This window comes from Streptomyces sp. TG1A-60 (assembly GCF_037201975.1).
In the GTDB taxonomy this organism is placed as follows: Bacteria; Actinomycetota; Actinomycetes; order Streptomycetales; family Streptomycetaceae; genus Streptomyces.
Window position 1 is genome coordinate 4,997,858 of sequence record NZ_CP147520.1, and the last position, 230,686, is coordinate 5,228,543.

Consider the following 230,686-nt stretch of genomic DNA (forward strand, 5'->3'; position numbering starts at 1 on the left):
GGGCCCGCTCGCCAAGGGCGACGCGATGTTCTCGTACTGCCTCTCCGAGCCGGACGCCGGCTCCGACGCGGCCGGCATGAAGACCCGCGCGGTCCGCGACGGCGACCACTACATCCTCAACGGCGTGAAGCGCTGGATCACCAACGCGGGCGTCTCCGACTACTACACGGTCATGGCGGTCACCGACCCGGAGAAGCGCTCGAAGGGCATCTCCGCCTTCGTCGTCGAGAAGACCGACGAGGGCGTCTCCTTCGGCGCCCCGGAGAAGAAGCTCGGCATCAAGGGCTCCCCGACCCGCGAGGTCTACCTCGACAACGTCCGCATCCCCGCCGACCGCATGATCGGCGAGGAGGGCACCGGCTTCGCCACGGCGATGAAGACCCTGGACCACACCCGCATCACCATCGCCGCCCAGGCCCTCGGCGTCGCCCAGGGCGCCCTCGACTACGCCAAGGGCTATGTCCAGGAGCGCAAGCAGTTCGGCAAGCCGATCGCCGACTTCCAGGGCGTCCAGTTCATGCTCGCCGACATGGCCATGAAGATCGAGGCCGCCCGCGCCCTGACCTACCAGGCCGCCGCCAAGTCCGAGCGCGGCGACAAGGACCTCACCTTCCAGGGCGCCGCCGCCAAGTGCTTCGCCTCCGACGTGGCCATGGAGGTCACCACGGACGCCGTCCAGCTGCTGGGAGGCTACGGCTACACGCGGGACTACCCGGTGGAGCGCATGATGCGCGACGCGAAGATCACACAAATATACGAAGGCACCAACCAGGTTCAGCGCATCGTCATGGCCCGCAACCTGCCGTGACCCCTTCGGCGCGACCCGTACACGGCCTCCGGCGCTCCGCCGGAGGCCGTCGTCATGCGGGGCGGTGGGGCGGACCGTCCGCGTCCGTCCGATGGCGGGCGGGGGCGGGGAGGCGTAGGACGGAAGTGAGCGGGGCCCGCCCCGGACCCCGCTCCCACCACCCCCAGGAGGAGTCATGCAGCAGCAGACCGGAGCCATGAACGCGATGAGCAAGGAGATGCAGGACTGCGTCGACGCGTGCATGACGTGCCACAGCGTGTGCGAGGAGACCATGAGCTCCTGCATGCAGGCCGGCGGCCAGGCCCAGATGCAGATCATGCGCGCGCTGATGGACTGCGCCGAGCTGACCCGCATGTGCGCGGACATGATGATGCGCCGCTCGCCGCTGTCCGCCGAGATGTGCGCGATGTGCGCCCGCGCCTGTGACATGTGCGCCGAGGCGTGTATGTCCATGCCGGACGATCAGCAGATGATGCGCTGTGCCGAGGCGTGTCGCCGCTGCTCCGAGACGTGCCGGACGATGGCGGGCGCGACCGCCTGACCGTCCCGGCGGCCGAGGGGCACCCCGTCACGGGGCGCCCCTCGGTCACCCGGCCCGGGTCAGTTGCCCGACACCGTCACCGTCTCGTCGTTCTTCAGCTGCTCCACCAGCTGCTTCACCTTGGCGGTGTCCCACTGGAGGTTGCCGTTGTCCGAGTCGCCGGAGATCGGCATGTTCATCGACTTGCCGTCGCCGCCCGTCACACCCTTCATCGCCCAGAACATGTCGGCCAGGTCGAACAGGCCCATGTCCTTGTCGACGATCAGGGTGTCCAGGCCCGCGCTCATCGTCGGGTACAGCTTGAACGGGTTGAGCACCGTGCTCGGCGTCGCCGTCTGGCTTGCCAGGGCAGCGAGGAACTTCTGCTGGTTCTTCGTACGGTCCAGGTCGCTGCCCTCGAGGGCGTAGCGGGTGCGGACGAAGGCGAGGGACTGCTCACCGTTCAGTGTCTGCTTGCCCGCCTCGAAGTCGGCACCGGACTTGGTGTCCTTCATGCCGCCCTTGGGGATATCGATCTCAACGCCGCCGACCGCGTCGACGATGTTCGCGAAGCCCGCGAAGCCGATCTCCACGTAGTGGTCGATGTGCAGTCCCGTGTTGGCCTCGACGGTGCGGACCAGCAGTTCCGGGCCGTCCTCCGCGTACGCCGCGTTCAGCTTCACCTGGCGGCCGGTGCCCGGGAAGGTCTTGCCGGACTCGGAGCCGCGGAACGTCGGTATCTCGACGTTCGAGTCGCGGGGGAGCGAGATCAGCGTCGGCCCGTTCGAACCGGTGTGCAGGATCATCATCGAGTCCGTGCGCTTGCCCTCGGCGGACCCGGTGTGGAGTTCCTTCTTCTGCTCGTCGGTCAGGCCCGCACGGCTGTCGGAGCCGACGATCAGGTAGTTGGTGCCCTCGCCCGCCTCCGGCCGTTCGATGACCTTCGACAGGTCGACCTCGCGGTTCAGCTTGGAATCGGCCCAGAAGTACGTGCCGATCGTCGTCGCGAGCAGCACCACGGTGGTGGTGATCGCGGTCACCTTGATACGGCGGCGCCAGTCCGGCGCGGGCCGCTCGCCCCGGCCGCCGCCCCGGCCGCCGGGCCCGCCCGGACCGCCGGCGCCGTACACCTGGCCGGTGTTGTAGTCGTTGCGCCGGCCGTCGGCGTACGGGTCGGGGCCGTTGCCGTAGCCGTCACCGTACGGCTCGCCGTACGTGGGCTGCTGGGGCACACCGCCCTGAGGGGGTGCCGACGGGCCGCGACGGACCTGGCGCATCACACGCGCCCCGTCGGGCTGTGCGCTCGCGCTTCCGTGTCCGTACCCGCCGCCGCGGTTGTCGCCGGACCATCCCTCGGGCCAATCGTTCATGCGCCCAAGTGTGCAGTGTCAGGCTGTGCCCTTTACAAGAGTCCGAGGAAAACGGAGGCAGGGCTGTTGCGAAGCTGACACAAATCGCACGTGTGTAAGAAGGATCGGGGAGCTTCTACGGGGCGCACGCCACCTGGTCGCCCGTCACCACGCCGGACTCGCCCTGCTGGGGGTCCTCGGCGCGTACCTTGCGGACCTTCCCGAAGTCCGTGCCGGCGATGACCCTCAGGGTGGGGCCCTGGGCGCGTACCGGGCGTAGTTCGGAGCCGGGGAGGGCGGCGGCGAGGGACTCGGCGGAGCGGTCCCAGCGGGGGTCGTGGACGACGAGGGTCCGCTGGACGTTTCGCTGCGGGGAGTTGACCGGGGTCTTCGTGGTGCGGAACCCGGTGGCGGCCAGCTGGCGGTCGATCTTCCTGCCGAGGCCGGGGACGGTCGTGCCGTTCTCGACCTGGACGCGGATCTGCTGGGGGGCGACGTCGACGCGGGCGTACGCACCGCGGGGCTTGTAGGGAGCGAGGGGGCGGTCGTCGCGGAGTGCCTTGAAGAGGCGGGCGGACTTGGTCTCGTCCCACTTGAGGGTCGACCCGACGCCCTCCACGGCGTACTCCATGTGTCCGATGGGGACGGTGGTGAACTCGGAGGAGGCGGGGGCGAGGTTCCGCATCGCCCGGCCCAGGTCGATCAGCTCGCCGGTGCCGAACTCCTTGTCGGCGCGGACGGAGCCGAGGACGGCCTGGGTGATGTCGCGGAACTTCATCGGGTTGAGCAGGACGCCGGAGGAGGTGGCCTGGGACATCAGGGACGCCATGAAGCGCTGCTGGCGCTTCATGCGGCCGAGGTCGGAGGAGCCGTCGGTGTGCCGGGAGCGGACGTACTGGAGGGCCCGGCCGCCGTCCAGCTCATGGGTGCCGGAGGCGAGGTCGAGTCCGGTGTAGGCGTCCTTGAGGGGGCGGGCTGTGCAGATTCTGACGCCGCCGAGGACGTCGACGGTGCGCATGAAGCTGGTGAAGTCGACCTCGACGTAGTGGTCGATCTTCACCTTGGTCATGTGCTCGACCGTGCGCACGGTGAGCTGTGGGCCGCCCTCCGCGTAGGCCGCGTTCAGCTTGATCGGGTGGGCCCGGTGGGTCTTCCCGGTGGTGTGGTCGGTGTGCTCGGGCGTCTCGGCGTAGGAGTCGCGCGGCAGGCTCACGATGCTCGCGCGCTCCCGGTCCTCCGAGATGTGCACGATCATCATGGTGTCCGTGCAGTGGCAGGGGGCGCCGCCCAGGCGGTAGCGCTGCCGCTCCTCCTCGGTGATCCGGTCGCGGCCGTCGGTGCCGACCAGCAGGACGTTCATGCCGTGGCCCGCCTCGGGACGGTTCTTCATGTCCTTGAAGGCGTCGACGCGGGCGATCTCGTCGTCCAGACGCGTCACCACCGCGTGCCCGATGCCGCCGGCGGCCAGCACCACCACCGACAACGTGGTCACCGCCCGCGTGGCCCAGCTCAGCCGCCGGGGGCGTACGGGCGGCCGGGGCTGCTGCGGCAGGGCGGGGCGACGGGGCGGTGTGGACACGGGGGACACCTCCGCGAGACCGGTCAGGGGGAGTCAGGGATCCGTGAGCACCGTAGGCCCATACGATCTGCGGCCCGTCCCGGCGACCGGGCGGCGCGCGTCGGTGTCCCCCGTTCGCGGTAACGTGAGCCCCCTATGAACGCCAAGCCCGACGTGCAGCTCCCCGCCGTGTCTGTGATCATGCCCGTCCTCAACGAGGAGCGACATCTGCGCGGAGCCGTCCAAGCGATCCTCGCGCAGGAGTACGGCGGCGAGATGGAGGTCGTGATCGCCCTCGGTCCGTCCACGGACCGCACGGACGAGATCGCCGCCGAGCTCGTACGCGAAGACCCGCGCGTCCATACGGTCCCGAACCCGACCGGGCGTACGCCCGCCGCGCTCAACGCCGCGATCAAGGCCTCCCGCCATCCGATCGTGGTCCGCGTCGACGGCCACGGCATCCTCTCGCCGAACTACATCGCCACCGCCGTACGGCTGCTGGAGGAGACCGGCGCGCAGAACGTCGGCGGCATCATGCACGCCGAGGGCGAGAACGACTGGGAGCGCGCGGTCGCCGCCGCCATGACCTCGAAGATCGGCGTCGGCAACGCCGCCTTCCACACGGGCGGGCAGGCCGGTCCGGCCGAGACGGTGTACCTGGGCGTCTTCCGCCGCGAGGCGCTGGAGCGGCAGGACGGCTACAACGTGGAGTTCGTCCGCGCCCAGGACTGGGAGCTGAACTTCCGCATACGGGAGGCGGGCGGCCTCATCTGGTTCTCGCCCGAGCTGAAGGTGTCGTACCGGCCGCGCCCCAGCGTGAAGGCGCTGGCCAGGCAGTACAAGGACTACGGGCGCTGGCGGCATGTCGTCGCCCGCTACCACGAGGGCTCCATCAACCTGCGCTACCTCGCCCCGCCGACCGCCGTGTGCGCGATCGTGGCCGGTGTCCTGGTGGGCGGCCTGCTGACCCCGCTGGGGTACATCATCCCCGGCGGTTACCTCGCGGCGATCGTCGCGGGCTCGGTTCCGGCGGGCAGGGGGCTGCCGCTCAGGGCCCGCCTGCAGATCCCTCTCGCCCTCGCCACGATGCACATGTCCTGGGGCTTCGGCTTCCTGACCAGTCCCAGGTCCCTGGCGAAGAGGGTCATCGCGTCCCGCCGCCCGGCGGTGCTGACCGAGAGCTGAGCATCCGGATGCGCATGCGGGCCCCTCTCACGATCGAGAGGGGCCCGACTCACGTACCGTCGACCCCTTCGGCGGTCACCAGGTGAATGCCGGGTTGACCTTCATACAGGCCTCCTCGTTCGCCCCGTTCAGGGCGTCCGCCGACTCCGGAGTCGTGTCGTCGCCCTTCTCTGCGTCCGCGGCCTCGTACGTCCCGCCCTCCCGCCAGTCGGCGCCGACGACGAGGGTGACGCCGCTGACGTTCGTGGACCTCTCCACCTGGCCGAGCGGGATGCCGAGGGCCTTGGCGAGTTCCTGGGCGTCGCCCTCCAGTTCGGCGCTCGGGAAGCGCACGACCGTCCTGTCCTCGGTCAACGTGCTGGTCGTGTCGGCCGAGGCCTTGGCGAAGCCCTCCTCGACCAGCAGCCCGGACACCGTGCTCGCCCGGCCGGCGACCGGGCCGAGCGTGGAGGTCCGGGTGCCGTTCTGCACCAGCACACCGATCTCGTCCTTCTCGGCCGCCGGATCGTCGGAGGTCTCCTCCTCGGTGGTGGCCTTCTTCGCGTCCTTGCCGTCCAGCGCGATGTCCTCGCGCACCAGTCGGAACAGCTTCTCCGCGTCGCCCTCCTTGGGCACCACGCGCGAGCCGACGTACGTGTACGGCATCGTCGTCATCGTGATCCGGGCCGGCTCGACCTTGCGCAGTTCCTTGCTGAGGTCGTAGAGCTTCGCGACCCTGCCGAGGCCCTCGTCGACGGTGAGCGCGTCCGTGGCCTCCTCGGCGAGCCTGCGCAGCTTGATCGGGTTGGTGATCGTGGCGTTCTCGCGCAGCTCACGGACCATCGCGTTCATGTACATGTGCTGCGCCTTGGCGCGCGCGATGTCGCTGCCGTCCTCGAAGCCGTACCGGGTGCGCAGCCACTGCAGGGCCTGCCTGCCCTTGATGTACGTGGTGCCCTTCTCCAGCTTCAGCCCGGAGCCGTGGCCCTGGCTGTCCCTCGACTCGATGTTGTCGGTCACGCACACCGGGACACCGCCGATCGCGTCGGCCATGGACACGACCCCCGCGAAGTCGACCATCATGAAGTGGTCGATGTGGATACCGGTCAGCTCCTGCCAGGTGGCGACCGTGCAGCCGGGGCCGCCGCGGCCCAGCGACTGGTTGGTCATCCTCGGCAGGGTGGTCGCCTCGTACACCTTGCCGTCGTCGGGGTCGGTGCACTTGGGGAGGGTGAGCAGGGTGTCGCGGGGCATGCTGATCACCGACATGTTGGTGCGGTCGGCGGACAGGTGCAGGAGCATCTGGACGTCGGCGAGCGGGGTGGAGCCGAAGGTCTCCCTGGCGCCGCCGAGTTTCTGGTTCTCCTCGGTGTCCCGTGCGTCGGAGCCGATGAGCAGGATGTTCAGCGGGGTCTGGCCGGCCGCGTTCGGGGTCGGCTCGGCGATCTTCGTCTCGCCGAGGTTGAGCTTCTCTTTCCTGATGTTGTCGTCGAGGTGCTGGTAGTAGAGACAGCCGGCACCCGCGGTGCCGAGTATCACGACCGCCAGGACCGACGCCGACCAGCGCAGCGCCCGTCTGCGCCGGGGCCGTTCGGGCGCGCTCACCCGTTCGCTCCCGCCGGCGCCGCCGCCGTGCCGGCGACCGCCCCGCCCGCGCTGCTCGGGGACTCTCGCGTCCTTGTCCCCGTCCTCGCCGGACGCGCACTCCCTCCGGTCCGGGCCCCCGTCCCGCTCGCCGGGCTTGTCCACACGCGGTCGCCCCCCGTCCCCGCGCACGTCGCTCCGTACCATCTCCCTGCCCCTCCCCACCCTGCCGTGCCGACGGGGCCGTCCCCGCCTTCTGTTGGACCTTCGAGACCCCGACCGGGATGTACTCATGCTCTGTTGAACGCGTCATACGTTCCGCCGGGTGACATCGGCGCGCCCCCGGGCCGGGGCCGCGCGCGTACGGCCGGTCGGACGCGGTACGCGGTCGCGGACGCAGGCCGCCGCGGCGGCACCGCCCGCCCGGTTCTTCGGATCCGGCCGACGGGGCATGTCCTCGCGCCCCGCCCGGCCCGCACCCGCACTCACGTCAGGTCACACGCGCCACGACCCCGTCAGGTCGTCAACTGGCGCACTTCTCCTTGTCCGCGGTGTTCTTCTCGACGTCCAGATCCGCCGCGGACGGCGCGCTCAGCGACACCCCGGCGCCCTGGAAGTCCTTGCCCAGGGTCAGCACCATCGCGGGCAGCCCCTGGGCGTTGGTCTCGCTGCCGCCCTCGCCGGGCTTCAGTGCCGACGCGGACAGGCCCATCAGGTCGGCCAGCTTGCGGGCCTGGTCGGCCTGGTCGGGGTCGTACGCGAGGGTGGTCTTCGACAGCGTCTTGTCGGCGTTGCCGAGCTGGCTCGACCTGGTCACGCCCACATCGTTCTGCAGCCAGTTGAGCGTGGCCTGTGCGCTGCCGGCCTTGGCACCGCCGTTGTAGACGTTGACCCGGACCTCGGAGGCCTCGGCGCGCGTACCCTTGAGCTTCGCGGCCTCCTTCTGCTTGGCCTGCTTCTTCACCTCGCTGAGCGAGACGTCCTCCCTGATCGTCGCGAACAGCTCCTCGGCCTTCTGCGGTGTGGGCAGCACGGTCGCGCCGTCGGTGTTGTCGACGACCGGCACGGTGGTGAAGGTGATGTTCTTCGTCTTGACCTTGCCGACCTCCTGGCCGAGCGAGGCCAGCTTCTTGATGTCGGTGATCTGGGAGTCGACGGACAGGGCGTCGGTGGCTGCCTCCGCCAGCGACAGCACCTTCGTCGGGTCGGTGAGCGTGTCCTCGGACTTCATCTGGCGGATCATCGAGCTGAGGAACTGCTGCTGCAGCGCGATCCGGCTCAGGTCGCTGCCGAGGCCCACGCTGTAGCGGGTGCGCAGGAACGCCAGCGCCTGCTCGCCCGCGATGACGTGCTTGCCCGCGGTGAGGTCCAGCTTGGACTTCGTGTCCCTGATGTCCTTCTCCAGGCACACCTCGACACCGCCGATGGCCGTGGAGAGCGTCTTCACCGCGTTGAAGTCGGCCACCATGAAGTGGTCGGGCTTGATCCCGGTCAGCTCCTCCACGGTCCGCATCGTGCAGCTCGGGGTGCGGCCGTCCTGGCCGAGGCTCGTGTTGAACCGGACGCCGGGCGTTCCCGGGATGGTCTTCTGGGAGCCGTCCTCCTGCGTGGTCGGGCAGTCCGGGACGTCCACGATCATGTCGCGGGGGATGCTCATCGCGGTCGCGTTCGTACGGTCCTTGGAGACGTGCAGCAGGATCGTGGTGTCCGCGTGGCCGACGCTGCCCGGGTCGCCGTACTTCTCGTTGCCCTCGCCGGTCCGCTTGTCCGTGCCGATCACCACCAGGTTGATCGCCCGGTCCTTGCTGAAGCCGCCGGTGCCCGCCCCGTCGTCCGCGATCTTGTCGATGTTGTTGTTGAGGTGCTGGAGGTAGAGGTAGCCCGCGGCGCTCACCCCGACCAGCAGGAAGGCCAGCGAGCCGCCCGTCCACACCAGGATCCGCTTGCCCGTGGACTTCTTGGGCCTCGTTCTGCCCCGGCTGCCGCGCCGGCCCGGCAGCGGGTCCTCCTCGGGCGTGCCCCGCCGACGGCGCGGGCCCGGCACGGTGTCCGGGATCTCCCGGGTCTTCGGAGCCGCCGTCGCGGACCGCGCGGGCGTGGCGGCCGACCTGGTCCCCGCCGTGGCGGGGGCGGCCCGGCGCGGACGCGGCACCGCCGACTGCGGTGCGGAAGGGGTCAGTCGCAGTTCGTATTCACCGGTGCTCGGGTTGAGTACCCACTGGTCTGCGGGGTCGATGTCATCCGCCCGCCCACGGCCTTGCGCGTCCACGGTTGCCTGATTCCTCCGTCGGGGCCACGCGGCGTCTTCCCCCCTCAAAAGACGCTCGGGTCTCGCTGCAAGTGGTGCGTGACCGGGAAGGCCTGACACACCGGATCGCTCACACTAGCCGCACGATCAGGCGTCAAGCGACGGCGGTGACAAATTGCACGTCCCTACACCTGGGCAATCTGCCCATTTCCCGGAGCATTTGTTCCTTATGTTGACGTGCGCTTTACCCGCGAAGCCCCGCCGAGATCATTCACAGGCCTCGTCGGCGGCCGTACTGCCGCGGAAAGTGGGCGTTGGGCCAGGGGTCCGGGAGGCTCCCGAAAGCCCTTCCGCATGCCCTTCCCTCGCGCCCTCCGGCAGTTCCCGCGCGACCGCCACAGGCGCGTCGGAACGCAGCCGCGCGAAAAGCCTTCGCGCAGCCGGCTCGATGAGTTCGTCACGATTGGCGTCGTACGCATACGACTTCCGGGGAACGGTGAGGAACTGCACCTTTTCCATGGGGATCGTGCGCAGACCGCGCACCAGGTCGTAGAGCCCGCGCAGACTCGCCAGCCCGGGATCCGTGGTGAGCGACGATGTCGCCGCGTCCAGTACGGGATAAAGCTTCACGGGATTCAGCAGGACGCCATTGCCGCGCACCTTCGCGGCCAGCGCCGCCAGGAACCGCTGCTGCCGGTCCATCCGCTCGGTGTCACTGCCGTCCCCCAGCGATTTACGGGCCCGCACATAGCCCAGCGCCTGCTCGCCGTTGAGCTCCACCTTCCCGGCGGGCAGCCGAAGCCTGGCCTGTTTGTCGCGAATGGGTGCGGCGAGACACACCTCGACCCCGTCGACGGCGTCGACCATCTCCTTGAAGCCGCGGAAGTCCACGACGACGTGGTGGTCGATTCGAATATCCGTCATCCGCTCGACCGTCCGAATGGTGCAGGCCGAACCCCCGTTCTGGAACGCGTAGTTGAACATCGCGAACACCGGTTCGGTGCGACTGCCGTCCGCTCGCCGGCAACTCGGCACATTCACCATCAGGTCCCGAGGCAGTGACACCGCGGTCGCACTCCGCCGGTTCGCCGCGAGATGCAACAGGATCGTCGTGTCCGACCGCTCGGTGCCCGTGTTCCGCCCGTACTGGCCGTTCTGGTGCCCCGACCGTGAGTCCGACCCGATGACGAGAATGTTCTGCGCGCCCCGCACCAGGGCCGTGGGCCGTTCCTCGTCGAACCGGGCCAACTCGTCCGCCGCCGTCGTGTCCGACGTGATGTTCCCGTTCAGCTTCCGGTACGCCGCCCACCCCACCGCCACGGCCCCGACGACCGCCAGCACCGCCCCGCCGGCCACCCACCGCACCCAGCGCCGACGCCGGCGTATGAGCCCGAGCCCGGTGGGCGAACCGCCCGCACCCGGCCCCAGACCACGCGCCCTGCCTCCGGCGTCGTCCACTTCCGGCCCCCCTCACGGCGTACGAGCGAGTCGTTGCTCTTACGACGATGGCCCGAGAGGGGGGCGGGGGCGGCCGGGGCTGGGCCGAACGGGGGGCAGGAGACACAGGGGACGGGGAGAGGGGGTGCTGTCCGGACGGGGTGCTGTCTCACGCGGCCGAGGAGGCGGGGAATGGCGCGGGCAGCACGACGAGCAGGCAGTCGCCCTGCGACCCCGCCGTCACGGCGCTATCGCGCGACAGCCGAGACCCGCTCGGCCTCGATCCGCTTCGCCAGCGCGTCCTCACCCAACCGCTCCAGGTGCCGGCACAGCACCACGGACCCCCCGGTGGCGAGCGGCCCGTACAACCCGGCGGCCAGCCCCTGCCAGGTGTCGTACCCCAGCCCCGACAGCAACCGTGACCCCGGCCCGGTCAGCCCGAGGTCGCCCGCCTCCGCCCCCGCCCGCTCGACGACCTCCGCCCCGCTGAACTCCCGCCCGGCCACGATCAGCGCGGGCTCCTCCGGATCCACCGGCGCGTACGCCGCGAACCGGTCCCCCTGCGACGGCACCTCGACGGCGTAGTCGGCGAAGCCCGCCGGCGGCTGCGGGAACCGCCCCCCGAGTGGCCGCAACGCGAGAGCGATCCGCTCCCCGGAGCACGCGCGGGCCGCGTCCAGCGTGTCCGGCCCGCTCACCACGATGTCGGCCGCGCCCGGGTCTCCGGCGACATCGGCGAGGGCCCCCACCGAGGAACACGCCAGCAGCCACACCGCCGTCTGCCAGTGCGCCGGCAGCAGCAGCGCGACCCGGTCGCCCGGCTCCGCGGACAGCTCGCCCTGGAGGAGGTTGGAGGTCTTGGCCACCCAATTGGCGAAGGTGGCCACGGACAATTCGACCCGCTCACCCGTGGCGTCGTCGTAGAAGGTCACCAGGGGGCGCGCGGGATCCGCGGCGAGCGCGGATCGCAGCAGGTCGGCAGGGGTGCGGTCGGTGGCGTTCACCCGCGTAAGCGTACGCGGGGACAAGCCCGGTGCGGGCCCCGGACGGACCGGAAGGGCCACCGGTTCGGCGGAGCGCAGCCGACGGTCCGTCAATTCCGCGATGGACAGATATGTATGACTATGTCCAAGATCATGCGTATGCGTAGCTTTCGATTCCTCGCGTCTTCGATCGGCGTCACCTGCGCGACGGCCCTGGCCGTTCCGGCGGCACTGCCGACGGCGGCCTCCGCGGCGACGCCGGTGGCCTCGACCTCCACGGCAGCCACGGCGCCCGCGCGGACCCGGGCCCACGTGAACCCGGTCGCACCCGCGCCCGGCAGCACCCAGTCGCTTCCTCTCGCCCTCCGTGGAACGGACCGAGGCATCGGTCCGTCCACCGTCGAGCAAGGCCTCGGAAAGCGGGACGTACGGTCGTTCTCGCTGGTCGGCGTCGTCTGGGACGACCCGGACGCCGAACTTCGGGGCAGCGTCCAGGTCCGCACGCGGGCGAAGGGCGCCGCCGGCTGGTCCGGCTGGCAGGACGTGGAGACGCACAACCACGCGCACGCGGCCGACCCGGACACCGCCGAGCGCGCCATGGGCCGGGTCCGCGGTTCCACGGCCCCGCTGTGGGTCGGCGAGTCGGACGGCGTCGAGGTGCGCGTACGCGCCGAGACCCGGGGCCGTACGGCCGCCCCGGGCGTCCAGACGCTCCCGGACGGCCTGCGCCTGGAACTGGTCGACCCCGGCTCCGGCGTCCCGGAGGGTGCGGCGCGTCCGGGAGCCGTGAGAGGAGTGCGGGCAGCGGCCGAACCCCCGCCCGTCGGCACCCCGGTGGACGCCCCCGGGCTGGGCGCGCTGACCGTGGAGTCGGCCGCCGCCTCCGCCGTCAACGCCGATCTCGCGCCGCTCGGCGCCACCACGATCCCGGCGCTGTCGCGAAAGGAGACGGAGGAGCGGCTGGCCAACCTGGAGCCGGGGGTGAAGCCGTACATCGGCCCGCGTCCGCGTATCGTCACGCGGCGCGGCTGGGGCGCCGACGAGAAGCTGCGCGAGCGCGACTTCCTCTACACCAAGCGGGTCGGGGTGGCCTTCGTGCACCACACGGCGTCGGGCAACAACTACAGCTGCGCGCAGGCGCCTTCCGTCATCCGCGGTATCTACCGCTACCACGTGGTGAGCAGCGGCTGGCGTGACATCGGCTACAACTTCCTCGTCGACAAGTGCGGAAACCTCTACGAGGGCCGCGCGGGTGGCGTCGCGAAGCCCGTCATGGGCGCCCACACCCTCGGTTTCAACACCAACAGCATGGGCATCGCGGTCCTCGGCAGCTTCACCGCCGCCAAGCCGGCCGGGGTGGCGGTCAAGGCGATCGCGCAACTCACCGCCTGGAAACTCGGTCTTTACGGAGCGAACCCGAAGGGCAAGACATATCTCACCTCGGGTGGTGGCAATCTCTACCAAAAAGGCAAGAAGGTACGACTGAACGTGATCTCCGGCCACCGGGACGGGTTCGCGACCGAGTGCCCGGGGGGCGCCTTTACGGAAAGCTCGGCGCGGCACGATCGGAGGCCGCCCGCTATCAAGGCCGATAGCGCGGCGACAGGGTGAGGGGGAGCCGGGGTCCGAGCACCCCGGCCAGAGACCAGTGACCGGCCGGAGGCCACCGCCAAACCCGCGGCACGGGCCGAGGGCACGCCCGCCGTGCCCTCGCCGTGCCCTCGCCGGGCCGCACGCCGACGTGTCTGTTCGCGCGTCGGCGGAGAACCGCACGGCCACGAAGGCGCCATGGAACGGTCTGCATACACTGGCCGGTCGAATGACAGTTCGGCCGGTCCCGGCAGGAAGCAGAGACGACAGGTGACAGAAGCGATCCTCCTGGTCGGCGGCAGAGGCACCCGGCTGCGCCCGCTCACGGTGCACACTCCCAAGCCCATGGTCCCGGCGGCCGGAGTCCCCTTCCTCACACACCAGCTGGCGAGAGCCAAGGCGGCCGGAGTGGACCACATAGTCCTCGCCACCTCCTATCTCGCGGAGGTCTTCGAACCCCACTTCGGCGACGGCTCGGCCCTCGGCCTCCACCTGGAGTACGTGACGGAGGAGGAGCCCCTCGGCACGGGCGGCGCGATCCGTAACGCCGCCTCACATCTCCACTCCGGCCCCGAGGAGCCGGTCCTCGTCTTCAACGGCGACATCCTCACGGGCCTCGACATCCGCCGCCTGGTCGCCACGCACGGGACAACGGGCGCGGACATCTCACTGCACCTGACCCAGGTGACCGACCCACGCGCCTACGGCCTCGTCCCCACCGACGGGACGGGCCGCGTCCTGGCCTTCCTGGAGAAGCCCCAGACCCCCGAGGAGATCGTCACCGACCAGATCAACGCCGGCGCCTACGTCTTCCGCCGCTCGGTCATCGACACGATCCCCGCCGGCCGCCCGGTCTCGGTGGAACGCGAGACGTTCCCGGACCTGCTGGCAGCGGGCGCGCACCTCCAGGGCATGGTCGACTCGACCTACTGGCTGGACCTCGGCACCCCGGCCGCCTTCGTCCGTGGCTCCGCGGACCTGGTCCTGGGCCGCGCCCCGTCCCCCGCCGTCCCCGGCCGCTGCGGCGACCGCCTCGTCCTTCCCACCGCCCGGGTCGCGGGCGACGCCAAGCTGACCGGCGGCACGGTGGTGGGGGAGGGCGCGTTCGTGGGTGAGGGCGCGCGGGTCTCCGGCAGCACGGTCCTGGCCGGCGCGGTCGTCGAACCCGGCGCCGTCATCACCGACTCCCTCATCGGCGCCCGTGCCCGCATCGGCCGGCGCTGCATCCTCACCGGCACCGTCGTCGGCGACGGCGCCGTCGTCGGCGCCGACAACGAACTCCGCACCGGCGTCCGCGTCTGGTGCGACGCCCGGATCCCCACGGGGGCGCTCCGCTTCTCGTCGGACCAGTAGCGAAGGCCGCGCCCCCGTCCCGCCTTCGAGCTCGGATGGGTGGGGCCGTCCGGAGGGTGCGGGCGGGTTGTGGTCGCTCGCGCAGCTCCCCGCACCCCTTTCAGGGGGCAGCCCCTGCTCGTAGGGCTTGCAGAGAATTGACTTACTGGTCCTGAACTTGACTTCGCAGGCCAGTGCGCTACTCGCCCGCATGTTGTTCCTCTGCAGGCCCTTGAGGGGACGCCGTTGGCGGGGGTGGCGGGGGCGACCTACAGCTTCCCGATGTCCCCACGCGTCATCCGGGGCGCCCGCCGGGCCGGCACCCGCCCCGACAACAGAATCAACCGAGCCGCCCGATGCCGCTGCCCCTCATACGGCTCCAGCAACGACAACATCGCCGCGTCGTCCGCGTCCCGGTTCCTCGCCAACGCGAACCCCACGATCCCCGGCAGATGCAGATCCCCCACGGTCACCGCATCCGCCGCCCCATGACTCCGCTGCACGGTCTCCGCCGACGTCCACGGCCCGATCCCCGACACCAACTCCAACCGAGCCCGCGCATCGGCCGGCGACATCGCCACGGCCTCCTCCAGCCGCCCGGTCACCCGCACCGCCCGCAGAATCGTCGACGCCCGCTTGTCGTCGACCCCGGCCCGATGCCACTCCCAGGACGGAATCAGCGCCCACTCCCGCGCCGTCGGCATCACACACATCCGCCCCGGAGCGGGCCCCGGCGCCGACTCCCCGAACTTCCGTACGAGCAACCGCCACGCCCGGTACGCCTCGTCCGTCGTGACCTTCTGCTCCAGCACTGACGGGATCAACGACTCCAGTACCAGCCCGGTCCGTGTCAGCCGCAGCCCCGGCCGCCGCCGCCAGGCCATCGCCACGACGCGATGCCGGGGTACGAACAGTCCAGGCTGGTCCAGGGCCCCGAGCATCGAGGGCAACCGATCGAGCAGCCACTCACCCCCAGGCCCCCACGACTGAGCCTCGACGACCCCATCGCGCATCGCGACCCGAAGAGTCCCGGCACCCGCCGGCGTACGACTGGCCCGCCACACGGACCCGTCCGGCATGGCCCGGAACGTCGGATCCCCGGGCCCCCGCCGAAGCGGCCCCAGCACGAGCCCCAGATCGAGCGGCCCCTCCGGCGTCCAGGCCCGCCGGCCGGCCGCACCCACCTGCCGAGGCACCCCACCGGGCACGACGACCTGCCCACCTCGCACAGTCGTACGAGTGGGCCGCTGAACAAATCGTCCGGCCACGATGAGGTCCTGGGGATCGATACGGTGCCCGTGAGAGCGGCGCTTGTGTGAGGGGTGCCCTGGTGAGGACGGTGCCTCATGAGCCTAGTGCCGCGGCGGGTGACGTCTGCCCGTGAAGGAGCGGCGTCCGGTGCGTGTTCTCGGTGGGCCGGCCGGAAGGCGTCATCCGCCCGAAGGGCCTGGGCGTACTCGGGCTTTCGGCCGGTGCGGCGAGCGGGCGTGCCGGGCGTCGCGTCGGGGCGAACGTCGCCTGTCGCGGCACCAGGTGCCCCGGCAGGAGGCGTACGAGCCCCACATCACGTCACCGGACCTCGATGAACGCCCCGGCCTCTCGCGCCGCCCTGTCCGGAGGCGCCACCGCCGCGTGCCCCACCGCCACCGCCCCCATCGGATCCCACTCCTCCGGCAGCCCCAGCACCCCTCGTACGACATCCCGGCAGAACATCGTCGACGACACCCACGCCGATCCCAGCCGCTCCCCGGCCAGTGCGACGAGGAAGTTCTGCACCCCGGCCCCGGCGGCGACGACGAACATCTCCCGCTCGGCGGCATCCCGCCGAGCGTCCCCGTAGAAGTGCGCCCCGTCCATCACCAGACACGGCACGACCAGATACGGCGCGTTGCGCAACACGTCGCCGCGTCGCACTCGCTTCGCGACGGACTCCTCGCTCTTGCCGTCCCGCCGCAGGTCCGCGATCCACGCGTCCCGCATGGCGTCGAGCAGCCGTACCCGCGACTCCTCCGACTCCAGCAGCACGAACCGCCACGGCGTCGTGTGATGCGGCGCCGGCGCGGTCACGGCGGCGGCCACGGCCCGCCGTACCGCCCCGGGGTCGACCGGCTCGTCCGTGAACGCCCGTACGGTACGCCGCTGGGTCACCGCCAGCCGGACGGCCTCGGAGGTGCCGAGCCGGAACATGTCGTCCCGCGCGCCCCGGACCAGGGCCCGCGTCCCCTCGCCGTCGTCCTCGGCCACGACATGCCCGAGCCCGCGTACGACGGCGACGGGCAGCCCGGCGGCCTTGCCCTTCACCAGGTCACCGGCGGCGGCCAACTCGTCGGCGGTGGCGACGACGGTCGCGCTGAGCGGGTTGCCGTGCGCGTCGGTGCCGCCCCGCAGGTCGTCGAGGACCCGCACCCCGGCCGCCCCGACGGCGACGTCCGTCAGCCCGCTGCGCCAGGGCCGCCCGAACGTGTCGGTGACGACGACCCCGACCTCGACCCCGAGCGCGTCCCTGATGCCGTCCCGGATCGCGCGCGCGGAGGCGTCGGGGTCCTCGGGCAGCAACAGCACGGTTCCGGAGGGGGTGTTGGAGGCGTCGACGCCGGCGGCGGCCATCACGAGCCCCTGCCGGTTCTCGACGATCCGCAGCGCTCCGCGCCGGGCCACGACCCGCACGGTCTCGGCGTCGATCGCGGCCTCCCGGTCGACGGCCTCGACGGCCCGCCCCTCCGCCTTGGACACGATCTTGGAGGTGACGAGCAACACGTCCCCGTCGATCAGCCCCGGCTCGGCCGCGGCGACGAGCTTCGCGAGGTCGTCACCCTCCCGCACCTCGGGAATGCCGGCCGGCGCCCAGACCCGATAGCCGGGGCCGGGCTCGCCACCCGGCCCCGACCCGGCGGCAGCCGACGCGCCCTCGCGGGCGTCCCGTGTGCCGGCGAGGCCGTCGACCGTGCTCCCCCGCTCCTCGGCAGCCCCGCCCGCCGCACCCCCCGTACCGACGGCCCCGGCCGCTCCGGAGAACTCCCCGCTCAAGCTCCCCGCACCTCCTCCGCCAGCGCCAGCGCCTCGTGGGCCATCGCGGTCGTCGCGTCCAGGCCGGTCATCATCAGCGGCACGGCCCGGCACCGGATGCCCGCGGTCTCGACGCGCTCGACGGTGCCCGCGTCGACGGTGTCGACGAGCCAGCCGTCGAGGAGCCCGGAACCGTAGTGCTCGGCGACGGCCGCCGCCGTGGACTCGACGCCGACGGCGGCGAGGACCTTGTCGGCCATACCGCGCACGGGCGCGTCGCCGACGATGGGGGAGAGGCCGACGACCGGCACCCCGGCCTCGGCGATGGCCTCCCGGATGCCGGGCACGGCGAGGATGGTGCCGACGGAGACGACGGGGTTGGACGGCGGGAAGAGGATCACATCCGCCTCGGCGATGGCCTCCAGGACCCCGGGCGCCGGCTTCGCCTGCTCGGCGCCGACCGGCACGATCGCCTCGGCCGGTACGGAAGCCCGCAGCCGCACCCAGTACTCCTGGAAGTGGATCGCCCTGCGCTGACCGTCCTGCTCCACGGCGACATGCGTCTCGACGCGGTCGTCGGTCATGGGAATCAGGCGTACCCCCGGCTTCCACCGGTCGCACAGCGCCTCGGTGACCGCGCTCAGCGGATACCCGGCGCCGGTCATCTGGGTCCGCACGATGTGCGTGGCGAAGTCCCGGTCGCCGAGCCCGAACCACTCGGGCCCGACGCCGTACGCCGCGAGCTCCTCCTTGAGATGGAAGGTCTCGTCGGCCCGGCCCCAGCCCTGCTCCTCGTCGATGCCGCCGCCGAGCGTGTACATCACCGTGTCGAGGTCCGGGCAGACCTTCAGCCCGAAGAGGTGGATGTCGTCCCCGGTGTTGCCGATGACCGTGATGTCCGCGTCCGGCACGGCCCGCTTCAGACCGCGCAGGAACCGGGCACCACCGATGCCGCCTGCCAGAACCACAATGCGCATGGAAACAGTGTGTCAGCCGTCAGGCTGACTCGTTGAGGGGTGGTGGTCGGGTGACGGGTGGGACAGTCCCGCAGGCGGGTACGACAACGGGTCGTCAGGCCGTGACGGCCGCCGCCCCCGTGGCGCAGGCCTTCGTGTGCATCGGCATGTCCGTCAGACCGGGGTAGTAGACGTGCAGGCTGACGGCCGGCTCCAGGGTGTCGTTGACGACCTCGTGCGCGTAGCCCGGCGCGAACACCCGCTGAGCGCCGGCGCCGAGGACCCGCGTGCCCCGGTCGGTGCGCTCGGTCAGCGTGCCGTCCAGCACGGTGAGCACGCCGGAGGAGCCCCCGTGGTCGTGCGGCCCGGTGCCCTGGCCCGGCACCCAGGACAACAGCCACACCTCGTAGCCGGGGCCGGTCCGCAGCCGGTGGTACCAGCGGGTCGTCGCGTCGTACTCGACGAGGTGCTCCCACTGGGAGCGGTCCTCGGCGACGGCACGGGCCAGCCCGGCGAACTCGGCCACGGTGAGCGGGTGTTGGCGCGGCGCCTGGAGGAGGTGGGGTACTTCGAGAAGGTCGCCGGCGATCTGGAGGTCGCTGTCGCTGTTCATGAAGGGGGTGGTCCTCGACGGAGAGTGCGTGCGGGATGGCCGGATGTCGCGAGCCGGCCGCCCGGATCAACGGACGGAACGGGTGCCCGGTTGCGGGCGGAAGGGGAACGGCAGCCGAGCCGGGACGGGCTCAGTGGCAGCCGGAGCGCGCGTGGCTCAACAGCTGGAACAGCAACAGCGACAGCTACAGCGAGCAGCACCGAGGGACCCGGCGGAGCGGGCCGAGGCGAGTGCCAAGTTCGCGAGCATGCCCACAAGGACACCGGCTCACACCTCCGCTGTCAACTTCACGTCCGGTATGTGGATGCCGTTTCACCTCTTCCGGTGCATCCGCGTGATGAAAGGTTTGTGCCGGGGGTGTCCGGGAGACATGGCGCACAACCGGGCACACCACCGGCTCGCGTCGATGGAGGGCCGTCGGCTCCCCGGAGCGAGTCGGCTCGAACGAGCCGGAACGAGATCGAACTCCTGGGCGTCCTTTGTCGTAGGGAAGGGAGCACCCACCCGGAACCCCCGTCGGCCGCCGGGCCGCTGTCAGGTTTATGCCGATTTGAACACTTTCCGCATAGCCTTGGTTCCGCAGAGTGAATAAGGGGCTCAATAGCAGATCTCGGCTTGACTCGCCCGTAGCAGCACACTTGTAATTTCACTCGTGTCGTTCAGCCGAAATCGGTAACGGCCGCACGACGGGGACGCGAAAGACGGACGAGGGGCGCAGATGACCGAGCTCGTGCAGCAACTGCTGGTCGACGACGCGGACGAGGAACTCGGCTGGCAGGAGCGCGCACTGTGCGCCCAGACCGATCCCGAGTCCTTCTTCCCCGAGAAGGGCGGCTCGACCCGCGAGGCCAAGAAGGTCTGCCTCGCCTGCGAGGTCCGCTCCGAATGCCTTGAGTACGCCCTCGCCAACGACGAGCGGTTCGGTATCTGGGGCGGTCTGTCGGAGCGCGAGCGCCGCCGCCTCAAGAAGGCGGCGGTCTGACCCCCCGTCGCGGAACAGTCGAACTGGGCAACCGGACGCGTACGGCCCGTCGCAACCGGGTTATCCACAGGCGGCGGGCTGTGATCTTGTCCAGCCGTTAGTGTGGGGCTCCGTCCGAGACGTCCCGATGCCCTCAGCGGGCGCGGACGTCCACCGCAGTCCATCGAACCGGGGCCCGTACCTCGATGTCCGTGCACAGCCACACCGCAGCCCACCACGACGCTGCCACGCCTGAGTTCCCACGCCATGTGGTGACCGCGGTCCTCGTCGCCCACGACGGTGCCCGCTGGCTGCCCGACGCGCTCGCCGGGCTGCTCGGCCAGGAGCGCCCCGCCCAGAGCGCCATGGCGGCCGACACCGGCAGCGCGGACGACTCCGCCCGGCTCCTCTCCGACGCCCTCGGCGCGGACCGCGTCCTGCACCTCGCCCGACGGACCGGTTTCGGCCAGGCCGTCGAGGAGGCCAACCGCACCGCGGGCGTCCTCACCCAGGACGACCTCTCCTACCTCCGGCGCCCCAGCGGCTGGGACCCCGTCACCCGCACCTGGCGCGACGACGCCTACGACATGCCGGAGCTCCCCCACGGGGAGCCGGTCCAGTGGCTGTGGCTACTGCACGACGACTGCGCCCCCGAACCCGACGCCCTCGCGCAACTGCTGCGGGTCGTGGAGAACGAACGCGAGCTGGGCCGTGACGACGTGGCCGTCGTCGGCCCCAAACTGCGCGGCTGGTACGACCGCCGTCAGCTCCTCGAGGTCGGCGTCACCATCGCCGACTCCGGCCGCCGCTGGACCGGCCTGGACCGCCGTGAGCAGGACCAGGGCCAGCACGACCACGTCAAGCCCAGCCTCGCGGTGTCCACCGCCGGCATGCTGATCCGCCGAGACGTCTTCGAGGAACTGGGCGGCTTCGACCGGCGCCTGCCCCTGATGCGCGACGACGTCGACCTGTGCTGGCGCGCCACGGCCGCCGGGCACCGCGTCCTCGTCGCCCCCGAGGCCGTCGTACGGCACGCCGAGGCCTCCTCGCGCGAGCGCCGCACCGTCGACTGCGTGGGCCGCAGCGCCGCCTCCCCGCACATGGTCGACAAGGCGGGCGCGATCTACACCCTCCTCGTCAACACCGGCACGGCACAGCTGCCCTGGGTGCTGCTGCGGATCGTCCTCGGTACCCTCCTCAGGACCGTCGCCTATCTCGTCGGCAAGGTCCCCGGACAGGCCGTCGACGAGATCCGCGGTCTGCTGAGCGTGCTGCTGCGGCCCGAGCGGATCATCGCCGGGCGGCGCAGGAGAGGCAGCCCGCAGCTGGACAGGGGCGAACTGCGCCCGCTGTTCCCGCCACCCGGCGCCACCGTCCGAGCCACCGTCGAACAGGTCGCGGGCGATCTGTTCGGCCGCTCCGACACCGACGCCTCCCCGGCCGGACGCCACGGCGGCGCGGTCGAGTCGGGACCCGGCGACGACGACGCCGACTTCCTGCAGGTCGAGCAGTTCGCCCGGCTCAAGCGCATCGCGCGCAGGCCCGGCCCCGTGCTCTTCGCGCTCCTGCTGCTCGCCTCGCTCGCCGCCTGCCGCGCCCTGCTCGCCGACGGCGCCCTCGCCGGCGGCGCCCTGCTGCCCGCACCCGCCGACTCCGCCGAACTGTGGGCGCGTTACCTGGATGCCTGGCACCCGGTCGGCGCGGGCGGCACCGAGGCCGCGCCCCCGTATCTGGCGCTCGTGGCCATGCTCGCCTCCCTGCTGTTCGGCTCCACCGGACTCGCGGTCACCGTGCTCCTCGTGGCCTCCGTGCCCCTGGCCGGCTTCACCGCGTACTTCGCCTCCCGGCCGCTGGTCGAGTCCCGGCTGCTGCGCGCCTGGGCGGCCGTCGTGTACGCCTTCCTGCCCGCCGTCACCGGCGCACTCGCGGGCGGCCGCATCGGCACCGCCGTCCTCGCGATCCTGCTGCCCCTCATCGCCCGCGCGGGCGCCGCGGCCGCCGGGCTCACGAGCAGCACGGGGGCGCGCGGCAGTTGGCGCGCCACCTGGGCGTACGCGCTACTGCTGACGATCACCACCGCGTTCACGCCGATCGTGTGGCCGATCGCGCTGCTCCTCGGCCTCGGGCTCCTGGTCGTCCGCCGCCGGGAGATCACCGCCTACGGTCTGCGTTTCCTCGCCCAGTCGGGCACCCCGCTGCTGATCCTCGCCCCCTGGTCGCTGACGCTGCTGCCGTCCGGCTTCTTCCAGGAGGCCGGTCTGCGGTACGGCGCGAGCGCGGCCTCCGCGACGGACCTGCTCGGCATCAGCCCCGGTGGGCCCGGCACGGTCGGCGGGCTGACCCTCATCGGCGTCGTCCTGGCCGCGCTGGCCGCCCTGCTGCGCTCGGAACGGCAGTTGGGAATCCGGACCGCCTGGACGGCCGCCCTGGTGGCCCTCGTCTTCGCGGTCCTGTCCAACGGCTCCGCCTGGGCCGGCCCCGCGACCCTCGTCTACGGCCTCGCCCTCCTCGCCGCCGCCACGCTGGGCGCCGACGGGGCACGCGCGCGCGTGGCCGAACAGAGCTTCGGCTGGCGCCAGCCGGTGGCCGTGCTCATCGCGCTCGCCGCCGCCGTCGGCCCGCTGCTGGCCGCCGCGGGATGGGTGATCGGCGGCGCCGACGGCCCCCTGGAGCGCCGCGACCCCGTCCAGGTGCCCGCGTTCGTCGCCGAGGAGAGCGGCACCCGCGACCAGGCCCGCACCCTGGTCCTCGACAGCGAATCCACCTCCAGGGTCGGCTACATCCTGGTCCGCGGCTCCGGCGTCCGCCTCGGCGACGCCGAACTCACCGCCGCAGGCGAGAACGAGCAGCTCGACAAGGTCGTCGCCAACCTGGTCGCGGGCTCCGGCGCCGACCAGACCGACGAACTCGGCGGCTTCGCCGTGCGGTACGTCCTCGTCCGCCCGGGCGCGCCCCGCGAGGTCGGCCGCGTCCTGGACGCCACGCCCGGCCTGAGCCGGCTCAGCCAGCAGGACGGCAGCGCCCTGTGGCGGGTGAACCGGCAGGTCGCCCGCGTCACCATCGAGGTCTCCTCCGGCGACCCGAAGGCCGTCGCCGCCGGCCCCGTCGACGTGCACACCACCATCCCGGCCGGCGGCTCGGGCCGCGTCCTGCGCCTCGCCGACACCGCCGACGAGTCCTGGACCGCCACCCTCGACGGCAAGCCGCTCACCCCGACCACGGTCGACGGCTGGGCCCAGGGCTTCCAACTGCCCACCGGCGGCGGCGAGCTGGACGTCACCTTCGACGCCCCGGTGAGCCACACCGGCTGGCTGTGGGCCCAGGGCGCGCTCGCCGTCGTCCTCGTCGTCCTCGCCCTGCCGGGCCGCCGCCGGGACGTCGACGACGATCTCCCGGACGAGCCCGTCGCCGTGCCCGCACAGGACATCACCGGCGACGGCCGCCGCGCCCGCCGCCTGCGCGCCCAGGCGGAGGCCGAGGCCGAACAGTCCGCCGCCGGGGACCCGCCCGCTCCCACGGAGGAGGCCCCGGTCGCCGCCCCCGTCCCGCAGCAGCCCGCGTACGGCGCGTGGGAGACCCCGCACTCCGTGGGCGCGGGCGCCGAGTACGGCCAGTACGAACAGGCCTACCAGGGCGGTCAGCAGTACCCGGCGGGCACGTACGACCAGCAGCACTACCAGGCGGACCCTTACCAGGACGGCCAGTACGACCCGTACGCCTACGGCGGCGGCACGGCGCCCTACGGCCAGACGTACACCCAGGGCTACGACGCGACGTACGACCCGTCGCACGGCACCGGCGCCGACAGTGAGCGCCCCGACGGGAGCCAGCAGTGAACCGCACGACCCTGTCCCTGATCGCCGGCACGACCGCCCTCGCCGCCGTCACCGGCTTCGCCGCGCTGAGCGCGCCCGACGCCTCCGGCGGCGACACCACCGCGCGGGTGGCCGCCCAACTGCCCGTGCAGCGCACGAGTCTGCTCTGCCCCCAGCCGAGCACCTCGGACCTCGCGGAGACCGCGTACACGTCCTTCACCCCCGTCACCGAGGGCACGGGGAGCGACGGAAGCGCCGAACTCATGGTGGCGGGCAAGGAGTCGACGGGCAAGACCGGCAAGAACAAGTCCGGCAAGCCCGTTGTCGCGCCCAAGAAGCCCGGCAAGCCCGTCACCGGCAGCACCGACGGCGGTGACGCACCCGCGCTGATCGGCACCGCCGAGGGCAGGTTCGCGCCCGGCTGGACCGTCCAGGAGACCACCGAGGTCGCCGCCGGCACAGGCCGAGGACTGCTGGGTGTCAACTGCACCGCCCCGGACACGCAGTTCTGGTTCCCGGGCGCCAGCACGGCCACGGGCCGCACCGACTACGTCCACCTCACCAACCCGGACGACTCGGCGGCCGTCGTCGACATCGAGCTCTACGGCAAGGACGGGGCCCTGAAGTCGACGGTGGGAGAGGGCATCACAGTCCAGCCGCGCTCCAGCGAACCGGTCCTGCTGTCGACGCTCGCCACGGCGAAGGAGACCGACCTCACGGTGAACGTCAGCGTCCGCAGCGGCCGGGTCGCCGCCGCGGTCCAGGCCCTCGACGACAAGCTGGGCGGGGACTGGCTCGCCGCAGCGGCCGACCCGGCCGGCAGTGTGGTCCTGCCCGGCATCCCGGAGGACGCCACCTCCGTACGCCTCGTCGTCTTCGCCCCCGGCGACACCGACGCCGACCTGAAGCTCCGCCTCGCCTCGCCCAACGGTCCGATCACTCCGGCGGGCAACGAGACGCTGCACGTCAAGGCGGGCATGACCGCCTCCGCCGACCTCGGCGACATCACCCGGGGCGAGGCCGGCTCCCTGCTCCTGACCCCGACCGGCCAGTCGACCCCCGTGGTGGCCGCCCTCCGCGTCGTCCGCGGCAAGGGTGACAACCAGGAGACGGCGTTCATCCAGGCCACCCGCCCGGTGGGTACGCGCGCGACGGTCGCCGACAACCGCGCCAAGGGCACCACCCTCGCCCTCACCGCCCCCACCCGCACGGCGAAGGTCAAGGTCACCGCCTCCGCCGGCAGCGGGTCCGGCGGGGCCACGGCCAAAACGTTCACGATCAAGGCCGGCACCACCCAGAACGTCGACATGCCCGCCCCGACCGGCCTCAAGGGCACCTACGCCCTCACCGTCGAACCGGCCGCCGGTGCCCCCGTCTACGCCTCCCGCACCCTGGAATCCAGGTTCGACACCGTCCCGGCTTTCACCATCCAGACCCTCCCGGACGACCGAGGCACGGTTGCGGTACCGGAGGCGGAACAGGATCTGTCGGTACTGCAGAAGTAGGGCCTGCCGCGTCCCTGAGAAGCGGGGCGCGGCCTCTGCTCCGGGGGCGCGGGGAACTGCGCGACAAGCCCCCGCCGACCCGCAGACAACGAACGCACCCGAGCGGGGCCGAAGAGGCGGCAGCCCCGGGCGAGGGGGCGGCCCCCGGTGACGGGACGGGACAGTCAGGGGCGAAACCCAGGCCAAGCGCACCCCGCCGGGTGTCAGTCCTCCCCGTACCGAGGGTCCACCGTCTCCGGATTCAGCCCCAGCAACTCGGCCACCTGCTCGACCACGACCTCGTGCACCAGCGCGGCCCGCTCGTCCCGCCCCTTGGTACGGATCTCCACCGGGCGCCGATACACCACGACCCGAGCAGGCCGGCCCTCCCGCGCGGCGACGGTCCCGCCCAACGGCACCGCCTCGTCGTTCCACGCCCCGTCCCCGGCCCGGTCCAGCCGCGGCACCTCAAGCACGAGGAAGTCGATGTCCGCGAGCTGCGGCCACCGCCGCTCCAGCCGCTCCACGGAGTCCTGCACGAGATCCGCGAACATCTCGGCACGACTCGCCGCGAGTGGTACCTGGGGCGGCGCGATGGGGCCGCGCATCCCCCTGCCGTGCCGATCTCGGCGGCGGGGCCCGGGTGCGGAGGCGGTGCGGGGCGGTACGAGGTTGTCCATCACCTACGAAGCGTAGTCCCCACGAGATCCACGCGCCCGGCTCCCCACTCCGGGCCCGCACCACCGGCCCGACACCGCTGACCTGGTACGTCCAACCGGCTCGCCGTACGACGGTGCACCGGAGGGCCGCACGGCCTGTCGCAGGATGACCGTTCCGGCCAAGCCCGGGCTCGATTCCGTATCTCTACGAGACCGGCGGACTCACGTCAATTGGCGTGGTTTATGACCAGAATTGATCGCTCGCAGGACCGTTCGGTATCCCGCACGAAGGGCTACCCGCAGGTCAACGCGGTGGGTCCCCAGGGGTGTGTGGGGCGGTTCACAGCACGACACGGTGGAGTGACCTGGTGGAGATCCGTCGCGGCCCGCTCAAGAGTGCGGTACCGTCCAACATCGTGAGCCCTGTACGTCGCTGTTCGCGCACCGCTTGCGGCCGTCCCGCCGTCGCGACGCTGACGTACGTCTACGCCGACTCGACCGCGGTCCTCGGCCCCCTCGCCACCTACGCCGAACCCCACTGCTACGACCTGTGCGCCGAGCACTCCGAGCGCCTCACCGCCCCGCGCGGCTGGGAGGTCGTACGACTGTTGGACAGCTCGGCTCCGGCCCGCCCCAGCGGTGACGACCTGGAAGCGCTCGCCAACGCCGTGCGCGAGGCGGCGCGCCCGCAGCAGCGCACCGCGGAGGCCGGCGGCAACACCCGCGCTGCGGACCCGATGGAGGTCGCCCGCCGCGGCCACCTCCGGGTGCTGCGCTCCCCCGACAACTGACGCGCCGGGCGCGGTCGTCGCCGTACGCCCTCGGGAATCCCTCCGCAACGCGTTGTTCTGCGCCCGCCAGGTGAGCGCGGCCCACCAGCCGGGCCCGTCGCCCGAACTGCTCGCCACAACCGGACCATCGCCTGCGAGGCGTGGAGCCTGGGCTGTTGCCGGTGATGTGCCTGATCGTGCTGGGACAGAGCACACCCGTATGGGAGTGGATGCCTCCCCGAGGGCTTTCCGCCGTGCTGGGAGCGTCCTCAGAGGCCACACAGCCGACCGTCGGCTCGGACCGGTAGTTTGGGGTGACCGGTGAGGACTTCAGAAGGGTTTGGCCGTGGCTGCTGATCTGTCGACGATCGTGAAGGCGTACGACGTACGCGGGGTGGTCCCGGACGAGTGGGACGAGACCCTGGCCGAGCTCTTCGGAGCGGCCTTCGCGCAGGTGACCGGCGCGGAAGCCGTCGTGATCGGCCACGACATGCGGCCCTCCTCGCCCGGCCTGTCGCGTGCCTTCGCGCGCGGGGCGGCGGCGCTCGGGGTGAACGTGACCGAGATCGGCCTCTGTTCGACGGACCAGCTGTACTACGCGTCGGGTGCGCTGAACCTGCCCGGCGCGATGTTCACGGCCTCCCACAACCCCGCTCAGTACAACGGCATCAAGATGTGCCGCGCGGGCGCCGCCCCCGTCGGCCAGGACACCGGGCTCGCCGAGATCCGCCAACTGGTCGAGGAGTGGAGCGAGTCGGGTGCGCCCGAGCCGGCCGTAACGCCGGGAACGATCACCCGGCGGGACACGTTGGAGGATTACGCGGCACACCTCCGAGGCCTCGTCGACCTGACCTCCGTCCGCCCCCTGAATGTGGTCGTCGACGCGGGCAACGGCATGGGCGGCCACACCGTCCCGACGGTCTTCGCCGGCCTGCCGCTGGACCTGGTCCCCATGTACTTCGAGCTGGACGGCACCTTCCCGAACCACGAGGCCAACCCCCTCGACCCGGCGAACATCGTCGACCTCCAGAAGCGGGTCCGCGAGGAGGGTGCCGACCTGGGCATCGCCTTCGACGGCGACGCCGACCGCTGCTTCGTCGTCGACGAGCAGGGCAACCCGGTCTCGCCCTCCGCGATCACCGCCCTGGTCGCCTCCCGTGAACTCGCCAGGCACGGCGGCAAGGGCACGGTCATCCACAACCTGATCACCTCCTGGTCCGTCCCCGAGGTGGTGAAGGAGAACGGCGGCACGCCGGTGCGCACCCGCGTCGGCCACTCCTTCATCAAGGCCGAGATGGCCAGGACGGGTGCGATCTTCGGCGGCGAGCACTCCGCCCACTACTACTTCGCCGACTTCTGGAACGCCGACACGGGCATGCTGGCCGCCCTCCACGTCCTCGCCGCCCTCGGCGGCCAGGACGGCCCCCTCTCCGGCCTCGTCGCCCAGTACGACCGCTACGCCGGCTCCGGCGAGATCAACTCCACGGTCGCCGACCAGACGGGCCGCCTGGCCGCCGTCAAGACGGCGTACGAGAGCCGGGCCGGCATCACCCTCGACGAACTCGACGGCCTGACCGTCTCCTCGGCGGACTGGTGGTTCAACGTCCGACCGTCCAACACCGAACCCCTGCTGAGGCTGAACGCGGAGGCGAGGGACGAGACGACGATGGCGAAGGTACGGGACGAGGTACTGAACATCATCAGGGCCTGAGCGCCCACGCCGGAGTGCCGCTCCGCCCGCCCGTGGCCGTACCCCGCCTGCGGGCAGCCGCTGCCGCGCGGCTGCCCGCCTGCCGACCCAGCATCGGCTGCCGCTCGCGGCCTAGCTCCGGGCAGCCGCGCGGTGAGGCGGCTGTCTGTGTTCGTGGCTGCGGGCAGGCGCGCCGCTGGGGGCGGCACGGGTGGGCGCAGGCGGCACCCGGCGCACGCCGGTGAGCGAAACCCGCCGCAGACAGAGCCGTCGGGGCACTTGGTGACGCCGAGCCCCGCCCCGACCGGCTCACCCACCAAGGCCCAACCCCGGCGCCCACCCCCGCACGGCGGTACCCTGACCAGGCCGCACCGCACCGAACCCGCCCCCGAAGGGACCCGACATGCCGCTCGAAGCCGGCCTCCTGGAGATCCTCGCCTGCCCGGCCTGCCACGCCCCCCTCACGGAGGAGGACACCGAGCTCGCCTGCACGAGCCAGGACTGCGGCCTCGCCTACCCGATCCGGGACGGCATCCCCGTACTCCTCGTCGACGAGGCCCGCCGCCCCGCGTGACCGCGATCAGGCGCTCGCGCAAGGCGTAACCACGCACAGGCCGGGAAACCCGGTCCCAAGGCGAGAAGGCGTAAAAGGGCACCCGGCGATCGGAGGCTGCCGCCCATGCTGGACGAATCGCTGCTAGACACCCCCGACGCCCTGTCGGAGGCGGACCGTCGCGGCCTGCTCCGCGGCGCTGCCGAGGCAGGCGCCCGGGTCCGTACGGCCCTCCGCCTCGGCACCGAGGCCGGCATCCCGGACCTGAAACCGGACGGCCGCCCGCGCGCCCTCCTGATCGCGGGCCCCGGCATGGCCTCCGCGGGCGTCGCCGACCTGCTCGGCGCCCTCGCGGGCGCAGCCTGCCCCCTCACCCGTATCCACCCCACCGGCGTGGCCCCCGCCGCGGGTGCCCTCCGCTGGGAACTCCCCGGCTGGGCGGGCTCGGTCGACCTCCTCCTGATCGCCACCGCCGACGGCGGCGAACCCGGCCTGTCGATCCTCGTCGACCAGGCCTATCGCCGCGGCTGCACGGTCGCCGCCGTCGCCCCGTCCGACACCCCGGTCGCCGAGGCCGTGGAAGGCGCCCACGGCCTCTTCGTACCGATGGCGACCGGCCCGTACGAGGAAGAGGTGCCCCTCGGCGCCGCGGCCCCCGGTGTGCTGTGGGCGTTGCTCACCCCGATGCTCGCGCTCCTGGACCGCACCGGCGTGGTCGCCGCTCCGCCGGACGCCCTGCAGAAGGTCGCCGACCGCCTCGACCAGGTCGCCGAGCGCTGCGGCCCGGCCATCGCCACGTACAGCAACCCCGCCAAGACACTCGCCGCCGAACTGGCCGACGCGCTGCCGGTGATCTGGACCGAAGGCCAGGCCGCCGGCCCGGTGGGCCGCCGTTTCGTCTCCGCGCTCGCCGACCTGGCGGGCCGCCCCGCCCTCGCCGCCCAACTGCCCGAGGCTCTCGCCTCGCACACCGTGCTGCTGTCCGGCCCACTGGCCGCGGGCGGGCCGGACGACTTCTTCCGCGACCGCGTCGAGGACCCGCCCGCCTTCCGTGTGCGCGTGGTCCTCCTCCGCGACCGCCCGACCGGCGGCCTGAGCGCCGTACCGACCGCCCGCGAACTGGCCCTCGGCCATGACACCGCGATCAGCGAGCTGGAACCCGAGGAAGGCAGCGACCTGGAAACCCTCGCGGAAATGATCGCCATCACGGATTTCGCCGCCGTTTACCTGTCGCTCGCTTCGGGAGCCTGACCTTCACCCGGAACCCTCCCCACCGGACCCGGCTCCCCGCACCCAGACCCACCACTGGCTCCCGGTCGGACGGCCCACGACCCACGGCCCCGAACGGCGTACGGAGAAGACACACCATGGACCGCCTCGACAACACCGTCCGCCCCTACGCCTGGGGCTCGACCACCGCCATCCCGCAGCTCCTCGGCGTGACACCCACCGGCGAGCCGCAGGCGGAGATGTGGATGGGCGCCCACCCCGGCGCCCCCTCACGCACCGGACGCGGCCCCCTCACCGAGGTGATCGACGAGGCCCCGGAACGTGAGTTGGGATCTCGAACCGTCGCAAGGTTCGGCGCCCGCCTCCCGTTCCTCCTGAAACTCCTCGCCGCCGGCGCCCCCCTCTCCCTCCAGGTCCACCCCGACCTCGAACAGGCCAGGGAGGGTTACGAGGACGAGGAACGCCGGGGCGTCCCGGTCGACGCGGGCCACCGCAACTACAAGGACGCCAACCACAAGCCCGAACTGATCTGCGCTCTCACGGAGTTCGACGGTCTCTGCGGCTTCCGCCAACCCCTCCAGGCCGCCGACCTGCTCGCCGCCCTCGACGTCGACTCCCTCAAGCCGTACGTCGACCTCCTGCACGCCCACCCCGAAGAGGCCGCGCTGCGCGAGGTGCTGGCCGCCGTGCTGGGCGCCGAACCCGAGGCGATGGCCCAGACCGTCACCGAGGCCGCGGTCGCCTGCGCCCGCCTCGGCGGCACCTACACCCCGTACGCCGACATCGCCCACCACTACCCGGGCGACCCCGGCGTCATCGCCGCGATGCTGCTCAACCACGTCCGACTGCAGCCCGGCGAGGCCCTGTTCCTCGGCGCCGGCATCCCGCACGCGTACCTGAACGGACTCGGCGTGGAGATCATGGCCAACTCGGACAACGTCCTGCGCTGCGGGCTGACGCCCAAGCACGTCGACGTCCCCGAACTCCTGCGCATCGTCCGCTTCGAGGCGACCGACCCCGGCGTCCTGCGCCCCGAGGCGTCCCCCGACGGCGAGGAGGTCTACGAGACCCCCATCGACGAGTTCCGCCTCTCCCGCCACGTCCTGCCCGAGGCCACCGCCCCGCACGACCTCACCCGCCCCACCCCGCAGATCCTCCTCTGCACGGCCGGGTCGGTCCGCGCGGGCGAACACACGCTCGCCCCCGGCGAGTCCGTCTTCGTACCGGCGGACGAGAAGGCCGAGGTGTCCGGACCGGGCACGCTGTTCCGGGCGACCGTGGTCGCGTGAGTGGCGTGAACCCCGCCTGATCCACAGCGTGGCGCACCGATGCCGGACCGGGCTGCAACAATGCCCCCTGCAAAAGGCGGGCGGAGCCCGGCCGGTGACGGACGGACGCGTGGGTGCACAGGCCCACGCACAGACATATGCGTAGGCGAAGGGACACCCCGGACACATGAGCGCGTCAGGCGGCACCAAGGCGATCGTGGCGGCGCTTGTCGCCAACCTCGCGATCGCGGTAGCGAAGTTCGTGGCGTTCCTCTTCAGTAACTCGTCGTCGATGCTCGCCGAGTCCGTGCACTCGCTCGCCGACTCGGGCAATCAGGCCCTGCTGCTCCTCGGAGGTAAGAAGGCCAAGCGCGAGGCGACCCCGCAACACCCCTTCGGCTACGGCCGCGAGCGCTACATCTACGCCTTCCTCGTCTCCATCGTCCTCTTCTCCGTCGGCGGCATGTTCGCCCTCTACGAGGGCTACGAGAAGATCAAGCACCCGCACGAGATCGACCACTGGTACTGGCCGGTCGGCGTCCTCGTCTTCGCGATCATCGCCGAGACCTTCTCCTTCCGCACGGCCATCAAGGAGTCCAACGTCCTGCGGGGCGACAAGTCCTGGACCGAGTTCGTCCGCCACGCCAAGGCCCCCGAACTGCCGGTCGTGCTCCTGGAGGACCTCGGCGCCCTCGTCGGCCTGTTCCTCGCGCTCGGCGGCGTCGGCCTCGCCCTGCTCACCGGCGACGGCGTCTGGGACGGCATCGGCACCCTCTGCATCGGCGTCCTGCTCATCCTGATCGCGATCGTCCTCGCCGTCGAGACCAAGTCCCTGCTCCTCGGCGAGTCCGCCGGTGCCGAGGACGTGGAGAGGATCGCGAAGGCCGTCGTCGACGGCGACACCGTCACCAGCGTCATCCACATGCGCACCCTCCACCTCGGCCCCGAGGAACTCCTCGTCGCGGCCAAGATCGCCGTCCAGCACGACGACACGGCCTCCGAGATCGCCTCCGCCATCAACGCCGCCGAGTCCCGCATCCGCGAGGCGGTCCCGATCGCCCGCGTCATCTACCTCGAACCGGACATCTACAGCGAGACGGAGGCCGCCAAGGGCGCCGACCCCGAGGCCACCCCCGGCGGCGAGACCCCCGCCGCCGAGCACTGACCCACCGGCCACCCCGCGTGGCACCGGGGCCCGTCGCACACCGACGCGACGGGCCCTTTCCCGTCCCCGGCCCCACGGGCTCTCACTCTGCCCGTCCCTTCCGGCCCAGCCGCTCCGGCTTGATCGGCTTGATCTGTACGCAGGCGGACTGGGGCCGGCCGGGCCGACCGGTGTAGCTTGGGACGGAGCCAGACGTCGCTGCTGATGGCGGTCGGGCGGTCCCACCGAGGACCGACCGAGGGAGAGAGGGCCTCCGACGGACTGTGCTGCGCACACGCGGGCATGCCTGTGTCCTCTTCGGGGCACCCCTGTACCGCCGCCGCGCAGACCGGCCCTACCCACCCTCGACCCGACACCCGAGGAGCAGCTCGCAATGACGACTGTCGACACCCGACAGGACTTCAAGGTCGCCGACATCTCCCTGGCCGAGTTCGGCCGCAAGGAGATCACCCTCGCCGAGCACGAGATGCCCGGCCTGATGGCGATCCGCAAGGAGTACGCCGAGGCGCAGCCCCTCGCCGGCGCCCGCGTCACCGGCTCCCTGCACATGACCGTGCAGACTGCCGTCCTCATCGAGACCCTGGTCGCCCTCGGCGCCCAGGTCCGCTGGGCCTCCTGCAACATCTTCTCCACCCAGGACCACGCCGCCGCCGCCATCGCGGTCGGCCCCAACGGCACGGTGGACAACCCGCGGGGCGTCCCGGTCTTCGCCTGGAAGGGGGAGACCCTTCAGGAGTACTGGTGGTGCACCGAGCAGGCCCTGACCTGGCCGGACAGCCCCACCGGCGGCCCCAACATGATCCTCGACGACGGCGGTGACGCCACCCTCCTCGTCCACAAGGGCGTCGAGTACGAGAAGGCCGGCAAGGTCCCTGCCGTCGACACCGCCGAGAACGACGAGCACCGCGTCATCCTCGAACTCCTCAACCGCACCATCACCGACGGCTCCCAGAAGTGGACCCAGCTCGCCTCGGAGATCCGCGGCGTCACCGAGGAGACCACGACCGGCGTCCACCGCCTGTACGAGATGCAGCGCGACGGCGTCCTGCTCTTCCCGGCGATCAACGTGAACGACGCCGTCACCAAGTCGAAGTTCGACAACAAGTACGGCTGCCGTCACTCCCTGATCGACGGCATCAACCGCGCCACCGATGTCCTCATCGGCGGCAAGACCGCCGTCGTCTGCGGCTACGGCGACGTGGGCAAGGGCTGCGCGGAGTCCCTGCGCGGACAGGGCGCCCGCGTCATCGTCACCGAGATCGACCCGATCTGCGCGCTCCAGGCCGCGATGGACGGCTACCAGGTCACGACCCTCGACGAGGTCGTCGACAAGGCCGACATCTTCATCACCACGACCGGCAACAAGGACATCATCATGGCCTCGGACATGGCCAAGATGAAGCACCAGGCCATCGTCGGCAACATCGGCCACTTCGACAACGAGATCGACATGACCGGCCTCGCCAAGATCCCCGGCATCGTCAAGGACGAGGTCAAGCCGCAGGTCCACACCTGGACCTTCCCCGACGGCAAGGTCCTCATCGTCCTGTCCGAGGGCCGCCTGCTGAACCTGGGCAACGCCACCGGCCACCCGTCGTTCGTGATGTCCAACTCCTTCGCGGACCAGACCCTGGCCCAGATCGAGCTGTTCACCAAGCAGTCCGAGTACCCGATCGGCGTCTACACGCTGCCCAAGCACCTCGACGAGAAGGTCGCCCGCCTCCACCTCGACGCCCTCGGCGTGAAGCTCACCACGCTCCGCCCCGAGCAGGCCTCGTACATCGGCGTAGAGGTCGAGGGCCCGTACAAGTCCGACCACTACCGCTACTGATCCGCCCGGCCGTGGGTGCGTCCGTGCGCTGACGCACCCACCTCGGCAGCAGCTCCCAGGCAGGCCCCCGCACCCCCGTGCCGGGGGTCTGCCCGTTCCGCTCCTGACCCGCCCGTCGGCCGGACCAGCCCGTCAAGATCCAGGATCTCCATGCCCCGCGGCCGGTATTCGCTTCACGACCCGCACGACCACACCCCCCTCGCCGAAGAGCACTTCCACTGCGCGCCCGGGCCGTCCGGCTGGCGCTATGTCTCCCAACTGACCACCCCGTCCGGTGATCACACCGGCTCCGTCGACCTCGCCCTCGACGGAATCGGCCGCCCCATCCGCCTCGAACTCCACGCCGCGAGCTGGCAGGTCCGCGGCGCCGCCCTCGGCGGCGTCACCTGGGTGCGCACCGATCCCACCGGCACGGAGGCCACCGAAGGCAATGTCCGCGCCCACGCCTTCACCGGCACATCCCCGGCATTCCTCATCGCCACCGTCCGTCTCCTGCGCCTCACCCCCTCCACGCCCGCCACTCGCGTACGTCTGGTCGCCTTCACCGACCCGGTCCTCGCCCCGCGCACCGTGGACCAGTCCTGGGCCTTGATCGCAAGAGAAGCACACGCCACTGACAACGGCCCCCTGACCGTGGACGAATACCAGGTCACGGCCCTGGACACGGGCGAGCAGCACACCGTTCACATCGCCGGCGACGTCGTCCTCGCGGCATCCGGCATCGAACTGGAGCACCTGGAATCACCGCCGTCGACGTTCGACTGACGCGGGTGCTCGGTTCGCTGGAGCCAGTGCTCTGCTGACGGAGCTGATCAGCCGGCGCAGCCGTTCGGCTGACAGCGCCCGGGGTGAACGGTCGACGCCGTGGCTCACGCGGGCGGCGCGAACCCGGTGCCAGGCCGCTCGGCAGACGGTTCCCGCGGTTCCCGCGGCGGCTCGGAGGCCACCGGGCCCCCAGGAGCGGCCGAGCCGGGACCACCAGCACCGGACGCGGCCCCCGCCCCTGCGGCAGGCGGCACAAACCCCGGGGCACCCGCAGGCGGTGCCTGACTCACGAACTCCTTGGGCGGCCCGTACACCGGGGTGACCGGAGGCTGAGCCGTCGGGGACTGAGCCATCTGCCGGCCCCACTCGGCCCCACCGACCGGCACACCCGGCACGCCGACCTCGCCCGTCGGGGCTCCCTCAAACGCACGTCGTGCCTCGCGCGCCTGCCGTTCGTGCACCACAGCCGCCAGATATGCGCCCGCCGGCACCCCGTACGGTGCCGGAGTGCCCGTACGCGCCGCGAGGTCCGAGGCGAGACGTTCCGCCATCGCCGCGCCGACGTGCGGATCCAGCTGCCGCATCCGTGTCAGGTACTGGCGGATGGCAAGCCACAGCCCGTCCGGCACGGCGGACAGGTCGAGCCCGGAGAACTGCCCCACGAGCCAGGGCGGCGGCGGAGGTACGAACGACGTCCGCCCGGCCGGCACCCGCTCCCTTACGACCAGCGTTCCCGCGAACACATCACCCAGCCGCCGGCCCCGCGCCGACACGAGTGAGGCGATGCAGGCGACGACCCCGAACGTCATCAGGATCTCCACCACCCCGACCGCACCGCGCACCAGCGCGTGCCGGAACCGGATCGGCCCACCGTCGTCCCGCACCACCCGCAGCCCGCACGCCAGCTTCCCCAGCGAACGACCATGGCTGAGCGTCTCCACCGCGATCGGCCCGCCCACCAGCACGAGCAGGAAGCTCGCGATGGATATCGCCATCTGCGCGGCCTCGTCGAGGCCGGCCGTCGCCAGCACCAGGATCAGGACCACCGCGAGGTAGACGACCATGGCCACGATCAGGTCGAGCAGCACGGCCAGCGCCCGGCTCGGCAGCTTCGCGGGACGCAGCTCCAGCGCCACCGCCTCACCCGTCACTAGCTCATTCACACCCGTAGTCCTTCCGGTTTCATCCCCTGGCCTGCCCCGAGAGTGGCCAGTCTGCCAAGCTGAGGCCACATCGCGCCGCAGTAGGACCAGTACGACAAGCCGACACGCAGTACGAGAGGGACGAGGAGCAGCACACCCGATGGACCTCGATGTCTTCGTGTCCGCCCATCGCGCCGAGTGGGACCGCCTGGACGCCCTGCTCCGCCGTCAGCGCCGTCTCACGGGCGCAGAGGTCGACGAACTCGTCGCTCTCTACCAGCGCACGGCCACTCACCTCTCGCTGATCCAGTCCAGTGCCCCGGACCCCCAGCTCACCGGCCGCCTCAGCCAACTGGTGGCACGCGCGCGCAGTGCCGTGACGGGAATCCGCCGCTCCTCCTGGCGCGATGTCGTCCGCTTCCTGACCCACGGTTTCCCCGCGGCGGTCTACCGCTCCCGCCACTGGTGGGTCCCCACCGCGCTTCTCTCCACCCTCGTCGCCGTCCTCCTGGGGTGGTGGATCGGCACCCACCCGGAGGTCCAGGCCACTATCGCGGCGCCCGACGAACTCCGCGAGATGACCCGGCCCGGCGGCCAGTACGAGACGTACTACTCCAGCCATCCCGCCGCTTCATTCGCCGCCCAGGTATGGACGAACAACGCTCAGGCCGCCGCGATGTGCCTGGTCCTGGGCATCTTTCTGGGCCTGCCGGTCCTCTGGATCCTGCTCCTGAACATGCTCAACCTGGGCGTGGGCATCGGTCTCATGTCCTCGGCCGGCCGACTCGACGTCTTCCTCGGCCTGATCCTCCCGCACGGCCTCCTGGAGCTGACCGCCGTCTTCGTGGCGGCCGGCACGGGACTACGCCTGGGGTGGACCGTGATCGACCCAGGCCCCCGAAGCCGCCGGTCTGCGCTGGCCGAGGAGGGGCGAGCGGCCCTGGGCATGGCGCTGGGCCTGGCACTGGTCCTCTTCGTCTCGGGCGCCATCGAAGGCTTCGTCACCCCGTCCGGCCTGCCCACCTGGGCCCGCATCAGCATCGGCGTCCTCGCCGAGCTCGCCTTCCTCGCATACGTCTATGTCCTGGGCGGACGCGCCGCGCGAGCCGGTGACACGGGCGACGTCGAGGAGCACGAACGCAGTGCGGCGGTGCCTACGGCCGCCTGATGTGCGGACACCTCCGTCGGGCTGTTAGTCTCCTCTTCGTTCCCGCAAGAGCCGTTGACACGGAGCCTGTGGGGAGGTAGGTTAGAACAGTTGCCTAGAGGTGGACATGCCCCACGGTGACAGTGAAAACCTATCGGCTCCTCGTGAATGCGATTTCCTGAGTGAGCCCTACCCGATGATTCAGGAACAAGTGGCCGGTCAGTTCGGCCAAAGACTTCTGATAAAGTCGGACTCGCCGAAAGAAAGCCGCAAGGCAATCAGATAGGCAAAGGCCTTCCAGCGGCCATCGGAAATGAGTTCCGACCGGAAACGGAACGGAAAACGGATCTGGTAAGGTTGGAAACGTAAGACCGAAGGGAAGTGCCCGGAGGAAAGCCTGAGCCGGTTGGTTTGGGTGAGTACAAAGGAAGCGTCCGTTCCTTGAGAACTCAACAGTGTGCCAAAAATCAACGCCAGATATGTTGATACCCCGTTCCTGGCCGGTTTCGGTCGGGGCGAGGTTCCTTTGAAACAAACACAGCGAGGACGCTGTGAACGGTCGGGCTTATTCCGCCTGACTGTTCCGCTCTCGTGGTGTTGCACCCGATTACGGGTACACATTCACGGAGAGTTTGATCCTGGCTCAGGACGAACGCTGGCGGCGTGCTTAACACATGCAAGTCGAACGATGAACCACTTCGGTGGGGATTAGTGGCGAACGGGTGAGTAACACGTGGGCAATCTGCCCTTCACTCTGGGACAAGCCCTGGAAACGGGGTCTAATACCGGATACGACATCGGGAGGCATCTCCTCGGTGTGGAAAGCTCCGGCGGTGAAGGATGAGCCCGCGGCCTATCAGCTTGTTGGTGAGGTAATGGCTCACCAAGGCGACGACGGGTAGCCGGCCTGAGAGGGCGACCGGCCACACTGGGACTGAGACACGGCCCAGACTCCTACGGGAGGCAGCAGTGGGGAATATTGCACAATGGGCGAAAGCCTGATGCAGCGACGCCGCGTGAGGGATGACGGCCTTCGGGTTGTAAACCTCTTTCAGCAGGGAAGAAGCGCAAGTGACGGTACCTGCAGAAGAAGCGCCGGCTAACTACGTGCCAGCAGCCGCGGTAATACGTAGGGCGCGAGCGTTGTCCGGAATTATTGGGCGTAAAGAGCTCGTAGGCGGTCTGTCGCGTCGGATGTGAAAGCCCGGGGCTTAACCCCGGGTCTGCATTCGATACGGGCAGACTAGAGTGTGGTAGGGGAGATCGGAATTCCTGGTGTAGCGGTGAAATGCGCAGATATCAGGAGGAACACCGGTGGCGAAGGCGGATCTCTGGGCCATTACTGACGCTGAGGAGCGAAAGCGTGGGGAGCGAACAGGATTAGATACCCTGGTAGTCCACGCCGTAAACGGTGGGAACTAGGTGTTGGCGACATTCCACGTCGTCGGTGCCGCAGCTAACGCATTAAGTTCCCCGCCTGGGGAGTACGGCCGCAAGGCTAAAACTCAAAGGAATTGACGGGGGCCCGCACAAGCAGCGGAGCATGTGGCTTAATTCGACGCAACGCGAAGAACCTTACCAAGGCTTGACATACACCGGAAACGGCCAGAGATGGTCGCCCCCTTGTGGTCGGTGTACAGGTGGTGCATGGCTGTCGTCAGCTCGTGTCGTGAGATGTTGGGTTAAGTCCCGCAACGAGCGCAACCCTTGTTCTGTGTTGCCAGCATGCCTTTCGGGGTGATGGGGACTCACAGGAGACTGCCGGGGTCAACTCGGAGGAAGGTGGGGACGACGTCAAGTCATCATGCCCCTTATGTCTTGGGCTGCACACGTGCTACAATGGCAGGTACAATGAGCTGCGAGGCCGTAAGGCGGAGCGAATCTCAAAAAGCCTGTCTCAGTTCGGATTGGGGTCTGCAACTCGACCCCATGAAGTCGGAGTTGCTAGTAATCGCAGATCAGCAGTGCTGCGGTGAATACGTTCCCGGGCCTTGTACACACCGCCCGTCACGTCACGAAAGTCGGTAACACCCGAAGCCGGTGGCCCAACCCCCTTGTGGGGAGGGAGCTGTCGAAGGTGGGACTGGCGATTGGGACGAAGTCGTAACAAGGTAGCCGTACCGGAAGGTGCGGCTGGATCACCTCCTTTCTAAGGAGCACTTCTTACCGGCTTCGGCTGGTCAGAGGCCAGGACATCAGCGAACGTCTGATGCTGGTTGCTCATGGGTGGAACGTTGATTATTCGGCACGGTTCAGTATGGGTGAGAGCGTTAGTACTGCTTCGGCGTGGAACGCGAAGCTCATCGACTGATCGTGTCGGGCACGCTGTTGGGTGTCTGAGGGTATGGCCGTATGGCTGCCTTCAGTGCCGGCCCCAGTGCACTCGGACCGCTCTGGTTCGGGGTGATGGGTGGTTGGTCGTTGTTTGAGAACTGCACAGTGGACGCGAGCATCTGTGGCCAAGTTTTTAAGGGCGCACGGTGGATGCCTTGGCACCAGGAACCGATGAAGGACGTGGGAGGCCACGATAGGCCCCGGGGAGTCGTCAACCAGGCTTTGATCCGGGGGTGTCCGAATGGGGAAACCCGGCAGTCGTCATGGGCTGTCACCCTTGCCTGAACACATAGGGCAAGTGGAGGGAACGCGGGGAAGTGAAACATCTCAGTACCCGCAGGAAGAGAAAACAACCGTGATTCCGGGAGTAGTGGCGAGCGAAACTGGATGAGGCCAAACCGTATGCGTGTGAGACCCGGCAGGGGTTGCGTATACGGGGTTGTGGGATCTCTCTTTCACAGTCTGCCGGCTGTGAGACGAGTGAGAAACCGTTGATGTAGGCGAAGGACATGCGAAAGGTCCGGCGTAGAGGGTAAGACCCCCGTAGCTGAAACATGAACGGCTCGTTTGAGAGACACCCAAGTAGCACGGGGCCCGAGAAATCCCGTGTGAATCTGGCGGGACCACCCGTTAAGCCTAAATATTCCCTGGTGACCGATAGCGGATAGTACCGTGAGGGAATGGTGAAAAGTACCGCGGGAGCGGAGTGAAATAGTACCTGAAACCGTGTGCCTACAAGCCGTGGGAGCGTCGGACAAGCACGTGTGCTTGTCTCGTGACTGCGTGCCTTTTGAAGAATGAGCCTGCGAGTTTGCGGTGTGTTGCGAGGTTAACCCGAGTGGGGTAGCCGTAGCGAAAGCGAGTCCGAACAGGGCGTTTCAGTAGCACGCTCAAGACCCGAAGCGGAGTGATCTAGCCATGGGCAGGTTGAAGCGGCTGTAAGAGGTCGTGGAGGACCGAACCCACCAGGGTTGAAAACCTGGGGGATGACCTGTGGTTAGGGGTGAAAGGCCAATCAAACTCCGTGATAGCTGGTTCTCCCCGAAATGCATTTAGGTGCAGCGTCGTGTGTTTCTTGCCGGAGGTAGAGCACTGGATAGGCGATGGGCCCTACCGGGTTACTGACCTTAGCCAAACTCCGAATGCCGGTAAGTGAGAGCGCGGCAGTGAGACTGTGGGGGATAAGCTCCATGGTCGAGAGGGAAACAGCCCAGAGCATCGACTAAGGCCCCTAAGCGTACGCTAAGTGGGAAAGGATGTGGAGTCGCAGAGACAACCAGGAGGTTGGCTTAGAAGCAGCCACCCTTGAAAGAGTGCGTAATAGCTCACTGGTCTAGTGATTCCGCGCCGACAATGTAGCGGGGCTCAAGCGTACCGCCGAAGTCGTGTCATTCATACAACAGGGCCAACGCCTGTATGGATGGGTAGGGGAGCGTCGTGTGCCGGGTGAAGCAGCCGCGGAAGCGAGTTGTGGACGGTTCACGAGTGAGAATGCAGGCATGAGTAGCGATACAAACGTGAGAAACGTTTGCGCCGATTGACTAAGGGTTCCTGGGTCAAGCTGATCTGCCCAGGGTAAGTCGGGACCTAAGGCGAGGCCGACAGGCGTAGTCGATGGATAACCGGTTGATATTCCGGTACCCGCTGTGAAGCGTCAAACATTGAACCAGGCGATGCTAAGTCCGTGAAGCCGTCCCGGAGCCTTCGGGCAAAGGGGAGTGGTGGAGCCGACGGACCAGACCTGCAGTAGGTGAGTGATGGGGTGACGCAGGAAGGTAGTCCATCCCGGGCGGTGGTTGTCCCGGGGTAAGGGTGTAGGCCGTGCGACAGGTAAATCCGTCGTACATGTGGCTGAGACCTGATGCCGAGCCGATTGTGGTGAAGTGGATGATCCTATGCTGTCGAGAAAAGCCTCTAGCGAGTTTCATGGCGGCCCGTACCCTAAACCGACTCAGGTGGTCAGGTAGAGAATACCGAGGCGTTCGGGTGAACTATGGTTAAGGAACTCGGCAAAATGCCCCCGTAACTTCGGGAGAAGGGGGGCCATCACTGGTGAGAGGACTTGCTCCTCGAGCTGGGGGTGGCCGCAGAGACCAGCGAGAAGCGACTGTTTACTAAAAACACAGGTCCGTGCGAAGCCGTAAGGCGATGTATACGGACTGACGCCTGCCCGGTGCTGGAACGTTAAGGGGACCGGTTAGCTCACTTTCGGGTGGGCGAAGCTGAGAACTTAAGCGCCAGTAAACGGCGGTGGTAACTATAACCATCCTAAGGTAGCGAAATTCCTTGTCGGGTAAGTTCCGACCTGCACGAATGGCGTAACGACTTCTCGACTGTCTCAACCATAGGCCCGGTGAAATTGCACTACGAGTAAAGATGCTCGTTTCGCGCAGCAGGACGGAAAGACCCCGGGACCTTTACTACAGTTTGATATTGGTGTTCGGTTCGGCTTGTGTAGGATAGCTGGGAGACTTTGAAGCAGCCACGCCAGTGGTTGTGGAGTCGTCGTTGAAATACCAGTCTGGTCGTGCTGGATGTCTAACCCGGGTCCGTGATCCGGATCGGGGACAGTGTCTGATGGGTAGTTTAACTGGGGCGGTTGCCTCCCAAAGAGTAACGGAGGCGCCCAAAGGTTCCCTCAGCCTGGTTGGTAATCAGGTGGTGAGTGTAAGTGCACAAGGGAGCTTGACTGTGAGACCGACGGGTCGAGCAGGGACGAAAGTCGGGACTAGTGATCCGGCGGTGGCTTGTGGAAGCGCCGTCGCTCAACGGATAAAAGGTACCCCGGGGATAACAGGCTGATCTTCCCCAAGAGTCCATATCGACGGGATGGTTTGGCACCTCGATGTCGGCTCGTCGCATCCTGGGGCTGGAGTCGGTCCCAAGGGTTGGGCTGTTCGCCCATTAAAGCGGTACGCGAGCTGGGTTTAGAACGTCGTGAGACAGTTCGGTCCCTATCCGCTGTGCGCGTAGGAGTCTTGAGAAGGGCTGTCCCTAGTACGAGAGGACCGGGACGGACGAACCTCTGGTGTGCCAGTTGTCCTGCCAAGGGCATGGCTGGTTGGCTACGTTCGGGAGGGATAACCGCTGAAAGCATCTAAGCGGGAAGCCTGCTTCGAGATGAGGACTCCCACCCCCTCTGAGGGGTTAAGGCTCCCAGTAGACGACTGGGTTGATAGGCCGGATGTGGAAGCCCAGTAATGGGTGAAGCTGACCGGTACTAATAGGCCGAGGGCTTGTCCTCAGTTGCTCGCGTCCACTGTGTTGGTTCTGAAACCACGAACAACCCCGCCATGGTCACGGCGGTGCGGTTGACTGTTTCATAGTGTTTCGGTGGTCATAGCGTGAGGGAAACGCCCGGTTACATTCCGAACCCGGAAGCTAAGCCTTACAGCGCCGATGGTACTGCAGGGGGGACCCTGTGGGAGAGTAGGACGCCGCCGAACAAACAGTGAGAAAACCCCCGCCGGGTGACCGGCGGGGGTTTTCTGTTTTCCGGGTATATCCCCGGGTGTATCTCCCCTCCCTTTCGGGAGGGTTTCTCGGAGTGGTTAGAGGCGTCCAGCGGCCTTCAGCGCCAGATAGGCGTCAGCCAAGGCCGGTGCCAAGTTGTCCGGGGTCGCGTCCACGACTGTGACGCCGTGGCGGCGGAGTTGTTCGGCGGTGCGGTGGCGGTCTGACTGGCCCTGGGCTGCTGCCGCGGCCTCGTAGACCGCGTCCACGGTGCCTCGGGAGTCGGCCATGCGGGCGATGTGGGGGTCTGCGACCGAGGCCACCAGGACCGTATGGCGTTGGGTGAGGCCGGACAGGACGGGAAGGAGCCCCTGTTCGACCGGTGCCGCGTCGAGGGTGGTGAGGAGGACGATCAGAGCGCGGCGCGGGGCCGTACGGAGTGCCGTGGCGCTGAGGCCGCGGGCATCCGTTTCGACCAGCTCGGGTTCTAGGGTGGCCATCGCGTTGACCAGGGACGGGAGGACATCGCCGGCTGTGCGGCCCTGGACGAGGGCTCGGACGCGGCGGTCGTAGGCCAGGAGGTCCACGCGGTCGCCGGCGCGGGAGGCGAGGGCCGCCAGGAGCAGGGCCGCGTCCATGGAGGAGTCCAGGCGGGGGGCGTCGCCCACGCGGCCCGCCGAGGTTCGGCCGGTGTCCAGGACGAGGAGGATGTGGCGGTCGCGTTCGGGGCGCCAGGTGCGTACCGCGACCGAGGACTGGCGGGCCGTTGCGCGCCAGTCGATGGAGCGTGTGTCGTCGCCCGGGATGTATTCGCGGAGGCTGTCGAACTCCGTGCCCTCACCCCGGGTCAGGACGCTGGTGCGTCCGTCGAGCTCGCGCAGGCGGGCCAGTTTGGCGGGCAGGTGCTTGCGACTGGTGAACGGAGGGAGGACACGTACGGTCCAGGGGAGCTTGTGGCTGCCTTGGCGGGTGAAGAGACCGAGAGGGCCGTACGAGCGGACCGTGACCTTGTCCGCCTGACGGTCGCCCCTGCGGGTGGGGCGCAGGCGGGTGGTGACGCGACGGCGTTCTCCCGGGGGGACCGTGACGCGGTGGCGGGAGGCGGTCACCTCGGTGCCGGGCAGCCAACTGCTGGGGGGCCAGGCGTCGCGGAGGTGGGCGCGCAGGGGGCGCTTGGAGGGGTTGGTGACCGTGAGGGTGACGTCCGCGGCTTCACCGAGGCGTGCGGAGGTGTCGCCGGAGCGGGTGAGGCCCAGGCGGCGCACGGGGGCGGCGAGGGCGTAGTCGCAGGCGCACGCGAGTGCCAGGGGGGCGTTCACGGCGAGGATGCCCGTCCAGCTTGGTTCCCAGATGCCCACGGGGAGGGAGCCGAGGGCCGCGAGGAGTGCGGCGCGTCCGGTGGGGGCCATCAGCGTGGGACGGGGACGTGGGCGAGGATCGCGTTGATGACCGAGTCGGCCGTCACGCCTTCCATCTCGGCCTCCGGGCGGAGTTGGACGCGGTGGCGGAGGGTCGGGAGCGCGAGTGCCTTGACGTCGTCGGGGATGACGTAGTCGCGGCCCGTCAGCCAGGCCCAGGCGCGCGAGGCCGCGAGGAGGGCTGTGGCGCCTCGGGGGGAGGCGCCGAGGGTGAGCGACGGGGACTCGCGGGTGGCGCGGCAGATGTCCACCACGTAGGCGGTGATCTCGGGGGAGACCGTCGTCTTGGCCACGTCGGCGCGTGCCGCTTCGAGGTCGGCCGCGTTCGCGACGGGGCGTACGCCGGCGGCGCGCAGGTCGCGCGGGTTGAAGCCCTCGGCGTGGCGGGTGAGGACGTCGATCTCGTCCTGCCGGGACGGGAGCGGGACCGTCAGTTTGAGGAGGAAGCGGTCCAGTTGGGCCTCGGGGAGCGGGTATGTGCCCTCGTACTCGACCGGGTTCTGGGTCGCGGCGACCAGGAACGGGTCCGGGAGCGGGCGTGGGGTGCCGTCCACCGTGACCTGGCGCTCCTCCATGGCCTCCAGCAGGGAGGACTGGGTCTTCGGCGGGGTGCGGTTGATCTCGTCGGCGAGGAGCAGGTTGGTGAAGACCGGGCCGGGTTGGAAGGAGAACTCGGCGGTGCGGGTGTCGTAGACGAGGGAGCCGGTCACGTCGCTCGGCATGAGGTCCGGAGTGAACTGGACGCGCTTTGTGTCGAGTTCGAGCGCGGATGCCAGGGCGCGGACGAGCAATGTCTTGGCGACGCCGGGGACCCCCTCCAGAAGGACGTGTCCGCGGCAGAGAAGCGCGACGACGAGGCCGGTCACGGCGGGGTCCTGGCCGACCACGGCTTTGGCGATCTCGGCGCGCAGGGCCTCCAGGGAGGCTCGGGCGGCGCCCGGGCCCCCGGTGGTCCCGGCGTTGTCAGTGGTCGGGTCCATCATGAACGGCGTACCTCTCTTTCGAGGGCGTCGAGTTGGTCGGTGAGGGCGATGAGGGCCGTGTCGTCGCTGGGCGGCGGGCCGAAGAGGAGGGCGTGCGACTGTCCGTCGCCGTGGAGGTGGGCGGACAGGGCGGGGAGCAGGGCCTCGGGCGTGTGCGCCCGGGAGACGGGGACACCTACGAGGGGGGCGAGGCGCGTGCGGGTGGTGGAGCGAAGAGCGGCTGCCGCGCGGTCGCGGGCGTCCGCCTTGCGGTAGAGACGCGCGCGGCCTTCGACGGTTTCGGAGGCGCGGATCGCGACGGGGAGTCTCTCCGGCACCAGGGGCCCGAGTCGGCGTGCCCGCCAGACAGCGGCCAGGCCTCCGGCGACGAAGAGCTGCAGGGTGCCCCAGAGCCAGCCCGAGGGAAGCAGGTCCAGGAAGCTGCGGCTGCCGGTGTCGGTGGCCGCGTCGTCGGAGAGCGAGGGGAGGTACCAGACCACATGGGAGCGCGAGCCGAGGAGTTGGAGGGCGAGGGAGGCGTTGCCCTGCTCGTCGAGGCTGTTGTTGTAGAGGATGTCGGGGGCGCCGAGCACGACGGTGTCACCACGCCCTTCGGCCGCCGGGACGCGCACCAGGGTGGGCAGGCCGTCGTCGGGATAGCAGGTGTCGGCCGCGCGGGCGGTGACCTGGTAGCGGACTCCGCCGGTGTCGGCGCTGCCCGCGCGGCGGGCGGCGGGCATTTCGCAGCGGGGGGCGAGCGTGGAGTCGAAGCTGAGGGCGGAGTCGGCGGTGACGCCGTCGGCGAGCGTGCTCACCGACGGGGAGCCGGGGGCGACGAGGACCGTGCGACCGCCGGAGTCCTCGGTCGCCGTGCGCAGGCGGCTCTGCTGGGAGTCGGTCAGCAGGTCCGGGACGGCGACCAGGAGGGTGGTGTCGGGGCCGGCCGCGGCGTTCGCCTCGTCGAGGGTGGTCACCACCCGGGTGGACACGCCCCGGTCGGCGAGGAGTTCGGCGACGGCGCGGCTGCCGTTGGTGTCGGCGGAGCGTGGGTCGAGGCGGCCGTGTTCGGTGCCGGAGCGGATCACGGCGATCACGACGCCCGCCGCCAGGAGGATCACCGCCGCGAGCACCACACCGCGCGCGCGGGTCCACACCTGACGGGCGGTGGGTGAGGCCGAGGTGGACGGGAGCGTGGCCTCGGTGGTCATTCGGCGGCTCCCTGGCCTGTGCTGTGGGCCGTACTCGCGGTGCTGGAGGTGCTGCTCACCAGTGCGGGTTTGGCGCGCTCCAGGTCGTCGTCGAGGGCGGCGAGCCGGCGGTACGTTGCTTCGGCCGCTGTTCGGCCGCCGTATGTGACGTCGTCGAAGTCCCGGGCGGCGGTGCGCAGTCGGTCCGCGTGGGCGGGAAGTACCTGGCCCGCTTCGGACGCCGCCTCGTCGGCGGTGCGGCCCGGGCGTACGTCGAGCAGGGCGCGTTCCTCGAGGGAGCGGACGACGGCGCGCATGTGTTCCTGCACGGCCTGGTTCCAGTGGCCCTGGGCGGCTTGTGCCTCGGCGGCGGCGCGGTGTTCTGCGGCGCTGCGGGGACGGTCGTCGAAGAGCACGGCGGACGAGGCGGGGGCTCGGCGCGGGGTCCCCAGGCGCCGCCACAGCGCTCCGAGGAGGGCCAGGACGGCCAGGACGATGACGACCAGGCCGAGCGTGCCGCCCGGGGTGGCGTCCGAGGCGGCGCCGAACAGTTTGCCGAGCCATTCCCAGAAGGCGTCCATGGCGCGCTCGTACCAACTGGGGTCGTTCTCGTGGTACATGCCCTTGGACAGCTCGCGACGGGCCGCCTCCCGCGCGGGGTCGCGCGGGAGGGTGATGGGTGGCTCGTCCGCCGAACGCCACGCCATCGGTACGGCCGTCGGCGGTCCCCCCGTCAGTCTCACCCCATCAGCTCCCCAAGGTGGCGCCGGGGGTGTTGCCGTAGCCCTGGACGCCGGCGGCGCGGCCCAGTTCGAGGTCGAGGGCCTCGCGGCGGATGCGCTGGTCGATGTAGAGGAGCACGGTGACGCCGGCGCTGATGGGGAACGTGAGCGTGGACCCGATCACCGCGCCGACGCCGCTGATCACGAGGTACGTCCAGCCGACTTCGGCGCCGCCGGTGGCGAGGAAGCCGGAGAGGCCGTCCCCGTCCAGGGCCGCTGCCACGACGGAGAAGGGGATCACGACGATGGACGCGACGACATAGGCGATGATCGTGGCGAGCAGCTGGATGCCGAGGACGCGCCACCAGGAGCCGCGTACCAGCTTGACGGAGCGGTTCAGCGACTTGCTGACGCCCTGCTTCTCCAGCATCAGCGCGGGGGAGGCGAGTGAGAAGCGGATCATCAGCCACACGGTGAGGACGAACGCGCCGAGTCCGCCGACGAGGGCGAGGGCGAGGCCCGCACCGCCCGAGCCGCCGGCGGCGACAAGGACGCCGGGCAGGATGCCCGCGGTCATGATCAGGCCGGCGATCAGCAGCAGCAGGAGGGTCAGGCCGCCCAGCCTGAGGAGTTGCGGGCGGGCGTCCCGCCAGGCTTCGGCAATGGTCACCGACGTGCCGAGAACGGCGCGGCTGGTCACGGTCGTGAGCAGGGCCGTCGCGATGATGGTGCCCAGCAGGGAGATCACCAGGACGACGGAGGCGCTCAGCAGGGTCCCGCCCAGGGCGCGGCCCAGCTCGCCGGGTGTGGCGGTCGGGTCGTTCAGGACGTCGGAACTCGCTGTGTCGTTGAGGACGAGGCCCTGGAGCAAAATCACCGCGATCTGCGTGACGACCGCGACGGTCAGGGAGATGCCGAGGACGGCGCGCCAGTACGTGCGCATGGTGGAGACAGCGCCGTCGAGGATCTCGCCGATGCCGAGCGGGCGCAGCGGGATCACGCCGGGCTTGGCCGCGGGCGGGGGGCCTCCCCAGCCGGGAGTGCCGGGGCCGTGGCCGGGGGCGCCGTAGCCAGGGTGCCCGCCGGGGGCTCCGGGCTGGCCGTAGCCGCCGGGGCCGGGGTGCTGCGGGGCTTCGGGAGGGGCGCCCCAGCCCGGGACGGGAGGCGGCGGTGGCGCGGCCTGGCCGGGCTCCTGAGGGCTCGGAGCGGACCACTGTGCGGGCGGCGGCTGCTCCTTGGACCACTGGGACGGCGGCTGCGTCTGATCCGCGCCGCTCTGGTCCGCCGACTGCGCGGAGTCCTGCTGGTCCGGTTCCTGGCCGCCCGAGGGGGCGGATCCGGGCGAGGCCCAGCCCGGAGTGTCCTTCATCGTCGCTCCTTCATGGTGCTCGTCCGCGGGGCGCGGCCGGCAGGTTGGCGCCCATCGTGCCACGCGGTGTCCGAGAAGGGACCGGGGGCCGTATGGGCTGCGCACCTTCAATTGTCCGACGGATAGGGGGCACACTGGCCGCATGGCTGATCAGTACGCGCAATCCGGCGACGACACCCGGCCGACCGAGATACCCGTGATCCGTTGGGACGAGCCCCCCGAAGGCCCCGTCCTGATCCTGTTGGACCAGACGAGACTGCCGGCAGAGGAGGTCGAGCGGGTGTGCACGGACGCGCCCGCGCTGGTGGAGGCGATCCGTTCACTCGCCGTGCGCGGGGCACCGCTGCTGGGGATCGCCGGGGCGTACGGCGTCGCGCTCGCCGCCGCGCGCGGCTTCGACGTGGAGGAGGCCGCCGAGGCGCTGGCGAGTGCCCGGCCCACCGCGGTGAACCTCGCTGTCGGTGTGGGCCGGGCACGGGCCGCGCACCGGGCCGAGCTCGGCCGGACGGGCAACCGGAAGCAGGCCGCCGAGGCGGCGCTCGCCGCGGCGCGGGCGGTGCACCGGGAGGACGCCGAGGCGAGCTCCCGCATGGCCGCGCACGGGCTGGCGCTGCTCGACGAGTTGCTGCCCGCCGGCGGGCACCGGGTGCTCACGCACTGCAACACAGGCTCGCTGGTGTCGGGCGGTGAGGGCACGGCGTTCGCGGTGGCCCTCGCGGCGCACCGGGCGGGGCGGCTGCGCCGGCTGTGGGTGGACGAGACGCGGCCGTTGCTGCAGGGTGCCCGGCTGACCGCTTATGAGGCGGCGCGCACCGGAATGGCGTACACCTTGCTCACGGACAATGCCGCGGGTTCGCTGTTCGCGGCCGGTGAGGTGGACGCGGTGCTGGTGGGGGCCGACCGGATCGCCGCCGACGGGTCGGTGGCGAACAAGGTCGGGACCTATCCGCTCGCGGTGCTGGCCAGGTATCACCATGTGCCGTTCATCGTGGTGGCGCCGGTGACGACGGTGGATCCGGACACCCCCGACGGGGCGTCCATCGAGGTGGAGCAGCGCGCGGGGCATGAGGTGACCGAGATCACGGCACCTCAGGTGCCGGTGGCGGGAGCAGAGGCGGGAGGTGGGATCTTGGTGGCACCCCTGGGGACCCAGGCGTACAACCCGGCGTTCGATGTGACGCCGCCGGAGTTGGTGACGGCGATCGTCACCGAGGAGGGGGCCGTGTCGCCCGTGACCGCTGACGCGCTTGCCGAGCTGTGTGACAGGTCACGCCAGGTAACGATTTAGTTAATGGGATGATGGCATTCATGAAGGGACGAGTCCTTGTCGTCGACGACGACACCGCACTGGCCGAGATGCTCGGCATCGTGTTGCGTGGTGAAGGTTTTGAGCCGTCTTTCGTAGCCGACGGCGACAAGGCGCTGGCCGCCTTCCGTGAGGCCAAACCGGATCTGGTGCTGCTGGATCTGATGCTGCCGGGCCGGGACGGGATCGAGGTGTGCCGCCTGATCAGGGCGGAGTCCGGGGTGCCCATCGTGATGCTCACGGCCAAGAGCGACACGGTGGATGTGGTGGTCGGCCTGGAGTCGGGCGCGGACGACTACATCGTGAAGCCGTTCAAGCCGAAGGAGCTGGTGGCGCGGATCCGGGCCCGGCTCCGGAGGTCCGAGGAGCCGGCGCCCGAGCAGCTCGCCATAGGTGACCTGGTCATCGATGTGGCCGGGCACTCCGTGAAGCGGGACGGGCAGTCGATCGCGCTGACGCCGCTGGAGTTCGATCTGCTGGTCGCGCTGGCGAGGAAGCCGTGGCAGGTGTTCACCCGTGAGGTCCTGCTGGAGCAGGTCTGGGGGTACCGCCACGCGGCGGACACCCGTCTGGTGAACGTTCATGTGCAGCGGCTGCGTTCCAAGGTCGAGAAGGACCCGGAGCGGCCGGAGATCGTGGTGACCGTCCGTGGTGTCGGATACAAGGCAGGACCCAGCTGACATGCCCGGTGACAGTGCCGCTTCGGCGCCCGGCCAGCCGGGGACCCGCGCGGAGCGGTCTGTCGGCCGGAAGTCGTCAGGTTCCCGCCGGGGGCGCTTCCTCAAGGGCGGGCTGCTGCAGGGCGGAGTCCAGGGCAGTCCGGTCCTGAGGCTGTTCATGCGCTGGGTACGGCGTCCGCTGCTGCCCGTGATGCGGCTGTGGCGGCGCAACATCCAGCTCAGGATCGTCGTGACGACCCTGCTGATGTCGCTCAGCGTTGTGCTGCTGCTGGGCTTCGTCGTCATCGGTCAGGTGCGCAACGGGCTGCTGGACGCCAAGGTCAAGGCCTCGCAGAGCCAGGCCACCGGCGGCTTCACGGTCGCCGCGCAGAAGGCCGACGCCGAGGTGGGCGCGGCCAGGACCGACACCGCGAAACCGGACGGCGACCGGGTGCAGAACGTCGTCGAGTGGATGACCAACCTCGTGAGTTCGCTCTCCAGCGGCGGACAGGGCGCGTTCGATGTCGTGACGCTCAGCCCGGCCTTTGCCGACGGCGACACCGGCGGCCTCGGACCGCGTGCCTCCGGGGGCGTGCAATGGGACCTCAGCGTGCCGGAGGAACTGCGCGAGCGGGTCGACAACGACACCAGCGCCGTCCAGAGCTACACGCGGATCTACTACGACAACGGCCAGGAGTCCCAGCCGGGTTTGATCATCGGTAAGCAGGTCAGCGACCCCAACCGCGACCCGTACCAGCTGTACTACCTGTTCCCGCTCACCCAGGAGGAGAAGTCCCTCAGCCTGGTCAAGGGGACGCTGGCGACGGCCGGGCTGTTCGTCGTCGTGCTGCTCGGTGCCATCGCCTGGCTCGTGGTGCGCCAGGTGGTCACGCCGGTGCGGATGGCGGCGGGCGTCGCCGAGCGGCTGTCCGCCGGGCGCCTGCAGGAACGTATGAAGGTCAGCGGCGAGGACGACATCGCGCGCCTCGGCGAGGCCTTCAACAAGATGGCGCAGAACCTGCAGCTGAAGATCCAGCAGCTGGAGGACCTGTCGCGGATGCAGCGGCGGTTCGTGTCCGACGTGTCGCACGAGCTGCGTACGCCGCTGACGACCGTGCGGATGGCGGCGGACGTCATCCATGACGCGCGCGTGGACTTCGACCCGGTGACCGCGCGGTCGGCCGAGCTGCTCGCCGACCAGCTGGACCGGTTCGAGTCCCTGCTCGCGGACCTGCTGGAGATCAGCCGGTTCGACGCGGGCGCGGCGGCCCTGGAGGCCGAGCCGATAGATCTGCGTGAGGTGGTACGGAAGGTCGCCAGCGGGGCCGAGCCGCTCGCCGAGCGCAAGGGGACGCGGATACGGGTTCTGGGAGACCAGCAGCCCGTCGTCGCCGAGGCCGACGCCCGGCGGGTGGAGCGGGTGCTGCGCAACCTCGTGGTCAACGCGGTGGAGCATGGTGAGGGCAGGGATGTCGTGGTCAGGCTGGCGGCGGCTGGCGGCGCGGTCGCGGTCGCGGTGCGTGACTACGGCGTCGGGCTCAAGCCGGGCGAGGCGACCCGGGTGTTCAGCCGTTTCTGGCGGGCCGACCCGGCACGCGCGCGTACCACCGGCGGTACGGGGCTGGGGCTGTCCATCGCCTTGGAGGACGCCCGGCTGCACGGCGGCTGGCTGCAGGCGTGGGGCGAGCCGGGCGGCGGTTCGCAGTTCCGGCTCACCCTGCCGCGCACGGCGGACGAGCCGCTGCGGGGGTCGCCGATCCCCCTGGAACCGAAGGACTCCCGGCGAAACCGTGGCCAAAATGACGCTGGTCTGCCGCTCGGCGGCAGCGGCAAGCTCGCCACGGTGCCGGTCCAGGCCGGCGAGCATGGTGCCGCGAGGAAGACCATAGGGCCACGGCCCGGCGGGGGGCAGGTCCCCACGGCCGACCCGACGGCGTTGCCCGGCAGCGGCGCGCGCGTGGTGCCCCGGCCCGGCACGTCGCCCACGACACCGCCCCCGACGCCGCCCGCGTGGCGGTCCGGCGAGGACGCGGGGCGGACCGGGGAGGGAACGTCGCAGAGCGGCGTGGAGCCGCAGCACGAGCGGGGGGAGGCATTCCGTGGGCGCTGACCGCGGGAAAAGTGGGCGTGGGGGTCCGGTGCGGGCGACGGCGTACGTGGGCATCGGTGCCGTACTGCTGGCGGGGTGCGCCTCGATGCCGGACAGCGGCGACATGCGGAACGTCGAGTCCACCCCGAGGCAGGACTCGCAGGTGCGGGTCTTCGCGCTGCCGCCCGCCGACGACGCCGAGCCGAGGGAGATCGTGCAGGGCTTCCTGGAGGCCCTGACCAGCGATGATCTGAAGTATGAGACAGCGCGCAAATACCTGACCGGTGACGCGCTGAAGCTGTGGGACCCCGACGAGTCCACCACGGTCCTCGCCGAGGCCCCCACCCCCTACGCCCAGATCACGGGGGAGCGGCCCGAAACCGACGAGTACCAGTACAAGCTGTTTGGCAAGAAGGTCGCCCGCGTGGACGAGCAGCACGCGTACACGCCCACCAGCGGCGAGTACCGGCGAACCGTGCACCTCACGCGCGTGAAGGAGACCCGGCAGTGGCGCATCGACGAGCTGCCGCCGGGTGTGGTGCTCGGCAGGTCGGACTTCGAGCGCAACTACAAGTCCATCAACAAGTACTACTTCACCTCCGCCGCGCAGTCCGGCGAACCGGGGACGGTCGCCGACCCGGTCTATGTGCGCAGCCAGGTCAACCCGGTGACCCAGGTGGTCCGGAACCTGCTGAGAGGCCCCACCCGCTGGCTCAACCCGGTCGCGAGGACGAGCTTCCCCTCCGGTACGGCCCTGAGGAAGGGCACCGACCCGCTGGCGCCGGACGACCAGAGCAGGCTGGTCGTGCCGCTGAACGAGAAGGCCGACCGTGTGTCGGACAGCAGGTGCGAGGAGATGGCCGCCCAGCTCCTCTTCACGGTCCAGGACTACATGCCCACGGGCGTGAGCGAGGTGGAGCTCCAGGGGTCGACCGGCGCGCGGCTGTGTGTGCTCGGTGAAGACCGGGCCGGCATCATCGCCTCGCACGGCTTCGGAAAGAGCGCGGAGTACCAGTACTTCATCGACGGCGACGACAAGCTCGTACGGTTGTCCGAGCGGGACCCGGTGACCACGCCGACGCCCGTTCCCGGCGCGCTCGGTGAGGGCGAGAAGCCGCTGAGAGCCGCCGCCGTGTCGCGCGGTGAGGACCGGGCCGCCGGGGTGTCGGCCGACGGGAGCGAGCTGTACGTGTCGCCGCTGACTGCGGGCGGTGCGCTCGGCGAGCCGGTGCTGCGCAGTGCGGGCGCCACGGCGAAGGACCGGCTGACGACGCCGAGCTGGGACGGGCGGGGCGACCTGTGGGTGGCCGACCGGGACCCCGACCATCCCAGGCTGCTGGTGCTGGCGGACGGCATGGGCGAGCCGCTGGAGGTCAGGACGCCCGGACTCGGCGGGCGCATCGAGGCGGTGCGGGTGGCCGCCGACGGAGTACGGGTCGCGCTGATCCTGGAGGACGAGGGCAAGCGGGCGCTGTACGTCGGCCGCATCGAGCGCGAAGACGACGCGGAGGGCACCACCGGCTCCGTCGTCGAACTGCGGCCCGTGACGCCGGACCTGGAGGACGTCACCGCCATGTCCTGGGCCGGCGACAGCCAACTCGTGGTGGTGGGGCGCGAGCCCGGTGGCGTGCAGCAGATGCGGTACGTCCGGGTCGACGGCTCCCCGACGCCGGGATCCGGGCCTGCCTCGCTCACCGGCGTGGAGGAGATCGCCGCGTCCGAGGACGAGAGCCAGCCGCTGGTGGCGCACTCGGCCGACGGGGTCGTCCGGCTGTCCCCTGAGGCGCGGTGGCAGACGGTGGTCAAGGAGGGGTCGGCGCCGGTCTACCCGGGGTGAGGGCCGGGGCGGTCGGCGTCACCGCTGTGGTCGCTGTGACCGGTGTGTTGTGGTGTGGGGCAGGGTGAGGGCTCTCTGGGCTGTCCATCGGCGTGCTCGTGACGGGGACTGTGGTCCGGCGACGGACCGGTCGGGGCCCGCCAGGTCGTCCGCTGCCGTCGCCGTCGTGTCGTGGGGATGTGCGCCGTGGGCCCTTTCTGACGGCCCGGTCTTTTTGTGACGGCATCCGGTCTTCTTCAGGCGCCCGTCGTTCGTGTGGGTGACAGCCCCTCTGCGGTTTCGCCGAGTTGTCCACAGGCGGTTGTCCACAGGGGTGGCAGGGCTGCGCCTGCGTTGGCACAGTGGTGGGCATGCGGGGGTGGTGGCGGGACCTCACGGACCTGGTGCTGCCGGCCGAGTGCGGAGGCTGCGGGAGGCCTCGCGCGGTGCTCTGCCCGGAGTGCCGCGCGGCTCTGACCGGGGCCGCGCCGTGCCGGGTGCGGCCGGTGCCGGAGCCGCCGGGGCTGCCCGCGGTGCATGCGGCGGCTCCGTACGAGGACGCGGTACGCGCGGTGCTGCTCGCGCACAAGGAACGGGGTGCGCTGGCGCTCGTTGGACCGCTCGGCACGGCCTTGGCAGGGGCCGTACGGGCGGGCGGTGGCGACGGGCCCGTGCTGCTCGTCCCGGTGCCGTCCGCGCGGCGGGCGGTCCGGTCCCGGGGGCACGACCCGGCGCGGCGGATCGCGCTCACGGCGGCCGGGGAACTGCGGCGTACCGGGACGCCGGCCCGGGTACTCGGGGTGCTGCGACAGCGGCGTGCCGTGGCCGATCAGTCGGGGCTGGACTCCCGGCAGCGGCTGGACAACCTCGCGGGTGCCCTGGAGGTGGCCGCCGGGGGTACCCGGCTGCTGGGTGGAGGGCAGGTCGTGCTCGTGGACGACCTGATGACCACCGGCGCCTCGCTGACGGAGGCGGCACGGGCGGTGCGGACGGCCCGGGCCGGGTGGGCGACGGCAGCGGGAGAGCCTGACGTGGGGCGAACGACGAAGAAGGCGGTGCGGACACAGGCGGTGACAAGAATGGCGGGTGCGGACGGCGCCGAAGACGTGATCCGCGCGGCGGTGGTCGCCGCGCCCCCCGACTCTTTCCAAATAAACCGGAACTGACACAGAACTTGCGTCGTTGCAGGTAATGAAAGGGCCAATTCACCTGAACGGAGGTACCTCCGAGTAGAGGGTGACGACATCCGTCCGGGCGAGATATGTTCGGTTGTGAGGGAATGACCCCGGCCGTTCACCACATATCCAGATGCCGTGCTGCGGGTTTTCCGAAATCACCCCGAGCCGGTGGGGTGGAGATCTTGTCCACGGGGGAGGAGGAGGTGGAAGTCACCGAGTCCGCGGTTCCGGGAGCCACCGGAACCTGGTGCACAAGGGAGATGCTCCGCCAGTGGAGCGGAGTGATCCGGGAACGGAGTTCTGCGTGGACATCGTCGTCAAGGGCCGCAAGACCGAGGTGCCCGAGCGGTTCCGCAAGCACGTGGCCGAGAAGCTGAAGCTGGAGAAGATCCAGAAGCTCGACGGCAAGGTGATCAGCCTCGACGTCGAGGTGTCCAAGGAGCCCAACCCCCGACAGGCCGACCGTAGTGACCGGGTGGAGATCACGCTCCACTCCCGTGGGCCGGTGATCCGGGCGGAGGCCGCGGCCAGCGATCCGTATGCGGCGCTCGACCTGGCGGCGGACAAGCTCGAGGCCCGGCTGCGTAAGCAGCACGACAAGCGTTACACGCGCCGAGGCGCGCGCAGGCTCACGGCCGCGGAGGTCGCCGACCACGTCCCGGGTGTGGCGACCCTGAACGGCAACGGATATGTCGCCGACGAGGAGAAGTCGGACGGCGTGCCCACCAAGCGGATCGGCTCGCTGGAAGTGAAGGGTGAAGGCCCCCTCATCGTCCGAGAGAAGACCCACGTCGCGTCCCCGATGACCCTCGACCAGGCTCTCTACGAGATGGAGCTGGTCGGGCACGACTTCTACCTGTTCGTCGACTCCGAGACCAAAGAACCGAGTGTCGTCTACCGGCGGCACGCCTACGACTACGGCGTCATTCACCTGAGCACTGACCCGATGGTGGCCCAGGCGCCTGCGGACGCCGCAGGCGGCACGCTCGGTGGCTGACAGCGCCGGGTGACAGCTGAGCCGGTGCCCCTGGAGCGCTCGTGCGCCTCCAGGGGCACCGGTGTGCGACTCCTCGTTGCCCGCACTGTCACCGCGGTGTCGGCCAGGCATGAAATCATGGCCGGACCGGCCCCAACCGGCGGGCCGTTGCCTTGGTTTGGCGATGGCACAGAGAGACAGGCCACGGCCTTCAGGGGGAGGAACGATGGCGGACAGCAGTTTCGGACCGATGCGTGACGAGGATGCCGACGACGGCTGCGTCGGCATGGGCTCCGCCGCGGGCTCCCCGCGCAAGGAGCCGATCCGCGTGCTCGTCGTGGACGACCACGCGCTCTTCCGCCGCGGCCTGGAGATCGTGCTCGCCGCCGAGGAGGACATCCAGGTCGTCGGCGAGGCCGGTGACGGGGCGGAGGCGGTCGACAAGGCCGCTGATCTGCTGCCCGACATCGTGTTGATGGACGTACGGATGCCCAAGCGCGGCGGCATCGAGGCGTGCACCTCCATCAAGGAGGTGGCCCCCAGCGCGAAGATCATCATGCTGACGATCAGCGACGAGGAGGCCGACCTCTACGACGCGATCAAGGCGGGCGCGACCGGTTATCTCCTCAAGGAGATCTCCACGGACGAGGTCGCCACGGCCATTCGCGCGGTCGCCGACGGGCAGTCGCAGATCAGCCCCTCGATGGCGTCGAAGCTGCTCACCGAGTTCAAGTCAATGATCCAGCGGACCGACGAGCGGCGCCTCGTGCCGGCGCCGCGGCTGACGGACCGGGAGCTGGAAGTACTCAAGCTCGTGGCGACCGGGATGAACAACCGGGACATCGCCAAGGAGTTGTTCATCTCCGAGAACACCGTGAAGAACCACGTGCGCAACATCCTGGAGAAGCTGCAACTGCACTCCAGGATGGAGGCCGTGGTGTACGCGATGCGGGAGAAGATCCTCGAAATCCGCTAGGCCCGGTACGCCCCATGACCGCATGGGTCACGTCAGGGCGCGGATCAGGGGCTCGCGCAGTTCCGGGGCGTCCACGCGTTCCACGCGTATGTCGGTGCAGTCCACCCAGGTCGCCGCCTCCCGTAGGGCCTGGGCCACCGCCGGGACCGCCTTGGGGCCGTTGAGGGTGACCTGCTTGGCGACCAGGGTGCGGCCGTCGCGGGCGGGGTCGACGCGGCCGACGAGGTGGCCGCCGGCCAGGACCGGCATCGCGAAGTAACCGTGGACGCGCTTCGGTTTGGGGACGTAGGCCTCCAGGCGATGGGTGAAGCCGAAGATGCGTTCCGTGCGGGCCCGTTCCCAGACCAGGGAGTCGAAGGGGGACAGGAGCGTGGTGCGGTGGCGGCCACGCGGGGGTGTGGCCAGGGCCGCCGGGTCGGCCCAGGCCGGCTTGGACCAGCCCTCCACCGTCACCGGGACCAGGCCGGAGTCGGCGACCACCGCGTCGAACTGCTCGCCCTTCAGGCGGTGGTAGTCGGCGATGTCCGCGCGCGTGCCGACACCCAGGGCCTCGCCGGCCAGGCGGACCAGGCGGCGCAGGCACTCCGAGTCGTCCAGCTCGTCGTGGAGCAGGGTGTCCGGGACGGCGCGCTCGGCGAGGTCGTAGATCCGCTTCCAGCCGCGGCGCTGCACGCAGACCACCTCGCCGTACATCAGGGCGCGTTCCACGGCGACCTTCTCGCCGGACCAGTCCCACCATTCGCTGGTGCGCTTCGCGCCGCCCAACTCCGTGGCCGTGAGGGGGCCCTCGGCACGGAGCTGTTTGATGACCCGTTCGTAGGCACCGTCCGGGAGCTGGTGGTTCCAGTGCGGGCGGGATCGGTAGGCGCGGCGGCGGAAGGCGAAGTGGGGCCACTCCTCGATGGGGAGGATGCAGGCGGCGTGGGACCAGTACTCGAAGGCGTGGGGCCGTGGCGAAGGCGCGCCGGTGGGTGTGCTCGCCCAGTAGGAGCCGTCGACCGTCGTGCGGCCGACGGCTCCGAGGCGGGCGTACGGGATCAGTTCGTGGGAGCGGGCGAGGACCGAGATGGTGTCGAGTTGGACCGCGCCCAGGTGTCGCAGGACGCCGCGGACGCCGGACCTGCGGTCCGGGGCGCCGAGGAAGCCCTGCGCCCGGAGGGCGATACGGCGGGCCTCGTCTGCGGTGAGTTCTGTGGTGGGGCGCGGAAGGGAGGTCATGCTCCGCAGGGTAGGGGAGGGCACTGACAGTGGGGATGAGCTGCGGGGGCGGGCGAGGGCGGTCGGGATCGGTGCGGAGCCGTTCCGGGGGCTGTGCCCCGGAGTCGCTGTCGGTTTTCGGCCTTGTCCCCGGACGCCGGACGCCGGACGCCGGCGGGCTGGATCATCCGGCCCCCGGACGCGAGCGCCGGACGGGCTGGGTGTCTCGGGAGGGGCTGGAGTCTCCCGGTGCCGGCAGATAAGGCGCCGCCGACGGAAGGCCCAGATCCGAGGGGAGCAGGGAGGCTACCCAGCAGTCGCGGCGGACGCCGTTGTTGTTCAGGGCGGCTCGGAGGGTGCCTTCGAGGATGAAGCCGGTGTGCTCGGCCACGGCTCGGGAGGCGGTGTTGCCCACCTCGGCGCGCCATTCGAGGCGGTCGAGGGCGAGGGTGGTGAAGGACCAGTGGGCGGCGGCGCGGGTGGCCTCGGTGATGTAGCCGTTGCGGCGGTGCTCCTTGGTGGCCCAGAAGCCGATCTCGCCGGTGCCGAGGGACCGCATGGTGATGCCGAGCATGCCCGCCAACTCCCCGGAGGGGAGGAAGAGACCGAAGGTGAACATGGAGGCGTTGGCCCAGCCTTCGGGAACGGCGTGCTCGACGAAACCCTCCGCGTGCTCACGCAGGTACGGAGAGGGGACCGTGGTCCAGCGCTGGATGTCCGGGTCCTGCGCAGCCGCGTACACCGTGTCGGTGTCGTGCCGGTCCACGGTGCGCAGCAGCAGGCGCTCGGTGGTCAGGGTGACGGGTTCCATCGGGCGATTCTGCTCGGCGGAACGGAATGACGCCATCTCATTTGATGCTGTTCTGTGGACGGCTCGGGGGCGCGAGACGCGAGGAGGCGGTCACAATTCGCCCATTTCGTGGACGGAACGTGGCACCATCCGCGACGCCCGCCCGTTGTCCTGGTGGCTGTCACCGCCAGGCCTCCCGGCACAGCGGGGTCCTCGCTTACGATGGCCGTTGCTCAAGCTGTGATGTGAAACTGCCATGTGAAACCGACCGTCCCAGGCCCGACCGGCAAGGAGACAAAACCCCGTGTCCGTCCTCTCGAAGATCATGCGTGCAGGCGAAGGCAAAATCCTGCGCAAGCTGCACCGCATCGCGGACCAGGTCAACTCCATCGAAGAGGACTTCGTCGACCTCTCCGACGCCGCGCTGCGGGCCCTCACCGAGGAGTACAAGCAGCGGTACGCCGACGGTGAGACCCTCGACGACCTGCTCCCCGAGGCGTTCGCCACCGTGCGCGAGGGCGCCAAGCGCGCGCTCGGCCAGCGTCACTACGACGTGCAGATCATGGGCGGCGCCGCCCTCCACCTCGGCTATGTCGCCGAGATGAAGACCGGTGAGGGCAAGACCCTCGTCGGCACGCTGCCCGCGTATCTGAACGCGCTGTCCGGCGAAGGCGTCCACCTGATCACGGTCAACGACTACCTGGCCGAGCGCGACTCCGAGATGATGGGCCGCGTCCACAAGTTCCTGGGTCTGTCCGTCGGCTGCATCCTCGCCAACATGACCCCGGCCCAGCGCCGCGAGCAGTACAGCTGCGACATCACCTACGGTACGAACAACGAGTTCGGCTTCGACTACCTCCGCGACAACATGGCGTGGTCCAAGGACGAGCTCGTCCAGCGCGGCCACAACTTCGCGATCGTCGACGAGGTCGACTCCATCCTCGTCGACGAGGCCCGTACGCCGCTGATCATCTCCGGCCCGGCCGACCAGGCCACCAAGTGGTACGGCGACTTCGCCAAGCTGGTCACGCGCCTGAAGAAGGGCGAGCCCGGCGTCCCCCTCAAGGGCATCGAGGAGACCGGCGACTACGAGGTCGACGAGAAGAAGCGCACGGTCGCCATCCACGAGTCCGGCGTCTCCAAGGTCGAGGACTGGCTGGGCATCGACAACCTCTACGAGTCGGTGAACACCCCTCTGGTGGGCTACCTGAACAACGCCATCAAGGCCAAGGAGCTCTTCAAGAAGGACAAGGACTACGTCGTCATGGACGGCGAAGTCATGATCGTCGACGAGCACACCGGCCGTATCCTCGCCGGCCGCCGCTACAACGAGGGCATGCACCAGGCGATCGAGGCGAAGGAAGGGGTGGACATCAAGGACGAGAACCAGACGCTCGCCACGATCACCCTGCAGAACTTCTTCCGCCTCTACAAGCGCCACGACCACAACGGCAAGGAACGGCCCGGCCTCTGCGGCATGACCGGTACGGCGATGACCGAGGCCGCCGAGTTCCACCAGATCTACAAGCTCGGCGTCGTCCCGATCCCGACCAACCGGCCGATGGTCCGCAAGGACCAGTCCGACTTGATCTACCGCACCGAGGTCGCGAAGTTCGAGGCGGTCGTCGACGACATCGTCGAGAAGCACGAGAAGGGCCAGCCGATCCTCGTCGGTACGACGTCGGTCGAGAAGTCCGAGTACCTGTCCCAGCAGCTGAGCAAGCGCGGCGTCCAGCACGAGGTGCTCAACGCCAAGCAGCACGACCGGGAGGCGACGATCGTCGCCCAGGCCGGCCGCAAGGGAGCCGTGACCGTCGCCACGAACATGGCCGGCCGTGGTACGGACATCAAGCTCGGCGGCAACCCCGACGACCTCGCCGAGGCCGAGCTGCGCCAGCGCGGCCTCGACCCCGAGGAGCACATCGAGGAGTGGGCCCACGCCCTGCCCGAGGCCCTCGCGAAGGCCGAGGAGGCGGTCAAGGCGGAGTTCGAGGAGGTCAAGGACCTCGGCGGGCTCTACGTCCTGGGCACCGAGCGGCACGAGTCCCGCCGTATCGACAACCAGCTGCGCGGTCGTTCCGGCCGTCAGGGCGACCCCGGCGAGTCCCGCTTCTACCTCTCCCTCGGCGACGACCTGATGCGGCTCTTCAAGGCCCAGATGGTCGAGCGCGTGATGTCCATGGCGAACGTGCCGGACGACGTCCCGATCGAGAACAAGATGGTCACCCGCGCGATCGCCTCCGCCCAGTCGCAGGTCGAGCAGCAGAACTTCGAGACCCGGAAGAACGTCCTCAAGTACGACGAGGTCCTCAACCGGCAGCGCGAGGTCATCTACGGCGAGCGGCGCCGCGTCCTGGAGGGCGAGGACCTGCAGGAGCAGATCCAGCACTTCATGGACGACACCATCGACGCGTACATCACCGCCGAGAGCGCCGAGGGCTTCGCCGAGGAGTGGGACCTCGACCGGCTGTGGGGTGCCTTCAAGCAGCTCTACCCGGTGAAGGTCACCGTCGAGGAGCTGGAGGAGGCGGCCGGTGACCGGGCCGGGCTGACCGCCGAGTTCATCGCCGAGTCCATCAAGGACGACATCACCGAGCAGTACGAGGCGCGTGAGGCGCAGCTCGGCTCCGAGATCATGCGTGAGCTGGAGCGCCGGGTCGTCCTGTCGGTCCTCGACCGCAAGTGGCGTGAGCACCTCTACGAGATGGACTACCTGCAGGAGGGCATCGGCCTGCGCGCGATGGCCCAGAAGGACCCGCTGGTCGAGTACCAGCGCGAGGGCTTCGACATGTTCCAGGCCATGATGGAGGGCATCAAGGAGGAGTCCGTCGGCTATCTGTTCAACCTGGAGGTCCAGGTCGAGCAGCAGGTCGAGGAGGTCCCGGTCGAGGACTCCAAGCCGTCCCTGGACAAGGGTGACGCGGTGCCGGCCCAGGCGGGTGCCTCCCGGCCGGAGATCCGGGCGAAGGGCCTGGAGGCTCCGCAGCGCCGCGACCGACTCCACTTCTCCGCGCCGACCGTGGACGGCGATGGCGGCATCGTCGAGGGCGACCTCCCCGAGGACGAGCCCGTCCGCTCCGAGGCCGACGGCCTCACCCGCGCGGAGCGCCGCAAGCAGCAGGGCAAGGCCGGCCGCCGCCGCAAGAAGTGACGCTCGCTCAGCGAGGAGCGAGCGGCTCCGCCGCGCGGTGAGGCCGTGAAGGGCCGGGCACCAAGGGTGCCCGGCCCTTCGTGCGTCGTGGGGTACGGGCGCGTGTGGGCGGCGCGAGTGTGCGGTGGCTCAGTCGTCGTCCGGGTGGGGGAGCCTCGGGCCGCCGAGTTCCACGGCTGTGCAGCGCCAGCGGTGGTCGGGGCCGTGTTCCAGGCGGAAGGCCATGGCGCGGAGCCGGTCGCCCGCGCCGATGCGGGCGAAGACCTCCAGCGCGCCCGGGCCGGCGACGTAGTAGCCGATGTCCCGGACGACGGGGTGGGCGCCGTGGGTGGCACGCAGGGGGCCCTGTTCGGCGAGCCAGGCCAGTTCGTCGTAGGCCCGGCCCGCGGTGTGGCGCAGCATGCTGTGGACCGGGCGGCGGCCGGTCAGCACGGCGAGGAGGAGGTCGGCGAAACGGTCGGTCGGGCGGGGCTGGGGGACCGGCCTGGCGAGGGGCGGGGTGGGGGTGTGGCCGGGTGTCGGGTGGCCCGGGGCGGTGCTGTCAGGGGCCGTACGGGCGGGGGTGGCGCTGTCGGGCGTCGTGCGAGGTGGGGTGGCGCTGTTGGGGCAGGGGCCGCCTCCGGGGGCGGTGCGGGCGGGGGTGCGGCCGGGGCGGCGGGTGTCGTGGCGGACGGGTGGGCGGGTGCCGGGCCTGTGCTTGGTCCTGGTCATGACCTTGTTCATCGGAAATCCCCGTTCGTCGGCGATCGCGCTGGTACCAGTCGGTAACTTGGCGTTGGGGACCTTGTACGAGGCCGGAGGGGGTCGCCGCAAGGACGGGCGGTGTCTGTCGGGGGCCGCGAGATGTTCACCTATCAGGGTGACGGGCAGGGGGGCCGGGGCCGGTGGGGCGGGGGCGGACCGGGTGAGGTGGCGGGCCCGAGGTGGACGCGTCCGCAGGGCTGGGTAGGGGCTCGAAAGGGGACGCCCGCACGTATCCTGAAGGCCTCCGGGTGCTTCGCGAGAACCCCCGAACCTTGGACCGCCAGGGGCCCCTGGACCGGGGCCGGTCCCGGGGCCGGGGCCCCTGGACCCCTCGGGGTTTTCCGGGGACGTTTCGTGAGTCTCCGAGGTCTCTGCCGGGTACGCCTTGTCGGTGTCCCGACGGAGCCCTTGGAGTCCTTCCGCGGAGCCCTTGACAGCGAACACGACTACGAAAGCGGCCTGCCATGCGCGTCTACGTCCCCCTGACCCTTCCCGGGCTCGCCGAGGCGTACAAGACGGGTGAGTTGGGGGAGGGGGCCTTCGTCGCGTACGCCGTCACGCCGGCGCTGCGGGAGTGGTATCTGTCCGACGACATCGAGGAGCTGGAGTACGCCGCGTTGAGCCGGGCGGCGCTCGCGTCCTTGCGGTTGGTGGCAGGGGAACCGGCGGCTGCTCGGCGGCGGGTCGTCGTAGCCGTGGATGTGGCTGACCGGGAGGCGGTCGCCGATCCCCACCGGGGGATCGATCCGGTGGCGCTCGGGGAGGTGCGGGTGGCTGGGCCGGTGTCTTTGGCCAAGGCTGCGGCTGTGCATGTCGACTCGGTGGAGGCCGAGGGGGAGGTGGGGGAGGCCGCGGACGCGTTGGGAGCGGCGGATCAGGGGGATGACGACGCCCAGTTCATCGTGGACGGGGCGGACGACCACGAGCTGCTGTGGTACGCGACGCAGGAGATCCCGAACCTGGTGGGGTTGGAGGGCTGAGCCTCCCCGTCGGCTGGTCTGCGGCTTCCTCCGCTGCGGCTGCGGCTGCGGCTGCGGCTGCGAGTGGGTCTCGTGCGGTTCGGTAGTACGGCACCCGGCGGCTCCGGTCGGGCGGGGCTCGGAGGCGCTCACCGGCGTTCGCCGGGTGCCGCCGCGCCCACCCGTGCCGCCCCAGCGGCACGACTGCCCGCGGCTGTGGCGATGGCGGTCGTTGGGCCACCTGCCATGGCGGTCGTGCGTGGTCGGTTGGCTGGTGGGGCGGGTGGCTGTCGGGGGTGGGGGGTAGGTTTCGGGCATGGGGAAGCACGGCGCCGGGGCGCATATTGTCTGGGACTGGAATGGGACGTTGTTCCATGACAACGAGGCGATCATCGGGGCGACGAACGCGGCGTTCGCGGAGCTGGGGATCGAGCCGATCACGTTGGAGCGGTACAGGCAGCTGTACTGCGTGCCGGTGCCGAAGTTCTATGAGCGGTTGATCGGGCGGCTGCCCACGGACGAGGAGTGGGAGGCCATGGATGTGGTCTTCCACCGGTACTACGCGGAGCACCGCGTCGCGTGCGGGCTGACCGAAGGCGTGCCGTCGCTGCTCACCGACTGGGGCGTGGCCGGGCGCAGTCAGTCGGTCCTCAGCATGTATGTGCATGAGGAACTGGTTCCGCTGGTGCGTGGGTTCGAGATCGAGCCGCACTTCACACGGGTCGACGGGCGGGTCGGGCCGTCCGGGGGCAGCAAGGCCGAGCACATGGTGCGGCATCTGCGCCGGCTCGTGGGTGTGGAGCCGGCGCGTACGGTCGTGATCGGGGACGCGGCCGATGACGCCGTCGCCGCCCTGCATGTGGGGGCGCGGGCCGTGCTCTACACCGGCGGGTCCCACGGCCGGGCCAGTCTGGAGGGGATGGGCGTGCCCGTCGTGGACACCCTGGAGGAGGCCGTCGCCGAGGCCGAGCGGCTGGCCGCGTAGCGGGCGGGGCACCTTCGCCTTCCCGCCCGCCCCGCCCTCCGCCCCTCGCGCCACCGGTGCCTTCGCCGGCCGGGTACGTGGTGACGCGGCCGTGGAGGGTGGCCACGCCGGCGATGAGCAGCGCGCCGTGGCACACGCGCCCACTGCCCTGCCTCGAAGGCGTGGGCCCCGTCGCGTCGACGCCCTCCTCCGCCGAGCAGGCGCATGCGCCAAGCCCCGCTCACCGGCAGTCATCACGCGGAGGCGTGGGCACGGGGCGCGGGACCTCCGGGGATTCCGCCGCGGCGCCGGTCGCCAGCAGGATTTCCGGGGTGCGGCCTGGCCGAGGGGGGCGGGTCCGGGTCTCGCGGATGCACGTATAAGCTCGGTTGCGCGGAGGTAAGCTCAAAAGTGCGCGAGGGGCACTGTGCAGAACGTCAAAATTCACCCCTCGCTTTTGTACACATACGGCTCATGACGGGGCCCCTGTCCGAAGAGATAGCCTTGTGGCGTGATCAGCGCGATAGCTCGCGGGGACGTCGTCGTCTCTGCCCTGCGCCCGGTGAGCACGGACGACATCCGTGTCCGGGCGGCGGTCGCTGGTCCTCGCGGGCGGGAGGGAGCCGCCACGGCTCCCGGGACGCCGGGTACACCCACTGGTCGGGCGCCGTCGAGAGCGGCGTCACACTCCTGGCGGGTACCGAGAATGGCTGATTGCCCCCCGCTCCTCTCACCTCGCGACATAGCGTCGAAGCAGACCGGACACTCCGTGTCGTGGCGGCGCGTCGGAGGGGACGAGACCGTATTTCCTTCTACGTCACGCAACGGCGCGCGACAGGAGCCAGAGGACAATGCAGACCAAGCTGGACGAAGCCAAGGCCGAGCTGCTCGAACGGGCCGCCCGGGTAGCTGAGAACAGCCCGGTCGGGGGGTACCTACCGACTGGGACGACGAGCGAGAGTACGTCCGGCGCCCCGGACCACGACACGGTGCTCGCGTTCCTCCAGCGCTACTACCTGCACACCGCCCCGGAGGACCTCGGCGGCCGTGACCCGGTCGACGTCTTCGGAGCCGCCTTCTCCCACTACCGGCTGGCCGAGAACCGCCCGCAGGGAACGGCCAACGTGCGGGTCCACACCCCGACCGTCGAGGAGAACGGCTGGACGTGCAGCCACTCCGTCGTCGAGGTCGTCACCGACGACATGCCCTTCCTCGTCGACTCCGTGACCAATGAGCTGTCACGGCAGGGGCGCGGCATCCATGTCGTCATCCACCCACAGGTCGTCGTGCGACGCGACGTCACCGGCAAGCTGGTCGAGCTGGTCACGGAACCGGTCGCCGTCGCCGCGGCGTCCGCCGCCGTGGCCGCCGGTGAGACGCTGCCGCACGACGCGCACATCGAGTCCTGGATCCACGTCGAGATCGACCGCGAGACCGACCGGGCGGACCTGAAGCAGATCAACAACGATCTGCTGCGCGTCCTGTCCGACGTCCGCGAGGCCGTCGAGGACTGGGAGAAGATGCGGGACGCGGCGATCCGTATCGCCGACCGGCTGCCCGGCGAGCACACCGCCGACGATCTGCGCGACCAGGAGGTGGAGGAGGCCCGCGAGCTGCTGCGCTGGCTCGCCGACGACCACTTCACCTTCCTCGGATACCGCGAGTACGAGCTGCGCGAGGACGACTCGCTAGCCGCCGTCGCCGGCACGGGACTCGGCATCCTGCGCGCCGACCCCCAGCACGGCGGGCACGACCAGCACCCCGTCAGCTCCTCCTTCGAGCGGCTGCCCGCCGACGCCCGCGCCAAGGCCCGTGAGCACAAGCTGCTCATCCTGACGAAGGCCAACAGCCGGGCCACCGTCCACCGGCCGTCCTACCTCGACTACGTGGGCGTGAAGAAGTTCGACGCCGACGGGAACGTGGTCGGTGAGCGGCGGTTCCTCGGACTGTTCTCCTCGGCCGCCTACACCGAGTCCGTGCGCCGGGTGCCCGTCGTCCGTCGCAAGGTCGACGAGGTCCTGCGGGGCGCCGGGTTCTCGCCCAACAGCCACGACGGACGTGACCTGCTCCAGATCCTGGAGACCTACCCGCGCGACGAACTGTTCCAGACGTCGGCCGACGAACTGCGCTCCATCGTCACCTCCGTGCTCTACCTGCAGGAGCGCCGGCGGCTGCGGCTCTACCTCCGCCAGGACGAGTACGGCCGCTACTACTCCGCGCTGGTGTACCTGCCGCGCGACCGCTACACCACCGGCGTACGCCTGAGGATCATCGACATCCTGAAGGAGGAACTGGGCGGCATCAGCGTCGACTTCACCGCCTGGAACACCGAGTCGATCCTCTCCCGCCTGCACTTCGTGGTCCGCCTCCAGCCGGGTACCGAACTGCCGCACCTCAGCGACGCCGACAAGGAGCGGATCGAGGCGAAGCTCGTCGAGGCCGCCCGGTCCTGGGCCGACGGGTTCGCCGAGGCGCTCAACGCCGAGGTCGGCGAGGAGCGGGCCGCCGAACTGCTGCGCCGGTACGGCAACGGCATCCCCGAGGGGTACAAGGCCGACCACAACCCCCGCTCGGCCGTCGCGGACATCGTCCGCCTCGAAGAGCTCGAACAGGACGAGGACTTCGAGCTCAGCCTGTACGAGCCGGTGGGCGCCGCACCCGACGAGCGCCGGTTCAAGATCTACCGCAAGGGCGGCTCCGTCTCGCTCTCCGCCGTGCTGCCCGTCCTCAGCCGCATCGGCGTCGAGGTCATCGACGAGCGGCCGTACGAGCTGCGCTGCTCGGACCGGACGACCGCGTGGATCTACGACTTCGGGCTGCGGATGCCGAGGCCCCGGGGCGGCAGTGTGGACCACGCCGGGGACGACGCCCGGGAGCGCGTGCAGGAGGCCTTCGCCGCCACCTGGACCGGGCAGGCCGAGAACGACGGGTTCAACGCGCTCGTGCTGAGCGCGGGGCTCACCTGGCGGCAGGCCATGGTGCTGCGGGCGTACGCCAAGTACCTGCGGCAGGCGGGGTCCACCTTCAGCCAGGACTACATGGAGGACACCCTCCGCAACAACGTGCACACCACCCGGTTGCTCGTGTCGCTGTTCGAGGCACGCATGTCGCCCGACCGGCAGCGCGCGGGCCGGGAGATCGTCGACGCGCTGCTCGAAGAGGTCGACGCCGCGCTCGACCAGGTGGCGAGCCTCGACGAGGACCGGATTCTGCGGTCCTTCCTCACCGTCATCAAGGCGACCCTGCGCACGAACTTCTTCCAGGCGGCGACCGGCGGCAAGCCGCACGACTACGTCTCCATGAAGTTCGACCCGCAGGCCATCCCCGATCTGCCGGCGCCGCGTCCGGCGTACGAGATCTGGGTGTACTCGCCGCGTGTGGAGGGCGTGCACCTGCGGTTCGGGAAGGTCGCCCGAGGCGGGCTGCGCTGGTCGGACCGGCGGGAGGACTTCCGGACCGAGATCCTGGGCCTGGTCAAGGCGCAGATGGTCAAGAACACCGTCATCGTGCCCGTCGGCGCCAAGGGCGGCTTCGTCGCCAAGCAGCTGCCGGACCCGTCCGCCGACCGTGACGCCTGGCTGGCCGAGGGCATCCGGAGCTACAAGACCTTCATCTCCGCGCTCCTCGACATCACCGACAACATGGTCGCGGGCGAGGTCGTGCCCCCCTCGGACGTCGTTCGGCACGACGAGGACGACACCTACCTCGTCGTCGCCGCCGACAAGGGCACCGCGACCTTCTCCGACATCGCCAACGAGGTCGCCGAGAGCTACGACTTCTGGCTCGGGGACGCCTTCGCCTCCGGCGGCAGCGCCGGCTACGACCACAAGGGCATGGGCATCACCGCCCGCGGCGCCTGGGAGTCGGTGAAGCGGCACTTCCGGGAGCTGGGGGTGAACACGCAGGCCGAGGACTTCACGGTCGTCGGCATCGGCGACATGTCCGGTGACGTGTTCGGCAACGGCATGCTGCTCAGCGAGCACATCCGGCTGGTCGCCGCCTTCGACCACCGGCACATCTTCATCGACCCCCACCCGGACGCGGCCACCTCGTACGCCGAGCGCCGCCGCGTCTTCGAGCTGGCCCGTTCCAGCTGGGCCGACTACGACACGCGGCTCATCTCCACCGGCGGCGGCGTCTTCCCGCGGACCGCCAAGGCGATCCCGCTCAACGGCCACATCCGGGACGCCCTCGGCATCGAGGACAAGATCTCCAAGATGACCCCGGCCGACCTGATGAAGGCGATCCTCAAGGCGCCGGTCGACCTGCTGTGGAACGGCGGCATCGGGACGTACGTCAAGGCATCCGGAGAGTCCCACGCCGATGTCGGCGACAAGGCCAACGACGCCATCCGGGTCGACGGCGGGGATCTGCGGGTCCAGGTCGTCGGCGAGGGCGGCAACCTCGGGCTGACCCAGCTCGGCCGGATCGAGTTCGCGCAGAACGGCGGACGCGTCAACACCGACGCCATCGACAACAGCGCCGGCGTGGACACCTCCGACCACGAGGTGAACATCAAGATCCTGCTCAACGCCCTGGTCACCGAGGGCGACATGACGGTCAAGCAGCGCAACAAGCTGCTCGCCGAGATGACCGAGGAGGTCGGCCACCTGGTCCTGCGCAACAACTACGCGCAGAACACCGCGATCGCCAACGCCCTCGCCCAGTCCAAGGACATGCTCCACGCCCAGCAGCGCTTCATGCGCCACCTGGTCAGGGAGGGCCACCTCAACCGGGCGCTCGAATTCCTGCCCACCGACCGGCAGATCCGCGAGCGGCTCAGCACCGGGCAGGGGCTCACCGGCCCCGAGACGGCCGTCCTCCTCGCCTACACGAAGATCACGGTCGCCGAGGAGCTGCTGCACACCTCTCTGCCGGACGACCCGTACCTGCGCAAGCTGCTGCACGCGTACTTCCCGACCGCGCTGCGCGAGCAGTTCCCGCAACACGTCGACAGCCACCCGCTGAGCCGTGAGATCGTCACGACGCTGCTGGTCAACGACACGGTCAACACGGGCGGCACGAGCTTTTTGCACCGGCTGCGGGAGGAGACCGGGGCCTCGCTGGAGGAGATCGTCCGGGCGCAGACCGCCTCCCGCGCGATCTTCGGCTCGGGTGCGGTGTGGGACGGCGTCGAGAGCCTGGACAACACGGTCGACGCGGCCGTCCAGACCCGGATCCGGCTGCACTCCCGCCGCCTCGTCGAGCGCGGGACGCGCTGGCTGCTCAACAACCGGCCGCAGCCCCTGGAACTCAGCGGAACCATCGCCTTCTTCAAGGAGGGCGTGCACCTGGTCTGGGGCGAGCTGCCCAAGCTGCTGCGCGGCGCGGACCTGGAGTGGTACCAGAAGATCTACGACGAGCTGACCGGCGCCGGGGTCTTGGAGGAGCTGGCCACGCGCGTCGCGGGCTTCTCCTCGGCCTTCCCGACGCTCGACATCGTCGCCGTCGCCGACCGGGTCGGCCGGACCCCGATGGAGGTCGCCGAGGTGTACTACGACCTCGCCGACCGGCTGCGCATCACCCAGCTCATGGACCGCATCATCGAGCTGCCGCGCGCCGACCGCTGGCAGTCCATGGCCCGCGCGGCGATCCGCGAGGACCTGTACGCGGCCCACGCCTCCCTCACCGCCGAGGTCCTGTCCGCCGGCAACGGCACCTCGACGCCCGAGCAGCGCTTCAAGGTGTGGGAGCAGAGGAACGCGGCGCTGCTGGGCCGTGCGCGCACGACCCTGGAGGAGATCCAGAGCTCCGACGCGTTCGACCTGGCCAACCTGTCGGTGGCGATGCGGACGATGCGAACGCTGCTGCGCAGCCACTCGTAGGGCGACGCGTAGCGAGCACGTCAGGGGGCGCCCCCGGGTTCATCGGAACCCGGGGGCGCCCCCTGACGTCGCGTTCGTGTCGTCAGCGCTCGATCTCGCAGCAGTCAGGGCCCGTCCGCGGCGAGCAGCGGGTTGGCCGGCTTGACGTCGCGGTGGATCACCCGGCGGTGTGCACGGTGTCCGGCGCGTACGCGGCGCAGGTCAGCCGTTGGAGGACGGTGCGGGCGGGGAGCGGGCCGCGGGTCTCCAGGGACTGGTCGAGGGGATGCCCGGCACGTGGTGGGTGGCGAGCCAGGGGCGCTTGGCCCCGGCGTCGTGGTCGACGATCGCCACCAGGTGATGGCCGGAGACGCGACGCCCGGCCGCCACCTCGCGCGCGAAGCGCTCACGGAAGGCGGGGCTGTCGGCGTACTCCGGACGGACCAGCTTCAGCGCGACCACCTGGCCGCCCCCGGCTGCGCGGGAGACGGACGGTCCCATGCCGCGCCGCCCTCCCCGATCCGGGCGTACGGCGGATACCCGGCCGTCTCCCGCGGATCCGCCACCCGCAGCGGCTCAGGTACCACCCCGCGCGTCGACCGCCCCCTCTGCTCCCGAGGGTCCCCGGAGCGTATCGCGGCACGGACCACCCGGCGGCGGATGAGGCAACCCGTACACCTCCGTTGACCTCTACCCAAGTGGCCCCCAAGCGCACCACCGTCTATAGAGGGTAGAAGAAGTAGCGAACAGGATGAACAGAGTGAACGGGAGAAATGGGTGAACGCGGACGTGGACCAGTCACCCGCCGTATCCGTCGTCGTGATCGTCTACAACGACGAGGCCAGGCTGCCCACGGCCGTGCGTTCGGTGCTGGAGCAGACGCTGCGGAGCGTCGAGGTCGTCATCGTCGACGACCACAGCACGGACGGCTCGCATGAGGTGGCCGTCCGCCTCGCCGCCGAGCACCCGGGCCGCGTACGGGCGTACCGGCTCCCCGAGAACAGCGGCGGCTGCGGCGCGCCCCGCAACCACGGCATCCGCGAGGCCCGCGGCGCGTACGTCCTCTTCCTCGACAGCGACGACGTGCTGGAGCGCAACGCCTGCCGGAACATGCTGGAGGCCGCCGAGACCACCGGCGCCGACCTCGTCTCCGGCCTCTGCGTCCGCGTCCACCTGGACACCCGGACGCGCAAGGAGGTCAAGTGGTACCCGTGGCTCTACGCCCGCACCCGCAGCCTCGACTCGATCTCCGAGCTGCCCGACCTGCTGGTCTACGACACCCTGTCGACCAACAAGTGCTACCGCCGGGACTTCCTGGTCGAGGGCGGCCTGGAGTTTCCCGTCGGCATCCACTACGAGGACCTCTTCTTCTCCGCCCAGGCGTACGCCGCCGCCCGCCGCATCACACTGATCCCCAACCGCGTCTACGACTGGAACGTGGTCGAGGGGGCCGGAGCCAGGTCGATCAGCAACCGGCGGGCCGAGATCGCCAACTTCGCGCACCGTATGGAGATCCACCGCCGGGTCGACCGGCTCCTCGCCGAGAAGGGCCTGCGGGAGCTGAAGTTCCACAAGGACGTCAAGTTCCTCAAACACGACCTGGTGCTGCATCTGCGGGACCTGCCCTTCCGGGACGCCGCCTACCGGCGGGAGTTCGCCGAGTTGGCCCGCGCCTATCTGGCGTCGATCGACCCGGCCGCGTACGGCCAGGTCGAGCCGGTCCACGCGGTCTGCGCGTATCTGCTGCGCGAGAGCGACTGGGACAACCTGCTGCCCGCCGTGGACACCCTCATCAACCGGGACAAGGTCTCCGCGCCGCTCGTCGAGCGTGACGGGCGGATCTACTGGTGCGCCGAGCATCTGGACGCCCCCGGTGAGGAGGGGGAGCTCGCGCGCCGGATCCTGGACGTCACCGAACTCGGCTACCACGTCCGCCCGGTCAGGAAGCTGTTCCTGCGCGACGAGCTGACGGAGTACCGGGAGCTGGGCGGCGGCGGGGGCGGCATCCGCCTGGCCGGACGCGTCACCAACCCCCTCGGCGTCATCCCGCCCGGCGCCCGCCTCACCGCCGAGCTGGAGTTCTACGCCCGCCGCCCCGGCGTGCGCCTGCAGACCTTCCGTGTCCCGGTGCCGACCGTGCGGCACGAGGGCCCGTACGTCACCTGGCAGGCGACGGTGGACGTCTCCAGAACCCTCCGCCCGCTCGGCATCGTGGACGCCGTCTGGGACGTACGCCTCCACCTCGGCGTCGACGGCGAGCGCACCACCAGCCGTCTCACGGCCGCCGAACCGGGCCTGGCCACCGGCGCGCTGCCGGTCCGCCCTCGCCTCACCCGGCTGGTCGCCGACCGCGTCGAGCCGCAGATCTCCGTCCGGGGCCACCTCGCCTTCCGCCTCGTCCCCGACAAGAAGGCCACCCTCCTCGTCACGCGCGGCCTCCAGGGCAGCCCCGGCCGGCTCGCCAAGGCGGGCTACCGCAAGGCGAAGGCGCTGCGCAAGAAGGCCACCTCCGGAGAGACCAAGCTCCGTCTCTATCACGAGGTGTTCCAGCGCATGCCGGTGCGGCGGCGCCTGGTGGTGTTCGAGAGTCACCTCGGCCGGCAGTACAGCGACAGTCCCCGGGCGATCTACGAGGAGATGCGCCGCCAGGGCCTCGACTTCGAGGCGGTGTGGTCGTACACGGGCCGCCCCCAGGACTTCCCCGCCGACGCGACCCTCGTGCGCCGCTGGTCCCTGCCCTATCTGCGGGCGCTGGCCCGCGCCGAGTTCTGGATCGACAACCAGAGCTATCCGCTGAAGCTGACCAAGCGCCCCGGCACGACCTACCTCCAGACCTGGCACGGCTCGGCGCTCAAGCGCATGGGCTTCGACGAACCCGGCTGGAAGCTCAAGACCCGGGCCGGGCAGGCCGAACAGCAGCGCACCCTCGACCGCTTCGACCACTTCCTGATCCGCTCCGAGCACGACGTCCGCACGCTGGCGAAAGCCTTCCGGCTGCGGGAGAAGGTGCTGCTGCGCGTGGGATACCCGCGCAACGACGCACTCGTGCGGGCCCGGGGAGCGGTCGAGCGCCCGCCACTGGCAGCGGAGTTGGGTATCCCGCCGGACAAGAAGGTGCTGCTGTACGCCCCCACGTTCCGGCAGCTGGGGCGGCGGCGCTTCACCCTCCCCTTCGACGTGGAACGCTTCGCCGAGACGTTCGGCGAGGAGTACGTCCTCCTCGTCCGCGCCCACTACCTCAATCACGTCGTCCTCCCGCCCTCGGTCCGGGGCCGGGTCGTCGACGTGTCGGCACACCACGACGTGACCCCCCTGCTCGCCCTCGCCGACGCCCTGATCACGGACTACTCGTCGGTGATGTTCGACTACGCGCTGCTGGACCGCCCCATGCTCTTCCTCACGTACGACTACGAGGAGTACGTGCACGAGGGCCGGGGCACCTATGTCGACCTCCTCGAACGGGCGCCGGGCCCGGTCGTCCGCACGGAGGACGAGCTGCACGCCGTGCTGACGGCCTCGTCGCTTCAGGAGCAGTCGGTCAAGTACGCGGCGGCGCGGGAGCGGTTCGTGGCCGACTTCGGCGAGTACGACAAGGGCACGGCCGCACGGCGCGTCGTCGACGAGTTCTTCTCCGAGTGGAGGCACGAGTGACCGGGCGGGACGTCTTCCTGGTGTCCAACAGCGTGGACGAGACGGGCGGCGTGACCAACTGGTCCCACCACCTGGCCCGCCTCCTCACCGGGCGCGGCCACCGCGTCCACGTCATCGGCGTCACCACGCCCGAGGCCCCGCACGACCTCGGCGAACTCCCTTACCCGACCACCAGGTTGTACGACGGTCAGCCGCCGGGCCCCGGCCGGGCGCGGGACGCGAGCATGCGGGACAGGGCGGCCGTGCTGACCGGCCTCTTCCGGGCCGCGCGCCCCGGCGGGGTCGTCATCGTGACCCAGGTGTGGGCGATGGAGTGGGTGAAGCTCGCCGACACCACCGGTCTGACCGTCATCGGGATGAGCCACGAGTCGTTCGAGACCTCGCGGCGCTCCTCGCGCTTCCGGCGGGTGCTCAGGCACTACCGGGATGTCGACCGCATGCTCGTTCTCACACGCGAGGACGCCGACCTGTGGATCGGCGCGGGGCTCGACAACGTCTCGTACCTGCCCAACGCCGTGCCGTGGATGCCCGGGGTTCCCTCCCCGCGCACCGGGAAGGCCGTCGTCAGCATCGGCCGGCTCAGTGACGAGAAGGGCATCGACATGCTCCTCGACACCTGGGCCGAGGTGGCCCCCCGCCATCCCGACTGGACCCTCCGCGTCTACGGCTCCGGCGAGGACGAGGAACTCCTCAGGAAGCAGTGCACGGCACTGGGCCTCGACGCCTCGGTGGCCTGGATGGGCCGTACGCACGACGTACCGGGTGCCCTGCGCGGCGGCTCGGTCTTCGTCCTGTCCTCCAGGGGCGAAGGCTTCCCCCTCGCCCTGATGGAGGCCATGGCCATGGGCGTTCCCTGCGTCGCCTTCGACTGCGCGCCGGGTGTCCACGAGATCGTGCGGGACGGCGAGGACGGCCTGCTCGTGGCTCCCGGCAACACCGGCGAACTCGCCCGCAGGCTGGACCTGCTGATGACCGACAAGAGCTTGCGGGACCGGATGGGCGACATGGCGAGGGAGAACGTCCGGCGGTACGGGACGGACGAGATCGTGGACAGGTGGGAGGCGTTGTTCGACTTCCTGGAGAGGTAGCGTCCCCCGCTGTCGGGGCTACTTCTTCCCGCCGGTGAACCTCTCGTACTCCTTCAGTACCTCGTCCGTAGGCCCGTCCAGGCGAAGCTCCCCCGCTCAAGCCACAGCACCCGGTCGCACGTGTCCCGGATCGACTTGTTGTTGTGGCTGACGAGGAACACCGTGCCGGCGTGCCCGCGCAGCTCACGGATCCGCGCCTCGGACCGCTTCTGGAAGGACCGGTCGCCGGTCGCCAGGGCCTCGTCGATCAGCAGTACGTCGTGGTCCTTGGCGGCGGCGATGGAGAACCGGAGCCGCGCCGCCATGCCGGAGGAGTACGTGCGCATCGGCAGCGTGATGAAGTCGCCCTTCTCGTTGATGCCGGAGAAGTCGACGATCTCCTGGTACCGCTCCTTGACCTGCTCCCGGGACATCCCCATGGCGAGCCCGCCGAGGTGGACGTTGCGTTCACCGGTGAGGTCGTTCATCAGGGCCGCGTTGACGCCGAGGAGCGAAGGCTGGCCGTCGGTGTAGATACGGCCGTTCTCCACGGGGAGGAGCCCGGCGACGGCCTTGAGGAGGGTCGACTTGCCGGACCCGTTGGTGCCGATGAGGCCGATCGCCTCGCCCCGGTACGCGGTGAAGGACACGTTCCGCACGGCGTGCACCTTGCGGACACCGGCCGCCTTCTCGCTCTTCTCGCGCCGGAGTACGCGGTTCAGCGCGGCCGTGGCGGAGCCGCGCCCGGCCCCCGTGCCGTTGACGCGGTAGACGATGTCGACGCCGTCGACGACGACGGTGGGGACGGGTTCGGGGGCGCTGCCCGAGGTCTCGCGCCGCTCGCCAGGGGTGATGATGGTGTCAGCCACGGCCGTAGGTCTCCTCAGCTTTCCAGAAGTAGATGAACCCGCCGACGCCCGCGAGGAGAGCCCAGCCCGCGGCTGCCGCCCACACGTGCGGCGGCAACTGGCCCCACTCGAAGCTGTCGATGAGCGCGAACCGCATGAGGTCGATGTAGAGGACGGCCGGGTTGTACTCCAGCAGCAGGTGCACCGCCCGCGGCAGGTTCCGGTCGGCGAGCATCCTGTCGATGCTGAACATCACGCCCGAGGTGTACATCCAGGTCCGCAGCACGAAGGGCATCAGCTGCGAGATGTCGGGGGTCTTGGAGCCGATCCGCGCCATGGCCATCGCGACCCCGGCGTTGAACACGAACTGCAGGGCGAGGGCCGGCACGATCAGCAGCCAGGAGAGGGCGACCGGCACCCCGAAGGCCAGCAGGATCACGACCAGCGCGGCGATGGAGAACAGCAGTTGCTGGAGCTGTTGCAGGCAGTACGACAGGGGGAGCGAGGCGCGGGGGAAGTGCAGGGCGCGGACGAGGCCGAGGCTGCCGGACATGGCCCGGGTGCCGGCCATGATCGAGCTCTGGGTGAAGGTCCACACGAACACGCCGGTCACGAGGAACGGCACGTAGTCCGGGACGCCGTGCTTCGTGCCCATCAGCACGCCGAAGATGAAGTAGTAGACCGTCGCGTTGAGCAGCGGGTTCGCGATCTGCCAGAGCTGGCCGAGTTTCGCCTGGCTGTACTGCGCGGTCAGCTTCGCCGTGGCGAAGGCGGTGATGAAGTGCCGCCGGGCCCACAACTGCCGTATGTACCCGCCGAGCGAGGGGCGGGCCCCGCTGACGCAGAGGCCGTACCGCGCGGCGAGCTGCGCCGGGGTCTCGGCCTCGGCGGGGGGCCGGGCGCCGGTCGTGGTCGGGGGCGGTGTGTCGAGAACCTGGCTCACATCCGCTGCTTTCACTGGGTGGGGGGCGTCCCGTGTACGCGGCGTCGTCTCACGCTTCTCACCCTTCTCGCGCCGCTCTTGCCTTGCGCTTAGGTCGGGACGGGACCGTATCGTCGCAACGCGAGCGTAAGCCGATCAGGCGTCGGAACGCAACCGTTCCGTCGTCACGCCCCTATGCTTGACGGCATGACGACGAACGCCGACCGCTCCGAAGCGCAGCCGCCGCCACGGCCGCGCCGCCGGGCCCCCGCCGGGGCGGCGGTGCTCCGCGAGGACGTGACGGAGGCGATCCGCGCGGCGGTCTTCGAGGAGCTGGCGGCCGTCGGCTACGCCCGGATGTCCATCGAGGGCATCGCGCGCCGCGCTGGGGTCGGCAAGACGGCGGTGTACCGGCGTTGGCGTTCCAAGCTGCATCTGGTGCTGGACCTGGTCTCGGCGGTGGCGGTCCAGGGCCTGCCGATGCCGGACACGGGCTCGCTTGAGGGGGACCTGCGGCTGCTCTACGAGGTCACGTCCCGCGCTCTGCGCCACCCGGTCGCCGGGCAGATCATCCCCGACCTCCAGGCGGAGGCCGCCCGCAATCCCGAGATCGCCGAGGCCATGCAGAAGGCGTTGCGGGAGGGGCAGCAGAGTGTGGCGACCGGCATCGTGGCGGCGGCGGTCGCGCGGGGCGAGGTGCGGGCCGGGGTGGACGAGGATCTGGCGCTGGACGTGATCTCCGGGCCGCTGTACTGGCGCTCGGTGGTCGTCCGGGCGCCGAAGCCGCCGAAGGGGTATCTGGAGAGTCTGACGCGGGCTACGGCGGGGGCGTTGCGGGCGTTGTAGCCCGGTAGGGCGTTGCGGGCGTTGGAGGTTGGTGAGTTCAGGGGCGCCCAGGACCCGGTCCCCGCATCCCGGTAGGGGTACGTGCAGGGGTTCCAGCCATCGCTCCGGGATCGCGTCGACGCCGTGGACCGCGCCAGCGAGGCCGCCGGCCACCGCCGCGACCGTGTCCGTGTCACCGCCGAGGCCGACGGCGGCGCGTACGGCGTCCCTCGTACGAGTCGGTCGTCCGCACGGCCCACACGGCGGAGCCGAGACAGGGCCAGACGGCGCCGTTGAACTCGGTGGCGTCGTTCGGGGTGCCAGTCGGGGTCGAGGACGACGGCGTACCGGGGAAGGAGTGGACTCCCGGCGGCGGATGCCGACGGCGGTGCAGACCCCTCGTGTTGTCCGGCGGGCGGATGCGTCAGGAGTCCAGGGGCGGCGGCGAGTTGCTGACCCGGAAGGGAAATGTTCGACGTGTCGGATGTTGTTCGAAAACTATTGACCTTGACTCGTGTCCCAATTCACACTCACGCAACGCGATGTCGTACGGGCGGAACGTCAGCACCTCGGGCGAGACCTCGCGCCCGCTCTTCAGGCATGTCTTCTTCAGGGGATGTGAACCCATGCACAGCGTGAGACCTCAGGGCCGTCTGAGATTCCGGCCGGGCGCTCTGGCTGCCGCGGCTGCCGCCTCGCTTCTGGTGGGCGTCGTCGGCCCGGCGGCCCCCGCCCGGGCGGCGGAGATCACCGACGGCCTGGCTCTCTGGTACAAACTCGACGCCACCTCGGGCACCGTGGCAGTGGACGCCTCGGGCAACGGCAGGGACGGCACCGTCAACGGCACCGCGGGCTGGTCGGGTGCCGGGGAAGGGCTCACGTTCAACGGGTCCAGTACCTACATCAAGGTGCCGAACAACATCATGAGCGGCATGAACTCGATCACCGTCTCGATGGACGTGCAGATCGACGCCACCCAGGCCACCCCGTACTTCATCTACGGCTTCGGCAACACCGCGGGCAACGGCACGGGCGACGGCTACCTTTTCACCACCGGCAACTCGTTCCGGACCGGCATCGCCTCCGGGGACTGGACCACCGAGCAGAACACCCGGGCCCCCTCCACGCTGCAGCGCTCGGTCTGGAAGCACGTCACCTACACCCAGACCGGCAACACGGGCGTCCTCTACCAGGACGGCGTGGAGGTGGCCCGCAACACGTCGGTCACCATCACCCCAGGTTCCATCGGGTCCGGCACCACCACGGCCAACTACGTCGGCAAGTCGGTATACACCGGTGACAAGCTCTTCAAGGGCAAGATCCGCGACTTCCGGGTCTACGACCGCGCGCTGGCGCCCGGCGAGGTCGTCGAACTCAGCGGGAACACCACGGCCATCACCGCGGCCACCCACCCCGCGCTGAAGACCGACGCCATAATCGACGACGCCGACAGCAGGATCACCCTCCCGCTGACCGAGGGCACCGACCTCACCGCGCTCGCCCCGCGGTTCACCCCCGTCAACGGCGCGGCGATCAGCCCCGCCTCCGGCACCCCGCGCGACTTCACCGAGCCCGTGACGTACGAGGTGACCGGCTCCAACGGCGAGAAGCGCACCTGGACGGTCGAGGCGCTGGTCATGAAGAGCCCGGTCCTGCCGGGACTCAACGCCGACCCGAACGTCGTCCGCTTCGGCGACACCTTCTACATCTACCCCACCACCGACGGCTTCCCGGGCTGGAGCGGCACGCAGTTCAAGGCGTACTCCTCCAAGGACCTGGTCCACTGGAAGGACCACGGCGTCATCCTCGACCTCGGACCGGACGTCTCCTGGGCCGACAGCAGGGCCTGGGCCCCGGCGATGGGCGAGAAGAACGGGAAGTACTACTTCTACTACTCCGCCGACACCAACATCGGCGTCGCGGTCTCCGACTCGCCCACCGGCCCGTTCAAGGACCCCCTGGGCAAGCCGCTGGTCGCCCGTGGCGCCTACACCGGCCAGATGATCGACCCGGCGGTCTTCACCGACGACGACGGGCAGTCGTACCTCTACTGGGGCAACGGCAGGGCGTACGTCGTCCCGCTCAACGACGACATGGTCTCCTTCGACGCGTCCAAGGTCACCGACATCACCCCCGGCGGCTACAACGAGGGCACCTTCGTCATCAAGCGCAAGGGCACCTACTACTTCATGTGGTCGGAGAACGACACCCGGGACGAGAACTACCGGGTCGCCTACGCCACCGGCTCCTCGCCCACCGGTCCCTGGACCAAGCGGGGCGTGATCCTGGAGAAGGACCTCTCGCTCGGCGTCAAGGGCCCCGGCCACCACTCCGTGGTCCACGTCCCGAACACCGACGACTGGTACATCGCCTACCACCGCTTCGCCATCCCGGGCGGTGACGGCACCCACCGCGAAACGACCGTAGACAGGCTGGAGTTCGACGCCGACGGCCTGATGAAGAAGGTCGTCCCCACCCTGGAGAGCATCGAACCGGTCACCGTCGGCGCCGCCCTGCCGACGCACACCACCCGCTCGCTCCGGTCGGTGAACTTCACCGGCCGCTACGCCGCCGTCCGCTCCGACAGCCTCGGCCACCTCGACCCGGTGACCTCCTCCAGCACCACGGCCGTCAAGCAGAGCGCCACCCTCACCGTCGTACCTGGCCTGGCCGACTCCACCTGCTACTCGTTCCGTGACTCGTCCGGCCGCTACCTGCGCCACATGGACTTCCGGGTCCGCTTCGACGCGAGCAACGGCACGGCCATCTTCGACAAGGACGCCACCTACTGCGCCCGGCCGGGTTCGGTCACCGGCTCGGTCAGCCTGGAGTCGTACAACTACCCCGGCCGCTACCTCCGCCACCGCGACTACGAGCTGCGTGTCGACCCCTACCAGGACAGCGCCACCTTCCGCGCCGACAGTTCCTTCACGGCGGTCCTCCCCTGGGCCTGACCGCGATTCCTCGCTCGCAGGGTGACCCGCACGGCTTTGCCGTGCGGGTCACCCGTCTGCGGTGCGGGGTGCCGTCGAGGACCGCCCCCGGAGAACGGCGTCGTCGAAGTTGACGCGCACGAGCGAGGCCTGGCTCAGATCGGCCCCGGAGAAGTCGGCGCCCTGAGCGTCGGAGCGGTAGAGGTCCGCCTCGACGAGCTTGGCGCCCACGAGCTTCGTGTCGGTGAACCAGCCCTCCGTGAGGTTGACGCCGGAAAGGTCGACGCCGCTCAGGTCGAGTCCGATGACATCGTGCCCGCGGATCCGTTCACCGGCCTCGGTCCACTCGAATTCCACGAGGGCGCGGTTGCCGTCCTCGCTCATGACCCGCATGGACGCGAGTGTGCCGTCGGGGTGCCGTCTCCTGGTTTCCCCGACCGTAAAACCATGCGTAACACCTCGGTCGGAGTGGGTCAGAGCAGGTCGGTCAGGTCCGGGCCCCGGCCGTCGATGACGTCGGGCGTCTTGATGCCGTGGCCCTCGGCGCGGCCGAAGTACGTCGGCTCGCCCGGCTCGGCCGCGACGCCCAGCAGGGTGTCGAGGGCCTGGAGGGCTGCCGCCAGACGAGGGGCATTGTGCTTCTCGACCTCTGGATGGGGGTAGCCGCGGAAGTCGAAGTGGCCCCAGATGTCGTGGAAGACGGCCAGCTCCGCGGAGAGGCCCAGCGCGTCGGGGGAGACGGTCAGCTCTACCAGGCGGTGCTCACGGCGCTCCTCGCCCGCCGCGTCGATCCAGGTGCCGGAGCCCGAGACGAGAATGTCGCCGACCTCCGCGCCGGGGAAGCCGACGGGGCGGGCCGCCAGGAGGCGCCCGGGCAACTCGGGGTCATCGAGAGGACCCTGGAGCGACAGTCGTGTGGTCACACCGATGCCGCCCTTGCCGTACACGAACCAGTGCCACTCGAGGCCGCCGGGGACCAACAGTCCGTGCTCGTGTAGGACGGCGGACATCCGGGCGGCCACCGACAGGGCGGATTCCAGGCCTGGGGGCGCGAATTCATCGAGCTCCCAGTCCCAGGACGCGCATTCCCTCGGGGCACGCAGCAGAGAGGACATGAGTGTTCCTTACGGGTAGACCGGGCCGTTGGCGGGGAGGGTGATGGAACCGTCCTCGAACCGCAGATCGAAGGTGGCGTTGCTCCGCCTCGCGTGTCCTTCGACGCGTCTCAGGATGTCATCCGTGACGTTGGCCTTCAGGTCATGGATGTCCAGGATCGCCACCTTCTGGCCGGCGATGGGCCCGGCAAGCTGCTTGGCGGCGATCTTCTTGGCCGCGGAGTTGATGCCCGTCACCGACTGCACGTCCTTGAGCTGGACGCCGTACTCGATCCGGTCTCCTGACTTGATGAGCACGTCGAGGTCCAGCTTGGCGTCCGGGTCCTTCAACTCCAGAGCCAGGTTCTTGTGCCCACGAGCCTGCAGTTCCGTCGCATGCTCCATGGCCATGTACACGGCAGGAGTCATGTCGCCCTGCTTGCACTGGGAGAGGAGATCGGGGTAGCCGGGCAGCTCCGCGAGGTGACCACGAGCGATGTGGTCGGCGATTCCGGAGCCGTAGTCGCTCTTGCGTAGCTGGACGAGCAGGCGCTGCTGGTCGTGCAGCTGCATCTTCGCCTTGCCGAGCTGGTCCACGACCGCCGTTTCCTGGCCCGGCTTCATGCCACCCGTGGACGGGGAGGGTGTCGAGGCCCCCTCCCTGAAGTCGGGACCGCCAGGACCGTCTCCACCGCCAGGACCGTCTCCACCGCCGGGTCCGTCACCGTGTCCACCGCCGCCCTCGCCTTCTCCGTGGCCGCCCGAGGAGGCTTCCGAGTGGCCGCCACCTGGCGTCTCGCCGTGGCCACCCGAAGGCGTCTCGGCGTGGCCACCACCGGCCGGGCCATCGCCGCCGCGAGAGGCCCCGCCGCCGGTCGGCGTCTCGTGGGTCCCGGACGGTCCCCGGCCCAGGTCATCGGCGCGGCCATCCGGCAGGTTGTCCGCACGACCACCGGGCACATGGTCGGCCCGCCCGCCCGGCGGGCCGTTGTCCCCGACCTGCCCGGTGCCGCCGAGGTCGTCACCTACGCGCGCGGTGCCGCCCGGATCGCCCCCGACCCGTCCCGCAGCCGTACCGCCGTCGCCGACCCCGGCCCCCACCAACTCCGGCTGAGGCTGGGAGACGTCCAGGCCGCGCTCCGCCGCCGTCCCCTCGTGCTTGATGCTGTCCAGGGACTCGCGCACCGTGCCGTCGGCGTTGTGGACGACCAGGGTCGTGGTGTCGAGGTAGACGACCTCGCCCTTGGGCGTCTCCATGCGGACGCTGTTCTCCGGGGTGAGCCCGGCGGGCAGGTCGTCCGTGATGGTGGGTGGGTCGGCGATCTGGTACGTGCCCTCGCCGAGCCTGATGTGGGTGCCGTCGGTGATGCCGCGCAGACCGGCCATGACGTCGCTGATCCTGACCGCCGTCGCGCCGACGCCCTTGGTGATGTACGTCATCGGGTCGACGATCCGGCCCGCCCTGCCCGCGAAGGAGATGGCCTTGGCGATGGCGCCCGCCTTGCCGGCGCCCGCCACGGCACCGCCCGCGCCGCCGGTGAAGACGGTCGTCAGGACGTTGAAGGTGACGGCCCCGGCCGCCCTCGACGGGTTCTTGCCCCACTCGTCGTACGCGATCAGCGCCTTGCCGGTCTCCACCACCGCCGTGCGGGAGTCGCGCAGCCAGGAGGGCAGTTCGTCTTCGGGGGCCAGCCAGTACGCGGTACCGAGCGGCGTTGCCGTGATCGCGATGCCCGTCAGGAGCTTGCCCAGCCCCGTCCATGCCTGGCCCGCCGCGTCCCAGCCGTTGAAGCCCACCAGGGTGCCGAGCCCCTTGACGGTGCCCCACACACCGTCGACGACGAAGCCGACAGCGAAGTCCCAGGCGTGCTCGTGGATGTAGTACCAGGGGTTGGACTCCTCGACCGGGTCGCCCCAGGGCAGACCGCCGGCGTTGTTCAGGTCCTCGCCCCGGTAGCCGTACATGTTCTCTGCGTCCGAGCCGTCGTTGACGACGAGCGGCTCGCCGCCGACCAGCGCGACGATCTTGTTGTAGCAGTCCCGCTCGGCGGCCTGGAAGGCGGCGTACGCGGCGTTGACGTCCGAGCGGCGGTTGTTGTTCTCCTCGACGAGGTCACCGTCGGCGCGCCACTCGTCGTCGTCCGCGATCTTGTTGCGGAAGGCGATGGCGTCCTGGCGGAGCTGGTCGAACTTCTGCTTGAGCGGGCCGACGGCCGCGGCGTACGTGTCCAGGGCCGAGGCCACGGTCTCCAGCTCGGTGGAGAACTCCTCGCCCTTGGCCGCCACCGGCGCGGTCGTCGCGAAGAGCGCCTCCGCCTCCGGTGCCCTGTAGTACGCGGAGAGGCCGCCGAAGCGGGTGTGGACCGCCGAGCCCGAGTCCTTCAAAGAGGTGCCGGCCGAACGTACCCCGGCGATGTGCTCGTCCAGCAGCTCCAGGTTGCCGGTGAACTCGGGGACCTCCTCCGGGATGACGGGGATGTCGTCGCTCACCGCGGCCCCTGCCCGTTGCCGTCGACACCCGGCGGCGGGGGCACCACCGTGGCCTTGAGTGCGGCCGACTGGTGCTCGGCGGCCATGTCCAGGTCGCCCGTCACATACGCGTTGGTGGCGTTGGCCGCGCCCTGCACGGAGTCGATGGTCCGCTGCGCCATGAACGCCAGCTTCTGCTGCCGCTCCTGCAGATACTGGCTCAGCGCCGCCGCCACCGGACCGACCGGCACCCGTGGCGTGCCCGCGGCCACCGGCCCGATCATGGGCCCGTCGAACTGCCCGCCGGGCACGGCCGTACCGGCCGACTCGGCCGCGCTCGCCATGTTCGTCACCAGTGAGTTGGCGGCCTTCTCCAGGTCCCCCGCCGCCTCACCCGTCGAGTTCAGCGTGGTCTGCACGTTGATCGGATCGATGTCCCAAGCCGGCATCGTCGCTACCCCCGTAACGCTCCTGTCGGATACGTCGTACGTCGTTCGCTCGTCGTTTCGCTTCCCTCCCTGCACACGCGCAACCAGCACCGATTGGTTCCCGCCGCGGAGCGGTGCGCCACGGGTGTCGCACGGGCACGTAGGTCAATCGTTGGTACCAAAGGGGCGGTCACGGGCGCAACGTCGATCCGGTCACATGCCTCAGTGGCGCAGGGTCCAGCCCGCCCACGCCGACGAGATCATCTCCTCGACGCCGTACCGCGCCTTCCAGCCCAGCTCGGCCGCGATCCGGTCCGCCGAGGCGACCACGCGCGCGGGGTCGCCCGGCCGCCGGCCGACGTCGACGGGGGGCAGGTCATGGCCGGTGAGCGCGTTGATCCGGTCGATCATCTCGCGCACCGAGACGCCGTCCCCACGCCCGATGTTGAGGGTGAGGTCCGTGCCCGGCGCCTCGCGCAGCCGCCGCGCGGTCGCCACATGGGCCTCCGCCAGGTCGACGACATGGATGTAGTCCCGGACGCACGTCCCGTCGGGGGTGGGGTAGTCGGCGCCGAAGACACGCGGCGGGGCGCCCTCGGAGAGCTTCTCGAAGACCATGGGGACGAGGTTGAAGACGCCCGTGTCCGCGAGTTCGGGGGCCGCAGCGCCGGCCACGTTGAAGTAGCGGAGCGAGGCGGTCGACAGTCCGGTCGCCCGGCCCGTGGCCCGCACCAGCCACTCGCCGGCCAGCTTGGTCTCGCCGTACGGGCTCATCGGCACGCACGGCGTCTCCTCGGTGACGAGGTCCACCTCGGGCATGCCGTACACGGCGGCCGAGGACGAGAAGACGAAGGACGGGACCCCGGCGTCCGTGACGACCGACAGCAGGGTGCGCAGGCCCTCGACGTTCTCCCGGTAGTAGTGCAGCGGCAGTTCGACCGACTCGCCGACCTGCTTCTTCGCCGCGAGGTGGACGACTCCGGTGACGCCCCGGTCCCGGATCACCCGCTCCAGCCGCGCCCCGTCGAGAGTGGAACCGATCTCCAACGGCACGCCCTCGGGCACCCGTTCGGCGATCCCCGTGGACAGGTCGTCGTAGACGACGGCCTGTTCGCCCGCGTCGAGCATCGCGCGCACCACATGCGCCCCGATGTATCCGGCGCCACCGGTGATCAGCCAGGTCATGGACGACCGTCCTCTCGTGAGTGAGCTTGTAGTGATCCCGCGGTGAATCCCGCGGTGAATCCCGCGGTGAATCCCGCGGTGAATCCCGCGGTGAATCCCGCGGTGAATCCCGCGGTGAATCCCGTAGCGATGAGGCATCGAGGTGAGGCATCGAGAAGATGCGTCGAGATGATGTGGGTGCCATCAGGTCGGTCAGGCCGTCAGGCCCGTCCTCAGTGAAGCAGGCGTTTGAGGCGACGGCGTGCTACGTCGGTCAGTCCTCGCCAACCGGGCGCGAGCCGCACCGCGAGCGCCCCCGCGTGGGTCGCGTACGGCTGCACGAGCAGCACTCCGTGGCGGGTGCTCGGCAGCGCGCTCCGCCGCAGCAGTCCGGCGCCCGCGACGGCGTGCGCGGTGGTCTCCCGGGAGGTGCCGTCCGTGAACCGCAGCCGCAGCCGGAGGTCCCAGGTGCCGCTGCCCAACCCTCCCAGGTCCAGGGGGACCTCGGCCGTCCAGCTGTCGAACTCGGGCTCGGCCACGAGGGCCGCCGCGCGGGTGAACCCCACCCGCCCGCAGTCCCGTTCGGTGAAGTCCACCTGCACGGCCTCGGGCCCCGCCTCCGCCATCCGCCCGTACAGCTCGTGCAGCCGCAGCCGGAGGACCGTCCCGCGCGCGCGTGGCCGCAGTTCGGCGTCGACGGCGGCGGGCAGGAGGTGGACGGGCCGGACGAGGAGGTGTTCCAGTTCCACCTGGGGCAGGTCGGCGGACCAGACGGGGGTGCCGTCGCCCCCGCGCGCGTAGGGCGGGTTCAGCCGGGCCGGGCGGGCCGCGATCTCCTTGAGGCGGGCCAGGTCGCGCGGCTCCTCGGCGGCGAGGATCACCCGGGCGACGACCCGGCCGGGGGCGGGCGCCGGCGTGAAGTCGCCCTCGTCGAAGGTGGCCAGGTACGCGCGCGTGACGGCCCACCACTCGTGCCGGTACTCCGCGCCGCGCAGGTCCAGCTCGCGCGCGTACATCCGCAGCGAGTGGTCGAGGAAGCGGGTCCGCGTGGCCCGCGCCAGCAGCTTCTCGCCGGCGCCCAGCAGGATGTCGTACGACAGCCGGTCGGCCTCGATCCGGGCCCGCCAGTTGGTGATGCCGGAGCGGTCGAGGGAGATGGACAGCCGGGCCGCCGACCGGCGGACGTGCCAGACGTACACCGGGGCCGGGACGAGTGCGACGCGCGGCCCGGCGGCCAGCACGCGCGCGACGAACACGAAGTCCTCGTACGGGAAGCGGCCCTCGGGGAAGCGGATGGAGCGTTCGCGCAGGAAGGCGGTGCGGTAGAGCTTGTTGACGCAGAGGGTGTCGTGCACCAGGCGCACATGCCGGGACGGATGCGCCACCAGGGTGCGCCGGGCGTACAGCTCGGGCTGCCAGGGGGTCTCGCGGTCGGACGGCAGTTCCCTGCGCACGCACAGCCCCGACGCGACCGGCGCGTCGTGCTCCAGGGCCGCGCCCAGCAGGGCGTCCACGGCGCCCGGCGGCAGTGCGTCGTCGCTGTCCAGGAACATCACGTACGGCGAGGTCGCGGCGTCGAGGCCGGCGTTGCGTGGGGTGCCGCAGCCGCCGCTGTTGGTGTGGCGCCGGATGACCTTGAGCCGTGGTTCTTCCTCGGCCAGCCGCTCCAGCAGGTCCCCGCTGCCGTCCGCCGAACCGTCGTCGACCGCGATCACCTCACGGACGGCCGGCCCCTGGGCGAGCGCCGAGCGCACGGCGTCCGCCACGTGGGCGGCGTCGTCGTACCCGATGACGACGACGGAGACCTGCGCCTGCTGAAGAGCCATGGTTGCCCCGGACCTGTGGGAGGTATGTGTGCATCTTCCCTTAAGAGGGGCTTCGCGGCCCCGTGGGGAGGATGTCACGCGGGAGGTCGGGGTTCCGTTTGGCGTCGGAGAGTCGGAGAGTCGGGGCGGTGGGCTTCGGGACGGGGGTGGCGGGCCGGCCGGTGGGGGGCAGGTGTCATCAGAAGAGTGGATCGTCAGCACGTGAAAGTCGCACAGGGGCCAATGCGCCGGAAGGGTGCACCGCTGCCGGCGCGGCAACCGACCGACGCCGATCCCAGGCGCGCACCACCGGCCGCACACCGCCGATGCGGCTCTCACTGCGTGGGGCCTTCGTCCGGGCGTCGGGCCCCTGCCGATCTGGCTAGGGCGTGGGGCTGTCGGCCGGGCGTCGTCCCGGCGTCGAGCCCGTACCGGCCGGAGACGCCCGACACCGAGCCCCGGCCGGCCTGCGGTTGCCCCGCCCCTACGGCCGGTCCGTCGGTTTCTCCAGCGCCGCCTCGTCGAGTGCGGACGTCAGGTGGTCCAGGCGGTCGCGCAGGTCGCGGATCTCGTCGATGTCGAAGGTGGTCGCGGAGACGATCCGGCGGGGCACGGCCAGTGCGCGCTCCCGCAGGGCTGTGCCCTCCTCCGTCGGCCGTACGACCACCGACCGCTCGTCGCGGGCGCTGCGCTCGCGACGAACGAGACCGGCCGCCTCCAGGCGCTTCAGCAGTGGTGAGAGCGTCCCGGAGTCGAGTCGCAGACGCTCACCCAGCTTCTTCACGGGCAGCTCGCCCTGCTCCCACAGCACCAGCATCACCAGGTACTGGGGGTAGGTGATCCCCAGCTCTTTCAGGACCACGCGGTAGACGCTGTTGAAGGCGCGCGAGGCGGCATGCAGGGAGAAGCAGATCTGCCGGTCGAGACGGAGGAACTCCTCCTCGGGGACCTGCCCGGCGACCTCCTTCGAGATCCCCTCGGGCGAGTGGGCGGCGCTCGTGGTCATGGCTCCAGGGTACCTCGGGCCCACCATTTAGTTGTGGACAATTGAATTGTGTGCTCTACTTGCTGCGTGAGCGGCGGTCGGACCCCACCGCCGGACGTGACATGACCTGTGAAAGGGATGGTTCTCCCATGGACGCGCTCTACACCGCTGTCGCCACCGCCACCCACGGCCGCGAAGGTCGCGCCGTCACCAACGACGGCAAGCTCGACCTCGACCTGGCCCTTCCGGCGGAGCTGGGCGGCAACGGCCAGGGCACGAACCCGGAGCAGTTGTTCGCCGCCGGTTACGCCGCCTGCTTCGCCAGTGCCCTCGGCCTCGTCGGCCGGGCCGCCAAGGTGGACGTCGGCGACGCCGCGGTGACCGCCGAGGTCGGCATCGGCAAGCAGGGCGAGGGCTTCGGCCTCAAGGCCACCCTCCGAGTCGAACTCCCCGACACCGTCGACGAGGCCACCGGCCGCAAGCTCGTCGACCAGGCCCACCAGGTCTGCCCCTACTCCAACGCCACCCGCAACAACATCCCGGTCGAGCTGGTCATCGAGTAGTCGAGCGGTCCGGGAGGGCTTGGTCCTCAGGGGCGCGGGCAACCGCGCGACAGGCCCCCGCCGACCGCAGGCTCGCGGATCGCTCCGCACCTCCCCCTACGGAGCGATCCGCGCCAGGACCTCCCCGGTCGCGGGACTCCAGTCCACGACCACCGCCTCCTGCGGCACCTTCCGCCACCGAGTGAGCAACAGCCACTCCACCCCGTACCGCCGCGCGACCACCGCACGCTCCGCACGCGTCGACGCCGGATCCAGATACGCCCGCACATCCTCGTACCGCCGTACCCGCTCCCTTTCGTCCAGCGCCGGATCGGGCCAGGTGGGCGCCGCCATGTTCACCCCGTACCCGGGGATGGCGCGGCCCGCGTGGTACCCGTCGGTGATCAGTACCTCCCCCGCCCGCACATGTCGCGCGGCCCACTCGTACGAAGGCCACCGCGGCGGCTGGTCGAAGCCGACGGGGTCGAGCGCGGACGGCACGACCGCCCCCGCCTGCACCGTGAGGAACCCGGCGCACGCCCCCGCGACCGCCGCCCCGCCCAGCACCCGCCGGGCCCACCCCCACGGCCGGGGCGCCGCCAGCTCCACCGCCAGGGCGAACTGCGCGGGCACGGCCGCGAGCCCCAGGACCCGGCCGTACGTGTAGTGCCCGCTGACCCAGCCGTACGCCACCACCAGGCATCCCGCCGCGAACATCAGCACCAGCGGGTCTCTCGGGCACCTGTGCCCCCGCACCCACAGCGCCGGCAGCCCGAGCGACGCCAGCCAGAGGTGGCCGGCCGCGTTCTCGTACAGGCCCCGGTGGATGGCGTCCACGCCCGTGTTCCCGGCCAGGGACAGGATGTCGTAGTACGGCCACGACACCGCGACCGCCAGTGCGACCGCTCCCGTCCACGCCCACCGGCCCAGCACCGGGCGCCGCCATCCGCGCTGGCAGGCCGCCACGATCGCCAGGGCCCCGGCCGCCGAGGCCACGGCGGTGATCGGATGCACCACCAGGATCAGCCCGTACAGCGCGCCGATCCCGGCGTACGCCCAGACGCTGCCGAGGCCGCTCGGCCCGACGTAGCGCACGCCCCGCGACCACCCGCCGCCACGCGCGCGTGCCGCCGTCCACGCCCACGCCCAGAACGTCAGTCCGGTGGCGAACGCCGACGGATAGCCGAGGTTCGTCGTCATCGACATCAGCCCGAGATAGCCGCTCCACAGGACCCGCTCGGTGCCCCACAGCAACGTCATGAACAGCAGCGCGAGGACCGGCGCCCACGGCCGGGGCGTCAACGCGCGCACGAACCGGCCGATCCCGGTGAGCAGCACCAGAAGGTTCACCGGCCCGGCGAGCTTCACCAGCGACCAGCCGCTCAGTCCGGTCAGCTGTGCGAGGACGCCCTGGGCGACGGCGTACGGGGAGTAGTACGGGCTGCCGGCGCCCGGCAGGTCGGCGGTCGGGTGGGCCGGGTTCAGCAGGTCCCAGCGGAGGCGTTCGACGACCGCCGCGTGCTGACCGGCGTCGCAGCACAGCGGCACCCGCCAGTACGCCAGCGTCATCACCAGCCAGAACAGCCCGCCCACGACGGCGTACGGAGACGGCCGCCGGGTCAGCCAGGTACGGCCGCCGCGCAGGGCGGTGGCGCCGAGGGCGCTGCGCCGGCGGCCCCGGGCGCGCGCGCCGGCACCCCGGGGGCCGGGACCGCGACCGGGATCGGAATCGTGATCGGTCTTGGCTGTCTGAGGCATTTGCCGTGTATTCCCTGTATCGACATGCAGGTCAACGGCTCAGCGCGCGGTCACCACATCGAGTGAGGTGCGGGCGGCGGTGACGCGCTCCAGCAGCAGCGGCGGCCCCGCACCGGCAGCAGCCACGCCACCACGGTCAACCGGTCGCCCCTGAGGATGATGTCAGGGTGCCCGGCCTGGTTGGGGATCCCCGTGCACGCGCCCGCGAGCACGAACCCCCGAAGACCGGCCGCAGCGCGCCCCACGCCCCCGCCGCCGGCGCGGCCGGGAACAGCGGCTGCGTCAGCTGCCGACGCCCCCACTTCGGCCAGAAGTCGGCCTCCAGACGCAGGAACTCCGGCCACGGCCGGGCCCGGTCGGGCAGCGTGAAATGCAGGGGCTGCGCCCCGCTATTCGCGACCCACGCCCACTCGCGGACGAGGAGGCGTGCGGCGGCTACGTGCGCAGGGGATCGTCCACGACCGTCCGGGCCTGGGCCGGGACGGTCGCCGGCGGTGACGACGGGCGGCCCGTGGCGGCCGAGGGAACGGGGCGCCGGTCGGCCGGCGGCACGATCCCGGGCGCGGAGGTGTCCCCCAGGACGACCCGCCGCACCACCCGCTCCGCCGCCCGCCCGTCGTCGTACGGACAGAACCGGTCGCGGAAGGCGGCCCTCAGTTGCGCGGAGCGCGACCCCCGCCAGTGCCCGGTGGCGAAGATGTCGATCAGCTCGTCCTCGCTCCGCGCAACCGCCCCCGGCGGGAAGGAGCGCAGGTCGAAGTAGGTGCCACGGGCCGCCTCGTACGCCTCCCGGTCCTCGGAGTGGATCACGATGGGCCGGTCGAGGTTGGCGTAGTCGAACATGAGGGAGGAGTAGTCGGTGACGAGCGCGTCGGAGGCGAGGCACAGGTTCTCGACGCTCGGGTGGCCCGTGACGTCCAGGAGGCGGCCGTGGGCCAGGTCCGTCAGCGGCGCGTCGTACGCGTGGTGGGCGCGGGCGAGGATCACGAAACGCGGGCCGAGCTTGCGCAGCACCCGCTCCAGGTCCAGGTGGGCGCGCTGCGAGTGGCGGTAGTCGCGGTGCGTGGGGGCGTACAGGACCGCGACCGCGCCCTCGGGGATGCCGAGGTGTTCGCGCACCCGCGCCACGTCCGTCGAATCGGCCTGCAGGAACACGTCGTTGCGCGGGGATCCGTATGCGAGGGTCGTGTACGGGGACGGGTAGACCCGCTCCCAGACGAGGGTGGAGTGCCGGTTGCCGGACAGGACGTAGTCCCACTGGTCGCTGCCGCGCAGCACGGCGGCGAAGTCCGTGCCGCGCGCGGCTGCCGGCCGGTCCTGGAGGTCGAGGCCCATGTGCTTGAGCGGGGTGCCGTGCTGGGTCTGGAGGAGGACCTGACCGGGGCGCTTGACCAGGCGGCGGTCGAAGTCCACGTTGTTCACGAGGTACTTGGAGCGGGCGAGCGCCGTCCAGTACGCCATCGAGCCGGGGAGCACGCGCCGGGTCGCCACCGGGAGGGTGTGGTGATGCTCCGGGCGCGCGATCCACGAGGTGCGCATACCGGGGACGTACGTACGGAACGCGTTCTCCAGCGCGGCCGGGCTGCACACATAGCCCCGGCCCCCGTACGCGGCGAACACCGCGCGGTCGGCGCGCAGCGGGAGGAGCCGCTGGACGCGGTAGTGGACGCGCAGCCCGGCCGTGCGCGGCAGCCGGGACAGGCCCGCCACGCGGCGTCCGGTGCCCCGGCCCAGCCGCGCCACGGCCCGCAGCGCCCGGTGGACGCGCCGGCCGCCCAGCCGCAGCAGGGCGTGCCGCAGTCGGGCACGGGCGCGGGTGGGGGCGCCGGGGGTGCGATAGCGGGCGCAGTACGTGCGGACCGTACGCAGGAACTCGGCGCGCGCCTCGCGCGGCAGCCGGTGACGCCGGGTGAACACGGACGTGAGGTGGTCGACCATGCGCCGGAACAGCACCGGACGCCACTGGGCCAGCTCCGGCCGCTCGTCGACGTACGCGAACACCCGGTCGTACTGCTCGAACACGTCGAAGTGCCCCCGTGTGGTCGCCCCGAGCAGGCTGCCGTGGCGGCGCCGGCGGTGGTGGACGCAGACCCGGTCGAGGGTGGCGACGGACTCGGCGGTCGTCAGGACCGGGTACGTCCAGGCCGTGTCCTCGTAGATGCCGGGCGGGAAGCGGAAGCCGTGGTCCTCGACGAACTCCCGCTTGTACGCCTTGTTCCACACCACCGGGCGGACGTGCAGCAGGCCCGGCCGGTCGTCGAGGCGGAACGGGGCCGGGCCCTGCTCGGTCAGCCGGAGGGCGAGCCCGTCGCGGACGGGCCCGCCCGACCAGGAGGTGCGGGCGAAGTCGTGGACGAGTACGTCCGGTTCGCCGGTCTCCTTGACGCGGTCGGCGATCGCCTGGAGCGCGCCGGGCGTGAAGGTGTCGTCGCCGTCGAGGAAGAGGAGGTAGTCGCCCCTCGCGTACTCCATCCCCTTGTTGCGGGCGGCACCCGGCCCCGCGTTCTCCCGCAGGCGCACCGGGCGCCGTACGCGCGGATCGCGGGCCGCGATCTCGTCGGCGATCGCCTCGCAGTCGTCGGGGGAGGCGTCGTCGACGACGATCAGTTCGAGGTCGGTGAAGGACTGGGACAGCACGGAATCCAGGCATTCGTGCAGGTACGCCTGAACCTTGTACGCGGGAACGATGACGCTGAACCTGGGCAAGGAGGACATCCATGGATCGGAACGGGCATACTGCCCGGAAACGGCCGATCCGGTGATGTGGTTACGCGATGCGTTCCATACGGGGGATTATCCGGGGGCTGGGGGCGCGTGGGTGCGTTTTCCGCCGCGGGTTTGCGTGTGGCGGCTCGCGCCCACGCGGCGGAGCCGCATAGTGACACTGCCCCGCGCCCCTTGAGAACCGGGGACCCCCCTGCTTTCAAGGGGCGTGGGGAACTGCGTGACCAACCGCCGCTCACCGGCGGCTACTTCACCGCGCCCGCCATCACGCCCGACACGAACTGCCGTTGGAACGCGAAGAACACGGCCAGCGGGATCACCATGGAGATGAACGCGCCGGGCGCCAGGATCTCGATGTTGCCGCCGAACTGCCGGACCTGCTGCTGCAGCGCGACCGTCAGCGGCTGCGAACCGGAGCTGGAGAAGACCAGGGCGACCAGCATGTCGTTCCACACCCACAGGAACTGGAAGATCCCGAGGGACGCGAGCGCCGGTGCGGCCAGCGGCATGACGACCGTCGCGAACAGCCGTACCTCGCCCGCGCCGTCGAGCCGCGCCGCCTCCAGCAACTCGCGCGGGATCTCCGCGAAGAAGTTCCGCAACAGGAAGATCGCGAACGGCAGTCCGAAGCCGACGTGGAACAGGACGACGCCGATGATGTCGCCGAATATCCCGAGGTGCCGGAAGAGCCCGGACAGCGGGATCAGCGCCACCTGCACCGGCACCACCAGCAGCCCCACCACGACCATGAACCACCAGTCACGGCCCTTGAAGTCCATCCAGGCGAAGGCGTATCCGGCCATCGCGCCGATCAGGACGACCAGCAGCGTCGCCGGGACCGTGATCCAGACCGTGTTGACGAGGGCGTTGGTGATGCCGTCGTTCTCCAGGAGCGACTCGTAGCTCTTGGTGGTGAGCTGGGCGGGCGCCGAGAACACCTTCCACCACCCGGAGGCGGAGATGTCGGTCGGGTCGCGGAACGACGAGACCAGCAGCCCGAAGGTCGGCACCAGCCAGAACAGCGCCACCAGGAGCAGGAACACCCGCAGCGCGCCGCCCGCCGTACGGCTCGCCAGCCGGGCGGCGACGGAGCGCCTGGCGCGTTCGGGCGCCTCCCGCACAGGGCTCTCCGGGCCCGGGGCGGGGGTTTCGAGGGCGGTCACCGCTGGCGCTCCTTCCGCAGTCGCCGGATGTTGACCCACATCACCGGCAGCACGAGCAGCAGCAGGACCACACCGATCGCGCTGCCCAGCCCGAAGTCGCCCCCACCGCCGTACGACACCAGATACAGCTGGAGGGCGAGGACGTTGGCCTCGTCCTGGGTGGGCTGCGGGGCGATGATGTAGACGAGGTCGAAGACCTTCATCACGTTGATCATCAGCGTGACGAGGACGACGACCAGGACCGGCGCGAGCAGCGGCACGGTGACCCGGCGGAACACCTGCCACTCGTTCGCCCCGTCCACCCGGGCCGCTTCGAGCAGATTGCGGTCGACACCGGCCAGCCCCGCCGCGATCAGCACCATCGCGAAGCCCGCCCACATCCAGACGTACGACCCGATCACGGCCGGGGTGACCAGGGTCGGGCCGAGCCAGTCGATGCCGTTGTAGGGCGCCGCGAAGTTCGAGCCGGGCAGCCGCAGTTGGGTCCCTTCCGCCGACGCGGGCAGACTGAAGGTGCCGTCGCCGCCGCTGGTCGTGGTGGAGACGACCCTCCCGTCCCTCACCGCCTCGACCTTGACGCCCTCCAGCGCCTTCTCACCCGGGTCGACAACGCCCTTCTCGCCGCCGCCACCGAGCCGGAAGTCCAGCCAGACGGTGCCGGTGACACCGCTGCCGGTGGCCGTCTCGGCGTCCTGCGGGTCGCCGGGCAGCCGGTCGGGCGCGATACCGACGAGGGGGAGGAGGACGGGCGTACCGGCCCGCACGGTCCCCTCCGTGGTGAACGAACCCCCGCCGGACGGCCGTAGATCACTCGCCTGGGCGTTGGGCCGGGCCTTCGGATACACGGACTCGTCGACGAACACGTCGTGCACGGACGTGACGACCGCGTTCGCGACCCCCTGGTCCGGGTCCTGTTCGTACACCAGCCGGAAGATGATGCCCGCGGCCAGCATCGAGATCGCCATCGGCATGAAGACGATCAGCTTGAACGCCGTTCCCCAGCGCACCCGTTCGGTCAGCACCGCGAAGATCAGCCCGAGCGCGGTGACGAACGCCGGGGCGACCGCGACCCAGATCGCGGTGTTCCGTACGGCGACGAGTGTGGAGTCGTCGGAGAAGATCTCCGCGTAGTTGTCGAGGCCGACGAAGCCCGAGCCGTTCGCGTCGAACAGGCTCCGCCAGACCGAGTACCCGATCGGGTAGACCACGAGCGCGCCGAGCAGCACCAGCGCGGGCAGCAGAAACAGCACCGCCACCCACAGCCGGGTACCCGTCACACTCTTGCGCGGTGCGACGGGGGGCGTCGGCAGCGCGCCGGCGCCCCCCGTCGTCTTCGCCACGGCGGACGGCATCGCGGGCCGTCAGCCGTTCCCGTAGGCCTTCGCCGCGTCGCGCTCCAGCTGCTGCTGGGCGCCGGCCACGTCGTCGGGGTCCTTGAGGAAGTCCTGCAGGTCCTTCCACTCACCGACGCCCTGGGTGCCGCCGAACGCCGCCGGGGCCTGGTCGGACATGTCGAAGCGGAAGTCGTCGCCCGCCGCGAGCAGCGCCTTGGCGATCTCCCGGGTGACGTCGTCCTTGTACGACCCCTGGTCCATCTCCTTGTTGGGGGAGAGGAAGCCGCCCTGCGCCGCCCAGATCTCCGCCGCGTCGGTCGAGGCGAGGAAGGTGAGCAGTGCCTGCGCGCCCTCGCCGTCCTTCAGCGCCACGGCCGCGTCGCCGCCGGTGACCACCGGGGATTCGTCACCGACCGCAGGGAACGGGAAGACCTTGGCGTCCGTGCCGATCTCCGCGTCCGTGTCACCGTTGATGGTGACGGCCACGAAGTCGCCCTCGAACACCATCCCCGCCGGGGTGTCCCCGCCGAACGTCTGTGTGATCGACTTCGGGTACTCGGTCTGCAGCGCGCCGGACGCCCCGCCCGCGATCAGGTCGTCCTCGCCCCACAGCTCGCCGAGCGTGGTGAGCGCTTCCTCGACGGAGGGGTCGGTCCACTTGATCTCGTGCGCGGCGAGCTGGTCGTACTTCTCCGGCCCCGCCTGCGACAGGTAGACGTTCTCGAACCAGTCGGTGAGCGTCCAGCCGTCGGCGCCGCCGATGGACACGGCGGGGGTGCCGGCGTCGGAGAGCGTCTGCGCGGTCCGCAGGAACTCGTCCCACGTCCGGGGTTCCCCGGTGATCCCCGCCGCGTCGAAGGCGGCGGTGTTGTACCAGACGAGCGACTTGTTGGCGGCCTTCGCGTACACGCCGTACTGCTCGCCCTCGTAGGCGCCGAGGTCCTTCCAGCCGTCCGAGAAGTTCTTGTCCAACTGCGCCTGGGCCTCGCTGCCGAGCGGCTTCACCCAGCCCTTCTCGGCGAACTGGTGCAACACGCCGACCTGTGGCAGGAACGCCACGTCCGGCGGCTTGCCGCCCTCGATCTTGGTACCGAGGAAGGTGGAGGTGTTGTTGCCGGTCGGCACGAAGGTCACCGAGGCGCCGGTACGTTTCTCGAACTCGTCCAGCACCTTCTGGAAGTTGTCCAGCTCCGGGCCCGTGAAGACCGCCGCGACCTCCAGCTTCTGGCCGTTCAGCTCGGGTAGTTGGACGGCGGCCTCGTTGCCGCCGTCGTTGCCGTTCCCGGTGTCGTCGCCGCCCCCCTCGTCGTCACCGCCGCACGCGGTGAGGGAGAGGGCGAGGACGCCTGCGGCGAGGGCCGCGAGGGCTTTCGAAGTGGATGGATGTGCGGACTTCTCCCAGGGGTTGGGCTTGCGTGTACGTAATATGCTGCGCATCACTGACCCCGTTCTCCGTGCGTCGTCGAAGTAGAGGCGCTGTCTCGTGCGCTCTGGTCTACGCCGCGTGCCTGGGGGCGGCAAGAGCGCCTGCGGTGTCAACTCCTCGATCGTGACCGCGTCGTGACCATGAGGAGGGGGCGGGGGCCTGATGGCCCGGGTGGAGAGCCGGGTTTGCGTTCGCCGTGCGGGTGGTGCGCCAGGGGGCATGTTCGCCGTCGGGGCGCCGGGGCGCCGGGGCGGGTTTCCGTCCGCTGTGGTTGCTCGCGTTGCCCGCGTGCGGCCTCGTCGCCCGCCTGCCCCCGCTCAGCCTCGGTGAACAGTCACAGCAGGGACGGTACGCCCGCCGCCGACACCTCCCGCGCCGCACGCTCCAACGCGCTGGCGAGCAGCGCCAGGTCCGTGGGGCCGTTCCCCAGCTCCCGTACGGGGCGCCGGGCCGGCGGGTCACCCATCCGCGCCCAGTCCAGCGGCACGACGGTCGGTCGGAGGGTCGCCGTGCGCGGGATGCGCCCGGTCACCCGCCCGGCCTGGAAGGACGTCGTGCGGCCCCGCTCACCCAGCAACTCACCCCGCCCGGGCGCGGGTTCGTCCGGCCCCGGCACCGGCGCGCTCAGCACGACGCGCCCCCCGGCCGCCCGCCCCAGCTCGCTCTCGCCCGTGCGCCCGCCCCCGCCCGTGGTGGCGACGAGATGCACACCGAGTCGCTCGCCCTCCCGGGCCACCGCCTCCAGGGCCCGGACGACGGACCCGGCGGCCGGCCGCCCCGTGGACCCCAGGGGGGGTGACAGGAGCGCGTCGAGGTCGTCGACGATGACGACGAGCCGGGCCAGTACGGAGGCGGAGCCCTTTCCGGCTGCCCCCTTCCCGTCCTGGCCGGCGGCCCTGCGCCCGCCCGCCGGCCGGAGCCGGAGCGTCGAACTGGACGACGAGTCGAGATCGGCGGCCCCGCCCGCCCCCGCCTGCGCGGCCCCGGGCACGGCGGTCCCGGACTTCGTCGGCCCGGACATCGCCGAGCGCTGTGGGACGATACGGCCCGACACCGCACGCCGGGTGTGCCACTCCACGAACCCGAGCCCGCCCAGCAACTCCGCCCGACGCTTCAGCTCGGCGCTCAGCGACTGCGCGAACTCCCGCATCCGCACGGGGTCGTTGGCCCTGAGGTGCGTCCCGACATGGGGCAGGTCGGTACAGACCCCGAGCCCCTCCCCGGCCCGCCCGCCGGCACCGCCGACGCCGTCCCGCCCGTCCACGAGGGTGATCCCCAGCCGGTCGGGCCGCTCGGCGGCGGCCAGCGCCGCGGCGACGGACCGCAGCAGCTCAGTACGGCCGCTGCCGGGCGGCCCCTCGATCAGCAGGTGGGGGCCCTCGGCGGCGAGGTCCACGGAGACCGGCCCGCGCGGCCCGGCGCCGAGCACGGCCCAGGCCCGCCCGCCGAGCGCCGTCGTGTCGTCGGCCGCGTCCGCCCACCGCGCCATCAACGACGCAGGAGTGGCCCGCGCGAGCCCCAGCTCGTCCAGCAGCCGCGCCGACTGCGGCAACGGCGCCGACACCCGCGCCTGCCGCTCCCCGGCCGACCCGTCCGTACGCAGCGGCGCCAGCGCCCGCGCGAACCGCTCCGCCCACGCCACCGACACCGCGTCCAACGTGGCCACCGTGCCGTGGTTCAGCAGCCCGGGTGCCGCGTCCGGGCCGGGCGAGGCGACACCCTGCATGCCGGGAGGCGTCCGCCCGTCGGCACCGGAGAGTGTGCCTCCCAGGAAGCCGATGTGGGCGTGGGTGCGGCCCGCCCCGGAGTCCGGGGGAGCGGCGCGACCGGAGCGGTCGGAACGGGCGCGGCTCGGCGCGACGGCGGTGTCCGTACCGCGCGTGTGCTCGGCGGAGCCGGGGCGGTCGGCCCCCGGACGGCCGGACCGCGCGGGGGCGGTCTGCCCCGGTGCGCCCGAACCGCTCGCCGCGGCGTGCCCGGAGGCCACGCGCAGCAGCCGTAGCGCCGTGGCGACGTCACCGCTGAGCAGGGCGACGGCCCCGCAGGCGCGGAACGCGGGCGACGCCTCGCAGGCCGCCGTGTAGGTCTCCGTCACCGGCGAGGCGGGCGAAGCGGCCTCCGTCTCGGCGAGGCACACGACATGGATCCCGGCGACGGGCCCGTCCTGCGCCAGCCGCATCACGGCCTCCCGCACATCCGCGCCCCCGGGGTCCCCGTCCACGATCACCACCGTGTACGGCCCCGCGAAGCCGCCGCCCGCCGGGCCGTCCTCCCGGGCCCACGACGGCCGCCGCACGACCCGCCTCCCGGAGGCGCCCTCGGCCCCGGCCTCTGCCGTACGCCCGTACGTGTGGCCCGTCGCCCCTGCCCGGTGGCTCGTCGCCGTGTCGCGCGGTTCGCGCGGTTCGTTCGGATTCTTCGGTTCGCTCGGATTGTTCGGTCCGTGGCCCGACGAGGCCGCGGGCGCGGGTGCCTCCGGCGGCCGGCCGGCCCCGGTGCCGGCCGTGCTCCCGGGCGCATGGCCCGCCGTGTCCGCCGCGTGGTCCTCCAGGCGGCGCAGCAGCTCGTCCAGACGTGCCGTCGTCTGCTCGCGGTCGTAGGCGAGGAGGAGGCGGCAGTCCTGGCCGTGGGCCGGGCGGAGGTGGGGGAGCCAGCCGAGCCAGGACCAGTCGGTGACGCGCTCCTCGGCGGAACGGGAGCGGTCCGCGCTGATCAGGACCAGCTCCAGCGTGTCGGGGGAGTGCAGCGCGGCGAGCTGGGCCACGACCGCCCGGGTCAGCCCCATCAGCCGGGGGCGCGGCCCGGCCAGCCCCAGCGCCCCGGCCTCACGCAACCCGGTGGTCACCGGCACCGCCGGCAACAGCCCCGAACCGTCCGGCGCCGCACGGTCGGCCGTACCCAGCCGCACCGTCAGCGCCTCCGGGTGCCCCGGCCCGCGCTCCCACAGCCGGGCTCCCGGCCCCAGCGCGGTGAGCAGCAGCGCGGCGGGGTCCGGCCAGGTCTCCGCCAGCCGCCGGTCACCGGTGGGGAGCACCGAGGCCGTCGTCCCGCGCTCGTCCTCGTCGTACTCGGCGCCGTACTCGTACGGGTCGTACTCGGCCCCCGCCTGTCCCCGCCCGCCCGTCAGCCGCCGCGCCCACGCCCCGAAGCCACCCCGTCTACGCACCCCACGCGGCACCTCAGTCCCCCGGAGGGGAGTGCTCTTACGCGTGCCGGTCTCGACGGGCTCGCCGACGCCAGGGTCACTCGGGTCACGAGAACCACCGGGCTCAGGGGGCCCGGGAGGCCCCCCGGAATCGCCGGGTCCACGGGAACCGCCGGGCTCACGGCGACCACCGGGTCCCCCGGATCCGCGAGGATCACCGGGCCCACCGGAGCTACTGGGCCCACCGTGACCTCCGGCACTATCGGACCCGCCGGACCCGCGGGAATCACGAGCGTCGAGGCCATGGCCGGTACCAGGAGCATCGTGGCCCTCGCGGGTACCACGGGTACCGCGGCCATCGTGGGACGTACGGCCATCGCCGAGATGACCAGGGGCTTCCGCCCCGCCCTCACCCGTCGCACCCTCGTGCCGGGCCTCCTGGCCCGCGCCGGGTCCGGCCCCGCTCCCCGCACCGGACGCAGACCCCGACCCCACCGCCGTCCGCTCGATCCCCGGCGCCCCACCCTGCCCCGGCACCAGCAGCCGCTCACCACGACCGTGCCCCGAATCCTCCGACCCTCGCCCTGCCGCACTCCCACGGGACGATCCACCGGAGCCGGAGCCGGAGCCGGAGCCGGAGCCGGAGCCGGAGCCGGAGCCGGAGCCGGAGCCGGGTTCGGCCCCCACCGTCACCCGAACGTGGCCCTCCCCGTCAGGTGTCGTCGCGACTCCCCGAGCGCCCGAGGACGAGGCCAGCCGGAGGGCGGACTCGCCGAGGCGGAGCAGGGCGCCCGGGACCAGCCGGACCGGGCGGTCGGCCACGCGGGTGCCGTCGAGGGTCGTGCCGTTGGTGGAGCCGAGGTCGACGACGGTGACGCGGCCGTCGGCGGAAAGGGTGACGGCGCAGTGGAGCCGGGAGACGTCGGGGTCGTCGAGGGGGACGTCGGCGTCGGCGGAGCGGCCGATGTGGATCTTGCCGCCGTGCAGCAGATGGACGCCGCCGGCGTCGGGGCCGGCCACGACGTGCAGCTGGGCGGCGGCCTCGTCGACCTCGGGGCCGGGCTCGGCGGGGGCGCCCAGGCAGAGCACGGCGCCGTCGATGAGGGGCGGCTCGCCGAGGGTGCAGCGCTGGGCGTCGAGGCGTTCGGCACCGGCGTACAGCACGACCTGGCCGCCGCCGACCTCCCGGCTGCGCTCAAGACGCTCGGCACCGCCCTCGCCGACGGCGGAGGCGAGACCCGAGGCCACGGCGGCGAGGGCCGTCCCGGCGGGCGCCGTGACCAGCACGTCGCAGGCCGTGGCAGGTCCTCGCGCTTCCGAGGGCGGTCCCAGGGGGTCTACGACGGTCAGCCGGATCTGCATCGCCGTCAGCGGTCCCTTCCGCGCGGGCACCCGCGACCACGAGGACGAGACTGCGCGGTCCCCACCGCAGACTTCCCCCACCGCTCACGGGCACGTCGGCCAGTACTGGAGGCATCCTCGCACCTGCCGCTGACAACACGCCCGCCGCCTACCGTCAAGTGATCTTGATTGGTCGGCTCTGCCCCCAAAAGTGCCTGACCCGCACCCGCCAATTGATCACTTGAGATCGGTCACGTCCGTATCGCGTCCGTTTTGGGGATCGGTCACGTCCGTATCCGGAAGGGTGTACGTCCGTATGCGGCAACCAACGGCCCATGAGGGAGCGTCTTTCCATCGAACGCACACGGGTACGCGTACGTACTCGCGGACACGGACACCGACAGGCGGCACACGGCGGGTCGGAGCAAGCCACAGCACAGCGACAGCGAACGGGCGGGAAGAGCCAGGAAGAGGACACCCCGGTCCCGGGGACGGCCGCATTACAGTGGGTCGGAACGTCCGCAGGACTCCAGGGCGTGACCAGGCAAGCAAGCAACAGGGAGCGCATGACGTGCGGCCGGTAGGGAGCAAGTACCTCCTTGAGGAGCCGATTGGACGCGGCGCCACAGGCACTGTCTGGCGCGCCCGCCAGCGGGAGACGGCGGGAGCCGAGGCGGCGGTACCCGGCCATCCCGGCGAGACCGTGGCGATCAAGGTTCTCAAGGAAGAGCTCGCCAACGACGCGGACATCGTGATGCGGTTCCTGCGGGAGCGGTCCGTGCTGCTGCGGCTCACCCACCCGAACGTCGTGCGGGTACGGGACCTGGTGGTCGAGGGCGATCTGCTGGCCCTGGTCATGGACCTGGTCGAAGGCCCCGACCTGCACCGGTACCTGCGCGAGAACGGCCCCTTCACGCCGGTCGCCGCGTCCCTGCTGACCGCCCAGATCGCCGACGCGCTCGCCGCCAGCCACGCCGACGGCGTCGTCCACCGCGACCTGAAGCCCGCCAACGTGCTGCTCAAGCAGGACGACGGCCGGATGCACCCGATGCTGACCGACTTCGGGATCGCCCGCCTCGCCGACTCCCCGGGTCTGACCCGGACCAGCGAGTTCGTCGGCACGCCCGCGTACGTCGCCCCCGAGTCCGCCGAGGGGCAGCCGCAGACCTCCGCGGTCGACATCTACGGCGCCGGCATCCTGATGTACGAGCTGGTCACCGGGCGCCCGCCGTTCGCCGGCCAGTCCGCGCTCGAAGTACTGCACCAGCATCTCAGCGCCGAGCCGCGCCGCCCGTCCACCGTCCCCGACCCGCTGTGGACGGTCATCGATCGCTGTCTGCGCAAGAACCCGAGCGAACGACCCAGCGCCGTCAACCTCGCGCGTGCGCTCCGGGTCGTCGCCGAGGGCGTGGGCGTGCACGCGAACTCCCTGCAGATCGCCGCCGCCGAGGGCGTGGGCCATCTCCTCGGCCCCGACCCTGCCCCCGCGCAGGTGCCGGGCGCCGCCCCGGACCCGTTCGGCTCGGCCGACCCGACGCAGGTGCTGCCGCACGGCGCCGGCTCCTACGACCCGAACGCCGCGACCAGCGTGCTCCCGCACACCTCGAGTCCGGCAGGCGCCGCCGATCCCACCTCCGTGCTCCCGCGGACGGGGGGCGCCGACCCGACCTCCGTGATGCCGCCGGTGCCGTCGCACGACCCGGGCGGCCGGCCGTCGCCCGAGGAGCCGCACCCCTGGCAGAACCAGCTCCGCGCGGCCCGCGACCGTAACGAGCAGACGCAGGTCCAGTACCTCGCCCCCGACGAGGACCCCCTGCGCCGCCGCCCCCAGCGGCAGGTCAACCGTCCCCAGCAGCCGCCGCAGCCGCCGCACCGGCAGCAGCGTCCCCCGCAGCGCCAGCCGCAGGCAGGCCCCGGCTACGGCCAACCGCAGCAGCAACAGCCGTACGCCCCCGCCCCCGCCCCCACACCCCAGCGGCGGCAGCAGCCGCAGCGGTACGCGCCCGCGCCGCAGCCCCAGCAGCCCGCGCCGCGACCGCAGCGCGAGCCCCGGCCGCCGCGTGAGCCGCGTCGGCGCAGCGCCAACCCGATGAGGATCCCGGGTCTGGGCTGTCTGAAGGGGTGCTTCTTCATGATCGTCCTGCTGTTCGTCGGCGGGTGGCTGATCTGGGAGTTCACCCCCCTCCAGGGCTGGATCGGGACCGGCAAGGGGTACTGGGAACAGCTGACGGACTGGTTCGACACGGCCACCCAGTGGATCGGGAACCTGGGCGGCGACTCCGGTTCCGGGTCCGGCGGATCGGCTTCCGGACAGTGACGGGCGATAAGTGACCGATGGCGAGTGACCCGGTGACGAGTGACCCGGTGACGAGTGAGGTGACGAGTGACCGGTGGCCGAAGGTTCGGCCCCCGGTTTTCTTGTATCGCGTCGCCGGGGTTGGGGATTTGTCGATATCCGAGGGGTGATTTCCGCCTGGGCGGTGAAGGTTGGGTCCCGGGGCGCGTAGCTTTGTCGCCAACACGCGGCCTGTAGGAGCAGTCTTGGGACGGAAGATCGGAAGCCGGTACACCGCGAACCAGATTCTGGGGCGGGGCAGCGCCGGCACGGTGTGGCTGGGTGAGGGCCCGGAGGGCCCCGTCGCCATCAAGCTGCTGCGCGAGGACCTCTCCTCCGACCAGGAACTCGTCAGCCGTTTCGTCCAGGAGCGCACGGCGCTGCTGGGCCTCGACCACCCGAACGTGGTCTCCGTACGCGACCTCGTCGTCGACGGCAACGACCTCGCCCTCGTCATGGACCTCGTCCGGGGCACCGACCTGCGCACCCGCCTCGACCGGGAGCGCAGGATGGCCCCCGAGGCGGCGGTCGCCGTCGTGGCCGACATCGCGGACGGCCTCGCGGCGGCGCATGCGGCAGGTGTCGTCCACCGGGACGTGAAGCCGGAGAACGTCCTGCTGGACATGCAGGGGCCCCTGGGCCCGGGGGGTGCGCACCCGGCCCTGCTGACGGACTTCGGCGTCGCCAAACTGATCGACTCCCCCCGCCGCACCCGCGCGACGAAGATCATCGGTACGCCGGACTATCTCGCCCCCGAGATAGTCGAGGGCCTGCCGCCCCGCGCGGCCGTGGACATCTACGCCCTCGCGACCGTGCTGTACGAGCTGCTCGCGGGCTTCACCCCGTTCGGCGGCGGCCACCCCGGCGCCGTGCTGCGCCGCCACGTCACCGAGACGGTCGTCCCCCTTCCCGGCATCCCCGAGGAGCTGTGGCAGCTCCTCGTGCAGTGCCTCGCCAAGGCGCCGGCCTCGCGGCTGCGGGCGTCGGAGCTGGCGGCGCGGTTGCGGGAGCAGCTGCCGCTGCTGGCGGGGATGCCGCCGCTTGACGTCGACGAGCCGGGGACGGAGTCGGGGGACGAGTGCGAGGAGGCGCCCGCCGAGGCGGAGGTGCCACGGGAGCGGGTGCGGCGGGGGGCGGTGCCGCTGGTGCCGGGGGCGAAGCCGGACTCCAACCGGGACACACACACGTCCATGCGCGTGCCGGGGCCGGACGAACTGGCGGGAGGGGCGCGGGGGACCGCGCGGGCACCACGGGCGGCAGGGGCGCCCCGGCCGGGGTCGGCGCGGCACCGGGGGGGTGTGGTGCGGCGGCGGCGGATCACGCTGAGCGCGGCGGCGGTGGCTCTGATCGCCGTGGTGGGGGTGGGGACGTGGGTGGCCTCCTCCGGGGGCGGTGGGGGCGAAGCCCCGTCCGACACGAAGAACTCGGCGCCGGAGAACCCCTGACCGCTTCTTCGTGTATCGCGGGCACTTTCGCGCCCCTGGAGAGCGAAAGCGAAAGCACGGGGGCGGCCCCGGCTTTCAAGGGGCGCGGGGAACCGCCTGACAAGCCCCCACCCGCCCGCAGACCAAGCACGCGCCTGAACACGACGCGGGGGGGCCGGAGGCCGCAGCCCCAGGGGCGGGGGCCCGGAGGGGGCGCACCCCGCGTGGCCCGCCCGGCGGAGCCGTTAGGCTGGGAGCGTGGCAGTCGTCGATGTATCCGAAGAGCTGAAGTCCCTCTCCTCGACCATGGAGTCGATCGAGGCCGTTTTGGACCTCGACAGGCTGAGGGCAGACATCGCCGTGCTCGAAGAGCAGGCGGCAGCGCCGTCCCTGTGGGACAACCCGGACGAGGCGCAGAAGATCACCAGCAAGCTCTCCCACCTCCAGGCCGAGGTCAGGAAGGCGGAAGCCCTGCGGGGTCGTATCGACGACCTCGGCGTCCTCTTCGAGATGGCCGAGGAGGAGGACGACCCGGACACCCGCGCCGAGGCGGAGACCGAGCTGGCCTCCGTCAGGAAGGCGCTGGACGAGATGGAGGTCCGTACTCTCCTGTCCGGCGAGTACGACGCGCGGGAGGCCCTGGTCAACATCCGCGCGGAGGCCGGCGGCGTCGACGCCGCCGACTTCGCCGAGAAGCTTCAGCGGATGTACCTGCGCTGGGCGGAGCAGAAGGGCTACAAGACCGAGGTCTACGAGACGTCGTACGCCGAAGAGGCCGGCATCAAGTCGACCACCTTCGCCGTCCAGGTCCCGTACGCGTACGGCACGCTCTCCGTCGAGCAGGGCACGCACCGGCTCGTCCGTATCTCGCCGTTCGACAACCAGGGGCGGCGCCAGACCTCCTTCGCCGGTGTCGAGGTGCTGCCCGTGGTCGAGCAGACGGACCACATCGAGATCGACGAGTCCGAACTGCGGGTGGACGTCTACCGGTCGTCCGGTCCGGGCGGCCAGGGCGTCAACACCACCGACTCCGCCGTGCGGCTCACCCACATTCCCACCGGCATCGTCGTCTCCTGCCAGAACGAGCGGTCGCAGATCCAGAACAAGGCCACCGCGATGAACGTTCTGCAGGCGAAGCTCCTTGAGCGGCGCCGGCAGGAGGAGCAGGCCAGGATGGACGCGCTCAAGGGCGACGGCGGCAACTCCTGGGGCAACCAGATGCGTTCGTACGTCCTGCACCCGTACCAGATGGTCAAGGACCTGCGCACCGAGCACGAAGTCGGTAACCCCGAGGCCGTGTTCAACGGCGAGATCGACGGCTTCCTGGAGGCCGGAATTCGCTGGCGCAAGCAGCAGGAGAAGTAACACCCGCGCCGCTTCACCATCCGGACGGTTTCAGCGCTTTGTCGACAAGGCAACTGCCCTTCACTGGAAGGCGGTTGCCTTGCCCGTGTGGGGATGTCTGGGTTTTACGTCACACTCACACGTCCTTGTCATGACTAAAAGCGGTGAACGGGACATCGCGTACGCAACGACCTTGACGTTGCTGCGAAAAGTGGGAAGGGTGGCGCGTGGCATGCGCATTACTGGGGTGCATGTGAACCGGGGGACTTCGACCCAACCGACTGCTCCCGTTGATCGCGGCCCCGGGCGCTGCTCCACTTACTGATAGCTACTGGGGGTAGCAGCCATATGACGAAGAAGACGCGGATCCGCGTGGCGCGAATAGCCGCAGGTGCCGTGATCGCCGCAGGCGCTTCGCTGACCGCCGCGGGTGCCGCTTCCGCGCTGGACCTCGGTGTCGGCATCGGCATCGGCACCGACGACGGTGTGTCCGCCGATGTCGGTGTCCAGGTCAACACCGGCAACACTACCGACGGCAACACGAACGTCGGCGCCACCACCGCCGGTGGCGCGACGTCCAACGGGACCTCTAACGGGACCGATGGTGGCGCGACGTCCAACGGGACCTCCAACGGGACCGATGGTGGCGCGACGTCCAACGGGACCTCCAACGGGACCGATGGTGGCGCGACGTCCAACGGGACCTCCAACGGGACCGATGGTGGCGCGACGTCCAACGGGACCTCCAACGGGACCGATGGTGGCGCGACGTCCAACGGGACCTCCGGCGGTTCGACCGATGGTGGTTCGACCTCCGGCGGCTCCACCGACGGTGGTTCGACCGACGGTGGCGCGACGTCCAACGGGACCTCCGGCGGTTCGACCGATGGTGGTTCGACCTCCGGCGGCTCCACCGACGGTGGTTCGACCGACGGTGGCGCGACGTCCAACGGGACCTCCGGCGGTTCGACCGACGGTGGTTCGACCTCCGGCGGCTCCACCGACGGCGGTTCGACCGACGGTGGCGCGACGTCCAACGGGACCTCCGGCGGTTCGACCGACGGTGGTTCGACCTCCGGCGGCTCCACCGACGGCGGTTCCACCTCCGGTGGTGCCGATCTCGACGGCGGTAACGACGAGGTCGTCCAGGCGGAGGGCTCCTCGGCTCTCACGGACACCGGCTCGGAGACCGAGGCCCAGGGCGCCGGCAGCGGCGAGCTGGCCGAGACGGGTGCGGCGGAGACCACGTTCCTGCTGGTCGGCGCCGCCACGATGATCGCCGGCGGTATCGGCTTCCGTCTGCTGCCGCGCCTGATGGTCGGCCGCGGCGCCGCCGCCTGATCGCACACGGTCACGCACAGCCACACATGACGACGAAGGCCCGGGGCAGCCAGCCCCGGGCCTTCGTCGTCGTACGCCTTATGCCGTCTGGTGGGCCAGCAGTGCCAGTGCCGCTATGAGGATCGCAAGGAGGGCGATCAACGTCATGGGGCTGAGGCTCGCGAAGGGGTTCTCCTGCTGGAGTCGCTCGCGGCTCGCCCGGCACACATGACAGCGGCCCTCGGCCACGGGGGACGCGCAGTTCGCGCACACCAACCGGTCGTACGTCATGCGCCTCGCCCTCCTTGCAGTGGCCTCACACACACCCCAACGTTTCGCGGAACCGGTACGTTCCTCCACTCCACTGTGCCAGGTTCCTCCGGAGGTTGCGCGGGCGCCTGCGAAAGGGGTGGGCGGGCCGCGCGCCCGCGGGTGCGTCGAGGTCGCTCGCGCGGTTCCCCGCGCCCCTCGCGGGGCGGGGGAGGGTACAGTCACCGTCATCCATTCCCGACGGCCTGTGGTGCATCCGTGATCCGATTCGACAACGTGTCCAAGGTCTACCCCAAGCAGACCCGCCCCGCACTCAGGGATGTGTCCCTGGAGGTCGAGAAGGGCGAGTTCGTGTTCCTCGTGGGATCCTCCGGCTCCGGAAAGTCCACCTTCCTGCGGCTGATCCTCCGGGAGGAGCGGTGCAGCCAGGGGCAGGTGCACGTGCTGGGCAAGGATCTCGCGCGCCTCTCCAACTGGAAGGTGCCGCAGATGCGCCGCCAGCTCGGGACGGTGTTCCAGGACTTCCGGCTGCTGCCGAACAAGACGGTCGGTGAGAACGTCGCCTTCGCGCAGGAGGTCATCGGCAAGTCGCGCGGCGAGATCCGCAAGTCCGTGCCGCAGGTGCTGGAGCTGGTCGGTCTCGGCGGCAAGGAGGAGCGGATGCCGGGCGAGCTGTCGGGTGGTGAGCAGCAGCGCGTGGCCGTCGCGCGGGCCTTCGTGAACCGGCCCAAGCTGCTGATCGCGGACGAGCCCACCGGCAACCTCGACCCGCAGACCTCCGTCGGCATCATGAAGCTGCTCGACCGCATCAACCGGACGGGCACCACCGTGGTGATGGCGACCCACGACCAGAACATCGTGGACCAGATGCGCAAGCGCGTCATCGAGCTGGAGAAGGGCCGCCTCGTCCGCGACCAGGCGCGCGGCGTCTACGGCTACCAGCACTGACCGCCCCAGTCCACGGAAAGGCTTAGCGAGACGCCATGCGCGCCCAGTTCGTCCTGTCGGAGATCGGTGTCGGTCTCCGCCGCAACCTCACGATGACCTTCGCGGTCGTCGTCTCCGTCGCTCTCTCCCTCGCTTTGTTCGGCGGTTCGCTGCTGATGAGCGACCAGGTCAACCAGATGAAGGGCTACTGGTACGACAAGGTCAACGTGTCGATCTTCCTGTGCAACAAGAGCGACGCGGAGTCCGATCCCAACTGTGCCAAGGGCGCGGTCACCACCGAGCAGAAGAACCAGATCAAGTCCGACCTGAACAAGATGTCGGTCGTGAACAACGTCGCCTACGAGTCGCAGGACCAGGCGTACAAGCACTACAAGGAGCAGTTCGGCGACTCCCCGCTGGCCAGCAGCCTCACGCCGGACCAGATGCAGGAGTCGTACCGCGTCAAGCTGAAGGACCCGGAGAAGTACCAGGTCATCGCGAGTGCCTTCAACGGCCGTGACGGGGTGCAGTCGGTGCAGGACCAGAAGGGCATCCTGGACAACCTGTTCCGGCTCCTGGGGTATCTGAACTGGGCGGCGCGCGGGGTGATGGCGGTCATGCTGGTCGTGGCGCTGCTGCTGATCGTCAACACGGTGCGTGTCTCGGCGTTCAGCCGTCGGCGTGAGACCGGGATCATGCGGCTGGTCGGCGCGTCCGGCTTCTACATCCAGGCGCCGTTCATCATGGAGGCCGCCGTCGCGGGCATCATCGGCGGCACGATCGCCTGTGCCTTCCTGATCCTCGGGCAGTACTTCGTGATCGACAACGGAGTGTCGCTGTCCCAGAACCTGCCATTGATCAATTTCGTCGGCTGGGACGCGGTCCTGACCAAGCTGCCGCTCATCCTCGCGGCGAGCTTCCTGATGCCGGCGTTGGCCGCCTTCTTCGCGTTGCGCAAGTACCTGAAGGTGTGACGCATGCCAAGGAGGGCCGTTCCGGCAAGGGCCGGTGCGGCCCTTCACGCTGTCCTAGACTCGCCGACATGTCAGGCCGTGACCTGTTCTCCCAGCCCCGCCGCATCGGCCGCGGGGCAGCCCTGACCTTGGTCTTCGCGAGCGTTCTCGCCACGGGCGCCGCGACCGGTTCCTTCGAGGAGCCGTACCGCAGGCCGGCCACCACGGACACCTCCCGCTCCGCCCCCGCAGGCCGGGAGCGGGACGTCGCCGAGGCCGCCGCCGAGGCCATGGCCGACGGCGAGTCCGCCGTGGAGGCCGCCGAGCGTGCCGTCAGCCGCAGCGGCGACCGGTGGGGCGCGGTCTACTCCGAGGACGAGTACGAGCAGTTCGAGGAGGCCCTCGACGGCGCGTACACCGGCGTCGGGCTGTGGGCCCGGCTGGAACGCGACGGCGGCATCGCGGTGACGCGGGTGCAGGACGGCTCGCCCGCGGCCCGTGCGGGGATCCGCGCGGGCGACCGGCTCGTCGGCGTCGACGGCGAGAAGGTCGCAGGACGCCCGGTCACCGAGGTCGTCTCCTTACTCCGCGGCGACGCGCTCGACGGTGACACCGGGACCACCGGGGCTCCCGAGAGCGCGGCCGCCGGTACGAAGGTGTCGCTGGAGTTGCGGCGCGGCACCAGGACCTGGCACGAGACCCTCCGCCGGGCCCGTCTCTCCACCGAGGACGTGACCCTCACCCGTACCGCCGGCGGGGTGGGCGTCATCACGGTCGACGCGTTCACCAAGGGCTCCGGTGATCTCGTACGAGCAGCCGTCGAGCAGGCCACCGAGGTCTCCGGCTTCGTCCTCGACCTGCGCGGCAACTCCGGTGGCCTGGTCGCCGAGGCCGTCACCGCCTCCTCCGCCTTCCTCGACGGCGGCCTCGTCGCCACGTACGACGTCAACGGCGAGCAGCAGGCCCTGCACGCCGAACCCGGCGGCGACACGACGAGAGCGCTGGTCGCGCTCGTCGACGGCGGCACCATGAGCGCGGCCGAACTGCTCACCGGGGCCCTGCAGGACCGCGGTCGCGCGGTGGTCGTGGGCTCCCGCACCTTCGGCAAGGGCTCGGTCCAGATGCCGAGCCGCCTGCCCGACGGCTCCGTCGCCGAACTGACCGTCGGCCACTACCGCACCCCCTCCGGCCGCGGCGTCGACGGCACCGGCATCACCCCCGACCTCGAAGCGGACGGCGACGCCCTGCGGCGGGCCGAGACGGTACTGACCGGACTCGGGCGGTGAGCCCGCCGCGTTCCCCCTGGCCGCCGCCCCGATAATCGGTTTCCCGTGGGCCCCCTCCGTAGTGCGAAAATGGGTGGCACTATGAGCAAGGGAATGTACGTACCGAAGGAATCCCAGCCCAAGCAGGGCGGGGCGGCGGCCAAGGGCAGGGAAGGCGAGAAGGGCGGCAAGCGCAAGATCGTCGCCCAGAACAAGAAGGCCCGGCACGACTACGCGATCATCGACACCTACGAGGCCGGACTCGTGCTCACCGGCACCGAGGTCAAGTCGCTGCGTGAGGGGCGGACCTCGCTGGCCGACGGCTTCGTCCAGATCGACCGGGGGGAGGCGTGGCTGCACAACGCCCACATCCCCGAGTACCACCAGGGCAGCTGGACCAACCACTCCGCGCGCCGCAAGCGCAAACTGCTGCTGCACCGCGAGGAGATCGACAAGCTGGAGTCCAAGGCGCAGGAGACGGGTCACACGATCGTGCCGCTCGCGCTGTACTTCAAGGACGGCCGGGCGAAGGCCGAGATCGCGCTCGCGCGAGGCAAGAAGGAGTACGACAAGCGGCAGACCCTGCGGGAGAAGCAGGACCGGCGGGAGTCGGACCGCGCGATCGCGGCGGCGAAGCGGAAGCAGCGCGCGTAGCCGGGGCGCGCGGGCCGCGGGGAATAGGGTGGCACGCGTTCGCGTTGGTCACGTACGATGGCACCTGCACCACACAGCGGGTGCGCACACCTCTCTCTGGAGGGGCCCTCTTCGGAGGGGGTTGAAAAAACAACATGGGGATGATCGGTTTCGACAGCGGATGTCGAAGCAGGGGAAGCGTGTCGAGGAAGCGGCCACGATCTCGTAAACCACAGGCCGAAACAAATAATCGCCAATTCCAACAGCGATTCTCCCAAGCAGCAGTTCTCTCTCGCCGCCTGATCTCAGGTAGCGACGCGACTGCTCCTTAACTAAGGGAGTGTCAGCCCGGGGGTGTTCCCGACCCGGATCCTGGCATCAGCTAGGGGACTAAACCTTGATCCCGGTCACGGGGTGAAGAGGGAAATCCAACAGTGACTGAGCCCGTCGGCGACTTGTTCGCGTGATCGCCGGGGCTGAGAAAAGCACAGCGAACTGCACACGGAGAAGCCCTGATTCCACACCGTTGGACGCGGGTTCGATTCCCGCCATCTCCACAGTTCCCATGTGGGCGAGGCCCCGCTGCGCTACGCAGCGGGGCTTTCGTCATGTGTCACCCGGTCACCCGACGGGCCGTGCTGGCCCGCACGGTCAGCCGGGGCGGCAGCAGGGTGGCCTGCGGCACGGGGACGCCGTCCAGCTGCTTCATCAGCAGGTCGACCGCCTGTTCTCCCAGCTCCGTCGTCGGGATGGCGATCGAGGTGAGGGGGACGCGGAGCCTGTCGGCGAGGTCGGCCGGGCAGAGCGCGGTGACGGACAGGTCGGCGGGGATACGTAGACCGAGGTGCTCGAAGGCGTCGACGAGGGGTTCCAGGATGGCTTCGTTGTGGATGACGACGCCGGTGAGCGCCGGTTGTTCGCGGAGAAGGCGTTCGGCGACCGTGCGGGCGGCGGCGGGGGTGGCCTCGCAGGGGTGGACCGTGGAGGACATGCCGTTACGGGTGGCGGCGGAGGTGAAGCCCTGGACGACGCGTTGGGCGAAGGCGGTCTTGCGGACGTAGACCTCGGGCGGGGAGCCGATCAGGCCCACCGCGCGGTGGCCGAGGCCGGCCAGATGCTCCACACACAGCTCGCCCGCCGTCCTGAAGTCCAGGTCGACGCAGGTCAGGCCGGAGGAATCGGCGGGGAAGCCGACCAGCACCGACGGACAGCCCAGCGTACGCAACAACGGCAACCTGGGGTCGTGGAGTTGGACGTCCATCACGATCAGCGCGTCCACCAGGGCCGTGTCGGCCACTCGCCGCAGGCTTTCCTCGCCCTCCTCCTGCGTCACCAGCAGGACGTCGTGGTCGTGCGCGCGGGCGGCCGTGACCGCAGAGACCGCGAGCCGCATGACCACGGGCACGTTGATGCCGGCCCGTAACGGCACCACCATCGCCAGCACATTCGCCTTGCTGCCGGCCAGAGCCCGCGCGCCCGCGTGCGGGCGGTAGCCCAGCTCGCGGATGGACGCCTCGACCCGCGCCCTGGTCTCCGCCGAGATCGGCCGCTTGCCGCTGAGGGCGTACGACACGGTGCTGGGGGAGACGCCCGCGTGCCGGGCCACATCGGTGATCTTCACTGTCACGCCGACCCCGTTCCTTCCAGATCCGGATCCACGACCACGTCCGGATCCCCATCGACATCCACGTCCGGATCCACGTCCGGATCCACGTCCAGGTCCATCGTCAGAAAGCCCGTGCCCGCCGGCGCCCGCACCTCACGGTCACCGACCGCCAGCCCCCAGGGCGCCCTCGGATCGCCGCACGAGGCGCGCAGTACCCGTCCCTCCCGTACGACCTTGAACGTCGCGTCGCCGACGGGCACGGTGACCTGGGCGCCGTGCGCGAGGCCGTACGCCCGCAGCGTGACGCCGTCGGCGTGGTCGTAGTCCGGGCGGTCCGTCACCGCGCCGACCGGGACGACCGCGCCCGGACGGACGAGGAGCGGCACGCTCAGAAAGCCGTGGCGCTCGCGGACCCAGCGGGGGCCGGTGACGGTGTCGCCGGCCGGAAAACGGGTCCAGGTGCCCTCGGGGACGTAGTACGTGACGTCGCCCTCGTCGGTGAAGACCGGCGCGACGAGGAGGTCCGGGCCGAGCATGTACTGGCGTTCCAGATACGCGCAGCCGGGGTCGTCGGGGAACTCCAGGACCATCGCGCGCATCATCGGCACACCCTCGGCGTGGGCGGTGCGCGCGGCCTCGTAGAGGTAAGGCATCAGGCTCAGCTTCAGGCGCGTGAACTCCCGCAGCACGTCGACCGATTCGTCGTCGAAGACCCACGGGACCCGGTACGAGGACGAGCCGTGCAGGCGGCTGTGGGAGGAGAGCAGGCCGAAGGCGATCCAGCGTTTGAACAGCGCGGGCGACGGGGTGCCCTCGAAGCCGCCGATGTCGTGGCTCCAGTAGCCGAAGCCGGAGAGGCCGAGGGAGAGGCCGCCGCGCAGGGACTCGGCCATCGACTCGTAGGTGGACTCGCAGTCGCCGCCCCAGTGGACCGGGAAGCGCTGGCTCCCGACCGTGGCCGACCGGGCGAAGACCACCGCCTCGCCCTCGCCCCGGTGTTTGCGGAGGACGTCGAAGACCGTGCGGTTGTAGAGGTACGTGTAGTAGTTGTGCATCCGCTCCGGGTCCGTGCCGTCGGACCAGGCCACGTCCACGGGCACCCGTTCGCCGAAGTCGGTCTTGAAGCAGTCGACGCCCTGCGCCAACAGGGCTTCCAGTTTCGCCGCGTACCACGCGCGGGCCGCCGGGCTGGTGAAGTCGACGAGGGCCATGCCGGGCTGCCAGAGGTCCCACTGCCAGACGCTGCCGTCCGGTCTGCGCAGGAGATGGCCGAGGGCCTTGCCCTCAGCGAAGAGCGGTGAGCGCTGGGCGATGTACGGGTTGATCCAGACACTGATCCGCACGCCGCGCCGCTTGAGGCGGGCCAGCATGCCCTCCGGGTCCGGGAACACCCGGGAGTCCCACGCGAAGTCGCACCACTGGAACTCGCGCATCCAGAAGCAGTCGAAGTGGAAGACGGAGAGCGGCAGCCGGCGCTCCCGCATGCCCTCGATGAAGGAGGTCACCGTCTCCTCGTCGTAGGAGGTCGTGAAGGACGTGGACAGCCAGAGGCCGAACGACCAGGCGGGCGGGAGGGCCGGGCGGCCGGTGAGGGCCGTGTACTTGCGGAGGATGTCCTTCGGGGCCGGGCCGTAGATGACGTAGTACGTCAACTGCTGGGTCTCCGCGCTGAACTGGACCCGCGAGACGATCTCGGAGGCCACCTCGAAGGAGACCTTGCCGGGGTGGTCGACGAAGACGCCGTAGCCGGCGTCGGTGAGGTAGAACGGCACGCTCTTGTATGCCTGCTCGGTGGCCGTGCCGCCGTCGGCGTTCCAGATGTCGACGACCTGGCCGTTCTTGACGAGCGGGCCGAAGCGTTCGCCGAGGCCGTACACCGAGGTGCCGACACCGAGGTTGAGCTGTTCGCGCAGATAGTGGGCGCCGGAGGCGTCGCGCATGATGCCCATCGACTTGGGGCCGCTGGCGGTGAGGGTGCGGCCGTGGGCGAGGAAGTCCACGCGCCAGGGGCCGGTGCGGGAGACGCGCACCGACAGCTCCCCGGCGGTGAGGGTGGCGTGCTCCTCGTCGTAGGAGGTGTGGGGGGTGAACTCCTCGCCGGTGAGCTCGAATCGGGGGCCGGGGGGTCGCGCGCCCTCGAAGTGGGTGAAGGTGACGCCGACGACGTCGGGCATGGGGGCGTGGGCGCTGATCGTCACGACCGGTCCTTTCAGCAGGTCGCCGCGGTGGCGGATGGGCTGGGTCGGCGCGTGGACCTCCAGCGCGCCGCCGTCCGTGGCGGTGACGTCGAGGACCTCGACCGGGTGGGCCGCGGTGACGCCTTCGCGGAGCAGCCAGTAGCCGTCGGTGAACTTCATGTGGGGGGTTTCTCCTTACGTCACGGCCTGCTTCACGGTTTGCCTCCTGGCCTGTTTCGTGGCTCCCAAGGCCATGCGGCGGGTGAGCGCGCGCCGGATGAGGAAGGGGACGAGACCGGGGAGCAGGGCGAGGGGCACGCCGGGGGCGGGGCGGCTGACGGGAACGCCGGTCGGTCACAGGAAGCCGGCGGCGGAGCCCCGTTCGTCGCTGTCGCCGTCACACGTCTTCGGGCCGTCGACATCCTGTGCCTCCAAGGTGGTCCGAGGGGCGTCGGTGCGTCGCGACGGCCGCTGGGTCGGTCGGGCAGAACGTCGAACGGCGTGGTCGAATCGCTTCGCCGCGTGACGTCGAAGCGCTTCGACGGGTGAAGGTATGTGCGAGGTGAGGGTGCGTCAATGGGGAGCGTGGAAATTCCGGAGCCCGCACGCGCGGCCGAACCGGGGCGAGGGGCGGTGCGCCGGACCGGCACACCGCCCCTCACCGTGCGATCACGCTCGGCCCGTCTCCTCGTCGGTCGCGAGGAACAGCACGGCGAGCATGAGCAGCGCGGTGCCGGCGAGGACGAGTGCGTTCGGCCGTTCGCCGAGGACCGTGATACCGACGACCGCCGCGGTGAGCGGTTCGACCAGGGTGACCACGGAGGCCGTCGTGGCACGTACGGCGCCGAGGCCGGCGAAGAACAGCGCGTACGCGAGCGCCGTCGGCACCGCTCCCAGGTAGACGATCAGCCCCGCCGTCCATGTCGCCGCGTGTTCCATGTCGGGCACCAGGCCTTCCAGCAGGGCCATCGGCAGCAGACACACGGTGCCCACCGCGAAACCCGTCACCGTCGCCTCGAACGCGCCACCGGTGTTCTTCCGGCCGGAGGCGCGCCCCAGCAGGGTCACCCCCGCGACCGTCGCGGCTGCCGCAGCCGCCACGCCGGATCCGAGCGTGCCCGGCCCCGGCGCCCGCTCCGCCACCCACCCGCCCAACGCCGACCCGCCCGAAACACCGCCGAGCAGACCGGTCACGGCGACGGAATTGCCGGGACCGCCACGCGGGACTGGCCGCCGCCGAATTGGCGCGGGCGGAAGTATGGCTATCACATCCGGAGGACGGGGGGATTCCGGCCAGAGATGCACCCATCATGATGACCTTCACCTGATATCACACACGTGCACATCCCGCCCACCCCTACATTCGGGCTCCGGGTGCGTGTGACGGGTGGGGCGCCCCGGATCGGGTGGGGGCCCGGTCCGGTACAGGAAAGTGCGAGAACCGGCATCGAACACGCACCCGGAACGATCCCGTGGGGGGAAGTGCGTGCACGTCGAGAACAGGCCCAAGGGCCCTCAGTCGAAGCGGTCCAATGGCGAAGGCATTGGTCAAGGCCGTGGTGGTACCAGCGCAGGAGACGAAGTGGCGTGGCCCGAGGCCGCGGCCGGAACGGGGGCCGTGTCCCCGGTGGAGCCGGAGTACGGAGCGGGGATCGCCGGGCAGTCGAGCGCTGCCGTCGGAGTCCCCAGGCAGCCGAGCGCCGCGCAGGCCTCGGAGCTTGAGACGGGAGCGTCGAGTGGTGCGGCGGTGGCCTGGGAGCAGCCCGGTCAGCCCGGTCGCAGTCATGACCCGCACGAGGTGACCGTCCAACTCGACGGTCTCGGCCGGCAGGTCGACGAGAAGTCCGGCAGGCACGCCGGAAAGGACGCGGCGGTGTCCGCGAGCGCCCAGGGGTCCGACGGGCCGGTCTTCGTCGACGAGTCGGGGCGGCGCCGGAGCCTCTACCGGCGGCTCGGTATCGCCGTCGGTACGGCCTGCGCGGCGTACGCCGTGGTCATCGTAGGCACGTTGGTGTCGGGCAACTCGGACGCGCCCTGGCTGCCCGTGCCGATGCAGAAGGACGACAAGCCGGCGGGCAAGGTGGACACACCGCCGCTGCCGGACGAGCCGGCCGGGCGGGCCGACACGGCGGACGGCGACGTACCGGGGCCGGGGCCGGGCCCCGCGTCGGCCCCGACGGGAGCGACGTCCTCGCCCGGCGGCAAGTCACCGACCGGCTCCTCGGGCCCGGCCGAGAAGCCGGCGGCGTCCACCGGAGCCAAGCCCTCGGCCGGCCCCGGCACCGGCGGCGAGCCGAAGCCGGGGCCGAGGCCGAGCACCAGCGCGCAGGCCCCGGAGCCCTCCGTCTCCGCGCCGGAACCGCGCAAGCCCGACCCCAGCCCCCCGGCCTCGCCCTCGCCGGAACCCTCGGACTCCGGTGACCCCGGGCCCGGCACCTCTCCGGGCTCCGGCTCGGACCCCGTCGCCCAGGGCCCGGCGTCCCCGGTGCCCGTCGAGCCGGAACCGTCGACCTCGGAGAGCCCGCAGAGCCCGGAAGAGCGGCAGAGCCCGCAGGAGCCGCAGAACCCGCAGAACCCGGAGAGCCCCGCCTGATGACCCGCTCCAAGCGCGGCGGCACGTCGTCACGTGCCGCCCAGCGCCGTACCCGCTCACCGCGTCCGTCCACGGGCACCACCGAGGAGGACACCGCGGGCCCCACCGCCACCAGCACGGCGAACGGCTCCGCGAAGCACTCGCAGAAGGGGGCGCGCAAGCGGGTCGGGCGGCGGGTGCCGCTGCGCCATCTGCTGCCCTGTGTGCTGCTCCTCGGGCTGATGGCCATGCTGATGCTGCGCGGTTACGTGCACAGCGAGATCCTCGCGGACCACCGGGTCCGGCCGCCCGTGTCGAACGACCGGGTGCCGAAGAAGATCCTGGAGGGCGGGCCGGTGATCGACACCCGCCCGGGACGCGGGACCAGTCTCGACATCCCCGACCACGAGCTGGTCCTGACCTTCGACGACGGGCCGGACCCCACATGGACCCCCAAGGTCCTCGACGTGCTGAAGAAGCACGAGGCCAGGGCCGTCTTCTTCATCACCGGCACGATGGCCTCGCGCTACCCGGACCTGGTCGAGCGCATGGTCGACGAGGGCCACGAGATCGGCCTGCACACCTTCAACCACCCGGACCTGACTCTCCAGTCCAAGGACCGCATCGACTGGGAGCTGTCCCAGAACCAGCTCGCCCTCGCGGGCGCGGCGGGCATCCGCACCTCGCTGTTCCGGCCGCCGTACTCGTCGTTCTCGGCGCGCATGGACAACCGGACGTGGCCGGTGACGGAGTACATCGGCAGCCGCGGCTACATCACCGTCGTCAGCGACGTCGACAGCCAGGACTGGCAGCGGCCGGGTGTCGACGAGATCATCCGCAGGTCGACGCCCGAGCGCGGCGAGGGCGCGGTCGTTCTGATGCACGACTCAGGCGGCGACCGCTCGCAGACCGTCGCCGCGCTGGACCGGTACATCAGCCGACTCGTGGTCAAGGGATACGAGTTCGAGACCCTGACCGGGGCCCTCGACGCGCCCAGCGCGCACACCCCCGTCAGGGGGCTCGGCCTGTGGAAGGGCAAGGTCTGGGTGACACTCGTGCAGACGTCGGAGAAGACGACGAGCATCCTCGTCGTCGCCCTCGCGGTCGTCGGCGTCCTCGTCCTCGCACGCTTCGGCCTGATGCTGGTGCTGTCGATCGCGCACGCCCGCCGGGTCCGGCGCCGGAACTTCCGCTGGGGACCGGACGGGCCCGTCACCGAGCCGGTGTCCGTCCTCGTGCCGGCGTACAACGAGGCCAAGTGCATCGAGCAGACCGTCCGTTCGCTGGTGGCGAGCGACCACCCCATCGAGGTGCTGGTCATCGACGACGGCTCCAGCGACGGCACGGCCCGCATCGTCGAGGAGCTGAGCCAGGACCTGCCGGGCGTCCGCGTCGTACGGCAGCTCAACGCGGGCAAGCCCGCCGCCCTCAACCGGGGCATCGCCAACGCCCGGTACGACCTGATCGTCATGATGGACGGCGACACGGTCTTCGAACCGTCCACCGTCCGTGAGCTGGTCCAGCCGTTCGCCGACCCCCGGGTGGGCGCGGTCGCGGGCAACGCCAAGGTCGGCAACCGGGACAGCCTCATCGGGGCCTGGCAGCACATCGAGTACGTGATGGGCTTCAACCTCGACCGCCGGATGTACGACATCCTGCGCTGCATGCCGACGATCCCCGGCGCGGTCGGGGCGTTCCGCCGCGAGGCGCTCGAACGTGTCGGCGGCATGAGCGAGGACACCCTCGCCGAGGACACCGACATCACCATGGCCATGCACCGCGACGGCTGGCACGTGGTGTACGCGGAGAAGGCCCGCGCCTGGACCGAAGCCCCGGAATCCGTCCAGCAGTTGTGGTCGCAGCGCTACCGCTGGTCGTACGGCACGATGCAGGCCATCTGGAAGCACCGGGGAGCGGTCTTCGACCGGGGTGCGTCGGGCCGCTTCGGGCGCGTGGGGCTACCGCTGGTCTCGCTGTTCATGGTGGTGGCGCCCCTGCTGGCCCCCCTCATCGACGTTTTCCTCCTCTACGGGCTGGTGTTCGGGCCCACGGAGAAGACGATCGGCGCGTGGCTGGGCGTCCTGGCCGTCCAGGTGGTGTGCGCGGCGTACGCGTTCCACCTCGACAAGGAGCGCATGACCCACCTGATCTCGCTGCCGCTCCAGCAACTCCTCTACCGCCAGCTCATGTACGTCGTCCTGCTGCAGTCGTGGATCACGGCGTTGATCGGCGGCCGGCTGCGGTGGCAGAAGCTGCGGCGGACGGGGGCCGTGGGGCTGCCGGGCGCCGACCCGGCCGTGCCGTCCCGGCAGGCGGGGGAGCGGAGGCCGGTCGGATGAGCACGCTCACCCAGGACTCCACGCCCCGGACCCCGCTCGCCCCTCCCGCCCGGTACCGCTACTTCGACCTCCTCCGGGCCTGACCTGGCTGCTCATCGTCGGCTGTGTCGTCGCCTTCGGCTGGGCGGAGGTTCTGGCGGCGCGGCGGAGGCCGAGGTTGTGGCCGAAGGGTGCGGATCGTGGAAGGGCTGGGGGAAGGCCCTGACGCGGGCGGTCACTTGCGTGCGTTCGGTCATGTATTGACCACGTAACCAAGCGGGATACGCACTTGCGTACGACTGAGCGGGTGGTGGATGTTGGGCTCGCTTGAGGCAGGCGTCCCTTGCCTCGCCGAAGCGACCCGAGGAGTGACACACACCGATGACTCAGCCCCCCGGCCAGCCGCCGCACGACGGTTACGGCGCCCAGCCGCCGCAGCAGCCGTACCCGGGGCCGTACGCGCCCCCGCCGGCCCCGGGCCAGGCCCCCGGCCAGCCGCCGAACCCGTACGCGACGGCTCCGCAGCAGCCGTACGGGGGTGGCGGGCAGCCGCCGTACGGGGGTGCGCCGGGCGCGCCGGGGGCGCCCAACTACGGGCCCCAGTACGGGGGTTACCCGCCGCCGCCCCCGCCCTCCGGCGGTGGCGGCGGCAAGGTCGCGCTGATCATCGTGGCCGTCGTGGCGGCGCTCGCGGTGATCGGCGGTGGTGCCTTCCTCCTCACCGCCGACGGGGACGACGAGACCGCGGCGAAGCCCGAGCAGAGCGTCTCGGCGTCGGCGAGCGAGTCCGCGAGCCCGACGGAGGAGCCCGCCGACGGGGCCACCGGGACGCCCGACGACGGCGTGGACGACGGTCCGGGCACCGTGCCCGGCAAGGGCGTCGAGGGCCAGTGGCAGGACGACGACGCCAGGACCCTGACGATCGGCGCCGAGCAGACCGCGGGAAGCACCAAGGGCCAGCACTCCCTGTCCTACATCGACATGATCGGCGGCAAGGGCATCCTGACCGGCGTCGGCGCCTACCGCGACGAGAACAACTTCCGCATGGCCCTCAGGCCCATGGCCTCCCCGGACGTCGACGACGACGACATCACCTTCGCCACGGTCCGCCGCTCCGGTGACGACGTGGTCATCACCTGGGAGGCCGGCGGCACGGACACGCTCGGCTATGTGGGCGAGGCGTCGGGCTGAACCCGCTCGCCTCCGCAGCGGCAGCCCCGAAGACCTCCGGTGCCGACGGCGTGGCCGTCCGTCCTGGCGCGCCGTCTCCGCACCACCTGGCGTGACGACACCGCCGCACATGTCGAACAGGCGCGTCTGCGCCGCTTCTCCTGGAAGGTCTGCGCGCTCCGGCCCCGGCACCACGGCTGAAACGCTCCTACGACCTCAGATCGGTACGCTGTACGCATCGTCATGTCCGGGGGCCGTCCGGCGAAGCCGGGCGGCGGCGCCTCCTTCGCAGAGGACTGGGTGCCTGTGGTCTTCGCCACACTGAGCGACGGCACCCGGTGCGTTCACCTTGGCATGCGGGCCGCGCCGAAGGCGGCGTGACCACACGCTATGACGCCCCGCTCACCGATTCCTCACCGGCCGTGCCGCCCACCCGTGAGAGCAAAGTTCCTTTCCGGTCACCGGGTGCCACAGGCAGGAAACGCACTCTCCCTACCTTCGGGACCATCACCCCTCATCACCCACCGCACCACCCGAGCCCCGGAGAACGTGGAGGCGTCATGACAGCCCCGAGTACATCCCCCGCCGCGAGCAGGGGAGGCCGCTGGATCGAGCACTGGGATCCGGAGGACGAGGCATTCTGGAACGAGACCGGTGAGAAGGTCGCCCGCCGCAACCTCCTGTTCTCGGTGCTCTCCGAGCACATCGGCTTCTCCATCTGGACCGTGTGGTCGGTGATGGTGCTGTTCATGGGCCCCGAGTACGGGCTCACGCCGGCCGACAAGTTCTTCATCGTCTCGATGGCCACGCTGGTCGGCGCGATCGTGCGCATTCCGTACACCTTCGCGGTGGCGATCTTCGGCGGCCGCAACTGGACGGTCGTCTCGGCGAGCCTGCTGCTCGTCCCGACCGTCGCGGCCTTCCTCGTGATGGAGCCGGGGACCTCGTTCAGCACGTTCCTGGTCTGCGCGATGCTCGCCGGTATCGGCGGCGGCAACTTCGCCTCCTCCATGACCAACATCAACGCCTTCTTCCCGCTGCGGAAGAAGGGCTGGGCCCTCGGCCTCAACGCGGGCGGCGGCAATGTCGGTGTCCCGGTCGTGCAGCTCATCGGTCTCGCCGTGATCGGGGCCAGCGGCGGTCCGCGCGTGCTGCTCGGGATCTACATCCCCTGCATCGTCGTCGCCGCCGTCCTCGCGGCGGTCAAGATGGACAACATCACGTCGCTGAAGAACGACACCGGCGCCGCCAAGGAGGCCGTCAAGGACGCCCACACCTGGATCATGTCCTTCCTCTACATCGGCACCTTCGGCTCCTTCATCGGCTACAGCTTCGCGTTCGGCCTCGTCCTGCAGACCCAGTTCGGCCGGACGCCGCTGCAGGCCGCGTACGTCACCTTCATCGGCCCGCTGCTCGGCTCGCTGATCCGGCCCCTGGGCGGCGCGCTCGCCGACCGCTACGGCGGCGCCAGGATCACGCTGTGGAACTTCGTCGCCATGGTCGCCGCGGCCGGCGTCATCGTGATCGCGTCGGTCCAGGAGTCGCTGCCGCTGTTCACCGTCGCCTTCATCGCCCTCTTCGTCCTCACCGGCATCGGCAACGGCTCGACGTACAAGATGATCCCCGGCATCTACCAGACCAAGGCCGTCGCCATGGGCCTCGAAGGCGAAGCGGCGGCAGCATACGGGCGCCGCCTGTCCGGTGCGGCCATGGGGATCATCGGTGCGGTGGGCGCGCTCGGCGGTCTGGGCATCAACCTGGCGCTGCGCCAGTCCTTCCTCTCCGTGGGCTCCGGCACCGGCGCCTTCCTCGCCTTCCTCGCCTTCTACGTGGTCTGCTTCGCCGTGACCTGGGCCGTATACCTTCGCCGGCCGGCTTCGAACGCCTCTACGGTGACGGCCGCGACGGAGTCGAAGCCGCAGCTCAGCTACGCCGAGGTGTGACATCGCCCATGCCGTGACACGCGTGACGTAACACCAGCGACATCCACCCGATCCGAGCCTGTCACGCACTGTTGACAGGCTCGTTCGGCGTGTAGGTGCAACGACTCGACTGCGGGACGAGAGCCATGTACGACGAACAGCAGCGACCCGAGCGACCAGATCGAGCCGAGCGACCAGATCGAGCCGATCGACCAGACAGGACGGATCGGATGGATCGGACAGTTCAACCGGAACACGGGCCGCTCGCGGGGTTCACCGTGGGAGTCACGGCCGCCCGGCGGGCCGACGAACTCGGCGCGCTCCTCCAGCGCCGGGGCGCCGCGGTCCTCCACGCGCCCGCCCTGCGTATCGTGCCGCTCTCCGACGACAGCGAACTGCTCGCCGCGACCAGGAACCTGCTCGGCCGGGCGCCCGACATCGTGGTGGCGACGACCGCCATCGGCTTCCGCGGCTGGATCGAGGCAGCGGACGGCTGGGGCCTCGGCGAGGCCCTGCTGGACTGTCTTCGGGGCGTCGAAGTCCTGGCGCGCGGGCCGAAGGTGAAGGGCGCGATCCGCGCCGCCGGTCTGACGGAGGAGTGGTCCCCCTCCTCCGAATCCATGGCGGAGGTACTGGACCGCCTGCTGGAGCAGGGTGTGGAGGGCCGCCGTGTCGCCGTCCAGCTCCACGGTGAACCGCTCCCGGGCTTCGTGGAGTCCCTGCGCGCCGGGGGGGCGGAGGTGGTGGGCGTGCCCGTCTACCGCTGGATGCCCCCCGAGGACATCACCCCCCTGGACCGCCTCCTCGACTCGACGATCGCCCGCGGCCTCGACGCCCTGACCTTCACCAGCGCCCCGGCCGCCGCGTCCCTCTTCTCCCGCGCCGAAGACCGGGGCCTGCTCCCGGAGTTGCTCAACGCCCTCAACCACGATGTGCTCCCCGCCTGCGTGGGCCCGGTGACGGCCCTTCCCCTCCAGGCCCACGGAATCGACACGATCCAGCCCGAACGCTTCCGCCTCGGCCCCCTCGTCCAGCTCCTCTGCAAGGAACTCCCCGCCCGCGCCCGCACCCTCCCCATCGCCGGCCACCGGGTGGAGGTCCGCGGCCACGCCGTGCTCGTCGACGGCGCCCTCCGCCCCGTCCCGCCGGCCGGCATGTCGCTGTTGCGCGCGCTCTGCCGCCGCCCCGGCTGGGTCGTCGCCCGCTCCGAACTGCTCCGCGCCCTTCCCGGAGCCGGCCGCGACGAACACGCCGTCGAAACGGCGATGGCCCGCCTCCGCACGGCCCTCGGCGCGCCGAAGCTGATCCAGACGGTGGTGAAACGGGGCTACCGCCTGGCCCTGGACCCGGCGGCCGACGCGAAGTACGGCGACGACTGAGAACGCCGGTTCCCGCTCAGCTGCCGGTGGGTGAGGGCTGGTCGCGCCGTTCCCCGCGCCCCTGAGGGACGGCCCTGCCTCTCCACAGGGGCCCGGGGAACCGCGCGAAACCACGTGCGATCCGCAGCCGCCCGACCGCAGTCGCCCCCCGGCTGTCACGCGCCCAAGGGGCCCCAGGTTCCGGCGCGGGGTGCGGCCCGGCACTCCAGGGGGTACAAACCCCTGAGGCACGCCTCCCCGACGCGGCGACCCATGGCGGTGACAGGCACATGGCACAAGACTCCCGCTTCGCCTGCGGGCACCTCTGCCTGGACTTCCTCGCGACGACGCACCCCGAGGAACGACTCGACTCGGCGGGCCGACTGCGGACCTGGATCACCGCCGCCGGACTGGTCCCCGAGGGCACCCCGCTCGACCACGTCGCCCCGGACTGGCTCGTCGGCTTCCGGGAACTGCGCGGTCACATCGGCCGGTTGGTCCCCGGCGATGCGGACCGCGGGCCCGGCTCCCGCCCCTTCGACATCTCCCTGGCGAGGATCAACGAACTGGCCCGCGCCGCAACCCCTGCCCCCCGGGCCGTCCGCACGGACGACGGCGTCCTCACCCGCGCCCTGGACCGCGCCCCCGACCGCGCCGCCCTGCTCGCCGTGATCGCCCGCGACACCGTGGAGCTGCTCACCGACCCGGTCGCCCGGGCGAGCCTGCGGCAGTGCGCCGGCGACAACTGCCCCGTCGTATACGTCGACACATCCCGTGGCGGGCGCCGCCGTTGGTGCTCCAGCGAGATCTGCGGCAACCGTGAACGCGTGGCCCGCCATCGCCGCCGAGCGGCCCTCGCCCGCGTGTGACCCGGCTTCCCGGCGCCCTCAACAGCGGTGCTCCGCGCCCCACTTCGCCTGCTTGGCATGGAATTGCGCATCTTCCTTGCCCCGTCCGCCAGTTGGGCAAACACCAGGCCGCCGTAAAGAAGCAGCAGTGCTGTTTTTCACACCACGAATTGGATCTCTTCACAATTCCCGCGTGTGCATGCCGTGTTTGCGACGGAAATGGGTGTGCTTGTCCCCCAGGTGCCCCACCCGACCCTCGTTGAATCGAGAAAGTCGTGGCTCAACTCTGAACACACAACTGGTTACCTACGTATCCCGATGTGAGCGACCGACTGGGGGAACCCCCGGACACCGGAGGTAGCCGTGCGCAAGGATTCCGCTGTGGCCGATGAACGCCCGCACAGGGCCCGACATCGCGCATCACAGCCCTCAGAGCCTGACGAGGAGCTGATGCGCGCGCTGTACCGCGAGCACGCTGGACCCTTGCTCGCGTACGTGCTGCGTCTGGTCGCGGGCGACCGCCAACGCGCCGAGGACGTTGTGCAGGAAACTCTCATCCGGGCCTGGAAGAACGCCGGTCAGCTCAATCGAGCGACCGGATCGGTACGCCCCTGGCTGGTGACGGTCGCACGCCGCATCGTCATCGACGGCCACCGCAGCCGGCAGGCCCGGCCGCAGGAGGTCGACCCGTCGCCGCTGGAGGTCATCCCCGCGGAGGACGAGATCGACAAGGCGTTGTGGCTGATGACACTGTCGGACGCGCTGGACGACCTGACGCCTGCTCACAGGGAGGTCCTGGTCGAGACCTATTTCAAAGGGCGTACGGTCAATGAGGCGGCCGAGACGCTTGGCATCCCCAGTGGCACCGTCCGCTCCCGGGTGTTCTACGCCCTGCGGTCGATGAAACTGGCTCTAGAGGAGCGCGGGGTGACGGCATGAGCAACATCTACGGGGGGTATGGACCGGGAATGCCCGGGTCTGTGCAAGGAGCCCAAGGTTCCGGCGACAACATCCACGAAACCGTCGGCGCGTACGCCCTCGGGATACTGGACGACGCCGAGGCCACACAGTTCGAGATGCATCTCGCGACCTGCGAGTGGTGCGGCCAGCAGCTCGACGAGCTGGCCGGCATGGAGCCGATGCTGGCCGCGCTCGCGGACCTGCCCGCTTCCCAGGGCACACCCGCGATCGGCGAGTCCCTGTCCGCGAAACCGACCACCGGACTCGCGGACCGGCTCGTCGGCGAGGTCGTCCAGCACCGCGCGAAGAAGAGCCGACGCAACTTCTTCATGCTGGCGGCCGGCGTCGCCCTGATCGTCGGCGGCCCGACGGCCGTGATGGCGACGACGGGCAGCGGGGACGACAGCCAGTCGGGCAACACGCTCTCCGCGAGCCCGGCCAAGGACGCCTTCCTCGGCATGCCCGCCAAGGACAAGGTCTCGTCCACCGACGCGTCCACCGAGGTCGCCGCCACGGTCGGCATGGAGTCCAAGGCCTGGGGCACGCACGCGGTCCTGGAGCTGAAGAACGTCACGGGCCCGGAGAAGTGCTCGCTCATCGCCGTCGGAAAGAACGGCGAGCGCGAGACGGTCACCTCCTGGTCCGTCCCGAAATGGGGTTACGGCATCGAGAACGCCAAGACGGAGCAGGCCAGGAACCCGCTCTACGTCCACGGCGGAGCCGCCTTCACCCCGGAGGAGATCGACCACTTCGAGGTCCTGACCTTCAGCGGGAAGAAGCTCGTCTCGGTCCAGACGTGACGCGCCGGGACAAGCGGTGAACGGACCCCGGTCGGGCACATAGCCTGACGGGGTCCTTTTCGCGTACGGTGGACGGCTGCCCAGCACGTCAGAAGGGGGCCCGGGTGGCCGCTCAGGTTCAGCAGGAAACGCTCGACTCCGCTCACGACTCGGTGCGTGAGAGGGAGATCGGCGTCGAACAGGAACATCTCGACCGGGTGTACCGGCGCCTTGAGGAGAAGATCCACGAGGCGGAGTTCCTGATGAACGACGCGGCCAAGCGCGGTCAGGTCGGCACCCCCGGCGCCCTCGCGGAGCGGGACGCCCAGGTCTTCCGCGCGGGCATCCATCTGAACCGCCTGAACAACGAGTTCGAGGACTTCCTCTTCGGCCGTATCGACCTGCTGCTCGGCAAGGACGGCAAGAAGGGACCCGACGGCGCGTACACCGCCGTCGAGCCGGCCGAGGGCGCCGTCCGCCCCGACAGCACCGCCGACATCGCCGAGACCCTCCACATCGGCCGCATCGGTGTCCTGGACTCCGATTACGCGCCGCTGGTCATCGACTGGCGGGCCCCGGCGGCGGCCCCCTTCTACCGCTCGACCCCGGTCGACCCCGGCCGGGTCGTCCGCCGCCGGGTCATCCGCTCCAAGGGCCGCAAGGTGCTCGGAGTCGAGGACGACCTGATGCGCCCCGAGCTGAAGGCATTCCTCGACGGCGGTGAACTGCCCGTCATCGGCGACGGTGCCCTCATGGCCGCCCTCGGCCAGGCCCGCAGCCACACCATGCGCGACATCGTCGCCTCCATCCAGGCCGAACAGGACCTGGTCATCCGCGCCCCCGCCGCCTCCGTGACGTACGTCGAGGGCGGCCCCGGCACCGGCAAGACCGCCGTCGCCCTGCACCGCGCCGCCTACCTGCTCTACCAGGACCGGCGCCGGTACGCGGGCGGCATCCTGATCGTCTCCCCGACCCCGCTGCTGGTCGCGTACACCGAGGGCGTCCTGCCGTCCCTCGGTGAGGAGGGCCAGGTCGCCATCCGCGCGATCGGCTCACTGGCCGAAGACACGGGCGGAGCCGAGGCCACGCTGTACGACCCCCCGGCCGTGGCCCGCGCCAAGGGCTCGTACCGCATGCTCAAGGTGCTGCGGAAGGCCGCCCGGGGCGCGCTGGAGTCGAGCGAGGCGCCCGCCCGCCTCCGTGTCGTCGCCTTCGGCCGCCGCCTCGAACTGGAGGCCGCCGCACTGGACCGCGTCCGCCACGACGCGCTCGGCGGCACGGCCCCCGTCAACCTGCTGCGCCCCCGCGCCCGCAAACTGCTCCTGGACGCCCTGTGGGAGCGGTCGGGGGCGGCCGGCCGCCACACCGACCCGGAGCTGGCAGCCGAGCTGCGTTCCTCCTTCGACGAGGACATCACGAGCGAGGACGCGTTCATCGCCTTCCTCGACGCCTGGTGGCCCGAGCTGACCCCGCGCGGGGTGCTCGCCGCGATGGCCGACGAGCGCCGCCTCGGTCGCTGGGCCCGGCGCGTCCTGAATCCGGGTGAGGTCCGCCGGGTGGCCCGCTCCCTCAAGCGGGACGGCCTCTCCGTCCACGACGTCGCCATGCTGGACGAACTCCAGGCGATCCTCGGCCTGCCGGCCCGCCCCCGGAAGAAGCGCGAGCTCGACCCCCTGGACCAGCTCACGGGCCTGGAGGAGCTGATGCCCGTACGTGAGGAGACCCAGCGTGAGCGGGCCGAGCGGCTGGCCCAGGAGCGGACCGAGTACGCGCACGTCATCGTCGACGAGGCGCAGGACCTCACCCCGATGCAGTGGCGCATGGTGGGCCGCCGTGGCCGCCACGCCACCTGGACGGTCGTCGGCGACCCCGCCCAGTCCTCCTGGTCCGACCCCGACGAGGCCGCCCAGGCCCGCGACGAGGCCCTCGGCACCCGCCCCCGCCGCCGCTTCACCCTCACCGTCAACTACCGCAACCCCGCCGAGATCGCGGAACTGGCGGCGAAGGTGCTGGCACTGGCGATGCCCGGTTCCGAGTCCCCGTCCGCCGTCCGCTCCACGGGCGTCGAGCCCCGCTTCGTCACCGCGGTACGGGATACCCTGGCCCGCACGGCCCGCGCGGAGGCCGCCCGCCTCCTGGACCTCGTCGACGGCACCGTCGGCGTCGTCGTCGCCATGAACCGCCGGGAGGAGGCCGCCCGCTGGCTGGCCGGCCTCGGCGACCGCGTCGTCGCCCTCGGCAGCCTGGAGGCGAAGGGCCTGGAGTACGACGCCACGGTGGTCGTCTCCCCGGCGGAGATCGCCGACGAGTCCCCGGCGGGGCTGCGCGTCCTGTACGTGGCGCTGACCCGAGCGACCCAGCAGCTGACGGTGGTGTCGGCGGACCGCGACGACCCGGACGCGAACTCGGTCCCGGACCTCCTCCGCGACTGACATCGCCCACGGCCGAGTGGGGGGTGCGGGGAACCGCGCGGGGCAACCGCACACCACCCGCCCCCGCCGCACGACCCCCGACCACCCGGGCTCCGACGCGACCCCGAGAACAACTCCCGGTACAGGAATGGCCTTACGGGATCTGTTTGTTAGCCTGGGTGTGGCACCGGCCCGATCCAAGCCCCCGGGCCCAACCTTCGTCGCTACGAGCGACCACTTGCCGCGAGGCGAGCATGGCGGGCCGGTGCCACTGCACGCCAGAAGGCACGCAGAAGAGGTCCACGTCAGCTGTGACGTGGACCTCTTCGCGTTGAGAACAAAACGTTCGCAATCCCCGGAGGCTAACGCCTACCCGGCGGTAGGTGCGACGATCGGACGGCAGTACGCGGCAAACGCAGTAGCAGCGAAAGCAGAGGAACCCGGCCATGGCAACGGCGCCCAGCGTCTCCTACTCGATGACGGTCCGGCTGGAGGTGCCCGCGAGCGGAACCGCGGTCTCCCAGCTCACCGGGGCCGTCGAGTCCCACGGAGGCTCGGTGACCGGCCTCGACGTGACCGCCTCCGGCCACGAGAAGCTCCGCATCGACGTCACCATCGCCGCGAGCTCCACCGCGCACGCCGACGAGATCGTCGAGCAACTGCGCACCATCGAGGGCGTCACGCTGGGCAAGGTCTCCGACCGTACGTTCCTGATGCACCTCGGCGGCAAGATCGAGATGCAGTCCAAGCACCCGATCCGCAACCGTGACGACCTGTCCATGATCTACACGCCGGGCGTGGCCCGCGTCTGCATGGCGATCGCCGAGAACCCCGAGGACGCCCGCCGCCTCACCATCAAGCGCAACTCCGTTGCGGTCGTGACGGACGGTTCCGCCGTGCTGGGCCTCGGCAACATCGGCCCCAAGGCCGCGCTGCCCGTCATGGAGGGCAAGGCGGCCCTCTTCAAGCGGTTCGCCGGTATCGACGCCTGGCCGCTCTGCCTGGACACTCAGGACACCGACGCGATCGTCGAGATCGTCAAGGCGATCGCCCCCGGCTTCGCCGGCATCAACCTGGAGGACATCTCCGCACCCCGCTGCTTCGAGATCGAGGCCCGGCTGCGCGAGGCCCTCGACATCCCCGTCTTCCACGACGACCAGCACGGCACCGCGATCGTCGTCCTCGCCGCCCTGACGAACGCGCTTCGTGTCGCGGGCAAGGCGATCGGGGACATCCGCGTCGTCATGTCGGGCGCGGGCGCGGCCGGCACGGCCATCCTGAAGCTGCTCATCGCCGCCGGCGTGAAGAACGCCGTCGTGGCCGACATCCACGGTGTCGTGCACTGCGACCGCACCGACCTGGTCGATGCCGCCGCCGACTCGCCGCTGCGCTGGATCGCCGACAACACCAACCCCGAGGGCCTCATGGGCACCCTCAAGGAGGCCGTGCGCCACGCCGACGTCTTCATCGGCGTCTCGGCCCCGAACGTCCTCGACGGCACCGACGTGGCCGCCATGGCCGACAACGCGATCGTGTTCGCACTCGCGAACCCCGACCCCGAGGTCGACCCCGCGGTCGCCCGCCAGACGGCGGCCGTCGTGGCCACCGGCCGCTCCGACTTCCCGAACCAGATCAACAACGTGCTGGTCTTCCCGGGTGTCTTCCGGGGTCTCCTCGACGCGCAGTCCCGGACCGTCAACACCGAGATGATGCTCGCCGCGGCGACCGCCCTCGCGGACGTCGTCACCGAGGACGAGCTGAACCCGAACTACATCATCCCGAGCGTCTTCAACGACAAGGTCGCGGGCGCGGTCGCCGGGGCGGTGCGCGAGGCCGCGAAGGCGGTGACGTCGGCCTGAACCGGGCTGTGACGGTCGCCACGGCCCCGTGTCCCCGGCGCGTCGCGGGGCCGGAGGGCTTGTGCCGCCCTTTAGTGTGGCGGCCAAGCTCAGGCCTGCCGGGCCCTGCGGTCCGTTCCACGAGCGGTCGACGCGCCACCGTGGCGATGGTGGCGCATTCCGTGTGACTCCCAAGGGTGTTCGTGTGGCTCCCAGGGGTGCCGGATTGGCTTTCCCGCCGCAGGTGAGTGCAGGATGCGTCCCTGGGCGCGAGGGTCTGACGACGGACCCGGGTCCGCCTCAACGGCAAGAAGAACACGGGAGTAACAACATGAACCGCAGTGAGCTGGTGGCCGCGCTGGCCGACCGTGCCGAGGTGACCCGCAAGGACGCCGACGCCGTGCTGGCCGCGTTCGCCGACGTCGTCGGTGACATCGTCTCCAAGGGCGACGAGAAGGTCACCATCCCCGGCTTCCTGACCTTCGAGCGCACCCACCGTGCCGCTCGTACCGCGCGCAACCCGCAGACCGGTGACCCGATCCAGATCCCGGCCGGCTACAGCGTGAAGGTCTCCGCGGGCAGCAAGCTCAAGGAAGCGGCCAAGGGCAAGTGACCTTGCCGTCTGTCCCTCACGGGATGGTGCAGGGCGCGTAGAACGCCTGACGGGGGCGGCACCTGGAAAACCAGGTGCCGCCCCCGTCGTCGTTCGGGAGGCGCGTCGTGACGCGTCCGCGGGGGTGTCGTGGCTGGTCCCTCCCCGCGGCGGAGCCGCGGATGCCGCGGCCCTCGCGCCCCTTACGGGGCACGGCTCAGCCGAGCGCCTTGCCGGGCGGCTCCACCTTCGCGCCCGGCTCCGTCAGCTTCTCCGTGCCGTGTCTGTCCGGGGGATGACCCCCGGGCCCCCGGCCGGGAGCGGCGTGGGCCGTGTGCCTGCTCTCAGCCTCAGCCGAGCGCCTTGCCGGGCAGCTCCACCTTCGCCCCCAGCTCCATCAGCTTCTCCATGAAGTTCTCGTAGCCGCGGTTGATGAGTTCGATGCCGTGGACGCGGGAGGTGCCCTGGGCGGCGAGCGCGGCGATGAGGTAGGAGAAGCCGCCGCGGAGGTCGGGGATGACCAGGTCGGCGCCCTGGAGACGGGTGGGGCCGGAGACGACGGCGGAGTGCAGGAAGTTGCGCTGGCCGAAGCGGCAGTTCGAGCCGCCGAGGCACTCGCGGTAGAGCTGGATGTGCGCGCCCATCTGGTTCAGCGCGGAGGTGAAGCCCAGCCGGGACTCGTAGACCGTCTCGTGGATGATCGAGAGGCCCGTGGCCTGTGTCAGGGCCACCACCAGAGGCTGCTGCCAGTCGGTCTGGAAGCCCGGGTGGACGTCCGTCTCCAGGGCGATCGACTTCAGCTGGCCGCCCGGGTGCCAGAAGCGGATGCCCTCGTCGTCGATCTCGAAGGCACCCCCCACCCTCCGGAAGGTGTTCAGGAACGTCATCATCGAGCGCTGCTGGGCACCCCGGACGTATATGTCGCCTTCGGTCGCCAGCGCGGCGGACGCCCAGGAGGCGGCCTCCAGGCGGTCCGGCAGCGCCTTGTGGTTGTAGCCGCCGAGCGAGTCCACACCGGTGATGCGGATCGTGCGGTCGGTGTCCATCCCGATGATGGCGCCCATCTTCTGCAGGACGCAGATGAGGTCCTCGATCTCCGGCTCGATCGCCGCGTTCGCGAGCTCCGTCACGCCCTCCGCGAGGACCGCGGTCAGCAGCACCTGCTCCGTCGCGCCAACGGACGGGTACGGCAGCTGGATCTTCGTACCGCGCAGCCGGCGCGGCGCCTCCAGGTACTGTCCGTCGTCCCGTTTCTCGATCTTCGCGCCGAACTGCCGCAGCACCTCGAAGTGGAAGTCGATCGGCCGGCCGCCGATGTCGCAGCCGCCGAGACCGGGGATGAAGGCGTGGCCGAGGCGGTGCAGCAGCGGACCGCAGAACAGGATCGGAATGCGCGACGAACCCGCGTGGGCGTCGATGTCGGCGACGTTCGCGCTCTCCACGTTCGTCGGGTCCATCACCAGCTCCCCCGGCTCGTCGCCCGGGCGGACTGTTACGCCATGCAGCTGCAGCAGTCCGCGCACGACCCGGACATCGCGGATGTCGGGGACGTTGCGCAACCGGCTCGGACCGCTGCCGAGCAGCGCGGCGACCATGGCCTTGGGTACGAGGTTCTTCGCACCGCGGACACGGATCTCGCCACTGAGCGGGGTGCCGCCGTGTACAAGCAGTACGTCGTCAGAGCCGTTGACGGTCATGGATCTCGCGTTCCGTGGAGTTGGGCAGAGGGCTTTTCGGCGTGGGCGGACGGTCGGCGGACCCGTTGTGCGGGAGCCGGCGCGGCGTGAGCCGGAGAGCTAGCGTAATCGCCGCCCACCCCCCTTCCGTAAGCCCGAGGGCTTCCCAGCCACGTCATGGATTCGCCACAACACGAACCGTTCACCACCCGCCACACGGGGTCACCGTCGCGCGTGTGCGCGAGGTACGCACCGGTGTGCCCTGAGCTGCGTGCACACCGCTAGGGGGATTGGCTCCCCGCGCGCGGGCCGGATGCGGGATCATGTCTCGCATGACCGAGGTGTCCTCGCTCACAGGGCGGCTGCTCGTGGCCACGCCCGCCCTGGCGGATCCGAACTTCGACCGTGCGGTGGTGCTGCTCCTCGACCACGACGAGGAGGGCTCTCTCGGGGTGGTCCTCAACCGTCCGACCCCGGTGGACGTTGGCGACATCCTGGCGGGCTGGGCGGAACTCGCCGGCGAACCCGGGGTCGTCTTCCAGGGCGGCCCGGTGTCGCTGGACTCCGCGCTCGGAGTCGCGGTGATACCCGGCGGCGGCTCCGTGGACCGGTCCCCACTCGGCTGGCGGCGCGTCCACGGCGCGATCGGCCTGGTCGATCTGGAGGCCCCGCCGGAACTGCTGGCCTCCGCGCTCGGCTCGCTGCGCATCTTCGCCGGGTACGCCGGCTGGGGCCCCGGCCAACTGGAGGACGAACTGGCGGAGGGCGCCTGGTACGTCGTCGAGTCCGAACCCGGCGATGTCTCCTCGCCGTCCCCGGAGCGACTCTGGCGCGAGGTCCTGCGCCGTCAGCGCAGCGAACTCGCGATGGTGGCCACGTACCCGGACGACCCTTCGCTCAACTGATGCGTGTGAGCTTCAGTACCCTTGCAGTCATGAGCACTCTTGAACCCGAGCGCGGTACTGGTACGGGGACCCTCGTCGAACCGACGCCGCAGACGTCGCACGGCGATGGTGACCACGAGCGCTTCGCCCACTACGTCCAGAAGGACAAGATCATGGCGAGCGCCCTCGACGGCACGCCCGTCGTGGCGTTGTGCGGCAAGGTGTGGGTCCCGGGCCGTGACCCGAAGAAGTACCCCGTGTGCCCCATGTGCAAGGAGATCTTCGAGTCCCTCGGCGCGGGTGGGGGAGACGACGACAAGAAGTAGCCCGGCTGGTGCGACCGCGGTGCCTTGAGCGGGTACCGCGGTCTTGTTGCGCCCCGGGGCTTGCTGTTCGCCGGGGCCGCGCCGACAGGATTTCGGCCTTACTTCGTCAACGGCTGTGTCCTGGCCCGCACAGGGTGTCCGCCTCCCCTTGGTCACCGCGGGCACGTCCGGGCAGTCGTGGTTCGTCCGGCACTTCGACAACTGGCCGACCGTGCGCGGGCGTCGCCTGATCGGATGGGACGAGATCCTTCAGGGCGGCCTCGCGCCGCGTGCGGCCGTGTCCTCCTGGCGGGGCCGTGCGGGCGGCATCACGGCGGCACGCCCGGGACACGACGTGGTCATGTGCCCCGAGCGGCGGGTGTATCTGGACCACCGCCAGGCGGCGGCCCCGACGAGCCGGTGCCCATCGGCCGCGTACGCACCCCGGAGGACGTCTTCCGGTTCGAGCCCGTTCCCCCGGAGTCGACGCCCGACGAGGCGCGGCATGTGCTGGGCATCCAGGCCAACGTGTGGACCGAGGTGATGGAGGACCCCGCGCGCGTGGATCACCGGACGTTCCCGAGTCCGGCCTTCACCGAGGTGGCCGGAGCAGGCTGCCGGCCCCCGCCGAGCGGGACTCCGCGGACTTCGAGCGCCGGATGACGGCCCGTTACCGGCGACTTGACGCCCTGGAGGGTCGGTTGTCGGCCGCCTTCGGGCCCGCGTCCGTGGCAGCGACGGCCCGGTGTGCTCGGACGTACGATCGAGCAAACGCCCCCGAACGTGTGAGGCGACCGCGAACCCGTACACCCGAAAGCGCGTGCTCTGCGACGGTGACCCAGAAGGAACAAGAGGCTCAAGGCCACCGGAGAGTGGCAATTCGCCTCTATTGGTGATGTCGTGCCGAAACGGACCATCTCTCGGGCGAGGCGGGCGAATGCCTCCTAGCGGACCCCCGCGTTCGGGCCTCGCGAGAATGTGCCAGAGTTGCCACGTCCACCCTGTCAGCACGTACCGTACGGCAACACAGGCGGACCAGGTGGGGCAGCGGGAAGGGGCAGCCGGTTTGACCACGCACGCACCGCAGGCGGCGCAGGCCGTGACCCTGCCCGGCTCGCTGGACGAGGCCGTGGCGGCCCTCGCCGCCATGCCCTGGGCGGTTCCGGTGGCGGGTGGCACGGACCTCATGGCCGCGGTCAACTCCGGGCAGCTCAGGCCCGCCGCGCTGGTCGGTCTCGGCAAGATCAGCGAGATCCGCGGCTGGCAGTACCAGGACGGACACGCCCTGCTCGGCGCCGGCCTGACGCATGCGCGGATGGGGCGCCCGGACTTCGCGGCGCTCATTCCGACGCTCGCCGCCGCCGCGCGCGCCGCCGGACCGCCCCAGATCCGCAACGCGGGCACCCTGGGCGGCAACATCGCGACGGCCGCCCCCACCGGGGACGCGTTGCCCGTGCTCGCCGCCCTGGAGGCCACTCTGATCATCGCGGGTCCGGGCGGGGCCCGCCGAGAGATGCCCGTCTCGCACCTGCTGGCCGGCATGGAGATGCTGCGCCCCGGTGAACTCATCGGGTTCGTGCGCGTGCCGCTGCTGCACGCGCCCCAGGTCTTCCTGAAGGCCACCGGTCGCACCGGCCCCGGTCGCGCGGTCGCCTCCGTCGCCCTCGTCCTCGACCCCGCCCGGCGCGGGGTGCGCTGCGCCGTGGGAGCCGTAGCGCCGATGCCGCTCAGGCCCCTGGACGCCGAGGCCTGGGTCGGCCGGCTGATCGACTGGGACGGCGAGCGCACCCTCGTTCCCGAGGCGCTGCAGGCCTTCGGCGAGTACGTCGCAGCCGCCTGCATCCCCGACCCGGTCCCCGAGGCCGACGGCTCCGCACCACCGCTTCCGCCGGCCGTACTGCACCTGCGGCGCACCGTCGCCGCGCTGGCCCGACGAGCACTGGGGAGGGCACTGTCGTGACCGACGACCAGCACGGAGAGGGCACCCCGCAGCAGGGTGGCCACGGTGGCTGGGAGCGACTCCCGCAGGGTGACTACGACGACGGCGCCACCACCTTCGTCCAGTTCCCCGAAGGGGGCATCGACGCGCTCCTCGCCGGCGACAGCCCGCTCGCCGCGCCGGGCCACGGCTACGTGCCGCCGCCGATAGCGGTCAACCCGGCGACCACCGCCGGAACCGACCCGTCCGCCCCGGGCAACTGGGCGATGCCGGCCGAGGGCGCCCAGTGGCACGACCCGAACGCCGGGCAGCCGCAGCCCCCGGCGCAGGACGGGTTCACGTACGACCCCGGCTCGACCGGGCAGTGGACGTTCGAGGAGCCTGCCGCGCAGGAAGGCACCGCTCCAGGTCACGACGTGACCGGCGAGTGGTCGATTCCGGTCGCCGGGGGTGACCTTCCGGACGAATCCGGTGAGTTCAGCGCCTCGGCCCTGGTCGAGCAGTGGGGCGGCACCCCGCCCGCCACCCTCCCCGGCGGCGCCGCCGCGCCCTGGGCGACCGAGCAGATCGGCACGGCGTGGACCGCGCCGCCGCCGACCCGGTCCGAGGAACACGGCACCGCGGACCACCCGGCCGAGGACCCCACGGCTGGGGGTCACACGACCGGGGACCACGCCGCGGGAGAGGCGGCAGACGCGGGAGAGCGCGCGTCCGGCGTGACCGCGGAGGCCCCGGGGGAGCCCTCCGAGGCTCCTGGAGGGGCGTACGCCCCTCCGGCCCGCGAGACGGCCGAGGAGGCCCCGGAAGCCGCCCGGGAGTCCGCCGAGCCGGCCGGTGAGGCCGACGCGGGGGCCACTGCGGGCGCGGAGGAGCCGGAGACGGCCCCGGAGGCACCCGAGTCCGCCACCGCTGCCGAGGCCGACGTGGCCTCCGGGACCTCCGGAGCCTCCGGGACCGAGGGCGACCCGGCCCCGGTCGTCGAGCCGGGGCCGTCCCCGCACGACGACCACCCCCTCGCCTCGTACGTCCTGCGCGTCAACGGCACCGACCGGCCCGTCAGCGACGCCTGGATCGGCGAGTCGCTGCTCTACGTACTGCGCGAGCGGCTCGGCCTCGCGGGCGCCAAGGACGGCTGCTCGCAGGGCGAGTGCGGCGCCTGCAACGTCCAGGTCGACGGGCGGCTCGTGGCGTCCTGCCTGGTCCCGGCCGTCACCGCCGCGAGCACCGAGGTGCGCACCGTGGAGGGCCTCGCCGCCGACGGGCAGCCCTCGGACGTGCAGCGGGCCCTCGCCCGGTGCGGCGCCGTGCAGTGCGGTTTCTGCGTGCCCGGCATGGCGATGACCGTGCACAACCTCCTTGAGGGCAACCCGGACCCCACCGATCTGGAGACCCGCCAGGCGCTCTGCGGCAACCTCTGCCGCTGCTCCGGTTACCGGGGCGTCCTGTCGGCCGTACGTGAGGTGGTCGCCGAACGCGAGGCGAACGCCGCCGTCGAGAACGAGGCCGACGCGGGCCCCGGCGAGGCACGCATCCCGCACCAGGCGGGTCCCGGCGCGGGCGGCGTCAACGCGGCGTCGCACGACTCCCAGGGAGCACCACCACCGGCACCGCACGACCCCGGCCAGTCGTACGGCGGCCAGGGCATGTCGTTCGCGGGTCAGGGCGACTCGTACGGTGGTCAGGACCAGTCCTTCGGTGGTCAGGACCACGGCTTTGGTGGAGGTCAGGGCGACTCGTACGGTGGTCAGGACCAGAGCTTCGGTGGTCAGGACCACGGCTTTGGTGGAGGTCAGGGCGACTCGTACGGCGGTCAGGACCAGTCCTTCGGCGGTCAGGACGACTCGTACGGCGGTCAGGGCCGCTCGTTCGGCCAGGACGGAGGCCAGGCGTGAGCAACGAAACCGTCATCGCGACGCCCACGGGGCCCGGGGAGGCCGCGTCCGCGCCCGAGCAGCTGCCCCACGGCCTGGGCGCGTCGCTGCCGCCCGCCGACGCCCGTGCCAAGTCGGAGGGCACCTTCCCGTACGCGGCCGATCTGTGGGCCGAGGGCCTGCTGTGGGCGGCCGTGCTCCGCTCGCCGCACCCGCACGCGCGCATCGTGTCCATCGACACGTCCCACGCGCGCGACATGCCGGGCGTACGGGCCGTCGTCACCCACGAGGACGTGCCCGGCGTCGCCCTGCACGGCCGCGGCAGGGCGGACCGGCCCCTGTTCGCCTCCGAGGTCGTACGCCACCACGGCGAGCCCATCGCGGCCGTCGCCGCCGACCACCCGGACACCGCGCGGATGGCCGCCGCCGCCGTCATCGTCGAGTACGAGGTACTCGACCCGGTGGTCGACCCGGAGCAGGCCTTCGAGGCCGAGCCCCTGCACCCCGACGGCAACCTGATCCGGCACATCCCGCTGCGCCACGGCGACCCGAACGCGGCCGGCGAGATCGTCGTCGAGGGCCAGTACCGCATCGGCCGCGCGGACCCGGCCCCCATCGGTGCCGAGGCCGGCCTCGCCGTGCCCCGCCCCGACGGCGGCGTCGAGCTGTATCTGGCCTCCACCGACCCGCACACCGACCGCGACGCCGCAGCCGCCTGCTACGGGCTGGCACCCGACCGTGTCAAGATCGTCGTCACCGGTGTCCCCGGTGCCACCGCCGACCGCGAGGACCAGGGCTTCCAGCTCCCACTCGGCCTGCTGGCCCTGAAGACCGGCTGCCCGGTGAAGCTGACCGCCAGCCGCGAGGAGTCCTTCCTGGGCCACGCCCACCGGCACCCGACCCTGCTCCGCTACCGTCACCACGCGGACGCCGAGGGCAGGCTCGTCAAGGTGGAGGCGCAGCTCCTGCTCGACGCGGGCGCGTACGCCGACACGTCGTCGGAGGCGCTGGCCGCCGCCGTCTCGTTCGCCTGCGGCCCGTACGTCGTACCGAACGCCTTCATCGAGGGCTGGGCGGTACGCACCAACAACCCGCCCTCGGGCCATGTGCGCGGCGAGGGCGCGATGCAGGTCTGCGCCGCGTACGAGGCGCAGATGGACAAGCTCGCGAAGAAGCTGGGGCTCGACCCGGCGGAACTGCGCATGCGCAACGTGATGTCCACGGGTGACGTGCTGCCGACGGGCCAGTCGGTGACCTGCCCGGCCCCCGTCGCCGAACTCCTCCAGGCCGTCCAGGAGTTCCCGCTCCCGGCGCTGCCCAAGGACACGCCCGAGGAGGAGTGGCTGCTGCCCGGCGGCCCCGAGGGCGCGGGCGAACCCGGCGCGGTCCGCCGTGGCGTCGGCTACGGCCTCGGCATGGTCCACATGCTCGGCGCCGAGGGCGCGGACGAGGTCTCCACCGCCACCGTGAAGGTCCACGACGGCATCGCGACCGTCCTGTGCGCGGCCGTCGACACCGGCCAGGGCTTCTCCACCCTCGCCCGGCAGATCGTCCAAGAGACCCTCGGTATCGACGAGGTCCACATCGCCCAGGTCGACACCGACCAGCCCTCGGCGGGTCCAGGCTGCCGAGGCCGTCACACCTGGGTCTCGGGCGGCGCGGTGGAACGTGCGGCGAAGATGGTCCGCACCCAACTGCTGCAGCCGCTCGCGCACAAGTTCGGCATGTCCACGGAGCTGTTGCAGATCACCGACGGCAAGATCACCTCGTACGACGGTGTCCTGTCGACCACGGTCGCGGAGGCGCTGGACGGCAAGGAACTCTGGGCCACCGCCCAGTGCCGTCCGCACCCCACCGAGCCGCTGGACGGCGCCGGCCAGGGCGACGCGTTCGTGGGCCTGGCGTTCTGCGCGATCCGGGCCGTGGTGGACGTGGACATCGAACTCGGCTCGGTACGGGTCGTGGAGCTGGCCGTCGCCCAGGACGTCGGCCGGGTCCTCAACCCGGCCCAGCTCGCCGCGCGTATCGAGGCGGGCGTCACCCAGGGCGTCGGCGTCGCGCTGACCGAGAACCTCCGCACCCCTCGGGGCCTGATCCGCCACCCCGATCTCACCGGCTACGCCCTGCCCACCGCCCTGGACGCCCCCGACATCCAGATCGTCAAACTGGTGGAGGAGCGGGACGTCGTGGCCCCGTTCGGCGCGAAGGCGGCCAGCGCGGTGCCGGTGGTCACCTCCCCTGCGGCCATCGCGGCGGCGGTGCGGGCGGCCACGGGACGCCCCGTGAACCGCCTGCCGATCCGGCCGCAGGCGGCGGTGGTGACGGGGGCGTAGGCGGCCCGGCACCGCCTCTGACGTGCTCGTTCGCGTGGACGTCGGGCGATGTCAGTGGGGCGGCGTAGGGTTCTTGGCAGTGGGGACGCCCGACGGCTCGGCGGTCGGGAAATCCCTGTGGGGGAGCACGTAGCGACCCATGTGCTGGGGGGAGCCATGAGCACGATGACGACGGGACCAATGGGCCTGACGGACCTGAACGACCTGAACGAACCGGGTCACTTGAGTGCCCCGGCGGTGCTGGCCGGTGGACCGGTCACCCGGTCGGGGCTGGCGCTCGACCTGCCCGCCCGCCTGCTGGACGAGGAGTTCGGGCAGGGCAGCGTGTGGCGCTTCGAGGACTTCGACTTCCCGGCCACGCTCACCCACGAGCCGACCCGCCGCTTCCTGCGGGACATGGGTCTGCCCGAGGGACACGGCTTCTTCCAGCTCGACACGGACATCCCGCTGCCGACCCTCGCCGAGTACCACGCCGGCGAGCACCCGGCAGGCTCCACCGCCGGCCGACTTCCGCCCAGAGCCGCCCACTTGATCCGCCTCGGCCACTTCGTCGAAGGCAACAGCCTCGTCGTCGACGGCACCACCGGCGCGATCCTCAACTGGAGCGAGCCCGAGTCCGCCCTCTGCCCCCTCGACGCCGACATCTCCACCCTCGCCTTCACGCTGTGGCTGCTGCACCGCGAGAAGCGCGAGGGAGCGCCGACGGGCTGCTGGGTGGAGGCCTTGCGGAACGAGGCATGCGCGGGCTCCGGTGCCGCACGGGAGACCGCGGCGGGAATCGAACCCGCGTAGGTCCCCGCGAGCGGAGCTCGCTGATGCACGCGGCACGGGCGGCTTCCTCCGCGACGGGACTGCCGTACGCCGTTCACGAAGGGCGTGGGGCCTTGACGAAGGTCCCGGGTGGTGCGGCGCCTCGGACACCGACCTGTTCGGCAAGGTGTCGGCACTCCTGCGGTCGCTCGCGATCAACCGCACCCTGGTCGACGGGAACAAGCGCACGGCCTGGACAGCCTGTGTCGTCTTCCTGGCCGTGAACGATGTGCAGCTCCGGCCGGACGTCGACGCCGCCTCACGCCTTGTGATCGCCGTGGCCACCGGTGACGTGGACGAGGTCGAGGTCATCTCCGAGGCTCTGCGGGAGCTTGCCGAGCAGCCGATGTGAGCTGAGTCCCATCTGCGGGTGGCCCGGCCTCGTTCGCGCGTTGACCGAACCGGGTCGCCGGTAGGGTGGCCCGGTTGTCATACGTAGCCGAGGTGTCCGAGTCGCTGCGCGGGTCGTCCCGGCTACGCCGCCGAGCCGCCCGCCCGTCGATTCGACCCCCAGACCGGAGACCGTGACTACCACCGCCGCCTCCCACCACCTCTCTCCCGCCTTCCCGGGCCGTGCCCCCTGGGGTACCGCCAGCAAGCTGCGTGCCTGGCAGCAGGGGGCGATGGAGAAGTACCTCCAGGAGCAGCCGCGGGACTTCCTCGCGGTCGCGACCCCGGGTGCCGGGAAGACGACCTTCGCGCTGACGCTCGCGTCCTGGCTGCTGCACCACCACGTCGTGCAGCAGGTGACGGTCGTGGCGCCCACCGAGCACCTGAAGAAGCAGTGGGCCGAGGCCGCGGCGCGGATAGGGATCAAGCTGGACCCGGAGTACAGCGCGGGGCCGCTCGGCAAGGAGTACCACGGGGTCGCGGTCACGTATGCGGGCGTCGGTGTCCGGCCCATGCTGCACCGCAACCGCAGCGAGCAGCGCAAGACCCTCGTCATCCTCGACGAGATCCACCACGCCGGTGACAGCAAGTCCTGGGGCGAGGCGTGCCTGGAGGCATTCGAGCCCGCCACCCGGCGGCTCGCGCTCACCGGGACGCCCTTCCGGTCCGACACCAATCCCATCCCCTTCGTGACCTACGAGGAGGGGACGGACGGAATCCGGCGGTCGTCCGCCGACTACACCTACGGCTACGGCAACGCCCTCGCCGACAACGTCGTGCGGCCCGTCATCTTCCTGTCCTACAGCGGCAACATGCGCTGGCGGACCAAGGCGGGGGACGAGATCGCCGCGCGGCTCGGCGAGCCCATGACCAAGGACGCGGTCAGCCAGGCCTGGCGTACCGCCCTCGATCCGCGCGGCGAGTGGATGCCCAGTGTGCTGCGCGCCGCCGACCAGCGGCTCACCGAGGTCAGGAAGGCCATCCCGGACGCCGGCGCCCTCGTCATCGCCAGCGACCAGGACTCCGCCCGCGCCTACGCCAAGCTGATCCGGGAGATCACGGGGACGAGCGCGACCGTCGTCCTGTCGGACGACTCGGGCGCGTCGGACCGGATCGACGAGTTCAGCCACAGCACCGACCGCTGGATGGTCGCCGTGCGGATGGTGTCCGAGGGCGTCGACGTGCCCCGGCTGGCGGTGGGGGTCTATGCCACCACCATCTCCACCCCGCTGTTCTTCGCGCAGGTCGTCGGGCGGTTCGTGCGGTCGCGGCGGCGCGGCGAGACGGCGTCCGTGTTCCTGCCGACCGTGCCCGACCTGCTCACCTTCGCCAACGAGATGGAGGTGGAGCGGGACCACGCCCTCGACAAGCCGAAGAAGGAGGGTGAGGAGGATCCGTACGCCGAGGAGGAGAAGCTCCTCCAGGAGGCGGAGAAGCAGCAGGACGAGGACACCGGCGAGCAGGACATGCTGCCGTTCGAGGCGCTTGAGTCCGACGCGGTGTTCGACCGGGTCATGTATAACGGCGCCGAGTTCGGGATGCAGGCCCACCCCGGGAGCGAGGAGGAGCAGGACTACCTGGGGATTCCGGGGCTGCTGGAGCCCGACCAGGTGCAGTTGCTGCTCCAGAAGCGGCAGGCGCGGCAGATCGCGCACAGCAGGCGGAAGCCGGACGCCGAGGCCGATCTGGTGGAGCTTCCGGCCGAGCGGCGGCCCGTCGTCACCCACAAGGAGCTGCTTGAGCTGCGCAAACAGCTCAACGGCATGGTCGGCGCGTACTCCCACCAGAGCGGCAAGCCGCACGGCGTCATCCACACCGAGGTGCGGCGGGTGTGCGGCGGACCGCCGAGCGCCGAGGCCACGGCGGGGCAGCTGCGGCAGCGGATCGCCAAGGTGCAGGAGTGGGCCACGCGCATGAAGTGACGCCCGGTTCGGCAGGCGGACGGGCGTGCGTGTTTGCGTGTGCGCCGGGCGGGGGTTGCGCGCGCCGGGCGAGACGCACCCGTGCATTTCGCGACAAAGAGGGTAGTTCACACCGGTCACTGACCGGATTCTGGACGGAGTCTTCCGCTGAGCGAACCGGCTCGTTTACTGTCCCGCTACGCACACGCCCCGTGGCAGCGCCGCCGCGGAGCGCAGCCGTGAAGCGACTCCGCCCGGATGTACCGGGTTCAGCCGATCGGCGGCCTCTGTAGCGCGTCGCCGAACGGGATCGGTGGCGCATCCGCCGTGACAGAGGTCGCCGCCCTCACCAAGAAGGAGTGGGCGTCGTGACCGCGGAGACCTCTCAGACTCTGGATCGAGGACTGCGTGTCCTCAAGTTGCTCGCCGACACCGATCACGGGCTGACCGTCACCGAGCTGTCCACCAAGCTCGGGGTCAACCGGACCGTGGTGTACCGCCTGCTCGCCACGCTGGAGCAGCACTCCCTCGTACGGCGTGACCTGGGCGGACGTGCCCGGGTCGGGCTGGGGGTGCTGCGGCTCGGGCGGCAGGTGCATCCGCTGGTACGGGAGGCCGCGTTGCCGGCGTTGCGGTCGTTGGCCGAGGACATAGGGGCGACCGCGCATCTCACACTGGTCGACGGTACCGAGGCGCTGGCTGTCGCCGTGGTGGAGCCGACGTGGACGGACTACCACGTGGCGTATCGGGCCGGGTTTCGCCATTCCCTGGACCGGGGGGCTGCCGGGCGGGCGATTCTGTCGGGGCGGCAGCAGCCGGGGGACTGGCCGGGGTATGCGCTCACGCACGGGGAACTGGAGGCGGGGGCGAGTGGGGCTGCGGCCCCGTTGCTCGGGGTGGCCGGGGTCGAGGGCAGCGTGGGGGTGGTGATGCTGGCCGACGCGGTACCGGAGCGGGTGGGGCCGCGTGTCATGCACGCGGCCCGGGAGGTCGCGGACGCGCTGCGCTGAGGGTGGTGGTCGTCGGTGACCCGGCGCCGGGCCTGGCCGACGGCGGGCGGCGCGCTGGAGCTGAAGGAATCCCAAGAGGGCTTCCCCGTCGGCGTCCGCGCGGTTCTGGAGCTGTTGCGCATGCGCGGGCGGCCCATGACCGTGCCGCGGATGGGGCGGACGCTGGCGCTGAGCCGGCAGTTCGTGCGGCGGATGGTCAACGAGGCGGCGGGGCGGGACCTCGTCGAGGCGATCCCCAACCCCGCGCACCAGCGGTCCTCCCTGTTCCGGCTGACCGACACCGGCCGCGTGACGATCGAGACGCTGCTCGCCCGGGAGAGCGTGCTGCCGGAGCGGGCGAGCGGTGACCTGACGGAGGCCGACGTCGACGCCTGCGTACGGGAGCTGACGCGGATGCTCGAACTCTTCGAGGACGTGGACGTCAACCGAGGTTCCGCACCTCCACCGGCCCCTGCCGTGGCCCTGCCCCCGGGGACCACCGCCCGTGGCCGGAACCGGCCCTCACGTTAGATTGATCCCGTGCCCTCTCGTCTCGCCAGCCTTTCGCGCCCCGTGGCCGTAGCCGTCTGTGCCCTGCCCGTCGTGGGGCTGCTCGCGACGGCGGCGCTCGCGCCGTTGCCGTTCTCCGTGGCACAGCCGGGGATGACGGCGAACGTCCTGGGCGAGAACAGGGGGGAGCCCGTGATCACGATCACCGGCACGGAGACCCGCCGGACCAGCGGCCAGCTGCGGATGACGACGATCGAGGCGACGGGGCCGGACGCCCGTGTCGGTCTCGGCGATGTGCTCGACGGCTGGTTCCGCACGGACCAGGCGATCATGCCGCGCGACGCGGTCTACCCCAGCGGGGACACGGCCGAGGAGATCGAGGAGTACAACGAGGCGGAGATGAGGGAGTCCCAGGACACGGCCACCGAGGCGGCCCTCGCCTACCTCGGCGAGGACGCCGAGGACATCGAGGTCACCCTGCGGCTCGCCGACGTCGGCGGCCCCAGCGCGGGTCTGCTCTTCTCGCTCGGCATCGTCGAGAAACTCGAAGGCGACGGCAGCGGCGGCGATCTCACGGGCGGTCGCGTCATCGCCGGTACGGGAACCATCGACACGACCGGCAAGGTCGGCGCGGTCGGCGGAGTCACCCTCAAGACCCAGGCCGCCCACCGTGACGGCGCCACCGTCTTCCTCGTCCCCAGGGCCGAGTGCGCCGACGCCAAGGCCGAACTGCCCGAGGGGATGCGGCTCATCCCGGTGACGACCCTGAAGGGCGCGGTCAGCTCTCTGGTGGCGCTGGAGACGGGCAAGGGCTCCGTACCCGGCTGCTGACTCAGCCCTCCCTCACGAACCCCTCCGCCACCATCCAGTCCAGCGCCACCCGGTGCGGGTCCTCCCCGTCCACATCCACCCTGGCGTTCAGCTTCCGCGCCACGTCGTTGTTCAGATTCTCCGTGATGGGGGCGAGGACGTCGGCGATCTCCGGCCACTCCTCCAGCGTCTCGGAGTTGATCTCGGGGGCCGCGTTGTAGTGGGGGAAGAACTTCCGGTCGTCGTCCATCACCGCGAGCTTCATCGACTCGATGCGCCCGTCGGTCGTGTAGACCTCCCCGTACAGGCAGCTCCCCTTCGCCGCCTGGGTGTAGATGATGCCGCTGTCCATCTGGGTGATGTTCGCGGCGGGCAGGCTCATGCCGTACGCCTTCTGCATGCCGGGCAGTCCGTCCGCGCGGTTGGCGAACTCGCTCTCCACACACAGGGTGACGGCCTCGGGGTCCTTCGCCGCGAGCACGGCGACGTCGGAGAGGCTCTTCGTGCCGTACCTGGCGGAGTTGGGCCGGTTCAGGGCGAGGGCGTAGGTGTTGTCGAGCGCGGAGGGCGGCAGCCAGGTCAGACCGTTGCCGAGGTCGGCGTCGCGGACCTCCTCCCACTGCCGCCGGGGGTCGGTGATGGGTGTGCTGTTGCCCTGGTAGGTGATCCAGGCGGTGCCCGTGTACTCGTACATGGCGTCCGCCTCCCCGCTCCGCACCGCCTCCCGGGCGCCGAACGAACCCTGGATGCCGGTGCGGTCGACCACCTCCGCACCGGCCGCCTGGAAGGCGATGCCCATGACGGCACCGAGGATCAGGTTCTCGGTGAAGTCCTTGGACGTCACGGTCAGATCGGCGCCCTTCAGCGGTCGGCCCTGCCCGACCGAGCCCGGCAGCACGTCGTCGGCCATGGGGGAGCCGCTGGTCAGCCCGCAGCCGGCCACCAGCAGTCCGCCTCCCCAGAGCAGCAGAGGCGTGCGCGCTCTCACGAGGCGGTCTCCAAGCCCCGTGGTCGCAACGCCAGTTCCGCCAGCGAGGCGAGCCAGTCGACCAGCAGGGCGAGGGCGACCGTCAGGATCGAGCCGAGCACGAGGACGGGCATGCGCTGGTTGGTGATCCCGGTCGTGATCAGTACGCCGAGGCCGCCGCCCCCGCCGAAGGTGGCGAGGGTCGCCGTGCCCACGTTCAGGACGAGGGCGGTGCGTACGCCCGCGAGGATCAGCGGTACGGCCAGGGGGAGTTCGACGCGGGCGAGCACTTCCGCCGGGGACATGCCGATGCCCCGGGCGGCTTCGAGGAGGGTCGGGTCGTTCGCCTTCAGGCCGGCGATCGTGTTGGACAGGACGGGCAGGACGGCGTAGACGATGATGCCGACCAGCGCCGCCTTCCGTCCGATGCCCAGCCAGATCACCAGCAGCGCCAGGAGGCCGATGGCGGGGGCGGCCTGGCCCGTGTTGGCGACGGTCAGGGCCACCGGGGTGGCCCGGCGGAACCTCTCCCGGGTCAGCAGGACGCCCAGCGGGATCGCGATGATCAGCACGAAGAAGGTGGAGATCGCGGTCAGCTGGACGTGCTGCCACAGGGCCTGCCACACCTGACCGTTCGAGAGGGCGTTCACGGAGATCGCGTCCAGCTCGGCCTGCCGGAACCAGAGCCAGGTGGTGAGCAGGACGACCACGAGGACGGAGGGCAACACGGTCAGCTTCTGCCAGGTCAGCGTGGGACTGGGGGACCTGGGCGGCGGAGGGGCATCATCAGAGGGAGGGGCCGTACCCGGCGCAGCGGGGCCGGCCGACGTGGCTGGGCTGTCCGGCACGGAGGTGTCGCCCGGCGCGATCCCCAAGCCCGCCTTGGCGGTGGTGGCGGCGGTCTGGGGCGTGAGGCCTGTCTCGGCCGTGGCGGCGGTCTCGGCCGTGTGGCCCGTCTCGGCGGCGGTCACGGTGCCCCCTCCCCGCCGCGGCTCTCCCGCTCCGCGCGCGTCCGCCCGGCCCGGGCCCCCTCCAGCTCGTGCTGGTGCTCCAGCGCCTCCAGCCGGTCGGCCTCCAGGAGCCCGTGGACGGAGTTGAGCAGGGACTCCATGTCGACGACGCCGGTGTACTCCCCGTGCCGGCCGGTGACGGCGACCCGCCCCGTGTTGTCGGTCAGTACGGCCTCCAGCGCCTCCCGCAGGGTGGCGTCCCTGGTCACGGTGGTGTGGATCGGGGTCCCGGCCCGCGCGAGCGACCCTTTGGCGCGCATCAGGTCGCCGCGCCGCAGCCACTTGAAGGGCCGCCCGTGCCGGTCGAGGAGCAGGACCTCGCCGGTGCCGCCGGCCCGCAGCCGGTTGACGACCTGCTGCAGCGGGTCACCCAGGCTGACCGTCGGATGGTCGGTGACCTCGACATCCCGTACGCGCGTGAGATCGAGTCGCTTCAGCGCGGCGCCCGCGCCCACGAAACCGGAGACGAAGTCGTCGGCGGGGCCCGCGAGGATCGCCTCCGGGGTGTCGAACTGCGCGATGCGCGACCGCTCCCGCAGGATCGCGATCCGGTCGCCCAGCTTGACCGCCTCGTCGAAGTCATGGGTGACGAACACGATCGTCTTGCGCAGCTCGCGCTGGAGCCGCAGCAGCTCGTCCTGGAGGTGGTCGCGGGTGATCGGGTCCACCGCCCCGAACGGCTCGTCCATCAACAGGACGGGCGGATCGGCGGCCAGGGCCCGTGCCACGCCCACCCGATGCTGCTGGCCGCCGGAGAGCCGACGCGGATACCTGTCGTGGAACTCGCCCGGGTCGAGCCCCACCAGGTCCAGCATCTCCGCCACCCGCGCCTTCACCCGGGACGCGGACCAACCGGCCATCCTCGGCACGATCGCGATGTTCTGGGCGACGGTCATGTGCGGGAAGAGACCGGACGACTGGATCGCGTAGCCCACCTCGCGCCGCAGCTTGACCGGATCCATGCCGGTGACGTCCTCACCGTTGATCCGGACGGAGCCGCTGGACGGCTCGATCAACCTGTTGATCATCTTGAGCGTTGTGGACTTGCCGCACCCGGACGGCCCGACCAGCACCACCGTCTCGCCGGCATGGATCCGCAGGGTGACGCTGTCGACGGATGGTTGACGACTGCCTGGATACCGCTTGCTGAGGTTGACCAACTCAATGGTGGCCCCCGTCGTACCAGTCGCCCGTGACGAGCCCTTCGTGCTGTGGTCAGCCACGGATCCCCCTCGGAATCGTCAGCCGCCCGACCAGCACGTACGCGGCGTCGAACAGCAGCGCGAGGGCGACGATGCCGAGCGTGCCGGCGAGCACCTGGTTGAGCGCGTTGGCACTGCCCAGCGAGGCGATGCCGCGGAAGATCTCGTTGCCGAGGCCCGGCCCGGAGGCGTACGCGGCGATCGCGGCGATGCCCATCAGCATCTGCGTGGAGACCCGGATCCCGGTGAGGATCGGTGGCCAGGCGAGCGGCAGTTCGACCCGCAGCAGCCGCACGGGCCGGGACATCCCGATGCCCTTCGCCGCGTCCACCAGCGCCGGATCGACCCCGCGCAGTCCCACGATCGCGTTCCGTACGACCGGCAGCAGCCCGTACAGCGTCAGCGCGATCAACGTCGGGGCCACGCCGAGCCCCGCCACCGGGATCAGCAGACCGATCATGGCGAGGGACGGGACGGTCAGAAGGGTGGCGGCGGTGGTCGTGGCGAGCCCGGCGGCCCACTCCCCGCGATAGGTGACGACGCCGATCAGCACCCCGACGACGGTGGCCACGACCATGCACTGGAAGACCGCGCTGGCGTGCTGATATCCGTCGAACAGCAGTTTCTCGTGGTAGCTGACCACGTACTCCCAGAAACTCACCGGCGCGTACCCCCAGGGTCGGCTAGGTCGTCGTCTCCCGGGACCTTCTGATCGCTCGCGCGACCCTGCGGTTCACTCGTGGAGCGCCGCCTGCTCCACCAGCGGGATGATCCGCAGCGGAACGGGGTTCTCCATGACGATCGCCGTGGCGGCCCGGACGATGCCATCAAAACCGACAACCCGGTCGATCACCCGCTGGAGATCGGCGTTCGAACGGGCCACCAGCCGGCACAGCATGTCCCCGCTGCCGGTCGTCGTGTGCAGCTCCAGTACTTCCGGCACGGTCGCCAAGTGGGCCCGCACGTCCGCCCCTTGCCCCTGCCTGATCTGCAGTGTGGCGAACGCCGTGACCGGGTAGCCGAGCGCGGCCGGGTCGACCTGCGGCCCGAACCCGCGGATGACTCCGTTCGACTGAAGCCGGTCCAGCCGGGCCTGGACCGTGCCCCTCGCGACCCCCAGCCGCCGCGACATCTCCAGCACCCCGATCCGCGGCTCGCGCGCGAGCAGGACGATCAGCCGCCCGTCCAGATGATCGATCGCCATGGGGCCTCCCCGGATGGTCATCCAGTACAGAACAAGCCCGATTATGGGTGTCGGGCTGTGCAGACTGTTCAACGAAAACGCCAAGTGTTGCGCACCTTGCGGGTGTGGGAGGAACCTGCGGCCATGGCAGCAACCTCCGCGCACACCCACTCCGTCCCCGACACCGCACGGCAGGCAGACCCCTTCCCGGTCAAGGGAATGGACGCTGTCGTCTTCGCCGTGGGCAACGCCAAGCAGGCCGCCCACTACTACTCCACCGCCTTCGGCATGCGCCTCGTCGCCTACTGCGGCCCCGAGACCGGCAGCCGCGAGACGGCGAGCTACGTCCTGCAGAACGGCTCGGCCCGTTTCGTCCTCACCTCGGTCGTCAAACCCGCCACGACCTGGGGCCACTTCCTCGCCGAGCACGTCGCCGAGCACGGCGACGGCGTCATCGACCTCGCCATCGAGGTCCCGGACGCCCGTCGCGCGTATGCCTACGCCGTCGAGCACGGCGCCCGTGGCGTCACCGAGCCCTACGAGGTGACGGACGAGCACGGCACGGTCGTCCTGGCGTCCATCGCCACGTACGGCACGACCCGGCACACCCTCGTCGAGCGCACCGGCTACGACGGCCCGTACCTCCCCGGGTACGTCGCCGCCGACCCCCTCGTCGAGCCGCCCGCCCAGCGCACCTTCCAGGCCGTCGACCACTGCGTCGGCAACGTCGAGCTCGGGCGCATGAACGAGTGGGTCGAGTTCTACCACCGGGTCATGGGCTTCACGAACATGAAGGAGTTCGTGGGCGACGACATCGCCACCGAGTACAGCGCGCTGATGTCGAAGGTCGTCGCCGACGGCACCCTCAAGGTCAAGTTCCCCATCAACGAGCCCGCCATCGCCAAGAAGAAGTCCCAGATCGACGAGTACCTGGAGTTCTACGGCGGCGCGGGTGTCCAGCACATCGCGCTCAACACGAACGACATCGTGCGGACGGTACGGACGATGCGGGCGGCGGGGGTGCAGTTCCTCAGCACGCCCGACTCGTACTACGACACGCTGGGGGAGTGGGTCGGCGACACCCGTGTCCCCGTCGAGACCCTCCGCGAACTGAAGATCCTCGCCGACCGGGACGAGGACGGGTACCTGCTGCAGATCTTCACCAAGCCGGTCCAGGACCGGCCGACGGTCTTCTTCGAGATCATCGAACGGCACGGGTCCATGGGCTTCGGGAAGGGCAACTTCAAGGCGCTGTTCGAGGCGATCGAGCGGGAGCAGGAGAAGCGGGGAAATCTGTGACCGGGCGCCTGACGGCTCGGGGCTGACTTCGATCGGGCGACCGCGCGAGGGGCCCCCACCGGCCCGTCAGCCGGAACGCTCCCCGCCCGGCACCGAGAAATAGGGGTTGAGGCGCCGTGCCTCAGCGAGGTGCCGGCGGGCCGGGGCCGTCAGGCCCAGGGCCCGCTCGATCTCCCCCGGTGGTAGGCGTACACCGCACTGCGCACCTCCCCACCGTGCGCCCTGTCGGTCGCCCGTCTCGCGAACTCCAGGGCCCGCGCGTCGTCCCCGGCCCGATGCAGCGCCCACCCCAACGCGTCCGCCACCCGCGGACTCGGCCGGCGCCCCCACTCCGCGCGCAGCACCCGCACGGCCTCCTCCGGGTCACCGTGGTCCGCCTCCAGCGCACCGAGGACGAGCGAGTCGTCCACCCCGGCGGCGGCGGACCGCCGGACCAGCGTGCGCACGACGCCGTACTGCTCCCGCGCCTCCTTCGCCCGCCCCAGCGACTCGTACAACTCACCCAGACGCAGGGCGACGTCGGCCGACGGCCGCCGTGACAGCGCCACCCGGTACGCCCGCACCCCCTCCGCCGTGCGCCCCAGCGCGGCCAGCGCCCGGCCCCGGCAGGCGTCGGCGTCGGGCCGGCCCCAGGTGGGCAGCCGGCCGGCGGCGGCGCAGTACCGCAACGACTCCTCCGGCTCGCCCCGTTCCCAGGCCAGCTCCCCGGCCCGTACCCACCACGCGGCCTTCGCGGCCGGTGTCCCGGAGGCCGCCGCGTCGGCGATCGTCGTGGCCGCGTCCTCCGGCCGCCCCTGGTCCCAGTAGACCTGCGCGGCCCGCGCCCGTGCCGCCGGGCCGGAGTTCAGGGACAGCAGCTTCTCCAGGGTGCCGCGTGCCGCCTTGTACCGGCCGAGTCCGTCGTAGGCGTCGATGAGCAGGGCGTACGAGGTCCAGCGGTCCGGCGCCACCCGTACGGCCTCCTCGCCCCACCGTTGCGCCGCCCGGAAGTCGCGGCGGACGTTCGCGAGCGCGGCCATCCCCTCCAGCGCCTGCGCGTTCTCGCGCGGGCGCAGCCGCAGCGAGGTGCGCAGCGCCCGCTCGGCCCTCGGACAGTCGGCCACGCCACCGGTCAGCCGGGCCCGCTCGGTGTACGCGACGCCGAGCACGGCCCAGGAGGAGTGGTCACGCGGGTGGTCCCGCACGCGGTGCTCCCGTTCCCGTACGAGCGCGACCACGTCGGGCAACGCGGCAGGCACTCCGGCCGTCACCGCCGCCCGCTCCCGCCCCTCGGGCCCGGCCGCCCCCACGACCCGGCCCTTCCGTCCACCGCCACCCCCGTCCGGCGGCACGACCATCAGCACACCCCCGAGCACCAGACACCCGACGACCGCCCCGGCCACCCCCCACCCCCGGCCTGCGACCCCGTGCCGTGCCGCCCGCTCCTCGTTCTCCACAGACATGTCGCTCACTGTGCGTCAACGCGGCGACCACCTCGCGCAGCCCACCGCTCGTGCCGACGGGTTCACACCGATGGCCGTCGGTGCGAACCTGTGATCATGAGCCGTATCGAAGCCCCGCGCGACGAGACGACCGGCAACCTGGTCGACCGCCTGCTGAGCGGCCTGCCACCGGAGGCGGTGCTGGCCGATCCGGAGGTCACCGCCTCGTACGCGAACGACATGGCGAGCTTCTGCGAGGCGGGTGTCCCGGCGGTCGTCGTCCTGCCCCGGACGGTCGAACAGGTGCGGCACGTCATGCGCGTCGCCACGGAACTGCGTGTCCCGGTCGTCCCGCAGGGCGCCCGTACCGGCCTGTCCGGCGGTGCCAACGCCTCCGAGGGCTGCGTCGTGCTGTCCCTGACGAAGATGGACCGGATCCTTGAGATCAACCCCGTCGACCGCATCGCCGTCGTCGAACCCGGCGTCATCAACGCGACCCTCTCCCGCGCGGTCGACGAGCACGGGCTGTACTACCCGCCGGACCCCTCCAGCTGGGAGATGTGCACGATCGGCGGCAACATCGGCACGGCCTCGGGCGGGCTGTGCTGTGTGAAGTACGGGGTGACGGCGGAGTACGTCCTGGGCCTGGACGTCGTGCTCGCCGACGGCCGGCTGATGTCCACCGGCAGACGGACCGCGAAGGGCGTCGCCGGGTACGACCTCACCCGGCTCTTCGTCGGCTCGGAGGGCTCGCTCGGCATCGTCGTACGGGCCGTGCTGGCGCTGAGGCCCAGGCCGCCGCGGCAGCTCGTGCTCGCCGCGGAGTTCGCGTCGGCCGCCGCCGCGTGCGACGCGGTGTGCCGGATCATGGCCGGCGGACACGTCCCCTCGCTGCTCGAACTCATGGACCGCACGACGGTGAAGGCCGTCAACGACCTGGCCCACATGGGCCTGCCGGAGACCACGGAGGCGCTGCTGCTGGCCGCCTTCGACACCCCGGACCCGGCCGCCGACCTCGCCGCGGTCGGGGAGCTGTGCGAGGCCGCGGGCGCCACCCAGGTCGTACCGGCGGACGACGCGGCGGAGTCCGAACTGCTGCTCCAGGCACGGCGTATGTCGCTCACGGCGCTGGAGGCGGTGAAGGGCGCAACGATGATCGACGACGTGTGCGTGCCGCGCTCGAAGCTCGGCGAACTGCTCGACGGCGTGGACCGCGTCGCAGGGAAGTACGACCTGACCATCGGGGTCTGCGCGCACGCCGGCGACGGCAACACGCACCCCACCGTGTGCTTCGACGCGGCAGACCCCGACGAGGCCCGGCGCGCCCGCGAGTCCTTCGACGAGATCATGGCCCTCGGCCTGGAACTCGGCGGCACGATCACCGGAGAGCACGGCGTGGGGATCCTCAAGAAGGAGTGGCTGGCGCGGGAGATCGGCCCGGTGGGGATGGAGATGCAGCGGGCGGTGAAGTCCGTCTTCGACCCGCTGGGCATCCTCAACCCGGGCAAACTCTTCTGACCCGCGCGCCTCACCGGGCGAGCAGCTCGGCCAGGCCGTCGTCGATGCGCAGCATGTCCGACTCGGCGCCCGGCGGGACCACCCGCAGGGTCCGCTCCAGCCACGCGGACACGGCCGCGGCCGGCGCTTCGAGCAACGCGTCCCCGTCCGGCGAGCTGAGTGCCACCAGTACCACGCCGCGGCCCGCCACCTTCGTCGGCCACACCCGCACGTCCCCGCTCCCGCACGGCCGGAACACCCCCTCGACGAGCAGTTCCCGCGCGAACGTCCAGCGGACCGGGCGGTCGGAGGTGACGTGGAAGGTGATGTGGACGGCGTACGGGTCGTCGCCGCGGTAGCCGAGCCTGGCCGGCACGGGGATGCTGCGCTCGGGTGACAGGACGAGCCTGAGCTCCAGCTCGCGCTCCACGAGGGTGTGCCGCATGGTGATCGTTCCTCTCTCGTACGGGGCCCGATGGGCGGGCCCGTACGAGTGAGAGGGCGGAGGGGCCCGAAGCATTACGCGGGTTCGCGGAACTTTCTTTCGACGAGTTCACCGGCGGATTCGCCGACGGGTTCACCGGCGGGCTTCCGCCTCGTCGTCCCGGCCCCGGCGGCGCTCTTCGCCCGTAGCAGATCCGTGCTCGAATGGGGTGGGTCCGGCGGCAGCGGCCATGGGACGTCTCGGCGTCTGGTAGATGTGGACGCCCTCTATCAACCCCCGAGCAGATACGGGACGACGGACATGAGCGCCCCAACCCCGGCCCCCGGCGACGACAGGCCCCGCGAAGGGTATTACCCGGACCCGTCCATTCCTGGATATGTCCGGTACTGGAACGGCGCCTCCTGGGTGCCGGGTACGAGCCGTCCGGCGCCCTCCGACGGCGAACCGCTCGCCGCACCGCCCGGTTCCGGCGCGGCCGGCGCCGTGGAGCAGACGGGCCCGCACTTCTTCGACGAGGACCCCGCGCCCGCCGGTGAACCGGCCCGCTCGGCCGCCGACAGCGCCCTGCACGGCTCCCGCCCCGAGCCCGCCTCCGCGTGGGGCGCCGACCGCTCCCGCCAGGCCGGCTTCGGCGACGACATGGACCGCCGGGTCTCCTGGGGCTCGACCCCCGGCACCGATCCGCGCGACCCCCGCGTCTCCCTCACGGCCGACGAGGCCGACGACGACGGCGGCTCCGGGCGTACGGCGACCACGGACGGTACGGCGGCGATCCCTCCGGCGGCGGCCGGAGACGGGGCGCCGCAGGGCACGGTGGTGTTCCGCCGCCCCGACACGTCCGGGCGGCCCCAGGCGGCCGAGGGCGCGGAACCGCCGTCGTCGGACGGCACCATGACGTTCCGTCCGGCCTCCTCGCGCGCCGGACAGCAGGGCGGAGGCCGGGGCGCGGCCGTGCCCGCCGGTGCCTTCGGCGCGCCGCTCACCAGCGCCCAGGCCGCCGCCCAGCAGGCCCTGGGGATCGGCCCGCAGTCCTCCTCGCCCTCGACGGCGCCGTCCGGCCCCCAACAGGGCCCGCAGTCGGGCGGCGCGGCCCCGGCCGTCCCGGCTCCCGCGGCTCCCGCGGCTCCCGCGGCTCCCGCGGCGGCGGTCGCCCCGGCTGCCGCGGTCGGCCCGGCCACGCCCGCGGCCCAGCGCCAACCCCAGCAGCCTCCGTTCGGCGGAGCCTTCCCGCAACAGACGCCGCAGCCCGCGCCCGCCCCGCAGCCCGCGCTCGCCCCGCAGGCCGGGCCTGCCCCACAGCCCACGCCCGCCCCACAGGTCCCGCAGCCCGCGCCGGGCGTGCCCCCGCAGGCCGCCGCCCGGCAGTCGGCCGAGCCCCCCATGACCGTCGGATCCGGCGGCGGGCAGCCTTCCTGGGCCCAGCAGGTGCACCGGCTGGCCGGGGGCGAGGGAGAGCAGCCGGTCGCGCCGTGGAAGCCGGTGGTGGAGGACCCGTTCCAGGCGGTGGCGCGGCGGCAGGCGGAGGCCCGGCCGGCGGGGCTCGGCAGAAGGCTGGCCGCCCGGCTCGTCGACAGCCTCCTCGTCGGCGCCGTCACGGCCGTGGCGGCCGTGCCGTTCGGCACGAAGGCCGTCGACCACCTCCACGACAAGATCGACGCGGCCAGGCTCTCCGGCGAGAAGGTCACCGTCTGGCTGATCGACGGCACGACCTCCGTCTACCTGGGCATCGTCCTGGGCGTCCTGTTCCTGGTCAGCGCCCTCTACGAGGTGCTGCCCACCGCCAAGTGGGGACGCACCCTCGGCAAGAAGCTGCTCGGCATCGACGTCCGGGACATCGAGGGCCACGAGCCCCCGTCCTTCGGGCGCTCCCTGCGCCGCTGGCTCGTCCACACCGTCTCCGGGCTGTCGGGCATCGGTGTGATCGGCCTCCTGTGGTGCGTGATCGACAAGCCGTGGCGTCAAGGCTGGCACGACAAGGCGGCGCACACGTTCGTGGCGGACAGGTAGCGCCGCGGGTGTCGCGGGCGGGCGACGGTACGGGCCGGACGGACGGTGCACGGATCTCGTACCGCGTACCCCGGACGGCCCCGCGCCGGATGCGGAGCAGAGGGGTTCGGGGTCGACTCGGGCCATGAGCACCGAACCGCCGCCCCACGGCTCCGGTCAGTCCCCGGACGACGACCCGTTCAGGAAGCAGTCGCCCCCGCCGTCGTACGGGAGCGGGCCACCGCCCTCCGGCGGTGGTCCCCACGACGGTGGCTCCTCCGGCTGGGACTCCTCCGGCGGCGGCGCCTACGGTGGTGACCCCTACGGCGGCGGGCAGTACCCCAATGACCCGCTCTCCGGCATGCCGCCGCTCGCCGACAGCGGGAAGCGGGTGCTCGCGAGGATCATCGACATGATCCTCGTGGCCATCGTGGTGGGACTGCTGGCGTGGGCGTTCGGGATCAGCCAGTACGCGGCGGGCTCGGACGACTTCGAGTTCGGCAAGTCCCTGGCCCAGGAGACGATCGCCGCGATCCTCTACATCGGGTACGACACCTTCTTCACGGTCAGGGACGGCCAGACCCTCGGCAAGCGGCTGATGAAGCTGCGGGTGGCGAACCTCAACGACGGCTCCACCCCGACCATGCAGACGGCGCTGACGCGCGCGGCCGTGCTGTGGATCCCCTTCGCCTTCTGCTGCGCCTGCGTCTGGACCGCCATCGCGGGCGGCTGGAGCTTCTTCGACAAGCCCTACAAGCAGGGCCTGCACGACAAGGCGGCCAAGACGGTGGTGGTCAGCACCGGTTGAGCCGAGGCGCCGGGGGAGTACAGGTGCCGGGGGACCGAGGCGCCGGGTGAGCGTGCGGTGACACGACGACGGCGGGTCCGTGATCCACGGGCCCGCCGTAGCGTTGCAGCAAGCTGTCACCGAGTGCCCTTCAGGAGCCCGTCGTCTCGTGCACCGGCTTCCGGACGGGCTCGGCCGCCGTGGTGACCGGGGCGGTCCGCGTCGGGGCCGGGACCGGGGCCGCGACGGACGCCTCCCGGCGGCGCACGGCGGCGCCGGGCGCGGGCCTGGGCAGCGGCACGGTCAGTGCGACGAGCAGGCCGAGGGCCAGGGCGGAGAGGGCGATCACCGTGATGCCCGCGCCGGAACTCGTCTGTGACAGCAGCAGCATGGCGAGGGTGGACAAGATCACGGTGCAGGAGCCGTAGGCGAGCTGTGCGGTCGTCGGACGAGGCATGGCAATCGTGTCCTCGGGTGGGGTCTCCCCGTGCCTCTCACGATGAAGGGGAGGTTGCGGATACGAATCAAAGGTGAAGCGTCGTCGACTTGGCTTCCGCCGACTTCCGGCGCTCAGCCAATCGACCCTATTCGCCAGGGTGCCCGAGCGGAACGACGGGTAAGCGTGACCTGACACACGGTGCCGGGTGCACGGGGGGCGCACGGATTCATGGGGTCCGGCCAAGTGGACGCATATGCGCGCCGGTTCGGTGACGGGCGAGGGGCGCTCGTAACGGCCGGATAACGAACAAGCGCTTCCTGTGGACACTGATAGTGCACTTGACCTGCACAAGTCAAGATCTGTTTTTTCTCTCGAAACTCCGGTCGAATGACGTCACTTGACTACACGCGTATACCGCGCGCGGACTCCTCCACGACCGGGGCCATCCCCTTCCGCGCGTACGGGCGCGGGGAGGAACTCAAGTGACCAGTAGACCCTGGACGTTCAGAGCGGCGGCGATCGGCGTCGCACTCGCGACGGCCGCGGCGACGTTCTCGACCTTCGCTGTGGCGCAGGCCGACGACGGCAAGTCGACGGCTGCCGCGAACCGGCACGACCCGGCGGACCACGCCGGGCACGACGAGCACGACGAGCACGACGAGCACGACGAGCACGACGAGCACGCTCATGACCACGACCTCGAAGGCCCCCTGAGCAAGACCCAGGAGGCCCAGCGCGAGGAAGCCCTTCAGCAGGTCATATCCGGCGACGCCACGGTCAGGGACCGTGACGGCTCGAAGGTCGTGCGGCTGAAGAGCAAGAAGGGCAAGAGCAAGTACGTCGAGCTCGGCCGCGAGAAGACCGACAAGATCTTCACGATCCTCGTCGAGTTCGGCGACGAGATCGACAGCCGCTACGGCGGCACGCCCGGCCCGCTGCACAACCGGATAGCCGAGCCGGACCGCACCCAGGACAACTCCACGGCCTGGCAGGCGGACTACGACCGGAAGCACTTCCAGGACCTGTACTTCGGCACCGGCAAGAAGGCCGAGTCGATGAAGAAGTACTACGAGAAGCAGTCCTCGGGCCGCTACTCGATCGAGGGCGAGGTCTCGGACTGGGTCAAGGTCCCCTACAACGAGGCCCGCTACGGCTCCAACCACTGCGGCCAGTCCACCTGCTCCAACGTGTGGCACGTGGTCAGCGACGGGGTCACGGCATGGGTCGCCCAGCAGAAGGCGGCTGGGCGCACCGACGCCGAGATCAAGGCGGACGTGGCCGAGTTCGACCAGTGGGACCGGTACGACTTCGACGGCGACGGCGACTTCAACGAGCGCGACGGCTACATCGACCACTTCCAGATCGTGCACGCCGGTGAGGACGAGTCCGCGGGCGGCGGCGCCCAGGGAGAGGACGCCATCTGGGCCCACCGCTGGTACGCGTTCGGCTCCGACGCGGGCGCGACGGGCCCCGACGGCAACAGGCTCGGCGGCGCCAGGATCGGCGACACCGGCGTGTGGGTCGGCGACTACACCATCCAGCCGGAGAACGGCGGCCTCGGTGTCTTCGCCCACGAGTACGGCCACGACCTCGGTCTGCCGGACCACTACGACACCACCGGCGGCGGCGACAACTCCACCGGTTTCTGGACCCTGATGTCCTCCGGTTCCTGGCTCGGCACCGGCAAGGAGGCCATCGGCGACCTGCCCGGCGACATGACCGCCTGGGACAAGCTCCAGCTCGGCTGGCTCGACTACGACACGGCGAAGGCCGCGACGAAGTCGAGGCACAAGCTTGGTGTCGCGGAGTACAACACCAAGGACAAGCAGGCCCTCGTGGTCGAGCTGCCGAAGAAGACGGTCACCACCGAGATCGTCGAGCCGGCCCAGGGCGCCGGCCAGTGGTGGAGCGGCAGCGGGGACAACCTCTCCCACACGCTGACCCGTTCCGTGGACCTCACGGGCAGGTCCTCGGCGGCGCTCACCCTCGACGGCTGGTACGACATCGAGGCCGAGTACGACTACCTCTACACCGAGGTGTCGACCGACGGCGGCGCCAACTGGACGGCGGTCGACGGCACGGCGGACGGCGCGGCGATCCCGCGCGACGCCAGCGGCAAGCCGGCGCTGACCGGTTCCTCCGCCGAGTTCAAGAAGCTGTCGTACGCCCTGGACGCCTACGCGGGCCAGAAGATCGACCTGCGCTTCCGCTACCAGACGGACGGCGGCGTGGCCCCGACGGGCTTCACGGCGGACCGGATCACCGTCACCGCCGACGGCACGGCCCTGTTCACCGACGACGCCGAGAGCACGGACGCGGCCTGGACGTCGAAGGGCTTCTCCCGTATCGGCGCGTCGATCACGGACGACTACGCGCAGTACTACATCGCTGAGAACCGCCAGTACGTGTCGTACGACAAGACCCTGAAGGTCGGCCCGTACAACTTCGGCTTCTCGGCCACGCGTCCGTCCTGGGTGGAGCACTTCCCGTACCAGAACGGTCTGTTGATCTGGAAGTGGGACACCTCGCAGGCGGACAACAACACCAGCGTCCACCCGGGCGCCGGTCTGCTCCTGCCGGTCGACTCGCACCCGAAGGCGCTGAAGTGGGCCGACGGCACGGTGATGCGCGCCCGGATCCAGTCCTACGACTCGCCGTTCAGCCGGTACCGCACGGACGGCCTCCGGCTGCACAACGCGGACGTGCTGACCCGGATCCCCTCGTCGAAGGGTGTGTCCACGTTCAACGACCACACCAGCACGTACTACGACGCGGAGGCTCCGCTCGCCGGTGTCAAGATCACTGACACCAACACCAAGATCAAGATCGTCAAGGAGGCCAGGGACGGCTCCACGATCTCGGTCCAGGTCGGCCCCGCGGTGAAGTAGCCAGCATTTCCGCAGGTCAGACCATGTCCGGCCGCGACCCTCTTGGCGGGTCGCGGCCGGACGTGTTTAGGTGCGGGGTGTGGCCTTCTTATTGACACTGACGCGTACGGGGGTGTGACCTGCATGGCCGCAGGAGGTTTCTGCAAACTGCCGGACGGCAATGTCGTCGTCGCACTCAACCTGCCCGGCACCACGGCGGGGGGTGCGAGCCTGCCGCTGCCGGGGGCCTGGTCCGGGGGCGTCTCCGGGGCGGTGCTCGGGGTCGCGTCCGGAGCGGTGTCCGGCGTTCCGGCCGGGTACGGGGCGGTGTCCGGCGCGCCGGCCGCCGTGATGTCCGGCGTTCCGGCCGGGACTGTGCCGGGTGGCGGTGCCGTACGGGTCCTGGTGCTGGCCGCCAACCGTGCCCGTGCCCTGACCCGGCTGCGCAACCTGGGCATGCGCGCGATCTACCTGCGCGGCAACGCGGCGCCCCCGACCCCGGACGAGATCACCGCGGTCCTCCACCACCCGGACGGCCTCATATGGCGCACGTCGCCGACCTGCCCGGCTTCCACGACCCCGGAGCTCTGGCACCCGATCAGGGCCCTGCTGAGGCGCCCCACGGTGCGGGTGTGAGCCGGCCCGGAGCCGAGCGTGGCGCGGCTTCGCCACCGGCGCCCGCCGGGTGCCGCCGCGCCGGGCGTGAGGGTCTCGCGGGCTACACCACCGGCTTGCCCGACAGTTCCACGCCCGCCTCGCGCAGCTGGTCCAGGGCCCGTTCGGTGGTCTCCTCGGCCACGCCGGCCGTCAGGTCGAGGAGGACGTGGGTGCGGAAGCCCTCTCTCGCGGCGTCCAGGGCGGTGGCGCGTACGCAGTGGTCCGTGGCGACGCCGACGATGTCGACCTCGGTGACGTCGCGGGCGCGGAGCCAGTCGGCGAGGGCGACGCCGTTCTCGTCGGTACCCTCGAAACCGCTGTAGGCCGCGGCGTACGCCCCCTTGTCGAAGACGGCGTCGACCGCGCCGGAGGCGATCACGGGGGCGAAGTTGGGGTGGAAGCCGACCCCCTCCGTGCCGGCGACACAGTGGGCGGGCCAGGAGTCGGCGTAGTCCGGGTTGTCCGAGAAGTGCCCTCCGGGGGCGATGTGGTGGTCGCGGGTGGCCACCACATGCTGGTAGCCGGGACCGGCCGCCTGGCCGATCAGCTCGGTGATGGCGGCGGCCACATCGGCGCCGCCGGCCACCGCGAGGCTGCCCCCCTCGCAGAAGTCGTTCTGCACGTCAACGACGATCAAGGCGCGGCGCATGGTGTCGGTGTCCTTCGACTCTTCGGGGTGGGTGGGACGGGTGGGGTCGGCCGAGCTGCTGGACTTCGAAACTACGAACTTCCGAGCCTAGACACTTCGAGAGCTGTTCGGGAGGGGGCGTTGGGCGCTCGTCCGGTGCGCGGGCCGGAGCGCGGGCCGGACGCGCGGGCGCTGCGCGGCCCGTACCGGAGCACACCGGGCACGTTCACCCCGGACTCAGACGTACTCCGTCGGGATGACCGCCTCCCCGCGGGACAGCTGCGTCGCCGACAGCGGCAGGTTCGCCCGCGCGGCCGTGTGCCGTTCGCGTACGGCGTCCAGCGGCTCGCGGGTGAGGACGTGGCCGTCCTCGATCAGGTGGACCAGGAGCTGCCGGTCCTGGAGTTCCCCGGGGACCGTCCCGGTGCCGAGGACCTCGGCCTCGGCGACGCCGTGCCCGTCCAGGCGCCGCGCCGCCCACTTGCGGCCCCCGACGGACGTCTTGCCGCCGGTGGACCTCTTCGCCACGGGCAGGAGCGGGGCCGTGGGGTCCGCGGACCGCGCGCGGGCGACGAGTTTGTAGACCATCGAGCAGGTGGGGTGGCCGGAGCCGGTCACCAGCCGCGTTCCGACGCCGTACGCGTCCACGGGGGCCGCCGCCAGGGAGGCGATGGCGTACTCGTCGAGGTCCGAGGTCACGATGATCCGGGTGTCGGTCGCGCCCAGCTCGTCCAGCTGCTGCCGCACCTGGTGGGCGACGAGGAGCAGGTCACCGGAGTCGATGCGGACCGCGCCGAGCTCGGGCCCGGCGATCTCCACGGCGGTCCGTACGGCCTCGGCGACGTCGTACGTGTCGACGAGCAGGGTGGTGTTCCGGCCCAGCGAGTCCACCTGGGCCTGGAAGGCGTCCCGCTCGCGGTCGTGGAGCAGGGTGAAGGCGTGGGCGCTGGTGCCGACCGTCGGGATGCCGTAGCGGAAACCGGCGGCCAGGTCCGAGGTGGAGGTGAAGCCGCCGACGTACGCGGCGCGCGAGGCGGCCACGGCGGCCAGCTCGTGGGTGCGCCGGGCGCCCATCTCGATCAGCGGGCGCCCGGCGGCGGCGCTCGACATCCGGGAGGCGGCGGCAGCGATCGCCGAGTCGTGGTTGAGGATGGACAGGATCACGGTCTCCAGCAGGACGCACTCCGCGAAGGTGCCCTCGACCCGCATGATCGGCGAGCCCGGGAAGTACACCTCGCCCTCCTGGTAGCCCCACACGTCTCCGCGGAAGCGGTAGCCGGCGAGCCAGTCGAGGGTCTGCGCGTCGACGACGGAGCGCTCGTGCAGGAAGCCGAGGACGCCCGGGTCGAAACGGAAGTTCTCCACCGCGTCCAGCACGCGCCCGGTGCCGGCCACCACGCCGTACCGGCGTCCCTCCGGCAGCCGTCGCGTGAAGACCTCGAACACCGAACGCCGCTCGGCCGTGCCTGCCCTCAGCGCGGCCTGCAGCATCGTGAGTTCGTACTGGTCAGTGAAGAGCGCGGTCGAGGGGACGTCGACCGGCAAACCAAGGTCCGCTGTGTTCATGGCAAGGGATCCTACCCCCATCTCGTCAGTCTGACGATTTCTGATCGATCGGTTTCGCGGGCCCCGGTCGCAGGGCCGCGTTTGTGCGTGCACCCCCCTGTGGTGGCAGCATGGGCGTGTGACGGCAGCCGTACCCATGGAGATCGAGAAGACCGAGCCGACGGAGGAGGTCTTCGCCGTACCCGAGCCCGACGTCCCGTGGGTGACGATCGTCCACAACGACCCGGTGAACCTCATGAGCTACGTGACGTATGTCTTCCGGACGTATTTCGGGTACTCGAAGGACAAGGCCACCAAACTCATGCTGGACGTCCACCACAAGGGCCGCGCGGTCGTCTCCAGCGGAACACGCGAGGAGATGGAGCGCGACGTACAGGCCATGCACGGCTACGGTCTGTGGGCCACCCTCCAGCAGGACCGGAAGTAGCGACGCACCTGATGCCAGGACAATTCGAAGCGCTCCCCGGCGGCGGCGCGGCCGTCGCGCTCGACGAGGTCGAGATCTCCATCATCCGCTCGCTGGCGGTGCAGCTCCTGGAGCTGATCGGTCCGGGCCCCGCCGAGGACGCCCACGACGACCCGCTCGCCGAACTCTTCGCCGAGGGCCCGAGCGAACCGCCCAAGGACCCCGTCCTGCTGCGGCTGTTCCCGGACGCCTACAGCGACCCCGAGGGCGCCCCGACCGCCCGGGAGGCGGAGGAGCGGCGGGCGTACTCCTCGGAGTTCCGCCGCTTCACCGAGAACGACCTGCGGGCCGGCAAGCGGGACAGCGCCCTCGCGGTGATCCACTCCCTGGACGCGCCGGCGGCGGCCGGTGAGGGCGGGGCCGTGCTGAAGCTGTCCGCGGACGACTCCCGGCAGTGGCTCGGCTGCCTCAACGACCTGCGCCTCGCCATCGGCTCCCGCCTCGACGTCGTCGACGAGGAGGACACCGACCTCCTCTACCGCCTCCCGGACGAGGATCCGCGCAAGCCGATGGTCATGGCCTACCTGTGGCTGGGCGGCCTGCAGGACTCGCTCGTCGCGACGCTGATGCCCTGAGCAGGCGACTCGGTGTCCTGAGCAGGCAACCTCGGTGTCCTGAGCAGGCAACTTCGGCGCCCTGAGTCCGACGCGTCGTTTTTGGTCTCCGTTCGCTGAGGGGACGCTCAAATCCGGATAACGATCGCATCACCACCCCTGGGGTTTTGTCCCCCGGGGTGTTTTTTGTGATCTCCGTCACCAATGCGTTTGTGAAAGCCGTGGTAAGACTTCCGGAATTCCGGTGCGGCGCCACCCCTGCCGCGTCACGGACGAACCGGCCGTCGTCGGTGCGTCCGACCCATCCGACCAGGGGTAACCCAGCCCGGGTCCGCGGGCTGTCCCGCTCCACGCGCCGAACGGACAACGGCGTCGCTCCACGACCGCTACCCGCACTGCTGCGCCCCGCCAGCACGTCCCCGCGCCACCGAGGTAACTCGATGTCTCTCGAATCCATCACCACATCCATCGACGACGCCGTCAGCGGCTTCTTCGAACCCGTCGCGAACTCTGTCGGCGACGTCGTCTTCTACTCCGTCTCCGTCGGCGGCACCGATCTCCCGATCATCGTCGCCTGGCTCGTCGTCGCGGGTCTGGTCTTCAGCGCCTGGTTCGGTCTGCTCCAGATGCGCAAGTTCAAGCTCGCCCTCGACGTCGTACGCGGGAAGTACGACGAGGACGACTCGCCCGGTGAGGTCAACCACTTCCAGGCACTGACCGCAGCCGTCTCCGGCACCGTCGGACTCGGCAACATCGCCGGTGTCGCCGTCGCCGTCTCCATCGGCGGCCCCGGCGCCACCTTCTGGATGATCCTGTGCGGTCTCCTCGGCATGGCGACGAAGTTCGTCGAGGTCACCCTCGGTGTGAAGTACCGCGAGGAGCACGAGGACGGCACCGTCTCCGGTGGCCCGATGCACTACCTGCCCAAGGGCCTCGGTGAGCGCTTCGGCAACGCCGGCCGCACCTTCGGCAAGGTGCTCGCCGTCGCCGCCTCGATCATGATCCTCTTCTTCGGTCTGATGGGCGGCAACCTGTTCCAGACCAACCAGAGCTACGCGCAGGTCGCCTCGACCTTCGGCGGCGAGGACGGCTTCCTGGCCTCCTCCGCCGGTGCCATCCTCTTCGGCCTGGTCGTCGCCGCGCTGGTCGGCCTGGTGCTGCTCGGCGGCATCCGCTCCATCGCCAAGGTCACCAGCCGGCTCGTCCCGGCCATGGCCGGCATGTACATCGTGGCCTGCCTGATCGTCATCCTGGCCAACGTCACCGCCGTGCCCGACGCGATCGGCACCATCTTCAGGGGCGCGTTCGAGGCCGAGGGCGTCGCCGGCGGTGTGATCGGTGCCCTGATCGTCGGCTTCCAGCGCGCGGCGTTCTCCAACGAGGCCGGTCTGGGCTCCGCCCCGATCGCCCACTCCGCGGTCAAGACCAAGCACCCCGCGAGCGAGGGTCTGGTCGCCCTGCTGGAGCCGTTCATCGACACGGTCGTCATCTGCACCATGACCGCGCTGACCATCGTCATCGCCAACCCGGCCAGCTGGGCCGAGGCCCGCGAGGGCGAGAGCATCGGCGGTGTCACCATCACCTCCGACGCCTTCGGGACCGTGCTGCCCTGGTTCCCGAACCTGCTGACCGTCGCGGTGCTGCTGTTCGCCTTCTCCACGATCCTGACCTGGGGCTACTACGGCCTCAAGGCCTGGACGTACCTCTTCGGCAAGAGCAAGGCCAGCGAGACCACCTTCAAGGCCCTGTGGAGCTTCTTCGTGATGGCGGGCTCGCTGCTCTCCCTCGACTCGCTGATCTACCTGGGCGACTCGGCGCTGTTCCTGCTGTCGGTGTTCAACATCATCGGCCTCTACCTGCTCGCCCCCGTCGTCAAGCGCGAGCTCAACTCGTTCCTGGCGTACGTCAAGGCCCGCAAGGCCGGTCTGCCGGGCGACGCGCCCGAGAGCGACACCGTCAAGGCCGTCTGAGCCGCACGGCCCACCGGTGTGGACCGCCCCGTACCGCCCTGCGGTACGGGGCGGTCCACTGCTTATCCTGACGACCATGCTGACCATCACCCAGGCCCTCGTCGACCAGATCGTCGCCCACGCGCGCAAGGACCACCCCGACGAGGCGTGCGGCGTCGTCGCGGGCCCGGCGGGTTCGGACCGCCCGGAGCGCTTCGTCCCGATGCTGAACGCGGCCATGTCGCCCACGTTCTACGAGTTCGACTCGGGCGACCTGCTCAGGCTCTACCGCGAGATGGACGACCGCGACGAGGAGCCGGTGGTCATCTACCACTCCCACACGGCCACCGAGGCCTACCCCTCCCGCACCGACATCTCCTACGCCAACGAACCGGGCGCCCACTACGTCCTCGTCTCCACCGCCGACACCGACGGACTCGGCGACTTCCAGTTCCGCTCCTTCCGGATCGTCGAGGGCGAGGTGAGCGAGGAGGAGGTGAAGACCGTGGAGGCGTACTGACGGGAACGCGGCGCGGCGGCCGGCCCGTCCGCGCGCGCCACTGCCCATGACGGACGGTCGCGTCGGGCCGGGAACGCCTCGCGAGGATCACCGGCCGCCGACACGGCTGGCCGCTGAGCTGGGCGGTCTCATTCCCCGGGCCGAACGCGTCCGGAATATGGGATCACATTCCGGGACCCGGACCGGGAATCGATACGATGAGCGCATGGTTCTTGACGACGTGAGCGAGAAGACGCCGGGCGTACTGCTCGTGGCGCGGCTGCACGTCGACCTGTGCAGGCTTGCCAGCGCCATCTGTTGACGCCGACGCCTGCCGCCGTACGGCCGTGAGCCGCGGCGCCATCATCCGTGTCACCACGCACCTCGCGCCGCCGCGCGCCCACCGACCTGACCACTCCCCGACAGGAGCCGCACACCATGGCCATCGAGGTCCGCATCCCCACCATCCTCCGCCAGTACACCGACGGTCAGAAGGCGGTGGAGGGAGCCGGTGCCACCCTCGCCGACCTGTTCACCGACCTGGAGACCCGGCACACGGGGATCCACGCCCGCATCGTGGACGGCGGTGAACTGCGCCGCTTCGTCAACGTGTACCTGAACGACGAGGACGTGCGCTTCCTCGACGGCATCAACACCAAGCTGTCCGACGGCGACAACGTGACCATCCTGCCGGCGGTGGCCGGCGGCATGGCCTGATCACCCATGCGCTACGACTCCCCGTTGGCCGCGGTCGGCAACACCCCTCTGGTGCGCCTGCCGCGGCTCTCGCCGTCCGCCGACGTCCGCATCTGGGCGAAGCTGGAGGACCGTAACCCGACGGGTTCGGTCAAGGACCGGCCCGCCCTGCACATGATCGAACAGGCGGAGAAGGACGGCCGCCTGACGCCCGGCTGCACGATCCTGGAGCCCACCTCCGGGAACACCGGCATCTCCCTCGCCATGGCGGCCAAGCTCAAGGGCTACCGCATGGTCTGCGTCATGCCCGAGAACACCTCCCAGGAGCGGCGCGACCTGCTCAACATGTGGGGCGCCGAGATCATCCCCTCCCCGGCGGCGGGCGGCTCCAACACGGCCGTACGCGTCGCCAAGGAACTCTCCGCCGAGCACCCCGACTGGGTGATGCTCTACCAGTACGGCAACCCCGACAACGCGGGCGCCCACTACGCGACGACGGGCCCCGAGATCCTCGCGGACCTCCCCTCCATCACCCACTTCGTCGCAGGGCTCGGCACCACCGGCACGCTCATGGGCGTCGGCCGCTACCTGCGTGAGCACAAGCCCGACGTCAAGATCGTGGCCGCCGAGCCGCGCTACGACGACCTCGTCTACGGCCTCCGCAACCTCGACGAGGGCTTCGTCCCCGAGCTCTACGACGCCTCCGTCCTCACCACCCGCTTCTCCGTCGGCTCCGCCGACGCGGTGACCCGGACCCGCGAGCTGTTGCGGCAGGAAGGCATCTTCGCGGGCGTCTCCACGGGCGCCGCGCTCCACGCGGCGATCGGCGTCGGCAGGAAGGCGCTCAAGGCCGGCGAGTCCGCCGACATCGTCTTCGTCGTCGCCGACGGGGGCTGGAAGTACCTCTCCACGGGCGTCTACACGGCGGCCACGACGGAGGAGGCCATCGAGACGCTGCAGGGGCAGCTCTGGGCGTAGGGGACGCGGGGGAGGGTCGGGGGCGCGGGGTACGCGCGACCAGCCCCCCACCTCCCCCGCGCCCCGGCACACCACGCCCCCCTCAGTCCGACAGGTGGCGGAGCCGGCCCCACAGGGCCCGGTCGACCTCGCCGGCCTTGCGGCGGAAGTCCCGCAACGGGACGTCGCGCAGTTCGTCCGTCTCCAGGAAGCTGGGGCGGCCGTGGGCGTCGCCGACGGTGCCCGGTGGGAGGGCGATCACACCAGGGCGTTCGCCGCGGTACCTGCTGGTGATCTTGGCCACGCGGGCGTGATCCCCGCTGACGGTCAGGACGAGGCAGGGGCGGTCCTTGCCGCCGGGACCGTCCTCGAAGGGGACGCCGGCCCACCAGATCTCGGCGGGCCGGGGCCGTGGCACACGATCGGAGCGCCCCGGCGGTCGCGTAGGCCCGGCGGTCCGCCCCGGTGGCCCCGCCTGTCTCGGTCGTTTGGGTCGCTTCGGTGGTCGAGGTGAGCGCCCCCACCCGTCGACCACGGTCGCGACCAGGGCCAGCAACACCACCGCCGCGATCGCCAACCACCAGGACGTGTCCATAGCGACGACGGTACCGGCGCACACCCCGCGACACGCGCCCCCTCGCGCACTCTCGCGCTCTTCGGTACCAACTCACTCCGGCTCACGTGCGCCCCAACGGCCCCACCACCAGCCGAACCGGTGACACCACAGGTGAGTTCGCCCACAACGGCCCCTGGCGGAGGAGCGACGCGCCCTTTCGCGCCTTACGCTCAACGGACCGCACCACGCTTGTCGCACCCATGCCCGTCCTGCGCAACCCCGCTGACTGCAATCCGCACTCCGCAGTCGGCGACCCGTCTGCACGCCACGACTGACACGTCTGTCACGACTTCACGCCAGCGCGGAGGTTCCAGCTCCTATGAAGCTCACCGTCGTCGGCTGCTCGGGGTCGTTCCCGTCCGCGGAATCGGCCTGTTCGAGCTACCTCGTAGAGGCCGACGGCTTCCGGCTGCTTCTCGACATGGGCAACGGTGCCCTCGGCGAGCTGCAGCGCCACTGCGGTCTCTACGACCTCGACGCGATCTTCCTCAGCCATCTGCACGCCGACCACTGCATCGACATGTGCGCGTACTTCGTCGCACGCTACTACCGCCACGACGGCGGTCGCTGCGCCCCCGTCCCCGTCTACGGACCGGAGGGCACCGAGCAGCGCCTGACCACCGCCTACGCCGACACCCCGTCCGCCTCCTCCATGAGCGAGGTCTTCGACTTCCACACGGTCAAGCCGAGCACGTTCGAGATCGGCCCCTTCACCGTCCACACGGAACGGGTCGCCCACCCCGTGGAGGCGTACGGCATCCGTATCGAGCACGGCGGCCGGACCCTCACGTACTCCGGGGACACCGGTGTCACAGGCTCCCTGGACGAACTCGCCCGCGACAGCGACCTGTTCCTGTGCGAGGCCGCCTTCACCCACGGCAAGGAGAACATCCCGGACCTCCATCTCAACGGCCGCGAGGCCGGTGAGACGGCCGCACGGGCGGGCGCCCGACGTCTCGTCCTCACGCACATCCCGCCGTGGACCGACCCGCAGGTCAACCTGGACGACGCCCGCGCGGTGTACGACGGCCCGGTGGAGCTGGCGGCGTCCGGGGTGTCGTACGAGATCTGAGCCCCCGTACGGAAAGGAGGCCCCCGGAGCCGTCTCCGGGGGCCTCCTCGGCCGTGGACGAAGCGCGGTCCGCTACTTGGCCTCCGCCTTCCGCAGCTCCGCCAGTTCCTCGTCCGACTCCCGCCCGGGGGTCGGCAGATTGAACCGGACGATCGCGAACCGGAAGATCACGTAGTACAGGGCGCCGAAGCACACACCCACCAGGAGCAGGGCCCACGGCTTGGTCGCGATGCCCAGGTTGAGGGCGAAGTCGATCGCGCCGGCCGAGAAGCCGAAGCCGTCCTTCATGCCGAGCGCCCAGGTCAGGGCAAGGGAGACACCGGTGAGCACGGCGTGGACGGCGTACAGGACCGGGGCGATGAACATGAACGTGAACTCGATCGGCTCGGTGACACCGGTCACGAACGAGGTCAGCGCGAGGGAGAACATCATGCCGCCGACGACCTTGCGGCGCTCGGGGCGGGCCGTGTGGTAGATCGCGAGACAGACGGCCGGCAGGCCGAACATCATGATCGGGAAGAAGCCGGTCATGAACTGCCCGGCGGTCGGGTCACCGGCGAGGAAGCGCGCGATGTCACCGTTCTTGCCCTCGTACGAACCGGCCTGGAGCCACGGGAAGGAGTTGAGCAGGTGGTGCATGCCGACCGGGATCAGCGCGCGGTTGGCGACACCGAAGATGCCCGCGCCGACGGCGCCCGAACCGACCAGCCACTCACCGAAGTTGTGCAGGCCCGTGCCGAGGACCGGCCAGACGTAGCCGAAGACGATGCCGATGAACAGGCCGGCGAAGGCGGCGAGGATGGGCACCAGGCGGCGACCGCCGAAGAAGCCGGCCCAGTCGGGCAGTTTGGTGCGGTGGAAGCGCTGGTAGAGCAGGGCCACCACGAGGCCCATCACCACGCCGCCGAGAACACCGGCGTTGACCGCCTTCTCCACCATGACGACCTTGCCGTCGACGGCCGTGGCCTCCTTGGGGAGGCTGGGGTCGGTGAAGGTGGCGAGCACCTTCTGGAAGACGAGGTAGCCGACGACCGCCGCGAGCGCGGTCGAGCCGTCCGACTTCTTGGCGAAGCCGATCGCGATGCCGACCGCGAACAGCAGCGGCATGTTGTCGAGGATGGCACCGCCGCCCGCGGCCATGAAGCCCGCGAACCTGGTGATGAACTCCGGGAACGACTCGCGTCCGAGCATGTCCGTGTTGCCGAGGCGGACGAGCAGGGCGGCGGCCGGCAGGACGGCGACCGGCAGCATCAGGCTGCGGCCGATGCGCTGCAGCACCGCCATGGTGCGGGAGCCCCAGCCGGAGCCCTTCTTGTCGGCGCCCGCGGGAGCGGCGCTGGCCGTGGTCACGATTTCCTCCTGGGTCCCCCCGGCCGGAGGCCGGGGAAGGGCAGGGCGCCGCCCGGGGGACAGGAGTGTGGGGGAGGGCAGCACAGAGAGGTCTACACCAGTCACTGGTGTAGACCTGTTGTAGCACGCTGGGAGTCTGCCGAGGAACCCGCGATTCCCGTTTTACGCCTTCGTGATGTCGCCTTCGCGATGTCGCCCCGCCCCGCCACTCTCCACCGTTCAGCCGGCTTCCCGGGGTTGGCGACCGGTGGCGGCGTGGTGTAGACCAGTCGTGGGCAGCTCTGCGAACTCAGAGGGTAGGGCCGCTCGCGCAGCGGGACCGACTGTGGGTTACCGCGACAAGGCGGCTTGAGCCAGGGAAACAAGGAGAAAGGGGAGAGTGGTCATGGCCGGTAAGGCTGAGAAGATCGTCGCCGGGCTCGGCGGCCTCGACAACATCGAAGAGGTCGAGGGCTGCATCACCCGCCTGCGCACCGAGGTCAGCGACCCCTCCCTCGTGGACGAGGCCGCCCTCAAGGCCGCCGGCGCCCACGGCGTCGTCAAGATGGGCACCGCGATCCAGGTCGTCATCGGCACCGACGCCGACCCCGTCGCCGCGGAGATCGAAGACATGATGTGAACCCCCTCCTCCCGAAGGGAGGGGATTTCGGTTCAATCAAGCCCCCTCACGGCCGCGGCCGGGACACTGCCCTGTCCTCAACCCTTGAAGGACCATACGTACGACAGCCGCACAAACGCGCCCGATCCCGCAGTCCTCACCCCGACCAGCGATCACAGGCACACGCGTTCGCATCACCTCGGCTGTGCCGACAGCGGTACAGGCGCCCCGCGCCCAGACCCGGATGCGGCGACGCTCCGCGTCACGACACCCGGATGCGATCCCGCTCCGGCGTGAACGCCGGGCCTCCTCGTAGGGAAACAGGTGAGCCACGCCCGCGCTCCTGGAAGGGGCTCCTTCCCACCGGGGGAGGAGCCCCTTCCACAGGTGCGGATAGGCTCAGCGCCATGTCTCGAATCGACGGCCGCACGCCCGATCAGCTCCGCCCGGTCACCATCGAACGCGGGTGGAGCAAGCACGCCGAGGGCTCCGTCCTCGTCTCCTTCGGCGACACGAAGGTCTTCTGCACCGCCTCGGTCACCGAAGGCGTCCCCCGCTGGCGCAAGGGCAGCGGCGAAGGCTGGGTCACCGCCGAGTACTCCATGCTGCCCCGCGCCACCAACACCCGCGGCGACCGCGAGTCCGTACGCGGCAGGATCGGCGGTCGCACCCACGAGATCTCCCGCCTCATCGGCCGCTCCCTGCGCGCCGTCATCGACTACAAGGCCCTCGGCGAGAACACCATCGTCCTCGACTGCGACGTGCTGCAGGCCGACGGCGGCACGCGTACGGCGGCCATCACCGGCGCGTACGTGGCGCTGGCCGACGCCGTGTCCTGGGCCCAGGGCAAGAAGCTGGTCAAGGCCGGCCGACAGCCCCTGACGGGAACGGTGGCCGCGGTCTCGGTGGGCATCGTCGGCGGCGTCCCCCTCCTCGACCTCTGCTACCAGGAGGACGTGAAGGCCGACACGGACATGAACGTCGTCTGCACCGGCGACGGCCGCTTCGTCGAGGTCCAGGGCACCGCCGAGGCCGAGCCGTTCGCCCGCGAGGAACTCAACTCCATGCTGGACCTGGCCGTTTCCGGCTGCACGGAACTGGCCCTCCTGCAGGGCAAGGCACTTGACACGGTCCTCGAAAGGTAAAGGACGCACCAAGAACGGCGGCGGCCGACGGCAACCACGGCCGCCCCGCCCGCGTCCTTCCACGTACGGGCGCACGGCACACCACCGTGCGCCCGGCCACACCGGCACCAGCCGTTCACGCACCACCACAGGGGGCCGTCAGGCCTGCAACCAGGAGGAGGGCCTTTCCATGGCCGCAAGCCGCCGACGTCGTACGACCGCCATCGCCGGAACCATAGCCGCCGTCGCTCTCACGGCCGGGCTCACCACCGGCTGCGACGCCGTGAGCAAGGCCCTGGACTGCGTCCAGACCGCCGACGCCATCGCCCAGAGCGTGGGCGAACTCCAGCAGGCCGTCGAGAGCGCGTCGAACGACCCGACGCAGCTGGAGGAGTCCCTCGACTCCATCGACAAGAACCTCGGCGAGATCGGCGACAAGACCGACAACACCGACGTCAACAAGGCCGTCGACGACCTCCAGAAGGCCGTCACCGACACGCGTACGGCAGTCGAGAACGGCGACGCGACCCCCGACATCAGCGGCATCACGGACGCGGCGGGCGAACTGACGAACGTCTGCACGTCGTAACGCGGGTCAGCGGGTGGGCGGGGATCGCGATACTGGTGGGCATGACCCGCCTGATCCTCGCCACCCGCAACGCCGGCAAGCTCACCGAACTCAAGGCCATCCTCGCCGACGCAGGCCTCTCCCACGACCTCGTCGGCGCGGACGCCTACCCCGACGTCCCCGACGTCAGGGAAACCGGCGTCACCTTCGCCGAGAACGCCCTGCTGAAGGCCCACGCCCTGGCCCGCGCCACGGGCCACCCCGCCATCGCCGACGACTCCGGCCTCTGCGTCGACGTCCTGAACGGCGCCCCCGGCATCTTCTCGGCCCGCTGGGCAGGCCGCCACGGCGACGACAAGGCCAACCTGGAGCTGCTGCTGGCCCAGCTCGACGACATCGCCGACGAACACCGGGGCGCCCACTTCACCTGCGCCGCGGCCCTCGCGTTGCCGGACGGCACGGAACGGGTCGTCGAGGGCCGACTGAGGGGCGTCCTCCGGCATGCGCCGGTCGGCACGAACGGCTTCGGCTACGACCCCGTCCTCCAGCCGGACGGCGACACCCGAACCTGCGCCGAGCTGACCGCTGAGGAGAAGAACGCGATCAGCCACCGGGGGAAGGCGTTCCGGGGACTGGTGCCGGTGCTGCGGGAGCTTTCGGGCTGAGAGCCTGTCGGGTGACCTCCGGTTGTCAGGCGAAAGGCTCTGAGGCATGAGAGGGGGCCGCCCAGGTGGACGGCCCCCTCTGCGTGGGTGCGGCCGGTGGGACTCGAACCCACACGGGATTTCTCCCACGGCGTTCTAAGCGCCGCTTGGCTGCCAGTTACAACACGGCCGCGTGCACGGCCATGGTACCGGTCAGACGGCGCCGACTCCCTCTGCACCAGGTGCTGGTGATCGCATGGCAGGAGGTGCGTCGTCCGACGCGCGCCGTCATGTTTCACAGCCGGACGAACCTCAGATGCCCAGGTCTTTGATGATCTTGGCTACGTGGCCCGTCGCGCGGACGTTGTAGAGGGCCCGTTCGACCTTGCCCTCCTCGTCGACGACAATCGTGGAGCGGATGACGCCGAGGTAGGTCCTGCCGTAGTTCTTCTTCTCGCCGAAGGCGCCGTACGCGTCGAGGACCGTCTTGTCGGGGTCGCCGAGAAGGGTGACCTTGAGGGATTCCTCGTCGCGGAACTTGGCGAGCTTCTCGGGCTTGTCGGGGGAGATGCCGACGACGTCGTACCCGGCGCCCGCGAGGAGCTCCAGGTTGTCGGTGAAGTCGCAGGCCTGCTTGGTGCAGCCGGGGGTCAGGGCGGCCGGGTAGAAGTAGACGATGACCTTGCGGCCCTTGTGGTCGGACAGGGACACCTCGTTGCCGTCGGCGTCCGGGAGGGTGAAGGCGGGGGCCACGTCGCCGGGCTGGAGTCGCTCGCTCATCGGACCAGCGTAATGGCGGGCCCTGACAGCGCGGCGGCGGGTGGAGCTGACAGACTGTCCGCGACCAAGAGATTTCACCGACAACGGAGGCAGCGCGGTGGCGGAGACCTCGGACATCAGGACCCCGGCCGAGATCGAGGCGGACATCAAGCGCCGCCGCGACAACCTCGCCGAGACGCTGGACGAGATCGGCGTCCGCGTGCATCCCAAGACCATCGTGGGCGACGCCAAGGCCAAGGTCGTATCCAACCTCGACCACACCCTCGGCAAGGCGTACGTCTCGGTCAACCGCGTGGTGGGCGACGTCCGGGGGCAGTTCGTCACCGAGGACGGGGCGCCCCGGATCGAGCGCATCGTGCCCGTCGCCCTCGTGGTCGTCGGGGTCGTGGGGCTGCTCGCGCTCGGGACTCGGCGTCGTAGGGCCTGACGCGGACAGGTAGGTTCGGGGCGTGAGCGAGAAGACCCAGCACGACAAGCTGCCCATCCGGATGCTGCACGACCGTGTGCTCGTGCGGCAGGACACCGCCGAGGGCGAGCGGCGGTCCGGCGGCGGCATCCTGATCCCCGCGACGGCGGCCGTCGGCCGGCGCCTCGCCTGGGCCGAGGTCGTCGCGGTCGGCCAGAACGTCCGGGCCGTCGAGCCCGGGGACCGGGTCCTGTTCGACCCGGAGGACCGCGCCGAGGTCGAGGTCCGGGGGGTTGCGTACGCCCTGATGCGCGAGCGCGACCTGCACGCGGTGGCCGCGGACCGTTTCGAGGGGTCGGAGGACTCCACGGGCCTGTATCTCTGATCTCACGGGGATCTCGGGGATTTCGGGGATTTCGGGGATGACGGCAAGGGGCTGGTGACGATGTCACCAGCCCCTTGCCGTCAGACGATCAGGGCGCTAGGGGAACGTCCCCTCCGTCGCCCCGCCTCCGGTCGTCGTGCCGCCGTCCGTCGTGCCTCCGTCGGTCGTCACGCCCCCGTCGCCGGTGGTTCCGCCGTCCGTCGTCGTGCCGCCCGTGGAGGCGGCGCCTCCGTCGGTGGTCGTGCCGCCCGTCGACGTCGTACCGCCGTCCGTGGGGGTGCCGCCCGTCGTCGTGCCGCCGCCGGTGGTGGCGGTTCCGTCGCCCGTGCCGCCCTGGGTGCCGCCGTCGGGCCGGCCGGTCTCCTCGCCGCCCGTGGTGGTGCCGCCCTCACTCTCGTCGCCGGTGGCGCCGGGGTCGTCGGCGGGGGTGCTGGGCGGGGTGTAGACGACGTCGGCGCCCACCTGGAGGTCCAGGTCGAAGTCCTTGACCTTCTTGCCCTTCAGGGCGGCCTTGGTGAACTGCGCCCAGATCTCCGTGGGCGCCCCGCCGCCGTTGACGCGGGCCAGGCCCATGGCGCCGTACAGCGGACGGTGGGCGCCCGTCTCGGGGTCCTGGCCCATGACGGAGACGACGGTGGCGAGGTCGGGGGTGTAGCCGGCGAACCAGGCCGCCTTGTCCTCCTCGGCGGTGCCGGTTTTGCCGGCGGCCGGGCGGCCGACGGCCTGCGCGGCGGTGGCGGTGCCGCCCTCGACGACGCTGCGCAGGATGGACGTGGTGGTGTCGGCGGCCTTGCGGCTGACGGCCTGCGTGGACTCCGTGGACGGCAGCGTGACCGCCGCGCCGTCCTTGGAGATCTTCTCGATCATCGTGTACGTGCCGTGCCTGCCGTGGTTGGCGAGCGTGGCGTACGCCTCGGTCATGTCGAGGACGCTCGCGGTGGCGGTGCCCAGGGCGACGGACGGGTACGGGTTCATGTCCGGGGTGCCCTCGGGCAGGCCGAGGTCGATCGCGGTCTTCTCGACCTTCTCGGGGCCGACGTCCACGGCCATCTGCGCGTACACCGAGTTGACGGACTTGTCGGTGGCCTGGCGGACGGTGATGTCGCCGTAGTTGACGTAGTCCTCGTTCTCGGGGGCGTACGTCTCGCCGGGCCAGCCCACCACCGGGCGCTCGTTGGTGCCGTCGTAGACCGTGTTCGGGGTGATCGCCTGGCCGCTCTGGTTGTTGGAGGCGTTCTCCACGGCGGAGGCGAACACGAAGGGCTTGAAGGTCGAGCCGACCTGGTAGTCGCGGCGGGTCGCGTTGTTCACGTACTGCTTGGTGTAGTCGATGCCGCCGTACATCGCGATGACCTTGCCGGTCTTCGGGTCGATGGAGGCGCCGCCGGCGCGGACGTAGTTGTCGACCTTGCGGTTCTTCTTGTCGAGCCTGTCCATCAGTTGGTCGTCGACGGCCTTGATGAAGGCGTCCTGCATCTTGGGCTGGATGGTGGTGGTGATGCGGTAGCCACCGCCGTTCTCCAGCGCCTCCTCGTCGATGATCCTGTGGTCGTAGAGGTACGACTTGATGGCCTCGACGAGGTAGCCGCGCTGCCCGGAGAAGGCGCTGGACGTGGTGGCCTGCTTCGGCATCGGGAACTTCATGCCGGTCCGTTCGGACTGCTTGAGCCAGCCCTCCTTGACCATGCCGTCGAGGACGTAGTTCCAGCGGGCGACGGCCGTGTTCTTGTTCTCGGGGTGGGCGACGACGTCGTACATGCTCGGCGCGTTGACCAGTGCGGCGAGATAGGCGCCCTGCCCGGCGGTGAGTTCGTCGGCGTCGACGCCGTAGTAGGCCTGGGCGGCGGCCTGGATGCCGTAGGCGTTGCGGCCGAAGAAGCTGGTGTTGAGGTAGCCCTCCAGGATCTCGTGCTTGGTCACCTCGCGGTCCAGCTTGATGGCGATGAAGAACTCCTTCACCTTGCGGGTGACGGTCTGGTCCTGGGCCAGGTAGTAGTTCTTCACGTACTGCTGGGTGATCGTCGAGCCGGACTGCTTGCCCTTGCCGGTCGCGGTGTTCCAGGCGGCGCGGACCATGGCCTTGGCGTCGATGGCCGGCTCGGAGTAGAAGTCGCGGTCCTCGGCGGCCAGTACGGCGTGCTGGGCGGCCTTGGAGACCCCCGACAGGGGGACGTTCTCGCGGTTGACCTCGCCGTCGCGGGCGATCTGGGTGCCGTCCGCGTACAGGTACACGTTGCTCTGCTTGGTGGCGGCGTCCTGCGGCTTGGGGATGTGGACCAGGCTGTAGCCCAGCACGAAGGCACCCATGATCAGCATGACCCCGACCACGAAGGCGCCGAGCACCATGCGCCAGGTGGGGACCAGACGCTTCCAGCCGGTGCGCTTGGGCCGCTTGGGCTTCTTCGCCTTGCCGGCCGGCGCGGCGGGCGTGATGTCGGGCACGTCGGCGGGGTCGGGCTTCCCGGCGGAGACGACGCCCAGGGCCTGGGTGGGCGTGTCCTCACCGGGCCGGGCGGGCGCCGCGCCCGGCGTGATGCCCAGAGTGCGGGTGGGGGTGTCGTCTTCGGGGGCCCCGGCGGACGCCCGTGCGGGCCCGGCACCGGTCGCTCCGGCGGGTCTGCCGTCGCGGGCGTCGGTGGATCCGGTGTTGTGGGGGCCGGTGGGCCTGCCGTCAACGCCTCCGGCGGGCTTGGCGCCGCGCGCGTCGGAGGGCCGGCCGTCGGGGGTGCTGGTGGCTCGGCCGTCGCGGGCTCCGGTGGGCCCGGCGGCGCGGGCTCCGGTGGGTCCGGGGCGCTGGGCTCCGGTGGGTCTGTCGTCTTGGGTTCCGCCGGTGGGCTGCGCGCCGCGTGCGTCGGCGGGCTGGCCGTCGGGGGTGTCGGCGGAACGGCCGTCGCGGGCTCCGGTGGGTCCGCCGTCCGGGGCTGGGGCCGGGGCCGGCTCGGGCTTCCGGGTGGATGCCGGGCCGGGCCCGCCGCCGGGGGCGCCGGGCCTGCCGCCGGGTGCCGGAGCCGGCTTTCCGTCGGACGTCCCGCCGGGGGTCGCAGCGGGCTTGCCGCCGGGCGTTCCGTCGGGTGTCCCGCGGGGAGTCGCAGTGGGCGTCCCGTCGGGCGTCGTGCCCGGCTTCCCCTCGGGCGTCCTGTCGGGCGACGCGCCGGGCCCGCTGCCGGGCGTGGCCTTGGAGGTGTTGTCGCCGGACTCCGGGGTCGCGCCCGGAGTGCGCGACCCCGGATCTCTCGGTGCCCAGGCCGGGCCGTTCCGCTTCGGCTGCGGCTCGTCGCTCATCGTGCTGCCGTACTCCTGTTTTCGCGTCGTACGTTCATTTCCGTACGGACTCGTACGCCTTGCGCCCACTCCGGGCCGGTTCTGCGCCCCTGAGTAAAGACTCTCGTACCGTTCGATCCGTTCCCGGATCGAGGAACGTGCCCCTCACGCCCCCCGCGCACCACCGTCCGCCCCGAAAACGCGTGGCAGGCCACCTGGGCCGCGGACTAGGCTCCTTCGCTTCGGCCCGAATCGGTCCAGGCCTCGGCCTTTCGCCTAACTCTGCGCAGCGGATGGGGGTTTCCTCGTGGGCACAGGGCGGTTGTACGCCGCCGTCGCCGCCGGTGGGTTCAGGCGGTACGCGACATATCGGGTGGCCACCGCGGCTGGGGTGTTCACCAACACCGTCTTCGGCTTCATCCTCGCATACACCTACATGGCCCTCTGGCACGAGAAGCCCCACCTCGGCGGCTACGACCAGGCGCAGGCCCTCACCTATGTATGGGTCGGTCAGGCCATGTTCGCGGTGATGGTGCTGGGAAGCGCGGGATTCGAGGAGGAGCTGATCGAGCGGATCCGCACGGGCGACATCGCGGTGGACCTGTACCGGCCGGTCGACCTCCAGCTGTGGTGGCTCGCCGCCGACCTGGGCCGGGCCCTGTTCCAACTGCTCGGCCGGGGCGTCGTCCCCATGATGTGCGGCGCGCTCTTCTTCGACCTGGCGCTGCCGTCCGGCCCGCTGCCCTGGCTCGCCTGTCTCGTCGCGGTCGCCCTGGGCGCCGTGGTCAGCTTCGCGATCCGGTACATCGTCGCCCTGTGGGCGTTCTGGCTCCTCGACGGCGCCGGAGCGATGCAGATCACCTGGCTCACCGGGGTCTTCTTCTCCGGCATGCTGCTGCCGCTCAACGTCTTCCCGGGCGCCCTCGGCGAACTCGCCCGCGCCCTGCCCTGGTCCGCCCTGCTCCAGGCGCCCGCCGACGTCCTGCTGGGCGAGGCCGACCCCTGGGGGACGTACGCCTTCCAACTCGCCTGGGCGGCGGTGCTGCTGGCGGTCGGGCGGCTGATCCAGTCGGCGGCGACGCGGAAGGTGGTGGTCCAGGGTGGCTGACCTCGACGAGCGCGCGGACGGACGCCCGGTCGCACCGGTCCGGGAGGCGGGCACGGAGGACCCGTTCGGCGAGTACGGCACGTACCGCCGTGTACGGGACGGGCTGCGCGCCTACCGCATGATCGCCGCCATGTGGATCCGTTCCACGATGGCCTACCGCGCCTCCTTCGCGATGACGACGTTCGGCAACTTCGCGGCGACCTCCTTCGACTTCGTCGCGATCCTGCTGATGTTCTCCCAGGTCGACGAGCTCGGCGGCTTCTCCCTGCCCGAGATCGCCCTGCTGTACGGCACCTCCGCCGTCGCCTTCGGGCTCGCGGACCTGATGATCGGTTCGATGGACCGGCTCGGGCGCCGGGTCCGCGACGGCACGCTGGACACCCTCCTGGTCCGCCCCGTCCCGGTGCTCGCCCAGGTCGCCGCCGACAAGTTCGCGCTGCGCCGCCTGGGCCGGGTCACCCAGGGGCTGTTCGTCCTCGGGTACGCCCTGACGACGCTCGACATCGCCTGGACCCCGGCCAAGGTGCTGATGATCCCGCTGATGGTGGGCAGCGGCGGGCTGATCTTCGCGGCGGTGTTCGTCGGGGGCGCGGCCTTCCAGTTCGTCGCGCAGGACGCCTCCGAGGTGCAGAACGCCTTCACCTACGGCGGCGCGACCCTCCTGCAGTACCCGCCGGCCCTCTTCGCCAAGGACCTGCTGCGCGGCGTGACCTTCGTCCTGCCGCTCGCCTTCGTCAACTGGGTGCCCGGGCTCTACGTCCTGGGCCGCCCCTACCCGCTCGATCTACCGTCCTGGCTGGCGTTCGCGCCACCGCTGGTCGGGGTGGCCTGCTGTGCGCTGGCGGGGGTCGCGTGGCGGGCGGGGCTGCGTTCGTATCGGAGCACGGGGAGTTAGGGACACATGAGCGACGACGACCGGTTCATCGAACTCGACCGGATCGAGAAGGTCTTCGACGTCCGCAGGAAGACCGGGTTCCTGCGGCGGGAGCGGCGGGAGGTGCGGGCCGTCGACTCGATCTCCTTCACGGTGGCGCGCGGCGAGATGGTCGGCTACATCGGGCCGAACGGCGCGGGGAAGTCCACCACCATCAAGATGCTGACGGGCATTCTGACGCCGAGCGGGGGACGCCTGCGGGTCGCCGGCATCGACCCGTCCCGTGAGCGGACGCGGCTCGCCCGGCGGATCGGGGTGGTGTTCGGGCAGCGTACGACCCTGTGGTGGGACCTCCCGCTGATCGACTCCTACCGCCTGATGCGCCGTATGTACCGCGTCCCCGACGCCCGTTACCGCCAGAACCTCGATCGCTGTGTCGAACTCCTCGAACTGGCGGACCTGCTGGACGTGCCCGTACGGCAGCTCTCGCTCGGCCAGCGCATGCGCGGCGACATCGCGGCGGCCCTGCTGCACGACCCCGAGGTGCTGTACCTGGACGAGCCGACGATCGGGCTCGACGTGATCAGCAAGGCCAGGGTCCGCGAGTTCCTCAGGAACCTCAACACCGAGCAGGGCACGACCGTGCTCCTCACCACGCACGACCTCCAGGACATCGAGCAGCTCTGCCGCCGGGTGATGGTCATCGACCACGGGCGCCTGATGTACGACGGCCCGCTGGCCGGGCTGCACGAGGTGGGCGAGAGCGAGCGCACCCTCGTCGTCGACCTGGAGCGCGAACTCCCGCCGGTCGAGGCCGAGCCCGCCCGTGTCGTACGGGTCGAGGGGCCCCGGCAGTGGCTCGCCTTCCCCGCGTCGGAGTCGGCGGCGCCGCTGGTCGCGCGGATCGCCTCGCGGTATCCGCTGGTGGACCTGTCGGTCCGGGAGCCGGACATCGAGGCCGTGATCGCCCGGATGTACGCGCAGCAGGCAGAGCGGGTGGGGGAGACGGGTCAGGCCGTGCCGTAGCCCGATGCGGCCGTCTCGTAGCCGGGAGTAGGGGTTCCTCGTAGGCTGATCGTATGACGGACGACTTGCCGGATCTTCCGGCTGCCGCGGACCTTCGTGCCTCCGACGCCGATCGTGAACGCGTCTGCGAACAACTGCGGGACGCCCTCGCGGAGGGGCGGCTCGACATGGAGGAGTTCGAGGAGCGGCTCGACGCGACGTACAAGGCGCGGACGTACGGAGAGCTGGCGCCGATCACCCGTGATCTGCCCGGTGCGGGGGCCGTGGCACCGCCGGCCGTCGTGCCGTCGGCGGTCTCGCTGGTCAAGGGGCCCGCGGAGAACGCGGGTTGGCCCGAGCGCGTCGTCGGCGGTGAGGGCACGTCCACGTGGAGCGTCGCGGTCATGTCCGGGTTCGAGCGCAAGGGGCGCTGGACGGTGCCCCGGCGCTTCGACTGCCTCGCGTTCTGGGGCGGCGGCGAGCTGGATCTGCGGGACGCGTACTTCGCGGAGCGTGAGGTCACCATCAACTGCGTGGCGATCATGGGCGGGGTCAATGTGATCGTGCCGCCGGGCGTCGAGGTCGTGGTCCGGGGGATCGGGATCATGGGCGGGTTCGACCACCGGGAGGAGGGCGAGCCGGGCGAGCCGGGCGCCCCCCGGGTGATCGTCACCGGGTTCGCGTTCTGGGGCGGCGTCGGGGTCGAGCGGAAGCTGCCGAAGGCCGAGCGGCAGCGGTTGAAGGAGGCGCGGCGGCAGGAGCGGCGGGAGCGGCGGGTGGCGCGGCGCGAAGCGCGGCGGGAACTCCACTCCCCCCACCGCGATCACACGCATGCGATGCATGAGGCCCATCGCGACGCCGTGGAACAGGTGCGGGAGGCGATGCGATCGGAGCGGGAGCGGCGCCGGAAACGGGAGTACTAGGCCGAGGAGGCGCCCCCGAAGGGGCGCTCCAGTGAACCGGGGTGACCCTCACAGCTCTGCTGGAGCGGCACCCTTCAGCTTCTCCAGGTCGAAGACCTCGCCCATCCGTGCGTAGCCCTTGTCGCTCGGGTGGAGGTGGTCGCCCGAGTCGTAGTCGGAGCGGAGGCGGCGGAGGTCGTACGGGTCGCGCAGGGCCTTGTCGAAGTCGACGTAGGCGTCGAAGACGTCGCCGGAGCGGATCCGGGCGTTGACGGCCTGGCGGACGGACTCGCGCTGGTCGGTGTAGCCGCGGTGGCCGTGGAAGGGCATGAGGGTGGTGCCGACGACGCGGAGCCCGCGGGCGTGGGACCGGTCGACGAGTTCGCGGAGGCCGGCGGTGATGGCCTCGGGGTCGGCCCGGCCGGGGTTCCTGAGGATGTCGTTGACGCCGAGGTCGATGACGACGGCCTTGACGCCGGTACGGCCGAGGACGTCGCGCTGGAAACGGGAGAGGCCGCTGGGGTTCTCGGCGGGGCGGCCGTTGCCGTCGGTGAGGACGCGGTTGCCGCTGATGCCCTCGTTGACGACGCTGTAGCGCGGCGCGTCGGAGGAGCCGGCGGCGGCGTGCAGCCGGTCGGAGAGGACGTCCGTCCAGCGCCGGTTCTCGCCGACGGTGGAGGAGATGCCGTCGGTGAGGGAGTCGCCGAAGGCCACGACCGTGCCGTCGGACTCGTTGCTCAGCACGTCCAGGGCGGTGACGTAACGCCAGTGCAGGGTCTGGGTGGTGTACGGCTCCCCGGTGACGTCCGCCGTCCGGTCGCCCTCGGCGGTGTACGAGATCTGCCGGGCGTGCGCGTGGTAGGTCGTGGGGCCGGACGGGGTGGGCGAGTAGGTGGTGATGAGCACGTCGCCGCCGTGCGGGATGGGCACCCGCACGGCATCGCTGACCACCTGCCGGCCGGCGGCGATGACGACCGTCGGGTTGCCGGCGAAGGTGAGGCGGCGCATGGTGTCGGCCGCCGCGGCCGGGGTGTCCGGCGCGGCGGCGACCGCGAGCGAGGCGTGGGTGATGGTCAGCGGCTGCTGGCCGTAGAGATTGGACAGGGTGACGCGGGCACTCGTGCCGGCGGCCGTGGTGTGTACGACGTTGCGCACCGAGTGGCCGGCGAGGCCGTTGGTCTCGGTGCCCGGTTCCGACCCGCTCGGTGAGGCGGCCCAGGCGCCGACCCAGACTCCGGTGGAGGCGGGGGCGGCGCTGTTGTGCGGTGCGCGGGCGAACGTCGCCGGTCGCCGGTCGCCGCCGTCGATGCCGACGCCGACGTATATCGCGGCCGAGACGGCCACGACCAGGGCGGCGACGGCCGCCAGAAGTGCGCCGTGCCTCGTGGGGAGGCCCCCACGCCCCCGGCGTGACGCTTGGTCATGCGGTGTGTTACTCCTCGGGCAGTGGAGCCCCGAGGCTCCGATGTGATCACCCCATGATGCGGCATGGGGCCAGGGCGGCTTGTGAGAACCCCCCTCGGTTCCCCCGCCCGGACAGACGCGGGGAACTCCTGTTCCGTTCCAGGAGTACGTGTGAATAGGCCTATGGAGTACGTCACCAACAGTCGATGAACGGGACAATGTGCACGGGGGACAGGGACGGGTGGAGTGAATGGACCGTACGAAAGCGGAAGAGAGCGCCGAGCCGCGTGTCTCGCACCGCACCATGACCACCTTCAGCGCCGCCGACGAGGAGAAGCAGCGGGGCGTCCGGCAGATGAAGCTCACCGCGGCCGGGCTGCTGCTGTTCGTGGCGGTGGTGTACGTGTTGGCCGAGTGGGCCTCGCACGAGGGCGCGGGCGCCTGGGCGGGCTATGTCGCGGCGGCGGCCGAGGCGGGCATGGTGGGCGCGCTGGCGGACTGGTTCGCCGTGACCGCGTTGTTCCGGCATCCGCTCGGGCTGCCCATCCCGCACACCGCGATCATCCCCACCAAGAAGGACCAACTGGGCGTCTCGCTGGGCGAGTTCGTGGGGGAGAACTTCCTCTCCGACGATGTCGTACGGCAACGGCTGCGGGCCGTCGGCATCGGCAGTCGGCTCGGCGCGTGGCTCGCCGAGCCGGAGAACGCCGATCGGGTGACGGCGGAGCTGGCGACCGCGCTCAGGGGCGCGCTGACCGTGCTGCGCGACTCGGACGTGCAGGCCGTGGTCGGGGAGGCGATCACCCGGCGGGCGAACGCCCAGGAGATCGCGCCCGGTATCGGCAAGATGCTGGAGAGGATCGTGGTCGACGGCGGCCACAGACGGGTCGTCGACCTGGTCTGCACCCGCGCCCACGACTGGCTGGTCCTGCACGACGCGCAGGTCATGGACGCCGTCGAGGGCGGTGCTCCCGGCTGGACCCCCCGGTTCGTGGACCGCAAGGTCGGCGAGCGGGTCTACAAGGAGCTGCTGCGCTTCGCCACCGAGATGCGGGACTCGCCCGCCCACCCGGCGCGTGGTGCCCTCGACCGGTTCCTCACCGATTTCGCCACCGACCTCCAGTCCGACACGGACACCAGCGCGCGGGTGGAGCGGCTGAAGAGCGAGGTGCTCGGCCGGGGCGAGGTCCAGGACCTCATCGCCTCCGCCTGGACGGCCGTACGGTCGATGATCGTGTCCGCCGCCGAGGACGAGCGCAGCGAGCTGCGGCTGCGTGTGCGGTCCTCGCTGCTGTCGCTGGGCGCGCGGATGGCGACCGAGCCGGGCGTGCAGGCCAAGGTCGACCGGTGGGTGGAGGGCGCGGCCGTGCACGTCGTGACCACGTACCGTCAGGAGATCACCTCCCTCATCACCGAGACCGTGGCGAGCTGGGACGCCGAGCACACGACCAGGAAGATCGAGGCCAACATCGGCCGTGACCTGCAGTTCATCCGTATCAACGGCACGGTGGTGGGTTCGCTGGCGGGGCTGCTGATCTACACGGTGGCGCGGGCGCTGGGGGCGTAGGCCGTACGGCTCTCCTCCCGGCAGCCCGGGCGTGGTCCCCGCCCTGAGTGCGTCCGGCGTACGGCCGACTGAGTACCCGTACTCTGTCGGCCCGCCGTCCGCCCGGGAATCCTCGTACGCATGACCGAGAAGCTGCTCTGCCCCCTGCGCACGCGCCCCTGGCCGGAACGCTGGCTGACCCGCCTGCTCGGCGCCGCCCTCGCCGCGGTCGCGTACCTCCTCTGCCTGCCCTGGGACCTCCGCAACCGGCCGGAGACGGCCGGTTCCGACATCGAGACGACCCCTGTGAGCGTCACGGGGGTCGTCGTCCTCGCCCTCGCCCTGCTGGTCCTCGCGGCCTACTTCGGCCACCGGGACGCCCTGGCCTGGCCGTTGCTCCTGGTCGCCGTCCCGCCGACGGCCCTGATGTACGCGTCCTTCCGCGCCCACCCCGCAGCGGACGCCTCGCTGTGGCCCCTCGCCTGGGCCTTCTTCACCCTGCTGACCGGCGCGTGCGTGCTGGTGGCGGCGTCGGTGGCGCGGGCCTTCCGGGGGAGGCGGTGGAGACGGTGGAGGAGGAGTGGCTGGTCCGGGCCGGTCGGTAGTGAGCAGGCGGGCCGGTCGGCAGTGGGCCGGCGGGCGCCCGTCGGCAGGGAGCCGGGGGCCGGCCCGGACCGCGCTCTCAGGCCCCGGTGGTGGAGCCGGGGCGCACGATCATCAGGACCGTCACCGTGGCCCACAGGAGGTTGAACACGCCGGTGAACATGGCGAGTCGGGCGGTGGCCTTGACGCCGACGCCGACGCCGACGCCGACGCCGACGCCGACCCCGACCGCGGTCGGCGTCGGCGTCGGCGTCGGGGCGGTGCCGCCCGTGTTCCCGTCCGCTTCTCCGCCCTCGCTCCCGGCGCCGATCCCCGCCAGGATCTCCTCCTGCCGGGGCAGCACGAGCGCCAGCAGGACCATGGCCGCGAGGGCGGTCAGCAGCATGGACACGATCAGCCAGGCGTCCGTCAGCACCCCCATGCTCATCGCCGTGGCGAACCCGAGCACCGGTACGGCGATACCGACACCGCCGTACACCCGGCAGATCCGGTGCAGCAGCCGTACGGCCGACACCGCCCGCTCGCTCCCGGGTTCGGCCAGCGCCTTGCGCGCGCTCGGCGGGAACATGCTGGCAGCGACGGTGATGGGCCCGACGGCGATGATCGCGGCCAGGACGTGGAGGGAGAGCAGGAACTTGGTCACGGGTGCACGGTAGGACGCGGGGGTGTCGGCGCGTTCATCTTCGCGGCGACGGGCCTGCTGGACGGCCTGCGCGCCACGACCCACTGGATCGCCGCCCCCGACCTGGCCGCCCGCCATCCGGCGGTGACCGTCGACCCGAACGTCCTCTACGTCGACAACGGCCAGTTCCTGACCTCGGCGGGCGCGGCGGCGGCCATGGACATGTGCCTGCACATGATCCGCAAGGACCACGGCTCGGCGGTCGCCGCGTTCACCGCCCGCATGTGCGTCATGCCCCTCGAACGCGAGGGCGGCCAGGCCCAGTTCATCGTCCACGACCAGCCGTCGGCGCCCGCCGGAGCCACCATGGAACCCCTCCTGCGGTGGCTGGAGGAGAACGTCGAACGCGACCTGACCCTGGACGACATCGCCCTCCACGCCGGCACCAGCGCCCGCACCCTGAACCGCCGCTTCCGCGAACAGACCGGCACGACTCCCCTGCAGTGGCTGCACCGGGCGAGGGTCCGCCGCGCCCAGTACCTCCTGGAGTCCACCGACCACACGGTCGACCGCATCGCCACCCAGGCGGGCTTCGGCTCCCCGACGGCCTTCCGTGACCGCTTCAAGAGGGTGGTGGGCACGAGTCCGTACGCGTACCGGCGGGCGTTCAGGGGGAGTGAGCCCCCGGGCTGCCCTCAGGGGCCACCGCGGACGGCCGGGCCGCTCATCAAAAGAGCTGAGTCAGGGGTTGTCAGGTTTCCTCCTTCGAGCTATATAAGAAGTCGAAGAAACTACCGGGCATCGCACCCAGTGCCACACGAGAGGAGTGACCCGTGATGCTCATGCGTACCGACCCGTTCCGCGAATTCGACCGACTCGCGCAGCAGGTGTTCGGTTCCGACAGCCGGCCCGCCGTCATGCCGATGGACGCCTACCGGTCCGGTGACGACTTCATCGTCCACTTCGACCTCCCGGGCGTGGACCCGGAGACCATCGATCTGGACGTCGAGCGCAACGTCCTGAACGTCCGCGCCGAGCGCCGTTCCCCGGCCCCGGACAGCGCCGAGCTGGTCGCCGCCGAACGCCCCACGGGAGCGTTCAGCCGCCAGCTGTTCCTCGGCGACACCCTCGACGCCGACCGCGTCGACGCCTCGTACGAGGCCGGCGTCCTGACCCTGCGCATCCCGATCGCGGAGAAGGCCAAGCCGCGCAAGATCCAGATCAGCGGCGGCGACGAGCGGCGGCAGCTCGACCGCTGACCCGGAGACGGTCGGCTTTCGTCGGCCACTTCCAGGCGGCCCCGGGCACGCACCCCGAGCGCGTGTCGCCACGACGCTCGGGGTGCGTGAGCGCGGGGCCGCCATCCCCGCGGCAGCGGATCGGATGACACCGTCCCCGCGACAGCGGATCGGATAAGACCATCGGCGCGACAGCGGATCGGATGACACCATCGGCCGATGGTCGCCATCACCACCGGCACACCGAGAGCACGCACCGGACGCCGCTCCTTCACGGGTGAACGTCGCCTGCCGCGCGGCACTAGTTGACGCTTTGTCCTTCGGCGTTCGACGCCTCGGCGGCTGCGCCGGAGCCCAACTTCTTGAGTACCGCTCGCTTCGCCGCGACATGGCGCGCGACCACCTTGCGGTCGTCCGACCCGAGCACCCGCTTCTCCACCGAGCGCTGCACCTTGCCCACGGCCTCGGCGAGCTCCGTCGCCGCCTGGCACCGCGCGTCTGCCTCCGCCGTACGGATCTCCTCCCGCCCCAGTGCCGTCAGCGAGGCCGGATCGCCGGAGGCCTTCGGCAGACGGCGGTTCAACCGCTCCCGTACCGCCTGGAGGTCGGCCGCGCGATGTCCCGCCTCCTCCATACAGGAGGACCAACGCCGCACTGCCGCACGGTAGTCGGCATCCTTCTCCACGGCGGTCAGCACCCGGGCCGACAGCACCGCGACCACGGGCTCCGTGCGGTCCCACGCGGCGCCGTAGACCTCGACACGGGCCTGAGTGACACAGCCGTCCTCGGAGTACTCCACATGGGAGCCGTCCGGCAGTGGTACCGACACCCGGTGCGCGGCGGTGCCCAGCAGGGCCCGCCGCCACGCGGGGTCGCGGGGCTCGTCGTCGGCGGGCGGCGGGGAGGACCGCACGTGCAGGAACTCGCCCACGATGCCGTACCCGTCCGTCGCCGCCCGCCGGGCGGTCAACAGCCCGTAGGGATTGGTCTCCTCGCCGCGTGCGGACGCCGTACGCGGCTGTGCCGTGTACCGCTGGCCGTGCTCCGCCATGCACCTCACGATGACCTGTTCCTGCAGGTCGTGGAGGCGTACGGCCGCGGCGTGCCGGAAGGACGCGGCCCCGGACAGCGGCCGTACGTCAGGCGGGCCGGGCGTGCCTACCGGCTCGCGGCCGGCCGCTCCCGGGAGGGAGCAGCCGGCCACGGCCAGCGCCGCGAGCATCGCGACCGTCAGCACCGTGGTGCGCGCGGTGCGTGCGGTACGTCGTGCGCGGGGCATGCCGGCGTGGTGGTTCACACGCACCAGTCGTTGGAGGCGACGTTGTGCCACCAGACGGTGTTGGCCAGGGTCGGGTTCGTCCGGCCGCGGTTGAGGACGTAGCTGGAACCGGTCTTGTTCAGTCCGGAGAAGATGCGGACGTTGCAGTTGTTGCCGTTGTTGTAGAGCGACTCGGCGTTGTTGAACTTGTTGTACTGGAGCAGGTTGTTGTTGTCGCCGTACACGGTCCCGGGGTCTCCCGCGCCGTAGGTGCCCAGGTACGCGCACAGCGCCCCGGAGGGACAGTCCGACCACGCGGCGTTCGCGGGGGCGGCCGTGGCCAGCGTGCCGACGGCGGCCAGGGCCAGACCACCGAGGGCGATGCCGCTCCGGACGAGCATCCGATGCATTCCGAGTTCCTCCACTCTGAGAAAGCACTGCTGAGAACCGCTGAGAGCCCGTTGGTGAGACCTCGTTGCCGAGACCGCACCGCGGAGAACTCCCCGCGACAGGGCCACCACCGGTGGCGCCCGTTCGCCAGCAGCCTCACTCAGGAAGCAGGCGTCCCATCAGTAGGGCCGAGTGGGACGGGACGCCGTGGGACGCGGACACCCCTCCCGCCTCACCCGTCGTATGCGTGCTGGCGCCAGTTCGGGACGCCTGAGACGGCGTTCGAGACGGCATGGGAGACGCCGGGCACATCGGAGGCGCACGGACAAGGCCCGTACGCCCGACGCCCGACACCCCCGCGCTCCGCCAGCAACCCGGCCGCGGCCACGGCCAACGCCCCCACAGCGACCCCCGCGGCGAACAACTTCACCGAGGCCGGGCGACGGTGGGCCCTCTCTCGCTGCCGTTGCCGCTGGTCGCCGTCGTCGGGGGAGGTGGTTCCCCCCGGGCTCCTCCATCAACAACAGACTCCCCGCCCCGGCCCCCACCGCCGAGGCGAACTGCTCGACGGCCTCCCGGGGCACCGGCTTCTTCCCGTTCAGAAACCGCTCCCAGGACGACCGGCTGTAGTGCGTACGTGCCGCCAGCTTCGCGAAACTGAGCCCCGACGACTCCTTCAGCCTGCGCATCTCCACTGCTATCAGCTCACTCATTCGTCCCCCTGTGTCCCATTAGGTCATGTGGGTCCCCCACAGTCAGGAAACAGGGTCGTGGGGACGGAGGGACAGACGTTTCACGGCCGATTTCAAGGGATCCAAACGGACCTGCGGCGATCTGGAGTGATCTGCTGCGACCTACGCTCATCTGCCGTGAACTGCGGTGATTCGACGAAACCCTGATGGCGGCGTGACTCGCACCACTGCCGTCGACTACACGGAGCGACATACCACGGTCGCGCGTATGACGGTCCCGACCTCTACAACTCGTGCCGTCGATCCACGTGTTGAGTCCGTTGATGACGCTCTTGAGCGTGTGGAGCAGTCGCTTCGGGCACGTTTGAACCGGAACCTGCGGAATCCACCAAGTCAGCACACCGGTCCTCTGCCGGCCAAGGCCTGAACGAAGGAACGCCAAGCGCCACTTCGAACGGTGATCACATGCCCTCCCACGACCTTGGAGTCGCGTACAAGAATGCGGTGGGTGGTTATCGCGCACTCCACGCACTCGCCTCCTGCGCCGTTGCTGTACGACGACGTGAACCACGTCGGTCGACCGTCGTCGCCGGCCTCTGCGATGCTCATCTGGCGAATTCCTTCAGGGTGGACTTGATCAACTGGGCGGAGCGGTGAGGACTGAGTGCTGCGGCTCGCAAGCCATCGAACGCCCTGGTGTACTCACGAACATGATGCTCGCCTTCGAGATAGACGGCATCGGTGATGCCGTCCCGGTACACCAGATCCGGGTCTTCCGGGGCGGGAAAGCCGAGCATCGTGAACGAGCCCGTGGACGGACAGGTGCCTGAGTCGAAGGGGAGGACCTGCAGGGTCACGGTCGGCAACTCGGCAGAGTCCAGGACGCGTTCGAGTTGCTCCCGCATCAGTGCCCGATCCCCGATGACATTGCGCACGGCACCTTCGTTCACGATGAACCAGGCATCGGGGGCGTCGGGGCGAGCCAGCATGGCCTGACGCTCCATGCGGACGCGTACGGCTCTGTCGATGTCCTGGACGGACATGTGTGCACCCGTCGTGTGGAGTTCGCGGGCGTACCCCTCGGTCTGCATGAGGCCCGGCACCAACTCACACTGGTACTGGCGGAGCGCGGAGGCATCCTGCTCCAGCCCGATGTAGATGTTGAACCACTCGGGAACGCCTGCCCCATGCTCCTGCCACCAGCCGCGTGTCTTGGCCTGCCGGGCAAGTGACTTGAGGAATTCGCGCAGCTCGTCGCTCGTGTCGTAGAACCGGCAGAGGGCATCGATGTCGGACGGTTGGACCCGGCCGCTGCCCGTCTCCATCCGGTTGACTTTGGAGCCGCTCCAGTCCAGCGCCGTGCCGACCTGGGCGCACGTGAGCCCGCTCTTCTCGCGAAGCTTCCTCAGCTCGATCGAGAGACGGCGACGTCGCGCCGTCGGTGAACCGGCCATCTCAACCCTTTCAACCATCTGTCGAATACCGGGCGTTCAGTCTCGCGCCAAGGGATGCGCCTGCCAATCACTCGGAAGTGGGAATCCCGCTGTGCACATTGCACGCCGGGATGATCCGGCGTCATTCTTGCGGCAACGCCACTCGCCGTGAGCGGGCGTGACACTCCGCTGATCCTGTGAGGTCGGCTCGGAGTCGACATGCGACAGAGAGGTCTTCGTGATCCAGAAACCGTGTATGTCTCGGAAACAGTGGGACGTGACCTTCACGGCCGATCCCGAGGAAGTCGCTGTCCTGCGGCGCATCATGCGGCTCCACCTGGGGCTCTGGGGGCTGCATGAAGTCGTCGACGGGGCTCAACTCTGTGTCAGCGAACTCGTGTCGAACGTCATCACGCATGTCGGTCACGGCACTCCGGCCACACTCGCGGTCTCGATGAGCGGCACTCACCTGCGCATCGAGGTCCACGACCCCGACACGCGGGCCCTGCCCGCGCTCATGGCCGCGGATTCCGACTCGGAGTCCGGGCGCGGCATGGCCCTTGTCGATGCCGTCGCCGAGCGCTGGGGTGTTCAACTCCTCGCCGACCGCAAGGTGACGTGGTGCGAGCTCCCCACCACCCTGACCTCGCCGAACGGCCACCGCGGAGGATCTCACGTGACAAGAGCGGAAGCGGTGCTCGACCTCTATGGCAGGGCGAAGCCGCTGCCAACAGTTGACTCAGGTCGGCTGAGCGCAGCCACGGCAGAGGAGGCAGCGATCGGTGCCATTGCTGACCTTCTCCACTGGCTCCGGGCGCACGGCCGCGATGCGGATGATGCGTTGGACCGAGCCCAGATGCACTTCGAAGCGGAAGCGGGGGTGGTGGGTGACTCGACGTGAGGCGCTACCCGGCTTTGATTGTCGAGTAGGTCCATACGTCCGCCGGGATCTCGTGCTTCAGCTTCCACGTGATAGCCATCGGGTTGCTACCTGTGTGCTTCTCGTACTCCGCCGGACCAAGCAGTATCCACGGCTGGGCGCTGCCTATGTCGGTGGTCTTGTAACGGCGCACGAAGAGCAGGACGTGGCTGCCCTCAGCGACATGACGCTGATAGCGCAAGCCAGTGGGGGAGGTCTCGGAAGTCTGGTTCTGGGACTCCCAGTGGAAGAGAGTCTCGCTCTGTGCGTAGTCGTGGTACCTGGTCTGCGGCGAGAAGTCCTTCTCGTCCTTCTCCAGTGTGATGAGGAGCGCGTCCGTCTTGATCGAGTCGCACCACTTCACGCCCTCGCGGAAGTCAGCGGGCATGAAGCCGCCGATGTACGACTGCCCCAGCGCAGGCAGGATCTCCTCGCGGCTGTACGAGGCGTGCACGGCAAGGGGGACGCCGCTCTGACCGCCCAAGCACAAGAGAGGGATGGGTACGTGCTCGGTGCGGGCGAGGTTGTACTCCAGCACCTGGCGCAGCTCACTACGGACGGCGTGCTGTTTGCGCAGGGTTGCGAATCCGGCGTCGTAGTTGACGTACCCCTTGCGGACGATGCCGCCGAGTGGCCACAACTGGAAGAAGAGCATGCGGGCGTAGGCCTGTCCCTGTTCGTCAAGGGTGCTGTAGGCAGGGGCATCGTCTTCCAACATTCGCTTGTATGCAGCGACCCGTAGCGGGTCGTCCACGTGGAGGAACGCGGAGATGCGCTTGAGTAGCGCGGCCTCGCCTTCCGGAGCCTCATCCTTCAGGAGGCCGGAGCGACGGAGTAGACCCGTCCAAGAGTTCCCGTTGCTCCGGTAGAGCTCCCTGAGCTCGCGTCCGCTCTCTTCGAGGTAGCGGCTGAGCTTCGGCTCGGCGTAATCTGCCACCTCGCGCGCCAGTGCCGTGACGTTGACGCCGATCTGGTCCTTGAGATTGGCGATGATGGTTTTCTTGGCCTTCTCCTCAAGGATGATCTGGCAGCCGGACGGAAGCTGTGGGAAGTCGTGCTCGATGTTGTCCAAGAGCCGCTTGCGGGTCAGGTTCGTCAGGGCACGGAACTGGTTCTCGAAGCGGAATTCCTTGCGGTGCTGGCCGATGAAGTCCAGCACGGTCAGCACCGCCTTGTTTTCGGTACGGCGGAGACCTCGGCCGAGCTGCTGCAAGAACACCGTTGCGCTGGAGGTGGGGCGCAGCAAGAGCAGGGTGTCTACGTCGGGGATGTCTAGGCCCTCGTTGAAGAGGTCGACCGAGAAGATCACCTGCAACGCCCCGGATGTGAGGTCAGCCAGCGCCTGCTTGCGCTCATCGGCAGGGGTCCCGGCAGACACGGCAACGGCGTTGAGGCCGGCCTTGCGGAAGGACTCCGCCATGAAATGCGCGTGCGCAACAGAAACGCAGAAGCCCAAAGCGCGCATGGCACTCGGATCGGCGACTTTCTCCTCAACGGCCTTCAAGACCAGGAGCGCCCGCGCGTGGTTGGCGGACAACACATCGCTCAGCGCGGTTGCGTCGTACGCTCCGCGATGCCACTTCACCGCACTCAGGTCGGTGTTGTCGCTGATGCCGAGGTAGTGGAAGGGGCTAAGTAGGTCATTCTCCAAGGCCTCCCACAACCGCATCTCGGCAGCGATGCGCCCATCGAAGAACTCGTCCTGGATGTTCTTGCCGTCCATGCGCTCGGGAGTCGCGGTCAGCCCAAGCAGCTCCAGTGGTTCGAAATGATCGAGGATCTTCCGGTACGTCGGCGAAGTCCCGTGGTGGAACTCGTCGATCACGATCACATCGAAGTGAGCGGCAGCAAGCCGGTCCAATGCGCGCGCGTTCAGTGACTGCACGCTGGCGAATACATGTGCCCAGCGCTCCGGAATCTCACCACTGTGCAGGGATTCGCCGAAATTCGCGTCAACCAAGACGTCTTGGTAGGTCCGCAGGGACTGCTGGAGAATTTCCTTGCGATGAGCGACGAACAGCAGTCGCAGATCACGGCCGTGCTTCTTGCGCAACTGCTTGTAGTCCAGTGCTGCCATCACGGTCTTGCCGGTGCCTGTCGCCGCAACCAGCAGGTTCCGGTGCCGGTCATGCACCTCCCGTTCGACTTCGAGTCGCTCCAACATGTCGCGTTGATGGGCGTAGGGGCGTACTTCGAGACCGGACAGAGTGATTCTGCGATCCGCGGCCGAGGTATTCGACGTGCCCCCGGCGATGGCCAACGCTTCCTGGAGTCGAGCGCCGTCGGTGTCCGGGTCGTACAGCTCAAAGGAGGGGTCGCTCCAGTATGCCTCGAAGGTCGCGTCGAACTTGCGCAGAACGTCGGGTGTGGCGATGGACGACAGCCGGACGTTCCACTCCAGCCCATCGAGCAGCGCGGCCTTGGAGAGGTTGGAGCTGCCGACGTACGCCGTGTCGTAGCCGCTCTTCCGCCGGAACAGCCATGCCTTGGCGTGGAGCCGCGTCGACCTCGTCTCATAGTTGACCTTGACCTCGGCGTTGAACTCCCGCACTAGCCGATCCAGTGCGCGCCGTTCTGTCGCCCCGATGTAGGTCGTCGTGATGACGCGTATCGGCACGTCCCGCTCACGGGCCGCCTGCAGAGACTGCTCGATGATGCGCAGACCGTGCCACTTCACGAAGGCGCAGAGCAGGTCTATGCGGTCAGCGGTGGCAAGCTCGGCACGCAACTCGAAGCCGAGGCTGGGGTCTTCCGGCGAGTTGGTGATGAGGGCGGTATCGGAGAGCGGGATACCCGGGCGTACGGCGAAGACGCCAGGGGCCTCCTGCCGAGCCAGCGCCAGAAGCTGGCGCGGGCCTGCCGCGACCAGGTCCACCCATTCCTGAGCTCCCTTGAGCGTGCTGATGGATTCCAGGATGTGGTTCGCCGCGTGCACCCGCTCCTCGACAGGAATGCCGAGCAGCACGCGTCGTACGGTCGTCGCGACGTGCCTTGCCAGAACGTGCGGTACCGATTCTGCTCCCAAGGTGTCGCTCACTGGGTGCCATCCGAGGCTCGAGAGCTCCTTCAACTGCTGCTCGCACCGCAGCGTGATGAGTTCCTCGTACACACCCGCGACGGGGTGTGACAGGCCTCCCGACTCAGACACGCAGGCTCCTTCGATCGCTCAGACGGCTATGCCCATGTGCAACAGGGCCCACTGACACTCCGCCGGGGAGTTGCTGACGCTGGCGGTCTCCCCGCTCGCGCTGTTGATCTACGAGTTGAACCCGTGGATGACGTGCTCGATCGTGTGGAGCTCTCTCCACGTGCACCTCGACGGGAACTCGCTGGCAAGAACGGGATCGCCACAGCAATCCGCAGCTGCTTCCAGAGTCTCGGCATCGTCGCCGAGGAATGGGGCTAGGGACTTGGCCCGAGCCGCCACTCCGCGCGTGTGAGCCCACCGGCGCGGCAGAGGCTCCGCGAGCAGGGACGCCGTGATGTCGTACGCCCACCCAGGCACGGTCATCTCCGTGTCCCTAGGCCCCGTGACACCCCTCATAACCCCGCCCCGACCCACACCAACACCCCGCCCCCCGCTGCGGCGGCCAAGCCACAGCCAGCCCCCGCGCCGCCAGTGTCGTCGCGTACTGCGGGAGCAGGATCGTGTCGGCCGGGGACGAGCCCTCCGACGCGGCGAAGGCCTCGTAGGACGGGACCGTGCCGGTCACGATGCCGAGGTTCGGGGTGCCGGACGACGCCAGCTCCCGCAGCGAGGCCTCTATCGTCGCGAGGTGCTCCCCGTGGGACGGGTATTCCGCGGCCAGGCCTGGAAACGCCCCCAGCAGCTCCGCCAGTTCGTCCGCCGGCCAGTGGAGGACGGCCACCGGGAAGGGGCGGGACAGCGCCTCGCGGTAGCTGCCCAACTCCGCCCGGAGGCGGGAGATTTCGGCCTGGAGTTCCGCCGGGTTGTCGGAGCCCAGGGACCAGACGCGCTTGGGGTCGTGCAGTTCGTCCAGGGAGATCGAGGAGGAGTGCAGGGTGTCGGCCACCGCGTCCCACTCGTCGTGCGCCGCGCCCAGCATGCGGCGGACCCTGTGACGGCCGAACAGCAGCGCGCGGGTCGCGTACGGGGGCTCCGGGACGTCTGCCAGGAGGAGGGTCACGGCTGAGCTGAAGGTGTCCTGGGCCGCTTCCAGCTCGTCGTGGGATTCCAGGGCCTCGGCGACGATCACCCAGGGGGCCGGGTCTCGGGGGGCTGATGCGCGGACACCGTCGATGATCGCTCGGGCCTCGGCCTCGTGGCCGTACTCCCACAGGTTGGAGGCCTTCAGGGCTCGTACGAGGTGGGGGTTCTCCAGGGGGGTGGAGGACGACAGGAGGCGGTCGTAGAGGGCGGTCGCGGTGGGGCGGTCGCCGGACAGCTCGCGGTGGGCGGCGGCCTGGAGGAGGAGGTGTTCGGCGTCCTCGGGGTAGAGGTCGGCGGTTCGCTCCAGGCGGGCCGCTTCGGCGGAGTGGTCGACGTTCTCGGCAGGCGTGTCGGGGCGCATGGACGACACCGTACTGCCGATAGGGGACGGGGGGCAGGTATGCGCAGGCCAGGGGTGCCCCCGCCCCCGGCTCGGTGCGGCACGAGCGTGGGGGTGGGAGGCGGGGGAGGGGAAGGGGCGTGCGGTAGAGGGTGCCCGTGAGCGCGGTCGGGAGATCGCGTCAGATCGTCACTCCGTCGATCTGCAGCGTCTGTACCGCGCCCGCCGCGAACGGCACCGCCACCGACTTGCCGCTCAGGCGGGTGTCCGTGTACGCGCGGTAGCGGTCGCTGCCGCCCGAGGTGTGGGTGTTCCAGCGGGGGACCAGGCCGTTCGTGCCGCCGGTCACCGTCGTGAAGCGGGAGAGGTCGAAGGTGAGGGTCTGGGCCGAGGTGGAGGTGTTGATCGCGACGATCACCAGGCGGCGGGCCGACGCGTCGTACGCCGCCGCCGTGTAGCTGGAGCCCGTGTCCAGGATCGTCATTCCTGGGCGGATGTGGCGGCTGAACTGGGCCATCACGTAGTACTTGGTCTGGACCGTCGTCGGCTGGAGGGTGTTCGCGTCGTAGGCGATCATGGCCCAGCCGACCGTGGGGTCCATCACCTGCCAGTAGCACCAGGCCGTGGGGTGGAGCCAGCGGAAGTCGTAACAGAGGTTGCGGGCCAGGGTCCAGCCGGTCGCGTCGCTGTCGCCCGTCTCCGAGTTCCAGAGCTTCTTGCCGGAGCCCGTGACCACGTCTGTGTAGAGGAGGTCCCTACGGCCGCCCGCGCCCTGGTAGCCGTGCACGTTCACCTGGCTGACCAGGGACTTCGTCGAGGAGCCGAAGGAGTTCCAGGTCGAGCGGGCCGTGTCGTAGTTCGTCTCGTCGGAGGCGGCGATGCGGACGGAGGACAGGCCGCGCTTGTCCAGTTCGCTGCGCATGTACGGGAGTACGGCGGCCTGGACGGCCGGATCCATGTGGCAGCCCTCCTGTTTGCCGGTCGCCGTCCACCACGACGCGGCCGGCTCGTTGAAGGGGTCGACCGTCGCGAAGTCCACGCCCCAGTCGTTCTTCGCGCGCAGAGCCACCGCCGCCAGGTGGGAGGCGTGCTGGCGGTAGTTCCAGGACTGGAGGTTGTTACCGCCGCCCGAGGCGCCCGAGGGGTTGTGGTTCAGGCACATCCACCACATCGGGGAGTTCGCGAAGAGTTCGGTGGTCGCGCCTCGCGCCACCGCCTTCGTCAGGGCCGCGCGCTGGTTCGGGTCCGCCGTCCAGTCCCAGGCCGAGGACGTCGGGTCCTCGTTGTTCCAGTCCTGCCAGAAGCCCTCGATCTGCTTGAAGGCGGGGATGTTGGGGGACTCGACCATCGACTCGCCGTTGACGCTGTTCCAGCTGCACGCGCCGAGGTTGTAGCGGGCGATGTTCATGCCCAGGCCGGGCAGGGCCGTGCCGTTGTACGTCGTCGTCCTGGTGGTGAACCACAGGTCGGCGAAGTCGTCCCGGGCGCCGAAGACGTTCGCCCACCAGGCGAGCGAGGTGCCCCAGCCCTCCCAGGTGCCGTATCCCGTTCCCGGGTTGATCGCGATGGTCGCGTCCGCGTGTGCGGTGCCCGTGCCGAGGGCGGTGCCCGCGAGCGCGCCGCCGGCCGCGGCCAGCAGGGCTCTGCGGCCGAACGCCGGGGAGTGGGCCGTGGGGGAGTCGGGGTGCTCGGGGTTCCGGGGTGCGGGTGGCGCTGCGGTCATGTCAGCTCCGGGGATGCGGGTGTCAGGGAGGGGAGAAGCGGGGGATGCGGGTGCCGGGGGAGTAGAGACGCGGGGAGGGGAGAGGAAGGACGGGGCCAGGGACGGCAGTGCGGTCACCTTCTGACGGGGATCAGAAGGGCCATCGGAAGAGTCGGGGGTGAACCGTGAGGTTGTCGAGAGTTATGACAGCGCTTTCTGCGATTTCTTTCACGGGTTGTGAGAAGGGCAGATGAAAGTCTTCGCCCTCCCCCGCCTCGACCTGCGGGTACCCGTCGCCGAGGCGATCGGGCGGGCGGACGTTCTCGACAAGAAGTGCGGGGGCGGGCCGTGGCTCCTGCCCCGGGCGGCGGCGCTGTGTTGCCGACCTCCGCGACCGGTGCGACGGTGTTCGAGGCGCCTCGCGGAGGCGACGGTCCAGTAAGGAACCGCCTTGCCAGAGTCGACGGCGCCGCGCGTCGACGCGCGGTTCGGCCGCGCCCACCAACCTGGCGCACTCTCGGCATCCAGCGCTCCGTGAAGTCGACGCGCGTCCACGAACCCTCGGGGGTAGCGCACAGAAAGCGGGAAATCCAATGGCGAACGGCCCCATGGACAGGCGCGCCTTCGGCGAGCAGCCCGGTCGGCCCAATGGCTCCGCCTCGGGCCGGGGAACGGAGTACACCGGCCGGTACGTGGTCCTGCTCGATCCGAACAACCAGGAGAGCGGACTGAACGCACTGCGTTCCTCCGCCGACATCGCACCGGTCGAACATGTCCGGGGAACCGAGACCGCGCACGTCTCCGAGATGCTCGAGCGCCCCGACGTCTCGGTGCTCTTCGAGGAACTCGGCGCCGCCGTCGTCGAGGTACGGCCCGAACAGCGCCACGCGCTGGTGACCACGTGCGAGGCGGAATCCTCGATCATCGCGGCGGAGCCGGAGCGCATGGTCTACGCCATGCCGATCACAGCCTCGCAGCAGGCGCCGACCGAGTTCTTCCCCGCCTACCGCAGTGACGAGGAAGTGGTCACCCGCCATTCCCAGGCCGAAGCCGCCGCGTCGCAGGGGCCGGCCTGGGACGAGCAGCAGATGACCTGGGGGCTCCAGGCGATCCGAGCCAACCTGTCCGGGCTGACCGGCCGCGATGTGAAGATCGCCGTCCTCGACACCGGTGTGGACACCGACCACCCGGACCTGGCCGGGCGCATCGAGGAGACGGCTTCCTTCGTGCCTGGTGAGAGCGTCGAGGACGGCAACGGCCACGGCACGCACTGCATCGGCACCGCCGCTGGCCCGGCCAACCCCCAGCAGGGCCCCCGCTACGGCGTGGCCTGCGACGCCCGGGTCCTCGCGGTGAAGGTGCTCAGCAACGCGGGCAGCGGCTCCGACGGCCAGATCCTGGCGGGCATGGCCTGGGCCGTCGCCCGCGGCGCACGGGTGATCTCCATGTCGCTCGGCGGCCGGGTCCGGCCGGGTGAGCTGTTCCCGCAGACGTACGAGAAGCTGGCCCAGCGCGCGCTTGAGCGCGGGACGGTGATCGTCGCCGCCGCGGGCAACGACAGCAGTAGACCCCCGCAGATCGAGCCCGTCAGCCGGCCCGCCAACTGCCCCTCCATCCTCGCGGTGGCCGCGCTCGACAAGGCGCTGACCCCGTCGTTCTTCTCCAACGGCGGCATCAACAGCCAGGGTGGTGAAGTCAACATCGCCGCGCCCGGCAGGGACGTGCGCTCGGCCGCCCCTGGCGGCGGGCACCAGCACCTGAGCGGTACCAGCATGGCCACGCCGCATGTCGCGGGTGTCCTCGCCCTGCTCGCGCAGGCGAACCCCGGGGCCTCCGCGGCCGATCTCAAGGCCGCCCTGCTCTCCGGTGCGTTCCCGCTGACGCAGCCCGTCCGGGACATCGGCGCGGGTCTGCTCCAGACCCCGTGAACGAGTCCTCCCGGTCCGCACCGGTCGGGGTCATCCTCGCGGTCGACCCCGACCGGTTCGCGGAAGTCGGCGAGGCCCTACGGCGGGCCGGACTGACGGTCACGGGCGAGCAGCCGGTCGTCGGCACGCTCTCCGGAACCGTCGCGGAGGAACGGATCCCCGCCCTGGAGGCGATCGACGGTGTCGAGTCCCTCGATCCGGAGCGCACCGTCCGACTCCCCCCGCCCGACTCCCCGATCCAGTGAGCCGGACAGACGCCCCGGGCCCGGAGCGCTCTCTGCCACGCGGGGCGGGGCGGTCCACTGGGTGAACCGGGTATTGCGGAGCGGCCGGTGACCTTGGAGGATCGACCAGTCCTCCGATGGCTGCACCCATCGGTCGGGCGCGGTGGACGATCGAGGGAGAGACGACCATGAAGCTGCTGCGAGTCGGTACGGCGGGCGCGGAGCGGCCCGCGCTGCTCGACGCCGACGGGGCCCTGAGGGATCTGTCGGCGGTCGTGGCGGACATCGACGGCGCGCTGCTCGCGGACGAGGCGGCGCTCGACCGGGTCCGGGCGGCGGCCGGGAGCGGTGAGCTGCCCGTCCTGGACGCGACCGGGCTGCGGATCGGGCCGCCCCTCGCCCGCATCGGCAAGATCGTCTGTATCGGGCTCAACTACCACGACCACGCCCGCGAGACCGGGTCCGAGCCGCCCACCGAGCCGGTGGTCTTCTTCAAGGCGGCGGACACGGTCGTCGGTCCGCACGACACCGTGCTCGTGCCGCGCGGGTCGACCAAGACGGACTGGGAGGTCGAGCTCGCGGTCGTCATCGGGCGTACGGCCCGTTACGTCGAGTCCCGCGAGGCGGCGCTCGCGCACGTCGCCGGGTACGCCGTCTCGCACGACGTGTCCGAGCGGGAGTTCCAGTTGGAGCGCGGCGGCACATGGGACAAGGGGAAGAACTGCGAGACGTTCAATCCGCTCGGCCCGTGGCTGGTCACGGCGGACGAGGTGCCGGATCCGCAGAATCTGGGGCTTCGGCTGTGGGTCAACGGGGAGCTGAAGCAGGACGGCACCACCGCCGAGCAGATCTTCGCGGTGAGTGAGGTCGTGCGGTACGTCAGCCAGTTCATGACGCTCCACCCCGGGGACGTCGTCAACACGGGTACGCCCGCGGGGGTGGCGTTGGGGGAGCCCGAGCCGAAGCCGTTCCTGAGGGCGGGGGACGTGGTGGAGCTGGAGATCGAGGGGCTGGGGCGGCAGAGGCAGGAGTTCAAGGACGCGTAGGCGCTCCGCTTCGGCGCCGGGTGCCTGGTGGGTGCGGGCTGCGGTGCGTTGGCGGCTGCGGGTTTGTCGTGGTTGCTCGCGAAGTTCCCCGCGCCCCTTCAGGGCGCGCCGGCGAGGGCGGCGTCGTTCGTCAGAGCTTCACCGCCACGCCCTCGCGCGCCGACCTCCGCGCCGCCTCCAGTACGTCCAGCGCGGCGGCGGCCTCGTAGGCGGTCACCGGGTTGTCGCCGGTGCCGTGCAGGGCGGCGGCCACGGCCTCGTAGTACGCCGGGTAGGCGCCCGGGAGGGTCGGGACGGGGCTGCCGCCGCCGGTCAGCGGGGAGTCGCCGGCGCCGACGCGGCCCCGGAGTTCCTCGGGCTCCAGACCCCAGTCGGCGCCGCCGGGCGCGGGGCGGTCTCCCCCGCGGAGGGCGGTCTCCTGGGGGTCGAGGCCGTACTTCACGTAGCCCGCCTCGGAGCCCAGCACTCGGAAGCGCGGGCCGAGTTGCGGGGCCACGGCGGAGACGTGGAAGTGGGAGCGGACGCCGCCGGCGTGGGTGACGGCGATGAACGTGTCGTCGTCCGTCTCGGCGCCGGGGCGGCGGAGGTCGGACTCGGCGTAGACGAGGGTGGCGGGGCCGAAGAGGGTGAGGGCCTGGTCGACGACGTGGCTGCCCAGGTCGTAGAGCAGACCTCCGATCTCTGTGGGGTCGCCGGACTCGCGCCAGCCGCCCTTGAGTTGGGGGCGCCAGCGTTCGAAGCGGGACTCGAAGCGGCGGACCTCGCCCAGCGCGCCGTCGGCGAGAAGCTTGCTCAGGGTCAGGAAGTCGTTGTCCCAGCGGCGGTTCTGGAAGACGGAGAGAAGCAGGCCGCGCGCGTCCGCGAGGGCCGCCAGCTCGCGTGCCTCGGCCGCCGTGCCGGCGACGGGCTTGTCGACGACGACCGCGAGGCCCGCCTCCAGGGCGGCGCCGGCGATCGGGACGTGCGTCTTGTTCGGGGAGGCGACGACGACGAGGTCCAGCTCGTCCGCCCGCGCCCACAACTCGTCCGCCGTGGCCGCGAACCGCACCTCCGGGAACTCGGCGCGCGCCCGCGCCCGCCGCTCCGCGTTCGACGTCACGACCGTGTCGAGGGCCAGACCCTCCGTCGCGGCGATCAGCGGGGCGTGGAAGACGGAGCCGGCGAGGCCGTAGCCGACGAGGGCGACGCGGAGGGGCCTGCCTGTGCTGGTGCCTGTCATACGCCCACTTAAACAACGCTGTTGCCGAAGTGCAAGGGCGAGGGACAATGGGAGAGTGAACGGAAACGGGTACGGGCGTACGGCAGGCGCGACCGGCGTGAACCTTCTCGCCCTGCGCAGTCACAACGGCGCGCTGGTGCTGGATCTGCTGCGCACCGCCGGCACGGCCGGGATAAGCCGCCTTGAGCTCGCCGAGCGGACCGGGCTCACCCCGCAGGCCGTCAGCAAGATCATCGCTCGGCTGCGGGCGGACGGGCTCGTGACCGAGGCGGGGTACCGGGCGTCCACCGGGGGCAAGCCGCGCACCGTGCTGCGGCTCGTGCCCGACGCCGGACACGCCGTCGGCCTGCACCTCGACCGCGACGAGCTGACGGCCGTGCTCTGCGACCTGACCGGCGCGGTCGTCGCGGAGCGGCGTGCGCCGCTGAGCCTCGGGGCCGGGGCGGATGCCGTGATCGAGGGCGCGGCGCACGAGGTCGAGGCGCTGCTGGCGGGGGCGAGCGAGGGCCGTGGCGCGGTCGGCCCCGAGCCCGGTTCCGCTCTCCTTCCCGTCCTCGGCGTCGGAGTCGCCCTCCCCGGCCCCCTCGACCACCTGCACGGCGTGCTGCACCGGGTCACCGGGTTTCCCGAGTGGGACGGGTTTCCGCTGCGGGCGGCCCTCGCGCGGCGGCTGGGGATGCCGGTGGTGGTGGACAAGGACACCAACGCGGCGGCGCTGGGGCTGGCGGCGGTCGCCGGGGCGCACGGGTCCTTCGCCTACCTCCACCTCGGCACGGGGCTGGGGGCGGGACTCGTGATCGACGGGGCGGTGCACCGGGGAGCCCGGACCCGGGCCGGGGAGTTCGGGCATCAGGTGGTCCAGTTGGGCGGGCCGTTGTGCGAGTGCGGGAACCGGGGGTGCATCGAGGCGCTGTGCCTCGCGGCGGTGGCCCGGGGGGACGTGGAGGAGGCGGCGCGGGTGCTGGGCACGGGCGCGGCGAATCTGGTCGGGCTGCTCGACATCGAGCTGGTGCTGCTCGGTGGGCGCACGGTCGAGGCGCGTCCCGACGCGTTCGTGCGAGAGGTGGGCTTCGTGCTGGACGAGTGGGCTCGGCGGCAGGGGGAGGATCCGGCGGTGCCGGTGCGGGTTGCCTCCGGCGGTTCGTCGGGGGTGGCGGAGGGGGCGGCGCAGTTGTTGCTGGCGCCGTTGTTCGGGCGCGCGGACGGGTGAGGTGGGGCGCCGCCGGTTCGCCGTGGGGGCGCTGGCGGTGGGCGGGTGCGGGTTGTGTGGGACTGTTCGCGTGGGCCCCCCGCGCCGCTGGTTGCTCGGTGGGCGCGTGTGCCCGTGGTTGTTCGTGCGGTCTCCCGAGCCGCTGGCTGGTCGCGTGGGTCGGCGCGCCCGGCACGCAATCCCGCTGACCTGCGACGTCCCCTGGCCGAGCACCTCAACGAGTACGCGGACACCCGACGGCCCGGCTACTCGATCAGGGCATTCGCGACAATGATCACTAGGTCGATCAGCATGTCCTTGCCCCCGGCCCGGCACGAGGACGGCCATCCGTGCCCGGCGTGCGGGCGGCCCAGGCGCCCCAGCCGAACAAGGCGACGGTGTTGAACAGCAGGGCAGGAAGAGGGCTGGGTCCGCACATGCTCACCCGCGTGGCGCCGGGGAACACGACGCCACGCGCTACTGGCGTGGTCGTTGCGCCCCATAGAGGGGGCAGGGGGCCGGTGTCGGGCGCCGTGCCGGTGGCGCGTTCGCGGACTGCGCGACCAGGCAGCACGTGCAGACGCACCCGGCGGCCCATGAACAGGATCTCCGGAGATCGGTTCCGTCGACCGGCGCGGGCTCCGACCGCCGTAGTGGCCCGGAAGCATGGTTAGAACTTTTGCCCGCAAACGTCTCCCTTGTGATGAAGCATCCGTGTTGCGTGCGGCTGGCGGCTTCCGACTGAGCAGGATGAGGCCTTGCTGCCCGGCCGGCCGGTCACCGGCTGGTTCCGGGCGGCTCCCACCTCACCGCACGCAAGGACATCGCGTTGACCAGAATCTCGCCTCGGACTGCATATGCCGGTGGCCTTGCCGCCCTGTCGGCCGCGGGTCTCCTCCTGGCCGGCTCGGCACTCGCTGCTGAAGCCGCCGCGGTTCCCGCGACCGACACTCCCCAGGGCAGCGCCACGGCGGTGGCTTTCCGCGCGGCGCTGGACGTCTCCCGGGCCGAGTCGGCCGGAACGACGCCTCTGCGGGCCACGCTCAATGAGGTTCAGGCTCCGGCGACCGCGGAGAAGAGGACCCTCGACGTCACCCTCGACCAAGTCAACGGCGACCGCCCGGTCCGGCTGCTTCAGGCCGACGCCGTCAGTGCGAAAGCCCATGTCGCCGGCGACCGAGCCGAAGGGACGTCCCATCTCGTACGGGCGCGGGTGCATGTGCCCGGGCTGCCTGCACTGTCCCTGGTGGAGGTCGAAAAGATCACCGCCACGGCAACGTGTGTCGCCGGACGGCAACCGGTCGCCGGGTCCCAGGTACTGGGGCCCGTCACCGCTCTCGGCAAGCAGGTGCCGCTGGCAGCCGACGGCACCGCCACCGTCGAGGCCCCGGGCGTCGGCACGGTCCGGCTTTCCCTGTCCCACAGGGAGACGGCCAGTACCACGGCCGCCGCCACGTCACTCCGCCTGCAGGTGTCCGTGGATCCCTTGCGGCTGGGCGTTGCGAAGGTGGAAGGCACCGTGACCCTGGCACAGGCCACCTGCCGGTCTCCTCAGCCGGCCTCCGAGAGCCCGGCACCGTCCGCCCCACAGTCGCTCACCCCGACAGGGCCCGCGCGGTCGGCACCCCTTCCGCAGTCGGTCGCACCCTCCCAGGGGCCTGATCTGGCAGAGACCGGCGGCAGCCCCCTGACGCCGCGCTTCCTGGCAGGCGGGGCGGTCCTTGTCATCGCGGGCGGAGCAGCCACCGCACTCGGCCGCAGGCGCGGCCGCAAGAACGTCTGATCCAGCGTGCTCGACGCCCAGCAGGGGTGGGGCGGACGGCAGATCCCGGAGAACCCGGGAAGACCACCGCGCTTCACCTCTGCCCGGCTTCGTCGAGCGCCCATCGGTCGCGGCCACAGGCCGCACTCGGCCCCAAGGAACCGGAGCGCCGGTCTCAGCGGCTGGCGACAGGTAACCGCGAGGGGAGGGACCGGCGCCCGGTGCTCATCAGCAAACGCCGGCGCCGACCGGGCCGCAACTCTGGTCGCCCCCATGGCGTAAGGGCCGACGAGGGGTCTTCTCGCGGCGTTCTCCTGGAAGGGGAACCGTGACGGTGCCGCCGCCGACGTCGCTGCGCACAGTGCGGGACATCCGGGCAGAGCCCCCACTTCGTAGGCGGTCCTGCCCAACGCGCACGCTCGTCCCGACCGTGCGCGTTGCCCCGCCGGCACAGCTCCCCGAGCCCCTTGAAGAAGGACACGTGTACCCGGCCGCCCCCGGAAAGGACCGGTCCGGCTCTCGGCCGTGCACGTTGGCGTGACTCGTTCCGCCGACCGAGGGGACTTCCTGCCCCGGCCCACGGTGTCCTGGGCGTGGCAGGGCCCATCGGTGTGAGCCGATGGCATGGTCATGTGCTTATGCGACTGTGTACGTGTCTGACCTATGCCCTCGCCACCGCAGCCGCCCTCGTCAGTGGTCCCGCAGTGGCGCTCCCCGACGACCCCGCGCCTCCGCTCACGGCGGCGGACGGCCGCCGGCCCTCCTGTGCGGGTGCCGACAGCACGGACTTCCCGATCCGGACCCGGATCCACGGCGGCCCCGCCACCTACGTGGCCGGCGGAGGCTTCGGGACCTGGTCGCTGGACCTCACCAACACCACCTCCCGGACCTGTGTGGACATCCACCCGGTGGTCGTGCTGGTCGACGCCGGGCGCAGCCTGAGCCGGTCGCAGCCGCAGCTGGAGTTCTACGAGGGCACCGAGGGCACCACCTCCCGCCCGGTGACCTTCGAGCGGACCGACTCGGACGAACTGGTCGGCGTCCTCGGCGGCGACGGGGACGGGGGCGGCACCGGTTTCACCGTGCCGGCCGGCCGCACTCTCACCGTCAAGGTCCGTCTCTCCCTCACCTCCGACGCGGCCGTACCGAACGAGGTCGTGGCGAACGCGGCCGTGGTCGAGCGGCGGGGCGACGACAGCGAGTGGGTGGGGGAGTCGAACACCTACCGCTTCCGGATCACCGACGGCGAGGAGGACGACCAGGACTCCGGCGCGGAGAAGGACTCCGGCGCGGAGAAGGACTTCGACGGTGACGCCGTACGGGAGGGGCCCTCGCGGCTGCCGTACGCCGACGAGCTGGCCGAGACCGGTGTGCGCGAGGCGCTGCCGTACGTGACCGGGATCCTTCTCCTGGCCGCCGGCGGACTGCTGACGGCGGCCGTCCGCAGGCGAGGCGACGGGTCCTAGAAGTCAACGCCGTTGCGTTTGAGTCTTGAGTCGCAGGTCAAGCCCTGGTGAATGACGCAACGGGACGTCCTGATAGATCAGCTTGTGTCGAGCAAGAAGATCATCGGGAGTCCCGTTGCAGGAGAAGTCTGTCATCACGCGCACGGTCGAGGCGGCCGGGGGTGTGTACGCGCCCGGTCACTTGGGCGAGTTGACCCAGATCGTGGACTTCGTACTGGTGGACACGGTGATCGAGGAGACCAGGTCACGTGAGAAATGGCTGCGACTGCTGCCGTCCCGGGTTGTGGTCTACTTCGTCCTCGCGCTGGCCCTGTTCGAGGACTGCTCCTATCGGGGCGTGTGGGGCAAGCTGACGGCAGGGCTGGAGGGACTGCCGTTGGTGCGTCCGGCGGTCTCCTCGCTGTCCAGGGCCCGACGGCGAATAGGAGCAGCACCGCTGCGACGGCTGTTCGAGATCATCGCCGGGCCCGTCGCCCACATCGGGCAGGCCGGTTCGTTCTATCGAGGGCTGCGGACCGTGGCCGTGGACGGCACCCTGCTGCACGTGCCCGATGAGGAGGCGCTCACCTGGCGCTATCCCAAGCGAGCGGGCGAGAGCGTGGAGTTCGGCTACCCGCTGCTGCGACTCGTGGTCCTGGTCGAGTGTGGCACCCGTGCCGTGTTGGCCGCCGCGTTCGGTCCCGAGAGTGACGGCGAACTCACCTACGCAGGCCGCCTGTTGAGTGTGCTGGACCGCACGATGCTCCTGCTGGCCGATGCCGGCTTCGATGGAGCCGAGTTCGCCCGGGACGTCCAGGCCACCGGCGCCCAGTTCCTGGTGCGCTCCTCCGCCCGCCGGATACCCACCCCCTTCCGGCGCCTGGGCGACGGCTCCTACCTGGCCCGGATCGGCTACGGCGTCCTGCCCGTCCTGCTGACCGTCCGCGTCATCGAGGCATCCGTGACCGTCACGCTGGCCGACGGCACCGTCCGCACCGAGCAGTGGCGCCTGCTCACCAGCCTCCTCGACCCGGCCGCCCACCCGGCCGCCGGACTCGTGGATCTCTACCACGAGCGGTGGCAGTCGGAGACGACGTACTTCTCGATCAAGGCGACCATGCTGGATGGCCGCGTCCTGCGCTCCCGCAGCCTGACCGGCCTCGACCAGGAGGTCTACGCCCTGCTCACCACCTACCAGGCCCTGATCCGCGCCGCCGCCGACACCGCCTGCACCCGGCCCGGCCTGGACATGGACCGCATCAGCTTCACCGTCCTGCAGACCACCGCTGCCGACACCGTCACCACCGCGACCGGAATCCTGCCCCCGGCGGGACCCGCCGAACTCCTCGGCACCATCGGCCGGACCGTCCTCGACGCCCTGCACCCCGCCCGCCACCAGCACCGCGTCAAGGCCCGCACCCGCAAGAACCCCACCAGCAAGTACGGACCGAACGCCGGACAACAGCCCACGACCAGCCAGAACTACACCATCCGAACCGCCATCACGTTCTTCGAGCACGGACTTGCGAACCGCTCACGGACATAAACGCAACGGCGTTGTCCTAGAAGTCAACGCCGTTGCGTTTGAGTCTTGAGTCGCAGGTCAAGCCCTGGTGAATGACGCAACGGGACGTCCTGATAGATCAGCTTGTGTCGAGCAAGAAGATCATCGGGAGTCCCGTTGCAGGAGAAGTCTGTCATCACGCGCACGGTCGAGGCGGCCGGGGGTGTGTACGCGCCCGGTCACTTGGGCGAGTTGACCCAGATCGTGGACTTCGTACTGGTGGACACGGTGATCGAGGAGACCAGGTCACGTGAGAAACGGCTGCGACTGCTGCCGTCCCGGGTTGTGGTCTACTTCGTCCTCGCGCTGGCCCTGTTCGAGGACTGCTCCTATCGGGGCGTGTGGGGCAAGCTGACGGCAGGGCTGGATGGACTGCCGTTGGTGCGTCCGGCGGTCTCCTCGCTGTCCAGGGCCCGACGGCGAATAGGAGCAGCACCGCTGCGACGGCTGTTCGAGATCATCGCCGGGCCCGTCGCCCACATCGGGCAGGCCGGTTCGTTCTATCGAGGGCTGCGGACCGTGGCCGTGGACGGCACCCTGCTGCACGTGCCCGATGAGGAGGCGCTCACCTGGCGCTATCCCAAGCGAGCGGGCGAGAGCGTGGAGTTCGGCTACCCGCTGCTGCGACTCGTGGTCCTGGTCGAGTGTGGCACCCGTGCCGTGTTGGCCGCCGCGTTCGGTCCCGAGAGTGACGGCGAACTCACCTACGCAGGCCGCCTGTTGAGTGTGCTGGACCGCACGATGCTCCTGCTGGCCGATGCCGGCTTCGATGGAGCCGAGTTCGCCCGGGACGTCCAGGCCACCGGCGCCCAGTTCCTGGTGCGCTCCTCCGCCCGCCGGATACCCACCCCCTTCCGGCGCCTGGGCGACGGCTCCTACCTGGCCCGGATCGGCTACGGCGTCCTGCCCGTCCTGCTGACCGTCCGCGTCATCGAGGCATCCGTGACCGTCACGCTGGCCGACGGCACCGTCCGCACCGAGCAGTGGCGCCTGCTCACCAGCCTCCTCGACCCGGCCGCCCACCCGGCCGCCGGACTCGTGGATCTCTACCACGAGCGGTGGCAGTCGGAGACGACGTACTTCTCGATCAAGGCGACCATGCTGGATGGCCGCGTCCTGCGCTCCCGCAGCCTGACCGGCCTCGACCAGGAGGTCTACGCCCTGCTCACCACCTACCAGGCCCTGATCCGCGCCGCCGCCGACACCGCCTGCACCCGGCCCGGCCTGGACATGGACCGCATCAGCTTCACCGTCCTGCAGACCACCGCTGCCGACACCGTCACCACCGCGACCGGAATCCTGCCCCCGGCGGGACCCGCCGAACTCCTCGGCACCATCGGCCGGACCGTCCTCGACGCCCTGCACCCCGCCCGCCACCAGCACCGCGTCAAGGCCCGCACCCGCAAGAACCCCACCAGCAAGTACGGACCGAACGCCGGACAACAGCCCACGACCAGCCAGAACTACACCATCCGAACCGCCATCACGTTCTTCGAGCACGGACTTGCGAACCGCTCACGGACATAAACGCAACGGCGTTGTCCTAGAAGTGCCCTGAAGATCTTGAAATTGCGCCTGGCTTGCGCCCATTCACGCCGATTGACATTCACCGGCGACCCGGGGCGAGCCGGGCGGCCGGAGCAAGGTCTTCATCGGCCTTCTAGTGCCGCGACAGTCAGCGTTCGCCCGTCGCGACGCCCGGCACGCCGAGAGCACGCACCTGACGGCGCGCCCTGCGGGCCGACGTCGCCTGTGGCGGCACCAGCGGAACCGCCGGGTCGTCCCCCGACGCCGCCCGCACGCCGCTGACCTGATGCGGGCGGTCTCAGCGGCCAAGATCGGCCTCCTCTTTCCAGCCACGTCTCACTAGGGTTGGGCGCGGACCCGGACGTACGGCAGGAGATCGCACATGGCAGAGCGCAAGCCCATCGAGTCGTGGCTCACCGACATGGACGGTGTGCTCATCCACGAGGGCGTGCCGATCCCCGGCGCCGATGCCTTCATAAAGAAGCTGCGCGAGTCGGGGCGCCCCTTCCTGGTACTCACCAACAACTCGATCTACACCGCGCGTGACCTGCACGCCCGTCTCGCCCGTATGGGGCTGGACGTGCCCGTCGAGAACATCTGGACCTCCGCCCTCGCCACCGCGCAGTTCCTCGACGACCAGCGGCCCGGCGGCACGGCGTACGTCATCGGCGAGGCGGGGCTGACCACCGCCCTGCACGACATCGGGTACGTGCTCACCGACCACGAGCCCGACTACGTCGTCCTCGGCGAGACCCGTACGTACTCCTTCGAGGCCATGACGAAGGCGGTACGGCTGATCAACGGTGGTGCCCGGTTCATCGCCACCAACCCGGACGAGACCGGCCCCTCCACCGAGGGCCCGCTGCCCGCGACCGGGGCCGTGGCCGCGCTGATCACCAAGGCGACCGGGCAGAAGCCGTACTTCGCGGGCAAGCCGAACCCGCTGATGATGCGCACCGGCCTGAACGCGATCGGCGCGCACTCCGAGACCAGCGCGATGATCGGCGACCGGATGGACACCGACGTCCTCGCGGGCATCGAGGCCGGGATGGAGACCTTCCTCGTCCTCACCGGTCTGACGGCCGCCGCGCAGATCGAGAAGTTCCCCTACCGCCCGTCGAAGGTCGTGAACTCGATCGCGGACCTCGTCGACCGCGTCTGATCCGCCGCGCCCCATGAGTGCTCGAACCCCGGGATAAACCCCCCGACACCCGTACGGAGCAGTCGTAGCCCCTCCCCGGATGCGGCCGGGCGGCCGACGAGGGAGTCTCAGGTGTCTGGAGGTTCACCATGGGCTCACTGGGAATCACTCTCTGTGCCGGGACGGTCGTCGCGGTCGCGCTGACCGCGTCGGCACCCTCGGTCCACGCGGCCGACCCCGGGGACGTGTCGGTGGTGCCGGCCACGCCGGCGCCCGGCAGCGACATCCAGGTGCGGGCCAAGGGCTGCGGAGGCAAGTCGGGAACGGCCGCCTCGAAGGCGTTCGTCGCGGACGCGCAGCTCACCCGGCTCACCGGCAACGGCCTCGGCACACTGTCCGGGGACACCCGGGTCCGCTCCACGCTCGAACCCGGCACGTACGACGTACGGATCACCTGTGACGGCAGGGAGGACAAGGTCACGGGCACGATCACGGTCGGCGACGGGAAGCCCGCCCCCGCCAAGCCGTCGAAGCCGTCGAAGCCGTCGAAGCCGTCGGACACCGAGCCCGCCGCCTCGCCGCCGCCTTCGTCCCCGGCCTCCCCGGTCGCCCCCGTCCGCGCGGGCGGCGGCGGTGCGGCGGACCACCTGGCGGCCGGCTCGGCGACCTCGCCGCACGAGGCCGACCCGGTCAGCTCCACGGACGACGCCCGGCACACCGGTCCGGGTGCCCGGCACGCGGTGGTCGGACTGATTCTGGCCGGGGTCGCGGCGGTGGCGGTGGTGGCGCGGGGCGCCCGCCGGGGCCGCCGCACGAAGTAAGGGGGCGCCGTGACCAGCCGGGACTACTCCGACGACGCACGCGCGACCACGACCGGGTCCGGCAGCGGAACGGGCCGGGTCACCGCCGGTGTCGCCTGGGCCGTGCTGCTGCTCGGCCTGTGGCTGTGGGGCCGCGAGGTCACCGACGTACGGCAGGGCATCTCGGCGCCGACCACCGGCGACGTGGCGGCGGTCGGTCGGCCCGCCCGGGCCGGACTGCCGCCCGCCGCCGCGCCGTTGCGGGGCGCCCGCCCGCAGCGGCTCGACATCCCCTCGATGGGGGTGCGGGCGCCGGTCGTGGCGCGCGGCCTGGACCGGGACGGCGCGATCGAACCGCCCTCCTACAGCAGACCGGGCGCCGTCGGCTGGTACGCGGGCGGCACACCGCCGGGGGCGCCCGGGGCCGCGCTGTTCGTCGGGCACGTCGACACCGACACCCGGCCCGCCGTCTTCTACCGGCTGAGCGCGTTGCGCGTCGGCGAGACGATCCGGGTGATCCGCGACGACGGCCGAGTCGCCGAGTTCACCGTCGACGACGTCCAGGTCATCGGCCGCGACGACTTCGACGCCCAACGCGCCTACGGCGTACGGCAGTCGGGGCGCGCCGAACTCCGCCTCGTCACCTGCGGCGGCACCTTCGACCGGACGAGCCGCACCTACACGGCGAACGTCGTCGTCTCCGCGTACCTGAGCGGCAAGGGGTCTTGAACGCAAGGGCCCGAAGGGGAGGCGGGACTTATGTCAGGATTGGGGCTTACGGCATGGTGCACCCGAGGGGGAGTTGGATGTACGGCAGTACGGGGGCCGGGGTTCGGGCGTCCGTGGCGGTGGCGGGGGTGGCGTTATTGCTCGCCGGCTGTTTCGGGGGAGACGGCGGCGACGGCGGGAAGGACCGGGCCTCCGGTTCCGACCCCACCCGACAGCCGCGCGGCACGGGCCCGTTCTGGGTCAATCCGGAGGGGAACGCGGCGGCGCAGGTGGCCGCCTATGAGAAGGCCGGCAAGGACGAGGACGCCGAGCTGATCCGCAGGATCGCCGAACAGCCGACCGGCGAGTGGATCAGCCAGGAGAACCCGGAGCAGGAGGCCAGGGGCTTCACCGAGGCCGCCGAGAAGGCCGACCGGGACGCCGTCCTCGTCCTCTACAACATCCCGCACCGCGACTGCGGCCAGTACTCCGGTGGCGGCGCGGCCGACGGCGAGGCGTACCGGGCGTGGATCGACGCAGTGGCCAAAGGCATCGGGGACCGTCCGGCCACGGTCGTGCTGGAGCCCGACGCGGTGCTCCACGTGGTGGACGGCTGTACGCCGGGCGAGTTCCACGAGGAGCGGTACGACCTGCTCAAGAGCACGATCGGGACACTCGGCGCGCTGCGGAACACGAAGGTCTATCTGGACGCCGGGAACGCGGGGTGGAGCGAGGCCGACAAGATCGCCGAGCCGTTGAAGTGGGCGGGCGTCGAGAAGGCCGACGGCTTCGCCGTCAACGTCTCGAACTTCTACACCACCGAGGACTCCGTCGAGTACGGCCGGCGACTCTCCTCGAAGATCGGTGACAAGCCGTTCGTCATCGACACCAGCCGCAACGGCAACGGCCCCTGGACCGAGGGGAACAAGGACGAACAGTGGTGCAACCCGCCGGGCCGCGCGCTGGGCGAGACCCCGACGACGAAGACGGCGGACCCGCTGGTAGACGCGTATCTGTGGGTGAAGCGGCCTGGCGAGTCGGACGGTGAGTGCAAGGGCGGTCCGAAGGCGGGGCAGTGGTGGCCGGAGTACGCGCTGGACCTGGCCGAGGCGTCCGACTGAGTCAGGCTGAGGGGCGGGGCGCCCGATGGGGCGGGGCGTGAGCGGTGCGGGGCGGGTGCTGGTCCCGCGCGACCAGTACCCACGCACCCGTACCCGTTACCCGTACCCGATAACGAACCCCTACGGCACCTTCACCCACCGCGCCTTGCTCGGTGTCCCCGTGTCATCCGTCACGAACAGCATGTACCACCCCGACTGCACCAGATTCCGGTTCTTCGGCACGGTCACCGTGATCTCGTCCCCGGACGTCGTGAAGTCCACCGCGATGGACTTCTGGTCCACATCCGTCACATGCGTCGACGCACTCGGGCGGATCAGCCGCGCCGACTTGACGGACGAGGCGTGCCGCGTCCCGAACGTCGCCGTCCCACCGCGCTCGACCGTCTTCGGACCGCCCGAGAGCGTCGGCTGAGCGTCCTGATACAGATACGGCGGCGTGTAGATCTCGATCCGCTGCTCGAACTCCCCCGGCTGGGTGTCGGCCTTGTCGGCGAACAGGGAGTCCGACCCGAAGAAGACCACCCGCCCGTCGGGCAGCAGGACGGACCCAGAGTGGTAGTTGCGGCCGACCAGCGGGTCGGCGACCCGCCGCATCTCCCCGCTCTTCGCGTCGTACAGCCGCGCCTCCAGGATGTTGGAGTCGCCGCGCCCCCGATAGTCCTCCGAGCCGCCGGAGATGAGCACCGTGTCGTCGGGAAGGATCGAGGCCTGCGGATACCGCGTGCCCTTCGCCAGCCGCGGCCCGTCCACGAAGCGAGGCTCGTCGGCCAGCAGATCGATCACGCGGGTCTTCCCGCTGGACCGCTCCGACTCGCCGACCCCGCCACCGCCGATGACCATGTACGTCTCGTCCTGCGCCGGAGGCAGCAGCACCGTGCCGGCGGTTTCGAGCAGCTCGCGGTCGCTCATGCCGGGGACCTTGGTGAACTTGTTGGTCTTCAGGTCCCAGATGCCGGGGTCACGGCCGATGTCGTCGGGCCCGTACCCGGAGTTCGCGCCCGAGTAGAACAGCTTGCCGTTCTGCATCAGCGAGATCGCCGGGTACGTCGGGAACTGCTGGATGTCCTTGGTGTACGTCCACTTCCTGGTCGCGGGATCGTAGATCTCGTTCTTGCCCGGGATCAGCTGGCCGATCTCGTCGAGGCCGGAGAGGCTGAGGACCGTGCCGTCGGTGAGGGTCGTCAGGGTCGGGTACCAGCGTGCCTCGTTCATCGGGTCGACCTTGATGTACTTCTCGGCGACCGGGTCGAACTCGTAGGCGTCCTTGATGCCTTGGAAGTCCTTCTTGTCGAGGGCGAGCTTCTGCGCGATGCCGTAGGTGTTGCGGGCGTCGGCGCCCTTCAGGCCCACGACCCGGTAGTTGTCCTCGGTGCCGGTCTCGTACCTCCTGCCGCTCTTCTCGGCCTCGACATAGGCGCGTGCGATCCCCGGCTTGTTGCCGGTGAATTTCCCGGTGTCCGGGTCGAAGGTCTTCTCGGCCTTCTTGATGTCGATGGTGTCCTTCAGGACGAACGTCTTGCCGTTCGCCTTGCCGACGAACCGGGTACCGGCCTTCACCCTCATCCCCTTGTCGGGGTTCTCGTTGTGGATGATCATCAGGCCGCCGGCCTTGGTGACGTCGCCCTTCAGCTTCTCGTAGCGCTTGGTGCCGCCCGCGATCAGCAGATTGCCGTTGGACAGCTGGGTGTGCCCCGTACAGAACAGGTCGGCCGGGGTCGGCACGCGCTTGATCGTCCGCTGTACCGGATCCCAGAGGCGGGTGTCGAACTTCTTCGCGTCGAAGTTGTCGGCGTCGTTGCCCGAGCCCGCGATCAACAGGACCTTGCCGGTGTGCAACAGGGCGGCGTGGATGGTGTTCTGCCGGTACTTCTCGGGGAACTCCACGATCTGCCAGTGCCCGTTGGCGGCCTTGTACTCGGGTCTGTTGATCTTGTACTCGTGGTACTTCTCGGTACTGAAGCGGTACAGCCACGGCCCGTTCATCCCGGCGAGCGCGAGGACCACCGCCGCGCCGATCGCGAGGCGGCGGGCGCGGCGGCGGCCTGCACGGTCGTTCATTCCTTACGACCCCCAAGTCCGCCCAGGGCGATCTGCATGGTCTGGTCGCTACCCCCGCTGCCCGAACCGGACGCCGCCCAGCTCGGCTTGTGCTGGGGGGCGTGGGGCGCGGGTGGGGCGTGCGACGCGAGTGGCGGCGCGTGTGGCGCGGGAGCCGCCGGGGGCGGCGCCGCCATGGAGCCTTGCAGTGCGGCCGAGGCGGCGGCCTTCTTCCTGTCCTGCCGCAGCATGTAGCGCCAGGCGACGATGGGGAGGGCGGTGATCAGCATGGCGAACGTGGCCCAGATGATCATCGCGGGGTGGGAGTTGCCGAGGACGAAGCCGGCGGCGATCGAGCCACCGAAGATCACGATGAAGTACCAGTGGTACCGGAATGTGGCGAACCACCTGTCAGGGCTCGCCGAGTCCCCCTTGGGCGTGACCACGAACTTGCTCTTGCGGCGCAGCGCGGAGTCGATCAGCGCCTTCGCGTAGAGCGGCGCCGACAACGCGGACATGACCATGCCCGCCACACCGCCGGAGCCCTCCGGCTCGTGCGGGGAGACGTTGTGCCGGCGGTTCCAGACGTACAGGCCTATCTGCAGTGCCGAGGCGTTGCCGTAGAGCATCAGCCACACCGTCGGGTCGATGTTCACCCCCGAGGCGCCCAGGCCCAGGAACAGCGCACAACTCAGCGCCGCGAGGATCCAGTTGAGGGCGGACATCGGGTAGAAGATGATCATCATGGTGTAGTTGAAGAGCTTGCTCGGCGGCAGCGAGTACCAGCCCTTCCAGTACTGCTTCAGGATCGTCTCGTACGTCCCGCGCGACCAGCGCATCTGCTGGGTGAAGAAGTCCGTCCAGGCGCTGGGCCCCTCACCCACCGCGAGCACGTCCGGGGTGTACACCGAGCGCCACTTCCTGCCCGTCGCCGGGTTCTTGTGGCGGTGGATCTCGAAGCCGGTCGCCATGTCCTCGGTGATCGAGTCGTACAGCCCGCCGATCTGCTTGAGCGCCCTGATCCGTACGGCGTTGGAGGTGCCGACGAACATGGGGGAGCCGTACTTGTTGCCGGCGCGCTGGATCAGCGCATGGAAGAGGAACTGCTGGGACTCGGCGGCCTTGGTGACGAAGTTGTCGTAATTGCCGTACACCTGGGGGCCGATGACGAAGCCGACGTTCGGGTCGCGGAAGAAACCGAGCATCCGCTCCAGGTAGTTGGGCAGCGGGATGTGGTCGGTGTCGACCGAGGCGAAGAAGTCGTAGTCGTCGCCGTGCGCGTCCAGCCAGGCGTTGTAGTTGCCGTGCTTGGTCTTGGTGCGGTGCGGGCCCTTGGGCCGGTTCCACTTCGCGACTCCCTTGCGGGAGAAGTGACGCACGCCGAGGCGCGCGCAGACCGCCTTCACGTCCGGGTCGTCGCCCTCGTCGAGGAGCCACACGTGAAGGAGTCCGCGGTGACGGATCCTGACCGCGGCCTCCAGGGTCTTCGTCACCATCTCCAGTGGCTCCTTGCCGGGCACGAAAGAGGTGAGGAAGGCGACTCTGGTGCCGGTCTCGGGCACCACCGGGATCGGGTCGCGGGCGACCAGCGTGGCATGCGCGTTCGACAGCACGTTCATACAGCGGAAGAACTCGATCAGACCGATCGAGACCAGCATGACCATGTCGAGGGCGGGCAGGAACTCGTACTCGACGTGGTCCCGCTTGGTCCAGTGCTCCTGCTGCAGCAGCCAGGCAAGCAGGACCAGGGAGAGCAACGGCGCGGCGGCCAGCATCAGCGCGACCCTCATGCGGTGCGGTTCCTGGGAGATCAGGGACCGGTACCGCACCTCGTAGGGCCGGGTCGGGTCGGGCTGCGTGAGGGGCCCCGCGAGTCGGCTGTAGTGCTCGTAGTCGTATCTGGGAAGTGTCTTCCCGAGATTCCGGAAGGCCCCTGTCCGGTGCGACGGCACCTTGAGCCGGGTGGTGTCGGATGGATCGATGTTATGCCGGGCGCCCGTCGGCGTGGACGTCATGGGTCATTCCCCCCGCACACGTATCGTGTGTGTGTTCGTCGGTCTTACGTCCGATTAGGTCCCCCTCGACCGTTACGGACGCATCAATGGGACATCGTCACCATGTGATCTACACCATGGAGACACGGGGCGGCGGCGTTCCGGTTGCATTGATGCCCCTCCGGCACCTGTTCGCGGACGCGTGCCTCGCGAGCGTCGCCGAGGGCCTAAGATCTCCCCACCCCGGAGCGCAAACCGCCCGAGTTCCCCCGGACTGCCATGTATCCGCAGTCTCTTACGACTCAGGGTTCTATGGTGTCCATCTTGATCACAAGATGCGAAACACGACGTTTACCGGTCAAGCATGACTATTGGGGTATCCGCGGAGGGGTCGTGAGGAGCGGGAGGGAGCGAAGGGGACGGGGGCGCACGGGGGCGCGTGCGCATGCGGAGAGGCCCCCCGCGGTGTCGCTTTCACGGGAGGCCTCTTTGGTGGTGCGCCGCCAGGGACTCGAACCCCGGACCCGCTGATTAAGAGTCAGCTGCTCTAACCAACTGAGCTAGCGGCGCGCGGGGAGAACTTTACCGGAGGAGGAAGGGTGCTCCTGACCGCGCCGCCCCGCCCACCCACTCGTCCGCCGTCGGCGCGCCCGCTCCCTGCGGCATTCCCCCGGCGGGCCGGCCCGTACATCGTTTGGACCGTCAGCATGCGACAAAGGGCGACAGTTGAGAAACTGGCGATCGTGCAGAAGCGTGAAATTCTTCGCCCGGCCCGCGAGGGGAATCGCATGGAGACTCCGGTATTCGAGGAGATCGATCCGGGGAGCGATTGTGAATGCCCCGGCTGTGTCCACTGGCGGCGGGTCATGCCGTACTCCGCTCCCTGTGACCAGCCCGGGGCGCCCGCCCCGCACGGCGTCCCCGGCTATCCGGGGCGCGGCATGTTCAGACCGGGCGCGGACAACGCCCATGTCACCCGGCTGGGGCAGCAGCTGGTCGAGAAGGGGTTCGGCAGGTACTACACCTCGGGTCCGGGGCCGCGCTGGGGTGAGTCGGACCGGCGGAACGTGGAGGAGTTCCAGCGGTCCCAGGGCTGGCGCGGCGGTGCGGCCGACGGCTATCCCGGCCCGGAGACCTGGCGCCGCCTGTTCTCCTGATGCCCGGGACGCCCGGGAGGCGCCAGGACGCCCGGGACGCACACGGCGCCCGCACCCCCCCGCCGGGCCGTGCCCGACCTTCCTCGACGCCACCCGACCCGGCTCATCACTCTCACCACGGTTCTTCCTGCGCGGAGGCACGGAGGCACGTATGAGTACGACCACCTCACACACACCGGAGCCCGAGGGGCCCGCGCGGCCCGCCCGGCTCATCCAGAACGAGGCGACGACCGAGATCCCCGTACACCTGCTGTTCCGGGACGACCCCGCCCCGGTGTCCGTGCCGGTCACGCCCGCGGTCGTGGGCCGGCGGCGGGGGACGGGGGAGCAGCCGAGGGTGCGGCGGGGGCCGGGGGCGGTGAAGGCGCGGCCCGCCGTGGAAACGGACCCGGAGCTGGTCGAGCGGCCGGCGCGGGTGCTGCCCGGAGCGGTGGGAGTGCTGGGCGGGGCGTGCGGGGTGGCCGGATGCGTCCTCACCTCGTGGTGGGCCGGAGTGTTGCCCGGCCTCGCGGCGCGGGCGCTGGGGCTGCCCGCCGCGTACGCGGGTGCCGGGCTCGGGCCGGCGCAGTGGGCGGCGTACGCCGGAGCGGGGGCCCTGACGCTGTTCGGGTTCGGCGGGCTGGCGCGGGGGCGGACCGGGCGGGCCTGGGTGCTGGGACTGTTCGGGCGGTACCGGGGGACCGTCCGCCGTACCGGCCTGCTGTGGGTGAACCCGCTCGTGCTGCGCCGCCGGGTCGACGTACGGCTGCGGCACTGGCGCAGCGAGCCGATGGCGGCCGTCGACGCGAACGGGGTCGCGCTGCGGGTCGTCGTGCTCGTGGCGTGGCGGGTCAGGGACACCGCGCGGGCGCTGCTCGGGATCGAGGACCACGAGCGGTACCTGCGTGAGTGCGTGGAGGCGGCGGTCTCCCGGGTGCTGTCGCGGCTGCCGGCCGACGCGCCGCCGAACGCGCTGGTCAGAGACGTGTCCCTGCGTAACACGGAGGTAGTGGGCGAGACGCTGACACGGTTGATGGTGGCTGACACGGCGCCGGTCGGGATCGAGGTGTTCTCGGCCCAGCCGACGCGGATCGAGTACGCGCCCGAGGTGGCCGCCGTGATGCAGCGCCGCCGGATCGCCGCGCTGGACGCCCAGCACCGCGACACCGTGCTCACCTCCCTCGTCGACTCCGTCGAGGACACGGTGACCCGGCTGACCCTGCGCGGCCTGGTCGAACTGGACGACTACGAGCGCAAGGCGCTGGTGAAGGACCTGACGGTGGCGTTCTACGCGGGGCGGCGCGAAGTGTCGCCGTGAACCCCGTCCGAAAGTCTCCCGGCGCCTGCCGTGACGCACACGGATTCACCCGGCTACGGAAAATGATCTGAGCGTCCCTTGAGCCGCGCGGGGGCTCCGCGCGGGTAGGTTCCCGGTGCCGGCCTACCTGCGGGGCTGAGGTCCGCGCGGCGGCAGGGGGGTGTGGGTGGCGGAGCCCCCACAACGCGCGGCGGAGCCGTGCGACAACGACGAGGGCGAGGCACGTTCGCGTTGTTCGCGAACGTGCCTCGCCCTCGTTCCTGTGCGCCGCCAGGGACTCGAACCCCGGACCCGCTGATTAAGAGTCAGCTGCTCTAACCAACTGAGCTAGCGGCGCGGACTCTGTCGCCCCTCCGCCTTCGGCGGCCGGCGACAGGGAAAATAGTACCCGGTCCCCAGGGGTGCCCTCGACCAGTTGAACGTGAGCTGGATCTTTGAAAGCCCCTGGATGTCGAGTGCCGCGGCAGGCGACGTTCGTCCCGTCGCGCAGACGTCGCCCGCCGCGGCACCAGGGCGTGTTCGAAAGTCCCGTCTGGCTCGCGACGCCTGGCACGGCACCTCCCCGCGTTGTCGGGATCGCCCGAGTACGCCCGGTGCGCGGGCGACCCTCCGCCTTGCGATGCACCGCACCAGACGCCGCGAGCCCCGCCCTCCGGGCGGACGACGCCACTTTCGAAACACGCCCTAGAAGCGCCCTGAAGATCTTGAAATTGCGCCCGGCTTGCACGCATTCACGCCGATTGACATTTACCGGCGATCCGGGGCGATCCGGGGCGAGCCGGGCGGCCGGAGTAAGATCTTCATCGGCCTTCTAGATCGCCAACGAGAGCAGGACCGGGGTCGCTCCCCGGTTCAGCGTGTTCGCCGCCGCGCGGAGCCGGTGGGCGTGGGCCAGCGGGAGCGACAGGGCCAGGCAGCCGACGGCCGAGCCCGCCGTGATGGGGACGGCCGCGCAGACCGTGCCCGGCGCGTACTCCTGGAGGTCGAGGACCGGGACCGTGGGTGTCTGGGCGTCGAGCTTGCTCAGCAGCACCTTCTCACTGGTGATCGTGCGGGCGGTGAGCCGGGCCGGGCGGTGGCGCGAGAGGTGGTCGCGGCGGCCGTTGAGGTCGAGCTGGGCCAGCAGGCCCTTGCCGAAGGCGGTGGCGTGGGCGGAGGAGCGGAAGTCGACCCACTCGTGGACGGCCGGGGACGCCGGGCTGTCGGCCCAGCCGGTGACCTGGATCTCCCCGTCCAGATAACGGGTGACGTAGACGGCGGCGCCCACCGAGTCGCGCAGCCGGTCGAGGGTGTGCTGGAGCTGCTCGCGCAGGGCCTGGTCATGCCCCTGTGCGGAGCTCAGCCGGGCGAGTGCGGCACCGGTGACGTAGGCGCCGTCGGTGGTCTGTTCGACGTACCCCTCTCGGCGCAGCATCCGCAGGAGCGCGGTCAACCGCTCGCTGCCGACGCCGGTACGACGGGCCAGTTCGGCGTCGGTGACGCCACCTGCGTGCCGCGCCACCGTCTCCAGGACGCGCAGTGCGTTCTGGGCCGAGTGGTACGGCGCGGTCGGCTCGTGCTTGAGCGCCACGGTTTCCCCCTGCGCTTCTCGGGCCGTCTGTCGGACAGCTTGCCGTCTCCCACGATACGGCCCAAGAGCGGTACGCGGAGGGGTTGTTCGCGAGAAAATCCGCAAACCCTCGGGCCCCTCAGCTGCCGGACCAGCACTCTGGCATATGTCAGAGGCATGGCCCGGCAAGCGGACCTCGGGCATTCCCTCGCGGGTACGCGTTCACTCGGCGTAGTCAGAGGACCGCGCCGAGGAACTCCCGGGTACGTTCGTGCGAAGGGTCGCCGAAGATCTTCTCCGGGCTGCCTGACTCGATGACCTGGCCAGAATCGAACATCAGAACCTGATCCGAGATGTCCCGGGCGAAATTCATCTCGTGGGTCACGCAGAGCATCGTGATGTCGGTGGTGCGCGCGATGTCCCTGAGCAGGTCGAGTACGCCCGCGACCAGTTCGGGGTCGAGCGCGGACGTCACCTCGTCGAGGAGCAGCACCTGCGGACGCATCGCCAGCGCCCGGGCGATGGCCACCCGCTGCTGCTGCCCGCCGGAGAGCTGGGACGGGTAGGAGTCGCACTTGTCGGCGAGACCCACCATGTCGAGCAGCTCACGGGCGCGCGCCTCTGCCTCGTCCTTGGACAGCCCGAGGACGGTGACGGGCGCCTCGGTGATGTTCCGCAGCACCTTCATGTTCGGGAAGAGGTTGAACTGCTGGAACACCATCCCGATGTTCTTGCGGACCTCCCGGCACTGCTTGTCGCTCGCAGGGAACAGCCGCTGCCCGTCGACGGTGATCGTGCCCTCGTCGGGCTTGACCAGTGTCATCAGCATCCGCAGGATCGTCGTCTTGCCGGAGCCGGACGGGCCGATCAGCGTGACGTGCTTGCCGGCGTCGACGGAGAAGTCCAGACCGTCTAGGACGGTGTTGCCGCCGAATCGTTTGGTCACGTTCTCGAACCGGATCAGCTCGGAGCGGGCCGAGGCCGGGGTGCCCGCGTCAGCCGGGTCACCGCCCGTGTTGGAGTCCGGTTCCTTCATCAGCGGGGTGTCAGCGGACAAGACGACGCTCCAGGGCTCGCAGGAGAAGAGAGGCGGGATAGGCGATGAGGATGAAGGCGATGCCGACGGCCACGATGGGCTCGTTCATCTGGAAGGTCTGGGAACCGAACTGGCGTGCCTCGCCGAGCATCTCCAGCACACCGATGACCATCAGCATCGGCGAGTCCTTCAGCATCGCGATGACGTAGTTGCCGAGGGCGGGCACGACCCGGCGCAGCGCCTGCGGCAGGATCACCGAGGTCCAGGTGCGCGAGCGCGGCAGGCTGAGCGCCGTCGCCGCCTCCCACTGCCCGGTGGGTACACCGTCGATGCCGGCGCGGTACACTTCGGCGGTGTACGTCGAGTAGTGCAGCCCGAGGCCGAGGATGCCGGTGGCCAGCGGGGAGAGGGTCAGACCCCATTCGGGCAGCACGTAGAAGAGGAAGAACAGCTGCACGAGCAGCGGGGTGTTGCGGATGAACTCCGTGACCGCCTTGACCGGCCAGCTCACCACCTTCAGCGGTGATCGCTGGGCGAGGGCCCAGACGAGGCCGAGGGAGAAGGCGAGCAGCGAGCCCCACAGCAGGGCCTGCAGGGTGACCAGTACGCCGTCCCAGAAGGCGGGCATGAAGTCGCCCAGGGTGGACCAGTTCCACGTCATGAGGCACCTCCGGGAGCGGATGTCTTGGCGGCTCCTCCGGCTGTGCCACCGGCTCCGGCCAGGTCCTGGGGGCGTCCGGTGACCGCCCTGCGCGGTTTGGGGCCGCCCTTCTCGGGGGCCCGGCCGATGCCGGCCTTGGCCCGCCGTTCGACCTGCCTCATCACCCGGGTGATGAGGAAGGCGAGGACGAAGTACATGACGAGGATCACCGTGTACACCGGGGCGCTCTGCCCGGTGGCGTTGCGCACCAACTGGGCGGCGAAGGTGATGTCGGCGACGCCCAGCACGGACACCAGGGCCGTGCCCTTCAGCAGCTCGATCAGCAGGTTGCAGAAGGGCGGCACCATCTCCGGCCAGGCCTGCGGCAGTACGATCTTCCGCAGCCGCTGGCCGGGCGTGAAGCTCAGCGCCACCCCCGCCTCGCGCTGCGCCGCCGGCACCGCGGCCACCGCGCCGCGCACGATCTCCGAGCCGTAGGCGCCGTAGGTGCAGCCCAGGGTGAGCACGGCGGCCCACATCGGGACGAGCTGCCAGCCGAGGGTCAGCGGCACCACGAAGAACACCCAGATCATCAGGACCAGGGCGGAGGTGCCGCGGAAGATCTCGAAGTACGCGCCCGCCACGAACCGCACGATCCACAGCCGGTGCGAACGGGCGATCCCCACGGCGAAGGCGACGGCCGCGCCGAGGGCGGCGCTGTACACGGTCAGCTGGACGGTGATCCACACGCCGCGCAGGATCAGCTCCCACAGACCCGAGCTGAAGCTGAGGTCGTCGAGGAAGCCGGCGGCGTTCACCTCGTTCATGGCACTCATGAGCGGCACTTCTCCTCCGCCGTGATGTCGGTCATCTGGTCCTTCGAGAACCCGAAGGGCCGCATGACCTCCAGCAGTTCGCCGCTCCGCTTCATCTTGTGCAGCTCGCGGTTGAAGGCGTCCCGCAGATTCCGCTCCGGCAGCCGGAACGCGAAGCCGCCGACGTCGATGACCGGTTCGCCGTCCACGTACGGGGTGACCTCGTCGGTCGCCTCGACCTTCGTGCTCCCGGTCTGCTCGACGACGTTCCGCACGGTGACGGCGGTGCCCACGAACACGTCGACCCGGCCCTGTTCGACGGCGAGGAGACCGGCCAGCTGGTCCGGCAGGGTGTCGATCTTCTTCACCCCGGCCTCTTTGGCGTAGTCGATCTCCGCGTAGCCGATACCGGTCGCCATACGGGCCCCGGTCCGGGCGATGTCGGTGTAGGTGCGCAGGTTCTTCGGATTCCCCTTGCGCACGATGAAGGCGTCCTTCATCTGGTACTCGGGGTCCGCGAAGAGCACCTGCTCACAGCGGTCCGGTTTGATGTACATACCTGCGGCGACCACGTCGAACTGCAGTGAGTTCAGTCCGAAGATCAGCGAACCGAACTCGGTGGGGAACGGTTCGACGTGTTCGACGCCGAGTCGGCGGAAGATGCGGGTCGCGATGGCCGGGGCGGAGCCCGTGATCTCGCCGTCCCTGTCGATATAGCCGTACGGCTGCTCGCCCGCGATGCCCAGCCGTACGGTGCCCTTCGCCCGGAGCTGCTCCAACAACTGGCCACCGTCGCCGGTGTCGGCGGTGGCCACCCGGCTGCACCCGCTGCTCGCACCGACCACCGCGCCCGTGGTGACCAGGGCGGCGGCGCCGGTGAGCAGGGTGCGGCGGGGTATGCCGGGTCTGCCTGTCCGTCGGGAGTCCTCGTCGTGTGCCTGCACTTGAACCATGGGCGCGCGGCTACCCGAGACGCCGATGGCCATGCCAGTTTTTTCCGGTCTTTCTCGCGGGCGCATCGAGGCGCGTCCGATTCAGACGCGTCCGGCGGGGGCAGACGACCCGGGAAGAGTGCTCAGGACCGCTCCCGAGTGCTGAAGCGTGCTGGAGAGTTCCGAGGGGTTCTCGGGAGACGTGAGGAGGCGTCAATGGCGGAACGCCGTGTCGAGGTCACGCTCGACCGCCGAGGGGTCCGCTGCACGGCCCGGTTGCTCGACGACCGCGCGCCGGTCACCTGCGCGGCGGTATGGGACGCCCTGCCCCTGGCCGGTGACGTGTACCACGCCAAGTACGCCCGCAACGAGATCTACGCCCTCTTCCCGCCCTTCGCCGCGCACGAGCCGCCCCTGGAGAACCCCACCGTCACCCCCATCCCCGGCGACCTCTGCTACTTCTCCTTCGCCGGCACCGAGTTGGCCACCGACGCCTACGGCTACGACCGCGACGTCCGCCCCGGCACCACCCTCGTCGACCTGGCTCTCTTCTACGAACGCAACAACCTCCTCCTGAACGGCGACGTGGGCTGGGTGCCGGGGATCGTCTGGGGCCAGGTGATCGAGGGACTGGACGAGATGGCGGAGGCGTGCAACGACCTGTGGCGTACGGGCGCGCTGGGGGAGACGCTGACATTCCGCCGAGCGTGACGTCCCGGGGCG

General features: G+C 70.7%; 175 protein-coding genes, 3 tRNA genes, 3 rRNA genes, 1 other RNA gene and 12 pseudogenes (1 of these 194 only partly in view). 115 read left to right on the forward strand and 79 right to left on the reverse strand.

Annotated features, from left to right (window positions below; translation table 11 throughout):
• Both WBG99_RS21765 and WBG99_RS21770 read left to right on the forward strand, forming a co-directional pair.
• Positions 1-808: the 3' portion of an acyl-CoA dehydrogenase gene (locus WBG99_RS21765; RefSeq protein ID WP_338897900.1), read on the forward strand. It extends 350 nt beyond the left edge of the window; the window shows 808 of its 1,158 coding nt (coding positions 351-1,158); its start codon lies beyond the left edge, outside the window; its stop codon occupies positions 806-808.
• Positions 809-983: 175 nt separating this feature from the next.
• Positions 984-1,349, forward strand: coding sequence for a four-helix bundle copper-binding protein (locus WBG99_RS21770; protein WP_338897902.1), 366 nt, complete (start codon positions 984-986; stop codon positions 1,347-1,349).
• Positions 1,350-1,408: 59 nt separating this feature from the next.
• Here WBG99_RS21770 and WBG99_RS21775 read toward each other — a convergent pair whose 3' ends face one another.
• Entirely contained in the window at positions 1,409-2,698 is a 1,290-nt protein-coding gene (locus WBG99_RS21775) for an LCP family protein (protein ID WP_338897904.1), read from the reverse strand.
• A 115-nt stretch (positions 2,699-2,813) separates the two neighbouring features.
• Positions 2,814-4,265, reverse strand: coding sequence for an LCP family protein (locus WBG99_RS21780; RefSeq protein WP_338897906.1), 1,452 nt, complete (start codon positions 4,263-4,265; stop codon positions 2,814-2,816).
• A gap of 126 nt (positions 4,266-4,391) precedes the next feature.
• Between WBG99_RS21780 and WBG99_RS21785 the strand changes: the two genes are divergently transcribed.
• Entirely contained in the window at positions 4,392-5,420 is a 1,029-nt protein-coding gene (locus tag WBG99_RS21785) for a glycosyltransferase family 2 protein (RefSeq protein WP_338897908.1), read from the forward strand.
• A gap of 75 nt (positions 5,421-5,495) precedes the next feature.
• Here WBG99_RS21785 and WBG99_RS21790 read toward each other — a convergent pair whose 3' ends face one another.
• From WBG99_RS21790 to WBG99_RS21805, 4 genes are all read right to left on the reverse strand, one after another.
• Positions 5,496-7,190, reverse strand: a complete 1,695-nt coding sequence (locus WBG99_RS21790; protein WP_338897909.1) for an LCP family protein — start codon at positions 7,188-7,190, stop codon at positions 5,496-5,498.
• 316 nt (positions 7,191-7,506) lie between these two features.
• The gene (locus WBG99_RS21795; RefSeq protein ID WP_338897910.1) at positions 7,507-9,252 is read right to left on the reverse strand and encodes an LCP family protein; all 1,746 of its coding nucleotides are present in this window, start codon (positions 9,250-9,252) and stop codon (positions 7,507-7,509) included.
• 246 nt (positions 9,253-9,498) lie between these two features.
• Entirely contained in the window at positions 9,499-10,689 is a 1,191-nt protein-coding gene (locus WBG99_RS21800) for an LCP family protein (protein WP_338897911.1), read from the reverse strand.
• A gap of 227 nt (positions 10,690-10,916) precedes the next feature.
• Positions 10,917-11,672, reverse strand: coding sequence for a TIGR03089 family protein (locus tag WBG99_RS21805; protein WP_338897912.1), 756 nt, complete (start codon positions 11,670-11,672; stop codon positions 10,917-10,919).
• A gap of 120 nt (positions 11,673-11,792) precedes the next feature.
• Here WBG99_RS21805 and WBG99_RS21810 point away from each other — a divergent pair.
• Together WBG99_RS21810 and WBG99_RS21815 are read left to right on the forward strand one after the other, a co-directional pair.
• Positions 11,793-13,246, forward strand: a pseudogene (locus WBG99_RS21810) (N-acetylmuramoyl-L-alanine amidase).
• 265 nt (positions 13,247-13,511) lie between these two features.
• A complete protein-coding gene (locus tag WBG99_RS21815) occupies positions 13,512-14,594 on the forward strand; it encodes an NDP-sugar synthase (protein ID WP_338897913.1) in 1,083 nt (360 codons plus the stop codon).
• A 248-nt stretch (positions 14,595-14,842) separates the two neighbouring features.
• On the opposite strand, the gene WBG99_RS21820 is transcribed toward WBG99_RS21815, so the two are convergent.
• The 4 genes from WBG99_RS21820 to WBG99_RS21835 form a co-directional block, all read right to left on the reverse strand.
• Complete coding sequence (locus WBG99_RS21820; RefSeq protein ID WP_338897914.1) at positions 14,843-15,841, reverse strand: DNA-3-methyladenine glycosylase 2 family protein; 999 nt, start codon at positions 15,839-15,841, stop codon at positions 14,843-14,845.
• A gap of 301 nt (positions 15,842-16,142) precedes the next feature.
• Positions 16,143-17,600: a coenzyme F420-0:L-glutamate ligase gene (locus WBG99_RS21825; protein WP_338897916.1), complete on the reverse strand. Its 1,458-nt coding sequence runs from the start codon at positions 17,598-17,600 to the stop codon at positions 16,143-16,145.
• A complete protein-coding gene (gene cofD, locus WBG99_RS21830) occupies positions 17,597-18,556 on the reverse strand; it encodes a 2-phospho-L-lactate transferase (RefSeq protein WP_338897918.1) in 960 nt (319 codons plus the stop codon). Before cofD ends, WBG99_RS21825 begins: the two co-directional genes overlap by 4 nt.
• Before the next feature lie 94 nt (positions 18,557-18,650).
• A complete protein-coding gene (locus WBG99_RS21835; protein WP_338897919.1) occupies positions 18,651-19,148 on the reverse strand; it encodes a cysteine dioxygenase family protein in 498 nt (165 codons plus the stop codon).
• 718 nt (positions 19,149-19,866) lie between these two features.
• Between WBG99_RS21835 and WBG99_RS21840 the strand changes: the two genes are divergently transcribed.
• From WBG99_RS21840 to WBG99_RS21850, 3 genes are all read left to right on the forward strand, one after another.
• Complete coding sequence (locus WBG99_RS21840) at positions 19,867-20,130, forward strand: WhiB family transcriptional regulator (protein WP_003975777.1); 264 nt, start codon at positions 19,867-19,869, stop codon at positions 20,128-20,130.
• Between the two features lie 185 nt (positions 20,131-20,315).
• Positions 20,316-23,945 (forward strand): glycosyltransferase family 2 protein, encoded by a 3,630-nt coding sequence (locus tag WBG99_RS21845; protein ID WP_338897920.1) that lies wholly within the window; start codon positions 20,316-20,318, stop codon positions 23,943-23,945.
• Positions 23,942-25,429 (forward strand): DUF5719 family protein, encoded by a 1,488-nt coding sequence (locus WBG99_RS21850; RefSeq protein ID WP_338897921.1) that lies wholly within the window; start codon positions 23,942-23,944, stop codon positions 25,427-25,429. The genes WBG99_RS21845 and WBG99_RS21850 overlap by 4 nt, the downstream gene beginning before the upstream one ends.
• 203 nt (positions 25,430-25,632) lie before the next feature.
• On the opposite strand, the gene WBG99_RS21855 is transcribed toward WBG99_RS21850, so the two are convergent.
• Positions 25,633-26,088 carry a metallopeptidase family protein gene (locus WBG99_RS21855; RefSeq protein WP_338900432.1) on the reverse strand — a complete coding sequence of 152 codons (456 nt, stop codon included), beginning with the start codon at positions 26,086-26,088 and terminating at the stop codon, positions 25,633-25,635.
• A gap of 347 nt (positions 26,089-26,435) precedes the next feature.
• On the opposite strand from WBG99_RS21855, the gene WBG99_RS21860 reads away from it, so the two are divergent.
• The 8 genes from WBG99_RS21860 (at position 26,436) to WBG99_RS21895 (ending at position 35,339) form a co-directional block, all read left to right on the forward strand.
• On the forward strand, positions 26,436-26,858 hold the full coding sequence (locus WBG99_RS21860; RefSeq protein ID WP_338897923.1) for a DUF3499 domain-containing protein: 423 nt from the start codon (positions 26,436-26,438) through the stop codon (positions 26,856-26,858).
• Between the two features lie 325 nt (positions 26,859-27,183).
• On the forward strand, positions 27,184-28,548 hold the full coding sequence (locus tag WBG99_RS21865; protein ID WP_338897925.1) for a phosphomannomutase/phosphoglucomutase: 1,365 nt from the start codon (positions 27,184-27,186) through the stop codon (positions 28,546-28,548).
• A gap of 382 nt (positions 28,549-28,930) precedes the next feature.
• On the forward strand, positions 28,931-29,101 hold the full coding sequence (locus tag WBG99_RS21870; RefSeq protein ID WP_200307918.1) for a Trm112 family protein: 171 nt from the start codon (positions 28,931-28,933) through the stop codon (positions 29,099-29,101).
• Between the two features lie 105 nt (positions 29,102-29,206).
• Positions 29,207-30,331, forward strand: coding sequence for an SIS domain-containing protein (locus tag WBG99_RS21875; protein WP_338897927.1), 1,125 nt, complete (start codon positions 29,207-29,209; stop codon positions 30,329-30,331).
• Positions 30,332-30,447: 116 nt separating this feature from the next.
• Complete coding sequence (gene manA / locus WBG99_RS21880) at positions 30,448-31,599, forward strand: mannose-6-phosphate isomerase, class I (RefSeq protein ID WP_338897928.1); 1,152 nt, start codon at positions 30,448-30,450, stop codon at positions 31,597-31,599.
• Between the two features lie 166 nt (positions 31,600-31,765).
• Positions 31,766-32,743, forward strand: a complete 978-nt coding sequence (locus WBG99_RS21885; protein WP_338897929.1) for a cation diffusion facilitator family transporter — start codon at positions 31,766-31,768, stop codon at positions 32,741-32,743.
• Between the two features lie 373 nt (positions 32,744-33,116).
• Positions 33,117-34,574, forward strand: a complete 1,458-nt coding sequence (ahcY, locus tag WBG99_RS21890) for an adenosylhomocysteinase (protein WP_338897931.1) — start codon at positions 33,117-33,119, stop codon at positions 34,572-34,574.
• 150 nt (positions 34,575-34,724) lie between these two features.
• Positions 34,725-35,339: a hypothetical protein gene (locus tag WBG99_RS21895; protein WP_338897932.1), complete on the forward strand. Its 615-nt coding sequence runs from the start codon at positions 34,725-34,727 to the stop codon at positions 35,337-35,339.
• A gap of 104 nt (positions 35,340-35,443) precedes the next feature.
• On the opposite strand, the gene WBG99_RS21900 is transcribed toward WBG99_RS21895, so the two are convergent.
• The gene (locus WBG99_RS21900; protein WP_338897933.1) at positions 35,444-36,502 is read right to left on the reverse strand and encodes an RDD family protein; all 1,059 of its coding nucleotides are present in this window, start codon (positions 36,500-36,502) and stop codon (positions 35,444-35,446) included.
• A gap of 139 nt (positions 36,503-36,641) precedes the next feature.
• Between WBG99_RS21900 and WBG99_RS21905 the strand changes: the two genes are divergently transcribed.
• From WBG99_RS21905 to rrf, 4 genes are all read left to right on the forward strand, one after another.
• On the forward strand, positions 36,642-37,649 hold the full coding sequence (locus tag WBG99_RS21905) for a stage II sporulation protein M (RefSeq protein WP_338897934.1): 1,008 nt from the start codon (positions 36,642-36,644) through the stop codon (positions 37,647-37,649).
• Positions 37,650-38,248: 599 nt separating this feature from the next.
• A 16S ribosomal RNA gene (locus WBG99_RS21910) occupies positions 38,249-39,777 on the forward strand.
• Positions 39,778-40,085: 308 nt separating this feature from the next.
• Positions 40,086-43,206: ribosomal RNA gene (locus WBG99_RS21915) — 23S ribosomal RNA — on the forward strand.
• Between the two features lie 85 nt (positions 43,207-43,291).
• A 5S ribosomal RNA gene (rrf, locus tag WBG99_RS21920) occupies positions 43,292-43,408 on the forward strand.
• Together the 16S, 23S and 5S rRNA genes form the textbook arrangement of a ribosomal RNA operon.
• Before the next feature lie 105 nt (positions 43,409-43,513).
• On the opposite strand, the gene WBG99_RS21925 is transcribed toward rrf, so the two are convergent.
• The 5 genes from WBG99_RS21925 to WBG99_RS21945 are packed head-to-tail and all read right to left on the reverse strand — an operon-like array spanning position 43,514 to position 49,073.
• Positions 43,514-44,824: a DUF58 domain-containing protein gene (locus WBG99_RS21925; protein WP_338897935.1), complete on the reverse strand. Its 1,311-nt coding sequence runs from the start codon at positions 44,822-44,824 to the stop codon at positions 43,514-43,516.
• Positions 44,824-45,813, reverse strand: coding sequence for a MoxR family ATPase (locus tag WBG99_RS21930; RefSeq protein ID WP_338900433.1), 990 nt, complete (start codon positions 45,811-45,813; stop codon positions 44,824-44,826). Before WBG99_RS21930 ends, WBG99_RS21925 begins: the two co-directional genes overlap by 1 nt.
• A complete protein-coding gene (locus WBG99_RS21935) occupies positions 45,813-47,003 on the reverse strand; it encodes a DUF4350 domain-containing protein (protein ID WP_338897936.1) in 1,191 nt (396 codons plus the stop codon). Before WBG99_RS21935 ends, WBG99_RS21930 begins: the two co-directional genes overlap by 1 nt.
• Entirely contained in the window at positions 47,000-47,689 is a 690-nt protein-coding gene (locus WBG99_RS21940; RefSeq protein WP_338900434.1) for a DUF4129 domain-containing protein, read from the reverse strand. The genes WBG99_RS21935 and WBG99_RS21940 overlap by 4 nt, the downstream gene beginning before the upstream one ends.
• A 40-nt stretch (positions 47,690-47,729) precedes the next feature.
• Complete coding sequence (locus tag WBG99_RS21945) at positions 47,730-49,073, reverse strand: glycerophosphoryl diester phosphodiesterase membrane domain-containing protein (RefSeq protein WP_338897937.1); 1,344 nt, start codon at positions 49,071-49,073, stop codon at positions 47,730-47,732.
• A 142-nt stretch (positions 49,074-49,215) separates the two neighbouring features.
• Between WBG99_RS21945 and mtnA the strand changes: the two genes are divergently transcribed.
• The 7 genes from mtnA (at position 49,216) to WBG99_RS21980 (ending at position 58,073) form a co-directional block, all read left to right on the forward strand.
• Complete coding sequence (gene mtnA / locus WBG99_RS21950) at positions 49,216-50,361, forward strand: S-methyl-5-thioribose-1-phosphate isomerase (protein ID WP_338897938.1); 1,146 nt, start codon at positions 49,216-49,218, stop codon at positions 50,359-50,361.
• 8 nt (positions 50,362-50,369) lie between these two features.
• A complete protein-coding gene (gene mtrA / locus WBG99_RS21955) occupies positions 50,370-51,059 on the forward strand; it encodes a two-component system response regulator MtrA (protein WP_189786864.1) in 690 nt (229 codons plus the stop codon).
• Between the two features lies 1 nt (position 51,060).
• Entirely contained in the window at positions 51,061-53,148 is a 2,088-nt protein-coding gene (gene mtrB / locus WBG99_RS21960) for an MtrAB system histidine kinase MtrB (protein WP_338897941.1), read from the forward strand.
• Entirely contained in the window at positions 53,138-54,964 is a 1,827-nt protein-coding gene (locus WBG99_RS21965; protein ID WP_338897943.1) for an LpqB family beta-propeller domain-containing protein, read from the forward strand. Before mtrB ends, WBG99_RS21965 begins: the two co-directional genes overlap by 11 nt.
• Positions 54,965-55,314: 350 nt before the next feature.
• Positions 55,315-56,109, forward strand: a complete 795-nt coding sequence (locus tag WBG99_RS21970) for a ComF family protein (protein WP_338897944.1) — start codon at positions 55,315-55,317, stop codon at positions 56,107-56,109.
• A gap of 283 nt (positions 56,110-56,392) precedes the next feature.
• Positions 56,393-57,118, forward strand: a complete 726-nt coding sequence (raiA, locus tag WBG99_RS21975) for a ribosome-associated translation inhibitor RaiA (protein WP_338897946.1) — start codon at positions 56,393-56,395, stop codon at positions 57,116-57,118.
• 205 nt (positions 57,119-57,323) lie between these two features.
• Entirely contained in the window at positions 57,324-58,073 is a 750-nt protein-coding gene (locus WBG99_RS21980) for a response regulator transcription factor (protein ID WP_338897947.1), read from the forward strand.
• A gap of 27 nt (positions 58,074-58,100) precedes the next feature.
• Here the strand turns inward: WBG99_RS21980 and WBG99_RS21985 are convergent, their stop codons facing one another.
• Both WBG99_RS21985 and WBG99_RS21990 read right to left on the reverse strand, forming a co-directional pair.
• Complete coding sequence (locus WBG99_RS21985; RefSeq protein WP_338897948.1) at positions 58,101-59,291, reverse strand: crosslink repair DNA glycosylase YcaQ family protein; 1,191 nt, start codon at positions 59,289-59,291, stop codon at positions 58,101-58,103.
• A 163-nt stretch (positions 59,292-59,454) separates the two neighbouring features.
• Positions 59,455-60,081, reverse strand: coding sequence for a GNAT family N-acetyltransferase (locus tag WBG99_RS21990; RefSeq protein WP_338897949.1), 627 nt, complete (start codon positions 60,079-60,081; stop codon positions 59,455-59,457).
• Between the two features lie 283 nt (positions 60,082-60,364).
• Here WBG99_RS21990 and secA point away from each other — a divergent pair, with 283 nt between their 5' ends.
• Positions 60,365-63,211, forward strand: coding sequence for a preprotein translocase subunit SecA (secA, locus tag WBG99_RS21995; protein WP_338897950.1), 2,847 nt, complete (start codon positions 60,365-60,367; stop codon positions 63,209-63,211).
• A gap of 129 nt (positions 63,212-63,340) precedes the next feature.
• Here the strand turns inward: secA and WBG99_RS22000 are convergent, their stop codons facing one another.
• Positions 63,341-63,934, reverse strand: a complete 594-nt coding sequence (locus tag WBG99_RS22000) for an Rv3235 family protein (RefSeq protein WP_338897951.1) — start codon at positions 63,932-63,934, stop codon at positions 63,341-63,343.
• 485 nt (positions 63,935-64,419) lie between these two features.
• On the opposite strand from WBG99_RS22000, the gene WBG99_RS22005 reads away from it, so the two are divergent.
• The 3 genes from WBG99_RS22005 (at position 64,420) to WBG99_RS22015 (ending at position 71,703) form a co-directional block, all read left to right on the forward strand.
• Complete coding sequence (locus tag WBG99_RS22005) at positions 64,420-64,935, forward strand: hypothetical protein (protein ID WP_338897953.1); 516 nt, start codon at positions 64,420-64,422, stop codon at positions 64,933-64,935.
• Positions 64,936-65,230: 295 nt separating this feature from the next.
• Positions 65,231-65,899 carry an HAD hydrolase-like protein gene (locus WBG99_RS22010; protein WP_338897954.1) on the forward strand — a complete coding sequence of 223 codons (669 nt, stop codon included), beginning with the start codon at positions 65,231-65,233 and terminating at the stop codon, positions 65,897-65,899.
• 830 nt (positions 65,900-66,729) lie between these two features.
• Positions 66,730-71,703, forward strand: a complete 4,974-nt coding sequence (locus WBG99_RS22015; RefSeq protein WP_338897955.1) for an NAD-glutamate dehydrogenase — start codon at positions 66,730-66,732, stop codon at positions 71,701-71,703.
• 201 nt (positions 71,704-71,904) lie between these two features.
• Here the strand turns inward: WBG99_RS22015 and WBG99_RS22020 are convergent, their stop codons facing one another.
• A complete protein-coding gene (locus tag WBG99_RS22020) occupies positions 71,905-72,183 on the reverse strand; it encodes a hypothetical protein (RefSeq protein WP_338897956.1) in 279 nt (92 codons plus the stop codon).
• 276 nt (positions 72,184-72,459) lie between these two features.
• On the opposite strand from WBG99_RS22020, the gene WBG99_RS22025 reads away from it, so the two are divergent.
• Positions 72,460-75,333: a bifunctional glycosyltransferase family 2 protein/CDP-glycerol:glycerophosphate glycerophosphotransferase gene (locus WBG99_RS22025; RefSeq protein WP_338897957.1), complete on the forward strand. Its 2,874-nt coding sequence runs from the start codon at positions 72,460-72,462 to the stop codon at positions 75,331-75,333.
• Positions 75,330-76,421: a glycosyltransferase gene (locus tag WBG99_RS22030; protein WP_338897958.1), complete on the forward strand. Its 1,092-nt coding sequence runs from the start codon at positions 75,330-75,332 to the stop codon at positions 76,419-76,421. The genes WBG99_RS22025 and WBG99_RS22030 overlap by 4 nt, the downstream gene beginning before the upstream one ends.
• Before the next feature lie 18 nt (positions 76,422-76,439).
• Here the strand turns inward: WBG99_RS22030 and WBG99_RS22035 are convergent.
• Both WBG99_RS22035 and WBG99_RS22040 read right to left on the reverse strand, forming a co-directional pair.
• A pseudogene (locus tag WBG99_RS22035) lies at positions 76,440-77,254 on the reverse strand (ABC transporter ATP-binding protein).
• 7 nt (positions 77,255-77,261) lie between these two features.
• Positions 77,262-78,191: an ABC transporter permease gene (locus WBG99_RS22040; RefSeq protein ID WP_338897959.1), complete on the reverse strand. Its 930-nt coding sequence runs from the start codon at positions 78,189-78,191 to the stop codon at positions 77,262-77,264.
• A 186-nt stretch (positions 78,192-78,377) separates the two neighbouring features.
• Between WBG99_RS22040 and WBG99_RS22045 the strand changes: the two genes are divergently transcribed.
• A complete protein-coding gene (locus WBG99_RS22045; RefSeq protein WP_338897961.1) occupies positions 78,378-79,016 on the forward strand; it encodes a TetR/AcrR family transcriptional regulator in 639 nt (212 codons plus the stop codon).
• Between the two features lie 33 nt (positions 79,017-79,049).
• Here the strand turns inward: WBG99_RS22045 and WBG99_RS22050 are convergent.
• Positions 79,050-79,345 (reverse strand): annotated as a pseudogene (locus WBG99_RS22050) (ADP-ribosylglycohydrolase family protein); the annotation flags it as partial.
• Between the two features lie 429 nt (positions 79,346-79,774).
• Here WBG99_RS22050 and WBG99_RS22055 point away from each other — a divergent pair.
• Positions 79,775-81,499, forward strand: a pseudogene (locus WBG99_RS22055) (family 43 glycosylhydrolase); the annotation flags it as partial.
• Between the two features lie 42 nt (positions 81,500-81,541).
• On the forward strand, positions 81,542-81,949 hold the full coding sequence (locus WBG99_RS22060) for an AbfB domain-containing protein (RefSeq protein ID WP_338900435.1): 408 nt from the start codon (positions 81,542-81,544) through the stop codon (positions 81,947-81,949).
• 48 nt (positions 81,950-81,997) lie between these two features.
• Here the strand turns inward: WBG99_RS22060 and WBG99_RS22065 are convergent, their stop codons facing one another.
• The 7 genes from WBG99_RS22065 to WBG99_RS22095 all read right to left on the reverse strand — a co-directional run bounded on the left by WBG99_RS22065 (position 81,998) and on the right by WBG99_RS22095 (position 89,894).
• Entirely contained in the window at positions 81,998-82,321 is a 324-nt protein-coding gene (locus WBG99_RS22065) for a pentapeptide repeat-containing protein (protein WP_338897963.1), read from the reverse strand.
• Between the two features lie 80 nt (positions 82,322-82,401).
• Positions 82,402-83,043 carry a hypothetical protein gene (locus WBG99_RS22070; protein WP_338897964.1) on the reverse strand — a complete coding sequence of 214 codons (642 nt, stop codon included), beginning with the start codon at positions 83,041-83,043 and terminating at the stop codon, positions 82,402-82,404.
• Between the two features lie 9 nt (positions 83,044-83,052).
• Positions 83,053-85,512, reverse strand: coding sequence for a hypothetical protein (locus tag WBG99_RS22075; protein ID WP_338897965.1), 2,460 nt, complete (start codon positions 85,510-85,512; stop codon positions 83,053-83,055).
• On the reverse strand, positions 85,509-85,940 hold the full coding sequence (locus tag WBG99_RS22080; protein ID WP_338897967.1) for a DUF6507 family protein: 432 nt from the start codon (positions 85,938-85,940) through the stop codon (positions 85,509-85,511). Before WBG99_RS22080 ends, WBG99_RS22075 begins: the two co-directional genes overlap by 4 nt.
• 201 nt (positions 85,941-86,141) lie before the next feature.
• Positions 86,142-87,104, reverse strand: coding sequence for a UDP-glucose 4-epimerase GalE (galE, locus tag WBG99_RS22085; protein WP_338897968.1), 963 nt, complete (start codon positions 87,102-87,104; stop codon positions 86,142-86,144).
• 212 nt (positions 87,105-87,316) lie between these two features.
• Positions 87,317-88,909 (reverse strand): glycosyltransferase family 2 protein, encoded by a 1,593-nt coding sequence (locus tag WBG99_RS22090; protein ID WP_338897969.1) that lies wholly within the window; start codon positions 88,907-88,909, stop codon positions 87,317-87,319.
• A gap of 463 nt (positions 88,910-89,372) precedes the next feature.
• Positions 89,373-89,894, reverse strand: coding sequence for a MarR family transcriptional regulator (locus tag WBG99_RS22095; protein WP_338897970.1), 522 nt, complete (start codon positions 89,892-89,894; stop codon positions 89,373-89,375).
• Between the two features lie 128 nt (positions 89,895-90,022).
• Here WBG99_RS22095 and WBG99_RS22100 point away from each other — a divergent pair, with 128 nt between their 5' ends.
• The gene (locus tag WBG99_RS22100; protein ID WP_338897971.1) at positions 90,023-90,436 is read left to right on the forward strand and encodes an organic hydroperoxide resistance protein; all 414 of its coding nucleotides are present in this window, start codon (positions 90,023-90,025) and stop codon (positions 90,434-90,436) included.
• Between the two features lie 96 nt (positions 90,437-90,532).
• On the opposite strand, the gene WBG99_RS22105 is transcribed toward WBG99_RS22100, so the two are convergent.
• The 7 genes and pseudogenes from WBG99_RS22105 to WBG99_RS22135 all read right to left on the reverse strand — a co-directional run bounded on the left by WBG99_RS22105 (position 90,533) and on the right by WBG99_RS22135 (position 103,327).
• On the reverse strand, positions 90,533-92,173 hold the full coding sequence (locus WBG99_RS22105) for a hypothetical protein (RefSeq protein ID WP_338897972.1): 1,641 nt from the start codon (positions 92,171-92,173) through the stop codon (positions 90,533-90,535).
• 39 nt (positions 92,174-92,212) lie between these two features.
• Positions 92,213-92,546: pseudogene (locus WBG99_RS22110) on the reverse strand (hypothetical protein); the annotation flags it as partial.
• A gap of 62 nt (positions 92,547-92,608) precedes the next feature.
• Positions 92,609-94,879, reverse strand: a complete 2,271-nt coding sequence (locus WBG99_RS22115; RefSeq protein WP_338897973.1) for a bifunctional glycosyltransferase family 2 protein/CDP-glycerol:glycerophosphate glycerophosphotransferase — start codon at positions 94,877-94,879, stop codon at positions 92,609-92,611.
• A 263-nt stretch (positions 94,880-95,142) separates the two neighbouring features.
• A complete protein-coding gene (locus WBG99_RS22120) occupies positions 95,143-96,060 on the reverse strand; it encodes a carbohydrate ABC transporter permease (RefSeq protein WP_338897974.1) in 918 nt (305 codons plus the stop codon).
• A complete protein-coding gene (locus WBG99_RS22125) occupies positions 96,057-97,337 on the reverse strand; it encodes a sugar ABC transporter permease (protein WP_338900436.1) in 1,281 nt (426 codons plus the stop codon). The genes WBG99_RS22120 and WBG99_RS22125 overlap by 4 nt, the downstream gene beginning before the upstream one ends.
• A gap of 84 nt (positions 97,338-97,421) precedes the next feature.
• On the reverse strand, positions 97,422-98,831 hold the full coding sequence (locus tag WBG99_RS22130) for an ABC transporter substrate-binding protein (RefSeq protein WP_338897975.1): 1,410 nt from the start codon (positions 98,829-98,831) through the stop codon (positions 97,422-97,424).
• A gap of 323 nt (positions 98,832-99,154) precedes the next feature.
• Positions 99,155-103,327 carry an FHA domain-containing protein gene (locus WBG99_RS22135; RefSeq protein ID WP_338897976.1) on the reverse strand — a complete coding sequence of 1,391 codons (4,173 nt, stop codon included), beginning with the start codon at positions 103,325-103,327 and terminating at the stop codon, positions 99,155-99,157.
• A gap of 550 nt (positions 103,328-103,877) precedes the next feature.
• Between WBG99_RS22135 and WBG99_RS22140 the strand changes: the two genes are divergently transcribed.
• The 4 genes from WBG99_RS22140 (at position 103,878) to WBG99_RS22155 (ending at position 109,750) form a co-directional block, all read left to right on the forward strand.
• Entirely contained in the window at positions 103,878-105,623 is a 1,746-nt protein-coding gene (locus WBG99_RS22140) for a protein kinase (RefSeq protein ID WP_338897977.1), read from the forward strand.
• Positions 105,624-105,847: 224 nt separating this feature from the next.
• The gene (locus tag WBG99_RS22145; RefSeq protein ID WP_338897978.1) at positions 105,848-107,086 is read left to right on the forward strand and encodes a serine/threonine-protein kinase; all 1,239 of its coding nucleotides are present in this window, start codon (positions 105,848-105,850) and stop codon (positions 107,084-107,086) included.
• A 237-nt stretch (positions 107,087-107,323) separates the two neighbouring features.
• On the forward strand, positions 107,324-108,430 hold the full coding sequence (gene prfB / locus WBG99_RS22150; protein ID WP_338897979.1) for a peptide chain release factor 2: 1,107 nt from the start codon (positions 107,324-107,326) through the stop codon (positions 108,428-108,430).
• Between the two features lie 327 nt (positions 108,431-108,757).
• Positions 108,758-109,750 (forward strand): hypothetical protein, encoded by a 993-nt coding sequence (locus tag WBG99_RS22155; RefSeq protein WP_338897980.1) that lies wholly within the window; start codon positions 108,758-108,760, stop codon positions 109,748-109,750.
• A 78-nt stretch (positions 109,751-109,828) separates the two neighbouring features.
• Here WBG99_RS22155 and WBG99_RS22160 read toward each other — a convergent pair whose 3' ends face one another.
• Complete coding sequence (locus tag WBG99_RS22160) at positions 109,829-110,020, reverse strand: hypothetical protein (RefSeq protein WP_338897981.1); 192 nt, start codon at positions 110,018-110,020, stop codon at positions 109,829-109,831.
• Positions 110,021-110,257: 237 nt separating this feature from the next.
• On the opposite strand from WBG99_RS22160, the gene ftsE reads away from it, so the two are divergent.
• From ftsE to ssrA, 5 genes are all read left to right on the forward strand, one after another.
• Positions 110,258-110,947: a cell division ATP-binding protein FtsE gene (ftsE, locus tag WBG99_RS22165; protein ID WP_338897982.1), complete on the forward strand. Its 690-nt coding sequence runs from the start codon at positions 110,258-110,260 to the stop codon at positions 110,945-110,947.
• 35 nt (positions 110,948-110,982) lie between these two features.
• Complete coding sequence (ftsX, locus tag WBG99_RS22170; RefSeq protein WP_338897983.1) at positions 110,983-111,900, forward strand: permease-like cell division protein FtsX; 918 nt, start codon at positions 110,983-110,985, stop codon at positions 111,898-111,900.
• 68 nt (positions 111,901-111,968) lie between these two features.
• On the forward strand, positions 111,969-113,165 hold the full coding sequence (locus tag WBG99_RS22175) for a S41 family peptidase (protein ID WP_338897984.1): 1,197 nt from the start codon (positions 111,969-111,971) through the stop codon (positions 113,163-113,165).
• Between the two features lie 93 nt (positions 113,166-113,258).
• Complete coding sequence (gene smpB / locus WBG99_RS22180; RefSeq protein ID WP_338900437.1) at positions 113,259-113,798, forward strand: SsrA-binding protein SmpB; 540 nt, start codon at positions 113,259-113,261, stop codon at positions 113,796-113,798.
• 136 nt (positions 113,799-113,934) lie between these two features.
• Positions 113,935-114,337: a transfer-messenger RNA gene (ssrA, locus tag WBG99_RS22185) on the forward strand.
• Between the two features lie 53 nt (positions 114,338-114,390).
• Here ssrA and WBG99_RS22190 read toward each other — a convergent pair.
• The 3 genes from WBG99_RS22190 to WBG99_RS22200 all read right to left on the reverse strand — a co-directional run bounded on the left by WBG99_RS22190 (position 114,391) and on the right by WBG99_RS22200 (position 118,754).
• Positions 114,391-115,404 (reverse strand): LacI family DNA-binding transcriptional regulator, encoded by a 1,014-nt coding sequence (locus WBG99_RS22190; RefSeq protein WP_338897985.1) that lies wholly within the window; start codon positions 115,402-115,404, stop codon positions 114,391-114,393.
• Positions 115,401-117,740 carry an alpha-xylosidase gene (gene yicI / locus WBG99_RS22195; protein WP_338897986.1) on the reverse strand — a complete coding sequence of 780 codons (2,340 nt, stop codon included), beginning with the start codon at positions 117,738-117,740 and terminating at the stop codon, positions 115,401-115,403. The genes WBG99_RS22190 and yicI overlap by 4 nt, the downstream gene beginning before the upstream one ends.
• Positions 117,741-118,229: 489 nt before the next feature.
• Entirely contained in the window at positions 118,230-118,754 is a 525-nt protein-coding gene (locus WBG99_RS22200) for a DMT family transporter (RefSeq protein ID WP_338897987.1), read from the reverse strand.
• Between the two features lie 388 nt (positions 118,755-119,142).
• On the opposite strand from WBG99_RS22200, the gene WBG99_RS22205 reads away from it, so the two are divergent.
• The 13 genes and pseudogenes from WBG99_RS22205 to WBG99_RS22265 all read left to right on the forward strand — a co-directional run bounded on the left by WBG99_RS22205 (position 119,143) and on the right by WBG99_RS22265 (position 134,349).
• Positions 119,143-120,153: a hypothetical protein gene (locus tag WBG99_RS22205; protein WP_338897988.1), complete on the forward strand. Its 1,011-nt coding sequence runs from the start codon at positions 119,143-119,145 to the stop codon at positions 120,151-120,153.
• Positions 120,153-122,471 carry a glycosyltransferase gene (locus tag WBG99_RS22210; RefSeq protein ID WP_338897989.1) on the forward strand — a complete coding sequence of 773 codons (2,319 nt, stop codon included), beginning with the start codon at positions 120,153-120,155 and terminating at the stop codon, positions 122,469-122,471. Before WBG99_RS22205 ends, WBG99_RS22210 begins: the two co-directional genes overlap by 1 nt.
• A gap of 79 nt (positions 122,472-122,550) precedes the next feature.
• A pseudogene (locus tag WBG99_RS22215) lies at positions 122,551-122,676 on the forward strand (acyltransferase); the annotation flags it as partial.
• A 155-nt stretch (positions 122,677-122,831) separates the two neighbouring features.
• Positions 122,832-123,641: a hypothetical protein gene (locus WBG99_RS22220; RefSeq protein WP_338897990.1), complete on the forward strand. Its 810-nt coding sequence runs from the start codon at positions 122,832-122,834 to the stop codon at positions 123,639-123,641.
• A gap of 39 nt (positions 123,642-123,680) precedes the next feature.
• Entirely contained in the window at positions 123,681-123,821 is a 141-nt protein-coding gene (locus tag WBG99_RS22225) for a hypothetical protein (RefSeq protein ID WP_338897991.1), read from the forward strand.
• Positions 123,822-124,180: 359 nt separating this feature from the next.
• Positions 124,181-125,563, forward strand: a complete 1,383-nt coding sequence (locus tag WBG99_RS22230) for a nitrate/nitrite transporter (RefSeq protein ID WP_338897992.1) — start codon at positions 124,181-124,183, stop codon at positions 125,561-125,563.
• Between the two features lie 209 nt (positions 125,564-125,772).
• Positions 125,773-126,921 carry a uroporphyrinogen-III synthase gene (locus WBG99_RS22235; RefSeq protein WP_338897993.1) on the forward strand — a complete coding sequence of 383 codons (1,149 nt, stop codon included), beginning with the start codon at positions 125,773-125,775 and terminating at the stop codon, positions 126,919-126,921.
• 269 nt (positions 126,922-127,190) lie between these two features.
• A complete protein-coding gene (locus tag WBG99_RS22240) occupies positions 127,191-127,769 on the forward strand; it encodes a CGNR zinc finger domain-containing protein (RefSeq protein WP_338897994.1) in 579 nt (192 codons plus the stop codon).
• A 342-nt stretch (positions 127,770-128,111) separates the two neighbouring features.
• A complete protein-coding gene (locus WBG99_RS22245; RefSeq protein ID WP_013003188.1) occupies positions 128,112-128,687 on the forward strand; it encodes a sigma-70 family RNA polymerase sigma factor in 576 nt (191 codons plus the stop codon).
• A 29-nt stretch (positions 128,688-128,716) separates the two neighbouring features.
• Positions 128,717-129,508, forward strand: coding sequence for a zf-HC2 domain-containing protein (locus WBG99_RS22250; protein WP_338897995.1), 792 nt, complete (start codon positions 128,717-128,719; stop codon positions 129,506-129,508).
• Positions 129,509-129,612: 104 nt separating this feature from the next.
• A complete protein-coding gene (locus WBG99_RS22255; RefSeq protein ID WP_338897996.1) occupies positions 129,613-131,919 on the forward strand; it encodes a UvrD-helicase domain-containing protein in 2,307 nt (768 codons plus the stop codon).
• 425 nt (positions 131,920-132,344) lie between these two features.
• Entirely contained in the window at positions 132,345-133,757 is a 1,413-nt protein-coding gene (locus WBG99_RS22260; RefSeq protein ID WP_338897997.1) for an NAD-dependent malic enzyme, read from the forward strand.
• A gap of 310 nt (positions 133,758-134,067) precedes the next feature.
• Positions 134,068-134,349, forward strand: coding sequence for an HU family DNA-binding protein (locus tag WBG99_RS22265; protein ID WP_055512725.1), 282 nt, complete (start codon positions 134,068-134,070; stop codon positions 134,347-134,349).
• Positions 134,350-134,678: 329 nt separating this feature from the next.
• Here the strand turns inward: WBG99_RS22265 and murA are convergent, their stop codons facing one another.
• Positions 134,679-136,025, reverse strand: a complete 1,347-nt coding sequence (gene murA / locus WBG99_RS22270; protein ID WP_338897998.1) for a UDP-N-acetylglucosamine 1-carboxyvinyltransferase — start codon at positions 136,023-136,025, stop codon at positions 134,679-134,681.
• Between the two features lie 311 nt (positions 136,026-136,336).
• Between murA and WBG99_RS22275 the strand changes: the two genes are divergently transcribed.
• The 12 genes and pseudogenes from WBG99_RS22275 to WBG99_RS22330 all read left to right on the forward strand — a co-directional run bounded on the left by WBG99_RS22275 (position 136,337) and on the right by WBG99_RS22330 (position 148,767).
• Positions 136,337-136,909, forward strand: coding sequence for a YqgE/AlgH family protein (locus WBG99_RS22275; RefSeq protein ID WP_338897999.1), 573 nt, complete (start codon positions 136,337-136,339; stop codon positions 136,907-136,909).
• A gap of 29 nt (positions 136,910-136,938) precedes the next feature.
• Positions 136,939-137,214 carry a DUF3039 domain-containing protein gene (locus WBG99_RS22280; protein WP_338898000.1) on the forward strand — a complete coding sequence of 92 codons (276 nt, stop codon included), beginning with the start codon at positions 136,939-136,941 and terminating at the stop codon, positions 137,212-137,214.
• A gap of 172 nt (positions 137,215-137,386) precedes the next feature.
• Positions 137,387-137,982 (forward strand): annotated as a pseudogene (locus tag WBG99_RS22285) (family 20 glycosylhydrolase); the annotation flags it as partial.
• Between the two features lie 277 nt (positions 137,983-138,259).
• Positions 138,260-139,153, forward strand: a complete 894-nt coding sequence (locus WBG99_RS22290) for an FAD binding domain-containing protein (RefSeq protein ID WP_338898001.1) — start codon at positions 138,260-138,262, stop codon at positions 139,151-139,153.
• On the forward strand, positions 139,150-141,024 hold the full coding sequence (locus WBG99_RS22295) for a 2Fe-2S iron-sulfur cluster-binding protein (protein WP_338898002.1): 1,875 nt from the start codon (positions 139,150-139,152) through the stop codon (positions 141,022-141,024). The genes WBG99_RS22290 and WBG99_RS22295 overlap by 4 nt, the downstream gene beginning before the upstream one ends.
• Positions 141,021-143,336: a molybdopterin cofactor-binding domain-containing protein gene (locus WBG99_RS22300; protein ID WP_338898004.1), complete on the forward strand. Its 2,316-nt coding sequence runs from the start codon at positions 141,021-141,023 to the stop codon at positions 143,334-143,336. Before WBG99_RS22295 ends, WBG99_RS22300 begins: the two co-directional genes overlap by 4 nt.
• Before the next feature lie 165 nt (positions 143,337-143,501).
• Positions 143,502-144,128 carry an SUKH-4 family immunity protein gene (locus WBG99_RS22305; RefSeq protein ID WP_338898005.1) on the forward strand — a complete coding sequence of 209 codons (627 nt, stop codon included), beginning with the start codon at positions 143,502-143,504 and terminating at the stop codon, positions 144,126-144,128.
• A gap of 130 nt (positions 144,129-144,258) precedes the next feature.
• A pseudogene (locus tag WBG99_RS22310) lies at positions 144,259-144,498 on the forward strand (type II toxin-antitoxin system death-on-curing family toxin); the annotation flags it as partial.
• A gap of 172 nt (positions 144,499-144,670) precedes the next feature.
• Positions 144,671-146,458 (forward strand): DEAD/DEAH box helicase, encoded by a 1,788-nt coding sequence (locus tag WBG99_RS22315; RefSeq protein ID WP_338898006.1) that lies wholly within the window; start codon positions 144,671-144,673, stop codon positions 146,456-146,458.
• A gap of 347 nt (positions 146,459-146,805) precedes the next feature.
• A complete protein-coding gene (locus WBG99_RS22320) occupies positions 146,806-147,447 on the forward strand; it encodes a helix-turn-helix domain-containing protein (RefSeq protein ID WP_338898008.1) in 642 nt (213 codons plus the stop codon).
• Between the two features lie 15 nt (positions 147,448-147,462).
• Positions 147,463-147,957: a MarR family transcriptional regulator gene (locus WBG99_RS22325; RefSeq protein ID WP_338898009.1), complete on the forward strand. Its 495-nt coding sequence runs from the start codon at positions 147,463-147,465 to the stop codon at positions 147,955-147,957.
• Between the two features lie 42 nt (positions 147,958-147,999).
• Complete coding sequence (locus tag WBG99_RS22330; RefSeq protein ID WP_338898010.1) at positions 148,000-148,767, forward strand: S16 family serine protease; 768 nt, start codon at positions 148,000-148,002, stop codon at positions 148,765-148,767.
• Between the two features lies 1 nt (position 148,768).
• Here WBG99_RS22330 and WBG99_RS22335 read toward each other — a convergent pair whose 3' ends face one another.
• The 5 genes from WBG99_RS22335 to WBG99_RS22355 form a co-directional block, all read right to left on the reverse strand.
• Positions 148,769-149,656 (reverse strand): glycine betaine ABC transporter substrate-binding protein, encoded by an 888-nt coding sequence (locus WBG99_RS22335; RefSeq protein ID WP_338900438.1) that lies wholly within the window; start codon positions 149,654-149,656, stop codon positions 148,769-148,771.
• A 74-nt stretch (positions 149,657-149,730) separates the two neighbouring features.
• Complete coding sequence (locus WBG99_RS22340; protein WP_338900439.1) at positions 149,731-150,561, reverse strand: ABC transporter permease; 831 nt, start codon at positions 150,559-150,561, stop codon at positions 149,731-149,733.
• 119 nt (positions 150,562-150,680) lie between these two features.
• Positions 150,681-151,946, reverse strand: a complete 1,266-nt coding sequence (locus WBG99_RS22345) for an ABC transporter ATP-binding protein (RefSeq protein WP_338898011.1) — start codon at positions 151,944-151,946, stop codon at positions 150,681-150,683.
• Positions 151,939-152,586, reverse strand: a complete 648-nt coding sequence (locus WBG99_RS22350) for an ABC transporter permease (protein ID WP_338898012.1) — start codon at positions 152,584-152,586, stop codon at positions 151,939-151,941. Before WBG99_RS22350 ends, WBG99_RS22345 begins: the two co-directional genes overlap by 8 nt.
• Positions 152,587-152,658: 72 nt before the next feature.
• Positions 152,659-153,129 (reverse strand): Lrp/AsnC family transcriptional regulator, encoded by a 471-nt coding sequence (locus tag WBG99_RS22355; protein WP_338898013.1) that lies wholly within the window; start codon positions 153,127-153,129, stop codon positions 152,659-152,661.
• 123 nt (positions 153,130-153,252) lie between these two features.
• Here WBG99_RS22355 and hppD point away from each other — a divergent pair, with 123 nt between their 5' ends.
• On the forward strand, positions 153,253-154,407 hold the full coding sequence (hppD, locus tag WBG99_RS22360) for a 4-hydroxyphenylpyruvate dioxygenase (RefSeq protein WP_338898014.1): 1,155 nt from the start codon (positions 153,253-153,255) through the stop codon (positions 154,405-154,407).
• Positions 154,408-154,556: 149 nt separating this feature from the next.
• On the opposite strand, the gene WBG99_RS22365 is transcribed toward hppD, so the two are convergent.
• A complete protein-coding gene (locus WBG99_RS22365) occupies positions 154,557-155,849 on the reverse strand; it encodes a tetratricopeptide repeat protein (protein WP_338898015.1) in 1,293 nt (430 codons plus the stop codon).
• Between the two features lie 90 nt (positions 155,850-155,939).
• On the opposite strand from WBG99_RS22365, the gene WBG99_RS22370 reads away from it, so the two are divergent.
• Complete coding sequence (locus tag WBG99_RS22370; protein WP_338898016.1) at positions 155,940-157,346, forward strand: FAD-linked oxidase C-terminal domain-containing protein; 1,407 nt, start codon at positions 155,940-155,942, stop codon at positions 157,344-157,346.
• A gap of 10 nt (positions 157,347-157,356) precedes the next feature.
• Here the strand turns inward: WBG99_RS22370 and WBG99_RS22375 are convergent, their stop codons facing one another.
• The gene (locus WBG99_RS22375) at positions 157,357-157,770 is read right to left on the reverse strand and encodes an SsgA family sporulation/cell division regulator (protein WP_338898018.1); all 414 of its coding nucleotides are present in this window, start codon (positions 157,768-157,770) and stop codon (positions 157,357-157,359) included.
• A 300-nt stretch (positions 157,771-158,070) separates the two neighbouring features.
• On the opposite strand from WBG99_RS22375, the gene WBG99_RS22380 reads away from it, so the two are divergent.
• Positions 158,071-159,777: an RDD family protein gene (locus WBG99_RS22380; RefSeq protein ID WP_338898019.1), complete on the forward strand. Its 1,707-nt coding sequence runs from the start codon at positions 158,071-158,073 to the stop codon at positions 159,775-159,777.
• A gap of 124 nt (positions 159,778-159,901) precedes the next feature.
• Entirely contained in the window at positions 159,902-160,564 is a 663-nt protein-coding gene (locus tag WBG99_RS22385; protein ID WP_338898020.1) for an RDD family protein, read from the forward strand.
• Positions 160,565-160,694: 130 nt separating this feature from the next.
• Here WBG99_RS22385 and WBG99_RS22390 read toward each other — a convergent pair whose 3' ends face one another.
• Complete coding sequence (locus tag WBG99_RS22390) at positions 160,695-161,000, reverse strand: hypothetical protein (protein ID WP_338898021.1); 306 nt, start codon at positions 160,998-161,000, stop codon at positions 160,695-160,697.
• Between the two features lie 464 nt (positions 161,001-161,464).
• On the opposite strand from WBG99_RS22390, the gene WBG99_RS22395 reads away from it, so the two are divergent.
• Positions 161,465-163,870: an immune inhibitor A domain-containing protein gene (locus WBG99_RS22395; protein ID WP_338898022.1), complete on the forward strand. Its 2,406-nt coding sequence runs from the start codon at positions 161,465-161,467 to the stop codon at positions 163,868-163,870.
• A gap of 366 nt (positions 163,871-164,236) precedes the next feature.
• Positions 164,237-164,485, forward strand: a pseudogene (locus tag WBG99_RS22400) (hypothetical protein); the annotation flags it as partial.
• 82 nt (positions 164,486-164,567) lie between these two features.
• Here the strand turns inward: WBG99_RS22400 and WBG99_RS22405 are convergent.
• Both WBG99_RS22405 and WBG99_RS22410 read right to left on the reverse strand, forming a co-directional pair.
• Positions 164,568-165,155: an isochorismatase family protein gene (locus WBG99_RS22405; protein WP_338898023.1), complete on the reverse strand. Its 588-nt coding sequence runs from the start codon at positions 165,153-165,155 to the stop codon at positions 164,568-164,570.
• A 216-nt stretch (positions 165,156-165,371) separates the two neighbouring features.
• Positions 165,372-166,700 (reverse strand): nicotinate phosphoribosyltransferase, encoded by a 1,329-nt coding sequence (locus WBG99_RS22410; protein WP_338898024.1) that lies wholly within the window; start codon positions 166,698-166,700, stop codon positions 165,372-165,374.
• 136 nt (positions 166,701-166,836) lie between these two features.
• On the opposite strand from WBG99_RS22410, the gene clpS reads away from it, so the two are divergent.
• The 7 genes from clpS to WBG99_RS22445 all read left to right on the forward strand — a co-directional run bounded on the left by clpS (position 166,837) and on the right by WBG99_RS22445 (position 171,842).
• Complete coding sequence (clpS, locus tag WBG99_RS22415; protein ID WP_338900440.1) at positions 166,837-167,127, forward strand: ATP-dependent Clp protease adapter ClpS; 291 nt, start codon at positions 166,837-166,839, stop codon at positions 167,125-167,127.
• 11 nt (positions 167,128-167,138) lie between these two features.
• Positions 167,139-167,741, forward strand: a complete 603-nt coding sequence (locus tag WBG99_RS22420; protein WP_338898026.1) for a DUF2017 domain-containing protein — start codon at positions 167,139-167,141, stop codon at positions 167,739-167,741.
• A gap of 419 nt (positions 167,742-168,160) precedes the next feature.
• A complete protein-coding gene (locus tag WBG99_RS22425) occupies positions 168,161-169,690 on the forward strand; it encodes an alanine/glycine:cation symporter family protein (protein WP_338898027.1) in 1,530 nt (509 codons plus the stop codon).
• Between the two features lie 76 nt (positions 169,691-169,766).
• On the forward strand, positions 169,767-170,189 hold the full coding sequence (locus tag WBG99_RS22430; protein ID WP_338898028.1) for a M67 family metallopeptidase: 423 nt from the start codon (positions 169,767-169,769) through the stop codon (positions 170,187-170,189).
• Positions 170,190-170,394: 205 nt separating this feature from the next.
• Positions 170,395-170,490, forward strand: a complete 96-nt coding sequence (locus tag WBG99_RS22435; RefSeq protein ID WP_338898029.1) for a putative leader peptide — start codon at positions 170,395-170,397, stop codon at positions 170,488-170,490.
• 116 nt (positions 170,491-170,606) lie between these two features.
• Entirely contained in the window at positions 170,607-170,885 is a 279-nt protein-coding gene (locus WBG99_RS22440; protein ID WP_338898031.1) for a MoaD/ThiS family protein, read from the forward strand.
• A 6-nt stretch (positions 170,886-170,891) separates the two neighbouring features.
• Positions 170,892-171,842 (forward strand): cysteine synthase, encoded by a 951-nt coding sequence (locus tag WBG99_RS22445; protein WP_338898032.1) that lies wholly within the window; start codon positions 170,892-170,894, stop codon positions 171,840-171,842.
• A gap of 82 nt (positions 171,843-171,924) precedes the next feature.
• Here WBG99_RS22445 and WBG99_RS22450 read toward each other — a convergent pair whose 3' ends face one another.
• Positions 171,925-172,416, reverse strand: coding sequence for a type II toxin-antitoxin system PemK/MazF family toxin (locus tag WBG99_RS22450; protein WP_338898033.1), 492 nt, complete (start codon positions 172,414-172,416; stop codon positions 171,925-171,927).
• A 340-nt stretch (positions 172,417-172,756) separates the two neighbouring features.
• Between WBG99_RS22450 and WBG99_RS22455 the strand changes: the two genes are divergently transcribed.
• The gene (locus WBG99_RS22455) at positions 172,757-173,509 is read left to right on the forward strand and encodes an MBL fold metallo-hydrolase (protein WP_338898034.1); all 753 of its coding nucleotides are present in this window, start codon (positions 172,757-172,759) and stop codon (positions 173,507-173,509) included.
• A gap of 72 nt (positions 173,510-173,581) precedes the next feature.
• Here the strand turns inward: WBG99_RS22455 and WBG99_RS22460 are convergent, their stop codons facing one another.
• The gene (locus WBG99_RS22460) at positions 173,582-174,859 is read right to left on the reverse strand and encodes a PTS transporter subunit EIIC (protein WP_338898036.1); all 1,278 of its coding nucleotides are present in this window, start codon (positions 174,857-174,859) and stop codon (positions 173,582-173,584) included.
• 385 nt (positions 174,860-175,244) lie between these two features.
• Between WBG99_RS22460 and WBG99_RS22465 the strand changes: the two genes are divergently transcribed.
• From WBG99_RS22465 to rdgB, 4 genes are all read left to right on the forward strand, one after another.
• Positions 175,245-175,478, forward strand: coding sequence for a PTS glucose/sucrose transporter subunit IIB (locus WBG99_RS22465; protein ID WP_338898037.1), 234 nt, complete (start codon positions 175,245-175,247; stop codon positions 175,476-175,478).
• A gap of 386 nt (positions 175,479-175,864) precedes the next feature.
• On the forward strand, positions 175,865-176,602 hold the full coding sequence (gene rph / locus WBG99_RS22470; protein ID WP_338898038.1) for a ribonuclease PH: 738 nt from the start codon (positions 175,865-175,867) through the stop codon (positions 176,600-176,602).
• A 169-nt stretch (positions 176,603-176,771) separates the two neighbouring features.
• A complete protein-coding gene (locus WBG99_RS22475; protein WP_338898039.1) occupies positions 176,772-177,170 on the forward strand; it encodes a hypothetical protein in 399 nt (132 codons plus the stop codon).
• A gap of 41 nt (positions 177,171-177,211) precedes the next feature.
• Positions 177,212-177,814 carry an RdgB/HAM1 family non-canonical purine NTP pyrophosphatase gene (gene rdgB, locus WBG99_RS22480; RefSeq protein ID WP_338898040.1) on the forward strand — a complete coding sequence of 201 codons (603 nt, stop codon included), beginning with the start codon at positions 177,212-177,214 and terminating at the stop codon, positions 177,812-177,814.
• An 88-nt stretch (positions 177,815-177,902) separates the two neighbouring features.
• Here the strand turns inward: rdgB and WBG99_RS22485 are convergent.
• Together WBG99_RS22485 and bcp are read right to left on the reverse strand one after the other, a co-directional pair.
• Positions 177,903-177,986, reverse strand: a tRNA-Leu gene (locus WBG99_RS22485).
• Between the two features lie 119 nt (positions 177,987-178,105).
• Positions 178,106-178,573, reverse strand: coding sequence for a thioredoxin-dependent thiol peroxidase (bcp, locus tag WBG99_RS22490; RefSeq protein ID WP_338898041.1), 468 nt, complete (start codon positions 178,571-178,573; stop codon positions 178,106-178,108).
• A gap of 97 nt (positions 178,574-178,670) precedes the next feature.
• Between bcp and WBG99_RS22495 the strand changes: the two genes are divergently transcribed.
• Together WBG99_RS22495 and WBG99_RS22500 are read left to right on the forward strand one after the other, a co-directional pair.
• Positions 178,671-179,000 (forward strand): DUF3618 domain-containing protein, encoded by a 330-nt coding sequence (locus WBG99_RS22495; RefSeq protein ID WP_338898042.1) that lies wholly within the window; start codon positions 178,671-178,673, stop codon positions 178,998-179,000.
• Between the two features lie 22 nt (positions 179,001-179,022).
• Entirely contained in the window at positions 179,023-179,364 is a 342-nt protein-coding gene (locus WBG99_RS22500; protein ID WP_338898043.1) for a co-chaperone GroES, read from the forward strand.
• A gap of 96 nt (positions 179,365-179,460) precedes the next feature.
• Here WBG99_RS22500 and WBG99_RS22505 read toward each other — a convergent pair whose 3' ends face one another.
• The gene (locus tag WBG99_RS22505) at positions 179,461-181,806 is read right to left on the reverse strand and encodes a transglycosylase domain-containing protein (protein WP_338900441.1); all 2,346 of its coding nucleotides are present in this window, start codon (positions 181,804-181,806) and stop codon (positions 179,461-179,463) included.
• A 1,126-nt stretch (positions 181,807-182,932) separates the two neighbouring features.
• Here WBG99_RS22505 and WBG99_RS22510 point away from each other — a divergent pair.
• The 4 genes from WBG99_RS22510 to WBG99_RS22525 are packed head-to-tail and all read left to right on the forward strand — an operon-like array spanning position 182,933 to position 186,535.
• Complete coding sequence (locus tag WBG99_RS22510; RefSeq protein ID WP_338898044.1) at positions 182,933-183,733, forward strand: ABC-2 family transporter protein; 801 nt, start codon at positions 182,933-182,935, stop codon at positions 183,731-183,733.
• Positions 183,726-184,628 carry an ABC transporter permease gene (locus WBG99_RS22515; RefSeq protein ID WP_338898045.1) on the forward strand — a complete coding sequence of 301 codons (903 nt, stop codon included), beginning with the start codon at positions 183,726-183,728 and terminating at the stop codon, positions 184,626-184,628. The genes WBG99_RS22510 and WBG99_RS22515 overlap by 8 nt, the downstream gene beginning before the upstream one ends.
• A 6-nt stretch (positions 184,629-184,634) precedes the next feature.
• Positions 184,635-185,633: an ATP-binding cassette domain-containing protein gene (locus tag WBG99_RS22520; RefSeq protein WP_338898046.1), complete on the forward strand. Its 999-nt coding sequence runs from the start codon at positions 184,635-184,637 to the stop codon at positions 185,631-185,633.
• 53 nt (positions 185,634-185,686) lie between these two features.
• On the forward strand, positions 185,687-186,535 hold the full coding sequence (locus tag WBG99_RS22525) for a DUF1707 domain-containing protein (RefSeq protein WP_338898047.1): 849 nt from the start codon (positions 185,687-185,689) through the stop codon (positions 186,533-186,535).
• A 48-nt stretch (positions 186,536-186,583) separates the two neighbouring features.
• Here WBG99_RS22525 and WBG99_RS22530 read toward each other — a convergent pair whose 3' ends face one another.
• Positions 186,584-187,858 (reverse strand): SGNH/GDSL hydrolase family protein, encoded by a 1,275-nt coding sequence (locus WBG99_RS22530; protein WP_338898048.1) that lies wholly within the window; start codon positions 187,856-187,858, stop codon positions 186,584-186,586.
• A 310-nt stretch (positions 187,859-188,168) separates the two neighbouring features.
• On the opposite strand from WBG99_RS22530, the gene WBG99_RS22535 reads away from it, so the two are divergent.
• Positions 188,169-189,485 carry a DUF445 domain-containing protein gene (locus tag WBG99_RS22535; RefSeq protein WP_338898049.1) on the forward strand — a complete coding sequence of 439 codons (1,317 nt, stop codon included), beginning with the start codon at positions 188,169-188,171 and terminating at the stop codon, positions 189,483-189,485.
• A gap of 120 nt (positions 189,486-189,605) precedes the next feature.
• A complete protein-coding gene (locus WBG99_RS22540; protein WP_338898050.1) occupies positions 189,606-190,214 on the forward strand; it encodes a hypothetical protein in 609 nt (202 codons plus the stop codon).
• Here WBG99_RS22540 and WBG99_RS22545 read toward each other — a convergent pair.
• Positions 190,147-190,710 carry a protease gene (locus WBG99_RS22545; protein WP_338898051.1) on the reverse strand — a complete coding sequence of 188 codons (564 nt, stop codon included), beginning with the start codon at positions 190,708-190,710 and terminating at the stop codon, positions 190,147-190,149. The genes WBG99_RS22540 and WBG99_RS22545 overlap by 68 nt on opposite strands.
• A 24-nt stretch (positions 190,711-190,734) precedes the next feature.
• Between WBG99_RS22545 and WBG99_RS22550 the strand changes: the two are divergent.
• Positions 190,735-191,526: pseudogene (locus WBG99_RS22550) on the forward strand (helix-turn-helix domain-containing protein); the annotation flags it as partial.
• Entirely contained in the window at positions 191,526-191,948 is a 423-nt protein-coding gene (locus WBG99_RS22555) for an Hsp20/alpha crystallin family protein (RefSeq protein WP_338900442.1), read from the forward strand. The pseudogene WBG99_RS22550 and the gene WBG99_RS22555, both read left to right, overlap by 1 nt.
• Before the next feature lie 280 nt (positions 191,949-192,228).
• Here the strand turns inward: WBG99_RS22555 and WBG99_RS22560 are convergent, their stop codons facing one another.
• The 5 genes from WBG99_RS22560 to WBG99_RS22580 form a co-directional block, all read right to left on the reverse strand.
• On the reverse strand, positions 192,229-193,206 hold the full coding sequence (locus tag WBG99_RS22560; RefSeq protein ID WP_338898052.1) for a hypothetical protein: 978 nt from the start codon (positions 193,204-193,206) through the stop codon (positions 192,229-192,231).
• Positions 193,207-193,220: 14 nt separating this feature from the next.
• Entirely contained in the window at positions 193,221-193,595 is a 375-nt protein-coding gene (locus WBG99_RS22565; protein ID WP_338898053.1) for a peptidase inhibitor family I36 protein, read from the reverse strand.
• A gap of 159 nt (positions 193,596-193,754) precedes the next feature.
• Positions 193,755-194,288: a helix-turn-helix transcriptional regulator gene (locus WBG99_RS22570; RefSeq protein ID WP_338898054.1), complete on the reverse strand. Its 534-nt coding sequence runs from the start codon at positions 194,286-194,288 to the stop codon at positions 193,755-193,757.
• A 372-nt stretch (positions 194,289-194,660) separates the two neighbouring features.
• Positions 194,661-194,876: a DUF397 domain-containing protein gene (locus WBG99_RS22575; protein ID WP_338898055.1), complete on the reverse strand. Its 216-nt coding sequence runs from the start codon at positions 194,874-194,876 to the stop codon at positions 194,661-194,663.
• Positions 194,873-195,721 carry a helix-turn-helix transcriptional regulator gene (locus WBG99_RS22580; protein WP_338898056.1) on the reverse strand — a complete coding sequence of 283 codons (849 nt, stop codon included), beginning with the start codon at positions 195,719-195,721 and terminating at the stop codon, positions 194,873-194,875. Before WBG99_RS22580 ends, WBG99_RS22575 begins: the two co-directional genes overlap by 4 nt.
• Positions 195,722-195,956: 235 nt before the next feature.
• Between WBG99_RS22580 and WBG99_RS22585 the strand changes: the two genes are divergently transcribed.
• Positions 195,957-196,601, forward strand: coding sequence for an ATP-binding protein (locus WBG99_RS22585; RefSeq protein ID WP_338900443.1), 645 nt, complete (start codon positions 195,957-195,959; stop codon positions 196,599-196,601).
• A gap of 4 nt (positions 196,602-196,605) precedes the next feature.
• On the opposite strand, the gene WBG99_RS22590 is transcribed toward WBG99_RS22585, so the two are convergent.
• The 4 genes and pseudogenes from WBG99_RS22590 to WBG99_RS22605 form a co-directional block, all read right to left on the reverse strand.
• A complete protein-coding gene (locus tag WBG99_RS22590) occupies positions 196,606-199,767 on the reverse strand; it encodes a DUF3427 domain-containing protein (RefSeq protein ID WP_338898057.1) in 3,162 nt (1,053 codons plus the stop codon).
• 210 nt (positions 199,768-199,977) lie between these two features.
• Positions 199,978-200,130: pseudogene (locus tag WBG99_RS22595) on the reverse strand (phosphohydrolase); the annotation flags it as partial.
• A gap of 10 nt (positions 200,131-200,140) precedes the next feature.
• Positions 200,141-201,151: an SEC-C domain-containing protein gene (locus WBG99_RS22600; RefSeq protein ID WP_338898058.1), complete on the reverse strand. Its 1,011-nt coding sequence runs from the start codon at positions 201,149-201,151 to the stop codon at positions 200,141-200,143.
• Positions 201,152-201,311: 160 nt separating this feature from the next.
• The gene (locus tag WBG99_RS22605) at positions 201,312-202,853 is read right to left on the reverse strand and encodes a glycoside hydrolase (protein WP_338898059.1); all 1,542 of its coding nucleotides are present in this window, start codon (positions 202,851-202,853) and stop codon (positions 201,312-201,314) included.
• A 572-nt stretch (positions 202,854-203,425) separates the two neighbouring features.
• On the opposite strand from WBG99_RS22605, the gene WBG99_RS22610 reads away from it, so the two are divergent.
• From WBG99_RS22610 to WBG99_RS22620, 3 genes are all read left to right on the forward strand, one after another.
• Positions 203,426-204,760 (forward strand): S8 family serine peptidase, encoded by a 1,335-nt coding sequence (locus WBG99_RS22610; protein WP_338898060.1) that lies wholly within the window; start codon positions 203,426-203,428, stop codon positions 204,758-204,760.
• Positions 204,757-205,005, forward strand: a complete 249-nt coding sequence (locus WBG99_RS22615) for a hypothetical protein (RefSeq protein ID WP_338898061.1) — start codon at positions 204,757-204,759, stop codon at positions 205,003-205,005. The genes WBG99_RS22610 and WBG99_RS22615 overlap by 4 nt, the downstream gene beginning before the upstream one ends.
• Before the next feature lie 167 nt (positions 205,006-205,172).
• Complete coding sequence (locus tag WBG99_RS22620) at positions 205,173-206,030, forward strand: fumarylacetoacetate hydrolase family protein (protein ID WP_338898062.1); 858 nt, start codon at positions 205,173-205,175, stop codon at positions 206,028-206,030.
• Between the two features lie 130 nt (positions 206,031-206,160).
• Here WBG99_RS22620 and WBG99_RS22625 read toward each other — a convergent pair whose 3' ends face one another.
• Complete coding sequence (locus WBG99_RS22625) at positions 206,161-207,249, reverse strand: Gfo/Idh/MocA family oxidoreductase (RefSeq protein ID WP_338898063.1); 1,089 nt, start codon at positions 207,247-207,249, stop codon at positions 206,161-206,163.
• A gap of 55 nt (positions 207,250-207,304) precedes the next feature.
• Here WBG99_RS22625 and WBG99_RS22630 point away from each other — a divergent pair, with 55 nt between their 5' ends.
• The 9 genes from WBG99_RS22630 (at position 207,305) to WBG99_RS22670 (ending at position 218,506) form a co-directional block, all read left to right on the forward strand.
• Entirely contained in the window at positions 207,305-208,459 is a 1,155-nt protein-coding gene (locus tag WBG99_RS22630) for an ROK family transcriptional regulator (RefSeq protein WP_338898064.1), read from the forward strand.
• Positions 208,460-209,267: 808 nt separating this feature from the next.
• On the forward strand, positions 209,268-210,221 hold the full coding sequence (locus tag WBG99_RS22635) for an SCO1860 family LAETG-anchored protein (protein ID WP_338898065.1): 954 nt from the start codon (positions 209,268-209,270) through the stop codon (positions 210,219-210,221).
• 617 nt (positions 210,222-210,838) lie between these two features.
• The gene (locus WBG99_RS22640) at positions 210,839-211,666 is read left to right on the forward strand and encodes a cell wall protein (protein ID WP_338898066.1); all 828 of its coding nucleotides are present in this window, start codon (positions 210,839-210,841) and stop codon (positions 211,664-211,666) included.
• Positions 211,667-211,781: 115 nt separating this feature from the next.
• Positions 211,782-213,191, forward strand: coding sequence for an IS4 family transposase (locus WBG99_RS22645; RefSeq protein WP_338898067.1), 1,410 nt, complete (start codon positions 211,782-211,784; stop codon positions 213,189-213,191).
• 135 nt (positions 213,192-213,326) lie between these two features.
• Complete coding sequence (locus WBG99_RS22650; RefSeq protein WP_338894362.1) at positions 213,327-214,736, forward strand: IS4 family transposase; 1,410 nt, start codon at positions 213,327-213,329, stop codon at positions 214,734-214,736.
• Between the two features lie 382 nt (positions 214,737-215,118).
• On the forward strand, positions 215,119-215,898 hold the full coding sequence (locus tag WBG99_RS22655; protein ID WP_338898068.1) for an HAD-IIA family hydrolase: 780 nt from the start codon (positions 215,119-215,121) through the stop codon (positions 215,896-215,898).
• A 128-nt stretch (positions 215,899-216,026) separates the two neighbouring features.
• On the forward strand, positions 216,027-216,698 hold the full coding sequence (locus tag WBG99_RS22660; RefSeq protein ID WP_338898069.1) for a hypothetical protein: 672 nt from the start codon (positions 216,027-216,029) through the stop codon (positions 216,696-216,698).
• 9 nt (positions 216,699-216,707) lie between these two features.
• Positions 216,708-217,406, forward strand: a complete 699-nt coding sequence (locus tag WBG99_RS22665) for a class F sortase (RefSeq protein WP_338898070.1) — start codon at positions 216,708-216,710, stop codon at positions 217,404-217,406.
• A 77-nt stretch (positions 217,407-217,483) separates the two neighbouring features.
• The gene (locus WBG99_RS22670) at positions 217,484-218,506 is read left to right on the forward strand and encodes a glycoside hydrolase family 6 protein (RefSeq protein ID WP_338898071.1); all 1,023 of its coding nucleotides are present in this window, start codon (positions 217,484-217,486) and stop codon (positions 218,504-218,506) included.
• A gap of 120 nt (positions 218,507-218,626) precedes the next feature.
• Here WBG99_RS22670 and WBG99_RS22675 read toward each other — a convergent pair whose 3' ends face one another.
• The 3 genes from WBG99_RS22675 to WBG99_RS22685 all read right to left on the reverse strand — a co-directional run bounded on the left by WBG99_RS22675 (position 218,627) and on the right by WBG99_RS22685 (position 223,107).
• Positions 218,627-220,564: a kelch motif-containing protein gene (locus WBG99_RS22675; RefSeq protein ID WP_338898072.1), complete on the reverse strand. Its 1,938-nt coding sequence runs from the start codon at positions 220,562-220,564 to the stop codon at positions 218,627-218,629.
• The gene (locus WBG99_RS22680) at positions 220,561-222,558 is read right to left on the reverse strand and encodes a glycosyltransferase family 2 protein (RefSeq protein ID WP_338898073.1); all 1,998 of its coding nucleotides are present in this window, start codon (positions 222,556-222,558) and stop codon (positions 220,561-220,563) included. The genes WBG99_RS22675 and WBG99_RS22680 overlap by 4 nt, the downstream gene beginning before the upstream one ends.
• Before the next feature lie 472 nt (positions 222,559-223,030).
• Positions 223,031-223,107, reverse strand: a tRNA-Lys gene (locus WBG99_RS22685).
• Between the two features lie 341 nt (positions 223,108-223,448).
• On the opposite strand from WBG99_RS22685, the pseudogene WBG99_RS22690 reads away from it, so the two are divergent.
• A pseudogene (locus WBG99_RS22690) lies at positions 223,449-223,694 on the forward strand (peptidoglycan-binding protein); the annotation flags it as partial.
• Between the two features lie 151 nt (positions 223,695-223,845).
• On the forward strand, positions 223,846-224,991 hold the full coding sequence (locus WBG99_RS22695) for an SPFH domain-containing protein (protein WP_338898074.1): 1,146 nt from the start codon (positions 223,846-223,848) through the stop codon (positions 224,989-224,991).
• Positions 224,992-225,254: 263 nt separating this feature from the next.
• On the opposite strand, the gene WBG99_RS22700 is transcribed toward WBG99_RS22695, so the two are convergent.
• The 6 genes from WBG99_RS22700 to ehuB all read right to left on the reverse strand — a co-directional run bounded on the left by WBG99_RS22700 (position 225,255) and on the right by ehuB (position 229,984).
• Positions 225,255-225,328: transfer RNA gene (locus tag WBG99_RS22700), tRNA-Lys, on the reverse strand.
• A gap of 474 nt (positions 225,329-225,802) precedes the next feature.
• Positions 225,803-226,561, reverse strand: coding sequence for an IclR family transcriptional regulator C-terminal domain-containing protein (locus WBG99_RS22705; RefSeq protein WP_338898075.1), 759 nt, complete (start codon positions 226,559-226,561; stop codon positions 225,803-225,805).
• Between the two features lie 214 nt (positions 226,562-226,775).
• The gene (ehuA, locus tag WBG99_RS22710) at positions 226,776-227,597 is read right to left on the reverse strand and encodes an ectoine/hydroxyectoine ABC transporter ATP-binding protein EhuA (RefSeq protein WP_338898076.1); all 822 of its coding nucleotides are present in this window, start codon (positions 227,595-227,597) and stop codon (positions 226,776-226,778) included.
• Entirely contained in the window at positions 227,587-228,237 is a 651-nt protein-coding gene (gene ehuD / locus WBG99_RS22715; RefSeq protein WP_338898077.1) for an ectoine/hydroxyectoine ABC transporter permease subunit EhuD, read from the reverse strand. The genes ehuA and ehuD overlap by 11 nt, the downstream gene beginning before the upstream one ends.
• Positions 228,234-229,052 carry an ectoine/hydroxyectoine ABC transporter permease subunit EhuC gene (gene ehuC, locus WBG99_RS22720; RefSeq protein ID WP_338898078.1) on the reverse strand — a complete coding sequence of 273 codons (819 nt, stop codon included), beginning with the start codon at positions 229,050-229,052 and terminating at the stop codon, positions 228,234-228,236. Before ehuC ends, ehuD begins: the two co-directional genes overlap by 4 nt.
• Positions 229,049-229,984 (reverse strand): ectoine/hydroxyectoine ABC transporter substrate-binding protein EhuB, encoded by a 936-nt coding sequence (ehuB, locus tag WBG99_RS22725; RefSeq protein WP_338898079.1) that lies wholly within the window; start codon positions 229,982-229,984, stop codon positions 229,049-229,051. The genes ehuC and ehuB overlap by 4 nt, the downstream gene beginning before the upstream one ends.
• A gap of 195 nt (positions 229,985-230,179) precedes the next feature.
• Here ehuB and WBG99_RS22730 point away from each other — a divergent pair, with 195 nt between their 5' ends.
• The gene (locus tag WBG99_RS22730) at positions 230,180-230,674 is read left to right on the forward strand and encodes a DUF3830 family protein (protein WP_338898080.1); all 495 of its coding nucleotides are present in this window, start codon (positions 230,180-230,182) and stop codon (positions 230,672-230,674) included.
• Positions 230,675-230,686: the final 12 nt, after the last annotated feature.

Bases quoted from the DNA above. Each gene is read 5' to 3' on its own strand.
- WBG99_RS21770 (WP_338897902.1), top strand. From the start codon at position 984: ATGCAGCAGCAGACCGGAGCCATGAACGCGATGAGCAAGGAGATGCAG.
- WBG99_RS21775 (WP_338897904.1), bottom strand. From the start codon at position 2,698: ATGAACGATTGGCCCGAGGGATGGTCCGGCGACAACCGCGGCGGCGGG.
- WBG99_RS21785 (WP_338897908.1), top strand. From the start codon at position 4,392: ATGAACGCCAAGCCCGACGTGCAGCTCCCCGCCGTGTCTGTGATCATG.
- WBG99_RS21790 (WP_338897909.1), bottom strand. From the start codon at position 7,190: ATGGTACGGAGCGACGTGCGCGGGGACGGGGGGCGACCGCGTGTGGAC.
- cofD (WP_338897918.1), bottom strand. From the start codon at position 18,556: ATGCGCATTGTGGTTCTGGCAGGCGGCATCGGTGGTGCCCGGTTCCTG.
- WBG99_RS21835 (WP_338897919.1), bottom strand. From the start codon at position 19,148: ATGAACAGCGACAGCGACCTCCAGATCGCCGGCGACCTTCTCGAAGTA.
- WBG99_RS21840 (WP_003975777.1), top strand. From the start codon at position 19,867: ATGACCGAGCTCGTGCAGCAACTGCTGGTCGACGACGCGGACGAGGAA.
- WBG99_RS21845 (WP_338897920.1), top strand. From the start codon at position 20,316: ATGTCCGTGCACAGCCACACCGCAGCCCACCACGACGCTGCCACGCCT.
- WBG99_RS21855 (WP_338900432.1), bottom strand. From the start codon at position 26,088: ATGGACAACCTCGTACCGCCCCGCACCGCCTCCGCACCCGGGCCCCGC.
- WBG99_RS21870 (WP_200307918.1), top strand. From the start codon at position 28,931: ATGCCGCTCGAAGCCGGCCTCCTGGAGATCCTCGCCTGCCCGGCCTGC.
- WBG99_RS21875 (WP_338897927.1), top strand. From the start codon at position 29,207: ATGCTGGACGAATCGCTGCTAGACACCCCCGACGCCCTGTCGGAGGCG.
- manA (WP_338897928.1), top strand. From the start codon at position 30,448: ATGGACCGCCTCGACAACACCGTCCGCCCCTACGCCTGGGGCTCGACC.
- WBG99_RS21885 (WP_338897929.1), top strand. From the start codon at position 31,766: ATGAGCGCGTCAGGCGGCACCAAGGCGATCGTGGCGGCGCTTGTCGCC.
- ahcY (WP_338897931.1), top strand. From the start codon at position 33,117: ATGACGACTGTCGACACCCGACAGGACTTCAAGGTCGCCGACATCTCC.
- WBG99_RS21895 (WP_338897932.1), top strand. From the start codon at position 34,725: ATGCCCCGCGGCCGGTATTCGCTTCACGACCCGCACGACCACACCCCC.
- WBG99_RS21905 (WP_338897934.1), top strand. From the start codon at position 36,642: ATGGACCTCGATGTCTTCGTGTCCGCCCATCGCGCCGAGTGGGACCGC.
- WBG99_RS21925 (WP_338897935.1), bottom strand. From the start codon at position 44,824: ATGGCCCCCACCGGACGCGCCGCACTCCTCGCGGCCCTCGGCTCCCTC.
- WBG99_RS21930 (WP_338900433.1), bottom strand. From the start codon at position 45,813: ATGGACCCGACCACTGACAACGCCGGGACCACCGGGGGCCCGGGCGCC.
- WBG99_RS21935 (WP_338897936.1), bottom strand. From the start codon at position 47,003: ATGACCACCGAGGCCACGCTCCCGTCCACCTCGGCCTCACCCACCGCC.
- WBG99_RS21940 (WP_338900434.1), bottom strand. From the start codon at position 47,689: ATGGCGTGGCGTTCGGCGGACGAGCCACCCATCACCCTCCCGCGCGAC.
- WBG99_RS21945 (WP_338897937.1), bottom strand. From the start codon at position 49,073: ATGAAGGACACTCCGGGCTGGGCCTCGCCCGGATCCGCCCCCTCGGGC.
- mtnA (WP_338897938.1), top strand. From the start codon at position 49,216: ATGGCTGATCAGTACGCGCAATCCGGCGACGACACCCGGCCGACCGAG.
- mtrA (WP_189786864.1), top strand. From the start codon at position 50,370: ATGATGGCATTCATGAAGGGACGAGTCCTTGTCGTCGACGACGACACC.
- mtrB (WP_338897941.1), top strand. From the start codon at position 51,061: ATGCCCGGTGACAGTGCCGCTTCGGCGCCCGGCCAGCCGGGGACCCGC.
- WBG99_RS21970 (WP_338897944.1), top strand. From the start codon at position 55,315: ATGCGGGGGTGGTGGCGGGACCTCACGGACCTGGTGCTGCCGGCCGAG.
- WBG99_RS21980 (WP_338897947.1), top strand. From the start codon at position 57,324: ATGGCGGACAGCAGTTTCGGACCGATGCGTGACGAGGATGCCGACGAC.
- WBG99_RS21985 (WP_338897948.1), bottom strand. From the start codon at position 59,291: ATGACCTCCCTTCCGCGCCCCACCACAGAACTCACCGCAGACGAGGCC.
- WBG99_RS21990 (WP_338897949.1), bottom strand. From the start codon at position 60,081: ATGGAACCCGTCACCCTGACCACCGAGCGCCTGCTGCTGCGCACCGTG.
- WBG99_RS22000 (WP_338897951.1), bottom strand. From the start codon at position 63,934: ATGAACAAGGTCATGACCAGGACCAAGCACAGGCCCGGCACCCGCCCA.
- WBG99_RS22005 (WP_338897953.1), top strand. From the start codon at position 64,420: ATGCGCGTCTACGTCCCCCTGACCCTTCCCGGGCTCGCCGAGGCGTAC.
- WBG99_RS22010 (WP_338897954.1), top strand. From the start codon at position 65,231: ATGGGGAAGCACGGCGCCGGGGCGCATATTGTCTGGGACTGGAATGGG.
- WBG99_RS22015 (WP_338897955.1), top strand. From the start codon at position 66,730: ATGCAGACCAAGCTGGACGAAGCCAAGGCCGAGCTGCTCGAACGGGCC.
- WBG99_RS22020 (WP_338897956.1), bottom strand. From the start codon at position 72,183: ATGGGACCGTCCGTCTCCCGCGCAGCCGGGGGCGGCCAGGTGGTCGCG.
- WBG99_RS22045 (WP_338897961.1), top strand. From the start codon at position 78,378: ATGACGACGAACGCCGACCGCTCCGAAGCGCAGCCGCCGCCACGGCCG.
- WBG99_RS22065 (WP_338897963.1), bottom strand. From the start codon at position 82,321: ATGCGGGTCATGAGCGAGGACGGCAACCGCGCCCTCGTGGAATTCGAG.
- WBG99_RS22070 (WP_338897964.1), bottom strand. From the start codon at position 83,043: ATGTCCTCTCTGCTGCGTGCCCCGAGGGAATGCGCGTCCTGGGACTGG.
- WBG99_RS22080 (WP_338897967.1), bottom strand. From the start codon at position 85,940: ATGCCGGCTTGGGACATCGATCCGATCAACGTGCAGACCACGCTGAAC.
- galE (WP_338897968.1), bottom strand. From the start codon at position 87,104: ATGACCTGGCTGATCACCGGTGGCGCCGGATACATCGGGGCGCATGTG.
- WBG99_RS22090 (WP_338897969.1), bottom strand. From the start codon at position 88,909: ATGGCTCTTCAGCAGGCGCAGGTCTCCGTCGTCGTCATCGGGTACGAC.
- WBG99_RS22095 (WP_338897970.1), bottom strand. From the start codon at position 89,894: ATGACCACGAGCGCCGCCCACTCGCCCGAGGGGATCTCGAAGGAGGTC.
- WBG99_RS22100 (WP_338897971.1), top strand. From the start codon at position 90,023: ATGGACGCGCTCTACACCGCTGTCGCCACCGCCACCCACGGCCGCGAA.
- WBG99_RS22105 (WP_338897972.1), bottom strand. From the start codon at position 92,173: ATGCCTCAGACAGCCAAGACCGATCACGATTCCGATCCCGGTCGCGGT.
- WBG99_RS22130 (WP_338897975.1), bottom strand. From the start codon at position 98,831: ATGCGCAGCATATTACGTACACGCAAGCCCAACCCCTGGGAGAAGTCC.
- WBG99_RS22135 (WP_338897976.1), bottom strand. From the start codon at position 103,327: ATGCAGATCCGGCTGACCGTCGTAGACCCCCTGGGACCGCCCTCGGAA.
- WBG99_RS22155 (WP_338897980.1), top strand. From the start codon at position 108,758: ATGACGAAGAAGACGCGGATCCGCGTGGCGCGAATAGCCGCAGGTGCC.
- WBG99_RS22160 (WP_338897981.1), bottom strand. From the start codon at position 110,020: ATGACGTACGACCGGTTGGTGTGCGCGAACTGCGCGTCCCCCGTGGCC.
- ftsX (WP_338897983.1), top strand. From the start codon at position 110,983: ATGCGCGCCCAGTTCGTCCTGTCGGAGATCGGTGTCGGTCTCCGCCGC.
- WBG99_RS22175 (WP_338897984.1), top strand. From the start codon at position 111,969: ATGTCAGGCCGTGACCTGTTCTCCCAGCCCCGCCGCATCGGCCGCGGG.
- smpB (WP_338900437.1), top strand. From the start codon at position 113,259: ATGTACGTACCGAAGGAATCCCAGCCCAAGCAGGGCGGGGCGGCGGCC.
- yicI (WP_338897986.1), bottom strand. From the start codon at position 117,740: ATGAAGTTCACCGACGGCTACTGGCTGCTCCGCGAAGGCGTCACCGCG.
- WBG99_RS22210 (WP_338897989.1), top strand. From the start codon at position 120,153: ATGACCCGCTCCAAGCGCGGCGGCACGTCGTCACGTGCCGCCCAGCGC.
- WBG99_RS22220 (WP_338897990.1), top strand. From the start codon at position 122,832: ATGACTCAGCCCCCCGGCCAGCCGCCGCACGACGGTTACGGCGCCCAG.
- WBG99_RS22230 (WP_338897992.1), top strand. From the start codon at position 124,181: ATGACAGCCCCGAGTACATCCCCCGCCGCGAGCAGGGGAGGCCGCTGG.
- WBG99_RS22235 (WP_338897993.1), top strand. From the start codon at position 125,773: ATGGATCGGACAGTTCAACCGGAACACGGGCCGCTCGCGGGGTTCACC.
- WBG99_RS22240 (WP_338897994.1), top strand. From the start codon at position 127,191: ATGGCACAAGACTCCCGCTTCGCCTGCGGGCACCTCTGCCTGGACTTC.
- WBG99_RS22250 (WP_338897995.1), top strand. From the start codon at position 128,717: ATGCCCGGGTCTGTGCAAGGAGCCCAAGGTTCCGGCGACAACATCCAC.
- WBG99_RS22260 (WP_338897997.1), top strand. From the start codon at position 132,345: ATGGCAACGGCGCCCAGCGTCTCCTACTCGATGACGGTCCGGCTGGAG.
- WBG99_RS22265 (WP_055512725.1), top strand. From the start codon at position 134,068: ATGAACCGCAGTGAGCTGGTGGCCGCGCTGGCCGACCGTGCCGAGGTG.
- murA (WP_338897998.1), bottom strand. From the start codon at position 136,025: ATGACCGTCAACGGCTCTGACGACGTACTGCTTGTACACGGCGGCACC.
- WBG99_RS22275 (WP_338897999.1), top strand. From the start codon at position 136,337: ATGACCGAGGTGTCCTCGCTCACAGGGCGGCTGCTCGTGGCCACGCCC.
- WBG99_RS22280 (WP_338898000.1), top strand. From the start codon at position 136,939: ATGAGCACTCTTGAACCCGAGCGCGGTACTGGTACGGGGACCCTCGTC.
- WBG99_RS22305 (WP_338898005.1), top strand. From the start codon at position 143,502: ATGACGACGGGACCAATGGGCCTGACGGACCTGAACGACCTGAACGAA.
- WBG99_RS22335 (WP_338900438.1), bottom strand. From the start codon at position 149,656: ATGGCCGACGACGTGCTGCCGGGCTCGGTCGGGCAGGGCCGACCGCTG.
- WBG99_RS22355 (WP_338898013.1), bottom strand. From the start codon at position 153,129: ATGGCGATCGATCATCTGGACGGGCGGCTGATCGTCCTGCTCGCGCGC.
- hppD (WP_338898014.1), top strand. From the start codon at position 153,253: ATGGCAGCAACCTCCGCGCACACCCACTCCGTCCCCGACACCGCACGG.
- WBG99_RS22365 (WP_338898015.1), bottom strand. From the start codon at position 155,849: ATGTCTGTGGAGAACGAGGAGCGGGCGGCACGGCACGGGGTCGCAGGC.
- WBG99_RS22375 (WP_338898018.1), bottom strand. From the start codon at position 157,770: ATGCGGCACACCCTCGTGGAGCGCGAGCTGGAGCTCAGGCTCGTCCTG.
- WBG99_RS22380 (WP_338898019.1), top strand. From the start codon at position 158,071: ATGAGCGCCCCAACCCCGGCCCCCGGCGACGACAGGCCCCGCGAAGGG.
- WBG99_RS22385 (WP_338898020.1), top strand. From the start codon at position 159,902: ATGAGCACCGAACCGCCGCCCCACGGCTCCGGTCAGTCCCCGGACGAC.
- WBG99_RS22390 (WP_338898021.1), bottom strand. From the start codon at position 161,000: ATGCCTCGTCCGACGACCGCACAGCTCGCCTACGGCTCCTGCACCGTG.
- WBG99_RS22405 (WP_338898023.1), bottom strand. From the start codon at position 165,155: ATGCGCCGCGCCTTGATCGTCGTTGACGTGCAGAACGACTTCTGCGAG.
- WBG99_RS22410 (WP_338898024.1), bottom strand. From the start codon at position 166,700: ATGAACACAGCGGACCTTGGTTTGCCGGTCGACGTCCCCTCGACCGCG.
- clpS (WP_338900440.1), top strand. From the start codon at position 166,837: ATGGAGATCGAGAAGACCGAGCCGACGGAGGAGGTCTTCGCCGTACCC.
- WBG99_RS22420 (WP_338898026.1), top strand. From the start codon at position 167,139: ATGCCAGGACAATTCGAAGCGCTCCCCGGCGGCGGCGCGGCCGTCGCG.
- WBG99_RS22425 (WP_338898027.1), top strand. From the start codon at position 168,161: ATGTCTCTCGAATCCATCACCACATCCATCGACGACGCCGTCAGCGGC.
- WBG99_RS22430 (WP_338898028.1), top strand. From the start codon at position 169,767: ATGCTGACCATCACCCAGGCCCTCGTCGACCAGATCGTCGCCCACGCG.
- WBG99_RS22435 (WP_338898029.1), top strand. From the start codon at position 170,395: ATGGTTCTTGACGACGTGAGCGAGAAGACGCCGGGCGTACTGCTCGTG.
- WBG99_RS22440 (WP_338898031.1), top strand. From the start codon at position 170,607: ATGGCCATCGAGGTCCGCATCCCCACCATCCTCCGCCAGTACACCGAC.
- WBG99_RS22445 (WP_338898032.1), top strand. From the start codon at position 170,892: ATGCGCTACGACTCCCCGTTGGCCGCGGTCGGCAACACCCCTCTGGTG.
- WBG99_RS22450 (WP_338898033.1), bottom strand. From the start codon at position 172,416: ATGGACACGTCCTGGTGGTTGGCGATCGCGGCGGTGGTGTTGCTGGCC.
- WBG99_RS22455 (WP_338898034.1), top strand. From the start codon at position 172,757: ATGAAGCTCACCGTCGTCGGCTGCTCGGGGTCGTTCCCGTCCGCGGAA.
- WBG99_RS22465 (WP_338898037.1), top strand. From the start codon at position 175,245: ATGGCCGGTAAGGCTGAGAAGATCGTCGCCGGGCTCGGCGGCCTCGAC.
- rph (WP_338898038.1), top strand. From the start codon at position 175,865: ATGTCTCGAATCGACGGCCGCACGCCCGATCAGCTCCGCCCGGTCACC.
- WBG99_RS22475 (WP_338898039.1), top strand. From the start codon at position 176,772: ATGGCCGCAAGCCGCCGACGTCGTACGACCGCCATCGCCGGAACCATA.
- rdgB (WP_338898040.1), top strand. From the start codon at position 177,212: ATGACCCGCCTGATCCTCGCCACCCGCAACGCCGGCAAGCTCACCGAA.
- bcp (WP_338898041.1), bottom strand. From the start codon at position 178,573: ATGAGCGAGCGACTCCAGCCCGGCGACGTGGCCCCCGCCTTCACCCTC.
- WBG99_RS22520 (WP_338898046.1), top strand. From the start codon at position 184,635: ATGAGCGACGACGACCGGTTCATCGAACTCGACCGGATCGAGAAGGTC.
- WBG99_RS22525 (WP_338898047.1), top strand. From the start codon at position 185,687: ATGACGGACGACTTGCCGGATCTTCCGGCTGCCGCGGACCTTCGTGCC.
- WBG99_RS22535 (WP_338898049.1), top strand. From the start codon at position 188,169: ATGGACCGTACGAAAGCGGAAGAGAGCGCCGAGCCGCGTGTCTCGCAC.
- WBG99_RS22540 (WP_338898050.1), top strand. From the start codon at position 189,606: ATGACCGAGAAGCTGCTCTGCCCCCTGCGCACGCGCCCCTGGCCGGAA.
- WBG99_RS22555 (WP_338900442.1), top strand. From the start codon at position 191,526: ATGCTCATGCGTACCGACCCGTTCCGCGAATTCGACCGACTCGCGCAG.
- WBG99_RS22560 (WP_338898052.1), bottom strand. From the start codon at position 193,206: ATGCCCCGCGCACGACGTACCGCACGCACCGCGCGCACCACGGTGCTG.
- WBG99_RS22565 (WP_338898053.1), bottom strand. From the start codon at position 193,595: ATGCATCGGATGCTCGTCCGGAGCGGCATCGCCCTCGGTGGTCTGGCC.
- WBG99_RS22570 (WP_338898054.1), bottom strand. From the start codon at position 194,288: ATGAGTGAGCTGATAGCAGTGGAGATGCGCAGGCTGAAGGAGTCGTCG.
- WBG99_RS22575 (WP_338898055.1), bottom strand. From the start codon at position 194,876: ATGAGCATCGCAGAGGCCGGCGACGACGGTCGACCGACGTGGTTCACG.
- WBG99_RS22580 (WP_338898056.1), bottom strand. From the start codon at position 195,721: ATGGCCGGTTCACCGACGGCGCGACGTCGCCGTCTCTCGATCGAGCTG.
- WBG99_RS22585 (WP_338900443.1), top strand. From the start codon at position 195,957: ATGTCTCGGAAACAGTGGGACGTGACCTTCACGGCCGATCCCGAGGAA.
- WBG99_RS22600 (WP_338898058.1), bottom strand. From the start codon at position 201,151: ATGCGCCCCGACACGCCTGCCGAGAACGTCGACCACTCCGCCGAAGCG.
- WBG99_RS22605 (WP_338898059.1), bottom strand. From the start codon at position 202,853: ATGACCGCAGCGCCACCCGCACCCCGGAACCCCGAGCACCCCGACTCC.
- WBG99_RS22610 (WP_338898060.1), top strand. From the start codon at position 203,426: ATGGCGAACGGCCCCATGGACAGGCGCGCCTTCGGCGAGCAGCCCGGT.
- WBG99_RS22620 (WP_338898062.1), top strand. From the start codon at position 205,173: ATGAAGCTGCTGCGAGTCGGTACGGCGGGCGCGGAGCGGCCCGCGCTG.
- WBG99_RS22625 (WP_338898063.1), bottom strand. From the start codon at position 207,249: ATGACAGGCACCAGCACAGGCAGGCCCCTCCGCGTCGCCCTCGTCGGC.
- WBG99_RS22640 (WP_338898066.1), top strand. From the start codon at position 210,839: ATGCGACTGTGTACGTGTCTGACCTATGCCCTCGCCACCGCAGCCGCC.
- WBG99_RS22655 (WP_338898068.1), top strand. From the start codon at position 215,119: ATGGCAGAGCGCAAGCCCATCGAGTCGTGGCTCACCGACATGGACGGT.
- WBG99_RS22660 (WP_338898069.1), top strand. From the start codon at position 216,027: ATGGGCTCACTGGGAATCACTCTCTGTGCCGGGACGGTCGTCGCGGTC.
- WBG99_RS22670 (WP_338898071.1), top strand. From the start codon at position 217,484: ATGTACGGCAGTACGGGGGCCGGGGTTCGGGCGTCCGTGGCGGTGGCG.
- WBG99_RS22675 (WP_338898072.1), bottom strand. From the start codon at position 220,564: ATGAACGACCGTGCAGGCCGCCGCCGCGCCCGCCGCCTCGCGATCGGC.
- WBG99_RS22680 (WP_338898073.1), bottom strand. From the start codon at position 222,558: ATGACGTCCACGCCGACGGGCGCCCGGCATAACATCGATCCATCCGAC.
- WBG99_RS22695 (WP_338898074.1), top strand. From the start codon at position 223,846: ATGAGTACGACCACCTCACACACACCGGAGCCCGAGGGGCCCGCGCGG.
- ehuD (WP_338898077.1), bottom strand. From the start codon at position 228,237: ATGACGTGGAACTGGTCCACCCTGGGCGACTTCATGCCCGCCTTCTGG.
- ehuC (WP_338898078.1), bottom strand. From the start codon at position 229,052: ATGAGTGCCATGAACGAGGTGAACGCCGCCGGCTTCCTCGACGACCTC.
- ehuB (WP_338898079.1), bottom strand. From the start codon at position 229,984: ATGGTTCAAGTGCAGGCACACGACGAGGACTCCCGACGGACAGGCAGA.
- WBG99_RS22730 (WP_338898080.1), top strand. From the start codon at position 230,180: ATGGCGGAACGCCGTGTCGAGGTCACGCTCGACCGCCGAGGGGTCCGC.